203 protein-coding genes, 1 tRNA gene, 5 pseudogenes and 1 CRISPR repeat array (1 of these 210 running past the window's edge) are annotated in these 230,686 nt (G+C 38.4%); of the genes and pseudogenes, 102 read left to right on the top strand and 107 right to left on the bottom strand.

Annotation, left to right across the window (positions count from 1 at the left end; genetic code table 11):
• Positions 1-212: 212 nt before the first annotated feature.
• From ACLLO5_RS10910 to ACLLO5_RS10875, 8 genes are all read left to right on the top strand, one after another.
• On the top strand, positions 213-1,760 hold the full coding sequence (locus ACLLO5_RS10910) for a type II CAAX prenyl endopeptidase Rce1 family protein (RefSeq protein ID WP_413175453.1): 1,548 nt from the start codon (positions 213-215) through the stop codon (positions 1,758-1,760).
• A 332-nt stretch (positions 1,761-2,092) separates the two neighbouring features.
• On the top strand, positions 2,093-2,368 hold the full coding sequence (locus tag ACLLO5_RS10905; RefSeq protein WP_413175452.1) for a TM2 domain-containing protein: 276 nt from the start codon (positions 2,093-2,095) through the stop codon (positions 2,366-2,368).
• Between the two features lie 422 nt (positions 2,369-2,790).
• Positions 2,791-5,193, top strand: coding sequence for a heavy metal translocating P-type ATPase (locus ACLLO5_RS10900; RefSeq protein ID WP_413175451.1), 2,403 nt, complete (start codon positions 2,791-2,793; stop codon positions 5,191-5,193).
• Between the two features lie 339 nt (positions 5,194-5,532).
• Positions 5,533-6,033, top strand: coding sequence for an FHA domain-containing protein (locus ACLLO5_RS10895; RefSeq protein ID WP_413175450.1), 501 nt, complete (start codon positions 5,533-5,535; stop codon positions 6,031-6,033).
• 1,102 nt (positions 6,034-7,135) lie between these two features.
• Positions 7,136-8,707 carry a tetratricopeptide repeat protein gene (locus ACLLO5_RS10890; protein ID WP_413175449.1) on the top strand — a complete coding sequence of 524 codons (1,572 nt, stop codon included), beginning with the start codon at positions 7,136-7,138 and terminating at the stop codon, positions 8,705-8,707.
• 520 nt (positions 8,708-9,227) lie between these two features.
• Positions 9,228-10,553 carry an ATP-binding protein gene (locus ACLLO5_RS10885; RefSeq protein WP_413175448.1) on the top strand — a complete coding sequence of 442 codons (1,326 nt, stop codon included), beginning with the start codon at positions 9,228-9,230 and terminating at the stop codon, positions 10,551-10,553.
• Positions 10,550-11,125: a hypothetical protein gene (locus ACLLO5_RS10880; protein ID WP_413175447.1), complete on the top strand. Its 576-nt coding sequence runs from the start codon at positions 10,550-10,552 to the stop codon at positions 11,123-11,125. The genes ACLLO5_RS10885 and ACLLO5_RS10880 overlap by 4 nt, the downstream gene beginning before the upstream one ends.
• 206 nt (positions 11,126-11,331) lie before the next feature.
• Positions 11,332-11,778, top strand: coding sequence for a DUF29 domain-containing protein (locus ACLLO5_RS10875; protein WP_413175446.1), 447 nt, complete (start codon positions 11,332-11,334; stop codon positions 11,776-11,778).
• A gap of 150 nt (positions 11,779-11,928) precedes the next feature.
• Here the strand turns inward: ACLLO5_RS10875 and ACLLO5_RS10870 are convergent, their stop codons facing one another.
• From ACLLO5_RS10870 to ACLLO5_RS10815, 12 genes are all read right to left on the bottom strand, one after another.
• Entirely contained in the window at positions 11,929-13,548 is a 1,620-nt protein-coding gene (locus ACLLO5_RS10870; protein WP_413175445.1) for a caspase family protein, read from the bottom strand.
• Between the two features lie 7 nt (positions 13,549-13,555).
• Positions 13,556-13,918: a hypothetical protein gene (locus tag ACLLO5_RS10865; RefSeq protein WP_413175444.1), complete on the bottom strand. Its 363-nt coding sequence runs from the start codon at positions 13,916-13,918 to the stop codon at positions 13,556-13,558.
• A gap of 186 nt (positions 13,919-14,104) precedes the next feature.
• Positions 14,105-14,491, bottom strand: coding sequence for a type II toxin-antitoxin system VapC family toxin (locus ACLLO5_RS10860; RefSeq protein ID WP_413175443.1), 387 nt, complete (start codon positions 14,489-14,491; stop codon positions 14,105-14,107).
• Positions 14,488-14,709 carry a DUF2281 domain-containing protein gene (locus tag ACLLO5_RS10855; protein ID WP_413175442.1) on the bottom strand — a complete coding sequence of 74 codons (222 nt, stop codon included), beginning with the start codon at positions 14,707-14,709 and terminating at the stop codon, positions 14,488-14,490. The genes ACLLO5_RS10860 and ACLLO5_RS10855 overlap by 4 nt, the downstream gene beginning before the upstream one ends.
• Before the next feature lie 114 nt (positions 14,710-14,823).
• Complete coding sequence (locus ACLLO5_RS10850; RefSeq protein WP_413175441.1) at positions 14,824-16,452, bottom strand: mucoidy inhibitor MuiA family protein; 1,629 nt, start codon at positions 16,450-16,452, stop codon at positions 14,824-14,826.
• 318 nt (positions 16,453-16,770) lie between these two features.
• Positions 16,771-17,715, bottom strand: coding sequence for a LysR substrate-binding domain-containing protein (locus tag ACLLO5_RS10845; RefSeq protein ID WP_413175440.1), 945 nt, complete (start codon positions 17,713-17,715; stop codon positions 16,771-16,773).
• A 246-nt stretch (positions 17,716-17,961) separates the two neighbouring features.
• A complete protein-coding gene (locus ACLLO5_RS10840; protein WP_413176066.1) occupies positions 17,962-18,747 on the bottom strand; it encodes a BMC domain-containing protein in 786 nt (261 codons plus the stop codon).
• A gap of 49 nt (positions 18,748-18,796) precedes the next feature.
• Positions 18,797-19,564 carry a transferase gene (locus ACLLO5_RS10835; RefSeq protein WP_413175439.1) on the bottom strand — a complete coding sequence of 256 codons (768 nt, stop codon included), beginning with the start codon at positions 19,562-19,564 and terminating at the stop codon, positions 18,797-18,799.
• A gap of 133 nt (positions 19,565-19,697) precedes the next feature.
• Entirely contained in the window at positions 19,698-21,362 is a 1,665-nt protein-coding gene (locus ACLLO5_RS10830) for a ribulose bisphosphate carboxylase small subunit (protein ID WP_413175438.1), read from the bottom strand.
• A 246-nt stretch (positions 21,363-21,608) separates the two neighbouring features.
• Positions 21,609-21,914: a EutN/CcmL family microcompartment protein gene (locus ACLLO5_RS10825; protein WP_413175437.1), complete on the bottom strand. Its 306-nt coding sequence runs from the start codon at positions 21,912-21,914 to the stop codon at positions 21,609-21,611.
• A 4-nt stretch (positions 21,915-21,918) separates the two neighbouring features.
• A complete protein-coding gene (locus ACLLO5_RS10820; protein ID WP_013190980.1) occupies positions 21,919-22,263 on the bottom strand; it encodes a carbon dioxide-concentrating mechanism protein CcmK in 345 nt (114 codons plus the stop codon).
• A gap of 111 nt (positions 22,264-22,374) precedes the next feature.
• Positions 22,375-22,683, bottom strand: a complete 309-nt coding sequence (locus ACLLO5_RS10815) for a carbon dioxide-concentrating mechanism protein CcmK (RefSeq protein WP_006276527.1) — start codon at positions 22,681-22,683, stop codon at positions 22,375-22,377.
• Positions 22,684-23,342: 659 nt separating this feature from the next.
• Here ACLLO5_RS10815 and ACLLO5_RS10810 point away from each other — a divergent pair.
• The 4 genes from ACLLO5_RS10810 to ACLLO5_RS10795 all read left to right on the top strand — a co-directional run bounded on the left by ACLLO5_RS10810 (position 23,343) and on the right by ACLLO5_RS10795 (position 28,912).
• Positions 23,343-25,199, top strand: a complete 1,857-nt coding sequence (locus tag ACLLO5_RS10810) for an NAD(P)H-quinone oxidoreductase subunit F (RefSeq protein WP_413175436.1) — start codon at positions 23,343-23,345, stop codon at positions 25,197-25,199.
• A gap of 119 nt (positions 25,200-25,318) precedes the next feature.
• Positions 25,319-26,818 carry an NADH-quinone oxidoreductase subunit M gene (locus ACLLO5_RS10805; protein ID WP_413176065.1) on the top strand — a complete coding sequence of 500 codons (1,500 nt, stop codon included), beginning with the start codon at positions 25,319-25,321 and terminating at the stop codon, positions 26,816-26,818.
• Between the two features lie 102 nt (positions 26,819-26,920).
• Positions 26,921-28,051 carry a CO2 hydration protein gene (locus ACLLO5_RS10800; protein ID WP_413175435.1) on the top strand — a complete coding sequence of 377 codons (1,131 nt, stop codon included), beginning with the start codon at positions 26,921-26,923 and terminating at the stop codon, positions 28,049-28,051.
• 12 nt (positions 28,052-28,063) lie between these two features.
• A complete protein-coding gene (locus tag ACLLO5_RS10795) occupies positions 28,064-28,912 on the top strand; it encodes an oxygenase MpaB family protein (protein WP_413175434.1) in 849 nt (282 codons plus the stop codon).
• A gap of 19 nt (positions 28,913-28,931) precedes the next feature.
• On the opposite strand, the gene ACLLO5_RS10790 is transcribed toward ACLLO5_RS10795, so the two are convergent.
• A complete protein-coding gene (locus ACLLO5_RS10790; protein WP_413175433.1) occupies positions 28,932-29,546 on the bottom strand; it encodes an MBL fold metallo-hydrolase in 615 nt (204 codons plus the stop codon).
• Positions 29,547-30,179: 633 nt separating this feature from the next.
• Between ACLLO5_RS10790 and ACLLO5_RS10785 the strand changes: the two genes are divergently transcribed.
• Positions 30,180-30,542, top strand: coding sequence for a four-helix bundle copper-binding protein (locus tag ACLLO5_RS10785; RefSeq protein WP_413175432.1), 363 nt, complete (start codon positions 30,180-30,182; stop codon positions 30,540-30,542).
• A 238-nt stretch (positions 30,543-30,780) separates the two neighbouring features.
• Here the strand turns inward: ACLLO5_RS10785 and ACLLO5_RS10780 are convergent, their stop codons facing one another.
• The 4 genes from ACLLO5_RS10780 to ACLLO5_RS10765 all read right to left on the bottom strand — a co-directional run bounded on the left by ACLLO5_RS10780 (position 30,781) and on the right by ACLLO5_RS10765 (position 34,318).
• Positions 30,781-30,969, bottom strand: coding sequence for a YqaE/Pmp3 family membrane protein (locus ACLLO5_RS10780; RefSeq protein WP_013190986.1), 189 nt, complete (start codon positions 30,967-30,969; stop codon positions 30,781-30,783).
• Between the two features lie 99 nt (positions 30,970-31,068).
• Positions 31,069-31,455, bottom strand: coding sequence for a phage holin family protein (locus tag ACLLO5_RS10775; RefSeq protein WP_413176064.1), 387 nt, complete (start codon positions 31,453-31,455; stop codon positions 31,069-31,071).
• A gap of 149 nt (positions 31,456-31,604) precedes the next feature.
• Positions 31,605-31,934, bottom strand: coding sequence for a 2Fe-2S iron-sulfur cluster-binding protein (locus ACLLO5_RS10770; RefSeq protein WP_413175431.1), 330 nt, complete (start codon positions 31,932-31,934; stop codon positions 31,605-31,607).
• A 224-nt stretch (positions 31,935-32,158) separates the two neighbouring features.
• Positions 32,159-34,318 (bottom strand): Tex family protein, encoded by a 2,160-nt coding sequence (locus ACLLO5_RS10765; protein WP_413175430.1) that lies wholly within the window; start codon positions 34,316-34,318, stop codon positions 32,159-32,161.
• A 279-nt stretch (positions 34,319-34,597) separates the two neighbouring features.
• On the opposite strand from ACLLO5_RS10765, the gene ACLLO5_RS10760 reads away from it, so the two are divergent.
• Entirely contained in the window at positions 34,598-34,807 is a 210-nt protein-coding gene (locus ACLLO5_RS10760) for a hypothetical protein (protein ID WP_413175429.1), read from the top strand.
• 274 nt (positions 34,808-35,081) lie between these two features.
• Here the strand turns inward: ACLLO5_RS10760 and ACLLO5_RS10755 are convergent, their stop codons facing one another.
• On the bottom strand, positions 35,082-37,688 hold the full coding sequence (locus ACLLO5_RS10755; RefSeq protein ID WP_413175428.1) for a chloride channel protein: 2,607 nt from the start codon (positions 37,686-37,688) through the stop codon (positions 35,082-35,084).
• Positions 37,689-37,845: 157 nt separating this feature from the next.
• Here ACLLO5_RS10755 and ACLLO5_RS10750 point away from each other — a divergent pair, with 157 nt between their 5' ends.
• Both ACLLO5_RS10750 and ACLLO5_RS10745 read left to right on the top strand, forming a co-directional pair.
• Positions 37,846-39,927, top strand: a complete 2,082-nt coding sequence (locus ACLLO5_RS10750) for an SPFH domain-containing protein (protein WP_413175427.1) — start codon at positions 37,846-37,848, stop codon at positions 39,925-39,927.
• A gap of 401 nt (positions 39,928-40,328) precedes the next feature.
• Positions 40,329-42,071 carry a protein kinase domain-containing protein gene (locus tag ACLLO5_RS10745; protein ID WP_413175426.1) on the top strand — a complete coding sequence of 581 codons (1,743 nt, stop codon included), beginning with the start codon at positions 40,329-40,331 and terminating at the stop codon, positions 42,069-42,071.
• Between the two features lie 49 nt (positions 42,072-42,120).
• Here the strand turns inward: ACLLO5_RS10745 and ACLLO5_RS10740 are convergent, their stop codons facing one another.
• The gene (locus ACLLO5_RS10740) at positions 42,121-42,447 is read right to left on the bottom strand and encodes a 30S ribosomal protein PSRP-3 (protein ID WP_266889408.1); all 327 of its coding nucleotides are present in this window, start codon (positions 42,445-42,447) and stop codon (positions 42,121-42,123) included.
• Positions 42,448-42,780: 333 nt separating this feature from the next.
• Positions 42,781-43,938: direct repeats of the CRISPR family, unit length 37 nt; unit sequence ATTGCAATTTCTCCTAATCCCTATTAGGGATTGAAAC.
• A gap of 73 nt (positions 43,939-44,011) precedes the next feature.
• The gene (locus ACLLO5_RS10735; protein ID WP_413175425.1) at positions 44,012-44,326 is read right to left on the bottom strand and encodes a hypothetical protein; all 315 of its coding nucleotides are present in this window, start codon (positions 44,324-44,326) and stop codon (positions 44,012-44,014) included.
• 146 nt (positions 44,327-44,472) lie between these two features.
• Here ACLLO5_RS10735 and ACLLO5_RS10730 point away from each other — a divergent pair, with 146 nt between their 5' ends.
• Entirely contained in the window at positions 44,473-45,261 is a 789-nt protein-coding gene (locus ACLLO5_RS10730; protein ID WP_413175424.1) for a TIGR01548 family HAD-type hydrolase, read from the top strand.
• A gap of 251 nt (positions 45,262-45,512) precedes the next feature.
• On the top strand, positions 45,513-46,013 hold the full coding sequence (locus ACLLO5_RS10725; protein ID WP_413175423.1) for a dihydrofolate reductase: 501 nt from the start codon (positions 45,513-45,515) through the stop codon (positions 46,011-46,013).
• A gap of 140 nt (positions 46,014-46,153) precedes the next feature.
• On the opposite strand, the gene ACLLO5_RS10720 is transcribed toward ACLLO5_RS10725, so the two are convergent.
• From ACLLO5_RS10720 to ruvB, 4 genes are all read right to left on the bottom strand, one after another.
• Positions 46,154-46,954, bottom strand: a complete 801-nt coding sequence (locus tag ACLLO5_RS10720; protein ID WP_413175422.1) for a tetratricopeptide repeat protein — start codon at positions 46,952-46,954, stop codon at positions 46,154-46,156.
• A 214-nt stretch (positions 46,955-47,168) separates the two neighbouring features.
• Complete coding sequence (locus tag ACLLO5_RS10715) at positions 47,169-48,005, bottom strand: FkbM family methyltransferase (RefSeq protein WP_413175421.1); 837 nt, start codon at positions 48,003-48,005, stop codon at positions 47,169-47,171.
• A gap of 149 nt (positions 48,006-48,154) precedes the next feature.
• Entirely contained in the window at positions 48,155-48,613 is a 459-nt protein-coding gene (locus ACLLO5_RS10710) for a DUF29 domain-containing protein (protein WP_413175420.1), read from the bottom strand.
• A 117-nt stretch (positions 48,614-48,730) separates the two neighbouring features.
• Positions 48,731-49,843, bottom strand: coding sequence for a Holliday junction branch migration DNA helicase RuvB (ruvB, locus tag ACLLO5_RS10705; protein WP_413175419.1), 1,113 nt, complete (start codon positions 49,841-49,843; stop codon positions 48,731-48,733).
• Between the two features lie 130 nt (positions 49,844-49,973).
• On the opposite strand from ruvB, the gene hisF reads away from it, so the two are divergent.
• A complete protein-coding gene (hisF, locus tag ACLLO5_RS10700) occupies positions 49,974-50,747 on the top strand; it encodes an imidazole glycerol phosphate synthase subunit HisF (protein ID WP_413175418.1) in 774 nt (257 codons plus the stop codon).
• A gap of 99 nt (positions 50,748-50,846) precedes the next feature.
• Positions 50,847-51,038, top strand: a complete 192-nt coding sequence (locus ACLLO5_RS10695) for a hypothetical protein (RefSeq protein ID WP_347605571.1) — start codon at positions 50,847-50,849, stop codon at positions 51,036-51,038.
• Positions 51,039-51,118: 80 nt separating this feature from the next.
• Here ACLLO5_RS10695 and ACLLO5_RS10690 read toward each other — a convergent pair whose 3' ends face one another.
• From ACLLO5_RS10690 to ACLLO5_RS10675, 4 genes are all read right to left on the bottom strand, one after another.
• A complete protein-coding gene (locus ACLLO5_RS10690) occupies positions 51,119-51,370 on the bottom strand; it encodes a hypothetical protein (RefSeq protein ID WP_413175417.1) in 252 nt (83 codons plus the stop codon).
• A 242-nt stretch (positions 51,371-51,612) separates the two neighbouring features.
• Positions 51,613-52,476: a hypothetical protein gene (locus tag ACLLO5_RS10685; RefSeq protein WP_413175416.1), complete on the bottom strand. Its 864-nt coding sequence runs from the start codon at positions 52,474-52,476 to the stop codon at positions 51,613-51,615.
• A 165-nt stretch (positions 52,477-52,641) separates the two neighbouring features.
• Positions 52,642-53,418, bottom strand: coding sequence for an RNA polymerase sigma factor SigF (locus ACLLO5_RS10680; protein ID WP_413176062.1), 777 nt, complete (start codon positions 53,416-53,418; stop codon positions 52,642-52,644).
• Between the two features lie 744 nt (positions 53,419-54,162).
• On the bottom strand, positions 54,163-54,996 hold the full coding sequence (locus ACLLO5_RS10675) for a photosystem II manganese-stabilizing polypeptide (protein ID WP_413175415.1): 834 nt from the start codon (positions 54,994-54,996) through the stop codon (positions 54,163-54,165).
• Positions 54,997-55,665: 669 nt separating this feature from the next.
• On the opposite strand from ACLLO5_RS10675, the gene ACLLO5_RS10670 reads away from it, so the two are divergent.
• The 3 genes from ACLLO5_RS10670 to ftsZ all read left to right on the top strand — a co-directional run bounded on the left by ACLLO5_RS10670 (position 55,666) and on the right by ftsZ (position 59,202).
• Positions 55,666-55,974 carry a hypothetical protein gene (locus ACLLO5_RS10670; protein ID WP_413175414.1) on the top strand — a complete coding sequence of 103 codons (309 nt, stop codon included), beginning with the start codon at positions 55,666-55,668 and terminating at the stop codon, positions 55,972-55,974.
• Between the two features lie 176 nt (positions 55,975-56,150).
• Positions 56,151-57,068: a cell division protein FtsQ/DivIB gene (locus ACLLO5_RS10665; protein WP_413176061.1), complete on the top strand. Its 918-nt coding sequence runs from the start codon at positions 56,151-56,153 to the stop codon at positions 57,066-57,068.
• An 847-nt stretch (positions 57,069-57,915) separates the two neighbouring features.
• Positions 57,916-59,202 carry a cell division protein FtsZ gene (gene ftsZ, locus ACLLO5_RS10660; protein WP_413175413.1) on the top strand — a complete coding sequence of 429 codons (1,287 nt, stop codon included), beginning with the start codon at positions 57,916-57,918 and terminating at the stop codon, positions 59,200-59,202.
• A gap of 348 nt (positions 59,203-59,550) precedes the next feature.
• Here the strand turns inward: ftsZ and ACLLO5_RS10655 are convergent.
• From ACLLO5_RS10655 to ACLLO5_RS10625, 7 genes and pseudogenes are all read right to left on the bottom strand, one after another.
• Positions 59,551-59,727, bottom strand: a pseudogene (locus tag ACLLO5_RS10655) (DUF29 family protein); the annotation flags it as partial.
• Between the two features lie 133 nt (positions 59,728-59,860).
• Positions 59,861-60,127, bottom strand: coding sequence for a DUF29 domain-containing protein (locus tag ACLLO5_RS10650; protein WP_413175412.1), 267 nt, complete (start codon positions 60,125-60,127; stop codon positions 59,861-59,863).
• Positions 60,128-60,153: 26 nt separating this feature from the next.
• The gene (locus ACLLO5_RS10645; RefSeq protein WP_413175411.1) at positions 60,154-60,600 is read right to left on the bottom strand and encodes a DUF29 domain-containing protein; all 447 of its coding nucleotides are present in this window, start codon (positions 60,598-60,600) and stop codon (positions 60,154-60,156) included.
• Between the two features lie 215 nt (positions 60,601-60,815).
• Positions 60,816-61,778, bottom strand: coding sequence for a glutathione synthase (gshB, locus tag ACLLO5_RS10640; RefSeq protein WP_413175410.1), 963 nt, complete (start codon positions 61,776-61,778; stop codon positions 60,816-60,818).
• A 220-nt stretch (positions 61,779-61,998) separates the two neighbouring features.
• Positions 61,999-62,256, bottom strand: a complete 258-nt coding sequence (gene grxC, locus ACLLO5_RS10635; RefSeq protein WP_413175409.1) for a glutaredoxin 3 — start codon at positions 62,254-62,256, stop codon at positions 61,999-62,001.
• Between the two features lie 131 nt (positions 62,257-62,387).
• Positions 62,388-64,127, bottom strand: a complete 1,740-nt coding sequence (gene hflX, locus ACLLO5_RS10630) for a GTPase HflX (RefSeq protein WP_413176060.1) — start codon at positions 64,125-64,127, stop codon at positions 62,388-62,390.
• Between the two features lie 134 nt (positions 64,128-64,261).
• Positions 64,262-64,462, bottom strand: a complete 201-nt coding sequence (locus tag ACLLO5_RS10625) for a hypothetical protein (protein ID WP_413175408.1) — start codon at positions 64,460-64,462, stop codon at positions 64,262-64,264.
• Positions 64,463-64,867: 405 nt separating this feature from the next.
• Here ACLLO5_RS10625 and mnmE point away from each other — a divergent pair, with 405 nt between their 5' ends.
• Positions 64,868-66,262: a tRNA uridine-5-carboxymethylaminomethyl(34) synthesis GTPase MnmE gene (mnmE, locus tag ACLLO5_RS10620; RefSeq protein ID WP_413175407.1), complete on the top strand. Its 1,395-nt coding sequence runs from the start codon at positions 64,868-64,870 to the stop codon at positions 66,260-66,262.
• 71 nt (positions 66,263-66,333) lie between these two features.
• Here the strand turns inward: mnmE and ACLLO5_RS10615 are convergent, their stop codons facing one another.
• The 10 genes from ACLLO5_RS10615 to ACLLO5_RS10570 all read right to left on the bottom strand — a co-directional run bounded on the left by ACLLO5_RS10615 (position 66,334) and on the right by ACLLO5_RS10570 (position 71,630).
• On the bottom strand, positions 66,334-67,485 hold the full coding sequence (locus tag ACLLO5_RS10615) for a tyrosine-type recombinase/integrase (protein ID WP_413175406.1): 1,152 nt from the start codon (positions 67,483-67,485) through the stop codon (positions 66,334-66,336).
• A gap of 324 nt (positions 67,486-67,809) precedes the next feature.
• Positions 67,810-68,049: a hypothetical protein gene (locus ACLLO5_RS10610; RefSeq protein ID WP_413175405.1), complete on the bottom strand. Its 240-nt coding sequence runs from the start codon at positions 68,047-68,049 to the stop codon at positions 67,810-67,812.
• Positions 68,042-68,461 carry an ASCH domain-containing protein gene (locus ACLLO5_RS10605; protein WP_413175404.1) on the bottom strand — a complete coding sequence of 140 codons (420 nt, stop codon included), beginning with the start codon at positions 68,459-68,461 and terminating at the stop codon, positions 68,042-68,044. The genes ACLLO5_RS10610 and ACLLO5_RS10605 overlap by 8 nt, the downstream gene beginning before the upstream one ends.
• A gap of 37 nt (positions 68,462-68,498) precedes the next feature.
• On the bottom strand, positions 68,499-68,708 hold the full coding sequence (locus tag ACLLO5_RS10600) for a hypothetical protein (RefSeq protein ID WP_413175403.1): 210 nt from the start codon (positions 68,706-68,708) through the stop codon (positions 68,499-68,501).
• Positions 68,705-69,019 (bottom strand): hypothetical protein, encoded by a 315-nt coding sequence (locus ACLLO5_RS10595; protein ID WP_413175402.1) that lies wholly within the window; start codon positions 69,017-69,019, stop codon positions 68,705-68,707. Before ACLLO5_RS10595 ends, ACLLO5_RS10600 begins: the two co-directional genes overlap by 4 nt.
• Complete coding sequence (locus ACLLO5_RS10590) at positions 69,016-69,594, bottom strand: hypothetical protein (protein WP_413175401.1); 579 nt, start codon at positions 69,592-69,594, stop codon at positions 69,016-69,018. Before ACLLO5_RS10590 ends, ACLLO5_RS10595 begins: the two co-directional genes overlap by 4 nt.
• A 248-nt stretch (positions 69,595-69,842) precedes the next feature.
• A complete protein-coding gene (locus tag ACLLO5_RS10585; RefSeq protein WP_413175400.1) occupies positions 69,843-70,388 on the bottom strand; it encodes a hypothetical protein in 546 nt (181 codons plus the stop codon).
• Positions 70,389-70,587: 199 nt separating this feature from the next.
• Positions 70,588-70,716, bottom strand: coding sequence for a hypothetical protein (locus ACLLO5_RS10580; protein WP_413175399.1), 129 nt, complete (start codon positions 70,714-70,716; stop codon positions 70,588-70,590).
• A 43-nt stretch (positions 70,717-70,759) separates the two neighbouring features.
• Entirely contained in the window at positions 70,760-70,987 is a 228-nt protein-coding gene (locus ACLLO5_RS10575) for a helix-turn-helix transcriptional regulator (protein ID WP_413175398.1), read from the bottom strand.
• Between the two features lie 283 nt (positions 70,988-71,270).
• Positions 71,271-71,630, bottom strand: a complete 360-nt coding sequence (locus ACLLO5_RS10570; protein WP_413175397.1) for a KGK domain-containing protein — start codon at positions 71,628-71,630, stop codon at positions 71,271-71,273.
• A 107-nt stretch (positions 71,631-71,737) separates the two neighbouring features.
• Between ACLLO5_RS10570 and ACLLO5_RS10565 the strand changes: the two genes are divergently transcribed.
• From ACLLO5_RS10565 to ACLLO5_RS10550, 4 genes are all read left to right on the top strand, one after another.
• Positions 71,738-72,031 (top strand): hypothetical protein, encoded by a 294-nt coding sequence (locus ACLLO5_RS10565; protein ID WP_413175396.1) that lies wholly within the window; start codon positions 71,738-71,740, stop codon positions 72,029-72,031.
• Between the two features lie 241 nt (positions 72,032-72,272).
• The gene (locus ACLLO5_RS10560; protein ID WP_413175395.1) at positions 72,273-75,557 is read left to right on the top strand and encodes a DUF3854 domain-containing protein; all 3,285 of its coding nucleotides are present in this window, start codon (positions 72,273-72,275) and stop codon (positions 75,555-75,557) included.
• Entirely contained in the window at positions 75,554-75,826 is a 273-nt protein-coding gene (locus ACLLO5_RS10555; RefSeq protein WP_413175394.1) for a hypothetical protein, read from the top strand. Before ACLLO5_RS10560 ends, ACLLO5_RS10555 begins: the two co-directional genes overlap by 4 nt.
• Positions 75,823-76,074, top strand: coding sequence for a hypothetical protein (locus ACLLO5_RS10550; protein WP_413175393.1), 252 nt, complete (start codon positions 75,823-75,825; stop codon positions 76,072-76,074). Before ACLLO5_RS10555 ends, ACLLO5_RS10550 begins: the two co-directional genes overlap by 4 nt.
• Before the next feature lie 134 nt (positions 76,075-76,208).
• Here the strand turns inward: ACLLO5_RS10550 and ACLLO5_RS10545 are convergent, their stop codons facing one another.
• From ACLLO5_RS10545 to ACLLO5_RS10530, 4 genes are all read right to left on the bottom strand, one after another.
• Entirely contained in the window at positions 76,209-76,580 is a 372-nt protein-coding gene (locus tag ACLLO5_RS10545) for a hypothetical protein (protein ID WP_413175392.1), read from the bottom strand.
• Between the two features lie 63 nt (positions 76,581-76,643).
• Positions 76,644-77,375, bottom strand: coding sequence for a hypothetical protein (locus ACLLO5_RS10540; protein ID WP_413175391.1), 732 nt, complete (start codon positions 77,373-77,375; stop codon positions 76,644-76,646).
• A 54-nt stretch (positions 77,376-77,429) separates the two neighbouring features.
• Complete coding sequence (locus tag ACLLO5_RS10535) at positions 77,430-77,639, bottom strand: hypothetical protein (RefSeq protein ID WP_413175390.1); 210 nt, start codon at positions 77,637-77,639, stop codon at positions 77,430-77,432.
• Positions 77,640-77,756: 117 nt separating this feature from the next.
• Positions 77,757-79,319, bottom strand: a complete 1,563-nt coding sequence (locus ACLLO5_RS10530) for a hypothetical protein (RefSeq protein WP_413175389.1) — start codon at positions 79,317-79,319, stop codon at positions 77,757-77,759.
• 74 nt (positions 79,320-79,393) lie between these two features.
• Between ACLLO5_RS10530 and ACLLO5_RS10525 the strand changes: the two genes are divergently transcribed.
• The 4 genes from ACLLO5_RS10525 (at position 79,394) to ACLLO5_RS10510 (ending at position 85,078) form a co-directional block, all read left to right on the top strand.
• Positions 79,394-81,070: a cadherin repeat domain-containing protein gene (locus ACLLO5_RS10525; RefSeq protein ID WP_413175388.1), complete on the top strand. Its 1,677-nt coding sequence runs from the start codon at positions 79,394-79,396 to the stop codon at positions 81,068-81,070.
• Positions 81,071-81,124: 54 nt separating this feature from the next.
• Entirely contained in the window at positions 81,125-83,155 is a 2,031-nt protein-coding gene (locus ACLLO5_RS10520) for a hypothetical protein (protein ID WP_413175387.1), read from the top strand.
• Between the two features lie 271 nt (positions 83,156-83,426).
• Positions 83,427-84,263, top strand: a complete 837-nt coding sequence (gene dapB, locus ACLLO5_RS10515; RefSeq protein ID WP_413175386.1) for a 4-hydroxy-tetrahydrodipicolinate reductase — start codon at positions 83,427-83,429, stop codon at positions 84,261-84,263.
• Between the two features lie 110 nt (positions 84,264-84,373).
• A complete protein-coding gene (locus tag ACLLO5_RS10510; RefSeq protein WP_413175385.1) occupies positions 84,374-85,078 on the top strand; it encodes a phosphate ABC transporter permease in 705 nt (234 codons plus the stop codon).
• A 62-nt stretch (positions 85,079-85,140) separates the two neighbouring features.
• On the opposite strand, the gene ACLLO5_RS10505 is transcribed toward ACLLO5_RS10510, so the two are convergent.
• Together ACLLO5_RS10505 and ACLLO5_RS10500 are read right to left on the bottom strand one after the other, a co-directional pair.
• Positions 85,141-85,770: a precorrin-8X methylmutase gene (locus ACLLO5_RS10505; RefSeq protein WP_413176059.1), complete on the bottom strand. Its 630-nt coding sequence runs from the start codon at positions 85,768-85,770 to the stop codon at positions 85,141-85,143.
• A 100-nt stretch (positions 85,771-85,870) separates the two neighbouring features.
• Positions 85,871-86,725, bottom strand: coding sequence for a 3'(2'),5'-bisphosphate nucleotidase CysQ family protein (locus ACLLO5_RS10500; protein ID WP_413175384.1), 855 nt, complete (start codon positions 86,723-86,725; stop codon positions 85,871-85,873).
• A gap of 266 nt (positions 86,726-86,991) precedes the next feature.
• Between ACLLO5_RS10500 and ACLLO5_RS10495 the strand changes: the two genes are divergently transcribed.
• Complete coding sequence (locus ACLLO5_RS10495) at positions 86,992-87,597, top strand: YdcF family protein (protein WP_413175383.1); 606 nt, start codon at positions 86,992-86,994, stop codon at positions 87,595-87,597.
• 1 nt (position 87,598) lies between these two features.
• On the opposite strand, the gene ACLLO5_RS10490 is transcribed toward ACLLO5_RS10495, so the two are convergent.
• A complete protein-coding gene (locus ACLLO5_RS10490) occupies positions 87,599-88,456 on the bottom strand; it encodes a sugar kinase (RefSeq protein ID WP_413175382.1) in 858 nt (285 codons plus the stop codon).
• 139 nt (positions 88,457-88,595) lie between these two features.
• Here ACLLO5_RS10490 and ACLLO5_RS10485 point away from each other — a divergent pair, with 139 nt between their 5' ends.
• The 4 genes from ACLLO5_RS10485 to rpsU (ACLLO5_RS10470) all read left to right on the top strand — a co-directional run bounded on the left by ACLLO5_RS10485 (position 88,596) and on the right by rpsU (ACLLO5_RS10470) (position 91,317).
• Positions 88,596-89,030 carry a DUF29 domain-containing protein gene (locus ACLLO5_RS10485; RefSeq protein ID WP_413175381.1) on the top strand — a complete coding sequence of 145 codons (435 nt, stop codon included), beginning with the start codon at positions 88,596-88,598 and terminating at the stop codon, positions 89,028-89,030.
• Between the two features lie 54 nt (positions 89,031-89,084).
• Positions 89,085-89,696 carry a PH domain-containing protein gene (locus ACLLO5_RS10480; protein ID WP_413175380.1) on the top strand — a complete coding sequence of 204 codons (612 nt, stop codon included), beginning with the start codon at positions 89,085-89,087 and terminating at the stop codon, positions 89,694-89,696.
• Positions 89,697-89,924: 228 nt separating this feature from the next.
• Entirely contained in the window at positions 89,925-90,839 is a 915-nt protein-coding gene (gene rsmI, locus ACLLO5_RS10475) for a 16S rRNA (cytidine(1402)-2'-O)-methyltransferase (protein WP_413175379.1), read from the top strand.
• Between the two features lie 301 nt (positions 90,840-91,140).
• A complete protein-coding gene (gene rpsU, locus ACLLO5_RS10470; RefSeq protein WP_013191026.1) occupies positions 91,141-91,317 on the top strand; it encodes a 30S ribosomal protein S21 in 177 nt (58 codons plus the stop codon).
• A 227-nt stretch (positions 91,318-91,544) separates the two neighbouring features.
• Here the strand turns inward: rpsU (ACLLO5_RS10470) and pth are convergent, their stop codons facing one another.
• The 3 genes from pth to psbH all read right to left on the bottom strand — a co-directional run bounded on the left by pth (position 91,545) and on the right by psbH (position 92,903).
• Positions 91,545-92,174 carry an aminoacyl-tRNA hydrolase gene (gene pth / locus ACLLO5_RS10465; RefSeq protein WP_413175378.1) on the bottom strand — a complete coding sequence of 210 codons (630 nt, stop codon included), beginning with the start codon at positions 92,172-92,174 and terminating at the stop codon, positions 91,545-91,547.
• Between the two features lie 105 nt (positions 92,175-92,279).
• On the bottom strand, positions 92,280-92,552 hold the full coding sequence (locus ACLLO5_RS10460) for a TatA/E family twin arginine-targeting protein translocase (RefSeq protein ID WP_413175377.1): 273 nt from the start codon (positions 92,550-92,552) through the stop codon (positions 92,280-92,282).
• Between the two features lie 147 nt (positions 92,553-92,699).
• Positions 92,700-92,903, bottom strand: a complete 204-nt coding sequence (psbH, locus tag ACLLO5_RS10455) for a photosystem II reaction center phosphoprotein PsbH (RefSeq protein ID WP_413175376.1) — start codon at positions 92,901-92,903, stop codon at positions 92,700-92,702.
• Between the two features lie 255 nt (positions 92,904-93,158).
• Between psbH and psbN the strand changes: the two genes are divergently transcribed.
• The gene (psbN, locus tag ACLLO5_RS10450; protein ID WP_413175375.1) at positions 93,159-93,296 is read left to right on the top strand and encodes a photosystem II reaction center protein PsbN; all 138 of its coding nucleotides are present in this window, start codon (positions 93,159-93,161) and stop codon (positions 93,294-93,296) included.
• Between the two features lie 297 nt (positions 93,297-93,593).
• On the opposite strand, the gene ACLLO5_RS10445 is transcribed toward psbN, so the two are convergent.
• Entirely contained in the window at positions 93,594-96,800 is a 3,207-nt protein-coding gene (locus tag ACLLO5_RS10445) for an alpha-mannosidase (protein WP_413175374.1), read from the bottom strand.
• Positions 96,801-97,008: 208 nt separating this feature from the next.
• Here ACLLO5_RS10445 and ACLLO5_RS10440 point away from each other — a divergent pair, with 208 nt between their 5' ends.
• Positions 97,009-98,466, top strand: coding sequence for a hypothetical protein (locus ACLLO5_RS10440; protein WP_413175373.1), 1,458 nt, complete (start codon positions 97,009-97,011; stop codon positions 98,464-98,466).
• A gap of 196 nt (positions 98,467-98,662) precedes the next feature.
• Here the strand turns inward: ACLLO5_RS10440 and ACLLO5_RS10435 are convergent, their stop codons facing one another.
• Positions 98,663-99,727 (bottom strand): DUF6765 family protein, encoded by a 1,065-nt coding sequence (locus tag ACLLO5_RS10435; protein WP_413175372.1) that lies wholly within the window; start codon positions 99,725-99,727, stop codon positions 98,663-98,665.
• A 141-nt stretch (positions 99,728-99,868) separates the two neighbouring features.
• On the opposite strand from ACLLO5_RS10435, the gene ACLLO5_RS10430 reads away from it, so the two are divergent.
• Positions 99,869-102,358 (top strand): COR domain-containing protein, encoded by a 2,490-nt coding sequence (locus tag ACLLO5_RS10430; protein WP_413175371.1) that lies wholly within the window; start codon positions 99,869-99,871, stop codon positions 102,356-102,358.
• Positions 102,359-102,400: 42 nt separating this feature from the next.
• Here ACLLO5_RS10430 and ACLLO5_RS10425 read toward each other — a convergent pair whose 3' ends face one another.
• The gene (locus tag ACLLO5_RS10425; RefSeq protein WP_413175370.1) at positions 102,401-103,324 is read right to left on the bottom strand and encodes a lysophospholipid acyltransferase family protein; all 924 of its coding nucleotides are present in this window, start codon (positions 103,322-103,324) and stop codon (positions 102,401-102,403) included.
• Between the two features lie 154 nt (positions 103,325-103,478).
• Between ACLLO5_RS10425 and ACLLO5_RS10420 the strand changes: the two genes are divergently transcribed.
• From ACLLO5_RS10420 to ACLLO5_RS10400, 5 genes are all read left to right on the top strand, one after another.
• Entirely contained in the window at positions 103,479-104,369 is an 891-nt protein-coding gene (locus ACLLO5_RS10420; protein WP_413175369.1) for an alpha/beta hydrolase, read from the top strand.
• A 414-nt stretch (positions 104,370-104,783) separates the two neighbouring features.
• Positions 104,784-105,134: a hypothetical protein gene (locus ACLLO5_RS10415; protein WP_413175368.1), complete on the top strand. Its 351-nt coding sequence runs from the start codon at positions 104,784-104,786 to the stop codon at positions 105,132-105,134.
• Positions 105,135-105,787: 653 nt separating this feature from the next.
• Positions 105,788-114,160 (top strand): SdrD B-like domain-containing protein, encoded by an 8,373-nt coding sequence (locus ACLLO5_RS10410; protein ID WP_413175367.1) that lies wholly within the window; start codon positions 105,788-105,790, stop codon positions 114,158-114,160.
• Positions 114,161-114,845: 685 nt separating this feature from the next.
• Positions 114,846-115,706 (top strand): Tab2/Atab2 family RNA-binding protein, encoded by an 861-nt coding sequence (locus ACLLO5_RS10405; RefSeq protein WP_413175366.1) that lies wholly within the window; start codon positions 114,846-114,848, stop codon positions 115,704-115,706.
• Between the two features lie 166 nt (positions 115,707-115,872).
• The gene (locus ACLLO5_RS10400; RefSeq protein ID WP_413175365.1) at positions 115,873-117,186 is read left to right on the top strand and encodes a TldD/PmbA family protein; all 1,314 of its coding nucleotides are present in this window, start codon (positions 115,873-115,875) and stop codon (positions 117,184-117,186) included.
• Positions 117,187-117,258: 72 nt separating this feature from the next.
• Here ACLLO5_RS10400 and atpC read toward each other — a convergent pair whose 3' ends face one another.
• Both atpC and atpD read right to left on the bottom strand, forming a co-directional pair.
• On the bottom strand, positions 117,259-117,672 hold the full coding sequence (gene atpC / locus ACLLO5_RS10395; RefSeq protein WP_413175364.1) for an ATP synthase F1 subunit epsilon: 414 nt from the start codon (positions 117,670-117,672) through the stop codon (positions 117,259-117,261).
• Positions 117,673-117,822: 150 nt separating this feature from the next.
• Complete coding sequence (gene atpD, locus ACLLO5_RS10390) at positions 117,823-119,271, bottom strand: F0F1 ATP synthase subunit beta (RefSeq protein WP_413175363.1); 1,449 nt, start codon at positions 119,269-119,271, stop codon at positions 117,823-117,825.
• A 62-nt stretch (positions 119,272-119,333) separates the two neighbouring features.
• On the opposite strand from atpD, the gene ACLLO5_RS10385 reads away from it, so the two are divergent.
• The 3 genes from ACLLO5_RS10385 (at position 119,334) to ACLLO5_RS10375 (ending at position 121,809) form a co-directional block, all read left to right on the top strand.
• The gene (locus ACLLO5_RS10385) at positions 119,334-119,534 is read left to right on the top strand and encodes a hypothetical protein (RefSeq protein ID WP_413175362.1); all 201 of its coding nucleotides are present in this window, start codon (positions 119,334-119,336) and stop codon (positions 119,532-119,534) included.
• Positions 119,535-119,549: 15 nt separating this feature from the next.
• Positions 119,550-120,482: a hypothetical protein gene (locus tag ACLLO5_RS10380; RefSeq protein ID WP_413175361.1), complete on the top strand. Its 933-nt coding sequence runs from the start codon at positions 119,550-119,552 to the stop codon at positions 120,480-120,482.
• A gap of 511 nt (positions 120,483-120,993) precedes the next feature.
• Entirely contained in the window at positions 120,994-121,809 is an 816-nt protein-coding gene (locus ACLLO5_RS10375; protein WP_413175360.1) for a SirB1 family protein, read from the top strand.
• A gap of 50 nt (positions 121,810-121,859) precedes the next feature.
• Here the strand turns inward: ACLLO5_RS10375 and ACLLO5_RS10370 are convergent, their stop codons facing one another.
• The gene (locus ACLLO5_RS10370) at positions 121,860-122,303 is read right to left on the bottom strand and encodes an SRPBCC family protein (protein WP_413175359.1); all 444 of its coding nucleotides are present in this window, start codon (positions 122,301-122,303) and stop codon (positions 121,860-121,862) included.
• Positions 122,304-122,468: 165 nt separating this feature from the next.
• The gene (locus tag ACLLO5_RS10365) at positions 122,469-124,046 is read right to left on the bottom strand and encodes a B12-binding domain-containing radical SAM protein (RefSeq protein WP_413175358.1); all 1,578 of its coding nucleotides are present in this window, start codon (positions 124,044-124,046) and stop codon (positions 122,469-122,471) included.
• Between the two features lie 238 nt (positions 124,047-124,284).
• Here ACLLO5_RS10365 and ACLLO5_RS10360 point away from each other — a divergent pair, with 238 nt between their 5' ends.
• The 8 genes from ACLLO5_RS10360 (at position 124,285) to ACLLO5_RS10325 (ending at position 131,431) form a co-directional block, all read left to right on the top strand.
• Entirely contained in the window at positions 124,285-124,593 is a 309-nt protein-coding gene (locus ACLLO5_RS10360) for a type II toxin-antitoxin system HigB family toxin (protein ID WP_413175357.1), read from the top strand.
• A complete protein-coding gene (locus tag ACLLO5_RS10355; RefSeq protein ID WP_413175356.1) occupies positions 124,568-124,975 on the top strand; it encodes a helix-turn-helix domain-containing protein in 408 nt (135 codons plus the stop codon). Before ACLLO5_RS10360 ends, ACLLO5_RS10355 begins: the two co-directional genes overlap by 26 nt.
• A gap of 166 nt (positions 124,976-125,141) precedes the next feature.
• Positions 125,142-126,149 (top strand): tryptophan--tRNA ligase, encoded by a 1,008-nt coding sequence (gene trpS / locus ACLLO5_RS10350; RefSeq protein WP_413175355.1) that lies wholly within the window; start codon positions 125,142-125,144, stop codon positions 126,147-126,149.
• Between the two features lie 64 nt (positions 126,150-126,213).
• Positions 126,214-127,128, top strand: a complete 915-nt coding sequence (locus ACLLO5_RS10345; protein ID WP_413175354.1) for a methylenetetrahydrofolate reductase — start codon at positions 126,214-126,216, stop codon at positions 127,126-127,128.
• Positions 127,129-127,226: 98 nt separating this feature from the next.
• Positions 127,227-127,928, top strand: a complete 702-nt coding sequence (locus ACLLO5_RS10340; RefSeq protein WP_413176058.1) for a Uma2 family endonuclease — start codon at positions 127,227-127,229, stop codon at positions 127,926-127,928.
• Between the two features lie 135 nt (positions 127,929-128,063).
• Positions 128,064-129,221: a DUF262 domain-containing protein gene (locus ACLLO5_RS10335; RefSeq protein WP_413175353.1), complete on the top strand. Its 1,158-nt coding sequence runs from the start codon at positions 128,064-128,066 to the stop codon at positions 129,219-129,221.
• Complete coding sequence (locus ACLLO5_RS10330; RefSeq protein WP_413175352.1) at positions 129,218-130,420, top strand: AAA family ATPase; 1,203 nt, start codon at positions 129,218-129,220, stop codon at positions 130,418-130,420. The genes ACLLO5_RS10335 and ACLLO5_RS10330 overlap by 4 nt, the downstream gene beginning before the upstream one ends.
• Before the next feature lie 3 nt (positions 130,421-130,423).
• A complete protein-coding gene (locus tag ACLLO5_RS10325) occupies positions 130,424-131,431 on the top strand; it encodes a hypothetical protein (RefSeq protein WP_413175351.1) in 1,008 nt (335 codons plus the stop codon).
• 144 nt (positions 131,432-131,575) lie between these two features.
• Here ACLLO5_RS10325 and ACLLO5_RS10320 read toward each other — a convergent pair whose 3' ends face one another.
• Both ACLLO5_RS10320 and ACLLO5_RS10315 read right to left on the bottom strand, forming a co-directional pair.
• Entirely contained in the window at positions 131,576-131,746 is a 171-nt protein-coding gene (locus ACLLO5_RS10320; RefSeq protein ID WP_413175350.1) for a hypothetical protein, read from the bottom strand.
• Positions 131,747-131,851: 105 nt separating this feature from the next.
• On the bottom strand, positions 131,852-132,190 hold the full coding sequence (locus ACLLO5_RS10315) for a hypothetical protein (RefSeq protein WP_413175349.1): 339 nt from the start codon (positions 132,188-132,190) through the stop codon (positions 131,852-131,854).
• Positions 132,191-132,528: 338 nt separating this feature from the next.
• Between ACLLO5_RS10315 and ACLLO5_RS10310 the strand changes: the two genes are divergently transcribed.
• Both ACLLO5_RS10310 and rpsU (ACLLO5_RS10305) read left to right on the top strand, forming a co-directional pair.
• A complete protein-coding gene (locus tag ACLLO5_RS10310; protein WP_413175348.1) occupies positions 132,529-132,834 on the top strand; it encodes an RNA recognition motif domain-containing protein in 306 nt (101 codons plus the stop codon).
• Between the two features lie 122 nt (positions 132,835-132,956).
• On the top strand, positions 132,957-133,151 hold the full coding sequence (gene rpsU / locus ACLLO5_RS10305) for a 30S ribosomal protein S21 (RefSeq protein ID WP_013192888.1): 195 nt from the start codon (positions 132,957-132,959) through the stop codon (positions 133,149-133,151).
• Between the two features lie 195 nt (positions 133,152-133,346).
• Here rpsU (ACLLO5_RS10305) and ACLLO5_RS10300 read toward each other — a convergent pair whose 3' ends face one another.
• The 3 genes from ACLLO5_RS10300 to ACLLO5_RS10290 form a co-directional block, all read right to left on the bottom strand.
• On the bottom strand, positions 133,347-134,234 hold the full coding sequence (locus ACLLO5_RS10300; protein ID WP_413175347.1) for a hypothetical protein: 888 nt from the start codon (positions 134,232-134,234) through the stop codon (positions 133,347-133,349).
• 47 nt (positions 134,235-134,281) lie between these two features.
• The gene (locus tag ACLLO5_RS10295; protein WP_413175346.1) at positions 134,282-134,791 is read right to left on the bottom strand and encodes a hypothetical protein; all 510 of its coding nucleotides are present in this window, start codon (positions 134,789-134,791) and stop codon (positions 134,282-134,284) included.
• Positions 134,792-134,912: 121 nt separating this feature from the next.
• Positions 134,913-135,563, bottom strand: coding sequence for a class I SAM-dependent methyltransferase (locus ACLLO5_RS10290; protein WP_413175345.1), 651 nt, complete (start codon positions 135,561-135,563; stop codon positions 134,913-134,915).
• Between the two features lie 134 nt (positions 135,564-135,697).
• On the opposite strand from ACLLO5_RS10290, the gene ACLLO5_RS10285 reads away from it, so the two are divergent.
• Complete coding sequence (locus ACLLO5_RS10285; RefSeq protein ID WP_413175344.1) at positions 135,698-137,332, top strand: glycosyltransferase family 39 protein; 1,635 nt, start codon at positions 135,698-135,700, stop codon at positions 137,330-137,332.
• 278 nt (positions 137,333-137,610) lie between these two features.
• Here the strand turns inward: ACLLO5_RS10285 and ACLLO5_RS10280 are convergent, their stop codons facing one another.
• Complete coding sequence (locus ACLLO5_RS10280) at positions 137,611-138,408, bottom strand: histidine kinase (protein WP_413175343.1); 798 nt, start codon at positions 138,406-138,408, stop codon at positions 137,611-137,613.
• A 207-nt stretch (positions 138,409-138,615) separates the two neighbouring features.
• Here ACLLO5_RS10280 and ACLLO5_RS10275 point away from each other — a divergent pair, with 207 nt between their 5' ends.
• From ACLLO5_RS10275 to ACLLO5_RS10265, 3 genes are read left to right on the top strand one after another with little or no spacing between them, the layout of a single operon-like run.
• Positions 138,616-138,840 carry a hypothetical protein gene (locus ACLLO5_RS10275; protein ID WP_413175342.1) on the top strand — a complete coding sequence of 75 codons (225 nt, stop codon included), beginning with the start codon at positions 138,616-138,618 and terminating at the stop codon, positions 138,838-138,840.
• Between the two features lie 2 nt (positions 138,841-138,842).
• Complete coding sequence (gene petJ / locus ACLLO5_RS10270) at positions 138,843-139,178, top strand: cytochrome c6 PetJ (RefSeq protein WP_413175341.1); 336 nt, start codon at positions 138,843-138,845, stop codon at positions 139,176-139,178.
• 13 nt (positions 139,179-139,191) lie between these two features.
• Positions 139,192-140,211: an aldo/keto reductase gene (locus tag ACLLO5_RS10265; protein WP_413176057.1), complete on the top strand. Its 1,020-nt coding sequence runs from the start codon at positions 139,192-139,194 to the stop codon at positions 140,209-140,211.
• A gap of 78 nt (positions 140,212-140,289) precedes the next feature.
• Here the strand turns inward: ACLLO5_RS10265 and ACLLO5_RS10260 are convergent, their stop codons facing one another.
• The 4 genes and pseudogenes from ACLLO5_RS10260 to ACLLO5_RS10245 all read right to left on the bottom strand — a co-directional run.
• Entirely contained in the window at positions 140,290-140,673 is a 384-nt protein-coding gene (locus ACLLO5_RS10260; RefSeq protein WP_413175340.1) for a type II toxin-antitoxin system VapC family toxin, read from the bottom strand.
• A 2-nt stretch (positions 140,674-140,675) separates the two neighbouring features.
• Complete coding sequence (locus ACLLO5_RS10255) at positions 140,676-140,900, bottom strand: type II toxin-antitoxin system Phd/YefM family antitoxin (RefSeq protein ID WP_413175339.1); 225 nt, start codon at positions 140,898-140,900, stop codon at positions 140,676-140,678.
• 52 nt (positions 140,901-140,952) lie between these two features.
• Positions 140,953-141,219 (bottom strand): annotated as a pseudogene (locus ACLLO5_RS10250) (TPR end-of-group domain-containing protein); the annotation flags it as partial.
• Between the two features lie 315 nt (positions 141,220-141,534).
• Positions 141,535-142,008: pseudogene (locus tag ACLLO5_RS10245) on the bottom strand (ATP-binding protein); the annotation flags it as partial.
• Positions 142,009-142,172: 164 nt separating this feature from the next.
• Here ACLLO5_RS10245 and ACLLO5_RS10240 point away from each other — a divergent pair.
• From ACLLO5_RS10240 to ACLLO5_RS10230, 3 genes are all read left to right on the top strand, one after another.
• Positions 142,173-142,973, top strand: a complete 801-nt coding sequence (locus ACLLO5_RS10240) for a DUF4058 family protein (protein ID WP_413175338.1) — start codon at positions 142,173-142,175, stop codon at positions 142,971-142,973.
• Between the two features lie 89 nt (positions 142,974-143,062).
• Complete coding sequence (locus ACLLO5_RS10235; protein ID WP_413175337.1) at positions 143,063-143,509, top strand: VOC family protein; 447 nt, start codon at positions 143,063-143,065, stop codon at positions 143,507-143,509.
• Positions 143,510-143,517: 8 nt separating this feature from the next.
• Positions 143,518-143,799 carry a hypothetical protein gene (locus ACLLO5_RS10230; protein WP_190563223.1) on the top strand — a complete coding sequence of 94 codons (282 nt, stop codon included), beginning with the start codon at positions 143,518-143,520 and terminating at the stop codon, positions 143,797-143,799.
• 200 nt (positions 143,800-143,999) lie between these two features.
• On the opposite strand, the gene ACLLO5_RS10225 is transcribed toward ACLLO5_RS10230, so the two are convergent.
• The 4 genes from ACLLO5_RS10225 to ACLLO5_RS10210 form a co-directional block, all read right to left on the bottom strand.
• Positions 144,000-144,752, bottom strand: a complete 753-nt coding sequence (locus ACLLO5_RS10225; protein WP_413175336.1) for a class I SAM-dependent methyltransferase — start codon at positions 144,750-144,752, stop codon at positions 144,000-144,002.
• Positions 144,716-146,284, bottom strand: coding sequence for a metallophosphoesterase family protein (locus ACLLO5_RS10220; RefSeq protein ID WP_413175335.1), 1,569 nt, complete (start codon positions 146,282-146,284; stop codon positions 144,716-144,718). Before ACLLO5_RS10220 ends, ACLLO5_RS10225 begins: the two co-directional genes overlap by 37 nt.
• 33 nt (positions 146,285-146,317) lie before the next feature.
• The gene (locus ACLLO5_RS10215) at positions 146,318-147,553 is read right to left on the bottom strand and encodes a damage-control phosphatase ARMT1 family protein (RefSeq protein ID WP_413175334.1); all 1,236 of its coding nucleotides are present in this window, start codon (positions 147,551-147,553) and stop codon (positions 146,318-146,320) included.
• A 319-nt stretch (positions 147,554-147,872) separates the two neighbouring features.
• Positions 147,873-149,468 carry an ammonium transporter gene (locus ACLLO5_RS10210; RefSeq protein WP_413175333.1) on the bottom strand — a complete coding sequence of 532 codons (1,596 nt, stop codon included), beginning with the start codon at positions 149,466-149,468 and terminating at the stop codon, positions 147,873-147,875.
• A gap of 397 nt (positions 149,469-149,865) precedes the next feature.
• Here ACLLO5_RS10210 and ACLLO5_RS10205 point away from each other — a divergent pair, with 397 nt between their 5' ends.
• The 3 genes from ACLLO5_RS10205 to fghA all read left to right on the top strand — a co-directional run bounded on the left by ACLLO5_RS10205 (position 149,866) and on the right by fghA (position 153,924).
• Entirely contained in the window at positions 149,866-151,350 is a 1,485-nt protein-coding gene (locus tag ACLLO5_RS10205; protein WP_413175332.1) for a serine/threonine protein kinase, read from the top strand.
• A 515-nt stretch (positions 151,351-151,865) separates the two neighbouring features.
• Positions 151,866-152,975 (top strand): S-(hydroxymethyl)glutathione dehydrogenase/class III alcohol dehydrogenase, encoded by a 1,110-nt coding sequence (locus tag ACLLO5_RS10200; protein ID WP_413175331.1) that lies wholly within the window; start codon positions 151,866-151,868, stop codon positions 152,973-152,975.
• 97 nt (positions 152,976-153,072) lie between these two features.
• The gene (gene fghA, locus ACLLO5_RS10195; protein ID WP_413175330.1) at positions 153,073-153,924 is read left to right on the top strand and encodes an S-formylglutathione hydrolase; all 852 of its coding nucleotides are present in this window, start codon (positions 153,073-153,075) and stop codon (positions 153,922-153,924) included.
• Between the two features lie 63 nt (positions 153,925-153,987).
• On the opposite strand, the gene ACLLO5_RS10190 is transcribed toward fghA, so the two are convergent.
• Complete coding sequence (locus ACLLO5_RS10190; protein ID WP_413175329.1) at positions 153,988-154,206, bottom strand: hypothetical protein; 219 nt, start codon at positions 154,204-154,206, stop codon at positions 153,988-153,990.
• Between the two features lie 253 nt (positions 154,207-154,459).
• Here ACLLO5_RS10190 and ACLLO5_RS10185 point away from each other — a divergent pair, with 253 nt between their 5' ends.
• Positions 154,460-155,257, top strand: coding sequence for a Tab2/Atab2 family RNA-binding protein (locus ACLLO5_RS10185; RefSeq protein WP_413175328.1), 798 nt, complete (start codon positions 154,460-154,462; stop codon positions 155,255-155,257).
• A 22-nt stretch (positions 155,258-155,279) separates the two neighbouring features.
• Here ACLLO5_RS10185 and ACLLO5_RS10180 read toward each other — a convergent pair whose 3' ends face one another.
• On the bottom strand, positions 155,280-157,814 hold the full coding sequence (locus ACLLO5_RS10180) for a BsuBI/PstI family type II restriction endonuclease (protein WP_413175327.1): 2,535 nt from the start codon (positions 157,812-157,814) through the stop codon (positions 155,280-155,282).
• 180 nt (positions 157,815-157,994) lie between these two features.
• Here ACLLO5_RS10180 and ACLLO5_RS10175 point away from each other — a divergent pair, with 180 nt between their 5' ends.
• The 9 genes and pseudogenes from ACLLO5_RS10175 to ACLLO5_RS10135 all read left to right on the top strand — a co-directional run bounded on the left by ACLLO5_RS10175 (position 157,995) and on the right by ACLLO5_RS10135 (position 166,770).
• A complete protein-coding gene (locus ACLLO5_RS10175) occupies positions 157,995-160,502 on the top strand; it encodes a DUF3656 domain-containing U32 family peptidase (RefSeq protein ID WP_413175326.1) in 2,508 nt (835 codons plus the stop codon).
• Between the two features lie 54 nt (positions 160,503-160,556).
• Complete coding sequence (locus ACLLO5_RS10170; RefSeq protein ID WP_413175325.1) at positions 160,557-162,941, top strand: dynamin family protein; 2,385 nt, start codon at positions 160,557-160,559, stop codon at positions 162,939-162,941.
• An 80-nt stretch (positions 162,942-163,021) separates the two neighbouring features.
• On the top strand, positions 163,022-163,396 hold the full coding sequence (locus ACLLO5_RS10165) for a KGK domain-containing protein (protein ID WP_413175324.1): 375 nt from the start codon (positions 163,022-163,024) through the stop codon (positions 163,394-163,396).
• Positions 163,397-163,679: 283 nt separating this feature from the next.
• A pseudogene (locus ACLLO5_RS10160) lies at positions 163,680-163,897 on the top strand (type II toxin-antitoxin system HicA family toxin).
• Complete coding sequence (locus ACLLO5_RS10155) at positions 163,884-164,099, top strand: type II toxin-antitoxin system HicB family antitoxin (RefSeq protein ID WP_413175323.1); 216 nt, start codon at positions 163,884-163,886, stop codon at positions 164,097-164,099. The pseudogene ACLLO5_RS10160 and the gene ACLLO5_RS10155 overlap by 14 nt, the downstream one beginning before the upstream one ends.
• A 124-nt stretch (positions 164,100-164,223) precedes the next feature.
• Positions 164,224-164,799 (top strand): Uma2 family endonuclease, encoded by a 576-nt coding sequence (locus tag ACLLO5_RS10150; protein WP_413175322.1) that lies wholly within the window; start codon positions 164,224-164,226, stop codon positions 164,797-164,799.
• 59 nt (positions 164,800-164,858) lie between these two features.
• Positions 164,859-166,046 (top strand): DUF2252 domain-containing protein, encoded by a 1,188-nt coding sequence (locus tag ACLLO5_RS10145; RefSeq protein ID WP_413175321.1) that lies wholly within the window; start codon positions 164,859-164,861, stop codon positions 166,044-166,046.
• Entirely contained in the window at positions 166,043-166,288 is a 246-nt protein-coding gene (locus tag ACLLO5_RS10140) for an HNH endonuclease (protein WP_413175320.1), read from the top strand. The genes ACLLO5_RS10145 and ACLLO5_RS10140 overlap by 4 nt, the downstream gene beginning before the upstream one ends.
• Before the next feature lie 257 nt (positions 166,289-166,545).
• Positions 166,546-166,770: a hypothetical protein gene (locus ACLLO5_RS10135; protein ID WP_413175319.1), complete on the top strand. Its 225-nt coding sequence runs from the start codon at positions 166,546-166,548 to the stop codon at positions 166,768-166,770.
• A 196-nt stretch (positions 166,771-166,966) separates the two neighbouring features.
• Here the strand turns inward: ACLLO5_RS10135 and ACLLO5_RS10130 are convergent, their stop codons facing one another.
• Genes ACLLO5_RS10130 through ACLLO5_RS10120 form a run of 3 tightly spaced genes read right to left on the bottom strand, consistent with a single transcriptional unit; the run spans position 166,967 to position 170,294 of the window.
• Complete coding sequence (locus ACLLO5_RS10130) at positions 166,967-168,412, bottom strand: glycoside hydrolase family 13 protein (RefSeq protein ID WP_413175318.1); 1,446 nt, start codon at positions 168,410-168,412, stop codon at positions 166,967-166,969.
• 5 nt (positions 168,413-168,417) lie between these two features.
• Positions 168,418-169,107, bottom strand: coding sequence for a DUF4276 family protein (locus ACLLO5_RS10125; protein ID WP_413175317.1), 690 nt, complete (start codon positions 169,105-169,107; stop codon positions 168,418-168,420).
• On the bottom strand, positions 169,104-170,294 hold the full coding sequence (locus tag ACLLO5_RS10120) for an ATP-binding protein (protein ID WP_413175316.1): 1,191 nt from the start codon (positions 170,292-170,294) through the stop codon (positions 169,104-169,106). The genes ACLLO5_RS10125 and ACLLO5_RS10120 overlap by 4 nt, the downstream gene beginning before the upstream one ends.
• A gap of 332 nt (positions 170,295-170,626) precedes the next feature.
• On the opposite strand from ACLLO5_RS10120, the gene ACLLO5_RS10115 reads away from it, so the two are divergent.
• The 3 genes from ACLLO5_RS10115 (at position 170,627) to ACLLO5_RS10105 (ending at position 174,001) form a co-directional block, all read left to right on the top strand.
• Entirely contained in the window at positions 170,627-171,916 is a 1,290-nt protein-coding gene (locus ACLLO5_RS10115) for a glucose-1-phosphate adenylyltransferase (protein ID WP_413175315.1), read from the top strand.
• A gap of 229 nt (positions 171,917-172,145) precedes the next feature.
• On the top strand, positions 172,146-172,601 hold the full coding sequence (locus ACLLO5_RS10110; protein ID WP_413175314.1) for an AAA family ATPase: 456 nt from the start codon (positions 172,146-172,148) through the stop codon (positions 172,599-172,601).
• 419 nt (positions 172,602-173,020) lie between these two features.
• Complete coding sequence (locus ACLLO5_RS10105; protein ID WP_413175313.1) at positions 173,021-174,001, top strand: DnaJ C-terminal domain-containing protein; 981 nt, start codon at positions 173,021-173,023, stop codon at positions 173,999-174,001.
• A gap of 205 nt (positions 174,002-174,206) precedes the next feature.
• On the opposite strand, the gene ACLLO5_RS10100 is transcribed toward ACLLO5_RS10105, so the two are convergent.
• The 3 genes from ACLLO5_RS10100 to ACLLO5_RS10090 all read right to left on the bottom strand — a co-directional run bounded on the left by ACLLO5_RS10100 (position 174,207) and on the right by ACLLO5_RS10090 (position 176,312).
• Positions 174,207-174,857: a glutathione S-transferase family protein gene (locus ACLLO5_RS10100; RefSeq protein ID WP_413175312.1), complete on the bottom strand. Its 651-nt coding sequence runs from the start codon at positions 174,855-174,857 to the stop codon at positions 174,207-174,209.
• A gap of 179 nt (positions 174,858-175,036) precedes the next feature.
• The gene (locus ACLLO5_RS10095) at positions 175,037-175,582 is read right to left on the bottom strand and encodes a peroxiredoxin family protein (protein WP_413175311.1); all 546 of its coding nucleotides are present in this window, start codon (positions 175,580-175,582) and stop codon (positions 175,037-175,039) included.
• Positions 175,583-175,700: 118 nt separating this feature from the next.
• Complete coding sequence (locus ACLLO5_RS10090) at positions 175,701-176,312, bottom strand: peroxiredoxin (protein ID WP_413175310.1); 612 nt, start codon at positions 176,310-176,312, stop codon at positions 175,701-175,703.
• A gap of 320 nt (positions 176,313-176,632) precedes the next feature.
• Between ACLLO5_RS10090 and ACLLO5_RS10085 the strand changes: the two genes are divergently transcribed.
• Positions 176,633-178,729 carry an amylo-alpha-1,6-glucosidase gene (locus tag ACLLO5_RS10085; RefSeq protein ID WP_413175309.1) on the top strand — a complete coding sequence of 699 codons (2,097 nt, stop codon included), beginning with the start codon at positions 176,633-176,635 and terminating at the stop codon, positions 178,727-178,729.
• A 221-nt stretch (positions 178,730-178,950) separates the two neighbouring features.
• Here the strand turns inward: ACLLO5_RS10085 and ACLLO5_RS10080 are convergent.
• From ACLLO5_RS10080 to ACLLO5_RS10050, 7 genes are all read right to left on the bottom strand, one after another.
• Positions 178,951-179,024, bottom strand: a tRNA-Met gene (locus tag ACLLO5_RS10080).
• A gap of 145 nt (positions 179,025-179,169) precedes the next feature.
• Positions 179,170-181,602: a peptidoglycan DD-metalloendopeptidase family protein gene (locus ACLLO5_RS10075; RefSeq protein ID WP_413175308.1), complete on the bottom strand. Its 2,433-nt coding sequence runs from the start codon at positions 181,600-181,602 to the stop codon at positions 179,170-179,172.
• Between the two features lie 927 nt (positions 181,603-182,529).
• On the bottom strand, positions 182,530-182,991 hold the full coding sequence (locus ACLLO5_RS10070; protein WP_413175307.1) for a tRNA (cytidine(34)-2'-O)-methyltransferase: 462 nt from the start codon (positions 182,989-182,991) through the stop codon (positions 182,530-182,532).
• Between the two features lie 234 nt (positions 182,992-183,225).
• A complete protein-coding gene (gene gshA, locus ACLLO5_RS10065; protein WP_413175306.1) occupies positions 183,226-184,365 on the bottom strand; it encodes a glutamate--cysteine ligase in 1,140 nt (379 codons plus the stop codon).
• Positions 184,366-184,481: 116 nt separating this feature from the next.
• The gene (locus ACLLO5_RS10060) at positions 184,482-185,333 is read right to left on the bottom strand and encodes a hypothetical protein (RefSeq protein ID WP_413175305.1); all 852 of its coding nucleotides are present in this window, start codon (positions 185,331-185,333) and stop codon (positions 184,482-184,484) included.
• A complete protein-coding gene (locus ACLLO5_RS10055; protein ID WP_413175304.1) occupies positions 185,314-189,636 on the bottom strand; it encodes an AAA domain-containing protein in 4,323 nt (1,440 codons plus the stop codon). Before ACLLO5_RS10055 ends, ACLLO5_RS10060 begins: the two co-directional genes overlap by 20 nt.
• Before the next feature lie 62 nt (positions 189,637-189,698).
• Positions 189,699-190,616, bottom strand: a complete 918-nt coding sequence (locus ACLLO5_RS10050; protein ID WP_413175303.1) for a histone deacetylase — start codon at positions 190,614-190,616, stop codon at positions 189,699-189,701.
• A 359-nt stretch (positions 190,617-190,975) separates the two neighbouring features.
• Here ACLLO5_RS10050 and ACLLO5_RS10045 point away from each other — a divergent pair, with 359 nt between their 5' ends.
• The 5 genes from ACLLO5_RS10045 (at position 190,976) to ACLLO5_RS10025 (ending at position 196,181) form a co-directional block, all read left to right on the top strand.
• Complete coding sequence (locus ACLLO5_RS10045; protein ID WP_413175302.1) at positions 190,976-191,983, top strand: mechanosensitive ion channel family protein; 1,008 nt, start codon at positions 190,976-190,978, stop codon at positions 191,981-191,983.
• 183 nt (positions 191,984-192,166) lie between these two features.
• The gene (locus ACLLO5_RS10040) at positions 192,167-192,817 is read left to right on the top strand and encodes a DUF4178 domain-containing protein (RefSeq protein ID WP_413175301.1); all 651 of its coding nucleotides are present in this window, start codon (positions 192,167-192,169) and stop codon (positions 192,815-192,817) included.
• Positions 192,818-192,824: 7 nt separating this feature from the next.
• On the top strand, positions 192,825-194,261 hold the full coding sequence (locus tag ACLLO5_RS10035; RefSeq protein ID WP_413175300.1) for a spermine synthase: 1,437 nt from the start codon (positions 192,825-192,827) through the stop codon (positions 194,259-194,261).
• Entirely contained in the window at positions 194,261-195,319 is a 1,059-nt protein-coding gene (locus ACLLO5_RS10030; protein ID WP_413175299.1) for a lipid II:glycine glycyltransferase FemX, read from the top strand. Before ACLLO5_RS10035 ends, ACLLO5_RS10030 begins: the two co-directional genes overlap by 1 nt.
• Positions 195,312-196,181, top strand: coding sequence for a DUF350 domain-containing protein (locus ACLLO5_RS10025; protein WP_413175298.1), 870 nt, complete (start codon positions 195,312-195,314; stop codon positions 196,179-196,181). Before ACLLO5_RS10030 ends, ACLLO5_RS10025 begins: the two co-directional genes overlap by 8 nt.
• A 137-nt stretch (positions 196,182-196,318) precedes the next feature.
• On the opposite strand, the gene ACLLO5_RS10020 is transcribed toward ACLLO5_RS10025, so the two are convergent.
• Both ACLLO5_RS10020 and ACLLO5_RS10015 read right to left on the bottom strand, forming a co-directional pair.
• Positions 196,319-196,678, bottom strand: coding sequence for an S-adenosylmethionine decarboxylase family protein (locus ACLLO5_RS10020; protein ID WP_413175297.1), 360 nt, complete (start codon positions 196,676-196,678; stop codon positions 196,319-196,321).
• Positions 196,679-196,796: 118 nt separating this feature from the next.
• On the bottom strand, positions 196,797-198,341 hold the full coding sequence (locus ACLLO5_RS10015) for an S-layer homology domain-containing protein (RefSeq protein WP_413175296.1): 1,545 nt from the start codon (positions 198,339-198,341) through the stop codon (positions 196,797-196,799).
• Between the two features lie 192 nt (positions 198,342-198,533).
• Between ACLLO5_RS10015 and ACLLO5_RS10010 the strand changes: the two genes are divergently transcribed.
• The 5 genes from ACLLO5_RS10010 to ACLLO5_RS09990 all read left to right on the top strand — a co-directional run bounded on the left by ACLLO5_RS10010 (position 198,534) and on the right by ACLLO5_RS09990 (position 205,238).
• A complete protein-coding gene (locus tag ACLLO5_RS10010) occupies positions 198,534-199,439 on the top strand; it encodes an alpha/beta fold hydrolase (protein WP_413175295.1) in 906 nt (301 codons plus the stop codon).
• A 145-nt stretch (positions 199,440-199,584) separates the two neighbouring features.
• A complete protein-coding gene (locus ACLLO5_RS10005) occupies positions 199,585-200,628 on the top strand; it encodes a serine/threonine protein kinase (protein ID WP_413175294.1) in 1,044 nt (347 codons plus the stop codon).
• A 335-nt stretch (positions 200,629-200,963) separates the two neighbouring features.
• The gene (locus tag ACLLO5_RS10000) at positions 200,964-201,653 is read left to right on the top strand and encodes a WG repeat-containing protein (RefSeq protein ID WP_413175293.1); all 690 of its coding nucleotides are present in this window, start codon (positions 200,964-200,966) and stop codon (positions 201,651-201,653) included.
• Between the two features lie 209 nt (positions 201,654-201,862).
• Positions 201,863-204,799: an excinuclease ABC subunit UvrA gene (gene uvrA, locus ACLLO5_RS09995; RefSeq protein ID WP_413175292.1), complete on the top strand. Its 2,937-nt coding sequence runs from the start codon at positions 201,863-201,865 to the stop codon at positions 204,797-204,799.
• Positions 204,800-205,010: 211 nt separating this feature from the next.
• Positions 205,011-205,238, top strand: a complete 228-nt coding sequence (locus ACLLO5_RS09990; protein WP_413175291.1) for a hypothetical protein — start codon at positions 205,011-205,013, stop codon at positions 205,236-205,238.
• 122 nt (positions 205,239-205,360) lie between these two features.
• Here the strand turns inward: ACLLO5_RS09990 and ACLLO5_RS09985 are convergent, their stop codons facing one another.
• From ACLLO5_RS09985 to ACLLO5_RS09970, 4 genes are all read right to left on the bottom strand, one after another.
• Positions 205,361-205,642, bottom strand: coding sequence for a hypothetical protein (locus ACLLO5_RS09985; RefSeq protein ID WP_413175290.1), 282 nt, complete (start codon positions 205,640-205,642; stop codon positions 205,361-205,363).
• Between the two features lie 397 nt (positions 205,643-206,039).
• Positions 206,040-207,173 (bottom strand): ISAs1 family transposase, encoded by a 1,134-nt coding sequence (locus tag ACLLO5_RS09980; protein ID WP_413172683.1) that lies wholly within the window; start codon positions 207,171-207,173, stop codon positions 206,040-206,042.
• Positions 207,174-207,597: 424 nt separating this feature from the next.
• Entirely contained in the window at positions 207,598-208,014 is a 417-nt protein-coding gene (locus ACLLO5_RS09975) for a DUF2358 domain-containing protein (RefSeq protein WP_413175289.1), read from the bottom strand.
• 9 nt (positions 208,015-208,023) lie between these two features.
• The gene (locus tag ACLLO5_RS09970) at positions 208,024-209,184 is read right to left on the bottom strand and encodes a glycoside hydrolase family 10 protein (RefSeq protein ID WP_413175288.1); all 1,161 of its coding nucleotides are present in this window, start codon (positions 209,182-209,184) and stop codon (positions 208,024-208,026) included.
• 190 nt (positions 209,185-209,374) lie between these two features.
• Between ACLLO5_RS09970 and ACLLO5_RS09965 the strand changes: the two genes are divergently transcribed.
• Positions 209,375-210,235 carry an alpha/beta fold hydrolase gene (locus ACLLO5_RS09965; protein WP_413175287.1) on the top strand — a complete coding sequence of 287 codons (861 nt, stop codon included), beginning with the start codon at positions 209,375-209,377 and terminating at the stop codon, positions 210,233-210,235.
• Positions 210,236-210,527: 292 nt separating this feature from the next.
• Positions 210,528-210,983, top strand: coding sequence for a pentapeptide repeat-containing protein (locus tag ACLLO5_RS09960; RefSeq protein WP_413175286.1), 456 nt, complete (start codon positions 210,528-210,530; stop codon positions 210,981-210,983).
• A gap of 123 nt (positions 210,984-211,106) precedes the next feature.
• Here ACLLO5_RS09960 and metK read toward each other — a convergent pair whose 3' ends face one another.
• Positions 211,107-212,381, bottom strand: a complete 1,275-nt coding sequence (metK, locus tag ACLLO5_RS09955; RefSeq protein ID WP_413176055.1) for a methionine adenosyltransferase — start codon at positions 212,379-212,381, stop codon at positions 211,107-211,109.
• 192 nt (positions 212,382-212,573) lie between these two features.
• Positions 212,574-213,575: a phosphoribulokinase gene (locus ACLLO5_RS09950; protein WP_413175285.1), complete on the bottom strand. Its 1,002-nt coding sequence runs from the start codon at positions 213,573-213,575 to the stop codon at positions 212,574-212,576.
• 983 nt (positions 213,576-214,558) lie between these two features.
• Here ACLLO5_RS09950 and petH point away from each other — a divergent pair.
• Together petH and ACLLO5_RS09940 are read left to right on the top strand one after the other, a co-directional pair.
• Entirely contained in the window at positions 214,559-215,878 is a 1,320-nt protein-coding gene (petH, locus tag ACLLO5_RS09945) for a ferredoxin--NADP reductase (protein ID WP_413175284.1), read from the top strand.
• Between the two features lie 138 nt (positions 215,879-216,016).
• The gene (locus tag ACLLO5_RS09940; protein WP_413175283.1) at positions 216,017-217,306 is read left to right on the top strand and encodes a homoserine dehydrogenase; all 1,290 of its coding nucleotides are present in this window, start codon (positions 216,017-216,019) and stop codon (positions 217,304-217,306) included.
• Positions 217,307-217,486: 180 nt separating this feature from the next.
• On the opposite strand, the gene ACLLO5_RS09935 is transcribed toward ACLLO5_RS09940, so the two are convergent.
• The gene (locus ACLLO5_RS09935) at positions 217,487-217,915 is read right to left on the bottom strand and encodes a CAAD domain-containing protein (protein ID WP_413175282.1); all 429 of its coding nucleotides are present in this window, start codon (positions 217,913-217,915) and stop codon (positions 217,487-217,489) included.
• Between the two features lie 788 nt (positions 217,916-218,703).
• On the opposite strand from ACLLO5_RS09935, the gene ACLLO5_RS09930 reads away from it, so the two are divergent.
• On the top strand, positions 218,704-220,428 hold the full coding sequence (locus ACLLO5_RS09930) for an ATP-binding protein (protein ID WP_413175281.1): 1,725 nt from the start codon (positions 218,704-218,706) through the stop codon (positions 220,426-220,428).
• Between the two features lie 134 nt (positions 220,429-220,562).
• Complete coding sequence (pcrA, locus tag ACLLO5_RS09925) at positions 220,563-222,893, top strand: DNA helicase PcrA (RefSeq protein WP_413176054.1); 2,331 nt, start codon at positions 220,563-220,565, stop codon at positions 222,891-222,893.
• Positions 222,894-222,950: 57 nt separating this feature from the next.
• Here the strand turns inward: pcrA and ACLLO5_RS09920 are convergent, their stop codons facing one another.
• The 3 genes from ACLLO5_RS09920 to ACLLO5_RS09910 form a co-directional block, all read right to left on the bottom strand.
• Positions 222,951-223,352: a helix-turn-helix domain-containing protein gene (locus ACLLO5_RS09920; protein ID WP_413175280.1), complete on the bottom strand. Its 402-nt coding sequence runs from the start codon at positions 223,350-223,352 to the stop codon at positions 222,951-222,953.
• Between the two features lie 122 nt (positions 223,353-223,474).
• The gene (locus ACLLO5_RS09915; protein ID WP_413175279.1) at positions 223,475-223,762 is read right to left on the bottom strand and encodes a type II toxin-antitoxin system HigB family toxin; all 288 of its coding nucleotides are present in this window, start codon (positions 223,760-223,762) and stop codon (positions 223,475-223,477) included.
• A gap of 225 nt (positions 223,763-223,987) precedes the next feature.
• Positions 223,988-224,896 (bottom strand): metallophosphoesterase, encoded by a 909-nt coding sequence (locus ACLLO5_RS09910; protein WP_413175278.1) that lies wholly within the window; start codon positions 224,894-224,896, stop codon positions 223,988-223,990.
• A gap of 91 nt (positions 224,897-224,987) precedes the next feature.
• Between ACLLO5_RS09910 and ACLLO5_RS09905 the strand changes: the two genes are divergently transcribed.
• Complete coding sequence (locus ACLLO5_RS09905) at positions 224,988-225,968, top strand: hypothetical protein (protein ID WP_413175277.1); 981 nt, start codon at positions 224,988-224,990, stop codon at positions 225,966-225,968.
• An 83-nt stretch (positions 225,969-226,051) separates the two neighbouring features.
• Here ACLLO5_RS09905 and ACLLO5_RS09900 read toward each other — a convergent pair whose 3' ends face one another.
• The gene (locus ACLLO5_RS09900) at positions 226,052-226,327 is read right to left on the bottom strand and encodes a CHAT domain-containing protein (RefSeq protein WP_413176053.1); all 276 of its coding nucleotides are present in this window, start codon (positions 226,325-226,327) and stop codon (positions 226,052-226,054) included.
• A 76-nt stretch (positions 226,328-226,403) separates the two neighbouring features.
• Between ACLLO5_RS09900 and ACLLO5_RS09895 the strand changes: the two genes are divergently transcribed.
• The gene (locus ACLLO5_RS09895) at positions 226,404-226,868 is read left to right on the top strand and encodes a DUF29 domain-containing protein (protein ID WP_413175276.1); all 465 of its coding nucleotides are present in this window, start codon (positions 226,404-226,406) and stop codon (positions 226,866-226,868) included.
• A gap of 130 nt (positions 226,869-226,998) precedes the next feature.
• Here the strand turns inward: ACLLO5_RS09895 and ACLLO5_RS09890 are convergent, their stop codons facing one another.
• Positions 226,999-227,160 carry a DUF928 domain-containing protein gene (locus tag ACLLO5_RS09890; protein ID WP_413176052.1) on the bottom strand — a complete coding sequence of 54 codons (162 nt, stop codon included), beginning with the start codon at positions 227,158-227,160 and terminating at the stop codon, positions 226,999-227,001.
• Between the two features lie 170 nt (positions 227,161-227,330).
• On the opposite strand from ACLLO5_RS09890, the pseudogene ACLLO5_RS09885 reads away from it, so the two are divergent.
• A pseudogene (locus ACLLO5_RS09885) lies at positions 227,331-227,423 on the top strand (transposase); the annotation flags it as partial.
• Between the two features lie 102 nt (positions 227,424-227,525).
• Here the strand turns inward: ACLLO5_RS09885 and ACLLO5_RS09880 are convergent.
• Both ACLLO5_RS09880 and ACLLO5_RS09875 read right to left on the bottom strand, forming a co-directional pair.
• Entirely contained in the window at positions 227,526-228,215 is a 690-nt protein-coding gene (locus ACLLO5_RS09880) for an N-acetylmannosamine-6-phosphate 2-epimerase (RefSeq protein ID WP_413175275.1), read from the bottom strand.
• A 93-nt stretch (positions 228,216-228,308) separates the two neighbouring features.
• Entirely contained in the window at positions 228,309-230,243 is a 1,935-nt protein-coding gene (locus tag ACLLO5_RS09875) for an ATP-binding protein (RefSeq protein WP_413175274.1), read from the bottom strand.
• 149 nt (positions 230,244-230,392) lie between these two features.
• Between ACLLO5_RS09875 and cobN the strand changes: the two genes are divergently transcribed.
• Positions 230,393-230,686 carry the 5' portion of a cobaltochelatase subunit CobN gene (gene cobN, locus ACLLO5_RS09870; protein WP_413175273.1) on the top strand. 3,585 nt of this gene lie beyond the right edge of the window, so the window shows 294 of its 3,879 coding nt (coding positions 1-294); it begins with the start codon at positions 230,393-230,395; the stop codon falls past the right edge of the window.

The raw sequence follows: 230,686 nt of genomic DNA, 5'->3' as shown, positions 1-230,686 counted from the left end.
TATGATCATGTTTGTTAAACTATAATTGAAAGCAATTGATTAAGCAATTGAGATTTATTTAATTGATTTATGATAAACGGACAAAATCCTCAAGCCCCCAGATTTATGCGTGGGGTGAATCCCAAATCTAAAATCCCAAATCTAAAATCGGATGGCTGGCTTATAATTTCCAAGGGGCGATCGCTCTCAACTGGTAAGTTAAAGGGGGATAGATGACATTCAAACGGTTGCTGTTAATTGTGCTAACACTGTTAGCCATCATGACATCAGGCTTGTCTTTATTTGGTAGTTGGCAAAAACCTCAGTTCCAAAGTCGTCTAGAACTATACCAAACAAATATTGTCTTGCAAGCCCAAGCATGGCAACCAGAAGGCAGCAACGATGAGAATTTTCTGGTTTTGCGGGAAACTATACTGGGTGATAAACCCCTAGAAAGTGCTACCAAGCAATATCAACAAGCGCGGGAATCTGTTGAAACTAATTTAGACAAAGCCGAAATTCAATTGGCAAAACTTAGCCAAGACATACCTCCTAAACCTCTACCAGAACTCTCTTCTCAAGAACAGCAGCAACAATTACGGAAGTCTGTTAACCAACTACAAAAATTAAGAGATGAGTTGGACTTGCGTCTGGGTATTTTACAAGCACTGCAAGGTGAAACAGATAACGCCCTCAAAACTTGGAGTCAGGTAGAGGAAAGTTCCCCGGTTAATTCCGAATTTAAGCAAACTGCTAAGGTATTAAGCGGGCTATGGAGCAAATCTCCTCAGTTGCTACCAAATGCCCAACAACTTATTCAAAAAAACTTAGAAGGTTGGTTTCGTTCTACAGCGTTGATTCAACTATACCAACTGCAACAACGTGAAGATATATTAGCTGATGTTCAAGCGAGACAACAAGCGGCTGCTAGTGATGCGATATTGAAGTTAGCGATTATTGCCACTATTCCCAGCTTAACTGCTTTCATCGGTGTCATATTGCTGGTAGCTTTGATGATTCAGCTTTTACTCAAGGGTAAAGAGTCTATATTAGCTACAAATGCTGACAACCGTTGGTCAACACCTTGGGATGTGGAAACAATTTTACAGGTTTTTGTTCTAGGATTTTTCCTGATGGGACAATTATTTATACCTGTATTGTTCGGACTTCTCCCTATTTCCCGTTCTTCAAGTAATGTGCGGGTTCAGGCTTTCTCTGTATTAGTTAGTTATTTGCTGGTTGCCTTGGGTGCGTTGTCAGTGTTGTATTACTCTATTAAGCGTTATTTTCCTTTGCCACAAGGCTGGTTTCGTTTCCGGTTTCAAAGTAATTGGTTGTTGTGGGGACTGGGTGGTTACTGCACTGCTTTACCGATTGTGGTGATAGTTTCATTGATTAATCAACAATTATGGCAAGGACAAGGTGGTAGTAATCCACTGTTGCAACTGGCGTTGGAAAGTAGAGATAATATAGCACTAGGAATATTTTTCTTTACTGCGGGTATCGCTGCGCCATTTTTTGAAGAGTTTCTATTTCGCGGCTTTTTGTTACCATCCTTGACTCGTTATATCCCTGTTTGGGGGGCAATTGGTGTTAGTAGCTTGTTATTTGCTGCGGCTCATCTGAGTTTGTCAGAAATTCTGCCATTGACAGCGTTAGGAATTGTCTTAGGAATAGTATACACGCGATCGCGCAATCTTCTCGCCCCTATGCTCCTTCACAGTCTCTGGAATAGTGGCACATTACTAAGTTTATTTCTTTTGGGTAGTGGAAATAATTAATACTAGTTTGCAATTGTGATTGCGTAACAATACAGATTAATTCTCCAAAATTGCCAATAATTCAGATGTAGTTTGACCTATAATATCCCCGATTTCTTCTTGAAGTTGGGGATATATATTTGGGGATATATATTTTGAGTATTTTATATTTAATTACGCTGTTCCATTAAACTTTTCTGTGTGCATATAGACTGACAACTCCAGAAAACGAATGTATTCTCATGATTACAGCAAAGTCAAAAAATATCCTGAGTTAATCGCTATTAACCTGTAGACACTTAGTACCTCTGCACAAAAGTGAAAAGTCAACACACAAAGGAGATGAAGTGAATATGGCTAATCTCAACCCATCTCATGCGACTAAACAACTTTTAGCTGGTTACTGTGGCATTATTTTTGGTGGATTTGGACTACATAAGTTTATTCTGGGTTACGCACCAGAAGGTTTTATCATGTTAGTAATTTCTGTAGTTGGTGGTTCTCTCACCTACGGATTTACATTGCTAATTATGCAACTTATAGGTTTAATCGAAGGCATGATTTACTTAAATAAAAACCATGAAGATTTTGTTAATACCTACTTTGTTAAAAAGCAGGGCTGGTTTTAGAACTTTGTATTATCATCTATATATTTTCGGCGCATAACGACCATTCCCTATCTCAAACTCAAATTTATGGGTATGGCAATTTTAAAATCTAAGCAGAGGACTTCGTTAATATTATTACTTCTAGGTATGGTTTATTTCAGCACCATGTCTAGTTTGGAAATTCACTATTTCTATAAAAGCCTAATTTTCATGTTGCCCCTACAAATAGCCTTGGTGATTTATATAACTTATAGGCGCTGCTGCCTCCTGACTAAAACTAGGCTGTAGAGTGTGGGGCAGGAGGGGGAATCTTGGCTTCTTCTTCTCCTGAATCCTGCCTTTTTCAGATCACAGTTGTCTATAGTTCCAGAATTAGCCTACGCTCAAAGTAGACAATCCTTTTGTCAGGCCTTGAATTTTGGTAGCAAATCTCAAAACTTGCCATGCAACTTCTCAAAGAAACTCAACTTACCCCAGAATCTACCCCAATCACAGAAAAGATTATTTTAGATGTTGGGGGTATGAAGTGCGCTGGGTGTGTGACAGCGGTAGAAAAACAGCTAATCCAATATCCAGAAGTAAAAAACGTCTGTGTCAACCTGGCCACGGAAGTAGCTGTTGTGGAAGCGGAAGTTGGTACAGTAGATGCAGATGCACTGGCAAAGGCATTAACAGCAACAGGATTTCCTACCCAAACCCGTAAGGCTAATACTACACTAGCAGGTCAAAAATCGGCTCTCGAAGATTCGGCCGCAAGACAACACCGGGAAATGCAAGCAGTAATCAGACAGTTAGTGATTGCTGGAGTGTTGTTGGTGCTTTCAGGTATTGGACATTTTACTGACACCATTATCCCGATATTTAATAACATCTGGTTTCACTGTGGACTAGCAACAGTGGCGTTATTAATTCCTGGTCGCCCAATTTTAATAGATGGGTGGTTAGGTTGGCGACGGGGTGCGCCAAATATGAATACTTTGGTGAGTTTGGGAACGCTGACGGCTTATACTGCTAGTTTGATAGCTCTGTTGTTTCCCCAAATGGGTTGGGAATGCTTTTTTGATGAACCAGTGATGATGCTGGGTTTTATCTTGCTGGGCAGAAGTTTAGAGAAACAAGCTAGAGGTCGTGCTGCATCAGCATTTAGACAGTTGCTGGCACTCCAACCCCAAACAGCGCGATTGATTGCTAACCCTGATTCGGAGAAATTAATCGCTGGGGCGAATATTGTGGAAATACCTGCTGAACAGGTGCGGGTTGGTGAATGGTTACAGGTGCTGCCAGGAGATAAAATTCCTGTTGATGGTGAAGTGCGCTTTGGACAAACGACGGTAGATGAGTCGATGTTAACTGGGGAAGCTGTACCAGTGATTAAGCAATTAGGTGATGGGGTGGCTGCGGGAACTATTAACCAATCCGGTGCGATCGCCATTCAAGCCACTCGTACAGGCAATGATACCACTTTGGCGCAAATCGTGGCCTTGGTAGAAGCTGCCCAAACTCGCAAAGCACCAGTCCAAAAATTAGCAGATACGGTTTCTGGTTACTTTACCTACGGGGTTTTAACTGCTTCTTTATTCACATTTCTTTTTTGGTACTTTTTTGGTACTCACATTTGGCCAGATATCACCATCTCCAGTGGGATGGAAATGATGAGTCACTCGGCACATCATCAAGCCCCCAGTACACAATACTCTACACTGTTAATTAGTTTAAAATTAGCGATCGCCGTCATGGTCGTCGCCTGTCCCTGTGCTTTAGGACTAGCAACCCCTACAGCCATTCTCGTCGGTACGGGTATGGGTGCAGAACGGGGTTTATTAATCAAAGGTGGCGATGTTTTAGAACGAGTCCACCAGCTAGATACAGTTATTTTTGATAAAACAGGCACTCTGACCACGGGTAAACCCACAGTTACAGACTGTTTCGTATTTGCAGAATCAGCAACTCCAGAACAATTTTCTCCATCACTTCTCCAACTCGCCGCAGCAGTAGAAAGCGGTACTTACCATCCCCTCGCTACAGCCATTCACCAAGCAGCAAAACAGCAAAATTTATCAATTCCCCATGCTGTAGACTTTCACACCGAGCCAGGATTGGGCGTTTCTGCTATCGTAGAAGGCAAAACAGTGTTATTAGGTAATTGGGAATGGTTGAACTGGCATGGAATTACTGTCAGTGAAACAGCACAACAACAAGCCCAAAAAATGGCCACAGCCGGTAAAACAGTAATTAACATTGCCATTGATGGAACTTTAGCCGGATTAATTGCTGTCAGCGATACCCTCAGACCAGATGCAAAAGCCACAGTAGAAAAATTGCATCAGATGGGTCTACGAGTTATGCTCCTCAGCGGTGATAGATTAGAAGCAGCCAGTGCGATCGCCCAGCAACTGGGAATAAACAACACCAATATCATGGCAGGAATCCCCCCAGCCAAAAAAGCTGAAGCAATACAATCTCTTCAAACAGGGCAACATAAAGCGATCGTAGCAATGGTAGGAGATGGGATTAATGACGCTCCCGCCTTATCTCAAGCAGATGTCGGCATCGCTTTACACTCTGGCACAGACGTAGCTATGGAAACAGCCGCAATCATACTCATGCGTGACAATCTCAACGATGTCATAGAATCAATTCTACTCAGTCGTGCAACTTTCAATAAAATACGCCAAAATTTATTCTGGGCTTTTGCGTATAATACAATTGGTATTCCTTTAGCGGCAGGTACTTTATTGCCTAGCTTTGGTTTTGTTCTGAGTCCATCCAGCGCAGCTGCACTCATGGCTTTCAGTTCAGTTAGTGTTGTCACTAACTCAGTTTTATTAAGACGCTTTGCTCATTAACTGTAAACTTATAACTGGGAGGTAGTATCTCAAAACGAATGATCAAATGGCTAATCATCTCGCCATAGTCAACAGTTATCCAGCTTGAACTCAGAAATTTAACCCCGACACCCATCTCTATCACTAAATTTGTAAAGTATAGAGACCATTCAACAATCTAGATAAAACTGATAGCTGCTAAACTATTTTAGTCGGGTATCCAGCCCATTCATCAAGTTTGTACTCACTCCTCCCAGACACAATAGACTTACAAGAGTATAAAATTTACTCTTGTCTACCTAACAAAATATGTAGTTTCAAATCTTATTAGATTTCATATTAAATAAATTGTCTGAAAAAATGCAGGAAAAAGATACACAGCACATTCTTGCGTATCAAAGTTCAACAAATTTTAGCAACCATCTGTCAATGGCCGCACAATCTAATGAAAACCATCTACTGATCATAGAAGACGATCAAGGACGCAAAGAATTTCCTCTGGAAAATCCCGTCTATTCCATCGGTAGAGATCGTAATTGTAATATCCGATTGATATCACAGTTTGTTTCTCGACACCATGCTACATTAGTCAGGTTACGGCGCACCAATAATAGCAACAGCTATTACTACCGTATTGTTGATGGTGATCCCAAAGGCAAACCCAGTTCTAATGGTTTGATGATCAATGGACGCAAAATGCCAGCCCATGATCTAAAAAACGAAGACGAAATTGTTTTTGGACCCCAAGTACGAGCAATTTATTATTTGCTCAAAAACAGTCAACGTTCAGGACAAACAGATGCAAGTGAGTATGATATTACACTGATTAACCCTGGAATGACAGAGGAGGAAGAAGACTGACCGAATTTGAGATTTTAAAGTTGGGATTTTGACTTGAACAATTCAACATCTTGGCACAACCTCAAATTTAGTTACAGTGTACACAAAACTCCTAAAAACCTTGTTTAATCAAACACCCTCTTAGTAAGCAAGGTTAAAAGATTATCAATTTCGCTATCAGCGGAAAAATTCTCATGTTTCTTATATCGCTGAGAAACACACTTTTTAACATACCTAAACACCCCATCGAAAACGCTAAATATCAAACATCACAGGAAAATTCTATGATTTGTCCACAATTTTTCCATAATTTAACTTTAGGATCATGGGATAGAAAATCCGTAGTTACTTAAACTAACATCTAGTCCAACTGCATTTTTGGTTGCTTGTGTTTCAATTTTTCAGTATCTCGGCAAAATTGAGCATCATAACCAATACTTATTATGCGCTTAATTTGGTGAACAAATAATTCATAAATTCCAGTGAATTTAAGTTTCCCAATTTCACAATTATTTTTCAGCCTTAAGCATTTTCTATCTGCGGAAAACTTTCATTCCTGCCCTAAGAATGTAGTACCCAGAAAATGTTTTGGATTTTCTGCGTGCTATTGGAGAGCCTTAAAAAGTCCACTATTTTCTGGTGAAGAAAAATTGACAATATCTAAACCCTATCTTTTTACCTCCTTCCATATCCCCATCAAAATATTCACACAAATATTGTCAACCAATGTACGTAAGTATTAGGAGGTTATGAGTGTTTTCACTATAAAAAAGGCTAATTAATAGAAGCAAACTATTTACACTCAAGTATATTTACAACTATACTTAAGTATAGGTACACTGAGATTTTTGATTGCCTAACCGTGAGATTAGCTAAAATACGGTATTGCTAATCTTCATTATTTCTCACGAGGCATTAACAGTCTAAAATTAGCCATAATTAAGTGATCAGGATTCACTCACAAAAATGTCTAAATTGTTATTCTTGATTGTACCCTAACTTATGAACAAGATTCTGATTGCTAAAAATGACTTTCACATAGGAAACAAGATTATTAGTGTTAATAGTGTAGAGTTTCTGCCAATTTATCATTTTTTACGACAGCATCTACTATGAAATCTATATGACACTTAATTACAGTACCTGGGATGAAGATTTCCCTCCAGATCCTGAAGAAATTTATCAAGATTTACTTTGCGCCGTGGAAAGGAAATCAGGATTTGGTTTATACTTTGTACAATGTAATCCTGTGGAATCTGACCGTTTTATTAATAAAATTCCCCAGGATATTCCCCATAAAAAAATTGCCGTATTACGCTTATTTGAACCAGTTGATAAGTTATATCAACAAATAACTAATTGCATTCAAGACCAACAAATTGATATCTTATTAATTAAAGGTCTAGAATATTCTTTATATAAATATGAAAAAAGAAACTTTGGTGAAATCACTGAAGGTCAATTTATAAATTTAAGCAAAGTGCCGCCAATACTAAATCATCTCAACCAACAACGCGAAAGATTTAGAGATGATTTTCCATTTTGCTTCGTATTTTTATTGCGTTCATTTTCACTTAACTATTTAATTCATCGCGCTCCTGATTTTTTTGATTGGCGATCTGGAGTATATGAATTACCAACAACACCAGAATTAGTAGAAGAAGAATCTCGTCGTCTTCTATTAGAAGGAGATTATGAAAAATATCTGCAACTTACTCCAGAAGAAAAAATTGAAAAAGTTCTAGAAATCCAAGAACTGCTTACAGAAAAACATCAAACAGATAGTAACAGAGCCAGTTTACTATTTGAACTAGGAAATCTACTTTATTCTGCACATGAGTACGAAACCGCAATTACATTCTACGAACAAGAACTAAAATTTCAACCAGATGACCATTATGCTTGGTACAACCGTGGAAATGCACTATTGAATTTAGGAGACAATGAAGAAGCAATTTCATCTTATAACCAAGCAATAAAAATTAAACCTTATGACCACTATGCTTGGAAAAATCGAGGCAATGCACTGCGAAATTTAGGACGGAATGAAGAAGCAATTTTATCCTATAATGAAGCTCTAGAACATAACCCTCATGACCACTATGCTTGGTACGAACTTGGCAATACACTGCGGAATTTAGGACGAAATGAAGAAGCAATTTTATCCTATAATGAAGCTTTAAAATATAAACCTAATGACCATTATGCTTGGAATAATCGGGGTATAGCATTGCGGAATTTAAGACACAATGAAGAGGCAGTTTTATCTTATGACGAAGCATTAAAAATTCAACCTGATGATTACTACGCTTGGTATAATCGTGGAATCGCACTACGAAGTTTAGGACGTAATGAAGAAGCAATTTTTTCTTATGATCAAGCCCTGAAACTCAATCCTAATGACCACTATGCTTGGAATAACCGGGGCAATGCACTTGATGATTTAGGACGTACTGAAGAAGCAATTTTTTCTTATGACCAAGCCCTAAAAATAAAACCCGATGATAATTATGGTTGGTATAATAAAGCTTGCTGTTATGCTCTTCATGGTGAAATTGAGCAAGCATTAGAAAACCTGCAACAAGCAATTAGTCTCCAACCAGCGGAAGTTTTAAAAAGGGCAAAAACTGATCTTGATTTTGATTGTATTCGAGAAGATAAAAGGTTTCAAGCTTTAATGCAATTAAAAATATAGCATTTCTATCAATACCTATCGGTTAAGCGCAAAAAATAAAATCATGTAAGTTAGTTATTTTCAGCATATTAGTAGGGTGCGTCAGACTTTGTAAATCCTGCAAATAAACATATATTTGATATCTGACGCACCATAAAATAGATGTTTGGTGTGACACTTGCGTAAGTCCTAGCAAAAAATAAAATCATGTAGGTTAGTTATTTTCAGGAATCTTCACTAAGTAAGTCATAGAGATCACCCAACATTTACAAGCCTTTTTGGACTCCCTTCAGGTAAGCCCAAGCTACAAAAAATATTAACCTATTAACCGAGCGGTATTGGAAGTCCTATAAGCCTCCTATTTAATTCTTGAAAAAATTCCTCCCTATTCCCTAGCCGCGTAAGTAATTCCAGCAACAAAACCAGATTGCTATATGACATTCTCACTTTCTTCGCTTAAAATTGAATTGCTTGTTTACCGCTGCTTATTTTTACTATTTTTTTAGTCTCATTAATACCCAAGAACCTAAGTTGTTTACCTATGACCAATAATTCTGAATTACTCAAAAACCTCTACAATGCTTTTAACCCTTTTCAGCCTTTACCCGCAGGTGATCCTAATTACGTAGACTGTCAAGCTGTGCGAGGAGATGCAGATATTCTAGAAGAACTAGGAAATCGTATTCAATTAGCAAATCAAAATACTTGTCAACTATATTCTGGTCATAGAGGCGCAGGTAAATCCACAGAATTACTGAGATTAAAAGAATATTTAGAAGCAAGACAATGTTATGTAGTTTACTTTGCTGCCGATGAAGAAGATATTGATTCAGAAGATGCCCAATATACAGACATTCTGCTTGCTTGTACTCGGCGGTTACTGCAAGAATTACGAACAATGGGTAATCCTAAACCAGTGCTAAATTGGCTTAAAGATCGTTGGCAAGATTTAAAAGACTTGGCACTAACGGAAATTCAGATTGAGGACATGAATGTAGAACTGCAAATTTGTCAGTTTGCTAAATTAACAGCAAATTTAAGAGCCGTTCCTGAGCTACGTCAAGAAATTAGAGAAAGAGTAAATCCTCATACTGTCACTTTAATTAAAGTTTTAAATGAGTTTCTGGCGGATGTCAAAAAGCGTCTACCTGCTAACTGTAATCAACTAGCGGTAATTGTTGACAACTTAGATCGAATGGTTTTAGTTAAAGATGGTGAACGTACAAATTATGAAGAAGTTTTTTTAGATCGGTGTGAACAACTAAAATCTTTAGATTGTCACCTAATTTATACTGTACCCATTGCGATGGTCTATTCCACAAGAGCAACAGATTTACGTGATATATACGGTGATCCTCAAATTTTACCAATGGTAATGGTTCGTACTCCCAAAGGTGAAATTTATCAACCTGGAATAAATAAAGTTAAAGAAGTGATTTCGCGGCGAATTAAACAGTTTTCGACCGATAAACCTATAGAAACCGCAATATTTGACAGTCCAGAAACCCTAGAACAACTTTGTTTAATGAGTGGAGGTCATGTCAGAAATTTGTTATTGTTAACTCAGGATGCGATTGGACGCACTCAAGATTTGCCAATTTCCCAAAGAGCAGTTCGACGCGCCATTACGCAAGCTAGAGACACCTATCGCCGTGCTGTAGAAAACCATCAATGGAGTTTGTTAGCAGAAGTATCCCGTTCTAAGCGGATAATTAACGATGATCAGTATCGGAGTTTGATGTTTAATCGCTGTCTGTTAGAGTATCGGTACTTGGATGAAGAAGGGGAAATGCAACGCTGGTACGATATTCACCCACTTATTCAAGGTATTCAGGAATTTAAAGAAGCTATAGAAAAACTTCCATGATGAAAAATTATAGCCATTTGGATGAAGACTTACTCCCTGATGAAAAAGAAGAATATCAAGACTTAATTAGCCATCTGACGCGCAACAGAAAATTTGGCTTATATTTTGTCCAGTCTAAACCTTCAGACGATGAAAAAATAATTACCAAAATAATCCATGATTTGCCAAATAAGAAAGTCGAAGTTTTGCGTTTAATAGAGCCAATAGATACTTTATATGAAAGAGTGCTTGAGCTTTATATTAATCAACCATTTGATGTTTTATTAATTACAGGTTTAGAACATTCACTCTATCAATATGAAAAAGAAAATTTTGGACAAATTACAGAAGATAAATTTACTAATTTAACTAAAGTACCGCACATCTTAAATCACTTAAATCAAAAAAGAGAACTGTTTAGAGATACAATTCCCATTAGTTTTGTATTTTTGGCGCGTCCATTTTTAATTAGCTATTTTATCTATCGCGCTCCTGATTTTTGGGATTGGCGCTCTGCTTTATTAGAAATTGGCAGTATCAACAAATTCATAAGTATGAGAAAAAACGCTTTCTCTTCAGATTATCAAAGCTGAGTGTGAATTTGTTTATTTGAAAAATATTTAGCAGAAATTACCAATCTGTAGCCATTGGTTATTGGCTCTTTTTTTTTACTTATGACCAATGATACCTACTACATATAAACTAACGTCATAACATACCGAAATTTAAAAGATTGAGATGATGATTGTAGAATAGGATTAAGGCTGGAGAAATGCTAGATTTTACAGTATAAAAAGCCATGAAACTTCAAACTCAAGCAACATTATACGATCAAGATTATTCTCTATGGCTTGAAACTACCATAGAAAAATTACGAGAGCATCAATTTCAAGCTGTAGATATTGAAAATTTAATTGAGGAACTTGAAACTTTAGGACGGAGTGAAAAGAAAGCCTTGCGAAGCTATTTAAGATTAATTGTCATGCACTTACTTAAATGGCAATATCAACCTGAGAAGCGTTCTAAAAGTTGGCAAATCACTATCAGAGACAATCGTTTTGAAATCGAAGAAGCATTACAAGATAGTCCTAGCTTGAAGCCTCAATTAACAGAACTCCTCACTCAATGTTATCCTCGTGCTGTAATGGAAGCCAGTGAGGAAACAGGTTTACCAGTTTCTACATTTCCTACATCTTGTCATTTTACAATAGAGCAAATATTAGATCAGAATTTTCTTGGTGATTGAGTTGAGAAATCATGAAAATAGTATCTGTACTTATATATTAATCATCTGAAAAACAAAGTATGTATCAGCTATATTTTTTAAATCATATAATACAATTATTTATCCTTTTTTTAGTGCAAATTTTAAAGCTTATCTATATCAGAATCTGTTCTATAATTTAATTGGTTTTGAACTGATGTTGTTATTTAATTTAGTCATATTATTAATAATTTCGGTAGGGTTATCAGATGGTCTTAGTAACATTATCAAATTGTCTGGTCTGCATTCCATAATTGGATTATTAGAAGTTTTAGAGGCACACAAAGCCTGGTATCCATCTAAATATCCAGGAACTATATAATTTAGTGTTCCATTACTTTGTAACCTTTGAAACCGACTTGATACTTCTTGACAGCGTTTTTGAGGAGTATTTCCAGAATCATTAAAATATGTAGAAACCCAAAGAATAAATGCTAATTCATTACCGGTGGAAGATTGATATATAGTTGCTGGTGTATTATTAATTACACCACAATAGAAAAAACCACTTGAAGATGCTGACGAATTTTCTTGGTTAGTCGATGAATTTGGAGAAACTTGAATTTTATCTTGGGTTTTTCTCAACACAGATGTCTCAGTAATTGATGGACTCGGAGAAGGATGTATTTTAGAATTCAGTATCACAAATTTTTCTCTGATGGAAAACAAGACAAATATTGAACTTAATACTACTAGAACTCCTATACTTTGATATAAAGTGAAGAATATTTTAGCTGTGGAGGGCTTAGGTTTACTAGATATTATAGAGTAAATAGATTTAACACCAAAAATCTGATCCTGATTTTGATTCTTAGTTGTTAATGTCCAAGGTAATTTAGAATTTTCTATCCGCACTCTTTCAATTCTTTGTAGTGATTTTATAGCTTCTAAATCTTGACCTGATGCTACAGCTAACACACGAATCCAAAGTTGTTCTGCCAAATCTATATTTTTGCTCACTTCAGCTTGATAAGCATCATTTTTTAGAGTTGAAATATCGTGCAAGGTTGCATACTGCGGTAAAAGAATCAGATGAGATTTTGTGACTGGTTCAGCAATGGTATAGGGATTTTGTCGAGGTTTACCATATTGACGATTAAGTTCAGGTACTCGATGGCTCAAATACTGATTTAGTCGCTCCACTGTAGCACATTTACCCTGAGTACCTAAACCTTCTAAAAGTGCATAAGTAAAAGTCCCTTGTTGTAAAGTGTCTACTTCATAAGATAATTCATTGGGACTACAGGAAAAAATACTGATAATTCCTGTTTGCTTTGCTTGTGTGGCTGTTTCATCACCAATTCCTACACCAGAACGATTACCCTGATTACGACAAGCATCTAATATCAAGACGACATTATCAGCACCACAGCGACGCAAACGTTCACTGATATAACTAATAGCAATAGCTGTCTTTTCCACATCACCAGGATCACCGTCACAAGGCATCAAATAATCTCTGTCAGCGTATCGTATACCATGACCGCTAAAGAAAAACCAGAAGTTATCTCCAGCAGTCATAAACGGTGTTTCAAACATCTGCCGGAAAATTCGCAGCAGGTTAGTAAGAGAAGGACGAGTTGATTTACCATCAATATCAGGTGAGTCATCGGAGAAAAACAAGACCCTATTAAACCCCGCTTCATTAGCAAAAAATTGCTGCATCACCTCAGCATCCCGCTTGGCATAGTTTAGCGGTTGCAAAAACTCATATCGGTTAATCCCAATTGCGATCGCCCAATTTTTTGGCATATTAAATCTACGCTCGCCGTTTAAACCGCAATGTTATACCTTGTTTTCCACCAATTTTTGCTCCAGCGCCAAATAAACTTACTTGTCCCTCACCATTGATTTCTACTGCTAACTCAATTTCATCTAGCTGCATATATTTCATATCAGCCTGTTTTTCTGCACGGCTAAATAGTCCATCTATATCCTGCATAAAGCGAGTCATTTCTTGCTCAAGCTTGGAAATACTAACATCAGCCGCATTTTTAGGCAATGCTTTAGTTTTTACCTCTATATTCCAATTGCTACCTATATCCCAAGCAGCTTTTTCACCACTAGTTTCAGAAACGTTTTGTATTTCATCAGTAATAATTCTTATACTTTCGTCTGGCATAATTGATAAAAATTCCAAAAAATGACAAATTTGATTAGATGTTATGCAGTATAATACATATAGAATCTAAATTGCAGTAGTAATACTGAGTTTTATACATTGTTACTTGTCTTGATAGGAAACTTAGTAAGGATTCAGGACTTACGCAAAATTTCTTTTAAACCCTCTTTCCTTATTTACTTGGCTTCACGACCACACCCTCTGAATAGAATAGGCATCAAAAACCACATCACGACTAATTAACACAAGGGAATTATTTATTGCTTGTACAACGAGAATCCGATCAAAAGGGTCACGGTGATGCAGAGGTAAATAACGGAATTGAACAGTATCATTAAATGTAACGGGGAGAATCGTTATACCCGTAGCCATCAGTTGAGGTTCAATATCTTCAAAATTGCCCTGTAGAGTTAGTTTTCCAATATTTATTTTAATTGCTATCTCCCAAAGACTGGCAATGCTGAAAAAAACAGTTTCAGCAGATTCAATCATTTCTCTAGTTGAAACTGGTAGGTTTGCATCATTGGTAACAAACCATATCAAAGTATGAGTATCTAATAGTAATCTATTCATTCCATGTATTCTTTCATATCCTCAAGTGGCTGATCAAAATCATCAGGAAGTGGGAGAACAAACATTGCTTTCATTGTTCCTGCAACACGGCGTTTTTTTGCTGGCTGTTCTTGGGTTTTAGTCTGCTTTTCTATTAAGAATTCAATGTAATGCAGCACTTCTGTTTGCAGAGACTCAGGCAGTTCTTCTAATTTCTCTAAAATAGCTGGCTGTATCATTGTTTTTATCCTTAGCAATCTTCACTAAAAATATCATAGCTATAATTTTATGAAGATGCTGTACCAGCATATCCTGATAATGAACCACAAAACGCCTGACTCCTGCTATATGGTTTAAATATCCAACCCTAACACTGTTAACTCCGGCGGATGCTCAACAGTAAACTGATAATATACCTCCTGCTGTTCCTGCGCTGCTAACACAATATCCCACTCCAAAATACCCATTTCACTTAACTGAATTTGTGGCTGAGAACGAGTTAGCCGCACCTTAATTTGTTCATTGCGACTCACAGGTAATTGATCTGTTAATTGTAAATTTATTTCTTGATTTAATAAGTTAGTAATTACGATTCGATAAGCATAGGTAACGCGGCGTTGGCTGCTCATCAGTTTTTTATCAACTTGACGTTCAACTAAATCACGTTCTATTTTTAAGCCTTCATCTATACCTAAATTAATTTTAAATTCCTGTCCGGGGGCGATATTTTCTAATTGAGTTGCACCGACAAAAATAGTATCCCGAAAAATATTTGCTTTTCCTGGTAACAAAGTTGTACCATCAGAATTATTTTTCACATTAGCTTGCAAATAAGCAAAGCTAACTAAGCGTGGCATGACTACATAATTGAATTTACAAGGATAATCATCTTGAAAAATTGTGGTTTTATGAGGTGCGCCATCACTGGGAATGTTACCACCACTATTAAGCTTAAAAGTAACTACACTGCCTTGTTTAGATACTTCTGTGATAACTGTTTTTGCTTCAATAAAACTTTCTTCATCTTCCTCTTGTATTTTCTTTGACATACTGCTAGGTGCGGGTAAAAGCACAGCCATTGCAGGAGGAGGAGACATAGAACGTTGAACAGTAAGGGTATCGTTAGCGCGAATATGTGGAGTGTCGATATACCAAGTTTTCAGCTTAGGTGGAAGTGTACCTAATCCCGGTTTAGCGGTAGAAAGAGTTAAAGCTACATCTAACCAATCTTCTCCTGTAGTTTGGGTAATTTCTGCTAGGTAACTTAGATGTAGGATATTATTGATACTATCAACCCGTAAATCATAAAGGGGTTTCCAACTGGCATGATTTACTAGATAGGATATTTCTAGTTGAAACTCACCTTCACCACCAACTTCTACGCCCACAATCACGTTTAAGCTTTCTTTGGGTTGGGGTGTTTGGATTTTTTGTAAGGCGCTACGGAGTGATTGTAATTGTTTATCTAACTCATGTTGTTGAGTTTTACATTCTCCAGAGGCGATCGCATATTCGCTATACTGACTACCAATAAAGTTGAGAAAATCCAGCGTTTCGCTCAAGCTCAGATTTTTCCGCGACAGGCTCTGAGCAAAGGGTTCTTCTGTCTTATCTCCCAACCCAGCAATAAAATTAGATTGTAATGCTAAAGCATCTATTTGGGCTTGCAGATGGCGTTTTTCTGCTTCTAGTTGCTGAATTTGTCTCGTCAACTGTGCTACTCTTTCTGCCACTGGTTCAGTAGTATAAATGCGATCGCTGCTTACTCCCAGCAACCGCACTCCTACCGTACCAGTACCGCTTACCCTCACAGACTCCGTTTCCAGAGTTACAGGTAATGGTGTAATCAATAACTCCCGTTCTTCTCCCGTTAAAGAGATTACACCTCGTCTCGTCACTAAAGCTTTGTCACCATAGACTGTGACAGCAATAATCTTGCTTTGTACTGTTCTGCACCAAGATGATAATTCCGGGTTAGTCATTACCAATTTTCCCCCATTTTTATCAGATATCAGTTAACATTTATCAGATACCAGTTATTACTGACACCTGTTACCTGATCTAATGGTTATGCTGGTCAATTGTCAATGATTTCCGGTTTTATCGATAAGCTTTTTGACATACTCCCCGCCTTAAAAGCGCGGATATTCTTTCTTTCAAACAAAAGTTGCAGTTTCATACCGTCTTACACTATCTCGCCCAACAGACAATGCCCTGCCTGTTTGCACTATTTTATCAGAAAGCCGTCTCCGGACGGGGAACATCAAACCCATTTTTTCGGTAAAATTCCAGTTAAAAATTTATTCTGGAAGTTTAGGAACAGGAGTAGTTGGAAGAGAAATATCTTCTAGCTCCACTATCTTCTTTGCCGCCTCTAGCAGATATTGATAATAAGTGCGAGCGACAATAGATAACTGCTTACCTGCTGGGTGAGCTATATACCAAGTCCGCTTAATGGGAAAATGCTGCACATCCAAAATACTGAACTCGTGAGCATCAGTCAATAAAGTATGACGAGATAAAACCGAAATTCCCAGCCCTCCAGCTATTGCTTGTTTAATCGCTTCATTACTCCCTAATTCCAGCTTTACTTTCACCTTGAGGCCATGTTCATCTAAAAGAGACTGCACAGCACGACGTGTACCTGAGCCTGGTTCACGCATAATAAACGGTTCATTTGCCAACTGTTCAATGGGAATATTTTTTTCCTGTGCCAAAGGATGATTAGCAGGTGCAAAAACCACCAAAGGATTTTCTAAAAATGCTTCAAAATTGACATCTACATGATCTGGTACTTGACTCATAATATACAAGTCATCCATGTTACCAATCATTCGTTCTAAAATTCGTTCATGATTCGTAACTTGCAGTGAAATATCAATTCCTGGATAAAGTTGGCAAAACGGACCCAACAAACGCGGAATAATATATTTTGCGGTGGTAATTACTGCCAAGCGTAATTGCCCTTGTTTCAGACCTTTTAAATCAGCCACCGTCATTTCAAACTGGGATATAGTTTCAAAAATCTGGCGACAAGTGGCAAATAACTCCCGTCCCGCTTCCGTCAAAAATAACCGCTTCCCCACTTGCTCAAATAATGGCAACCCTACCGACTTTGTTAGCTGCTTGATTTGCATAGAAACGGTAGGTTGGGTGAGAAATAATTCTTCAGCAGCACGAGTAAAGCTACCGTGCCGTGCAGCGGCCTCGAACACCTTCAACTGGTGCAGTGTCGCTTGGTTCAAGGTGATTCTCCTCTAATAGCAATTCGTCAACATATATTTAGTATCACTGCACACTAGCCAATTATGTAGTGTCACACATACCAACTTATAAGTCTAAGCATAGATAAATATCTATCTTCGCTATCAGAAGTGCGGTATTGGACTTATGGAATTGAGAGGTTATCATCAAAACAACACAAAACGTAAGATGCCTTCCAACCTAAGATGAATGTTGAATATCCAAAATTATTGATTATTCACCATTCATCATTCATCCATCCAAAGTTCTTCTTTAACTTTTACAGGTAGTTTAGCTAAATCTGGTAACTCCACTGCCACTGCATCCACAATCTTATCTTTGATATTCAAAGGAATATTTAACGGTTGACGTTCTTCCACCCAGCAATTAGCTACTGGTAAGGTTTGTTCTAACTCATCCAAAGGTCGAGGAATCACCATGACTGCGTTCAACTCCCCAATCCTTTCTGCTTCAAACATTCCCGCTTCCACTGCTACAGCGACGTTAGCAACAGAACCACGAATAATGGCAGTACATAAACCAGCCCCTATTTTTTCATAAGAAGCTAAATGCACATCTGCTGCTTTGAGCATGGCATCACAAGCACCAACCATGGCTGGAAAACCACGAGTTTCTACCAAACCAATCGCTTGATTACTCAGACGGCTGTAACTGCCCTCCTCAATCATTTGACTCAGACGGTTAATAGGCAGAACTATATCTAAATTGGGATAAGGTCGTGGAATAACCAAGCTAGAAACCAATTGTCCAAACTGTTCTGCTGTTTGTACACCAGCTTCTACAGCCAGACGCACATCGGCAATGCCACCACGGACAATAGCTGTACAGTGACCACTACCAATCTTTTCATAGCCTACTAAGTGGACTCCAGCTGACTTTAACATCATATCAGCCGTTCCAACTATAGCTGGAAAGCTGAGTGTCGATACTAAACCCAAGGCAGTATCCTTGAGATTGTCGCGGCGACGTGATGCCTTGATGGTGCTAAGAGCGCGTTGATTGTATGTTTCCATCATGAATTCACCAGGATACTCGCAAACAAAGACAACTAACAATTAACACTTACTCTGAAGAATTGTCAGAGTTTTCGTCGCTCAAGGATTGCCGATGAGGAAACAATGTAATCAATAGTCTGTTAATGCTTCCTTGTCCATATATCTGTGTCCCAAAAGTGTTATTGGGTTCAGTGTTAGCTGGACTAGATTCGGATTCTTGAGAGTTAGTTTCTGGAGAACCTGGGAGAGTCGTTTCTGTTGGGATAGAGTCAGTAACCAGGGGTGTTTCTGCCACTGGAGGGGACTGGCTTTTAGGGGTGGGAGAAGGTGGAGATAGGGAAGTAGATTGTTGTTTAAAATCTATAAAGGCCGCAGCAGAGAATTGAGTGGTAGTAATTACTTTTTTCTCTGGTTGTTGCTCTGGGGGATTTGTAGAAGTGGGATTTGTGGAAGTTGGCTCTTCCTGTAAATTGTGATCAATCTGACGACTGTTATCTCCCAAAACCGAACCTGATGGAATAACTTGTTCAGGTGCTACGGAACAGTTAAATACTGTTGTAGCTGCACCAATACAAGCATTAGCACCGATTTTACCAGGGCCAACCATCAAAAACCCGGCTCCCAGGTTTGCTCCTGCTTCTACTTCTAGGATACCCTCATTGACTTGGAGAATTGACCCCATGCCAATACAGACCCCAGGACCAATAATAATTTTACTGTTGGCAGCTGCTTGGAGTATTACCCCTGGAGCAAGTACCGCGCTCTTATGAATATTTACCTCGCCACTAATATACTTATCAAAATTGTCGCTGAGGCGAAGCAACGGCACAGACATGGAATTTATTACCTCGGAAGCCGGAAGAATGAGTATTGAAATTTAATTTTGAGATAGGGAGGTGGGGAGGTGGGGAGATGGGGAGAAATATTTACCTCCTGCCTTCTGCCTTCTGCCTCCTGCCTTCTGCCTCCTATGGACGTTGGATGATTGCTTCCAACACTCGGCGTTTGGCTGCGGGGTCGATTCCGATTAAACGCACGTATTCACCTGCATATTCAGAAATAACAGCTTCTAGTGCAGCGATCGCATCTCTTTCCGATGTAGCCTGAATTTGACCGCAGCTTGCCCAAGTTCCTGTACGGAAACGACGTTGGTCTACGTGTTCAACGCTAATCTTAAAACCACCTGTTAACAACTGTTTCAGCTGGTCTACTACTTCGGCACTCAAGCGGGTGCTGGTTGCAGTGGCCGTTGCAGTTGTACCACTGTATGAAGTAGCTGATGTTTTCGCACTACCGGAAGATACTACTTGACCGTTAGGACGTTGGATAATTGCTTCCAATACGCGACGTTTGGCTTTGCTGTCAATGCCAATTAATCGCACATATTCGCCTTGATGAGAAGTGATGCATTCTTCTAAAGCTGCAACTACATCATTAGCTGAGGTTGCTTCAATAGGGTTACAACTTTGCCAAGTGCCTGTACGGAAACGGCGCTCATCCACATGCTCTGTACCAATTTTGTAACCATTAGCCAAGAGTTGGCGAATTTGGTTCACTGTTTCAGCACTGAGGCTGCCACTAGCAACTGCACCGTTACCGTTACCGTTACCATTACCGTTGTAGCTGCTGTAAGATGCAGCAGGAGTTTTAAAACTAGTTGTACTTGTAGCTACTACACCATCAGGACGTTGGATAATAGTTTCTAATACCCGTTTTCTGCCGTTGTCAATGCCGAACAAACGCACGTACTCGCCACTGTGGTCTATTAGACAAGATTCTAATGCTGCGATCGCTTCTCCTAATGATCTGGTTTCAATAGGTTGGCAGCTTTGCCAAGAACCTGTGCGAAACCGTCTTTGGTCTACGTGTTCAGTTCCTATTTTAAAACCTTGATTCAGTAGATAACGTACCTGATCTACTACTTCTGCACCCAATTTGCTTGCCACTTCACTGCTCCTTTCCAATTCGTCAACAATAATACTTGTATAAGATTTAGCCCCAGACATATTAAGCTCGTCCCGAATCGGGGCAATACACTTAAGATCCTCTGCACAGCGATAACCAGCCCGCAAAGCCTGATTTATCCCCACAACGTGGTGAGCGAATTGCTGATCCTGAGCTTGTACATCTGGCAATCGGTCTGCTTGCTGCTGCGTAGTAATTATCGAGCCAGATGCTACGTATTTACCTGGTGGAATTTCTACATCTTGGATGAGAGCGTGCATCATCACGATGCAACCAGACCCTACCCTGGCATTAAATACTGTAGACCTAAAGCCAATAAAGCAACTTTCCCCTACATAAGCTGGCCCATGAATCAGCGCCATGTGGGTGATAGAAGCATCTTTACCAACCCATACCGAGTAGTTTTTGCCATCATCACCAATTACTCGGCCTTGCTCCAACCCATGAATTACTACACCATCTTGAATATTAGTATTTTCACCAATAAAAAAAGGTGTTCCTTCATCTGCTCTAATCGAAGTTCCTGGAGCAATAATCACATTTTGACCCAGGTGTACATCCCCAATTAAATTACAAGAAGAATGTACAAATGCGCTCTGATGGATATCGGGTTCAGCTAAACTCCTTGACCACGGGGTTGGGGGTGCCGCCGTGCTGCGGACTACCATTGTGAGATTCCTCCTGAAATAAGCTTTTTGTCAGTTGTTAGTAGAAGAAGTTAAGGAGTTAAGGAGTTAAGGAGTTCAGTAGTATGGCTTACGCCACGCTTCGCTATCAGTAGTTCAGAATAAAACTAGAAGTCCAGCAATTCAATCCTTGAGTGGTATAGGTATTGATGATTCTGCAACTCCTGTAACTTCTGCATTCTTCTTTCCCTGTCACCTGTCACCTGTCACCTGTTCCCTATTTCCTGACTATCTATATTGGTCTTTTTTGCTGTAAATGAGACGATCTTCTACGTAAATAGTATCAATTATCGCCACCACGGCGGCATCTACTGGTCGTTGTTCATTGCCAGGAACCTGACGAGCGGCACTACCACAACTTACAAGTACCCACTCATCTATACCTGCTCCTACGCTATTATCGGCTGCTACCTCATATTTAGGTAGGAGATTACCGTTTTCATCTACTAACTGCAACATCAGCAGTTTTACACCTCTAAGAGTAGGATCTTGTATGGTGCTAACTACCGTGCCACGAACTTTGGCAATTTGCATCTAACTACGGTCTTCTACCGAAAGGACGAATGGCATTAACTCCTTCCCGGAATTGCTCTACATCTTCTGTATAACGAATAGGTAGAACATATTCCAAGTTTTCATGAGGACGGGCGATGATATGAGTAGACAGCACTTGTCCACCATTTACGCGCTTCACGTTGTCCACTCCAGCTGCTACTGATGCTTGAACTTCAGAAACGTCTCCCCGCACAATTACTGTCACTCGACCGCTACCAATTTTTTCATATCCTACTAAGGTAACGCGAGCGGCTTTTACCATTGCGTCAGCAGCTTCTACTACTGCTGGAAAGCCCAACGTTTCAACCATTCCTACTGCGATCGACATTATTTTAATCCTTTAATCAAGTTTATGGTTTGTGCTACAGGGCGCGAACAAACCGGGAAAAGATTTACACTCAAGCAAGCAGCCCCGTTTATTACTTTGTGTAAACAGTTTTTAAGTTCGGAACTGTTCTACTGCTTCTGTATACCGAATTGGTAATACATATTCTAGGTTTTCGTGAGGACGGGCAATAATGTGAGTAGACAACACTTCTCCACCGTTTACTCTTCTGGCTGCTTCGATACCAGCCGCTACTGAAGCTTGAACTTCAGATACATCACCCCGGACGATCACAGTCACACGGGCGCTGCCAATTTTCTCATATCCTACTAAGGTAACACGGGCTGCTTTCACCATCGCATCAGCAGCTTCTACTACTGCCGGAAAGCCTTTAGTCTCAATCATTCCAACTGCAATTGGCATCGCAGAACTCCTAAAAATTTAATGCAATCTGTACTATGGGTGGAAAATTTTGACGGGGATGCTGATCTTGAGTGAAGAAAACACTTCTAAAGTTAAGGATATGAAACCTTGGCATCCCTGGCAACATAAATTACTATAATAGTTTGTAATAAAAAAGTTTTAAAAAACTTAACAAAAATTAATACGCCCCTGGAATCTATTAAAGTTTACGGATTCCTAGAGCGGCCGCTTATGCTTTATAATTTCTTTATCACATTTCCAAAATAACATTCATAACTAGGTCTAATCCTATCTGGTGAGGGTCAATCACAGGCTGTATATTCTACTGTCTCTGACTTTCTTCAAGTTTTGCTATTTAGACATAGATTTAAGTGAACGATATATAAGTTTGTCAAATATATCATATAAACTTCTTTACTCAGAGTAAAAATACAAATTTGTAGCTAGAGGATTTATGAAGACAAGTAAATGCTTTTAAATATTTACAGTCATATTTTATTAGCATTTAATAGGGGATGTTGAGGTAAAAATGCTGGTTAAATTTTCTTGAAAAAATAGTTAAAAAAAACTTGATTTTTCCCCGATTAACTTTTTTTAAGCGAATGATAGTTTTAATGTTGTTTGAGAACCTATAAGCTGAGTCGTCAAGGAAAATTTAAATGCATGAGTTTCTATTTTTCACAAGTTGGTTTGTACCTTTTTATAGCTTATTGGGTGCAATTTTAACCTTGCCTTGGAGCATAGGAATAATTCAACGTACAGGGCCAAGACCTGCGGCATACTTCAATTTATTGACGACTTTGGTAGCTTTTTTCCATAGCTTGTTTGTATTTCAAGATATATGGAATAGAGAACCAGAAATTTTAGTAATTACCTGGTTTCAAGCTGGGGATTTTAACTTATCCTTTGCCTTGGAATTGTCGCCAGTTAGTATTGGGGCAATAGTGCTAATTACAGGATTAAGTCTGTTAGCCCAAATTTATGCCCTGGGTTACATGGAAAAAGATTGGTCCATAGCAAGGTTTTTTGGGTTGCTGGGATTTTTTGAAGCTGCCTTGAGTGGGTTAGCGATTAGCGATTCTTTGTTTCTCAGCTATGCTTTGTTGGAAGTTCTCACCCTTTCTACTTACTTACTGGTGGGTTTTTGGTATGCTCAACCATTGGTAGTAACGGCGGCGCGAGATGCGTTTTTAACCAAGCGGGTGGGAGATTTGCTGTTGTTGATGGGGGTAGTAGTCCTTTCAACTCAAGCTGGTAGTTTGAACTTTTCTGATTTGTATGAGTGGGCGCAAACTGCTGATTTAAACCCAATTACATCAACGTTGCTAGGTATAGCATTGATTGCTGGGCCTGCTGGTAAATGCGCCCAATTTCCCTTGCATTTGTGGTTAGATGAAGCCATGGAAGGGCCAAATCCGGCTTCAGTAATGCGAAACTCTTTGGTAGTCGGTGGTGGGGCATATGTATTGTACAAGATTCAGCCATTGTTAGCACTCTCACCGGTGGCGCTGAATGCTTTAGTTGTGATGGGAACTGTAACTGCTCTGGGGGCAACATTAGTATCAATCGCCCAAATTGATATTAAACGCGCTCTATCACATTCTACTAGTGCTTATATGGGATTGGTATTTTTAGCAGTGGGTTTGGAACAAGGTGGTGTGGCTTTGATGCTGCTGTTAACTCATGCGATCGCCAAAGCATTATTGTTCATGAGTTCTGGATCTATCATATACACTACCCAAAGTCAAGACTTGACAGAAATGGGTGGTTTGTGGTCACGGATGCCAGCAACTACTACTGCTTTTGTGGTCGGTTCGGCAGGAATGGTGACATTGTTACCACTGGGTAGCTTTTGGGCGATGTTGGCTTGGGCTGATGGCTTGGTGAAAGTTAGTCCTTGGGTAATTGTAGTTTTAGTGTTAGTTAATGGCTTGACAGCATTGAATTTAACTAGAGTCTTCCGATTAATATTCTGGGGTAAACCGCAACAAAAGACCCGTCGCGCTCCTGAAGTTGGTTGGCAAATGGCTTTCCCAATGGTGACTTTGACCATATTAACTCTGTTGTTACCACTGATGCTACAGCAATGGTACTTACTACCTGATTGGGAAAGTATTGATTGGTACATTACATTATCCTTATTTACCTCTACGGTTTTAGGAGTGAGTATTGGCTCAACAATTTACCTACATAAAGGTTGGTCAAGATCTACAATTCTGGGATGGAGATTTGTTCAGGATTTACTAGGTTATGATTTTTACATTGACCGAGTTTATCGGCTGACGATAGTTAGTGCAGTAGCATTTTTGTCCAGGATTTCCTCTTGGTGCGATCGCTATTTAGTAGATGGGATGGTGAACTTAGTGGGCTTTGCTGCCATTTTCGGTGGACAAAGTTTAAAGTACAGCATTTCGGGTCAATCTCAAGGTTATATGTTGACTATCCTCGTCGTAATTAGCGTTCTTGGGTTCTTCATTAGCTTGTCATTGGGTTTACTCGACAAATTGCCATTTTAGGAGGCAGGAGGCAGAAGGCAGGAGGCAGAAGGTAGGAGGTATATATTTCTCCCTATCACCCCACCGCCCCACCACCCCACTAACCCATCTCCCCTACATCCTACACCCTACAAATTATGATGCTAAGTACATTGATTTTGCTACCTTTGCTAGGTGCAGCGTTAATCGGTTTTTATCCTTCTGTGATCAGTGGGAAACTCGCCCGTGGAGTAGCGTTGGCTTTTGCTGTCATAATTTTCTTATGGACAGTGTTCCTAACCATTCAGTTTAATCCAGGGTACGTTGGACAACAGTTTGCTGAGTCTTTGCCCTGGATAGATGCTTTAGGCTTGAACTATAATCTAGGTATAGATGGTTTATCCTTGCCATTGCTGCTTTTAAATGGACTTTTAACTTGTATTGCCATCTACAGTAGCGATGAATCTATTCAACGTCCGAGATTTTATTATTCCTTAGTGCTGCTATTAAGCGCAGGAGTGATAGGAGCATTTTTAGCACAGGATTTATTGTTATTCTTCCTGTTCTACGAACTAGAATTGATACCTTTGTATTTGCTAATTGCCATTTGGGGTGGTGCAAAACGGGGTTATGCAGCCACGAAGTTTCTAATTTACACCGCTGTATCGGGAATCTTGATTTTAGCCAGTTTCCTGGGTATGGTTTGGTTGAGTGATTCGCCTAGTTTTGGACTAGCAACTTTAAATGCTCACACTTTACCTTTAGGGACACAAATATTATTACTGGTGGGAATTTTGGTAGGTTTTGGAATTAAAATTCCTCTTGTTCCCTTCCATACTTGGTTGCCAGATGCCCACGTTGAAGCTTCCACACCCATTTCTGTACTATTGGCTGGGGTGTTGTTGAAATTAGGCACTTATGGTTTATTGCGGTTTGGGATGAACTTGTTACCTGAAGCTTGGGAATATGCAGCACCAACTTTAGCAACATGGGCTGTTGTTAGCGTGTTGTTTGGTGCTTCCTGTGCGATCGCTCAAACTGACATGAAAAAAATGGTAGCCTATAGTTCTATCGGACACATGGGTTACGTTTTGTTAGCAGCAGCAGCAGCAACACCATTAAGTGTCTTAGGTGCAGTCATGCAAATGATTAGCCACGGCTTAATTTCTGCCATGTTGTTTTTAGTGGTAGGAGTTGTGTATAAAAAAGCTGGTAGTCGTGACTTAGACGTTATTCGGGGACTACTGAACCCAGAAAGGGGAATGCCTGTAATCGGCTTCTTGATGGTTTTGGGAGTCATGGCCAGCGCAGGTATACCGGGAATGGTAGGGTTTATTTCCGAATTCATTATTTTTAGGGGTAGTTTTGAGATATTCCCAGTGCAAACCCTAATTTCCATGCTGGGTACAGGCTTAACTGCGGTTTATTTCTTAATTCTCCTCAATCGTGCCTTTTTTGGGCGCTTGTCTGCACAAGTTACTAATTTACCACGGGTTTATTGGAGCGATCGCATTCCTGCATTTATCTTAGCCGTGTTAATTGTAGTTTTCGGTATCCAACCCTCTTGGTTAGTGCATTGGACAGAAGCTACTATTACAGCCATGGTAAATACACCTAGCTTAGTAGCAACCGTATCTGTAGATAAAGCTGACAAAAATTAGAAGATGTTAGGTTTGTAGTAGATTCTGAGTATTACTACGACCTCATCTTTTAAAGTTCTCTCAATCAAAGCTGTTTATTTTTAATGTTCTGGAGACATAGTAATGCTTAATATGAAAAATAAACCTGTTAATCATCCCTTAGTCGAATATATTCAACGCTTACAAACTGGTCAAGCACTACTTAAAGATAGTCCTGAAAATGTTTTAGAAGTTGTGGGTATTCTTAAAAGTTATGGCGTAGTTTTAGATGCCTATTCTAAAAATCTTATTTATATTGCTGAAAATCAATTTTTAGTAAATTTCCCCTTCTTTAAATATTTTGACGGCGAGATTTCTGCCCAAAAATTATTTCGTCACTGGTGGCATGACAGAATTAATTTTGAATATGCAGAATATTGCATGAAAACCATGATGTGGCATGGTGGTGGTGGTTTAGATGCCTATTTAGATAGTCAGGAATTTGCTGATATATGCAAAGTTGTTATTAATGCTAAATTGAAAAATAACCCCTTCATGTTGGGTATACATCAGCTATTTCCCGACTTTTTAATAGAACAATTGCGTGTCTCTGCCTATTACAGTGGATTAGGTCAATTTTGGCGAGTCATGGCTGATATATTTCTAACTTTATCAGACCGCTATGACCAAGGGAAGATTAAATCAATTCCTGAAGTTGTAGAATATATTAAAGCTGGTTTAGTGGCAGATGCTTTAAAACCAATTACATACGATGTAAAAATTAGGGATAAAGTATATGAAATTATTCCCAAATCAATCGGTTTAACCTTTCTTGCAGATACCGCAGTTCCTTATGTAGAAGCTGTTTTCTTCCGAGGGACTCCATTTTTGGGTACAGTTTCCCTGAACGCACAAGCATATCAAGTTCCTCCAGATCAATCACGATTTCAATATGGTGCATTATATGCCGATCCTTTACCCATTGGCAGCGCGGGTATTCCTCCCACATTATTAATGCAAGATATGCGCCATTATTTACCAGAATATTTACATAATATTTATCGTCGCAGTCGTCGTGGAGAAGATGATTTGCGGGTGCAAATTTGTATGAGTTTCCAAAAGTCTATGTTTTGTGTAACTACCGCCGCAATTTTGGGACTTTTACCTTATCCTATGGATACAGAAGATCAGTCTGAACAAAATGCTAACCGTGTTTACCTAGAAAAGTGGATGGATAGGTTAAAAACTTCGCAGATATTGGAAGTTAATAAATAGGATATTGAGTGAATGCTAAACCGCTACCAAAATCTACATTTAATTCAGCAACTTGATCCAGAAAAGGATTGTTGGCAGATTTGTCATTTGATGCTGGGATATGAATTTCCTTGGGATACTATTCGGTCTTTAGAAGTGGCTTTAATGCGAACTTATTGTCTTCCTAGTATTTCTAAATTACTGAATAAAACCGGAGAATTCATCCATCGCCCCCAAAAACGTTATGATGATACATCGATCATGTTAACGGAGATTATTAAATGGGGTTTTGAGAGTGAAAGAGGTCAAGAAGCATTACAAAAAATGAATTCAATTCATCGGCGTTTTCAAATAGATAATGCTGATTTTTTGTATGTGCTTTCTACTTTTATTTATGAACCAATTCACTGGAATCAACGTTTTGGTTGGCGGTTAATGTGTGAAAATGAAAAATTAGCAACTTTTTATTTTTGGCGACAAGTTGGTAAATTGATGGATATTAAAAATATCCCCGATACATACCAAGAATTTGAACGATATAATCAAGAATATGAAAAAGCTAACTTTAGATATTCTGATTATAATCAAAAAATTGGGGAATCAACTCGTGATTTGTTTATCAGTTGGTTTCCTAAATGGATGGAGAAGCCTTTAAAACCAATAACTTATACTTTATTGGATGATACAATGTTGGATGCTTTTGGATTTGAACATCCTTCACCATTATTATGTCGTAGTGTGGAATTTGTGCTGAAAATTAGAGCGAGAATTTTACAGTTTTTCCCCGCACCACATCAGTCTGATTTCTTTATTGATCATCCCACCCGCACCTATCCTAATGGTTATGAAATTGCTAAATTGGGACCAGTAGTAAAAGGGTGAGAACAGGCTTATTTGGCGTTCATTTGCTAGTAATAGCCACAGTCTCCACCAATTCCTGCAAACGCATCCTCCCATCTCGAAACACAGACCAACCATCACCCACCAGCACTGTTTCTACTTTCTCCAAACTAGCCAATCGCTGAACCGAAGCCACAGCTTGATCTCGATTCATTAACTTTTCATCTGGTAAGATGGTCAAGCTACCTGCGGAATGCGATCGCACTAAATCCCCAGTAATCAAAGTAGTTTCCTCCAACAGTAAAGCCAACTCACCAGGAGTTTTAGAACCTTGGAGTTCAACTACCTTCAGTCCTGGTACTAACTCCTCACCATCATTTAACCAGCGATCGCACAAAATCGGAAAATAATCCTTTTCTCCAGCCGGACCAGCAATTTTTGCATAGGTTTGACTAGCAATTTCTTTAGCTGACCTTAAATGATCTGAATTCGTTAACACAATCCAAACTACACCACCAAGAGATTTCAAATGATTCCAATCATGGTTTGATAAGGCTACAGGGTCAATCAAAATGTTACCCCCTGGACGAATCCAAGCAAAGCCATTGAAATCAATATTTCTGGCTGGATTGAAACAAGACCAGCTATATAAATCAGGACGGTGCAGAGATTTCATAATGATTCTGGTTTAGGACTTTCAATAGCTGTTTTTCTAACATCTTGCTCCAGTCTCTGGCGAATGGTACAAGACATAAGTTTTGATATAACAGTATTCATACTGTATCATTAATAGTCACTTAACTGATAAAAAGTTATTGCTTGGTTTGTAAAAATAATGCAATTAAGCTCATGTTTATAGTTTAATGCGAAAAGTAACAGCAAGAAAAAAATTAAAGTTTAAATAATACCATCCTACCCCTCCATAAATTATTTTCTATTTTAAAAATCAGCCATAAGATAGAAGGAAAAAAGCCATTAATCTAAGTTAATCAATACTGTTATAAGCCGAGATTGTATTAGGATTGAACAAAAAATTACTGACCATTAATGTATCCAACGCAAAGGCTAATAAATTAGAATCATCAAGCTTTTTTAGCGAAATTTTACCATTAAAATTCAGTAGTAAAATCTGCCAAAACAGCAGTGAAAGTTGATAAATTTATTGCTAGAATTTGGTAAATTTATCGCTATCTAGGTTGATAAATTCAAGGGTAAAAGTCCTATTTACATAGAAAAAAGTTGGAATTAATGTTGTCATAATTTCAGTTTAGAACTATACACACTCATCCAAAACACAGGAGTATTTACTATGATGATGATGATGGCTGAATCCATGACCACCGAAATGCAAACCTGCATCAACGCTTGCATGGAATGTCATAAAATCTGCTTAGAAACCATGACTTACTGTATCAGCAAAGGCGGTAGGTATATGGATATGGGAATTATGAGCATGATGCGCGACTGCTCAGAAATGTGCATGATGTGTATGAATATGATGATGGGCGGTTCTGAGTTTATTGGACGGACTTGCACTCTTTGTGCAGAAATGTGCGATCGCTGTGCAGCAGCTTGTGAAACAATCAGTGATGACAGCAGAATGAGCGCATGTGCAGCAGCTTGTCGCAGATGTGCAGAATCTTGTAGATCAATGCAAATGATTCCTGCTTAGTTCACCTAAATAGCAGATAATTCTGCAACCTAATTATTAAAGCGTTCAGACTATTTCAGTTTGGACGCTTACAGTGATTAAATATTGCCAATATTTTCATACTCTCCATATCTCAATATCGAACAATTTAACAAGCAAGGTTTAGTGGCTTTAGCAGTTGAGTTATAAATTCAAACAATAGATAAATTAACACTTTTTTTTTGATCTTAAATCCTTGCCTAGCAAGGATTCAAGTTTTCTAGAAACCTTCTCCTCTATTCAACCTTTCTTCATGTTTGGTAATTACCCAAAGTGCATGAATACTACCAGGAAGCCAACCCAGAAGAGTCAGCAAAATGTTAATTATCAAAGTTGGACTAATACCCACTGTGAGAAATACACCCACTGGAGGTAAGAATAAAGCCAGTAGCAAACGAGTTAATTTCATGGGATTATTGCTATTTCTTCAAATTTACTTACATACATTGTGGAGAGAAAATTTTAAAATTCACTCCTTCTGAGGATTTATCTGACGACTATCACCAAATTAAGATTCAGTTTTGACATTAGTATTGCTTTGTAAATCCATATTCTTTTCGGCAAAGTATTTACTGATAAATGTATTTGCCAAAGATAAAACAACTGGAGCGAGAATAAACGCGATAATTCCTTCAACTCTAAACCCAGGAACTAAAACTGATGCTAACCAAAAGCAAATTCCGTTGACTATTAAGGAAAATCCACCTAAAGTTACAAATGTCAATGGTAAAGATAGAGTAGAAATAGCTGGTTTAACTGAACTATTAATCAAACCAATTACTAAAGCCGCTATTAAAGCTGCGGGAAAATTAGCAATATCAACCCCTGGAAAAAGGATATCTACAATTAATAGGCTTAATGCTGTAGCGAGTGCAGTTAAAAATGTTACCCACATTATTTTTACCTCTGTAATTGCCATCTCTATCTTTAACTCAAATTACAGTTTTCACCTCTATTGATAGATAGGATTGAGGTATATCGAATGGAGGATTTTTGAAACGCAGAGGAACGCTGAGGTTAACGCAGAGGAACGCGGAGTATTTTTTAGTGTTCAGGTTTATAGTAGAGGGAGGATTTATATAAGAGTTGTTCTTGGTGAGTTTCTAAGACGCAATCGGATAAGGGATAAGTTACACAGGTAATAACATAACCAGCAGCAATTTCATGGGGACGGAGAAATTTTTGCTCACTTTGATTTATTTCCCCTTTGATAAGTTTAGCTACACAAGCTGAACATTCCCCTTGTTTACACCCAGATGGTAAACGGATACCGGTTTCTTCTGCTATGTCGATGATATATTGATCATCTGGTACTTGAATGGTACGATCTAATCCTAATTTTTTGTTAATTAGTCGAACTTGATAAACTGTCATATCAATTTTGAATGTATTTTTGATGTTGTTTCACGCAGATTCACAGAGAAGAGAAATAAATTTTTTCTCTGCGTCTTTGCGTGAGGTTTAATTCCAGGATTTACGCAACTGGCACATTGGGAAGGTGTGTCGGATGTTAAACATCTGTTTATTTACTAGATTTATGTAGTCTGACGCACCCTACAATAGATTTTTGGTGTGACACGCAGCTTTAGTCCTAAATTCTATTGTTTAACTGCTTTCATTGATAAGCTAATGCGTTTTAATTTTTCATTGACTTCTAAAACTTGAACTTTTACAACTTGTCCAACTTTGACTATTTTTTGAGGATCATCAACAAATCTATCTGCTAGTTGGGAAATATGTACTAACCCATCTTGATGTACACCAATATCAACAAATGCACCAAAGTTAGCAACGTTGGTAATGATTCCTTCTAGTTCCATTCCCACGGTTAAGTCTCTAATTTCTTTGATTCCGTCTTTGAAGGTTGCATACTTAAATTCTGCACGGGGATCTCTTCCTGGTTTTTCTAGTTCGTTGAGAATATCGCGCAGTGTTGGTTCTCCTATGGTGTCGGTGACGTATTTTTTTAAGTTGGTTTTTTTAAGTTTTTCAGCAATTTGTGTAACTTGGTTTAATGGTACACCTAAGTCAGTAGCTATAGATTGCACAATTGGATAAGTTTCTGGATGTACTGCGGTGTTATCTAAAGGGTTTTCTCCATCTCTAATTCTCAAAAAACCCGCTGCTTGTTCAAATGCTTTTGGTCCTAATTTTGTTACTTTTAAGAGTTGACGACGATTTTTGAAAGCGCCATTTTGGTTGCGATAGGCGATGATGTTGTTAGCAACTGTGGGTGTAATTCCTGAAACAAATGTTAGCAGTTCTTTGGAAGCGGTGTTTAAATCTACGCCAACAAAATTTACACAGCTTTCTACTGTTTCATCTAATTTCTTTTTCAGCAATTTTTGATCTACGTCGTGCTGGTATTGTCCGACTCCAATTGATTTGGGATCTATTTTTACTAATTCTGCTAATGGATCTTGTAATCTACGGCCAATGCTAATTGCACCGCGTACTGTAACATCTAATTCGGGAAATTCTTCTAATGCTACTTTGCTGGCAGAATAGATGGAAGCACCAGATTCATTTACCATGACTTTAACTGGTTTGCGTTCACAGGTTGCTAATATTTCTGTCACAAATTCATCTGTTTCACGGGAAGCTGTTCCGTTACCAATGGCGATTAATTCTATCTGGTATTTTTCAATTAAGTTTTTGATGGTTTGCGCTGCTTTTTTCCGTTGTTCAGCAGCTTGATGAGGGAATACGGCTTGATATTCTAAGAATTTGCCAGTTTGTTCTAGTACCGCTACTTTACAACCGGTTCTAAAACCTGGATCTATGGCTAATGTTGGTTTCATTCCTGCTGGTGCAGATAGCAATAATTCCCGCAAATTTGCTTCAAAGGTTTTGATGGATTCAATATCAGAATAGGTTTTCTTTTCGGAAATTACTTCTCCAATCAGGGAGGTTTTCATCAAGCGGTTAAAGGCATCTTTTAACATCGGCTGATAAAAATCTCTAACTGCGCGAACTTTGGTTTTAATTTCTTGGGATTCTAAATATGAAAGTACGAAATCTTCATCAAAGTCAATTTCAAAGCTTAATATTTTCTCTGCTTCTCCCCGACATAATGCCAGCATATTATGAGGGGCAATATTTCTGACTTTAATTTGATAATTGCGGTACATTTCAAATTTGGTTGTCCCTTCTGGATGTTCATCTTTGATGCGGGAAACAAATAAACCTTCTGCTAACAAGTAATCCCGTAAATATGCCCGTAATTCTGCTTTTTCGGCAACTTCTTCTGCTAAGATGTCTGATGCACCTTTTAATGCTTCTTCTGCTGTTTTTACAGCTTTTTCTTCAGAAACATACTTTGCTGCTTCTGCTTCTAGGTCGGCTGCTACACTATTTTTCACATTTAATGATTTTATAAATGCTGCTAAAGGTTCTAATCCTTTTTCTCTGGCGATGGTAGCACGGGTACGGCGTTTTGGTTTGTATGGTAGGTATAAATCCTCAAGTTCTGTTTTTTGCAGACAGGAGGTAATTTTAGCTTTGAGTTCATCGCTGAGTTTACCTTGTTGGGCGATCGCATTTAAAATCGCCTTCTTCCTTTCTTCTAATTCTGTTAAGTATGTATACCTATCAGATAAATCTCGCAATTGCACTTCATTCATCTCATTAGTGCGTTCTTTGCGATAACGTGCAATAAAGGGAATTGTCGCACCCTCGGCTAAAAGTTCCAGCGCGTTTTGCACCTGATTGGGTTGAAGTTCTAGTTCAGTTGCTAGTAGTTGAGGAATGTTCAACATTGGGTGAATATGATTGAAAATGTGACTTACATCATGTCTGTTTGCAAGTTATCATATCTGTTTCGGCGGGGAATAGGAAATAGGAAAAAATTGATTACGCCAGTAAAGACGCGGTTTTGATGCTATTTTTCCGAAAAATTAAATAATTTGGGGAGATTGTTTTTTATATAAACTATTGTAAATCAGTCTTACTTAAGTGTATAATCAGGAATTGTTATCACAAGATCGGTTGAAATTAGTTCATTCGACCAATCGGCAGTTAGTTCAGGATTTGGTAAAATGCCTCTATTTTTTCTGATTCCACTCTTTACGGGTTTAATAACTGGCTATTTTTTCAACAAAAAAAATGATGAAATCGGCTATATTGCAGGTGTATTTACAGCAATTAGTGTGATTTTGTGTTTGATTTTATCACCTTGGCAAGTCCAGTTAGGGTTGTTGATGCTTGTACTTGTTGGTAGCAACCAACTTTTGCGGAAAATTTATTAATTAGGGTTTGCAGAAAAAGTATTTTCGTTAGGGCTAGAAGTCAGGAGTCAGGAGTCAGGAGTCAGGAGGAAGAATTAGAAGAAGATAAGAATAATCTTGAACCTGGAAAAGTGATAGGTAAATGAACAGTTTTAACGCTTATTCCTTGCACCTGATTCACATTTTTAACCCTTCAAACTCTTGATATATCTAAGTTGTAGCTTTATTAAGTAAGCCCTAATTAAGTCAGATAAATACTCTATTCTACAGTCATAAATTTGCTCCAAATTACAAATTATGAATGAATCTCTCCTCTAACTAAAATCACCGTACTTTCCACACCCGAAGCAATAGTTTCGGGAATATTACCTTGAATTGCTTGTTGTAATAATCCCTCACGGGAAGCACCCAAAACTACAACATCATAGCCTTCTGTTTGTACTAAATTAATTACTCCTTCACAAACAGAATTTGCTTGTACTGGTGCAGCAATAACTGTACTTTGCAAGTTACGGTGACGCATTAGTTGACGAGTGGATTCTTCTAAAACTGTCATATCTGGCTTTAATTCCGATGGTTTAAATATTTGCGTGAGACGAATTTGGGCATCATTTCCTAATGTTACTAAAGCCGGTAATAATTTAATTGCCATGCGTGCATTGGGTCCTCCAGCCATGGGGACTAACCAACGGTTGAAATGGTTAGGGTCAGAAATATTACCAAATTTTACTAAGACAACATCACAGACTGCTTGACGAATTATAGTATCTACAACAGTACCAAAAATACGTCCTGGAGTAGAAGTATTACCTTTCCAACCCATAAAAATCAGGTCAATATGTCGTTCATTGATTGTCTCTAAAATTGCCTGGGCGACATCATGGGCGACTCGAATCTGGGTATGGATGGGAATATGCCATTTTTTTGCTAAAGCTTCCGCTTGTCTGAGTAAACGGCGACTTTTTGTAGTGCTGACTTGGGTTTCAGAGGGGGAACTATGACGGGAGACGAGGATAATTTGTAAACACTCTAGTTCATAATGGCGATCGCGAGCAATAGTCGCAGCCATTTGTAAAAGAGTTTCCGCTGTATCGGGATTTGCGACCGTAACTAATAATCTCCCTCTCCCAATACTAGGCGATCGCGTTTGGTAAACTACATAAGAAGGTTCTGGTTGGGGTCCAGAAACTCCATTTTCACAATTCAGATGATCTGCTTCCGCCCGAATAATATCTGCACGAGTAATAATTCCCACCAGTTTTTGTCTTTCCACCACTGGTAAACGGCTGATTTGATAACGATCCAGCAAATACAGCACATTACTAAGTGTTTGTTTAGGTGTAACTGTGACAGGCTGAGGTGTCATGATTTCTTTTAAAACCGTATCTCGACTCACAGGTATTTTCTGTAAATCAGATTGGGTGACAATTCCTACCAATTTACACTCTTCTACCACCGGAAAACCCCGATGATGAGAACGAGAAAAGGCTTGAATAACTTCCTCAACAGACATCTGTGTTTCTAAAGTTTCCACCCGTTCCTGCATCACATCTTGGGCTGTTAATTGAGTTAACACACCTTCTCTGGTAGCATCTTTTTCAATTTTGATGCCATTTAATAGTAAAAGTTTGTCATACAGTGAACCAGGCACTACCTGATCAGCAACTAAATATGATGTTACAGAAACAATCATCAAAGGTAACACCAAATTGAAATCTGTAGTCATTTCAAACACAATTACAATAGCTGTAATTGGGACTTTAGAAACCGCACTAAAAAATCCCCCCATTCCGGCTAAAGCATAGGTAGTAGGCGAACCTAAACCCCAAATTTGAAACTCACAAACCCCTACCAAGTGTCCTAAACAAGAACCTAAAATCAGACTAGGTGCAAATAATCCCCCAGGTGATCCAGAACCAAAGGCGATTAAAGTTAAAATAAATTGAGCAATGAAAGTAATTGCCGCAAAACTGGGATTAGGTTCACTGGCAATCATATACTCCCGTAAACCTGTATTATCACGGTAATATTCAGGGAGAGCCGAGATAATTAAACCACAAATTAAACCAGCTAAAGCCACTCGTAGCGGTAAACTTATATGTAATCGGCGATAAGTTTTAACACTAAAAATTAAACCACGATTAAATATTGCACCTAGTAGACCAGCCAAAATACCCAATAGGAAAAAAATCGGAATTTCCTGCAATGAAAAACTACTTAAATATTCCATTGATTGCAAATTTAATTGCAAACTTCCACCACCTAACAACCGGGAAATTACCCCACCGATAAAACAGGCGATAATAGCAGTTCCTAAAGTTAGTCCTGATACATCTTGTAGTAACTCTTCAATAATAAATAAGACCCCCGCAATAGGGGCATTAAAAGCAGCCGATAAACCTGCACCTGCACCCGCAGCAATCATTTGTCGGCGATGTTCTGGAGAAGTGGGAAAAGTGCGACTCATTCCCGCAGCTAAACTGGCACCGATTTGAACTGTGGGTCCTTGTCTTCCTAGCGTTATACCCGAACCCAAGGAGATGATTGTACTGAGTAATTTTATACCTGCCACCCGCCAGGATAACTTGATCGGGATATTAGCAAGACTGGCTTTAACTTGAGGAATACCACTACCAGCGGCTTCTGGTGCTAATCTTTGCACCAACCAACCAGCTAAAAACCCAAAACTCATACCAATTAACGGTAAAGTCAGCCAAGCTGGTAAAAAGTGGGTACTATGAACTCGCCATGTCCCTAACCATCCTGAACCTTGTTTGAGTAAAACAGCAGATAAAGCAGCAACTATGCCAATAATGCAAGCTTCGGCGTTAGCATATCCCATGGACGTGATTGCTAAACCTTTTCTGGGCTGGCACAAGCGGCGAAACTGCTTGGTTAGCATCGCCAGGGAGATCATAATTTAAAGTTTTATTGAGATTTTAATTATAGGCAAACATACAACCTTTTCTCGTCAAAAAGTTACATCAAGTTTAAGAAATTTACTATCTGGGGCTTGAAGTGATAACTTAGATGATTAGTTGCCCAAAAGGGCAAACATTATGAAAAGTTTTGCATCTTCTCTTGGTAAGAGTAAACAAAATAAATTTGTACAGTTGTCCGCATCTGCGGTAACAGCATTGGCTTTAGCAAGTGGTATTAATGCTGCTAATGCTACAACAATAAAAATACCCACAGCAAAAGAAGTTATTTCTACCTCAGTCCAGTCAGATCAAGCACAACCTAACATTAACCAGTTAGAAACTAGCGAGATTAAATATCAAGCAATGGGGGTAGAACCTATAATTCCCCTAATTTTATTTGGTGGTGTGGTGATATTTGTCCCCTTGGTATTTGGTGGACTGGTAGTTATCGGTGAACGCGAAGTGGGAATTGTGGTGAAAAAATTCGCTCTCACAGGTAAAGGACTACCACCAGGTAGATTAATAGCCATGAATGGAGAAGCGGGTTTACAAGCAGATACCCTCGCACCTGGTTGGCATTGGGGTCATTGGCCTTGGCAATACTCGGTGAAAAAAGAACCTGTTATAGTTGTCCCTCAAGGCCAAATTGCTGTCATTGTCGCCGCAGATGGCGCACAAAACCCTCCAGAACGGATTTTGGGCAAAATTGTCGATTGTGATAATTTCCAAGATGCCCGCAAATTCTTAACCAAAGGTGGAGAAAAAGGCCGACAAATGGGTTTTCTCACCGCAGGTACTTATCGGATTAACACTGCCTTGTTTAAAGTGATTACATCTGCTAACGCTAGTACCCACGGCATGAATCCTGAACAACTGCGGGTATATAGTGTTTTACCAGATAAAGTTGGTATTGTTACCACCTTAGACGGTTTACCTATTCCCCCTGGTGAAATTGCTGGTCCGACAATTGAAGGACATGATAACTTCCAAAACGGGCAAAAATTCCTGAATGGTGGTGGGAGAAGAGGTTTGCAAGAACAGATTTTACTTTCTGGTTCTTGGAACTTAAACCCTTGGTTGGTACAAGTTGAACAAGTACCGATGACGGAAATTCCCATTGGTTATGTGGGTGTGGTAATTTCTTTCGTAGGTCAAGATCAAGAAGACGTGAGTGGTGCAGCTTTCACCCATGGTAACTTGGTTAACCCAGGACATAAAGGTGTGTGGGTGGAACCGCTTTATCCTGGTAAACAACCGCTGAACTCGCGGATTATGAAAATTGAGTTAGTGCCGACGACCAATATTGTTTTAAACTGGTCACGGCGGACAGAACGCCATAGTTATGATGCCCAACTTGCTTCTTTAACTGTGCGATCGCGCGATGGTTTCGCTTTTGATTTAGAAGTAGCACAAATTATCCATGTTGGTGCTTTGGATGCACCCAAGGTAATTTCCCGTGTTGGTTCAATGCAAAATTTAGTTGATCATGTCCTAGAACCAACCATTGGTAACTATTTCCGCAACTCTGCCCAAGATTACACTGTACTCGATTTCCTCACCGCCCGCAGCGAACGACAAAGCGAAGCCGCAGACTATATTAAAATCGCTTTGCGTACCTATGATGTTCAAGCTATAGATACCCTCATCGGTGATATTCAGCCTCCTGCAACCTTGATGCAGACACAAACAGACCGAAAAATTGCCGAAGAAGAACGCAAAACCTACGAAGTTCAGCAAATGGCACAAACCCAGCGTCAGCAACTGGTGCGGGAAACAGCCTTGGCTAACATTCAACAGGAAATGGTTGCATCTGAACAAAGTGTGCAAATAGCAGAATTGAAATCTCAAGCTGCAATTAAAGAAGCGAACGGACAAGCAGAAGCAACCAAGCTGAAAGCCTTAGCAGAAGCCGAAGGTATCCGTGCTACAGGTAACGCCAAAGCCGAAACCTACCGCACCGGTGTCCAAGCTTTGGGAATGCAAGGATACACAGCCATGCAGTTAATGCAAATTATAGGCGATCGCAATGTCCGCTTAATTCCCGATATCATGGTAGGTGGTAACAACGGCACTAGCAACGGATTAGTAGATGGTTTATTATCCATGATTCTCTGGAATCAAACCGGTCATAATCCAACTAAAACAGGTGCAATTCCACCACCACCACCATCTAATAAAACCGAAAAACATAACGGTAGCCAAATCATCAGTGAGTTATAGAAGGTGACAGGTGACAGGTGACAGGTGACAGTAAGAAGGTAAGAGGGGGAGTAGAGTAAAAATTAATTCTTTCTTCTTTCTTCTTTCTTCTTTCTGAAATTCTGCCTCCTGCCTTCTGCCTCCTGCCTTCTGACTTCTGCGGTATCATTAGTTCATATCCTAATCACCTTGGCTGTTGCTATACCTAAAGAATAAGCAGATGATTCTTAGAGGACGTTTGAAAAGTCCCTCATGGTGTATCAAACAATCTCAGATCCTTCCTCCTTGATAAGGGGATAAATCAATCAAAGTCCCCCTTTTTAAGGGGGATTTAGGGGGATCTATAGGTATTAGATACCACAAGGAAAAGTTTTCAAACATCCTCTTACACCAGTAAAATAAAATTGATTTTGAGGGGAATTTTGTTAATCCAAGAACGCTATCGGTTAATTAAGTTAATTAGTGATGGGGGAAACTATAAGACTTTTCTCGCTATTGATGAAAGTCAGTTTCCTCCAATTTCTTGTATTGTTCATAAATTTCCTCAAAATCAACAAATCACCACTGCATTTATCAACAAAATTGAAAAATTCAAAACATTAAACAGTCATCCACAAATTCCTAAGATTTTAGATTTTTTCACAGCAGAAGATTATTATTTAGTTTATGAATTTATTCCAGGTGACAACTTAAAAGCCGTTTTAGCCAAAGAAGGTGTTTTTCAAGAAACACAAATTTGGCATATATTAAAAACCTTATTGCCAGTTATTAACTTTATTCATAAACAGCAAATTATTCATTGTCATATCAAACCAGAAAATCTAATTATTAAAGAATCATTTAACAAGCAAAAAAATGATAACTTATTCTTAGTTAATTTTGCCTCTGCTCAAATATTCACCACACCCAACAATATCAGAGAACAACAAATAATTGTTAGTCCTGAATATAGCGCCCCAGAACAAATACAAGGAAAACCAACCTTTGCCAGTGACCTTTATAGTTTGGGAGTCACTTGTATTTATCTCCTCACACAAATTCCCCCCTTTGATTTATTTGATATTGCCAATAATACCTGGATTTGGCGAGATTATTTAACTACACCAGTCAGCGAACATCTAGCCCAAACCTTAAACAAATTAATCAACCCCAATTTACAAGAACGCTGGCAATCAACATCAGAAATTATCACCCAACTAGGAATAAAAAATCATCATCCGCGTTTATCTGCGTCCATCAGCGTTGCAAAAAATATCACCATTAAACATAATCTTGATAGCCAAATTCATACCTTAGCATTTACACCAGATAGCCAGATTTTAGCCAGCGGTGATGATAGTAAAAACATTAAAATTTGGGATATAAAAACTCAAAAATTATTAGCTAACTTGCCAGGACATACAAAATCCATACAATCAGTAGCCTTTAGCCCCAATGGAGAAATTTTAGCAACAGCAAGTGATGATAAAAAAATCAAATTATGGAATGTCAATACATGGCAAGAAATTACCACATTAAATGGACATTTACACGCTGTAAAATCAGTAGCTTTTAACCATACAGGTAATATTCTTGCCAGTGGAAGCTGGGATAAAACTATTAAAATTTGGGATGTAAATACAGGTGCAGAAATTTGTACACTGACAGGACATCAATTACAAATCAATGCGATCGCCTTCAGTTCCCAAAATGATATATTAGCTAGTGCCAGTAGCGATCGCACAGTGCGTCTATGGAAATTACAACCAGACCAAAAATCACCAAACTACCCGTATCAACTTTTAACAACCCTTGTAGATCATACAAGAACAGTGTTAGCAGTCGCCTTTAGTCCCAACGGACAGATTTTAGCAACCGGTAGCGATGATAACACCATTAAACTGTGGAATATTAAAACTGGTGAATTAATTAGCACACTCTTAGGGCATTCCTGGTCAGTAGCAGGATTAGCTTTTACAGCCGATAGTCAAACCCTAATTAGTTGTAGTTGGGATAAAACAATCAAACTTTGGCATATCAGTACAAAATCAGAAATCACAACCCTCTCTGATCATACTGACTCAGTATCTACAATTGCCCTTAGTCCAAATTCACAACTAATTGTCAGTGGTAGCAGAGACAAAACCATCAAACTGTGGGATAATTGGAAATTGGGTAGTAATTAAAAATTACCACTTACCAATCACCAATTACCCAATCACCACACTAAAACAATCAGGCGCTACCTGTGAAGGCCACTTCAGGAAACTTCAACTGCGCTTCTGCCATCGGGCGATTTCTGCCTTCTTCTTGCCAATAGTTAATCACTTCCGTTGCCTTATTCAGCAACTCAACGCGATCAACATCAGTAATCCAATGTTTGGATTCTAACTCTTTTTTGAGTTCTTCCCAAGCATCATTACGAGGCCAGAAGAAGTATTTAGTTAAGGGACTTGTGCCTTTACCGACAACTTGATCGACTGCTAAGGCCACGTTCTCATCTAACCAGAGAATTTTTAAGATAAATTTCGTCAATCGTACCTCCGGGACAAATCCGGCTATGACTTAATAAGTTTGCGACCCCTTATTGTAACTTAATATCTGCCCAATTGACTAATGAGATTAAATATCAGGTGACAGGTGACAGGTGACAGATATTTTGGAATTTTTGCGCGGCAGGGTGGGTGTAAAAAAACCAGTTGCTGCAAAAATGCCGGAAATCTCCTTCTGGTAAGACTTTCAAGGATTCGCCGCATCAAGACACCCGCGCACCTTACACAGCAAGGGTTTCAGCTATTTTCCCTCTTGACACAATTTCTGAAATGGACTATCATGATACCATCCGCGCAATCGAACCTTGAAAACTACATATATATAGGCTTCCAGCCTCCCGCTATTGCAATTTCTCCTAATCCCTATTAGGGATTGAAACATGATAAGTTTTACCTCGGATTTTCAGCGATCGGTGATCATTGCAATTTCTCCTAATCCCTATTAGGGATTGAAACTGAGTCTGCCTTAAGCTGTCCGTAAATCTTGCAGAATTGCAATTTCTCCTAATCCCTATTAGGGATTGAAACCTTGATGGGTACACCTGCCAGTTGGCTGAGTTTCCCTAGCAAATTGCAATTTCTCCTAATCCCTATTAGGGATTGAAACCATAAAATATATTTCTTCATCCTTCAAAACCTGCCAAAAATATTGCAATTTCTCCTAATCCCTATTAGGGATTGAAACAATGAAGCCGGGTAGAACTTCCCCATAATGCAAGTATTGCAATTTCTCCTAATCCCTATTAGGGATTGAAACGGTCAAATACTCAAATAGTCCAATATGATGATACTGATTGCAATTTCTCCTAATCCCTATTAGGGATTGAAACTTTGCTTTTTCTAAAGCTTCTTCAGGGGTGCTGGCTTCAAATTGCAATTTCTCCTAATCCCTATTAGGGATTGAAACGCAACAAGAGAGAAATCTTGAGTACGTTGCTTTATTGCAATTTCTCCTAATCCCTATTAGGGATTGAAACAATACCGTAGGCAACTTAGCTGGTGGTGCGGCTGCATATTGCAATTTCTCCTAATCCCTATTAGGGATTGAAACGCTTAGAGCCTGTTGAACAGCCTCCATTGCTCCTAATTATTGCAATTTCTCCTAATCCCTATTAGGGATTGAAACGGAAAAAATTACAAGAGGTGGTGAACTTGGTGATACTGAAATTGCAATTTCTCCTAATCCCTATTAGGGATTGAAACAGGCGAGTTTACCAAGAGACCGGAATTTTGCCCCGTATAATTGCAATTTCTCCTAATCCCTATTAGGGATTGAAACTGACCCTCTCATAATCAACCACGGGGAATAACTCATTGCAATTTCTCCTAATCCCTATTAGGGATTGAAACACGCCTTTTTCCTGGGCTAATTGCTTGATTTGTTGGAGTAGTAATTGCAATTTCTCCTAATCCCTATTAGGGATTGAAACCCAAATCCACAAGCATTAATATTTACATTTCTTGATTGCAATTTCAACTAATCCCTATTAGGGATTTAAGCCAGATAAATACCCTTGATAACTTAATAATATAATGGGTTTGTTTCTGAAAAATTTTCAGGAATGCAACCACAACTACGCCATTGGATCATCTCTGCCAATTCCCAATTCTCGCAATCGAAATTTGACATTTTCTGCTTCTATTCCACAGTAGTAAAATTGTTTGCCTTGCAAATTAGCGAGATAGTAACCAGCTTTACCACCACCTGCTCGGAATAATTCAATAATTATTTGCCGCTTAGTGATTCCATATAAAAGCTCAAAATCATTAAAATCAACAGCAAAAGGCAGTTTCGAGTAGAACAGCTTACCAACTTTTATAAACCACTTTCCATCCCGGCACTCAAAAACTCGGTAGTAATCTGGAGTAAAAACCGTAGTGTCTGACATAATAGTATGATTTTGACGGCAAGCATAAGTAATTAATAGTTATTAATTGTTAGCTTTTTGGCTACTGTTAATTAAACCTCAACCCTATCACCTGTTACCTGTCACCTAATCAATTAAAATCCTAAAAACATTAAATTCCCATTACCATGACCAAAAAAGCAAATACAATCATCATTTTCGATATAGATGGCGTAATTCGTGACGTTAGCGGTTCCTATCGTCGCGCCATATCAGACACCGTAGAACATTTTACCGCCCAAGCTTATCGTCCCACACCAACAGACATCGACAACCTCAAATCAGAAGGAATTTGGAATAACGATTGGGAAGCTTCCCAAGAATTAATTTACCGCCATTTTGTCAGCCAAGGCAAAACCCGCACCGAACTACAATTCAATTATCAAGATATTGTCACCTATTTTCAAACTCGTTACCGAGGTACAGATTCAGAAAATTGGAATGGCTATATTTGTAACGAACCTTTATTAGCACAGCCTAGTTATTTTCAAGAACTCACCCAATCTGGAATTGCTTGGGGTTTTTTCAGTGGTGCTACACGGGGTTCTGCTAACTATGTCTTAGAAAAACGCTTGGGTTTACAGTCTCCGATATTAATTGCCATGGAAGACGCACCAGGTAAACCAGACCCTACGGGACTTTTTGCTACTATCAATTTGTTAGAAAATGGCAGTGATAAAAAACAAACGGTAGTGTATGTGGGAGATACGGTAGCAGATATGCACACCGTAGAAAAAGCAAAGGCTTTAGATGATTCTCGGACTTGGTTAGGAGTGGGAGTTTTACCACCTCACGTCCAGGAAACAGCAGCAAGAAGGATTGCTTATACTGAAACTTTGATGAATGCAGGTGCAAAAATAGTGTTTAATAATGTGCAGGAATTAACAATTAAAACAATTCCTAAATCAGAATCGTAAAACTAGTGAGTTGAGTATTTATATTCGCATTTGCAACATCTGACACAGCCTACAAGTGATTTGATTGTGATATTTGTGTAAGTCCTAAGAGAGTGAGGATTAACCGTAGAGAATGGTATTTTCAGTGCGTTATAGCAATGCTTAACGCACTCTACGATTTAGAACCTATTTTTCAAGAATTATATTTTAGTCTCAAAAACGTTAAAATAGTAAGAATAATCACCTATTTCAGAATCAGGAGATTGTTAATTATGGCTCTTATTAGTCTTATTGCTGCTATTTCCGAAAATCGGATTTTAGCTGATTCAAAAAAAGAACATATTCGTGTGGGTATTCCTTGGGATATTCCCAGCGATTTACAACATTTTCAGAACAAAACTTGGAGACATCCTGTAATTTTGGGTCGTAAAAGCTATGCAGCTTTTAATCATCCTTTGCCAAATCGTACAAATATAATCGTTACTAGAAATTCTGATTATAAAGCTCCCGGTTGTCTTGTTTTTCCTTCTCTATCCGAGGCCGTTACATGGGCTAAAATGAGTGAAACGGAGGAAATATTTATTGCTGGTGGTGGAGAAATTTTTGCAGAGGCAATTACATTTGCTAATAAGCTGTATTTAACAATTGTAGAAGGTAATTTTGAGGGAGATGTATATTTTCCTGAGTTTACTAATTTTGGCACGGTCACGAAAGAAGAGTATTCCCAGGACAATGGCTTTCAGTTTAGGTTTGTGGAAATTGAAAGGATTTAGTTAAATTATGAATTAAATTTTGAGTGTTTTTGTTTCAGCCTATTTTTCCCCCTAAATACTCTGCCCCCGTGACCCCCAAACTTGGGGGTAAAATGGGGGATTTGTTGATATTCTCCAGGCTGATACGCTATCAGCAAGCCCTACTGTAGTTTTAAAAACTTGTCTAAGGCTGCTACCATACTGGGTGGCCACCGACGGATATTTGTTACCCAATCCATATCTTTATAGCGTGTATCAAGTCCGTAAGCTGCTACCCAGTTGCTTTCAGCTTCACCTTTTTGTCCTCCTACCCAGTAAGCAGCGGTTAAGGCAGCACGCATATCAGCAAACTTAGGATATTTACGAACAATATTTCGCATTTCTCGGATCGCTTTATCTGTTTGACCAGTTTGATAGAGTGCTAAGGCATAATTAGCACGTGCAAAGGCAAAATTAGGAGCGATTGCTGTAGCTTTTTGGTAATCTGCGATCGCATCTTCCCATCTTCCTACACCTGTTTTGGCGTTACCTCGATTGTTGTACGCCATGGCATCATTGGGATCTAGTTCCAGTACATGATTATAATCTGCGATAGCATCTTCCCATCTTCCCAAACCTTCCAACGCTGTTCCCCGATTTAAATAGGGATCTGTAACATTTGGTGCTAACTCAATCGCTTTGTTATAATCCGTCAGTGCTGCTTCCAAATTATTTTGACTAACGCGAGAATTACCGCGATTACTCCAAGCACCTGCATTAGTAGGAAATTTTTCAATAATCTCTGTCCAATAGCGTTCTGCTGTGACAAAATCACCTTTATTAGTGGCTGCAAACGCCTTATTTGCCAATTCATCCCCTAGTTGTAACTCTTGGGTGGTAATTGGTTGGGATTGTGCCATTACTGGTGTACAAAAGCCAAACATCAGTAATAGACTCAAGAAAATACCAATTATCTTAATCATTTAAGGCTCATTTATGTGCAACAGAATTAATGATATAGCAGTTCCCATACTCGTGAGGTACAAAGTTTTTTAGTTTTAGGGAACTCTTAACAGGGAACAGAGAATAAATTGGTGTGTACTTCATTAGACTGGGAAACGCTATATAGCAAACAACAACTAACAGGGAAGATTTTCCCTGTGATTCTAAAATGATAAAAAATGAACATAATTACTTTTATCTCCAAGCATATAAACTAAAAATATCCGAACCATTCAATATGGCTTCTTGTTCAAACTGAATATTTTCAAATCCTTGTTCTGTCAATAAATCTCTAATAGTATTTACTCTATCATCTATATCATGAACTTCTACAAATACTTGTTTAATCTTGACCCAATCTTCTTTATTAATCCCTGATAATACATCTAATTCACTTTTTTCTACATCTACTTTGAGTAAATCAATTTTTTCAATTTGCGATTCTTGAATAATTTGAGAGACAGTTTTGATTTGACAACTCACCTGTTTACCTTGAAAACCCTTATTTAACTTGTATTTAATCATCATCTCAACTAAAAAAGATGGTAAATTTCTCAAATAACAAATAGGTGGTGGGAAATTTCGCAGATTTGCTATACTCAAATTCTGCCATTTTTCTATTTCTTCTTGATTGATCGGGTATGCTGTAGAACCCACTGACATTTTTGGATAATAGGTAAATGTAAAATGACCAGAATTTTCAGCTAATCCACAATTAAAAACTTTCACATTTTGATAATTAGAATTCTCCTTGATACTCTGCACATTAGCATTTAATACTTCATAAATATCAGGAATGGGTTCAAAGCTATAAATATTAATTTTATCATTGAATTTAGCTGATAACCAAATTGTAAATAATCCAATATTCGCTCCAATATCAAAAACTGTATCACCTGCTTTTAACGCAATGCCATATTTTAAATAATTCTGCACTTCCTGATAAGTTAATTGTACTTCGTCGGGTTGGAGACAAAAAACTTTCATCCCATTATCAAGACGATGTGATTTCATTGAGTTGGCAGTTAACATATATCTATTCGTCACCCAAATTGAACTTGGGAAATTATAATATAAAATTAGCAACCAAGTATCATTTTTTATAGCAAAAAATTACATTATAGAGATTTTACTCCCCAACTCCATGAAAAAACGGCTGAATAGTTACGTTGTCCATGAAATTAGCCTTCCCAGTCTTGAGAAGTATCACACAGGAAATTATCAGTAATGATATCATCAAATAGATAGAGACAACTTGTAGGAAAAGTTCTTAATGGTAAATTAGTTTCCCGCAAAGCTAAATCAATTCCTGCTTCAAAACCATCTAACATGGCTTCTTCTATACGAGATGTTAAACTGGGGTTTTGTCGTAAATGTCTGTGAATAGCACGACGCTGTTCTCTAATTGTTAAAACCCAACTGCGAGAACGATTTTCTGGTTGATATTCCCATTTTAATAAATAACCACTTAATACACCCAAACGACTTACCAATTCTCGATATTCCTGTCTTCCCAAAGCGAGAATTTCTTCTTGTAAATGCTGCCAGTCTAATTCTAAAACTTGCTGTTGTTCTAAAGCTTGAGCTTGTTGTTGTGTCCAACCATAGAAGTCTTGATCATACAAATAAAATTTATCCATAAGCTGATCATTTAATTTACAGTAAGAGTCAGGAGTCAGAAGAAGCAGGGGAGAATATTGATCTTTTGCCTTTTTCCTTCTGTTCCCTATTCCCTTCTTACTGTCACCTGTCACCTGCTATAACAATGACAACTGCTCATTAGGTGGCTTAAAACCCATGTGTTGATAAGCTATTTTTGTTGCGACCCTACCGCGAGGAGTGCGGCTTAAATAACCAATTTGCATTAAATAAGGTTCATAGACTTCTTCAATGGTTTGGGTATCTTCCCCAGTGGCTGCGGCTAAAGTTTCTAATCCTACTGGACCACCATTAAAGTTTTCAATGATGACACTTAACATTTTTCTATCTGTCCAATCTAGTCCAGATGGGTCTACTTGGAATAGTTGTAATGCTTCAGCTGCAATAGGTTGATTAATCTCTGTCAATGATTTAACTTCCGCATAATCACGGACTCTTTTTAGTAACCTATTGGCGATACGAGGTGTTCCCCGTGAACGTTTGGCAATTTCGATAGCGCCTTCTAGATTAACTGGAGTTTGTAATAATTCAGCAGTGCGGAGAACAATTTTACTGAGTTCATCCACTTCATAAAAGCGCAGTTTTTGAATTAAGCCAAAGCGATCGCGCAAAGGTGAACTTAACGCACCAACACGAGTAGTAGCTCCCACCAAAGTAAATTTGGACAACGGTATACTTCTAATTCTGGCACTAGAACCCTTACCTACAGTAATATCCAAGCGATAATCTTCCATTGCCGGATAAAGAATTTCTTCAGTCATCCGCGAAAGTCGGTGTATTTCATCGACAAACAACACATCACCCGGCTTGAGATTAACCAATAACCCAACTATATCCCTGGGACGTTCCAAAGCTGGGGCGCTGGTAATTTTGTAATTAACCCCCATTTCCGAGGCTAAAATCATCGCCATTGTAGTTTTACCCAAACCAGGAGGACCATACAACAACAGATGATCCATCACCTCACCCCTAGACTTGGCGGCTTTAATAGCAATATCTAATACATCCTTTAAATCTTTCTGCCCAATGTAATCAGCAAATCGTTGGGGTCGAATACTCTCTTCTTGCTTACCTTCTTCATCAATAGCCGCTTCTGGTTGCAGTATATTTTCCTGGGGGGGTGCTGGGGAAGGTGCTTTGGCTGACTCCCGCTGCTGCTTTGGTTGTCCGTTGGGTTCTGGAGGCTGTTTTTTTGAGGAGATTATCGCCATAATGTCAGTTGTTAGTTATCAGTTGTCAGTTGTCAGTAGGAAGATGGATATTCTTCCTCAATCACCAATCACCAATCACCTAATTACATTTACAATTTAAATTCCGAGCAAATACGAGGAGTGAAAATTTATGTTGTCTAAAAGAATCTTACCTTGCTTGGATGTCAAGGCGGGAAGAGTTGTTAAAGGAATTAACTTTGTGGATCTCAAGGATGCAGGTGATCCAGTAGAACTGGCCAAGGTTTATAACGAAGCTGGTGCTGATGAGTTAGTGTTTCTGGATATTACAGCGACTCATGAAGACCGAGACACGATTATTGATGTGGTTTACCGGACTGCCGAACAGGTCTTCATTCCATTGACTGTGGGAGGAGGAATTCAATCCTTAGAAAATGTTAAAGGTTTGTTACGAGCCGGCGCTGACAAGGTTAGTATTAATTCTGCGGCAGTCCGCAATCCAGATTTAATTAATCAGGCCAGCGATCGCTTCGGAAATCAGTGTATTGTAGTTGCTATTGATGCTAGGCGCAGACTCAACCCTGAAAACCCAGGTTGGGATGTGTATGTGCGTGGAGGCAGAGAAAATACTGGCATTGATGCCTTATATTGGGCAGAAGAAGTAACAAAACGGGGAGCAGGAGAATTGTTAATTACAAGTATGGACGCAGATGGAACTCAAGCTGGTTATGACCTAGAGTTAACACGAGCGATCGCCCAATCAGTCGAAGTTCCTGTGATAGCCTCTGGTGGTGCAGGAAACTGTGAACACATCCACGAAGCCTTAACCACAGGCAAAGCAGAAGCCGCATTACTGGCATCCCTATTACATTACGGACAATTAAGCGTGGCACAAATTAAAACTTATCTACAGGAACGATCTGTTCCAGTGCGAATCCCTTGTTAATAAAAGATGTAGATATCAATTACATCTCTCCCAGGTTAGACACAGTTACCCAAAACAATGTTAATATTAGTTTACTAGTATTAAGAAATATTAAGAAATATGTTGATTCCTATTTTAATTTTTGATGTGGCGCTGGTAGCCTGGTCGCTACACCTGATGGAGAGAGCCTACGAGAGCAAAGAATTTTCCCTAATGTTAGCTGGTACATTAGTGGCTGTAGCTGCGGCAGCCATGCTAGTAGTTTACTTTTTAATGGGTCACTGTATAAGTTATCTGTTACAGGTGTCTTAAGAAATCAACACAGTTTGCTTACCAGCTGCTGTGAATGAAAAAAGTTCACTCTTGTATACTCCTTATGCGTAAGTCCTCTTTTATTCACAATCAAAACTGCTATAGCGTTTTTGATAGTAAGCTAAAATTTGCTTGAGTCTTTCCTCGTTGGTATTTGCTGTCCATGAAATAGATAAGCCACCAACTTGACTTTGATTGTAATCAAATTCACAAGATGTCTGGGGCATTAAATCCACCTCTACCCCTTCCACTTGACACAAATGCGCTGCTATTTCCTGATATACACTTAAGGGCAAATTAGGAAATTCAATTTCTTTGTGAATCTGTTCCATATCAATAATATAAAACCGGAAATATCCGGTTATTAGATTTTATTTTTTGTTTTTTTTGCAACCTTATATGGCCATCTTAATCAGTCAAAAAAGGTGAAGATCACCTATTTTTCAGATTAATGATCAAGAAAACATCTCAGACCAACATCAACCGTCAGGTTGATTAGGGAGTGGGATGGTTGAGGAATCGTCAGTTTTTGGAAGCCGTAGTCAGTCAACCCAGTCCTCAATCAATTGAGTCATCACAGTGGTGTACCCATTGAAATCGAACTACCAGCAGCAGTCTTTGACGGCTCAGAAGCAGGTGGTTTTTCTCCTACGGCTTTGGCTACTTCAATCCCGTATTGTTCAAAAATGACAATAGGATTAGAACCACCGTTCATTTCAATCCGCTTAATTAAAACACCGTTACCTAATCGTTGTCCTGCTTGGACATAGCGACTTGTTGGTTCATCCGGTACTTTAATAATTGCCTGGGGTTGTCTACCAATTAAAACTATACCACTGACTAAAACTGCTCTTGCGGTTTCAGGCTGTGGTTGTGGTGGTAATACAGGTTTGATGGCTGAATTGGGAAGAGTTTGAGGTAAAACTTTAGGCAAGGGTGAAACTATGGGAGGCTTAGGTTTAGCTCCATTGGAAATTTTTCCCTGAGTCCCACCTGGTTTACCTACTCCATTGGGAGTTGTTGGTGATTGTCCAGCACCAAGTTTTGGTCCTGTTTGTGGTCTTTGGGGAATGGGAAGAGGCGGTAATGTAGGAACTGGCCGCGAGTTGGGAATTGTCAGCGGTGTATTTGTTTGACCGATGGGAGATTTAACAATTTCTGCAAATGGATCGCTTCGTCCTTGTTGGATAATCTGCCGTTGCAAATCTGTATTTGTAGACGGAATTAAGTCAGTACCTCTAGCCACTATAGAGTTTTTAACTGGAGGAGATACCAAAGGACTGGGAAAAGGTGCTGGTGCTGGTGATTTTTGGGCTGTATCTTGGGGAGTTGGAGCAGGAGGAGTGTTAGTCGCTTCTGGTGTTTCTCCACCAATAGTACATCCGGCGATCGCCAACGTTAAAATAGCCGTAGCTGTAATTCGTGTATTTATACCCATTAGCTGTTCTCGAAAGCTATAGGAAAGTTTGCTTGTGGAAATCTACGCACCGGAAATTATCATTCAAGGCGAAGACTGTTTTATTTATAACCTACATTTTGACATTTCGAGGCTGATTTTTAACATTGGCAGACCAGCAAAACCACAGTTTAAGCCTGTGTGCTGTTAATCTTCTCCCACACCCATAAGGTGTTTCAACAAATCCAGTCCTTTTTTAACTCTACGAGACACAGTAACTACACTAATACCTAAATGTTCTGCAACTTGCTTCTGTGTCAAATCTTGCAAAAATACACACTCTAAAACTTCGCGGGTACGATTTTCCAGCTGTACCAGTGCTTGTTGTAGACGAATTTGGTCTTCCTGAGCCAATTGAAAACTGCGGTAATGAGGATCTGGAACTAGTTCACCCAAACAGGTAGCACCTTCTTCTCCGTCTTGTATCGGCACATCAAGACTCAAGGGGGAGCGATTCACCCACGCTAATTTAATTTCCTGCCATTCGCTCACAGAAATTGCCAATGCTGCTGCTAATTCCGCATCAGTAGGTTGGCGGTTATATTTTTCGCGTAAAGAACGGGAAATTCCTATTGCTTGCTGTTGCAGTGCCAACCATCGTCTGGGGATTCGCATAGTCACCCCTTTATCTCGGAGGTAGTGTTGAATTTCCCCACGAATATAAGGAATAGCGTAAGAACTAAAAGCATTTCCTTTAGAAAGTTCAAATTTTTCAATGGCTCTAATCAAGCCCAAACAGCCGACCTGGATCAAATCGTCGTAGCTTTCTTGGCATTGATTAATCCAGTAGTGAGCCTCTTTTCTCACTAGTCCAAAATTTAAGTTCACTAATTGATTGCGGAGGCGTTCTGAGGGACATTGCTGATACTCTCGCAATAACTGGGAAATCTCATGTTTCAGTTCGTTCGTGGCTGTAGTAGGCATGGCACATTGGGGACTAAGCAAATAGTTGAGTGAATTAATCGTTTTTAAACCTAGCCGCTTCGTACTATTTACTGATAAACAACCCTTTTGCATAATCCACAAACGCTATGGCAGGCAAAAACCTACTAGAAAAAGATTTTCTAGGCTGAGTTGAAAATCTAGTGCGATTTTTAACGGAATTGGTCTTTTTGTTATTGAATTAGATTTTGGTATGTTGTAACTTATTCAACTACTACCATAGAATCAAAATATACAATTATGTCCCCAATGTCAAACCGAGATCGTACTTAATTTAACAAACGCAATATGAGATTTACTTATAGGTATTGAGTAATAATATTCATTATTTTTCTGGAATCATAAAACCGATTTGTCAGTAATAGTACGCATTGAAGCCATCAACTTCAAGTGAATTTGTAAAAGCTTCATTGAACTACTGTCTATTCACGGAATAATTCACAGAGGATTACTTAGGAGATGAGGGGGATGAGGGGGATGAGGGGGATGAGGGGGATAGGGGAGAATAATCTATTCTTCCTGATACCATTTCACAAAAAGCCCGATAAAAATCATTAGTTTTTAATTTTTTCCCCCATCTCCCCTGCCCCCCTGCTCCCCTGCTCCCCTGCTCCCCTGCTCCCCTGCTCCCCTGCCCCCCCGACCCTCCTGAATTCCATAAAAAAAACCCAACTGCCCCCTGAAAACAGCAGGGCAATTGAGTTAAATTGTGTTAATCAACAAAATTTAGGCGCGATTAGCTTCTACTCGACCGTAGAATAAACCACGAATTTTGACTTCTTTAGGTTCACCTGCACCTAAATCTGTATCAGAAGGCTGTTCACTCACGAAAGTACCAGCGATTTCTCCAGTAGAGCTATCTATTTTGGCAACTTGTAAAGAAATTTTGCCACTGAGGATTTCTGCACGCTTAACGTTAGTGCGAGTCAAATCTTCATCATCCGCTTGGGCTGGCAAAGCCACAGCATTATCATAACCAGAAACCACACCACGACCTTTGGGATCTAGGAAAGCAGCACCACGATAGGAAGGAACCTTAAAAGTGCCTTCAAAGTCTGTAGAGGTGTTGATACTGGTCAAATTAGGCTGTGTTTGTGCAACCAGGTTTTTGATGGTAAAGAGGAAAGGAACTAGTTCTCCACCAGGAAGTTTGACAGTGATAGCTTGAAAGTCAAGACCATCTTTTTCTACAAAGGTAAGACTATTATCTGGGTTGATTTTTAGGTCGCCTTGTACCTGGTCAATGGTGGAAGTATATCTTGTCAACAATCTGCCAGCTACAAATTCTGCTTCTTGCCGTTTGTTAGCGGGTTCTTCTTTGACAAAGTAATTGGTAGGTTCTAAGCAAAGTTCCTTGATGCTGTATGACTGAGTGCCATCTAGGGCAATAGAACCACGGCTTGTTTCTGACAACTGAGGGCATTTGTTAGCCAAACCAGTGCCTCGAATTTGTTCGTAAGTAAGTAAGTCTCTGCTGTTAGTAGAGGGTGCATCACTACAAGCAGTGATTAGCCCTAAGCATAAAGCTAAGAATGCAACGATTAAAGCGCGATACCTCATGGTCAACCTCAATGTCAAAAATTAATATCTAAAGTTGTCAACAAAAAGAATACAGGAGTATGGCTTACACCACGATCTGCCAAGGAGTTCTAATCGGATATAAAAAAGCTAACTAATGGTAATAAAAGCCAGCTTTTTCTTCCTGCTTCTTCCTGGAAGTGTCGGCACGATCCAGTCCACAGGCTAAAACGGTCAATCTAACCGCTTCTTTACTTAGATTGAGCGCATTATCTTGAGGAGTAGCAAGGGGGTTTTGCTGTTGGCAACAGCGGCGTTGCCCAAGATATTTTGTATTATGTATGTATGTGCTACCACTACGTAAAGCCCATTTTTTAATTGGGAAATCAGCCAGATCATACGATTTTTTTTAACTCAAAATCAAAACACTCTGATTGGAAACAAGAACTTATTGATCCCATTTAGCTGTAATGGGGTTTGTCTTGCACGTCATGGCTTGGTTTTAGAAGCGATCGCAATAATTTTTGAGGAACAATAGAAGATGACTGGGATGGTGGGGAAGAATTACCAACGACCAGCCTAAACTGGATCACTAGTACAGGTTGGTGGAAATAAATCACCTATTCCAGAATCAGTACCTTTTTGCTGTAAAGACTTTCTGGCTAATCTTAGGTAAATTTGAGTTTAGCCTGTATATATGGAGAAATGTGCATGAGCAATAATAAGAATTCTGAATTCGAGCAACGGACAGATAAGTTACAGGTGATCACAGATGTCGTCAAAGATGCCGCTGAAGTTTGCCAAGGAGATGTAACGGCGCTGTTAGCTTTGTTGCGGCAGTTAGAAAAGTTACATAGAGAGATTCGTGATGGAATATTTCAAGATAGTTTGCCAGATAACCGTCAAAGACTTTACTCACTTCTCAAAAATATTGAGTCTGAAGGGGGTTGGCCTTATATTGAACGTATGCGATTACAATCATTTCTAGTAAATTTGCCTGTAGAAGTTGGCGACAAATAATCTGTGATCAAAAACCATAATCATCCGCTTAATAGTGATAATTTCTGGAAATGGTAGGTGTTAGGGTCTTAACCAAGGGAGTAGGGGAGTAGGGAGAATATTTATCTTTCTTTTGTCTTTTGCTGATGAATAATAGTTAATGACCAATGACTAATGACCAAATAAAAGGGGTTTTAATGGCTGGTATAGTCTCAATTTCCCGCAAGGATTTAGCCCAGAGGCGTAAAAAATTACGTCGGCAACGGCAGATGAAAATTATCCAGACTATTTGGCGAACATTGGCCGTGAGTGGTCTAGCAGGTGGATTACTCTGGCTGATTATCCAACCAATGTGGGTGCTAAAAGCTCCTACACAAATAGTCATGACATCGGGTCATCAATTGTTATCTGAGCAGACAATTCAGTCGCTGCTGGTGCTATCTTATCCCCAATCCTTGTGGCGAATTGAACCTTCTGCTATTGCCGAAACATTGGAACAACAACCTGCGATCGCAAAAGCAACTGTCAGTCGTCGTTTGTTTCCCCCTGGTTTAGTCATTGAAATCCAGGAAAGATTTCCAGTGGCAATCACTCACACCCTCCCGTTATCAGAAACAACCACCTGCAATACTCAACCCCAATCCTCAGATAAATCTGCTGCAAAACCAACACCACCATGTCTGCAAAATAGTAGTTCTCAGAGAAAACAGACTGATGTGGCTTTACTAGATGCCAGCGGGGCTTTGATCCCCCTGGAAAAATACACTTCCCTAAATCCTACTGGTAAATTACCCAGTCTTAAAGTTGTGGGTTCACCAGAACAATACCGCCCTTACTGGACTCAAATTTATCAAGCTATCAGTCAAAGTTCTGTGAAAGTCATAGAAATTGATTGTCAAGATCCCACAAATTTAATATTGAAGACCGAACTAGGAAATGTGCATCTTGGTGTACCCAATGCCCAACTACCTCAAAAAATCAAGGTACTGGTTCAAATGCGGCATTTACCTGCAAAATTTAATCCTGGACAGATAGCATATATTGATCTGAAAAACCCTGACTCTCCATTAGTACAAGTGAATCAAATAAAGCGGATTAACTCCCCAGATCCCTAGTCAACTCTTGCTTGTTTGAGGAAATCAACAAGTTTTCTACGGATAAAAATATTTGTTAGTTTTACAGATAAGCAGTCACGCTTTTAAAACAAACATTGATATTGCCAAACATTAAGTTTTTCCGCCTTCAAGCTAAAAGAGTAGACAGTAGAAGGCAAAATTTGGATCTATAAGGTGCAACCATCTGTGATAGTGACATTTACTAACCATCTGAAAATAACGCAGATAAAATTTAGCATCATGTATCTTTACAACTACTCTGGTTTGTTGAGAATTTAGAGTGTAGAGTTGCTTTTACTCTGCTAAGGTGTATAAGAAATACTTTCATCTGTGGATGAGAATCAACTCTAAAATCAGACAAAATGCCTTTTTTAAGTATTTTAAGTCATAGAAAGGCACAAATTATACAATAAAAACAAAAAAAAGCAGTAACTAATCCAGAGAAGGAGAAGCAAATTTGTAAAATTGATCACTAACGAGAATTTTCGGTAGAAATAGTGGGAGGATATTGAGCATAACTTTAACAAAGACATACGGGGACAAACCAGCAACGTAGCATTGAAAATATTAATGTCTAGATCAAGTTATATAGACCGTTATTCGGACAATGCTAGGTATACTTTTCTAGAATTAGTTATGCGATTATTGCCTCTGGCACTGCGCTCTGCGCGATCGCCCAAGTTTAACACTGATTCGATAGCTAATTATCTCACATCCAATCCTGTTGGATTAGGAAGCAAAGAGAACAATAGAAAACAGTGCCAGAGATTGTGCCAGTGTCAAAATATTGTTGACTCTTAAGTAAAGAAAACTCGAAAAAGTCGTTTATCTACCTTTCACAAATCCAATGACACTTGATAATAACCAAGAGCTTACCTATAAAAATTCCCAAACCGTGGGACAGCCAGGGTTATCTTTGGCAGTTAATTCCAACAACCCCTTTGGTAGTTCTGGGCTGAACTTCGGACAAAGTAATGATAGTAAAAAGATGGTTGAAAACAGCCGCATTGGTGAAATTGTTCCTGGACGAGTCGCCAATATTAAAGTGATTGGTGTCGGTGGTGGCGGCGGAAATGCTGTTAACCGCATGATTGAATCTGATGTCTCTGGGGTTGAGTTTTGGTCAATTAATACCGATGCCCAAGCTCTTACCTTAGCTGGCGCTCCCAGTCGATTGCAAATCGGACAGAAGCTGACAAGGGGTTTAGGTGCAGGGGGTAATCCTGCCATTGGTCAAAAGGCAGCAGAAGAATCTCGCGATGAGATTGCTACGGCTTTAGAAGGTGCAGACCTGGTATTTATCACCGCCGGTATGGGAGGTGGCACTGGTACGGGTGCAGCCCCAATTGTGGCAGAAGTGGCCAAAGAAATGGGTGCTTTGACTGTGGGTGTAGTTACTCGGCCATTTGTGTTTGAAGGACGACGACGCACCACCCAAGCTGAACAAGGAATTGAAGGATTAAAGAGTCGGGTAGATACCTTGATCATTATCCCCAATAACAAGCTGTTGGAAGTGATTCCTGAACAAACACCAGTACAAGAAGCATTTCGCTACGCTGATGATGTCCTGCGTCAAGGGGTGCAAGGTATTTCTGATATCATTACGATCCCTGGTTTAGTTAATGTTGACTTTGCTGATGTACGTGCAGTCATGGCAGATGCAGGATCAGCATTGATGGGAATTGGTGTGAGTTCTGGCAAATCTAGAGCCAGAGAAGCGGCGATCGCCGCGATTTCTTCACCATTATTAGAATGCTCGATTGAAGGCGCAAGAGGAGTTGTTTTCAACATCACTGGTGGTAGCGACTTGACCCTACATGAAGTAAACGCTGCGGCAGAAACAATTTATGAAGTAGTTGATCCCAATGCCAATATTATTTTTGGCGCAGTAATTGATGACCGACTACAAGGAGAAGTCAGAATTACCGTGATTGCCACTGGCTTTACAGGTGAAATCCAAACCGCACCACAACAAACCGTGGCAAATGTTAGACCTGTAACTCCTACAAATACCAGGAAACCAACACCACAACCAACTGTTAATCAACCAAATCCAACTCCAGAACCCAAGGAAAAACCAGCATTAGATATTCCTGATTTTCTCCAACGGCGACGCACACCACCTAAAAATTAAGTGATTGTAGATTTGAGATTTTAAATTAAGTTTGCAGTCTCAGTTCTAGGTTTTGTGCTGTATACAATTTCTTAGTTTTAGGGTTTATCACCAGAATAGGGGTTGGCAACTGAAGTGCTGACCCCATATTTTGTCTGTTTATTTTTGTATTTAGGACTTTCTGATAATGAAGAGCTAAATTTATTAAAAATCTGTTCATTTGCTGGATTTATAAAGTCTGACGCACCCTACTAATATGCTGTTTTTCCAACAACAGTGAACAATAATCTATTCGTCTAGTTATTGTGGGGTTGGCATCTTGCCCACCAGAGTATGCTTGCGGGGAGGAGGTTTAGTATGAAACAGTTATTAAATAAAATAATCATCAACATTAACATCCAAAACATCCGATTTAGTAAAAGGACATAATTCAGGAAAAGTAGTTAAAGCGAGTTGAGTTTCAACAGCAGCAGCTTTACAAGCTTCTTGGTAACATTCATCAAATACAGCATCAAAATGACGTTTGAGACTAGGACTATTTTTAAAGGTTTTGTTTACAGGACTTACGCAACTGGCATATTAGTAGGGTGCGTCAAACTTCATAAATCCTGCAAATAAACAGATATTTGATATCTGACGCACCATAAAATAGATGTTTGGTGTGACACTTGCGTAAGTCCTAGTTTAATCTGCGAGAGTGTTCAATAATCGTATAAGACCAACTAGGAGAGCGTTTTTCTGATTGATATTTCCATTTGAGTAAATGTTGTAATACGCGAATTAGATTACTTTCTAAAGCATCTTTTTCTTTGCGACTCATCCCTTCAATTTCTTCAAGTAAATTCTCAATATCTAATTGTTCTAATTTGCCTTCTTTCAGTAAAATAGCCGTTTGTTCTAACCAGAGATTAAAGTCAGTTTCGTAGAGGGTTTTTACAGTTAACATGGTATAAATACTCCTAGAAATAGCAATTAGGGATAAAAATCTAAATCGAAAATTTCAGCTTGAGATAAAGGGCAAGATTCAGGAAAAGCATCAAGAGGTAATTTAGTTTCCTTACTTGCAGATTTTCGAGCCATTACATAACATTTATCAAAAACTGTAGCTAGATAATTTTTCTCTAAACTAGGGCTATCTTCAAAAATAAATAAGATTTGACGACGTTGTTCATCAATAGTAGATAGCCAACTATTAGATTGATTTTCTGGTTGATATTTCCATTTTAGTAAATGCATTAATAAAATGATTAATCTATTTTGTAATTCTCGTTTATCACTTTTACCCATTGCTTCAATTTCTTCAATGAGACTTTCTAAATCTAATTGATTAAAATTTTGTTCACGTAAATGCTGTAATGTAGTTTCTATCCATTGTTGATAATCAGTTTCATATAATGTAGGTTTTATATCTATTTTCATTGTCAAATCCTCTTAGAAACAACAGATATATCTATTATTCAATAATGCGGAATAAATGAGAAAGCTTATACCAATTATACCAACTAAATATTTATTTAGCTTGGTTAGAGTCATGGCTAAACTTCCTCATACCTCTCTGACTGCTATTGCTATTACTTTTTTAGTTATCCAATTTTACCGAATCAAAATAACTTTTCCTGTTACCTGTTTCGTGCTTATACCTGCTGTTCTAGCCATTGAATGACCTGATGAGCAAGGTGAGTACCATCTAGGCGATCAATTTCCCGAATTCCTGTAGGACTGGTGACATTGACTTCTGTGAGGTAGCCACCAATAACATCAATACCAACGAAAATTAAACCGTCTTCGCGTAATTTGTTTGCTAATAAAGCACAAATTTCCTGCTCTCTGGGTGTAATCTCCGTTTTAGCAACAGTACCGCCTGTAGCCATATTATTGCGAAAATCACTACCACTGGAGAGACGATTGAGCGCCCCTATAGGTTCACCATTGAGCAGGATAATTCGCTTATCTCCCTCTTTTGCAGCTGGTAAATAGTTTTGAACCATCACTGGTACTCGACCTTGGAGGGTACTTAGTTCGACTATCGAGTTAAAATTGCGATCGCCTGATTGCAAAAATAAAATCCCCTCCCCAGCTTTATTCCCCAGTGGTTTGAGAACCGTTGCACCCTTGGCCTCTACAAATTGGCGGATCACCTGTTTATCAGCACTGACAATTGTTTCGGGAATACATTGGCTAAACTGGAGAGCATACATTTTTTCATTTGCGGCTCTAATCCCATTGGGATTATTAATCACCAAGGTTTTATTTTGGTCAATATAATCCAGAGTGTAAGTTGCATATAAATAAGCATCATTAACTGGTGGATCTGTCCGCATAAAGACAGCATCCATAGTTTCTAAGGGGGTGAAAGAGCGTTCTCTCAAGCTATACCAAGGATTTGCCGCTATCCAACGCCCCTCCACCAACTCCACTGGTACAAGTTCCACCTGCTGAAGCAAAGCCCAAGCTTTTCCTTCCACTACACTCAACAGGTTTGTCTGTGTCACCCAAACTTCATGTCCTAGTTGTTGTGCAGCTTCCATAAGAGCAACACTAGTATCATGACCAGGGTCAAGCTGATGGATAGGATCAATAATAAAAGCCAGTTTCACCCTCTTTACCTCAATACCTGGAAATGTAATTGTTATTAAGTTTAGTTGATTTTTTGAGTGAGATTACTGCTTACTGCTATCAATCCTCACCAATAATTTCGTGATCGTACAAGCCCCCAGATTTATCCGTGTCATCAATCCAAAATCCAAAATCAAGGCTGGATGAGGGGCAAAATCCGCCCCAGAATTCCCGTCACCGGAATATTTTAACTAGACACTATTAAGCTAGTAGTGGGTCTAATTTACCCTGACGATCCAAAGCATAAATATCGTCACAACCACCAATGTGTTCATCATTGATAAAAATTTGAGGTACAGAACGTCTACCATTTGCTTTTTCAGCCATTTTACTTCTGGCTACCTCATCTCCATCAATGGTATATTCGAGGAAATCAACTCCCTTATTTCTCAGTAAGTTTTTGGCACGAATACAAAATGGGCAAGTAGTCCAAGTGTAAATTTCTACTTTTGCAGTCATAATATTCTGATTTTGAATAAATACTTTTCAATTTTAACCAAAACTAAAAAATACTCTTATTGTCACCAATGGGTTTTGGCAGGGGCATGGGGCATTAGATATTTTTCCTACACCCCACACCCTGTTTTCAGTTAACAATCGTCGTCTACAGCATATTGAATCAACTGGGATAGACGCTGGCGTAAGGTTTCCAACCCTAAACGCTGACTGGCAGAAATAAACACCGCCAGAGGAAATTCTTCCCTTGCTAAAGCCAGGGCTTCGCTATCGACTTGATCGATTTTGTTAAATACAACCAACGCCGGACCCGGAGTTATGGGCATTTGAGCGAGAATATCCCGAACTGAACGAATGTGACTCAACCAAGCAGGATGGGATAAATCCACTAAATGAATGAGGGCATCTGCTTCTGTTACTTCCTCCAAGGTGGCGCGGAAGGCATCCATTAAGGAGTTAGGTAACTCGTGAATAAACCCTACTGTATCCGTAATTAGGGTTTCCTGTGGTTCGTTTGTATCCGCATGGGGAATAATTAGGCGGCGTGTGGTGGGGTCGAGTGTGGCAAAAAGTTGGTCGGCTGTATAAACTTCGGCGTTAGTGAGGGTATTGAGCAAGGTAGACTTGCCAGCGTTGGTATAACCCACTAAGGCAACTGAAGGAACTTCCCGATGTTGTCGCCGTTGACGTAACCGACAACGATGTGCTTGCAATTGGTTAACTTCTTGTTGCAATCGAGATATACGCTTTTGAATTGCTCGCCGTTCCGTTTCCAGTTTGGTTTCACCAGGTCCACGGGTCCCTATCCCACCCCCTAGCCGGGACATACTTCTACCTCTGCCGGTGAGTCGTGGCAGCATATATTCCAACTGTGCTAGTTCGACTTGTAATTTACCTGCACCAGATTGAGCGCGTTGGGCAAAGATATCTAAGATTACTTCTGTGCGGTCAACAACTCTGACACCTATTTGCGCTTCTAGGTTGCGGACTTGAGCGGGTGACAGGTCGCGGTCAAAAACCACAAGATTGGCTCCCAGGGTTTGGGCTGTGAGGGCTACTTCTTGGACTTTGCCTTCACCAATGACAGTTTGGGGATGAATGCGCGATCGCTTTTGTTGTAGCGTCTGCAAGACATCTCCACCGGCTGTATCTACTAACCGCGCTAGTTCTAGTATGGTGTCTTGGAACTGTTGGGAAGTCATCTTATCTGTTAATACCCCAACGATGACGACGCGATCATGGTCAGCGTCTACTTCCTGGGCGATATATTCCCGACTGAATTCTGCTTCTAGACTTTCCACCAAGTCCAGAAAATCCTGGTCGGCGATCGCATCTAAACTTAGAGGTGGCGATACGCTGGAATATAGGTTTGCGTCTGGGATGGTGATTCCCGATGATTGAGTTAAAACCAATTGTTTGCTATTGGCTAACAAATGAGCTAAATAAGCTTCTTTGACGTACCCAGTTGAACCCCCACCCCTTCTAGTAAATCCCGTGCCGGTAATATTGAGAACTACTAGGGCATCTAACCGTTGTAGCGCCATCGCTGTCAGTGCTGCCTCATTTGGTGGTTCTGCCTTGAGATGGGTAGCTATACAACGGATACCGCTCAGACGTTCTGCACCGTAACGGGGCAGTTCTAGAGGTGGAATTTGGGTTTGACGTGGAGTGCCTACCCCCACCCGGATGACTTGTCCGCGACGGTTGAGGTAGGCACATATAGGCTGATTTAATTCCGTGCTAATTGCAGCCAGACGTTGGGCGAACTCTGGTGTGGTAATGCGATCGCCCGATATACGCTGGTGGTACAGCCGCTGTAGTTGTTTCAGCTGGCTGGACTTTAAACCTTGGAGATTTCCGAAGATAGTCTCTATAGGCGTTTCTGACCAGTAAACTGGCCCCCCCTAATCTTTCTATATGTTCTATATGTTTATTTTACAACAAGGTTTGGGTTGGACACTCTATCTTTTAGGAGATGATCCAAAATGCAACGGTGTCAGGTGGTAAACTATGGATCTTCTGGAAATACCCATTTTGGTGGTTCCATCATTTTTTTCTTCAGTCTCTCTTCAGCCATTTCTAGCATTTTGTCTAAAGAAGTCTCTTCGATAAACTTAGAAACGGCTTCTCTAGATTCGATATTCGGACATTTATCACCTAAAACACACCCGTTAACGCAAGCTTCAGCGCAGTTAATTGTTTGCTCCACAGTGAATTCCCTCTCTCAAGTACGGCGTTATTATTGTTAATTAACCCTTTAGATAAATATTACTATTACTATTAACGTTGTAGGTCAGTTATCACTGTCACCTGTCGGAGTAAGTCAGGAGTTACAGGAGTTCAGGAGTCAGGAGTCAGGAGTCAGGAGTCAGGAGTCAGGAGGAAGAAGAAAGAAGGAAAAAAGAAGGAAAAAGAAGGGATTAATCTTTCTCCCTGCTCCCCTGCTCCCCTGCTCCCCTGCTCCCCTGCTCCCCTGCTCCCCTGCCCCCTGCTCCCCTGCTCCCCTGCTCCCCTGCTCCCCTGCTCCCCTGCCCCCTGCTCCCCTGCTCCCCTGCTCCCCTGCTCCCCTGCTCCCCTGCTCCCCTGCTCCCTGTCACCTGTCACCTGAACACTCATGTCGGAACTGTTAGCTAATACTGGAACGATCGCTGCTATAGCTACTGCTGTTGTCCCTCAACAAGGTAGTGTGGGGATTGTGCGGGTTTCTGGTGATCAAGCATTAGCGATCGCTCAAACTCTATTTTCTGCACCTGGAAAACAAGTGTGGGAAAGTCACCGCATCCTTTATGGTTACATCCGTCAACCCCAAACAAAGCAACTGGTAGATGAAGCTTTGTTACTGATTATGAAAGCACCCCGTTCTTTTACCCGTGAAGATGTGGTGGAATTTCATTGTCATGGGGGAATAATGGCTGTACAACAAGTATTGCAATTATGTTTAGAAAATGGTGCGAGATTAGCGCAACCAGGAGAATTTACATTAAGGGCGTTTTTAAATGGACGTTTGGATTTAACCCAAGCGGAAAGTATCGCAGATTTAGTTGGTGCAAAATCACCCCAAGCAGCACAAACGGCTTTAGCTGGGTTACAGGGTAAATTAGCTCAACCAATTAGAAATTTACGCGCTCAATGTTTAGATATTTTGGCGGAAATTGAAGCTAGAATTGATTTTGAAGAAGATTTACCACCGTTAGATGAGCAAAGAATTGTTTCTGAGATTGATCAAGTTACATTAGAAATAACTAAGTTATTAGCCACAAAAGATCAAGGTGAATTATTGCGAACCGGGTTAAAAGTAGCTATAGTTGGTCGTCCCAATGTGGGAAAATCCAGTTTATTGAATGCTTGGAGTCAGAGCGATCGCGCTATTGTCACAGACTTACCCGGTACAACCCGTGATGTAGTTGAATCTCAGCTAGTTGTGGGGGGAATTCCTGTACAGGTTTTAGATACAGCCGGGATTCGGGAAACAGCAGACCAGGTAGAGAAAATTGGCGTAGAGCGATCGCATCGTGCTGCTAGTGCGGCTGATTTGGTATTATTTACCATTGACGCTTCCGCAGGTTGGACACAAGCAGACCAAGAGATTTATGAACAAGTAAAACACCGTCCGGTGATTTTGGTAATTAACAAAATTGATCTGATTTCAGCAACAGAAAAACAAACTCTTCAATCTAAAATCCAAAATCCCAAATCCAAAATTGCCACAGCCGCAGCCCAAAATAAAGGAATTGACGGTTTAGAAACTGCGATTTTAGAAATAGTCCAAGCCGGAAAAGTGCAAGCTGCTGATATGGATTTAGCCATTAATCAAAGACAAGCCGCAGCTTTAACAAAAGCAAAGATTGATTTAGAACAAGTACAAAAAACAATTATCGACCAATTACCATTAGATTTTTGGACAATTGATTTAAGGGGAGCTATTTATGCATTGGGAGAAATTACCGGAGAAGAAGTTACGGAATCAGTTTTGGATCGGATTTTTAGTAGATTTTGTATCGGAAAATAAATAATCATAGTTATACCCTCTCCAGCCAAGGTTTTCGGGCTTTCAGTGAGTAGAAAATGAGTAGTATTTTTCTAGAAGTCTGGACACTCGCTGTTTAAAATTTCTGGGTGGCAGTAGTACATCAATACCGTCTGTACCGTGTCGCCAACCCAAAGTGCTACACGGTCAGGAGTTACTCCAGACGCGATCGCCAATGTGGCGAACGTATGTCTGGTAGCATAAGGTTTCAGGTAAGGAATTAACTTTTTATCGGCTAGTGACTGAACTACACCAGGGTAGGAATAGTGATTTGATAATTGCCCCTTCCAAATTATTTGGAGTTTTACCGACTCCATCGGCTTCCCATTCCAGTCTGTAAAAATGAGCCGTTCCCGATCAGGCGGTGTTGGTTTTATCTCTAAAAGCAATTTTTGAAGTTTAGATCCGGTGGCAGCGGGAAAAATGCGCTCGACTCCATTCTTTGTAGATTTGGTAATTCTGTGAAGGTTGCGAGATTTATTGATTTTGATTCTTGTACAGTCGTCGTTTACGTCTCCCCATGTCAGCGCGAACGCTTCACCAGGACGACAGCCTGTGTAAAACATAAATTTAATCAGGGGTGCATAGTAAGAATATTTAGAATCTTGCTCAAAAGCTTTGATAATCAAATCCCTTTGTTCACTGGTGAAAGCTTGGTGATCCTTCCCTCTTTTACGCCTTTTTTCTTTCATCCTTAATTCTGTAAAAGGATTTAAGGTTATCAATTTTGATTTGACAGCCCAGTTGCAAGCTTGCCAAAAATGATTAATTAAAACAACTACCATTTTTGATGTAGTGTTTTTTAAAAGCCAATCCCTGATTGCTACAGCTTTGTCTATATCTGTTGTTGGCAATTTATTTATATATCTTTTTACAGCTTTGTATCTGTTTAATATAGTGGTTTGTTCTATTTGGGTTTCTTGATAGTCAGTAAATTTATCCCACAATTCTGATAAATTAGTAATTTTATCAATTTCGATTTCTTTCTTAGCTTTTTTCTTATTCCCAAACTTATATCGCTCAAGAGTGGGGTCAAATTCATTCAAGGAAATCTCTCTCTCTATCAATTCCCATCGGGTATCTACTATTGCTCTGTTAGCTTTAGTATCCTTGAGTCCGGTGGACAGGTAGAACTGCTTAGGGTAGCCGCCAACCCTAAAGCGGATAATTAATTTTTTACTCTTAGGGTCAACGACTACAGCCATGATTAATATTCCTTGAAACTGAGATAAATCCTAGATTCTGATTGCTTGGGAGGTCTACATATATACGGGGAACTTTTCTCTAATAGAGAAAATCCCTTCTCCTCCATAGACTCGACGACCAAATCAGCAGCGTTTTCAACTTTATTAGATGCAGCCCAAACTCGAATTTTTATCAGTTCAGAAGCCGGGTCTGGAAGTTTATCATTCCTTTCCCACTCTTGATTTTTTGAATTCCAAAACCATCCCAAACGGTTTAGTTCTGAATACAAATCATCTTGATTATTGTGGGGGAACGTGAGTATATCGCATCCCCTAGAATATTTTTTAGTCTTCTTCATATTGATTATCTAAACTTCGGTAGTAGAGAATATTGAAAATGACTGATAAAGACCCTGTTCTTTCTATTCGACTGCCTTCATCAATAGTGTCTTTGAAGTTTGTTTTTAATGTCGGGAATTCACCGTACAGAATATCTCGTTCACACTTAATTATGTAATCTGCTATCTCCAGTAGTTCCCCTGTCGAGAGCTTTTTTAGTTGCTCTGTTTGATAATGTTTATCCATTGAAATCAACCTCAAATATTCCCTGTTGACCCTTCACGTAAAAAGGTTGTTCAATCGCCTGAATTTCATCCAATATCATGGCGAATCTTCCTACCTTCCAGTCGCCTACAAGCTTTTCATTTTCTGGTGTTTTATAAATTAATTCCTGAGTGATTTTCACACAGTTAACTAACCGTACTTTAGCCACCGCTTTCCCCCGTGGTAAGTCCTCAAATGGTACTGGGTCTGATTCCGAAAGCATAGGAATTACAGGAAGCGAATAATAGTAATCCCTGTATGGAGTATTCATTGTCTTTGCAGCACAGATTAACAATTCACCCCTGTATGATGTATACCAACTGCGGGTTTCTATTGACTTCGCTTTGATGGCTATTAAACTAGCCCAAGGTTGCCATAAACTAAGTGCTTTCATGATAGAAATACCCCTGGTGTCAGGGGTAAATAAATGTTTATCGTAGTTCTACTAAATCAAAAATTCGTTCTAACTTTCCGTCTAAAATGCCAAGACTGACAATCAACTGACTGTTTGAACCAATGCTTGATTCTTCCTGTTTCTGAAGAAAATCAAAAATCTCATCTAACTTAGATTCAAGCTGGGTAAGTTCCTGCCAAATGGGTGCATAATCCCAAGATGGATCGGGTGTTGGTCTATCAGTCATTGTCTAACCTCTATTAATTGGTGAACGAATGGAATTAGTGAGAAGAGAATATTTTTTGGCAAGAAATAGAATGGCTTGAGAATTTCTACTTTCCCGTGCCACAAGTAAGCCTGTAAAACTAATCCAATTTGGTCAGAATTAGCTTTGTTATCTGGCTGCTCTTGAGCTAAACTACAGAAACTCAGAATACTTAAGAGTTGCCCTTTATCTAGTCGCTGGAAGAATGATCCATAAAGTTCTTCCAGCCTTTCAATATGTGGGGTAAACTGGTGGTTTTTTGGTAGTGCGACGTAAGACCTTAATGGTTTCATGCAGCCTCTTTATCTACTGATAATTGTTCGATTAACGTGCCAGAAAGGTGGTAGGCAAGTTCTAGATATTCCTCGCCAGACAAATCATCAACTAACTCAACAACGTGCTGGGAAATATCGTCAAAGCCCCATTCTTTTACCTGATAACTAAGATTAGTTTGCTCTCTGTAGGAAATGTTTAGGAGTGCTATTAATCCCGTAATTGTTGTTTTTGAAAGCCAAGAATCTATCTGTCCCGCTATTTCCCAGACTAAAGGCTGTTCTGGTGAATGCTGTCGTTCTGTAATGGGATTTTGTTCTGAGCGCAATACACCAGCGAACCATTTAACATCAATTGCAATTCCACTGCTAACAACTTTCAAGTATTCATCATGGCTTCTATCTGGGTTGGTCATACTCAATAATCTGGCTAATAATTCCTTCTGCAAAGATGTCAAAAAGCCTGAATTAACCATGTATGAGAGCGGTTTGTCCTCTGCCGGACGGCATGGGAAGAAGGAAATTAAGGGTACTTTTCCATCAAGGAAAATATGATGGTAAGGGGTTGCTTGCTTCAAAATACCTGTTGTAATCATTGCTGCACCTAATATCTGCGTTAATAGATACGTTGATTTGTGGTGATTGCAGACATACAATCACCGATTGGGTATTGCTCAACTAGTTGGTTGAGTAGATGTTAGGAAGATTGACCTGTTAGGGTAGTAGGAACAGGGTGACGATGACGAAGATAGTGGTAAGAACTGTTACGGAAAAGATGAACGGGTAGCGATAGAAAAGAATAACCAAACATCCTACAAAGTCGAGGCAGGTTATATACACTTCGTCAAGAAATCGTTTCATTATTGTCTCCTGATTCTTCTTTGTTGAGTTCAACGATTAACTCATCGGCTTTGCGAATTGCTAACTTGGTGGCGTTAAAATGTGTAAGTGATGGATTAGAAAGAATTCCCTGTAATGCCTTTCCGGCGAAATATTCTTTCTTTGTTAATCCACATTCACACCCTAGAGGAAGGGCATTATCATCTTTTTCTGTTGTCACAATCTCCTGTTCCTCTTGAGAATCAGAGTTATCTTCTTGCAAAGAGGAAATATTACTGAAATAATTCCGGAGACGCTTGAGGAAGGAATAGGTTGAATGAGTTGAGAGATATGTGTCAATAGACATTATCAAGAGAAGTTTTTCGTTGGAATCATTGTCATAGTCAGACAATAATTTGTCAGCTTTAACCCTATATTCCTCTTTGATTTCTTCTGTTCGGTTATCCCAGACATCCCCTGCTAATTTTTCAGCTTCCAGGATCAACGGCACAATTCCAGATGCTATGTATTGGGATTGGTAAAGTATCTTGGCTAGTAAGTTTCTATCCATTGGTTTATACGATGATTGACGCGCTGATCATACGAACAATTTGGCGGTTTCTAACAAGTACGTACTCTTCTAAATAATTCACTTCTCCATTACAAATTGATATTCTTTCGAGCCATGTAGAACTACATCCTTTGGTGATTGGCTCATCAAGTCTATATAAGCCTGGTTTTAACTCTCCCTCAATCACTCTCATTTACTTTCATTGGTTGGTAATTGGTAATTGGTAATTGGTAATTGGACAATCACTTTTATAATTCGCTGCTGGTAGTTCGTTGATATTTACCTCAGTGGCTGGGAGGCTACCACCTCTCCCCGATTCGCGCTTCATATTTATTTGATTGTCACCGGGGTGCGATCGCCCCGGTTTTGCTCTAGTTTTCCGCTGGTTTAAATCTGTCGGGCAAGTCTTCAAGAGAGCATTTTAGAATCCGACAGAGGGCTTTAACTTGCCAAATTTGTAATTCAGCTTCAGAACGCCCTTTTTCCCAGTTCCTGACAGTATGCTCACTTACTCCGACAGCATCAGCAACTTGTTTTTGGGTAGTCCCTGATACTTCTCTGAGGTTCACGAGTGGATGCCGATATATTTGTTTTTCCATACTACCGTAAATTGCTTTACTCGTAAAGCGGTTTACGGTAATCTATAAAAAGGTTACTCATAACCGCATTTTCATTTGATGTATTGGCTTTGTTTTGAGCAGTCCGCCTAGACTGCTCATTCCTAGACTCTCACACCCCCAAAGCGTTGATAACTGTAGGTCTGATCGGGGATATAGATTATTCCTTACTTCGGATACAGTACCTATCCACCCATAGACAGATGAAAAACTGACACAAGAAAACCCACCGAGTAGGTGGGCATCAAAAGGAGGGTTTATGTAATTACTCAATATTTAGTTCGGCTCTTAGGTCATCCAGTGGGGATGCAGAGAGCATGGGTGTTACCTCAATGGTGGCTTCTTGTTCTTCTGGTTCAGCCTCTGGCTCAGGTTCTGGCTCATCGGAGATAAATTCAACTCGTAGGCGAATCTTCCCTTTCTTCCAGCCACCGCCAGACTCCAGCAAACAATGAGCCTCCCCGCCGTTTCCCAGGCACTCCACAATATATGTTTCTCCCCATCCTTTTCGGGTACTTAGCCTCAATGCACTGAACAGTTCATGAACCTGGTAAGTCCTCGACCCTTGTTGACCAACAATTCCACCAACAAATACAACATCACCTTCATCTAAAATTTGTCCCATTTCAGTTTTTCCTCTAACAACAAAGCGGGTTGGCTGCAACTAACCCGCCTTATCTAGAATTCCCTATTCCCCGTTCCCTATTACCTATCTCCTATCTCCTGCCACCTATGATTCCAAAAACAGCAATCATCACCCAACTCGAACGAATCGCCCGCAACAACAAAGATGGGAAGTTAACCCACCACGAAATATTAGTCATCGCTCACGGCATCCTTAACGTTCTGGATGACGTGATGGACATCGACATCAATCACATTAATGAAATTAATCTTTTCCTAACAATGATGACCAAGAGAGCGCCGCACCATGCTAAGTGCGTGATGGCTGATCAATGCCTATCTCTCCTACGAAAAGGAGGTGAGGGAAAAAAGCCCGAAACGCTGACACCAGACAACTTTTAAACAATTCTGGGGACACTGAACCCAGCCCCGACGACATTCCGTTTTAGACAACGAGAAAAAAAATAAATTTTTTCGAGCGAGTTTTGAGAAAAGTTGACCACATCGACCACAACCTTTACACAGCAAGCTTTTCATCGACCACCAAATCGACCACTCAATCGACCACGGTTGACCACCAAATCGACCACCAGATGTGCGCTTAAACAAAAAACAACATCCATCACAGGACAGAGGTAGTAAAATGAGAAGTACAAAAAAAACCGAGAAAATTGCAACTTTTCCCGGCAATCCATCACAAAATATTACACCTATTATAGCACCAGAAACCCTTGAAACGCAACATACACAAGACTTTCTGGACATAGAAATAGAAAATTCTTGTCAAACATTAGAGGAATTCAAGTTAATTGTCAAAGATAGTTTCTTGAAAGGTAGTGGCATCGCCCCCGAACTTTATGCGGAGTCCGTTGAATTTTACAGCGAGGTAGAGTTTGACCCCTGGGGGGAAGCAACAACACCTATAAACGACTTGCTGAACTGGCAACCCTACAAGAAGTCATGGTCAAAGAAATGGGGTCCAGGTATAGAGTCTCCAGAAATGAAGCCGAAACTGTTCGCGGCCATTCTCAGGAATGAAGATGGCACGGTTTGGCAAGGCATAGTCAGCATTCCCGACAAAGACGCTGGCAGGCCATACCGATATCTAGCACCAAAAGGAAACGGCGATCGCTTATTTCGTCCACCAGTACCCAAAACTATTAGAGAAAAAACCTCTCATGCTTATGGGGTAGAAGTTCCGTTAGATGGTAGTTTCTGGGAGTGGCTAGAGACAGCTAAACTACCCCGAATCTTGACTGAAGGCGCTAAAAAAGCACTCAAGCTTCTGTCTCATGGTTACATCGGCATAGCAATGTATGGCTGTGACTGCGGTGGCAGGGAAGCACCTACACCAGATATCAGTAAATTAAACCAAAGTGGAACGACTTGGTTATTTGCTCTAGACCGTGATTCAAAACTTTCTACAAAACGACGGGTACAAGCTGCGAGAAAACGTTTAGCTGAACTTTTATCTACTCAATCAGTAGTTTGTATAGCTGACATTGAATGGAGCGCCAAGGATGGGAAAGGTGTTGATGATTTAATTGTTAGCAAGGGAATTAGAGCATTTGATTTAGCTTATTCTAAGGCGATTGCTACGACTGAAAAACAGACTAAATCCGGTGGCTATGATGACTCGATTGATAACGAGAAAACACAATTACCAAAGCAAGCTGAGATTGCACTAAAACTAGCTAACAGGTACAAGGGAAACTTGAAATTTAATGATAGTCGGAATACTTGGATATATTATTCTCATGAAACTATTGGAGCTTGGGCTGAAGTTTCCGATACATTCATCGAAAGATTAACTTTTAGATTTCTGCTAGATGAATATAGTGCAGCATTCAGTAATGGCTATGTAAATGGGATAGCCAAACTATTAAAAACAATCTTGTTTGTGGATGATTGGAAGGAGGCAGACTCCAAAGAATTTCTACCATTTGAAGATGGGGTATTGAAGATATCCACAGGGGAATTATTACCCCATTCCCCCGAATATCATTTTACTTGGCAGCTACCCAGAACCTTTGCGAACAGTGGCGTTTGGGACAATATAAATCAATTCCTTGATGACGCTACCCAAGGTGATAAGAACAAGAGAAGGATACTTGAATGTTTCTGTAACGCGGTATTAAAAGGACGTTCTGAGCTTCATAAGTTCCTGTACCTGTTGGGTAGACCGCGTTCGGGTAAAGGTACATTCATGAGACTGTTAATCAGTCTAATTGGCAAGAAAAATATCGTAGGAACTGATTTAAAACAGTGGAATGAAAGCCGATTTGAAACTGCTAGAGCTTATGGTAAACGATTAGTAGTATTTTCTGAGCAAGCGCCATACCCTGAAGATATTTCTAAGTTTCTAAGCCTGACGGGACAAGATCCACTGAGACTTGAGAGAAAAGGTAAGGATGCAGATGAAGATTTTTATTTCCCTGGATTAACGTTGATGTGTGGTAATTTAATGGCGTTCTCAGGACAGAATTTAAACGCTGTTTTAAAGAGAATGATTATGGTAAAGTTCGACAAAATTGTTACCGAGTCAGAAGTTAAAGACTTTACCCCATTATTCGAGCAAGAATTGTCAGCTTTTACCGAATATTTATTAGCAATTCCTGATGACGAAGTAGCCGCAGTATTAACAGGTAAAACTCATCAAATGAATGAGTTTGATGCTTGGAAAGAACGCATGAAAAACGATTCTGTAGCTAGTTGGTTAAATTATCACCTCATTGTTGATCCACTGGCTAAGACCTATATAGGTAACAACAAACTTGAAACAGCCGATGGGAGGAAACCCACAACATTCTATGGCAGCTACACCAAATACTGCCTTGAGTCGGGTGTCCCTCCAATGGGTAGTCCTAAGTTCTCCCCAAACCTCACCAGCTTGTTAGAGTTCTTGGGCTGGCCATTCGTAAAAATAGAAACCAATAAAGGTACTTATATCGAAGGGATACGATTACGCACTGACGGATTTGACGACCACATTCCGAGTTTAGATATGATCTTGGGTCAGAAATTAGACCGAGATGAGGTCGATGACGTAGGTAGTGGTCGATTGAGTGGTCGATTTGGTGGTCAACCACAACCCTTACCCAGTGAGGATAGTGGTCAAGGTGGTCAACTTTTTGAAAAACTAGCAGAAAAAAAAATAGATGATTGTGTCGTCGATTCCGACCACTTAACACAAGAGCAGCATTTAGAACATCACGAACCCGTAGCTGTTCAAGCCGTACCTCAGAAGGAAGAAAGATTTGAGATCCAAGGTTTTGCCTATGGAGATAAGGTAGTCATTCTCAAGCATGAACAAAAACCAGAGATTGTAGGTTCGGTACAAATCATCAACCGCTTAGGTAATAGCACTTGTAGGTTTGAGTCTGGCGAGTATGTCATGTCTTACGAGGACATCAGGCATTTTGATGAAACACCTAGTACACAACTAGTACAGCCAGCCGAACCGGCACCCATTGATAAATTTGCTTGTCCACAGCCGGACGAATACTATAGAGACTTTCCAGCCAAGCCATTTAAATTCACCATAGACACCCACTATGGTGCGTGCGAAGTGACCGCTAGACCGTTCAAGAAAATCAAGTCCACTGGCGAATCCGAAATCCACCTACTTTATGAGATGGATATGGGGAGGACGGCAGAACGGGTCAAATGTAAATTAGAGAAAAAAGTGATCCAGCGTTTGTCCCAGGAATCAGCCAAGAGAAAAGCACTAGAAGAGGCTGTAGCCAAACAGTGGGTGAAGCGTGCGGAAAAAGAAACCTATCGCGTCTTCCGGGACGAAAATTGGATTGAGAATTGTAAGTTAACCGTCGTGCCGAAGCATTTTCAGCAATTCTTCATCTTTGAAACTCCAGATGGACAGAAAGTACACTGCACGGCGGGGATGTTTGAGCCGATGCCGAAAATATGACTAGCAGATGGAGATTAGCCGCCCGTGCGGCAATTCAAAAAGCTCTTTCTCAACTGCCTGAGAATTGCGATCGGGCCCAGATGAAAAAAGCCATTGATTCCGCTTATCCATTTGGGATGAGAAAATACTGGCCATATAAGATTTGGCTAGATGAAAGAAGGCATTATTTTTATCAATTGGGTATCCCCACGAGGACAAAGCGTAGTCAACGCAAAAAAACCTGGGGTGAAGCATGGCTTTGTTTCCCCAGGTCAGTTAAGCTTGTTTGATTTTTAGTGCGATCGCACTCCAACTTGGGAAAATGCGATCGCACAACTTACTACAATTTTTGGATAGAAAACAGTTCAAACCTTCACGGGTCAATAGTTTCACGGCTTACCAAAACAGCGCAGCGCAAAGTAAAAAGCGATCGCATTTCCGGGTTGGAGTGCGATCGCCTCCCTATCCCAAATTAACCCTTGGCATGAGAAGCAAAGTTACACGAATACTCAACCTGCTCAAGTCTATAGGTGAGTAATTCTAGTTTGGAGATGATTTGGTGTTGTTCCTTCAGCGACTCCTTCAAATCTTTCTTCATGTCCGAGAAAATCTTCAGGATGAAACCAACTCCAGCTAATAAAAATGTGGCCACAGCAATATCAAAGGTCATCATCACATTTGCCCCGTAAATTCCCAGATGGTTAGAGTTATATCTTTAAAGTAAAAAGGAACATCAAACGACAGGCTATAGCTAGATTCAAACTTTTGAAATTTGCAAATAGTAGCTATAAATAATCGAATAAATTCAGATTCTCCAAGCGCGTATCCACTCATTCCTAAAGGTGCTTGTATGACTTGGGACAAGTATCCGGCTTTATACCAATCAGCGCGGCTGGAAGTGGCTAAACACCCAATAGTATTGCTATTGAATGTATGGATTATTTCGATACTTCCAATGCGTTGGATGATTTCACCATTTTGGTTCGTAACCGCATTTCTAGAAGCAAAAAATACTTGATTCCAGTTAGAAGCCTCGGAGAACATCTTTTGCTAAATTTAAAATTAAAACCATACGGGTGAAACCGTATGGATAAAACACCGTTATTATTACGCTGTAGCCTTGCCACCATTAGAAGCATTACTGACAATTTGAGGACTACCTGGAATGTTGTCTTCACCGTCATTGTTGGTCGTCATCATTGGTGTGGTTAGCAGCCATGCGCCGCAATCAGCAGGAGCTATCACCCCTTTCGTACTCATTTGAGGGCTGTACGGCAATGAGTATCTTGCTCCAGCCTCAGTTATGAAGTATGGGGGGCGGCGATCAGCCTTTGAAGCACCAGCAAAAATTTGAGAAAGAGCCTGTGTGACCATGACCAAATTAAAAAATTTTGGAAGTAGCAGCGAAACGCGCCTGTATTGTCCTTTTGCTGTTTTGCTTTCCAATAAAGGAACCTGCAAGCTTAGTCCAGTTTTGGCAGATGATGCTTTTATTCGTCCGGTTCTGCGATTAGCAGCTTTTCGGTTAACGGTAGTGGTGGCTGCACCCTGAGTAAGATCGTTGTAATATTTGGCAACTTGATCAGCGCCTTGAGTCCATGGGACACCACTATTCTCAAGGCTGGATAAATCTATGTCTAATTCAGTTATTCCGAAATAATCAAAGATTTTAGCTGACCAGTAAATCTGTACTTGATCAATAACATTTTTATATCCGCTGCGAGTTCTTTCCCTGGTTGTCGGGTTCAATGTGTATTCAGGAACTCTGATCTGAAACCCTAGCAATAGCATTGATCTATTAAGCTTAGGGGTATCTTTTGCCGCCGAAGTTTTTGCCATCTTCTACCTTCTCAAAAAAATAAATATTGGGGCATAAAGCCCCGAAACCCAATATTACGCAGGGGGGTTGAAAGCGTCCTTGGCTTCATAAGAGAGAACGCCTGTTGCGACATCAACGGATGGAGTCACAGGGATAACAAAACTACCCGTCATTGTGTCCCCTTCCTGGTTGTAAGTGTATGAAACACCTCCAGTGGTAAATCCTTCCTTTCTTGTTCCTTCAGCGATCTGAAACATAGCAACCAAAAAGTCTTGAGCGATCATAAATTAAGAAATTAATTCAGCTATTTATCTTTTAGCCTACGCCAAAAGCCTTGTCAATAGCGAGTTTCGGGGATTTTGAATCCCGATTTTCAACAGGTTAAGGTATTGAAAAATGGATTATTTTAATAATCTTTTTTGACCCTTAACATCAGCTAAGTAAACAGGCTTTTTGGGACGTTTATCTAATACACAGTACGACTTCGTGAATGTCACAATCCCAGGAATTCCCTGTACCTCCTGCTCTACTTTTTCCCCTAGAACTAATTCCTTCTCCTTGGGCTTGGGTGTAGAGGCATTTTGATTACCCAGGGGAATCAATAAATCCCAATCTGGCGTATGCCCTTGAAGACCCAAGACATCATCCACTACCCGACGGGCTTCTAATTCCGAAATAACCTGTAAATTGAATTGATACCCTCTCTCGTGGTCAGCGTAACTAAAACGCCTTGCACCCTTGCTAATCTTGTATGGCGTTTCACCGCTAAATTTTGCGATTATTTTTTCGGATAAAGTTTTCAGCTTCTCTAAAGCAATAGAGCTTGTTTCATTCATCAAACGGAATGATATTTGCATCTTGATGAGTGACCGAGTTTCATCTTTGGGTCTATCCTTAGTTAATTCTGTAAATTTCAAGTAAACATGAGGTTTGAATCGTCTGAACCTCATTTCTGTGGGTACTTCGGTTATCGCCCCAACGTCATACATAGAAATAATTTGTCGGGTGTTTAAAGCGCCAACTAAATTATTCTTTAAAAGCTCGGTATTGCCAGCCATGACGATAACTTCGTCATCATTCTTCCGATTAGGTTTTACTTCCAAATACTTCATCTTTCCCAAAACTGGCATATTCTGTTGTTTGTATGCCTCCTCGGCAATTTTTGCATCAAAAGTAGCCGCGGCAATATAACCAGCCTCCTGACAAGCATCCGAAAATTCTTCTACCGCTTCTTCTGTAAAAGCCTCCACATATTTATTATCAATACTCTCAATCTTGTCGTTAACGGCTTTGGAAAAAGACCAAGGCTTACTACCCTCCTTACCCCAAGCATCTATCATCTGCTTGAGCCTTTCATTTCCGAAAAATTTAGCTATTGCATCAGACTTACTCTTAATGATTTTGCGAACATTTATAAATAATTCTGTTAAAAGTATTTGAGTTCCTAACCGGAAAATACTACCTATTAATTGGTGTAAGTTTTGTGTAAACTCCTCTAAAAATTCCTCTCCAACATTTTTTAAAACCTTAGCGCCTAATGCTTCATTAAAGACATAGGTAATCGCACCGGGAACGAAGCCGCAAGCAGCATACCCCAGCGCATTTCCAACTAAACTCCCCGCCATACCTGCAAGAACTAGCTTTTGGGATTCGATGCTTTTTCGTAATTCATCATCCCCCGCGTTCCAGTTGAAATTATAAATAAAATTAGCAGTCTGAACTAGCCAAGCCCAACAACCACTTATTGAGAAATTAGGCAGAATTTTAGATAAGGTATCACCTATCATCCCTACTACTTTTTTTCCTAAATTCCAGGCTTTTTCAAATAGGTTGTTTCCTTGGGAATCCTTGCCAGTCGAATCATAGCCTTCTAGAGAAGTAACAGTCCTTTCTCCATATTGCGCGGTTACTTGTTGTCGTACCGCTATCGAACGCATTTCTGAAACATCAAAATTGATAGGCATTTTTTGTATATTTTAAATTAATTAATTGTATAATATATTATAATCAAAATTAAGGAGAATTAACAGTATTTTTCATGCTGATTAATAGTTTCCCTTCTTACCACAACATAGCACTAACTCTTAATAGGGAGAATTGTTATGGCATCAAGCCCCTAAATGTAAATAGATGTTTAGGCTTCAATAAGACTGCCGTGACGACCTTGCATGAGGCATTGTCTGTGATTTCTTTAAAAGCTAATGCTTGGATTAGTTCATTAGCTGAAGTTAAAATGCCCGAATTATTGATTGAGGAAAGTAAGCAACAGCAAGCCACTAAAATACTAGATATGCAGTGGACTTCACCACGAAAGCAGATGAACGTATTTTTACTCCAAAATCAAAATACTCATCTACTTGGGTCAATAGCTATTCTCCATCCTTCTGGATATCCTTATACCCAATACAATTTGATGGAAATGTTAGATACGGTAAACGACCGTTTTCTAATAAGTAATGATTTTGATTTGGGGGTAGAGATTGAAGATGTGGGATATGGATATCTTGATAAAACAGATAAAATATCTGTTTTCGGGTCAGTGGAGAAAATTGTCACAGCTTACGCTCCAATAACAACAACAATAAACGTATTAGGAAATAATCAAGGAAGTGAAGAAATGTTAGCCCAAAGATTTTTAACATCTATGTTCCAAATTGCAGAAGGAACTCTAAAACCAGGGTTTACATCTGGAGGGGTAAGCTACAATTACAACCAGGCTAATGACACGATGGACGGTAGCTTTACAATCCCAGTAACGCCAATAGTTAACACTCAAACGGGGATAGTTTCTTACGTGGCTAAGGATGCTTTTAACCCTCCCAGTAGCGGTGGTGGTTCTACTCCCCAGAACACACCCCCAACTAATATAAATTTGTCTAATAGCACTATTGACGAAAATTTAGCACCCGGTTCTACTGTGGGTGTGTTTAGTGCTACGGGCGGTTATGGTTCTAATAGTTTCACCTATAGCCTGGTTTCTGGTACTGGTGATACTGATAATGCGGCTTTCACTATTACAGTTAATGCCTTAACTATCAACAACTCTCCTGATTATGAAACTAAATCTAATTATTCCATTCGGGTACGAGTTACCGATGGGAATAATTTGAGTTATGCCAAACAATTTAGTATTACAGTTAATGATGTGAATGAAACTATAATTTCACCCATAATCAAAATTTCTGGTGATATTAATGGACTAATTACTACTGGCACTAGACAGGATATTACAATTACCAATAATGGAGCAATAACAGACGAAAATGGGATTACTTTTAACGACAATTCGATATTAATAGAAAGCCCGTCTACGGGGATTGACTTAAATTCTGATTTTAAAATTCAGTTTCAGTTCAAAACCACCCTTACCGATATAGTTTCTTCAACAACAATCTTCGACTTTAGGCAATCGGATCAATTTACTACCCCTAGAATCAGCCTGGGATTAAACCCTGACACATTTGAACTAGAAATGAGGGCTATAATAGATTTTGAGATTTTGAGATTGCCAATCACTTCCGATACTTTATTGGACTGTAGTTTTGAGAGAATTGCAGGAAATAATAAATTAACAATAAATGGAATAGAAAGTAATGTTTATTTCTATAACAACGATTTCTGGGATACGCCAATAATTACCGTGGGGAATAATATTGGTGGGAATTCGCCTTTAACCGAATCCACAATAAACAATATAGAATTGACGATTTTTTGATGTTTTCATTATCCATCTATAGCATGGATGGATAATTTCTACAGGGATAAAATAATGACCAAATATGGATGGGTTGCACCCGCATTCAATAAAGGAAGGGAAGCTAAAAATAATGCAGATAAAATATTAAATCCTGTCCCGCCTCAACCGGGATTAAAACCTGTAGGAGGTGATTTCTATGCGACACCTCCAACACCTCAAGAACCAAATTACGATGATATTTTCTCCGACACTCCTATCGGATTTGATTTTGATATTGTCAAAGATGGGTGTAATTTTGGCGTTCAAATAACAGGTTCAATCGCATTCATCAAATTACCCTCCTTCCAATTTGTCTGGAGAGATCCAAAATGTAACCCAAGAGAAGAACCATTTGAATTACCGGAGGCTGTTGCAGTACCCTCTGAATCAAATAAATATTGGAAATTAAAATACACGCCATATTTGGCTACCTGTCGTGAGGTTAATCCCAGTCGCTACCCAGAACTAATAATTGATGGCTACGGATATAACTTTCGGAACAACAACCTTCAAAATTCGGAAGCAAAGTTTTTGCTTGTGGTGGACATATTAATAGTAGAAGGTGAAGTTAGGCAACAATTTGTTGGAGGCATAGGGACGATATTCTACTGGAGAGGTTCGATTACTTATAGAGCTAAAAAGCAAGATTATTTAGCTAATTTTCAATACGAAGGAATCGAATACAACATTTTCGGGAATGCTTTATGGAGCAAGCGAACTGAGGTGATAGTAAGGGATGAAACAGTAGAAGGCGTTTATAAAGCTATTAGAACAGATTCAGGTTGGGACGTTTCTAACTTAGGAGGAGATGATGATGATTACTTGAGAGGAATTCCAGGGATACAAAATTGGGATTTTTATGAAATAAATCCAGTGGGTGAAATTGACCCTGATGAATTAGAACAAGCAATTGTATCTTTAAACAATGAAAAGAGAAAATTCAGGGAAATCCTTTTCTACGATATATTTAGTAATCCGACTTGGACACCACAGAAAGGGTTGCAAGGATTAAAATATAAATATATTGATGGGGATGAAAATATAAATTATGCCAATCCTTTTATATACAAAACTATTCGAGCAGGGGGAGAAACTTATATTTATTTGAGTGATGGAGTCCTAAATAAATCGAACATTCCTCAGATAAACTTTGAAATAGATTTCGATTGCGACGTACCCAAACCACCTGCACCATTACCACCAATGAAAAAAGATTGCTGTGAAGAGATATTAGCCCGATTAGCGTTGCTTATTAAGCGAGTCGGCGATTTACCTGCATTCGTACCAGATAATTTTACTAATTCTCCACCCCAAAGAAGTAGAAAAAACTCTCTAGCTGAATTGATTATTTGGAATGCAAAACAGCTTGAATCTATCAGTGGAAAGTACCCCTTAGAAATCAAAATTCAAGATTCTGACCCCGAAACAAAGGGGAATCAAGAAAAGGTTATATCTTTACCAAATCAAGCTGAATTATTAGCAGATATTTATCAAGCCGTATTACTTTCTAAACAGATAAACGAGGCGTTGCTACCTATTGCGCTCAAAACACTAGTAGAGACAGGTTCTATTAAACTTACTGCACTGGCCACTCATGATTTAGCTTTTGGAAATGCAGATTTCCTCGGCTGGGATATAGCCCATACAAAGGACAAGGTGAAGTTCTCATTCAACCCCACAGGCAACCCCAACGACCCTATGAGCAAGTTGCTTGAACCCACCGAAGTGGAAGTCAAAGGTTACGAGAATAAGGACAAAAAAGACTTTAGAACCTGGGTAGTGCCTTTATTGCGGATGGCATCAGCATGGATGGCGCAAAATTTTAGAAAAGTACCTGATGCGGATTCGCTGAAGGCTACTTTGGGTAAGACTCCAGACGGAATTATTGAGGATGCCGAAATAAATAAGCCAGAAGAGGAAGATTTTGATGTCTTCGTTAATAATGTGGAGTTGGGCTTCATCTCCGAAGCTGGCATTACCGATACTCTCAACCCCTACGGACAGCCGTTTGATGAACGTCCCAAGATTAGAGAATTTGGAGGTGGTGACGCGGTGACTGATTAGTTAATGAGAATTTTTGATACTTTTAAAAATGTGATAGCTCTTGGGGAAATAAGGCGATCGCACTTTAAAAATATTGTTTTTTGAGTAGTTGATGAGTAGAAAAAATTTGTGTAGAGGCTAAAGTCACAGCAGAGAAGTATTTAGTGTTTTAGTATCGGAAAATAAGTTTTCAGTAGATCAACATAATTAAAAACCGCAAATCCTTACTATACAAGGATTATAAAATGTGTATCTTAATAGTAAAATAGTCAAAAACGTATTTGCAGGAAATATGACCAATCAATCTACTATCCCGGTAATTGTCAACGGTGCAGCTGGCAAAATGGGACGTGAAGTAATTAAAGCAATTGCTCAAGCACCGGATATGATTTTAATGGGCGCTCTTGATACTTCACCGGAACATCAAGACAAAGATGCAGGAGAATTAGCCGGTTTAAGCGAACCCTTGGAAGTTCCAATTACCAATCAGTTAGAGCCAATGTTGGGCTATGTAGCAGGAGAACGACAGCTACAACCAGGGGTAATAGTAGACTTTACCCATCCAGACTCAGTTTATGACAATGTACGCAGTGCGATCGCCTATGGCATTCGTCCAGTGGTGGGAACAACTGGTTTAAGTCCTGAACAACTGAAAAATTTAGCCGATTTTGCCGAAAAAGCTAGCACAGGCTGTTTAATAATTCCTAACTTCTCCATCGGTATGGTATTACTACAACAAGCCGCAGTCACAGCATCCCAATACTTTGATCATGTAGAAATTATTGAACTGCATCACAACCAAAAAGCCGACGCACCAAGTGGTACAGCTATTCAAACAGCCCAATTATTAGCCGAAATGGGTAAAACCTTTAACCCACCCCAAGTAGAAGAAACAGAGAAACTACCAGGAGCAAGAGGCTCTTTAGCCGACGAAGGGATTAGAATTCATAGTATACGCCTACCAGGATTAATTGCCCACCAGGAGGTAATATTTGGCGCAGCAGGACAAATTTATACCTTACGCCATGATACAAGCGATCGCTCCTGCTATATGGCTGGAGTCTTACTAGCAATTCGCAAAATCAACCAGCTAAAGTCATTAGTATATGGACTAGAAAAAATTCTATGACAGGCAAGAGGCAAAAGGCAAAAGGCAAAAGGCATAAGATAAATATTGCACCCTCCTCTCATCCTCTGTTACCTGTCACCTGTCACCTCTTCCTCCTAAACTCCTAAATCATGCTTGTTCCCCTCACTCGCCAAAAATTTGAACAAATTATCCCCCTCATAGCCAGTGGGCCGCAGTACAAATACTACTGGGGAAAATTTAGCAATGTGTTACAGCGAATATTAATTTCTGTAGTGACTGTAGTTGTAATTTTTCTAGTAAAAATCTTGTTCAAACTAGACTTTGGGCTGATTTTTGTATTTGGTGTATTTGGCGCTTTTTTTTGGTTGTGGTATCCCGTATTTCAAGCCAGTATCCGTAATGCAAAATGCCGCCGTTACAAGTACAGCGGCTTTTTCCGAGGAAGAGTCTTAGATTGGTGGATTACAGACAAGTTGACAGGTAAACAAGAAACCGTCAACAACAAAGGTGAGTTGGTAATTATTGAAAATCGCGAAAAACGAATTAACTTAGAAGTAGGCGACGATACAGGCTTTAGAATCGAGTTTGATGCACCATTGCGTCCTGCTCACAAAGCGATCGCACGTGGTCAAATCGCAGAAATGATCCTCATGTCAAGTCGCCCAGATTTAAGCAGCATCGAAGAATTTAGCAATATTTACATCCCCAGTCGTAACCTCTGGGTGAGCGACTATCCATTATTGCGACAGGATTTATTTAACGAAGTCAGTCTCCGCTTACGAGAAAACCAACAGGAAAAACCTCGTCGTCGCCGTCCAGAACGACAAAAGTATCAAAGAGAAGATGATTATTAGGGAACAGGTGACAGGTGACAGTGAAGGAGGAAGAATTAATTGTTCTCCCCCAAACCCACAATTTAATTCCCCCCATTCCTATCTTGACCATAAGCTTGCCAAGCTAAATCAACCAAACCATCAACAATTGCAGCAGCCACAACTGCATTACCCTTGCGGCTATCAATAGTAATATAAGGTACTAAAGATTCTTGCAAACGTTCTTTATCAGCATCCACATTCACAAATCCGGCTGGAGTAGCAATTATCAAAGCTGGTCGAATTTCCTCAGCTTCAATTAAATCTACAAGTGCTGTTAGGGCAGTTTGAGCTTGACCAACCACAAAGATTCCCTCTGGATAACGCTTCGCCAGGGTTTCAATCCCCCAAGCAGAACGAGTTTTTTCTTTCTGCGGACGAGTCAAAGCTTCCATGCTGCAATACACAGGATTTGCAAAGGTATTTTGAATGTCGTAGGCGATACCTACCTGTACCATTGGCACATCTACCACAATGGTAGTCCGTGCTGCTAGTGCAGCTGCTCCTGCTTGTAAAGCGTGTTCCGAAAAACGGATCAAAGACTTATATTCAAAATCAGATGTGGCGTATATTACTCGCCGGACTATCTCATACTCTGCTGGGGAAAAGACATGATCGCCAATTTCACCATCAATGATTGCCAAGCTTTGAGCATCAGTTACGTGCCATTCCATCGCTGTTAAGCTTCTCACATATCAGCTTTCAGCTTATCATCAGAAGGCAAAATTGACACATTTGGCGTTGGTATCCTACACCTATTGTCCTTTCATATTCCTACTGAGCCGCAAACTCTACTAATATTTGTTCTGCTTTTTGGCATAATGTCTCATGATCTTGAGAACTACTAGCCAGCAAACCCCCCCATTGATTGATGTCACCAGTGTTATATTCTAAGGGCTTACCATCAAAATGAGTAAATTTACCACCAGCTTCTGTTAAAATTAGTTCAGGAGCCGCCATATCCCAATCTTTGGGTGCAGACTTACCAGAAAGAGAAATGTAAATATCAGCTTGTTGTTCAACAATAGCAGTAACTTTACAGCCTACACTCCCAATTGCTTTTTGTTTTTGACAGGGTAAATTTTGGAGTAAATATTCTAATCTTTCGTTACGGTGGGAACGACTGACAACCAAGGTTAAATCTTCCATAGATTTGTCAGCAGGAACTTTCAAAGGCAAAGAACCATTAACGGTTTCCACAAAAGTACCACCGCCTTTTGTCGCATAATATAATTTCTCCGCTTCTGGTATTGCCACCACTGCTAAAATTGGCCGTGTGCCTTGAACTAAAGCAATGTGAATTGCATATTCTCCAGTTTTATCAATAAAGTCTCGTGTACCATCCAATGGATCAATTATCCATACCAAATCGGCAGAATTTTTACCATGTTGGGTTTTATAAGTTTCTTCACTGATATAACCAAATTCTTCATTACCGAAAGCTGCCTGTAGCTGGGATAAAATATATTGACTAACAGCTACATCAGCCACAGTTACAGGCTCATTTTGCTTATATTGTACGTTTAAATTTGGATCTGGGGCTGTTCCTTGATAATAAGACCGCAGTAACTTAGCTGCACCCCAACCCACTTCACGAGTAATTTTTAGTATTTCTTGTAAATCCTTCATCAATTTATTCCTAAAAACTATGGATCACTGCTATCTGAAATCTATCCTACTCAAGGGTAGTTTAAACCTTCTTGTGTTGGGCAGGACTTACGCAACTGGCATATTAGTAGGGTGCGTCAGACTTCATAAATCCTGCAAATAAACAGATATTTGATATCTAACACACCATAAAATAGATGTTTGGTGTGATACTTGCCTAAGTCCTATTGGGAAAAGCCGCTGGTCATTAAGTATTTAATATTAGTATCAACTTTCCCCTTTTAGCAATGTTTAAGCACCACCTGAATAAACACAAGCTGCGTCTGATTGTATTAGGCTTGGCATCTGCATTATTAATAGCGATCGCTTCTACAGCTACTAGTATATATTTTTACGGTAGCACAAAGAGTAATTTTCAAGCAGATGCGGCAATTGTTCTGGGTGCAGCAGTTTGGGGAGACAAACCATCTCCAGTTTTTAGAGAACGGATCAACCACGCTATAAATTTATATCAAAATGGGGATGTCAGCACTCTTATTTTTACTGGTGGAGTAGGTACTAGTGATGAACTAGCAGAAGCGATAGTTGGTAAACGCTATGCTGTCAGTAAAGGAGTAAAAGCATCTCATATTCTTCTAGAAACCACATCTCGAACAACTTATCAGAATTTGCAAAATGCTTCAGAAATAGCTGCTGCTTACCCATTAAAAAAGTTTCTCATTGTTAGTGATCCATTACATTTAAAACGTTCTGTTTTAATGGCTAGAAATTTAGGATTAGATGCACACCCATCTCCTACACCCACTACCCGCTACCAAAGTTTAAATAGTCAGTTACCTTTTTTGATGAGAGAAACTTATTTCTACTTTATTTATTTGATATTTAAAATCTAATTTAACTTTGCATCCAACGGCGTGTACCAAAAAATTGACAAGATTTACCCGCAATATTGCTGGCTAATGCTAGTGCATCTGTAAAGCTTGTTTGTAAAATATAATGACAAAAAGCGCCATGAAAAATATCTCCTGCACCTAATGTATCAACGGCTTGAATTTTATCAACATTTATCAAACCTCTTTTTTCATAACTTAAATATTCTATTGGTTGTTCTCCTTGGGTAATGGCAATGTGAGGAATATTATAAGTTTGCAGATAGTTAAAAACATCTTCTGCATTTTTGCAGTTAGGAGGATAAAAATTAGTCGAACAAATGGCATAATCTACAAAAGGCAAAATTTCTTCAAATCCTGGTTTCCAGCTACCACCATCAATAACGACTGGGATAGCCTGAGTTTTAGCCTTTTGAGCAATTATTTTACTTACTGCCATTTGATGTCCATCAATTAAAACAATATCAATGTTTTCTAATATATCTGTGGTAATAGCACTAATATTAGCTTGTGTTTTCACCGCATTAATAGAAATTACTGCCCTTTCTCCTGTACCTTGAGTGACAATAATTGAAGATACTGGTGGTGATGTTTGTTTAGTGCAATCTAAGTCAACAATTGTAATTTGGTAATTTTCTAAATCTGTAGTAATTAATTGTGTCATGGGATGTAAACCCAGCACACCTAAAAGTTGCGATTGATTACCTAAGTAACTAAACGTAACAGATGCGTTGGTTGCTGGGCCACCTGCTGCTACAGTATAATCAGTAGCAACTAGTTTTTGATTATTCGTTGGTGGTGATTGGGCAAGGTAGATTAAGTCTAAGGTAATTAAACCTACAAATAATGCAGATTTGTTCATTGGTAATTAGTTAAACAGATTAGATGAATTATATAGCAGGGAACAGGGAACAGGGAACAGAGTTGAAAGTCTTTTAGTGTATGGATTTGTGACGTTAATTGTGTATTTCATTCAAGTGCATACCGCTATAGAATATTTTATGAATCAAGTTACCCATGACAATGATTTTTATGCTTGGACACAAGAACAAGCACACCTGCTGAGAACTGCACAATTTCATCAAATTGATTTTGCTCACATTGCAGAAGAATTGGAAGACATGGGACGTTCTGAAAAACGCGAGTTAGAAAGCAGATTAGAAGTATTAATTATGCGCCTACTCAAATGGCAATTTCAGCCTAATTTACGTTCTCGTAGTTGGCAATTAACTATCAAAGAACAACGTTTACGGTTAGAAAAACTACTGAAAGAAAACCCCAGCCTTAACTCCTATTTAGCAGATTCTTTAGAAAAAAATTATCAACTTGCTATTATTAGCGCCGAACGAGAAACAGGATTGTCTTCATTTCCTGAAACTTGTCCTTACAGCTTAACAGAAATCTTTACAATAGAATTTTTACCCACTGGTATATAATAAACATTATACTAGAATAGTAAAAATTGTTTTCTGTTTGGAGGGGAATAAATTATGTTCAAAAACATGGCCATGGATGCACTGGGTTTGAGTGATATTGGTGCTGTAATTAGACCCGAAGATTATAATAAGGTTGATAGTGATGATTATGTAATGCATGAAGAGGGTGAAAAAATCTATTTTCTGATTAAATCAAAAACGGATGAATACTGTTTTACTAATTTAGCTTTGATTCATCTTGATGGCAGTTCTGCGGTGAGCAAAAAACGCTTACTGAAAAGGTTTAGTTATAGTCACCACATTATTAAAGATGTGAAATTAGAAACCGCTGGAACGATAGATATGGATATCGAAATCAAGTTAATAATGGGTGATCAATCCTATTCTATTGATGTTGCTAAAACTTATATTGCACCCTTGAAAGACTTGTACAAAGCTTTACTAAAAATTTCATCTATTCAACGGGAAAACTCCCTCTATCACCAATATGCTCAAACTAGCTTAAGTACAGCAGCCAGCACAGTCAGTCGTTCTACAAATACATCTAGTTCTGAAGAACAGTTTAAGGCTATTAACTGGTATGCGTTTAATTGGTTAAAGTATGCTCATGAAACTTATGTACGTAAGGATTTTGGTGAGATTTTTGAGAAGTTTATTAACAACTAATTGATATACAGCAGAATTGAGGAGTCAGAAGTAAAAATCTCTTGCTATCTAGTACAGGTTAGCGTAAATAAACCTACCATTCTCAATCGCTAAAAAGCTTACTCCATAATACTTTTGACTTTTGACTTTTGACTTTTGACTTCCGCCTTGCGGTACTAGGTTTAGATTTAGATTCTGTACCTCCTTGTTCTGCAATCGGCTGTATATTGTAAAATGTAAAATATTTTTATGCAAACTGAACCAAAACCAGGGACACTATATATTGTCGGTACACCGATTGGTAATCTGGAAGATATGACTTTTCGGGCTGTACGAATTTTACAAGCGGTGGATATGATTGCGGCAGAAGATACAAGACATACGGGAAAATTGCTGCAACATTTTCAAGTGAAGACTCCCCAAATGAGTTATCATGAACATAACAGTAGTAGTCGCATTCCTGAAGTGTTGGAATATTTGCAATTTGGAAAAGCGATCGCACTGGTAAGTGATGCGGGAATGCCAGGAATTTCTGACCCTGGGTATGAACTGGTAAAAGCTTGTGTTGATGCAGGAATCACTGTAGTTCCTATTCCTGGTGCAAGTGCTGTAATTACTGCTTTAAGTGCGGCTGGACTACCAACGGATAGGTTTATTTTTGATGGGTTTTTACCCGCTAAGAGTCAACAGCGACGGGAATATTTAGAATTATTATTACCGGAATCGCGGACGTTGGTTTTTTATGAATCTCCCCACAGGTTGCGGGATACATTACAAGATTTGGCAGATATTTTGGGGAGCGATCGCACAATAGTTATAGCACGGGAGCTAACTAAATTATATGAAGAATTTTGGCGGGGGACAATAGCCGATGCGATCGCCCATTACCAGCAAAAAGAACCCCAAGGCGAGTATACCCTGTTAGTTGCCGGAATTCCACCCAGTAAACCCCAACTCACAGAAGCAGAACTCAAAGCCGAATTAATCCAAATCATGAAACAGGGAATTTCCCGTTCCCAAGCCAGCAGACAATTAGCAAAAGATACATTAATTTCCCGTCGTCAATTATATCAGTTAGCCCTGACCATTGACTTAGATTCTGAATCTCTCATGACCTCAGAAGTAAGAATTCAGGAGTCAGGAGTCGAGAGTCAGAATGTTTGAGAAATGGGTTAATTATCAAAAATCCAATAGGTATTGTTGGCGTTAGCCTGAAAAAGCTGAATGCTTACCCTCCGAATAAAAAAAGAACCAGGGAGAAGAAAATATCTAAACTGTTGGATTGAGAACATCCACTGCAAAATTATTACGAATCAACTAGATTAAATACAAATAAGCCCAATTAAATATCTAAAAATCCTAAATCTCAAACTTGCAAGCTATTAAGCTTAAGAGCAGATGGTTTTGCTCAGTTTGAGGCTAATATTACAATGGAGATTATTGAGAAATTGAGGACAGACTCAGAATGACCCAAGTGGTTCTAGGAGAAAACGAAGGAATAGATTCAGCCCTGCGTCGGTTTAAACGCCAAGTGTCCAAAGCTGGAATTTTGGCCGACGTTAAGTATCATCGTCACTTTGAAACCCCCCTGGAAAAGCGCAAACGTAAAGCAGTCGCAGCTAGACGGAAACGTCGTTTTTAATAAACCTATTCGGGTTGGTATTGGCATTGCTTGAAAAAATTAATTGCCACAAGCAAAATTGCTTTACCATTTTCTTAGAAAAAATTAGCCAGCTGCGACGCACTCCTTATTGGGGTGTAATATTGTTTTTAAGTTTGTGCGAAAGCCTCGAAACTTGGTTAGATGGAACAAGCGAAAATCGCTATCCATCAACCAAAATCAAGCCGCTGGCAAACAAGAAATTAAGCTTAATCAACAGACCAGCTATTACAACGATTCATAGCCTTTTCTACTCCCTGTTTTAAGGTGAGTTCTACACACTCAACCACAAACTCCAGCACCAAAGTCATTGATTTAGTTTCCGCCGCCGAAAACCGTCCCAACACATGGGAAACAGTCTCGGTATTATCTTCATTAGCTGCACCCTTGGGTTTACCAATACCAATTCTTAACCGAGGGAAGTTTTGCCCACTTAAATGTGAGATAATGCTTTTCATGCCGTTATGTCCACCAGCTGAACCAGACAAACGCAAGCGAGTTTTCCCCAAAGGCAAATCCATATCATCATAAATCACCAGAACCGACTCCGGCGGTGATTTATACCAACTTGTTACCGCTTGCACTGACTGTCCTGAACGATTCATATAAGTTAGCGGCTTCAAAAGACGAATTTTACCGCCACCAGGTGCAGTCCCTTCGCCAAACTGTCCTTGAAATTTACGATTTTCTGCCAGTGGAATTTGCCAAGCGCGAGAAAGGGCATCTATAGCTGCAAAACCAATATTATGGCGAGTTTGGTCATACTTAGGTTCGGGATTCCCCAACCCGACAATTAACTGAGGAATCACCAAAGCCGCTTGGGTAATAGCTTCTGTCATCCGATTTTGGAATTTGGAATTTGGAATTTGGATTGACCCTACGGATAAATCCGGAGGCTTTTACCACCAAGGAATTATTGGTAATGTCCGCCATACAGTATTTTCCTAGCTGGTGGGAGTAGAACCAGCATTATCTGGCTGGGCTTTAGCAGATTCAATTTGCTTAGGTTCAATTTCAGCTGTAGTTTTTACAGCTTGTTCTATTTGTTCTGCTTCCCGTTTAAACTCATTTTGAAATTCATTAGAAGCTTCTTGGAAACTGCGAATGGTTTTACCCAAACTCCGACCAATTTCTGGTAGTTTCTTGGGTCCAAAGATTAATAGCGCCACTACCATAATTACAGCCATTTCTGGCAGACCGATACCAAATATATTCATTTCAACCCGCCTTGAAACTTGACGTTACATCCGTAGTTTAATCAATTATTAGGCTTGATTTTGTGATGACAACTGACAACAATCAAAAACCCGGACAAGCCGGGTCTATGGTAACTTGTGATCCAAGTTATGATGGCTGTATAGCAATTAGCCGCCTAGACTGCGCCAATCAACAAGCACATCCTGAATTAACAGTGACTTATTGTAAACTTGCAGAATAATTAGCAAAAACACGAAAAATAAGCCCATAAAAACACCCATTACAGGTGTTGTACCCCAACCTGGAGATACTTTACCATACTCAGCATTTAAGGGTCTGAGGATATCTCCCAACCTAGTCCGTTGTGCCATAGTTCACCTAAGATCAGTTGCCAAAGCTTTTTTAATCTTCTTTTACATTCCCAAACCCTTACAGGGCTTGGATTTTTGGATGGAATCTACCTCTTTCGGGTTGCCCCAATAACAGGTTTTAGGATTCTGATTTATCCGTTCTATATACTACCATTTACTTCGTACCCACCTACCTGAGATATCATGACTTCTGCTATTTAGTTTAAGTTTTGTAATATTCTATAAACATAGCTCTCATAATATAACTCTAAATTTATGGACTTAGAACCCGGTTTAGTGCTTGGTGTTTCCTTTTGTGCGATTCTAATTGCAATTACGGGCATGGCAGTTTATACATCTTTTGGACCTCCAAGTAAAGAGTTAAGCGATCCTTTTGAAGATCACGATGATTAGAAACGTTTATTAATTTGATATTATGGTGGGCATTGCCCACCCTTCGGGAAGTCAAAAGAGTTAAAAATTTTTTGTCTGATAGCGTGGCGTGGCGTAAGCCATATCAGGATTTACAGGATTTAAGGATGTACAGGATTGTATTGAATGATTGTTTGTTGGGAGTTGCGGATTTTTCGAGGATGTTTTTACATGATTGGTTTTGAATGATTATAAACCATCTCAAAATTACCATCCTGAAAATCCTCAAATCCTGGCTATCCTGATATGGCTTACGCCACGCTACGCTATCAGACAACATTATATTTTTGATCTGATCTCAAAACTCCCAATTTTCCAAGGTGCGATTTTTTCAACTTCTTCATTTACCTTCTTTTCTAATAAGTCAACTGCTTCTCCTAACCTAAATACATCACTTTCTAAACCTAAATCTGCTGTTTTCCCGTGACATTCATAAAAACGGATGATGAATTTTTGCTGATGATCTTCACTGGGTTTTAAAGCCATTACAATTAAATTATCTGCTGATAACTTGAGAAAACTTTGATTTTGAGAAATGCTAATTTCCGATGTTTGAATTTCTGGATTTACTAACACCTGTAATGGTGTATTCAACTCATAACCTCTTTTAACTGTATCTGCTTCTTCCCAACTCCCGATATGAGGGTATAAAGCATAGGTAAATTCGTGTATTCCTCTATCAGCTTGAGAGTCTGGCCAGTGGGAACTTCTCAGCAGTGTTAAACGGAGTTGATTGGTTTTTGCATCGTAACCATATTTACAATCATTCAGGAGGCTACAACCGTATTTTCCGGTTTCTGTGTCTGCGGTTAAATCTGCCCATTTTAAAGCTGGTACTTCCCATTTAGCTTTTTCTGTGGGTGTTTGGGGATTTGTAGAACGACGAATAGCACCACAGGGAATTTCATAAGTGGCAAATTCGGCTTCGATGTTGAGAGGGAATGCTGTTTTAACTAATACGTGATTTTCTTGCCAATTTACAGTAGTATTAATTTTCAAAAGAGGTGAACCGATTTGTAAAACATAATCTTGAGAAAATTCTGATTTTCCCAGTTGACGCACTACTCGCAAACGTTGTTGTATTTCTCCATGTTCTAGCCATTGAATTGATTTTAATTTGGTGGGAGGTAGGGGTTTTGTATTATAATCAGGGTCGATATTCCAAGCGTCCCAATATTGTCCACTATCTGCAAAAGCTTGAAGTTGATTTCCTGCACCGTTGAGAATTTCCCGTTGTTGGGTTTTATCAAAGACGCTTTCTAAGTCTCCGGTTTCGGGGTTGATTTTAATTTGCAGATATTCGTTTTCTAATTTCCAGTTTTGGGGAAGTTGAGAATTTTCGATGTTGGGATTTTCAGATGTTGGACAAAGCCAATATATTTGATATCCTATTGATGGAATGGTTGCGAGAAATAATAGAGAGTTTTCGCTTTGTTGGGAGAGAAGTTGGTTTCCGTCAAAGTCGTAAATTTTCCATGTTGGGTTAATGTTACCCTCAGAATGGAATTCTGGGGCTACACAAACAAAGTCCACCTTCGCGGACTGGGATTCTGTTATGATGTTAGGTAGAGTAACGCTGACGACTTCGCAACGTTGCCAATTGAGAGAGTTAAAAATTATGATGGGTATGCTGTTGGGTTGGGGTGGTTGTGGTAAATTGATGTGAGATGCGATCGCTCTCAAGGATTCATCTAATATCTTCGTTCCCACCTGTTCCACTTGCTGCCATTCCGGTAAAGCGTCCTGGTAAACTTGAGTAATGGAAGAACCGGGGAGAATATCGTGAAACTGATTAAATAAAACTTGCTTCCAAGCGGTTTCTATTTCCGCGTGGGGATAGGTTACACCACAGGTAACAGTTGCGAGAGTTGCGAATAACTCAGCTTGATATAATAGATGTTCAGATTTGCGATTCCAGCGTTTTTGGTCTGCGTGGGTAGTATAACAACCGCGATGAAATTCTAGATAAAGTTCATCTTCCCATATTGGCAAATTTTGGGGCAAATCTTCAGATTGAGACTTTATGTGCTGTAAATAATGTTCTGCTGTTGTAAATTCCAACTTAGGAAAAACAGGAGAATGTTCCCAACGTCTGGCTATTTCCAACATATCACGAGTTGGACCACCGCCATGATCACCGACACCGGGAAGCCAAAGAACATCTTGTAAACCGGTTTGAGTTTCCCAATCACAGACATAATTTGCCATTTTAATCGGGTCAATAGTTTCCCCGATAGGTGCAGACATATAACTTAATATTTGACTACCATCAAGCGATCGCCACCAAAATAAACCATAATCAAACTTATTCGTATCATTCCAGCGTAGCTTTTGGGTGACAAAAAACTCAATTCCCGCATTTGCGAAAAACTGAGGTAAAGTCGCACAGAAACCAAAAGTATCAGGAACCCAAACTATCGGTGATATTTTCCCGAACTTCTCCAAAAAATAACGCTGACCATACAATAACTGACGAACAATAGACTCACCAGAAATCAAATTCAAATCTGGTTCAACCCAAAAACCACCCAAAACTTCCCACCATCCCAACCTTACCTGATTTTGAACTTCTGCAAATAAATCAGGACGATGTTTTTCAACCCAAGCAAACAAAGCAGGAGTCGTATGACAAAAGATTAATTCAGAGAAATCTTGTTGTAACCTTAAAACCGACTCAAAAGTATTTTGTGCAGCATTCCAAGTTTCAGCAACAGGCCATAACCACGCCAAATCCAAATGAGAATGACCCAACAAATAGACCTTAGACTTTAGATTTGGGACTTTAGATTGAACTAAAAGCTGACGAAGTTGAAAAATAAAACTCCTCCAACCTTCTTCTTTCTCTTCCTTCGCGTCCTTTGCGTCTTCGCGGTTCATTAACTCTTCAATCCCCGCAACCAAACCAGCTAACTTATCAGGTGCAAACCTTGCCAAAAATATTTGCACAACAGCCAACTCATCAGCCACAAACCCAGCATCAGGAAGATTATAATCAGTTGACTCATAAATTACAAGCGATCGCATCAACGCCCCATCACAATGACCAGGACTCACCAACCGCACAGCAACAACAAACTCATCCCCAGGTGCAACCCCTTGACTTAAAAGCACCCGTGGGGAAGAATCAAATAAATCACCCGTCAATACCAACTTACCATTAACATAAACCTCCGCCGCATCAGCCCACCAAACCAAAGCCAACCGCAAAGATAAACCAGCCAAAACATAACCCTGTAGACTTTGGGGAACAACCAACCTTTGCTGCAACCACAGCACCTGTTTTCCCCCTGTCCAAGCAATATGTGCCTTCTCATTTAGATTTACAGGTTTCCAATCAGACAAATGCGAATTGATAACTTCAGTAATTCCCCAGTCCGCTTGCTGATACAACCAAGAAGACAGTACATTAATTTGACAGCAAGAACGCAATTTTGCAATTGCTTGTGATATAGATTCAGTATGGGATAGAGATAAAGGAAAAGTCATAAGTAATAAAAATTAACAGTTAAAAATTAACACTTAAACAAGAGAAATCAAAAAAGATTTTTATGAACATTAGGTGAGAAATTGAGATTGTCTAAATTAAACGTAATTGAGCTTATTTTCCGTTATGATGATGGCACTGACTAAAGATAAATAACAGTTTTGTGGGAGTCTCAAAACTTAATCACACTCAAACTAACAAATCTCTACCATGTCTTCTGGTTCCTCTAGTCGTTATCAAAGTAAAGTCTTTAACTTTATCAACCAGCATTCTCAGCGGTTGACTCAACAGTGGGAAAACACCATCCGACATTTACAAATTGCTACTAAATGGAGTGTGGAGGCGCTACTTTACCCACTTTACCAAATCTTTCAGCCAGATGAACTTGAGGGAAAAAGGCTACAAACCAAAGCTAATCAACCTCAACCACAGTTACAACCAGAAACTCCCCCACCTGCTGATGCACCTATTCAGCACATACTAGAGTTAATTAAAAATCTACCATCTGCGGCTGCTTCTGATTCACAAACTTCACAAAATGTCAACCCTTTAGCTTTCTTGGGTAATACCATGCGGGAAGTCGCTACCCGTTTAGGGTGGGGAAAAGCTGTTAAAAATCAGCCGGATATTGAATCTTCCATTACTCAATCTCCACAGCCAGAAAACACCCTCCTCTACCATTTACCAACGGTACAGGGAATTGCGGTCAAATTGGACAATCGTCATTTGATACTGGTGAGTGAAGATAACAGAATTTTTGATGTTTTGACGATTCAACAACAAGTAAAAATAGCAGATAAAATTAATAGTGAAGTCGCTGAATATTGGCATTCTTACAAGTTAGTCCAAGCCAAAAAAGAACAAGAATTATTACCAGAAATTGATCGCATCTTAACCAAACTAACTGGTAATACCAATCCTGGTGTGGCAGATTTTACGGAAAGCATATTTCCAGAAAAAATACAATCTTATCCTAGTAAATTTTTGTCATTTCTCGATACAGCTTTAGCTAATTTAGAAACCAAAGCTATTGTACCAGTACAACAACGCAGTCAAGAAATTATTCAACTAGCTCAAATTCAATTAGATATATTTATTTATGGTAAAGAACAAAGAGAAGCTAGAAGAGATATTACAGTTAAAGCCGATGATTTAGAAAATCCAAGTTTAGATATTTCCGCATTAATTGAAGCTGCAATCAATTACTTCTTTGGTGGTCGAAAAATTCCCAAGATTGCCGAAAATGAAACATTCCCAAAACTACCAACCAACCCAGTAAATCAATTTGTTAAAAATAATCAATTACAGGAATCAGATTTAATTGCAGATTCGTGGCTAACTTGGGGTGATTTATTTGGGGATTTAGAAATTAACGCTGATGATTCAAATCAGGATTTTACAGCTAATGCAGTTACATCAGGAGGGCGTTTATTTAAACGTAAGCAATCAGCAAAACAAACTAATTCTTCTCATGTCGAAAACCAGAGAGAAACGGAAAAATATCAAAATCAATTACAACCAGATTGGATAGAAACAACTGCCACATTTTTAGGTTATGAACAGCACCCCTTAGAGCAAATTTTAGCATGGTTAGATCATGTGATGCTCTGGATAGAAATGATATTTATGAACATGATTTATTTCTTTAAAGGATTGTTACAAGTGTAAGAATTCAGAAGTCAGGAGTCAGGAGTTCAGGAGTATGGCTAACGCCACGCTTCGCTATCAGGAGTTCAGGAGTATGGCTAACGCCACGCTTCGCTATCAGGAGTTCAGGAGGATAAGAAGAAAATATTTCCCCCATCTCCCCTGCCCCTCTGCTCCCCTGCTTCTTCTTCCTGTCAACTGTCACCTGTCACCTAAATTAAGCTACACAAATTCCATACTGGGGTAGCAAATCGTGAATGATGTAAAATTGATGTGCTTGTAAAGCATCGTGAAATAGTTTCCAATTGCTGGCTAAAAAACTGGGATGATAAGGGAAAATTTCATTATCTTTGTCAACGCGGTTTTCAGTTCCCAAAGCTTGGTATTTCCAGGAATCTTGACCTTTAGGAATATAGCTAATATTAGCCTCACCAAAACTAAATTTACCCTGGGAAATAGCATCTAACCATTTCTGATGACGTATACTACCTTGAATATCCTGAATATTCTCCAGCATAAACGCAATTAGACTTTTATCTAGTTCTGGTAAACCTGGAACAACAGCATCTGGATCACCTTTTAAATAACGCTGCATAGCCTTACACATATTATCAGCAGCATCCAGAAAATCTTTAGGATTATTACGGCTAATTTTCTCACCTCGACCGTTGATATAACCCCAACGTAAAAACGGTCTATCAGGATGACTCAAAACCGCACCATGTCCCAACGGTAAAGCTTCACTGACAAAATAATTCTTCAATCTATCCATCAAATTCCGATCTGGTTGGTCATTTTCATCCAGCAACTTCTTCGCTTCATTAACCCGATGATTCACACCAGCAAAACCTTGATGCGCCCAAGTATCAACATAGACGTGCATTGTAATACCCAGACGATGTAAACTGTAAGCACTTTCACGGCGTTGGATACACTCCCGCACCATTTGCTGCGCGACATCACTATTAGGACGACAAATTAATTTTTCAATAAACTTTCCTTCCGGGTCTTCACCTGCTTTTTTTCCACCATTTCCTGGTAAAAAATGAAAAGGAATCCAAACTTGGTAATTTGCTAACTCCTGAAAATTGCGATAATCTAGCATTTTATGAGCCGAACTGATGCGGGTAAACATCGCACCATTATCGAATTTTATTAAACCGCTATTAATAGCATCATCTACATATTGGGCGCAGTAAGCGACAATACTAGCATCTTCATGTTCAAAACCAGCTAGTCGCGCTACAACGTAGGTGACACCATGATGAAAGTCTATTTGCATCTTGAGTCGGTTATGAGTTGGTGAATTTACGTATAGACTACAACAATTTGGGCGCTATTGCATAATTTTTTACCTGATAGCGGTTCTCAAATTGTCACATCTGTTTGGTAAACTTTAGTAATCACAGTTCGGTAATTGTTCATGACTGAGGCAGAACTACTACAGGTAATCGAAGAAGCAGCTAGAGATGGTGTAACAAAACTTGACCTCAGTTTCAAACAAATCAGCAGTTTGCCAGGGGAAATAGGACAACTCACCAACCTCCAATCCCTCAACCTCAGCAGCAATCAACTCAGCAATTTGCCACCGAAAATAGTCCAACTCACCAACCTCCAAACCCTCAACCTCAGTAACAATCAACTCAGCAGTCTGCCATCAGAAATAGGACAACTTACCAACCTCCAAACCCTCAACCTCAGTTACAATCAACTCAGCAGTCTGCCACCAGAAATAGGACTACTCACCAACCTTAAATCCCTTTACCTCTGGAACAATCAACTCAGCAGTCTGCCACCGGAAATAGGACGACTTACCAATTTCCACTCCCTCTACCTCAGTAACAATCAACTCAGCAATCTGCCACCGGAAATAGGACTACTCACTAACTTGACGCAGCTTGAACTTCAAGGGAACGAAATAATCAATCTTCCACCAGAAATAAAAAAGCAGGGATTACAAGCAATTCTTAATTTTTATCGGCAACAGCTAGAACAAGAATCTGAGCGTTTATATGAAGCTAAATTTTTGATTGTTGGTGAAGGAGGTGCGGGTAAAACATCTTTGGCAAAAAAAATTGAAGATGAAAATTACGAACTTCAATCAGATGAAAAATCAACTGAAGGTATTGATGTCATCCAGTGGAAATTTAAACTAGATAATGGTCAAGAATTTCGCGTTAATATTTGGGATTTTGGTGGACAAGAGATATACCACCAAACCCACCAATTTTTTCTGACATCACGTTCTCTTTATGCATTAGTTGCAGATACACGCAAAGAAAATACTGATTTTTATTATTGGCTAAAAGTTGTAGACTTGTTAAGTGATAATAGCCCAGTAATCATTATTAAAAATGAAAAAGAAGAACGTCAATGTGAAGTAAATGAACGCCAATTAAGAGGAGAATTTTTAAATCTTAAAGAAGTTTTACCAAGTAACTTAGCTACTAATCGCGGTTTAACAGCAATTAAAGATGCTATTCAGCAATACATCAGCAAACTTCCCCATGTTGGTACACCTCTACCCAAAATCTGGGTGAAAGTCCGTTCTGACTTAGAAAACGACCCGCACAACTATATCAGTCGTGAAGAATATTACAATCTTTGCAGACTCAATAATTTAACTAAACGTGAGGATATGGATCTGCTAAGTAGCTATTTGCACGACCTCGGCGTTTGCTTGCATTTCCAAAATGATTCTACACTTAAACACTATGTCATCCTCAAACCAGAATGGGGTACTACAGCAGTTTATAAAGTGCTGGATAATAAAAACGTTATTAAAAATTTAGGATGTTTTACGAAAGAGAATCTGGCAGACATTTGGAAAGATGTTGAATATACCGACATGAGAGATGAACTGCTACAACTGATGATGCGGTTTAAACTTTGTTACCCAATTCCTAATTGTGATGGTAAATATATTTCACCCCAACTACTCGATATCAACCAACCTGAATACACCTGGGATACATCTAATAATTTAATTTTACGCTACAAATACGAGTTCATGCCCAAGGGTATCCTTACGCGATTCATTGTAGAAACACACCCTTGGATTGAAGAACAAAAACGAGTTTGGAGAAGTGGTGTTATTCTCAATAAAGACCAAACTCGCGCTGAAGTAATTGAAAACTACAATCAAAAGGAAATTAAAATCCGTGTAACTGGAAATCGTAAGAAAGAATTGCTGACTGTTATCACACACGAACTCGACAAAATACATCGTTCTTTTGAACGTTTGAAATTTGATACTCTTGTTCCTTGTAACTGTGAAAGATGTATAGTAAGTGAGAATCCTTATGCTTATCCTTTAAATGAACTGCGCGAATTTTTAGTAGATAGTGCTTATGATATCCAATGCAGGACAAGTCGTAAAATGGTTGATGTTCGTCGGTTAATTGATGATGTGAATCTGCTAACTCAAGAATTAAATCGAGAACGGCAAACCCCAGTTACACCATTACAAAGTGAACTTGATAACCAGAGGCAAGCATCATTTAATGTAATTATTAATAATCATGTAAATTCAGAGAGTAATTCAATGTCAGAATCTTATCAATCTAAATATGACCAAAGAAATGCAAATAACCAATTTGTAGATACAGCCCAAGCTGGTAGTAATGTCACATTTAACCAAAATAATTATACACCTGAACAAAAACAGAATTTAGCAGATGCAGCAGCAGAAATCCAACAACTGCTTCACCAATTATCTAAAAATAACCAAACATCTACAAATGAAGGAATTACAAACGCAATTTATCAAGAAATTCAACGCAACCCAACCCTAAAAGCTAGATTAATATCTGCACTTAAAGCTGGTGGATTAGAAGCATTAAAAGCGATATTTAATCATCCTGTTTTTAGTATTCCAGCGGAAACCATCAAAGGATTTTTAGAAGCAGAATAAATCACTCTTTGTTTCTCTCCGCGTCTCTGCGTGAGAAAAAAATCACAACAACATCCTATTTAAAAAACGCTGTAACAACTTTATCCCCTCTGGCTCATGATAATCTGTAGGTAGCAAAGCCCGTATCGCTTGCTGTAAATTTTCCAAAGCCGTATCTATTTCCTGACGTTTTGGCCTAGTAGTTGGGGAAAAATATAAAGGTTCACCCACCCGAATTATTAACTTTTTTCTCAAAAATAAGTCATGAGTACCAATTAATGCTATGGGTACAATTGGTACACCAGCCCGCAACGCATAAATTACAGTCCCGCGTTTGAAGGGATGCATATTACCCTCAGCAGTTCCCAGTCGTCCTTCAGGAAAAATCATCAACCCATCCCCACGGGCTAAAATTGCCGCAACAATGCGATCTATGCGGCGGATAGTTTGGATATCTCCACCAGGGTTAACGGTATCTTTAATAACCTGAGCAAGTTCTGTTAAATCATCTCGTCCAGCTTTAGCAGCAGTAATAACAGCCTGTTCTTCTCCCCAAATGCGTTCTAAAGGGATGACACCACCTGCAAAACCTAAAATCCAGCGTTTCCACCATTTGTTATAGAGAGTGCGGGCATCACCGAGAATGTAATAGTGTGGCTGAGTGGGTATCTCTGCGAGTAAAACTAATGGGTCGATGTGGTGAAGATGGTTAGCAGCCAAGATTGCAGGTGTGTGCGGGATCTTTTCAATATTTTCGACTTTGACACAGAATAGGGAATGAATGAGCGATCGCACTACCCAACGTCTGATATTAGCATTAACTCGCCGTTCCCCATATTCCTGATCAACAGCCGAAAGACCATGGAGAGTAGTTTCTATAGTATGACGAATAGTGCGATCGCTGGCCGCAGCTACACCTTCCCATACCCGCTTAATAGCAGCCTCAGTCAAAGGTGGTAAAGTTTCCAAGTCCGTAGTATTTTCCATCTTTAATTAAGATACACTGTAACAACCCAATCACCAATCACCAATCACCAATTACCAAAATTTCTGTAATTCCTCCCACAGTTAGAAGCAATTTTCCCTACAATGTACGTTGATAGGCTAATAGCTTGCTGGGAAATTACGTAAAAAATTAATCATGACGATTTACCACAGCGTAGGCACATTTAAAGGTGTTGGGGGACTTGACCTGCATTACCAAAACTGGAATCCAGGAGGTAAAGCAAAAGCAGTATTAGCTTTAGTGCATGGACTCGGAGGACACAGCGGACTTTACAAGAATATCATCGAGCATTTGTTACCCAAGCAATATGCCGTTTATGGCTTAGATTTGCGTGGTCATGGGCGATCACCAGGTCAAAGAGGTTACATCAATAGTTGGTCTGAGTTTCGGGATGATGTCCGAGCCTTTTTAAATATGTTACAGAAGCAACAGCCAGGATGCCCCATTTTTTTATTTGGGCATAGCATGGGGGGAATGATTGTCCTAGAATACGTCTTGCGTTATCCAAAAGATACATCTGCATTGCAAGGAGTAATTGCTGTTGCACCTAGTATTGGAGAAGTAGGAGTATCACCCATGCGCGTGCTTTTAGGAAAAATGCTATCGCGGGTGTGGCCACGTTTTTCCTTAAATACAGGACTGGACACAACAGCTGGTTCACGAGATCCAAACATTTTATCTACTTACACCCAAGATCCTTTACGCCATACCCGTGCTACAGCAAGGTTTTCAACAGAATTCTTTGCTACATTAGCCTGGATTCAAGCCCATGCCCATGAATGGAAAGCACCACTGTTAATTTTACATGGTGGTGCTGACAGAGTGGTTTTACCAGGAGGAAGCGAACTTTTTTACCAGCGTGTAACTTACCCAGATAAGCTACGCATTGAATATCCAGGAGCCTATCACGATTTACATTGTGATATTAATTATCGTCAGGTACTAACTGATTTAAGCAACTGGATGGATCAGCATTTACTAGCTGAAGCAGAACAGTTAGAGACACTTATAGGTAAGGATTTATAAATATACTTACAGCAGGAATCAGGAGTCAGGAGTTGCAATAAATCATAGCCTACATCTATCTAAGGTGATTTACGGTTACCAGCATCGGTACATGATTATGAAATTCCTATGAAGTTAACCGAGATTAGAAACTGATTTTTGCTTGTAGATGGAAACTCTTGTAGATGGAAACTCTTGCCAAGTAATGTTTTACGATTATCGACTGTTAACTAAACAGCAAGCCATCACAACTTGACAAAGAGAGAATTTGGCTCATTAAACAGCGAAACTAGTCTAAAACTTAAACTATCGACGGATTATCTTAAAGAGTTGATGAAAATCACCTTTTAATGGTTTCCTATGTGAGTGATTTAACGTATTATGTCTATCAGTATAAAGTACCCAGGTGTTAGGATTGCTGCACTGAAATCTTCAGTGAAGATCCTAGCTGATAAAAGTTCAACTTTGGTTTCTGATACTGTCAAGCGAATCTTCTGGACTAATCCTATGTTGAAAAAAACTCTACTTGTTGCCTCTGCTGCGATCGCCCTATCTGCTGCTTCCTCTGTGCCTGTTTTTGCTGTGGATACCAATGGTAATACCTGTTCTGATAATGATAAGATATTAGTAACATTGCCCAATGGCGACTCTGAGTTTCAATGTCCGTCTGTGAGAACCGTACCTGAACCTAGTTCAATTGTGGGTAGCATTGCTGTTGCTGGAACTCTCTTAGGCATTAAGTTACTTGATGCGAAAAAGAAGAGAAATGCTAGAAAAATTGCATAGCATTAAGTCTGAATTGATGCGATTCATAAATACTAAAAAAGTATTTAATAGATACTCAGTTAGTAATACTCACCTTTTGAGCATCAATCGTCAAACAAACTAAGCCTAATAGTTCTTGCGGATATTTTTAAATATCTAATGATCAACAAGAACAAATTTTAGTCTTTCATAGACCTCTTGCAAAATTGTTACCATCCTATGACAGAGGGTTTAAGATGTTAGAAATTTTTGGGTTTCTTGCAAACAGCTACCCTTGAACAACTCACATCAATTAAATAAAACACAACTACATAAGTCTAAGGTTGAAAAAGGACAAATTGTGATATCCTAATTCATTTTCACAAACAACAATTAATTCTGCAAGAGGTCGAATCCTTACAACTAAAGCAAACGCTAAAGTAATCAAGTTTATCTAATATTAGGTCGTTAGGTCAGATTCATTAAACCTAGCACTACAAACAAATCCGCCGAGCTAAATACAATCAGGCAATTAAAAAATTAATCTTTGTATCGTCAATTATATTGTCATACCAATAATTGTACTGATGATTGATTGCCAGGATCAATGTGTAATCCATTGATATTAGAGAAGACTTGAATTAAAAACTAAAACTTTGTTAATTCTGAAATAATACTCAGGGAGTAATTTAATTATGTCTGATCCTATTCTACCAACATTAAGCAACGTACTTCCAAATACAATCACTTTCAATTATATTCAATTTAGAACCCCCACCGCAACCTTTCCACTTTTTGACGAGAACAGCTATTTTGACGTTGAGATTGTTGGAGATAGCAACCTATCTGGCAAGTTTAATGGCTACTGTATTGACACAGATCGTCCTATTACATCTCCAGGAACTCTAACAGCGTTAGTTTATTCCTCCTATGAACCATTGCCGTCATCTTTGGTAGGTACTGGAAATATTGAAAAACCCCAAAATCTTGACCTCCTGAACTGGATTTACAACCAGCAATTTGTAGGTAAAACATTGACAGATAGTAGTGGTAATAGTTTGGGTACTGTTACTTATGGTGATATACAGAGAGCAATTTGGACACTGATTGACGACCAGGTAGCTAATGATGTTAACCTGGGAGCTTTTAACACAAACAGAGTCAATAGGATTGTAGCACTAGCCCAGCAACTAGGAGAAGGATTTGTTCCCACTTTTGACTACACTACCATTTTTGGAGTCCAAGTCAGAGGGCAAGTAGGTGTAATTCTAGTTCCCGATAAAAATCCCAACGACGGTAATCCTTACGATACACAATTTGTAATGATTGGAGTTCCGTTGGCGAAAATAGGAGATTTTGTCTACGAAGATAAAAATGCCAACGGGATCCAAAACACTGATGACAATGGTATTAGTGGAGTTACAGTAAATCTTTTAGACAAAAATAACAACATCATTGCTAGTACCACCACTGGTAGCAATGGCGAATATTCTTTTACCGTAGTTCCAGGGGACTACAAAGTCCAGTTTGTCCAACCAAATGGTTATCAAGTTAGCCCTAGACAGGTAGGTAGCAACGGTAGCATTGATAGTGATGGTCTCATATCTGACACCATTAGTCTTAAACCAGGAGAAAACAAACCTACTATTGATGGAGGTTTTTACAAGTTCGCAAGCATAGGAGACAGAGTCTGGGAAGACAAAAACGCCAACGGTATTCAAGAAGCGGGTGAAGCAGGAATTAATAACGTTACCGTTAACCTGTTAGATAGCAACGGTAACATCATCAAAACCACCACAACCGTTAACGGTGTTTATAACTTCACAGATTTAACACCAGGAACATACAGCGTTGGCTTTGTTGCACCTAATGGTTATACATTTAGTGGCCAAGATTTAGGTGGAAACGATGCTACCGATTCCGACGCTAATCCCACTACTGGCAAAACTCAAACCATCACCGTCACTTCTGGAGAATATAACGACACCTTAGATGCAGGATTAGTACCACTAGCCAGCTTAGGTAACTTTGTCTTTGAAGACAAGAACGCCAACGGTATTCAAGAAGCAGGTGAAGCAGGAATAGCTAACGCCACCGTTAACCTATTAGATGCAGCAGGTAATTTCATTACCAGCACCACCACAGATAGTAACGGACTGTACTCATTCAGCAACCTGACACCAGGAAACTACAAAGTCCAGTTCGTACAACCCACAAACTTCAACGGTGTAAGTCCAGTTGATGCAGGTAGTAATGATGCAGTAGATAGTGATGCTGGAGTGAACCTCACCACCGGGATTATCAACCTGTCACCTGGAGAAAACGACGACACAGTTGATGGAGGTTTCTACAAAACAGCATCATTAGGAGATTACGTATTCGTTGATGCCAACAACAATGGTATTCAAGATGATTCAGAAGCTGGATTAGGTGGTGTAACAGTAGAGTTAATTAACCCAGCCAATGGCAGTGTCATTACTAGCATTACCACAGATGCTTACGGTGGTTATAACTTCAGTGGCTTAACCCCTGGCGACTATCAAGTTAGATTTACTGCACCGTCTGGTTATAGTTTCTCTACAGCTAACCAAGGTGGAGATGATACTAAAGATAGCGATGCCAACATAACTACAGGCTTAACCCAAACAGTTACTCTCACCAGTGGAGAATTCAACAGCACATTAGATGCAGGTTTAGTCCCACTAGCCAACTTAGGTAACTTTGTCTTTGAAGACAAAAACGCTAACGGTATTCAGGATGCAGGGGAAACAGGTATAGCTAATGCCACAGTTAACTTGTTAGATGCAGCAGGTAATTTCATTACTAGCACTACCACAAATGGCAATGGATTATACTCCTTCACGAATCTACGACCAGGAGACTACAAAGTTCAGTTTGTTCAACCTACAGGTTTTAACGGCGTAAGTGCTGCCAACCAAGGTAGTGATGATAGCCTTGATAGTGATGGACTAATCTCAGATGTAGTTAATCTATCTCCAGGTGAGAATAACACCACAGTTGATTCCGGCTTCTATAAAACAGCTTCATTAGGGGACTTTGTATTCAACGATGCCAACAACAATGGTATTCAAGATACTGGTGAAGCAGGAATAGATGGAGTTGAAGTACAGTTAATCAACCCGACAAATGATAGTGTAATTGCTACCACCACTACAACTAATAACGGTAGCTATCAATTCAGTGGCTTAATCCCTGGAGACTATCAAGTTAAATTCATCGCCAAAGCTGGTTATACTTTCACCAAAGCTGACCAAGGTGCTAATGATGCTAAAGATAGTGATGCTACACCCAGTACAGGTTTAACCCAAACTGTCACCCTGACAAGTGGAGAATTCAACGGCACATTAGATGCTGGTTTAGTAGCACTAGCCAGCTTAGGTAACTTTGTCTTTGAAGACAAGAATGCCAACGGTATTCAGGATGAAGGTGAAGCAGGTATAGCTAATGCCACAGTTAAACTATTGAACGCATCTGGCACGGTAATTAAGACAACTACTACTGATGCTGATGGACTGTATTCATTCACCAACCTGCAATCAGGAGACTACAAAGTCCAGTTTGTCCAACCCACAGGCTTTAATGGCGTAAGTCCAGCGAATGTGGGTGGTGATGATAGCGTTGATAGCGATGGACTAGTCTCAGATATCGTTAATCTGTCTCCAGGTGAGAATGACACCACAGTAGATTCTGGTTTCTATAAAACAGCTTCCTTGGGAGACTTCGTATTTGTTGATGCTAACAACAACGGCATTCAAGATGCAGGTGAAGCAGGATTAGGTGGTGTAACAGTAGAGTTAATCAACCCCGCAGATGACAGTGTAATTACTAGCACTATTACAGATGCTAATGGTGGTTACAGTTTCAGTGGCTTAACCCCTGGTGACTACCAAGTTAAATTCACCGCCCCAACTGGTTACAGTTTCTCAACAGCAAACCAAGGTGGAGATGATGCTACAGACAGTGATGCCGACAACACAGGCTTAACCCAAACAGTCACCCTGACAAGTGGAGAATTCAACGGCACATTAGATGCTGGTTTAGTAGCACTAGCCAGCTTAGGTAACTTTGTCTTTGAAGATAAAAACGCCAACGGTATTCAAGATGCAGGGGAAACAGGTATAGTTAATGCCACAGTTAATCTATTAGATGCAGCAGGTAATTTCATTACTAGCACTACCACAAATGGCAATGGATTATACTCCTTCACGAATCTACAACCAGGAGACTACAAAGTTCAGTTTGTTCAACCTACAGGTTTTAACGGCGTAAGTCCAGCGAATGTTGGTACAAATGATGCAGTTGATAGCGATGGACTGGTTTCTGATGTAGTGAATCTATCTCCTGGAGAGAATGACACCACGGTAGATTCAGGCTTCTACAAAACTGCTTCCTTGGGAGACAGAGTTTGGTTAGACAGCAATCTCAACGGTATTCAAGATGGAAATGAAACTGGATTTAGTGGACTAACTGTCACTCTGACTGGTGGAGGAGAGGATGGTATTATCAACGGTGTTGGCGATACTACAGTTACGACCACAACCAATGGTAGTGGTAACTATAATTTTACCAATCTCACTCCTGGCGAACAATATCAAGTCACCTTTGACAGACCTGCTGGTTATAACTTCACTCAAAAAGATGTCAACGGTAATAGCCAAGATACGGTAGACTCCGATGCTGACCTCACCACAGGTAAATCCCAAATAGTCACTCTATCCAGTGGAGAAAACAATCTCACTATAGATGCGGGAATTTTTCAATCGGCAAGCGACCTATCAATTACCAAGACTGATGGTTTAACAACTGTTACCCCTGGACAACAGATAACTTACACCATTGTTGCTAAAAATAATGGTTTGGTAACTGCTACGAATGCGGTGGTCAGCGATATCATGCCTAGCAATTTGACCAATGTGACTTGGACAAGTGTGGCCAGCGGTGGTGCAACAGGTAATGACCTCAGTGGTACAGGCAACATTAACGATACCGTCACTCTGACAGCAGGAAGCACTATTACCTATACGGTGACTGGTACAGTAGCTCCAACTACAACCAGCTTAGGTAGTGCAGCCACATTTGACCTGAATGGCAACAATAACACTGTCACCTACGGCAATACCAACACCTTCACTAACAATGGTATTACCATGACAGCGAGCGCCTTTAGTCGCGTTGATGGTACAAATGGAGCTTGGGAAACAGCCTCTCTCAATAGATATACTGGTGGAGCAGGTGTAATTGACAGAAGTGAAGGTAATGGAGATAACAACAGACATACTGTTGATAACGCTGGTGGACGTGATAACTACGTTCTGTTCCAATTCTCGGAATCTGTAGTTCTGGATAAAGCCTACTTAGGATATGTCGTTGGTGACAGTGACCTGTCTTTGTGGATTGGTAACTTTAGCAGTCCTCTGACTACCTTGAGTGACTCTATTCTCAATAGCTTTGGCTTTACTGAAATCAATAATACGACTTCCTCAATCGCTCGTTGGGCAGATGTTAACGCTGGGAACTACGCAGGTAACACAATTGTGATTGCGGCTTCCACAGCAGATACCAATGATTACTTCAAGATTCAAACTCTGAATGTGAACAAGGTTGTTCAGAGTACATCTTCCTTAATCAACACTGCGACAATAACTGCTCCTACTGGTTTCACTGATACCAACCTTGGTAATAACAGCGCCACTGATACTAACACAATAGGAGCATCTACCGTTAAGATAGGCGATCGCGTTTGGTACGATACAAATGGTAATGGTATTCAAGACAGTGGTGAATTAGGTGTCTCTGGTGTAACTGTCAAACTCCTCAATCAAGCAGGTGCAGAAATCAGTACAACTACCACCGATACCAACGGTTTGTACCAATTTACAGCCAACGCTAACAGTACCTACAGCGTCCAATTCGCTCAACCAACAACTGGCTTTAATGGTTTCACCACAGCTAACATTGGCAACGATGCAGCAGACAGCGATGTTGTCAATGCTAACGGTACAACGGCTCAATTCTCTGTTGGAACAACCGATAACTTAACGATTGACGCAGGACTCATCAAAAATATTGTTGACCTGTCAATTACCAAAACTGATGGTTTAACAACTGTTAACCCAGGACAACAAATTACCTACACCATCGTAGCTGCTAACAATGGTCCAATGACCGCTACCAACGCCCTGGTCAGTGATATCATGCCTACCAACTTGACCAATGTGACTTGGACAAGTGTGGCTAGTAGTGGTGCAACAGGTAATGACCTCACTGGTACAGGCAATATCAATGATACCGTCACCTTGGCAAGTGGTAGCAGCATCACCTATACCGTCAAAGGTACGGTAGCTGCAAATACAACCAGCTTAGGTAGTGCAGCCACATTTGACCTGAATGGCAACAATAACACTGTCTCTTATGGCAATAGCAACACCTTTACTAACAATGGTGTTACTATGACAGCCAGAGCTTTTAGTCGCGTTGATGGTACAAATGGAGCTTGGGAAACCGCTTCTCTCAATAGATATACTGGTGGATTAGGTGTAATTGACAGAAGTGAAGGTAATGGAGATAACAACAGACATACCGTTGATAACGTTGGTGGACGAGATAACTACGTTGTGTTCCAATTCTCGGAATCTGTAGTTCTGGATAAAGCCTACTTAGGATATGTCGTTGGTGACAGTGACCTGTCTTTGTGGATTGGTAACTTTAGCAGTCCTCTGACTACCTTGAGTGACTCTATTCTCAATAGCTTTGGCTTTACTGAAATCAATAATACGACTTCCTCAATCGCTCGTTGGGCAGATGTTAACGCTGGGAACTACGCAGGTAACACAATTGTGATTGCGGCTTCCACAGCAGATACCAATGATTACTTCAAGATTCAAACTCTGAATGTGAACAAGGTTGTTCAGAGTACATCTTCCTTAATCAACACTGCGACAATAACTGCTCCTACTGGTTTCACTGATACCAACCTTGGTAATAACAGCGCCACTGATACTAACACAATAGGAGCATCTACCGTTAAGATAGGCGATCGCGTTTGGTACGATACAAATGGTAATGGTATTCAAGACAGTGGTGAATTAGGTGTCTCTGGTGTAACTGTCAAACTCCTCAATCAAGCAGGTGCAGAAATCAGTACAACTACCACCGATACCAACGGTTTGTACCAATTTACAGCCAACGCTAACAGTACCTACAGCGTCCAATTCGCTCAACCAACAACTGGCTTTAATGGTTTCACCACAGCTAACATTGGCAACGATGCAGCAGACAGCGATGTTGTCAATGCTAACGGTACAACGGCTCAATTCTCTGTTGGAACAACCGATAACTTAACGATTGACGCAGGACTCATCAAAAATATTGTTGACCTGTCAATTACCAAAACTGATGGTTTAACAACTGTTAACCCAGGACAACAAATTACCTACACCATCGTAGCTGCTAACAATGGTCCAATGACCGCTACCAACGCCCTGGTCAGTGATATCATGCCTACCAACTTGACCAATGTGACTTGGACAAGTGTGGCTAGTAGTGGTGCAACAGGTAATGACCTCACTGGTACAGGCAATATCAATGATACCGTCACCTTGGCAAGTGGTAGCAGCATCACCTATACCGTCAAAGGTACGGTAGCTGCAAATACAACCAGCTTAGGTAGTGCAGCCACATTTGACCTGAATGGCAACAATAACACTGTCTCTTATGGCAATAGCAACACCTTTACTAACAATGGTGTTACTATGACAGCCAGAGCTTTTAGTCGCGTTGATGGTACAAATGGAGCTTGGGAAACCGCTTCTCTCAATAGATATACTGGTGGATTAGGTGTAATTGACAGAAGTGAAGGTAATGGAGATAACAACAGACATACCGTTGATAACGTTGGTGGACGAGATAACTACGTTGTGTTCCAATTCTCGGAATCTGTAGTTCTGGATAAAGCCTACTTAGGATATGTCGTTGGTGACAGTGACCTGTCTTTGTGGATTGGTAACTTTAGCAGTCCTCTGACTACCTTGAGTGACTCTATTCTCAATAGCTTTGGCTATAGTGAAGTCAACGATACAACTCTCACAACCGCTCGTTGGGCAGATGTTAACGCTGGGAACTACGCAGGTAACACAATTGTGATTGCGGCTTCCGCAGCAGATACAACCCCAGAGGATTACTTCAAGATTCAGAATCTGAACGTGAACAAGGTTGTTCAGAGTACATCTTCCTTAATCAACACTGCGACAATAACTGCTCCTACTGGTTTCACTGATACCAACCTTGGTAATAACAGCGCCACTGATACTGACACAATAAGCAATACTCCAGCCCTCCCATCTGCTCCTGGTGTGCGTACTCCTGGATTCTGGGCAAATTGCGACTGGCAGACGTTCTGGGATGGTATCCAAGGCAACGAACCATCACAAAAAACACAGTCCAATTTCGCCGATAGCGATCTTCTGTTCGCACCTTATACCAACTCTGCACAGCCTGGAAAAGTTCTTGATCCAGTCAGCGGATCTTATGACATCGGATTACTCATCGGTGACTTCAACCGCAATGGTAAAACTGATTCAGGTGAGAACACCCTTTTCTACACCCGCGCTCAAGCACTCCAAATGGTTGATGCCTCAGCACATCCCAATGGAGATAAACGGTTCGATCTTGGTCGTTCTCTAGTCGCTGGTTGGTTGAATTATCTTGCTGGCAACCCCATTGATACTGCCAATACAACTGATAAGGATGCTAGATACTACATCAACGAAGGCATCAATTGGTTACAAGCCATTACTCCAGACGAAAATGGAGATAAGAAAGGTGATGGTGCCATACGTCAAATGACTGGTAGCACTGTCAACAGCCCAACAGTTGATACCTATTGGAATCTTGGTATTACCAGTGCTTCCAGCTTACCAAGCCCCTACAACACTAATATTAATGTTCTCTATCCCTTAGATCCTGGTAATAGCATTAATACCGGATTGGATGATTACAATAACGGTCGGGGTCTTGCAGATAATGTTTACTACGGAGGAAACCCATAACTCGCTAGAAATAGCAATTTTGGCGCTTCTTAATTGAACTCAAACATCCCCTGTTAAACCCGGTGTTTTGCGGGGGATTTTAATAGTTAGGGTTTGATGAATAAATGTGAAACCTAGAGAAATCAAAGGTTTGAGGGTGATAAACAGGAAAATATGTGCAAGGTTTTTGAAGGGTATACCTGGAAAATTGTGCATTTTAGGTCTGAGAAATCAAAAAATTTAGGGATAACAGATAGCCCAAACTCTTGCCTATTGCCTTTTGCCTCTTGCCTGCCTCCACGAAAAGACTTTCTCAGCAAACCCTAGTTATCAACAAAGTATTCAGGAGTCAGCATTGCCAAGGTGAATTGATCAACCAGTTTATAATTTACAAGCACAGGGATGAGATGGAAAAAGTTCTCCTCATACTTGCATTCAAGATATGGCCGCTCACTATATTCAAGAAATACAGACTATTCAGCCTCATGAACCATATTTAGGGTTTGCTGAGGTCAAAAGGATCGTATTGATTTAGGTGCTAAAAATAATCAAAACTTTGTTCAAATACCTACAGCAAGATTAAAAGACCGTATTGCTCAACTATGTAAACAATTCAAAAGTTAAAGGACTGTTTAAACAGATAAGCAGTGAACTGGTAGAGTAAAAACATAACAAAACATCAACTCGCCAGATTTCACCGCATAACATGGGCAGTATTTGGGAACTCGATTTTTACTCCCGTCCGATTTTGGACGCAAATCAAAAAAAAGTTTGGGAAATCTTAGTGTGTGAAAGTCCTGTGGATGTCCGCACGAAAACTGATTCTTTGTTTCGCTATGCTCAATATTGCCCTAGTACCCAAGTAAATTCGGTTTGGTTGCGGACAGCCTTGCAGGAAGCGATAAATAAAGCAGGGGAAGCGCCAATTAAAATACGCTTTTTCCGTCGCCAAATGAATAATATGATTACCAAAGCCTGTCAGGATGCGGGTATTCCGGCTTTACCTAGCCGGCGGACTTTGGTTCTCAACCAATGGCTACAGCAACGTATGGAGGAGGTTTATCCTCAAGAACCAGGATATCAAGGGGGGGCTAATCCTTCAGTCCGTTTAGATAAACCTTTACCGCAGCGTTTACCAGATGCTTTGGAAGGTAAACAATGGGCATTTGTGACTTTAGAAGCTAAGGATTTTGTGGATATGCCAGATTGGGAAATTGGCTTTGGTGAAGCTTTTCCCCTAGAATTGGCGCAATTATCACCAGAAACTCGCATTCCTGGGATTTTGATTTTTTCACCCAGGGCTTTACCTATTGCTGGATGGATGTCTGGTTTAGAAATGGCTTATTTGCGATTTGATTCTAGTCAAGGTGACAGATTGATTTTAGAAACTGGTGCAACAGAAAGCTGGGTTTTAGCAAATATCCGCGCTCCCCAACTTCTCAAAGAGGCTCAAGGCTTTGAAGAAACGAAGCAAAAAGCTAATGGAGTACATTTTATCGGTGTTCAGTCTGATCCTCAAGCTCAATCTTTTTCTGGTTTTTGGCTGTTACAAGAGGTGAATCTGTAAGAACAGGGAACAGGGAACAGGGAACAGGGAACAGGGGGAGATAAGGAGATGATTTTTCTCAATTACCAATTACCCCGAAAGTTATAACTGTTGAGGCACGCTGATGGGATAATGGTCAGCGTCTGTCTAGGCTTTACAATCCAAAATCCACAATTCATCAAGGAAAATGGGTTCTGCAAATTTGTCACAAGATACACTAGCGGAAGAGCTGCTAGAACTTGCCTTAAAATCTGGCGCTGAGGCTGCGGAAGTGTATCAGTCCCGATCGCTTTCTCGTCCAGTGTTTTTTGAGGCTAACCGCCTGAAACAACTAGAAACTAGTCAATCTGAAGGTACTGCACTGCGGCTATGGAGAAACGGTCGTCCCGGACTAACTGTGGCTTATGGTTCTGTAGATCCCCAGGTGATGGTAGAGCGATCGCTTGATTTGAGTCAATTAAATCAACCTGAACCAGTCGAATTAGTCAGTAAATCTCTGGAATGTTACCCAGATTTGGGGGAAGCTGTACCAGTGGAGATGTTGATTAACTGGGGTAAAGAAGCGATCGCTCTGATTCGTGATATCTATCCTGATGTTCTCTGTAACAGCGATTGGGAATGTGATGTTGAAAATACTAGGTTAATCAACAGTAAGGGTTTAGATTGTCACTATAGTGATACTACTCTCAGTTGCTATATGTCCGCAGAATGGGTTAGAGGTGATGACTTTTTAAGTGTTGCTGATGGACAAACTCAACGTGGTGAACTCAATCCCGATAAAGTCGCTCATCAAATTTTACAGCGATTAAATTGGGCGCAAGAAAACGTTTACACTCCTAGCGGTCGTCTTCCGATTTTATTCACTTCCAAAGCGGCAGATATGCTGTGGGGAACTGTACAAGCTGCTTTAAATGGTAAGCAAGTCTTAGAAAAAGCTTCTCCTTGGGCAGAAAGGTTAGGTACACCCATTGTTGTACCCACTCTCACTCTTTACCAAGATCCGGAAGCTGGGCCTTATAGTTGTCCTTTTGATGATGAAGGCAATTCTACAAAATCTTTGATATTTGTCGAAAACGGGATTTTACGGAATTTTTATAGCGATCGCACCACCGGACGACAATTAGGAATTGGTAGCACCGGAAATGGTTTTCGCCCCGGTTTGGGTAGTTATCCCACCCCTGGTTTATTTAACTTCCTCATCCAACCTGGTACCGCATCCTTACAAGAATTAATTCAAGATATGGATGATGGTTTAATCGTGGATCAAATATTAGGAGAAAGTGGCGGAATTTCTGGTGACTTTTCCATCAATATTGATTTGGGGTATCGGGTCAAAAAAGGGCAAATAATCGGCAGAGTTAAAGACACAATGGTTGCCGGTAATGTTTACACAGCCCTTAAACAAATAGTCAAACTGGGTGGAGATGCAGATTGGAATGGTGCTTGTTATACTCCTTCATTAATAATTGAAGGACTTTCTACTACTGGAAAAAATAGTTAAAAAAGCATAAAAATTTGCATGATGGTTAAACCCACCATGCAATATCAAATGATTAAGTTACCAATACAGGTTCTAAACCATACCACCAGCAGCTTGAAAACGGGCGCGGGCGCGTTTAAAGGCTTGATTTGCTTGGATTTGAGCTTGTCTATCTCCTGCGGCAACTTGGTTCAATTTGGTTTGTGATTCGTTGTAAGCTTGACGGGCTTCTTCTAAATTAATAGCATCGCCACGTTCCGCACCATTAACAAGAATGGTAACTTCATCTTCTTCAACTTCAGCAAAACCACCTAGAAGTGCGATCGCTTGCCAATTGGAATTTTTGCTAGCACGAACACGCATTACACCTGTATCTAAGGCAGATAACATTGGTGCGTGTCCAGTCAGGATACCCAACTGACCAGTTGTGCTGGGTAGAATTACTTCATCAGCTTGAGCATCCCACACAGTTTTATCTGGGGAAATTACACGAACGGTTAGTGTCATATTCTTTGTTTCTACTTAGTAATCAGGTGACAAGGTGACAGGTGACAGGTGACAGGTGACAGATGAAAGACTATAGGTGAAAGTATTTACTGTTTCCTGTTCTCTAATACCTCTTTACTGTTCCCTGTTCCCTGTTCCCTGTTCCCTCTATTAGCCTTTTAGCTTTTCAGCTTTTGCGATCGCTTCGTTAATATCGCCTACCAAGTAGAAAGCTTGCTCTGGTAAAGCATCCAACTCACCGGAGAGAATCTTCTGGAAACCTTTGATGGTGTCTTCCAACTTCACATACTTACCAGGAGAACCAGTAAATACTTCCGCTACGAAGAAGGGCTGAGACAAGAAACGCTCTACTTTCCGCGCCCGTGCCACAATCAGACGGTCTTCTTCAGACAATTCATCTAAACCCAGAATGGCGATGATGTCTTGTAGTTCTTTGTAACGTTGTAGAGTTGATTGTACAGCCCGTGCAGTATTGTAGTGTTCATCACCAACAATGTTGGGCTGTAGCATGGTGGAAGTAGAACCCAGAGGATCAACCGCTGGATAGATACCCTTAGCTGCCAAACCACGAGACAATACTGTTGTACCATCCAAGTGAGCAAAGGTAGTTGCTGGTGCGGGGTCAGTCAAGTCATCCGCAGGTACATATACAGCTTGAATAGAAGTAATAGAACCTTCGGTGGTAGAAGTAATCCGTTCTTGCAATGCACCAACGTCTGTACCCAGAGTAGGCTGATATCCTACCGCAGAAGGCATCCGTCCCAATAGCGCAGATACTTCAGAACCAGCTTGTACAAACCGGAAGATGTTGTCAACAAACAGCAATACGTCTTGCTTGTTCACATCACGGAAATACTCAGCCATTGTCAAACCAGACAAACCAACCCGCATTCTAGCTCCGGGTGGCTCGTTCATTTGACCGTAAACTAGAGCAATCTTAGATTCATTGAGATTATCTTTGTTGATAACCCCAGATTCAATCATTTCATTGTAGAGGTCATTACCTTCACGAGTACGTTCACCCACACCCGCGAATACAGACACACCACCATGTTGGGTAGCGATGTTGTTGATCAATTCCATCATGATCACGGTCTTACCAACACCAGCACCGCCGAACAGACCAATTTTACCGCCGCGTCGGTAGGGAGTCAGCAAGTCAACAACTTTAATCCCGGTTTCAAACACAGAAGGTTTTGTTTCCAGTTCTGTGAATTTAGGAGCATCGCGGTGGATGGGTAGAGTTGCTTCAGCGTTTACGGGGCCTTGGTTATCTACAGGATCGCCCAAAACGTTGAAAATTCTACCCAGAGTAGCTTTACCTACGGGTACGCTGATGGGAGCGCCAGTATCAACGGCTTCCAAACCACGTACTAGTCCGTCAGTGGTACTCATCGCCACGGCTCTAACTTGGTTATCGCCTAGCAATTGCTGTACTTCAACGGTTAAGCTGATGTTTTGTCCAGCTTCGTTAGTGCCTTTGATGGTCAAAGCGTTGTAGATTTGGGGTAATTTACCGCCGGGGAACTTAACGTCTACAACCGGACCGATGATTTGGGTAATGTAACCTATGTTTGTTTTTTCTGCGGTGGTGACCATGCTGCGCCTAAATGATTGAAGCTATGTTTGAGAATCGGTCGTCAAAGACCTGAGATCAAGCAATGTCATCTTTTAGGTTAGCACTTAACGATCCCACCTTTGCCTTAAATTCATTATTAAAACTAGATCCAAAAGTAGATCCCCAACTTCTTGAAGAAGTCGGTCATCTGGGCTGCAAAGATGCGGCTTCGCTTATCGCTTCGGGCGGGTGTTCTGCGATCGCCATGATCTGTAAAAATGTTAAATTAATATTTTTGTATTAGTCAAAATCAATTTACATGACTCGTTTTATACATGATCAATTTGCCAAACAGTATCTAACAGAACTATTAACACCTTACGGGCAAGTAGAAACCAGCAAAGATATTACCGCTGAAGTCAGACAAATTGACGTATTATTTATACCTTCACCCCAACCCACACAAAGCCTAGAAGCACTAGGATTACTAGGGAAAATGGCAAAAAGTTACACCATATTTGAGCCATTCCGTAACCCAGTCAGCAAAAGTGAAATTCGCAGTTGTATAGGTAAATTATTTGACACTCATGCAGAACTAGAACGTCAAGCTAAACGCAATGATACGCGAATCAACGAAACCGAATTACCCCAGTTGTGGATTTTTACCCCTACAGCATCCGTAGACATTTTAGAAAGCTTTAATGGGATTCTAGATGAAGAAAACTGGGGACAAGGGATTTATTTTCTACCAAAAGGATTTAAAACCGTACTTGTTGTTATTCACCAGTTACCCAGCACACCCGAAACGCTGTTTTTGCGGATTTTAGGGAGAGGAAAAGTACAAAGACAAGCAGTAGAAGAATTAGAAGCACTAGCAAATAATAGTCCGTTTCTTGCGGATATCATAGAATTAGTACATAACCTAATTGCTGTGTTATCGGCTCGTCAGCGTCAAGAACAAGATATTGATAATGATGATCAGGAGTTAATTATGAAATTATCGGAAATGTATCAACAACAATTGGAAGAAATTAAAAAACAAGAACGACAAGAAGGACGACAAGAAGGACGACAAGAAGGAATAGAAAGAGAAAGACAGGCTATGATTGAAAGTATTTTACAAGTGCGTTTTGGGGAAGTTGATCCACAGTTAGCTACAATTATTAACCCTCTGATTGCGATGAGTAGAGAAGAATTTACTCCTTTACTTTTACAATTGTCCCGTGAAGAATTATTAGCTAGATTTGCGTGAATTTTGCAAAATCAAAATGAATACAGCAGGAGTCAGGAGGCAGGAGGCAGGAGGCAGAGGGCAGGAGGGAAAGCCTTATCCTGTATGATTTTTAAGTTTCAATTTGTATCTCATTCAACTGCATACCGCTATATTTATCTATAGCAGTCCTAACCTAAACATGAGAAAATATGTAGATAAAAATCCTTATTTTATAAGCATTTGATGCTTCTTGAAATCTCACGTATCATTTAGGATTGCTATAGTTGAAGCTAATAAGTTGAAGCTAATAATTGGTAATTGGTAATTGGTAATTGGTGAGAAAATCGCTATTTTCATCCTGTTCATCCTTTAATCCTGGACATCCTGATTCTGACAAAAAGGCCATGTCTAGATTTCTTTAGTCAGTTCACACTAATCATACAATATCAAGTAATGAGAAATTTGGTAAAAATACGATTTTGAGATCCGATAGCTCCAAACTTCCTTAATTACCTTAAAATAAGAATATGTCGCTTCATTCTCACTGCTTATGAACTTCTCGTCAGCACGACAATATTTTTACCAAGAAATCGAACAACCTGACGAGTCTATCAACTTGGCCAGGGCAGCTTTATATATTGCCCAGGAAGAATATCCCGACCTTGACCCGGAAGAATACTTAAATGCCCTTGATACGATGGCTTTTGAGTTACAAGAACGTCTCCCTTCCACACGCTATCCGATGCGGATGATTCAAAGTATTAATCAGTATTTATACGCGGAATTGGGTTTTAGTGGTAATAAAATAGATTATTATGATCCGCGTAACAGCTTTTTTAATGATGTAATTGAACGTAGAACGGGTATTCCCATTACCTTGGCACTAGTTTATATGGAAGTGTCACGACGGTTGGATTTTCCAATGGTGGGAATAGGAATGCCAGGACATTTTCTCATCCGTCCAGATATAGAGGATATAGAGATTTTTGTTGATGCCTTCAATGGTGGTGAGGTCATGTTTGCACAAGATTGTCAGGAAAGGCTGTCGCAAATTTATCAGCAATCGGTAACTCTACAACCACAATTTTTAGCAAAAGTTAGTCATCGGCAATTTTTGGCGCGGATATTGACGAATTTGAAGTATATTTACCTGAAAAAGCAGGATTTAGAAAGGAGTCTGGGAACGGTAGAAAGGATTTTGCTGTTGTTTCCAGGGACAAGTTTGGAATTAAGAGACAGAGGTTTACTATCTTACCAACTGGGGATGTTTTCTCAAGCTATGGAAGATTTACAAACTTATCTAGTTAAAATACCGGATGCTGAGGATGCGGATGTAATTCGTCAATTATTAGACAAGTTGAATTAATCAGTTATTAGTCTCTTTACTGTCACCTGTCACCTGTTCCCTGTTCCCTATTATTCAAAACTTTCTGCAATGCGTTTAAGACGACGCAGTTGAGCTTGCATATCTGCTTTTGTCCAAGATGCGGCAAAGGTATTAAAACCCCAACTGACGACAGGATTAGGAATTTCAAATTCAAAGCGGTTGACGAGAAGTGTACCTTTTGGTAGTGGTTGACATTCCCAGCGATCGCTACCCTGAAAGAATCCCTTAAATCCCCATACTACCAAACCCGGTTCTCTTTCTATCACTACAGTGTTTAAAGTGGGTTTAATCACCGGAATTTGAATTATAAACCTGCTGCGACTGCCAATATCTGTACTCCACACTTTTCCCACAGGTTCGCAACGCAGAACAGGGTTAAGCCAACGATGCATCAGGGTTAAATCTGTAAAACAGCTTTCCACTACCGTAGCAGCGGCCAAAATCTTGATTGATTGTTCTAGAACCTGGGACATTTTTTCGTCGTGATGCTATTGCTAAGTTTATCTACTATAGCAATCCTAAATCATTCATGAATACAAAATTTACTCAATATTCAAATACCCGACTTCTTTAAGAATCCGGGTATCTTTTTTTAGGGGTTATAAAATGCGCTACTTCAGAATATTATCTCACTGCTATCAACTCACAGTTTCTAATTGCAACTCTGCTAATTTTTTATCCAATTCTTGCCGCTGTAATAATGCTAATTCTGCTTCTATCTCTGCTTTGACTTCATGACGAAAATTGAAAAAATGTTCACCTACACCCAAAGCAATTAAATAGTCATATAATAAATTTGGTTTACGCCGTACCATAACTATTAATTGCCACCAAAAATGAAATCTTGTAGAACGTAATATTCCCTGTCGCCAACAAATAGCTTTTAAAAAATCCCATTCGGCTTTTGTTAAAGTGCGTTGATATTTAGCCCGCCAACCTTCCATCATCATAAAATGGCGAAAAGTACGTTTGAGGTATGGCATGGGTTCATATAAATTCCAAAAAGTTTCAATAAACTCGTCCGCTATTTCTGTCATGGGACGAGTAGGAACAAAATTAATTAAAGATTTTTGAGAACCAACAAATTCACCCAACCCATCCATTAATCTTCCTTCTTTTTGCAAACGAGTCCACATGGCTGTATTTGGTAATGCTTGCAGTAAGTTAAGATGAGCTTGAGGAATATTTGTTTCTTCTACAAATTCTTGAATACGTTTACCTGCACCTGGTTTTTCATTATCAAAGCCTAAGATAAAACCAGACATAATTTGTAATCCGGCTTTAGTAATCTTGTGGCAGGATTCCACTAATGAATTACGGGTATTTTGTTCTTTATTTGCTCCTACTAAACTTTCTACATCAGGAGTTTCAATTCCCATGAATACCTGAACAAAACCAGCTTTTACCATCAATTCTAATAATTCATCATCTTCTGCAAGATTTAAAGAAGCTTCTGTAATTAAAGCAAAGGGATAATTACGTTTTTCCATCCAGGGAATTAATTCTCTTAAAAAAACCTTGGCATTGCGTTTATTGCCGATAAAGTTATCATCAACAATAAATACATAACGCCACCAACCCATCTGATATAATACTTCTAATTCTGCTAATATTTGTTCTGGTGTTTTCGTGCGGGGTTTGCGTCCAAACAGGGTGATAATATCACAGAATTCACATTGGAATGGACAACCCCGTGAAAACTGGACGGTCATTGCTATATAGGCATTTAAATCTAATAAATCAAATCTTGGTAAAGGCGTTTGGGTGACATCTGGTTTTTCTATAGCGCGGAAAATACCCTTTTCTTCTCCCTTTTCTAAAGCTGCTAAAAACATGGGAATAGTGATTTCCCCTTCATCTAAAATTAAATAATCTGCTCCTGCTTCCAAGACAAATTCTGGTACAGATGTGGCAAAAGGCCCACCGACTGCGACTTTTTTACCTAACCTTTTGCCTTTTTGAATTAATGCACCAAAATCTTGTTTTTGGATAATCATTGCAGAGACGATGATAATATCACACCATTGCCAATCTGCATCTGTTTCTAGACGGACATTGCGATCGCACAATCTTATCTCCCAATCACTCGGTAACATCGCTGCTACCGTGATTAAACCCAATGGGGGATTTGTAGCACGTAACCCAGCCAAATCAAGGGTTTCTTGATAAGACCAGAAAGAATTAGGCATGATTGGCCAGAGTAATAAAGCTCTCATTTAGCACATCCCCTTGATTTGCTTTCTTGTCAAAACCCATTTAGTCTTGAACTATACAAGCTGAGTCAGTTAGTTTTTATCCATCTAGAGGTACAGTTTTCCTTAAGCTTAATTATCACGAAAAAAATGGATTAAGTATAGAGAAAATACAGTTCAGCAAAAAATATCTGCGTCTAGATCATGAGACAAAATATGTGGTAAATTTACCTGAAAATAGCTATAATATTTTTTGACCTGAATGCGTATTATTAGCAAAAGAATACTTAGGGAATTTTGGAAAAAGCACTCCCAATCAGAATCCGGGCTTTTACTATGGTATCAGCGCATATCGGATGCTCAATTGGAAAATTTTAATGATATGAGGAAAATATTTCCATCAGCAGACTTAGTTGGTAACTTGACTGTTTTTAATATCAAAGGTAATCATTATCGACTTATAACTTATATAGATTACGACTCTCAACTATTATTTATACGCGCTGTACTCACTCACGCTGAATATGATCAGGAGAACTGGAAAAATGACGAGTGGTTTAAAAAGTCCTAGCAACTATTATATAAAATTAATTACTACATTTCCCCCACGTCCCATTACCAATGAACAAGAATTAATTGCCACCCAAAATCAAATTAATTCTATTTTGGATCAAGGAAATATTACACAAGATGATCGGGATTATCTGAGGGTTCTTGGTACTCTTGTTTATGATTATGAACAGCAATATGAAAAAATGCCAACTCTCAAAGGTGTTGCACTTCTTCAAGCATTGTTAGAAGAATCAGAACTACAACCAAAAGATTTAGTTGCTATTTTAGAAAGTGAGTCAATAGTTTTAGACGTTCTCAATGGTAATCAGCAATTAACAGAAAAACAAATTCAAGATTTAGCTGTATTCTTTAAAATAGATCCTAGTTATTTCGTTGAATAATAATGATACCTAGATCCCCGACCTCTCAGATCAATTTACTATTTATTGACAAGATAGCAAAAGAAGTCGGGGATCTGATCACTCCCTAATGACTAATCACTACTAAAATAGGTTTTGTAACCGCCACCTAAGAAAGCGGGGAAGAGGAGATAGCTAAGAAATAATTATGGGTAAGCAGCGCGTTCTGTCGGGAGTTCAACCAACTGGTAACTTACACTTGGGTAACTACTTAGGTGCTATTCGCAACTGGGTAGAAATTCAAGACCAGTATGAAAATTTCTTTTGTGTGGTAGATTTACACGCCATTACAGTACCACATAACCCCGCCACCTTAGCGGCTGATACTTACACCATCGCTGCTTTATATTTAGCTTGTGGCATTGATTTACAACACTCTCACATTTTTGTGCAATCTCACGTTTCTGCACACAGTGAACTCTGTTGGTTGCTAAACTGCATCACTCCCTTAAATTGGCTGCAAGACATGATTCAATTTAAGGAAAAAGCCGTTAAACAAGGTGAAAATGTCAGTGCTGGGTTGTTGACTTATCCGGTGTTGATGGCTGCGGATATTCTGCTGTATCAAGCCGATAAAGTGCCGGTAGGTGAAGACCAAAAGCAACATTTGGAACTAGCGCGGGATATTGTGAACAGGTTTAATCATCAATTTGCGAAGGATCAGCCTGTATTAAAGTTACCCGATCCTTTGATTAGAAAGGAAGGCGCAAGGGTAATGAGTTTGACCGATGGAACACGGAAAATGTCTAAGTCTGACCCGTCGGAGTTAAGCCGAATCAATGTTTTAGATTCACCTGATCAAATTACGAAAAAGATTAAAAAATGTAAAACTGATTTGGTGCGGGGTTTAAGTTTTGATGATGTAGACCGTCCAGAATGTCATAACTTGTTAACTCTGTATATGCTGCTGTCTGGGAAGACTAAGGAAGCGGTAGCGGCTGAATGTGCAGATATGGGTTGGGGACAGTTTAAACCTTTATTGACAGAAACAGCGATTAATGCTTTAAAACCGATTCAAGACAAATATCAGGAGGTAATGGCAGATAAAGGTTATTTAGAGTCAGTGTTAAGAGATGGTCGGGAAAAAGCAGAAGCGATCGCTCGCTCTACTTTAACAGATGTGAAAGCTGCTTTAGGCTATACCGTCCCCCTCTAAGGTTTACTCTTGAAGGTGTAATTTGTTTTACCCTTTAAGAAAACCTCAAAATTAAATTGAAACCATGCAGGATACCCATAGCAACAGTGCTTTAAATAACTTCCGAAAAGCGGTAGCAACAGGAGATTTTCTGATTACTGCTGAAGTCGCACCTCCGAAAGGGGGAAATGCAACCCATACAATTGAAATGGCGGCGACTCTTAAGGGGAGAGTTCATGCTGTCAATATTACTGATGGTAGCCGTGCTGTGTTGGGGATGTCGTCTCTAGCAGCTTCGGTGATTTTATTGCAACATGGAATTGAGCCTATTTGTCAAGTTGCTTGTCGCGATCGCAATAGAATTGGAATACAGGCAGATTTAATGGGCGCTCATGCTTTGGGTATCCGCAACATTTTAGCTTTAACTGGCGACCCTGTAAAAGCAGGTGATCATCCTGATGCAAAAGCCGTTTTTGATTTAGAAGCTGTGCGGCTGTTGCAGTTAATTAAGAAAATGAATCAGGGAGTTGATTTTAATAATAAAATCCTCAATGATGGCGCATTAGATTTATTTGCAGGTGCAGCCGTAGACCCCCAAAGTGCCAGTTGGTCAGGTTTACAAAGTCGATTTGAAAAGAAAATAGAAGCCGGAGCGCAATTTTTTCAAAGTCAATTAATCACAGATTTTGAAAGATTAGAAAAGTTCATGGATCAAATTGCATCTCGTTACAACAAACCAATTTTGGCGGGAATTTTTCTGTTGAAATCAGCTAAAAATGCCCAATTTATTAATAAAGTTGTTCCGGGTGTGAATATTCCTGACCACATTATTGATAGGTTAGCGAAAGCCAAACAGCCGTTACAAGAAGGGATGAAAATTGCAGCCGAACAGGTGCAGATGGCGCGGGGATTGTGTCAAGGTGTGCATATTATGGCAGTAAAGAAAGAAGATGCGATCGCACCTATCTTGGATTTAGCGGGGGTGGGAAAGGTTAATTAACAGGAATAGCGATCGTATTTATTGAATGCGGTGCGATCGCTCTCCAACTTACCCTCTATTGCTAAACTAAAACAAACCTCACAAAATCCGAGGACATGATGAAATTTACTACAGATCCTCCCTATACAGAAACCAGCCTCCCAGACCATACCCAACTCCCAGAGTCAAACGGTACATTCGTGAAGAATTGGCAAGAACACCCCCAAAGCATTTTGCTAACAGAGTCCATCACACCAGTATTACAAAAACGTCATCCAGATGGTCAGTATTGTATTGGTCAAGATTTAGGAATCTACTGGCGTATTACTGACCCTCCAGAACGTGGTGCAGAAGCTCCAGATTGGTTTTATGTTCCCAATGTACCACTTTTATTAAATGGTCAATTTCGCCGTTCCTATGTTCTATGGCAAGAATATATTTCGCCATTAATTGCCTTAGAATTTGTTTCAGGAAATGGCACAGAAGAACGAGATAAAACTCCTTGGCAGGGTAAATTTTGGATTTATGAACAAGTAATTAAACCTGCTTTTTATGGCATTTATGAAGTCACTAAAGCCAGTATAGAAATTTATGAATTAATTGGTGGACAATATCAGCTATTACCAGCAAATGAACGGGGACATTATCCAATTACACCTATGGGTGTTGAAATAGGGTTATGGCAGGGAGAATATAAAAATATGGAATTACCCTGGGTGCGGTGGTGGGATGTGCAAGGTAATTTGTTATTGACTGGTGAAGAAAGAGCAAATCGTTTGGCTGCACAATTACGTGCTTTAGGAGTTGAACCAGAAGCGTAATTTTATTGGGACTTTGGTTTTAAAATGCCAAGACCCAGCTTCTTGAAGGAGTCGGGGATATATAATTAAGTTAGTTAATTGCAGTAACTTATTAAGTGTTACCGTTAGATTTAAAAAAATACTCAATTAATAAAGATGATGACAGATATACATAACCTTAACTCAAAAATCATTGATACAGATATTATTATAGAATCAGAAATGTTAGATGAATCACTAGATGATGATGATGAAAATATTATTACAGCAGAAGATATAAATGAGCCTTTTGATCCTACCAAAATTCGAGTTGAAACTAGACAAGTTAGCATTGATGAATTATTAGCAAGAATTAGTTATCATCAACTAGAATTAGAACCAAAATTTCAGAGAAAAAAAGTCTGGAATCCAACTGCTCAAAGTAGACTGATAGAATCAATTTTACTGCGTATCCCTCTACCAGCTTTTTATATTGATGCAACTAACGAAGAAAAATGGTTAGTAATAGATGGCTTACAACGACTCAATAGTTTAAAAGAGTTCATTCTTGATAAACAGTTAAGATTAACTGGACTAGAATCATTTACTCAATTCAATGAGAAAATATATGATGAAATTCCACGTAATTATCAACGACGGATAGAAGAAACTAATCTCACAGTTATTTTTTTAGAACCAGGTACAGATCAGGAATATAGACAAGCAATATTTGAACGTATTAACACTAGCGGTTTAGCCTTATCACCTCAAGAAATACGCCATGCTTTAAATCAAGGTAAAGCAACAAATCTATTAGAACGATTGTCTGAATCATCTGAATTTAAAATAGCCACTAATAACGACATAAAAGCTGATAGAATGATTGACCGTGAGTGCATACTGCGAGTATTAGTATTTATGGTAGAGAATCAACAATTATTTGAGTATAAAAGCCATAAAAAAGTTTTAGAAAAAACGATGACATATATTAATAGTATGTCAGATCAAGAAATCAAATTATTAGAGACTAAATTTAAAAATATAATGAATTTAGCTGTTGAAATTTTTGGCGAAAATGCTTTTCGTAAAAATAAAGGAAGACGCTACCGTGTTAATAAGGCTTTATTTGAAGCTTGGTCTGTTAAGTTATATAAACTAACTTCTCAAGAAGTTAAATTTCTTCAAGAGAGGAAAGAATTGCTGCAACAAAAAATAATAGAGTGGAGTGATGATGGTAAATTTGATAGTCCTTTATATGGTAATCTGGGAACATTCAAAAATGTAAATAAGAGATTAGAACAAATTCAAGAACTAATTACACAAGTATTATCATGATTCATTCATTGCGGTTGCAAAATTTTAAACCATTTGAAGACCAAATAATCAATTTTAAACCACTTACTTTATTATCTGGTTTAAATGGTATGGGTAAATCTTCAGTATTACAATCACTTCTGTTATTACGACAGTCATATCAACAGAGGCTTTTACAAAGAAAATATTTAGCCCTTAATGGTAATTTGGTTAATATTGGTACTGCTAAAGATGCTTTATTTGAAGGAGCAAAGAAAGAAGAAATTATATTTGAACTGATAGTAGAGCATCAAGATATTCAAACATGGACATGGCAATTTAAATATAATAAACAATCTGATGTCCTGAGTAGTGATATTGCACCAATAACTGACAATATACATGGATTTAGTCTTTTTACTGATTACTTTCACTATCTACAAGCAGAACGATTTGGACCTCGTAATGTATTTGAAATATCAGATGATTTAGTCCGTCAACATTTTCAAATTGGTACTAGAGGAGAATATGCAGCACATTTCTTATATGTTTTTGGTAAATTTGACATAAATACTGTTGGAATTAAACAAAAAGATTCACATTCAATTAATAGAGTTTTTGAACGTCCAGGAAAAAGTGAAATCAATAAGTTAATTCACCCACAAGAAAATTCAAGACTTTTAAACAGTCAAGTTAAAGCATGGATGGGAGAAATTAGTCCTGGTACAAATATTCATGTAGATCCAATTGCAGGTGTTGATTTAATGCGTTTAGAATACTCATTTGATATGGGTAAAGATGTAGGAATTAGTAGTAGATATCGTAATACAAATGTAGGATTTGGAATTACGTATACTTTACCAATTATTGTAGCTGTGCTTGCATCTCCTCCTGGTACACTAATTCTAGTTGAAAACCCAGAAGCACATCTTCATCCTAGAGGACAAGCAAAAATGGGAGAATTATTAGCACTTGCAGCGAGTTGTGGTATTCAAGTTGTTCTAGAAACTCACAGCGATCATGTTTTGAATGGTATTCGTTTAGCTGTTCATGGGGGAAAAATTAAACCAGAAGATGTGCAATTAAATTATTTCCAACGTCGAGAAAAACAAGGACAAGCTTTTACAAAAGTGATTTCTCCACACATTGATAGAAATGGCAGAATTGATAGATGGCCTGATGGTTTCTTTGATGAATGGGAAAAAAGCTTATATGTTTTATTAGAACCTGCGGGAGAGTAAATTGTGGAGATTGACTTAATATTAAATGAACTCTCTCTAGAAAATCCCGCTTCTGATAAGCAAACAGCAAGACAATGGATGTCTAATTTCATTAACACTATTAAAGCATTACACTCACAAGGAGTGAAGGTCTATCTTCGGACTAAAGATAACTTTAAGGCAACTATACTTGCATATAATGCATATAGTGATCCTATAGTTTATTATCCTATTGGTAGTTGGCTGGATGATAATGAAGTAAGAAAAGAAGAAATAGACTTTATTCTAACTCTAGCAACAGGAAGCCCTTTTTCAAAAAACATACCAAATCCAGAAATTGAAGGTATTGAAAATAATGAAGGATTATCAGAATTCTGTTATGAAGGAAAAGTTGCTCTTGGACTAGGGATAGCTTATGTACTGGATACGTTAGCAATTAGTTTTATATCTGATATGTGCTGGGATGCTAGTCATATAGAATTAGACCAAATTTTACTTAGTGATGGTCAAGAAATAATTGATCAAAAAGTAGAAATTCGCCATGCTAGTCGTAAAAACAATATTCAGTACCACTCTGAATGGATACAAAAGCAAATTGAAGAGGACAAAATTCAAGAGGATATTCTTGATGGAAATGATATTTGGGACAGAAGAGAAGAGTTATTTCCAAATCTAGAATTTTGTGAAAATGTCGGTAAACAAATCCAAGGTCTTGACTATGGAACTCCAATCCTGCAACAGGTTAAAAAGAAGTTATTTAAATTACAAAATTACTGTCAAACCTGGACAGAAGGAGATTTTAATCTAGACCTTCTTCCCAGTAAAGCAACTCCAGAAAGCCAGTCTAGACTTGACTCTTTAGAGGAAAAATTAACTTTTAAATGTCCTGATACTAAGAAGCGTATTTTTAGTTTGCATATTCGTATGACACCAGGAGCATGGAGGCTTCATTTTTCTACAGAATTAGGAATCTGTCCAGAATTAGGGACAGGCAAAATTATTATTGGATATATTGGAGAAAAAATACAGTAATTTTTTAGCGTGGTTACAATGTGCGATCGCTTTCCCCTGTTTATATTGCTAAACTAAAATAAACCTCACAACACTCAAGGGTATTGGAAAAATTGATATGGATATCTTATTATAACCTACCTTCCGCACTCCCAATTCTACCTCTTACGCAAAATCACGAAATTCTTTACCGTGCCATATTCTTAATATAAAAATTACATTATTAAACCGTAAATACCGCACAACATAGTCACCAGTTACAAGTTCACGGACATTACATTCAACCAGAAGTGTAATTTTTAGATGCGATCGCAACGTCCGGTGCAGGCATGGCACTATAATTTCCCTTAAAATCTGATTTATATAGGCTTGCTGTTTATTCAACCCAACCTAAATGAAGCTAATTAAGCTTAAACATAACAATGTTCAAGCTAGAATCCGCTACAATTCAATCAACTTAAATCCCCAAATCTTCAGAACAGTAGTCGCTATTTCCGGATCTACACCATCATAAGCTTCCCATTCCGAGTTCTTATCTTTAGGATGTCCCTCACCAACATGACCTGCAACTTTTATCACTGGAACACCCACTAAGTAATCCCGTTCCATCCCCTTGGGGAGAGCTAGTTGGATTCTGCGGCCTATGAACTTTGATGCACTGTTCTTTGCTACAGATTCACGGACTAGACAAATATCACCAGCAGTCCCCCAAGTAGTTTGGTAGATGTGGAGAAAGGATATGTAGTTTTCTGGTTTGATGGCTCTTTTGAGAACTTGCATTATTTAATCCTAACTGATCGTTTTTGACTCAAGAATTTCATTCATACACTACCTGCTATATTACAATTTTTGGCTTTTAATAAGATAAAACAAGGGAATTAAGCGGTGCAAGCCTGTCCTGTGTAGGTTTTGATGATAAATGCTCCCATCTCCGTAGCTGTCTGATTGGAAAGTATCAATGGGAAATATTACTCACCATAAGTTCATATTTGAAGGCTGTGCTATACTCTTAGGATATAAGGATTATTTTCGGTTGAGTAAGTCGTTTTAATTTCTTTTAAATGAGTCTCTCCGAATCTAACTCTCTGCACTCTTTGGTTTGGGAGACCATCCATACTATGTCGATTTACGTTGGGAATTTGTCCTATCAGGTTACAGAAGATGACCTGAAACAGGCTTTTGCTGAGTACGGTAAAGTTAGCCGTGTGCAGTTGCCTACGGACAGGGAAACAGGCCGTCTGCGTGGTTTTGCCTTCGTGGAAATGGAGACTGAAGACCAAGAAACAGCAGCCATTGAAGCACTTGATGGTGCTGAATGGATGGGACGAGATTTAAAAGTGAACAAAGCGAAACCTCGTGAACCTAAAAGTTCTCCACGTGGAAACTGGGGCGGTGGTGGTGGTCGTGGCGATCGCCGTTATTAATCCTGTTCTGAAAAATTTTTAAGTCTAGAGTCTCCAGCAGATACAGCCAAAAGTTCGACTCTGCTGAGATATTTTTTTACTCTAGTTAGTATGTATTAAACCAAAATCAGGAGGAATTAAGAATGACACAAGTAGTTTTGGGAGAAAATGAAGGTATTGAATCAGCTTTACGGAGATTTAAGCGTGAAGTCTCTAAAGCCGGAATTTTCCAAGATATGCGTAAGAATCGCCATTTTGAAACACCTTTAGAAAAAGAGAAGCGCAAAGCAATAGCTAGACATAAGCAACGTCGTCAACAACGTTCTCGCTTCAAGTAATAGCTTCAGAGTAATGCTCACTGCGACTGTAAATTCAGGCAGCATCTCCTCATTATTCAATTTAACCTTTGTTGTTGGTAGCAATATATCTGACCATCTGCCAGTAACTAGCAAAAATTAAGAAAAAACCTGTTTGTAGTAGTGCTGTATTTGTTGCTGGCACTACTACAAGTCGTATTTAGGCTCAAAAATTAGCTAGATTTCCGCCACTGCACGTTCAATCAAGCGTCGAGCTAAAGTTTGCGTTCCAGTGTGTTCATAGTAATTAGTTGCCACATCTAGAAAAGCCGCTACATAGTCTAATTTATCATCACTAAATTCAAGAAAACCTTGCAAGTGGTTAAGAACTTTCTGTGATGTTAAAGCATTAGCAGAAACGATGCCATTCATCCAACCTTTAACTGAATCAAGGCTCTGACCAATAAAATCCAGTTTACCACCGTTACTGTTACCAGGGATGAAGTTGCTCATAGCTTTGAAAGTAGAGTTCTGGTCTAAATCCTGGGGATTCATCTGACTCATCATAGTTAAGGATTTTTGGATGAAATCTGGTCCCAAGGGGATGAGACCATCAACACAAATTAATGCTGCCATGCGAATCAATGATTCGCCACTATATTCACCTAAAGAACTAACAAAATCGCCAATGCTATCACCAGGAATCCCGTTAATTTGGCAAAAAGCGACTAATTCAGCAACTATTTTTAAAGTTAAGTCAATAGTTTGAGCTTGATCAGCTTTGGGAGTAATGGAGTTTAAAAAACCCAATAGAGGAATTGACGCACCGACTTTATTAGCCAAAGCGGCTGCACCCAAAGCTTTATCAGTACCATCAACAGTTTGATAAAGCCATAAAGCGGTTTGATATCCTTGGGATTTGTCGTTAAAAAGATAAATTGCTCTTTCACCAATCATTTGAATCAAACTTTCGTCATCTTCACCAGTGACGGTTTTAATCGTATTGACAAAACCAACAGTATTTTTCCACTCACCAGGAGCAATAAAATCTAAAGCGTTTAACATGGAAACAGTTAAACCACTGGTTGGTAATTCGTCAACTAACTGAAATATTGATTTACTCACAAAAATCTCCTAAGTGATGGTTTGTTATCTGAAGCTGCTAGTAAAAGTTATTTCAATTTAGCCAAATCATCAAGATCAAATTTTTCTATCCAATCTGTGCGATCGCTCGCATTAAATAATGGATCTTTAGAAATCACCTTCACTTGATACTTACCAACTAAAATAGAAGTTTGCGTTTTACCCAGTTCCACAGCCGGATAACCGTCAATTTTCTTAGTGCTGTTGGCATATTTTGACGCTACTGTTGGCGTGCTGGTAGTGTCAGAAATCGCCAATTGCGCCACAACTTTACCGTCTTTTTTTAAATTCGCTTCAGCAAAACCTTTTTTCTCTTGGGTATAGACTCGCTCATAGCCATCTTCACTTTCAGGAAAAAAAGCATTTAATTTACTGCCCTGTGTAGCATTTTTGGCAACAGCTTGACCGCTTTTTTGTCTAGTGCTTTCCTGTTGTACCTGGTCAAAACGATTGGGTGCTTTTGTAGCACAAGCCGTAGTCAGTAGTAAAACAGACAGCAACAAACCGGCTAAAAGCCTCCGTCCACGGATTAAAATCACCTTTGTTCTCCTTCAAAACTTGGGGTTTGAGGCAATTATCTGCTCTAGTTTACTGTTTGTACCAAAAAATTTACTTTTTGATCATTATTGGTATTGAGGACTACTGAATTTTTCAGGTTCTTTATGATTCAAGGCGATAAGCTATCACCGCATAGAAGGGATCTCCTGACGGTAAACCTAACCATTGCCAGAAATTCGGCGCAGTTGATTGATTAACAATGACTTCTGGAGTAGTGAATCCAGGTACTGAAGCAAAGTAACGCTTTACTAATTCGACTCTAGACATTTCTGAGGCATCCCGCCAGATTTGAATCGCCTTTTGATAAAACATCCGGTTAGAAAAACTGATAATAGCCACACCACCAGGTTTAAGAATGCGGTGAATTTCCGAAAATACCGCTTCTGGATATTGGATGTACTGCACAGAAACACAATTGACAACAGCATCAAAATCTTGATCTGGTAAAGGTAGCTGAGGCTGTGCATTGATATTCTGCACAAAATAATGGTTCAATCGACGATTACGTGCTAACTCTTCCGCATTGAGTCCATGTCCCTCAACATGGTCAAACTCTATTTCTTCTGGTAGATGAGACACCCAACTGCTCATCATATCTAAAATGCGCGTGTTGGGTTTGAGACGCTGCCGATATAAATCTGTTAACTTTTGAATAAAACCTTCATCAACATGGGTGACAAAGCGCGGATAATCATAAAACAACTTATCATCAGTATCATCTAACTTAAGGCGTTGATTTGGTCGCAACAGCATAAATTTCTATTTGGTAAAAACCTTTCACTAAATGGTGCTAATTTCGTATACTAATTGACATTATTTTCATTACAACACTAAACTTAGGCGCTCACAACTCATAATATTCAACATATTCAACTCGTATTCAATAAATGTTGTACAAATCACCTTTATTTGTCGCTATTAAACAGCGTATTCTCCTACTGAAGCAATTTCCCCACATTAGTTTGTTAATTTGGCTAATTCCTTTATTATTATTTACTTCTGGTGAAACTAGCCTCATGGCGCATGATGAAGCCCTTTATGCCAGGAGAGCGCGATTAATGTTTGATTCTGGTGACTGGATAGCACCTTGGGAAACAGCCCATCATAAAACCCCTGGGTTTTATTGGTTAATTGCTATTTTTTATCAGTTATTTGGCATTAGTGATACCAGTGCGCGAATACCTAGTATGATCGCCGGAATTTTGAGCATATTAATTATATATGAAATAGCGAAAATATTGCTAGATCAAAAATTAGCTTACCTATCGGCAGCTATTTTGAGTGTGGAATTTCTCTGGCTGCAATATTGTCGTCTCACTGCACCTGATGTACCAATGATTTTATTGGTATGTTTAGCTATTTTGTGTTTATTAAAAGCAGAAATATATCCTAAATATCGACTTATTTATGGTTTTATTGTCGGTGTCAGTTTTGGATTAGGCTTTTTGATGAGAAGCTTTATGATTTGTTTGCCAATAGCGGCATTATTACCTTATTTAATCTGGGAACATCGCCGGCATCGTCATCTTACTAACCCAATGATCTATTTAGGAGGTTTAGTTGGGTTAATTCCTACTTTAGTTTGGTTGTGGTTTAACTGGCAGCGTTATGGTGGTGATAGTGTTGGTCATTTGTTGGGATTTGTGGCAGAATTAGGTAGCAGTGAACGTCCGGGAAATGGCATATTTTACTATTTTTGGAATGTCCCATTAAAATCTTTTCCTTGGTTTTTATTCAGCATTTTGGGATTAGTTTTAGTAATTCGTAAACCCATCTCTCCCTACCCATTACTATTAGTAGGTTTTCCAATAGTTCTATTTACAGAAATAACTATATTTTCCACACGGTTAACTCACTATAGTCTGTGTTTATATCCCTTTATCGCTATGTTTGCGGCTGTGGGATTAGATTGGTTAGCTAAAATTTACCAGCAAGGTAAATCAAATAAAGTTAATGCCCATCTTCCTCGAAACATCAGCTATGCTTTTGGTGTTGTAGGCATGATTTTAATTGTAGCTAGTATAGTGGTTTTAGTGGCTAATCTTGTTGATATTAAAAAATATGCAATTCTGGCTTTAGTTACAGGTATAAGTTGCTTAATTGTACCTTCAATTTGGATTTTACGTTACCATTATTATCAAAATTTTCTTACGTCTCGTTACTGGATAAGTGGTTGGTTAATTGCTAGTTGGCTATCTATAGCTACGGCTGGTAGTTTAGGTTTATTAGGAGATTTTAATCCTGCATTTAGAATATTTTTTCACCAACAAGCTATTGTGACAATTCTCCAAAATCATCCAGTTGCTTTTGTGAATTTAGATGGCAAAAATGCTGTATTGATTAATTTTTATACTCCTATTCATGGTCAGGAAGTCAAGTCTATTTCTCAATTACCAGCTTTGAGTTATGCTTGGATTTATACGCCTAATTCTGGTGATTTAGTTAAAAATTATCGCCTTGTTGGTAGTGTGAAAGATTATCAATTAGTTCAAATTTTATCACCTCTAGCACCCGTACCATAAATGATTATATCCCCAACTTTTTTACAAAAATCAGGGATTTATGGCTAAAATTTATTTTTGTTAGCAGTCATCTTTTTCAGACTAACATCAAAAATACCTATTTGATAATTCCAGGACTTACGCAACTGGCATATTAGTAGGGTGCGTCAGACTTCATAAATCCTGCAAATAAACAGATATTTGATATCTGACGCACCATAAAATAGATGTTTGGTGTGACACTTGCGTAAGTCCTAAATTCACTCATTTCTCAAATATTCTGACTCCTGAATTCCGACTTATTTTTTAACAAGAGTCTCTTTATTATCTACTTCTTTATCTTTAAATAAATCAGCAGTTGTTAATAGCAATTCTCGCAAACTTTGCTTTAATTGGCGCTCTTTTCTGGCTATGGCTGCACCGGCTTCACCTAGTTTATGATCTAACTGAGAGTGCTTTTCTTCTACTTGTGTAGCCATCGTTTCTGCTTGGGGACGGGCTTGATTATACCAGGTTTGGGCATCATCTAAATATTCTTTGATTTCTACAGAACGTCCACCATAACGTGCGGCTAAATTTGCTCGAATAATGGCTAACTGTGCTTGCAGTTGGGCGTAGCGTTTCTTCAATAAACCTACTTCTTCACTATCTTGGATAGCATTAATGGCTGATGCGATCGCACTCTTTATATTAGCAGATCTATCTTGATTAGTGTGTTCAATTTCTGTTAACATTCCATCAACTTCTTGCTGGAGTTGTTCTTCTTCATGATCTAATCGAGCCTGAATTTGTTTTAGTTCTATTTGGGTTTTGACAATAGCTTCATGTCTTTTGCTATTCACCCCTTCTAATGCACCTTCAATAGAAGCAGTTACTTCTTCTTTGATTTCGCTACCTTTATCCTGGAGGTTTTCAATTACTGTAGAAACAGCATCTTTAACTAAGGTGCGTAATTCGCTAGAACCTTCTTTTAATTCACCAGCAACCTGCGAAACTGCGGCTTTAACAATTTCCCTAATATTTTCAGTTCTTAATTGTCCGGTGGTTTTAACTTCTTGTAAATCTGCTTGAATTTTTTCTTTAATGTTGTTAGTCATTTTTACCCCTTAGAATTTAGCTAATGTGGATAGAAATTGAGCATAATCACTACAATCACATTATGATGTAGTCTTTTTTATCTAAACACCTCCTTTAGGCATAAAATACAGAATCAAAAGGAAGATTTGTGCTAAATTACCTATTTATGAGATGATGAATAGTAAGGATTTAGCAATCCTAAACCTAGTAATAATTGGAAATTAACTATGTGGCGAGTAAATATAACTTGTGATGGGGAAGCTTGGAAACGCTATGGTGCGGAATTTAAGACAATGGCGGGAAATTATCAAGGTGAATTGATTGGTTCTAAAAAACTTCCAGATGGAACTCGCATCATGTCTTACAAAATTGAGGATGTTAATGATGCAGAAGAGTTTCAAGAAAAATGCGCTAATTTTCCAGGTTTCACATCAGATTTTGAATCTTTATAAAAATGAAAAAATTAATGACTTTGATATTATTCACTTTTTGCTTGTGGATAATTAATTTTACCTCACCTGCTAATGCCTTAGATACCGCTAAAGGTGCAGAAATTTTTAGCGTCCATTGTGCTGGATGTCATATCAATGGTGGTAACATTATTAGAAGAGGCAAGAATTTAAAAAAGAATGCCCTCAAAAGATATGGAATGGATTCTTTAGAGGCGATTACAAACATCGTCACTAATGGTAAAAATAATATGTCGGCATACAAAGAAAGATTGACAACAGAAGAAATTCAAATTGTGGCGGCTTATGTTTTGGAACAAGCAGAAAAAGATTGGAAATAATCACATAAAAAATATCATGTTACCTGAAGAAAGTTACTTACAATTTACCCCTGATTTAAAAATTTGCCGGATTTTAAATGGAATGTGGCAGGTTTCCGGTGGACATGGACGCATTAACCCCAAAAATGCTATTGAGTCAATGTTTCAATATGTCGATGCTGGTTTTACAACTTGGGATTTAGCAGACCATTATGGCCCAGCAGAAGATTTAATTGGTGAATTTCGTCGTCAATTAATTGCGACTCGTGGAGAAGAAGCAGTAAATAATATTCAAGCTTTTACAAAATGGGTTCCTCGTCCTGGAAAGATGACGAAAAAGATTGTTGAGGAAAATATTGATATATCCCTGAGTCGAATGGATGTTAAATCATTAGATTTAATGCAGTTCCATTGGTGGGAATATCGAGACTCTAATTATTTAGATGCTCTCAAATACATGGCAGAATTGCAAACTGAGGGTAAAATCAAGCATTTAGCTTTAACTAACTTTGATACGGAACATTTGCAAATTATCACGGAAGCAGGAATTAAGATTGTTTCTAACCAAGTGCAGTTTTCACTGGTTGACAGAAGACCACAAGTAAATATGGTTAAATTCTGTCACGAACATGATATTAAATTGTTTACCTATGGTAGTGTGTGCGGTGGTTTGTTATCAGAAAAATACTTAGGTCAACCAGAAGCACGGGGTTTTGATTTAAATACCACCAGCTTGAAGAAATACAAAAATATGATTGATGCTTGGGGTGGTTGGGGACTATTTCAAACCTTACTTTCCACCCTGAAACAAATTGCTGATAAGCATCAAGTAAGTATTGCTAATGTGGCTGTGAATTACATTTTAAATCAGCCAGCAGTTGGGGGTGTAATTGTCGGTGCAAGATTAGGAATTGCGGAACATTTAGAAGATAATGCACGCGTGTTTGGGTTTAGTTTGGATGCTGAGGATGTGGAAAAGATAGATGCAGTTTCGCAGCAGTCGCGGGATTTGTATCAGTTAATTGGTGACTGTGGGGATGAATATCGGCGTTAATTAATTATATCCCTGACTTCTGTTTTTATCTGGTAAATAAATTATAAATTGATATTAGAAGTCGGGGATATTAAAACATCACCATAAACGCTGTATGGGATAAGCATCAAATTTACTGTCAGCACTAATTATAGGTATATTTTCAACTATCGCCTGTGCTATTAACATTCTATCAAACGGATCACGATGATGTAAGGGAAGCTGAGTAACAGTAGTAATATGACTGATTTTGATATCTAATAGAGTAAAGTCATTAATACTCATTTGCTGTCTAATAAATGTCTCAAATGGAAGATTAAAAGTTAGCTTTCCTAAACCGTGTTTAATTCCCATTTCCCAAACACTAGCGATACTCAAAAAAATTTGATTATTCTCATCGTTAATCAATTCTAAAACTTGATTACTTAATCGAGAATTATCTGTTACATACCAAATAAATGTATGGGTATCCATCAAAAACATAACTACATATATTCCTGAAAATCTTCTAAAGGTTCATCAAAATCATCCGACATTGTTACCATTCCCTTTGCACTACCAGGTTGACGACGGTGTTTAACTGGTAATACAGGAGTTAATTTTACAGCAGATTGATTATCTTTCATGATAATAATCTCTTCACCTTTAAGTGCTGCTTCAATTAAGTCAGATAAATTTTGAGAGGCTTTATTTATAGTAATTTGCTGCATAGTTATCACCTCAAAATTAATAAAAAACATTGGTATAACTATTATACCTAATTTATTTAATCAAAACTTGAAATCGTGCATCTTCTTGAATAGTATCAAAATCAGAGTCAGTTTTTGCCATTTCACGGTATTTGTCAAGATTCAAATTAATTACTGTTTGCAGATTTTCAATTGCTTTTTCAATATTACCTTGTAGAGCATAACTACAAGCTTTATTGTACCAAGCTTCATGGTAATCAGGTTTAAATTCCAGTGCTTTGTCGTAGGAAGATATCACCTCTTCATACCTACCTAAATTATTGAGGGAAATGCCCCGGTTGTACCAACCTTCATTTTAAATGAAATACCCACACAATAAGGCTTTCAATAATTTTGAAATGGGTTCTCCATAAAAAGTACCGAAGAACCGAAATTATCCAAAATCTTTTAATATCTTGTTATTAAGTAACTCTGATAGTTTACTTTCTATTTCTCTATATTCCTCTGATATATCACTAAAATATTGAGCTATTTGTGTCACATTGTTTTCAACTTGCTCCTTTCCCTTGGAAGTAATATTTTGCGTATCTCTTATGTACTTAGCAATTCTGTCCAGTTTACTCTTTATCGCTCCTGCTTCAGCTTGATCTAAACATTGTGAACCCTGTGCCTCAATTGATAATTCTTCTATAGAAATTTTTGTTTGTAATAAATCTTTTAAATCTTCACATCGTTCTTTTAACCAATTCAATATAGCTTGAGAATCTGTTCTATCTTTAAATGCTGCTAATATGTTGCGTGTGCAAGCTAAAAGAATATCTGTATATTGAACATCTTCAGGATCAATATCTTCTTCATCAGCCGCAAAGTAGACGACAAAAAAACCTTTTTTATCTAAATATTGTTGTAACCGCAGTAATTCTGTAGATTTTCCTGCACCACGATGACCTGCATAAAGTTGACAGGTAATTCTATCAGAATATAGAATCTCTCTCCCTACTGCTTCCAATATGTCACCATCTCCCCGCACTTCGTGACAATCAACATAAGCAGGATCTCCAGCAGGTAATGGTCGGAATGGGTCAAAAGCGTTATATAGGCGTTTTAAGAAAGCAAAATCTGATGTCATAGTACAAAATCTCACCACCTAGCGTCATTTTAGCGCAAAAATACTGAGATTTATATTTTGAGTAGATTTATATTGTGAGTTGAATACTTACAAGCATCCAGAGAAAAATCTGCATAAATGCTATCCTAAAAGAGTAACTCCTAGAATATTGTAGTGATAAATTTATGAGTTCGCCATTTCCAGGGATGAATCCCTACTTAGAAAATCCTGATTTATGGTCAGAAGTACATCATAGATTAATTACAGCTATAGCTGATAATATAGAATCTCATCTTAGTGAAAAATATCGAGTAGCTATAGAAAAACGTACCTATAGACTTGATACTGAAGATTCTTTATTAATTGGTATTCCTGATGTGGCAATTTTATCAGTTAAACAAGAACAAAAATCAAATATTAATCAGACTGCAATAGCAATTTTACCCACAGAAACAGAAAATAAGGCGATTACTGTCACCTTACCATTACCTTTAGAAATTAAAGAAGGATATTTAGAAATTAGAGAAGTTTCTACAGGTAGAGTAGTAACTATAATTGAAATCCTTTCTCCTACTAATAAAAAAACTAAAGAGGGTAGAAAATCCTATTTAGATAAACGGGAGAAAATATTGCAAAGTGATACTAATCTAGTAGAAATTGACTTGATTAGAAATGGTGAAAAAATGCCCATTGTCACCAGGGTTGCTGATACAGATTATCGCATTTTAATTGTAAGATCATATCTTTTCCCATCGGCTCAATTATTTGCATTTTCTGTCAAACAAGCCATACCTAATTTTACCATACCTCTACAACAAGGAGAAGAAGAAATAGAGTTAAATTTACAGCATTTATTGTTAGGCATTTATGAAAGAGCTAGATTTGATTTAACCTTAGATTATCATATTCCTCCTGTACCAGATTTGTTGGCGGAAGATAGAGAATGGATGGATATATTATTAAAAGAACAAGGAAGAAGAGAGTAGATAAAAAGATGACTTACAGATAATTTTAAATCCATAGATATTTTCTTGATTTCCTTTTCTCTGCGTTTCTGTGGTTTGTTATAAAAAATATGATTTCTCAAAATACAATTCCCACTGGATACCTACGCAAAGTCCATCATATCGCTTTAAATGTCCGCGATATGCAAGCATCCCGCTATTTTTATGGTCATATTTTAGGTTTACACGAACTCAAAGGAGAAGAAGTAGATGCAACCTTAAAAGAACTGGTTGCTGCGGGAAAGATAGCTAATTTTGTCACTCCTGATGGAACGATTTTAGATTTATTTGGAGAACCGGAATTATTACCACCTGACCCTGACCCCAGTAAGTCCTTTACTAGAGCTTATCATTTGGCGTTTGATATTGCTCCAGAATTATTTGATCAAGCTGTGTCCGTGATCAGGAAAAATAATCTAGTCATTGCTTATGGACCCCTTAGCCGTCCTACAGGTAGAGGTGTGTACTTTTATGACCCTGATGGGTTTATGATTGAAATTCGTTGTGATCCTCATTAAATGGGAAAATGGAAAAAGTTTTAAAGGTTATTGAAGATGTAATTACTAACCCTCCAATTCCTCACGAACCCTATAAGCAATCTTTGAAAAATTGGGCGATGTATTGTTTACGGGATAGGGGTTTTATTGTTGTTTATGCCCAAAAGGGTGATTTTGCTGTGGAAGTTAAAGGAGGAGGAAAGCTGTATTTTAAAGTTACGAATAATGCGGTTGATTTGGATGATAATATCAATTGGATTGTTTGGGATGGTGCAGCTAAAAAGGTTAGTTTGATTCCGCAAATGTTATAAATTACAGTAGGTTGGGTTAAGCGACATCGCAACCCAACAAATTATTAATTATGTTTCACAATTTTTTTTAACGAACCGCGAAGGACGCGTTCGCGTAGCGTCCCGGAGGGATAGGACGCGAAGGAAAGAAAGAGAAGAAAGAGAAGAGAGAGATTTTTTTAGGGTATCAAACTGTTGCGTTTTTGCATGAGATGAAAAATTCATTGTTTAGAAAAAACCATTAAATGCTGTTGTGGTAATGTGTTTTTTGTTTCTTGGAAAATTAATCCTACTGCTTGCATTTCTTTTTTGACTTGTTTTTGTGTCATTTTGTGGAGACGTTTAATCATAATGAAGGGATTTTCAGCACGATATTCTACTAAAACAACTCTACCTCCTGGTTTTAAGGCTTTGACTATTTCTGTCATCACTTCTTGGGGATATGCTAATTCATGATAAGCATCTACCATGATTGCTAAATCTATGCTTTCTGGTGGTAGATTAGGATTGGTTAAGGTTGCTAAAGTTGGTTCAATATTGTTGATTTTTTTCTCTTGTTTAAAATATTCAATTATTTCTAACATTTCTGGCTGAATATCGACTGCTAAAACTTTACCTTGTGGTAATAATGGTGCTATTAAAAAACTTAAATAACCTGTTCCAGCACCAATGTCTGCAACTATTTGATCAGGTTTTAAGTTGAGGAGGTTGATTATTTGACTGGGTTTTTCTTCTGCTTCTCTGTTCGGTCTTTGTAACCAACCTGCACCTGTATATCCCATGACTTGGGCAATTTCCCGACCCATGTAGTATTTACCGATACCGTCTGAACTGTGATTTTGTCGCTGTTCATAAACGGGTAATGCTGCTGTGGGTAGGTTGGAGTAAGTTAGTAATATTCCTCCACTGAGAAGAAGGATGAATATTAAATTACATATTAAATTATAAATGGTTCTAAAGAGCGATCGCACCATTTCCCCTCTATTAATTCTGTCACTAGTGGTGTAATTATAAACTTAGCAGGGAAACCGTCTTTCACATCCACCCGCACGCAAGAATAAGGCTTTTTCCTCTGTGAACCGTAACCACTCCGTCCCACATAAAGCAGTGAATCTGCAACTTTATAAGTAATTTTGTCAGTAACGTCAGTAAAATTTTCTACGAGTTCTGTTCCTTCCTGTCGCTGACGACGGGGACGACGACCACTCCCACCACAAACAATATAGTTAATATAAGAATCCGCATATCCAGTGTTCACTGTCCGCAGATATTCCAAACAATGCGCGTGACCGTTGAAAATCACATCTACCAGCGGTCTACCTTGAGTTATATTACCCAAAGTTGCTGTCACTTGTTCAAATACTCCCCGCAAACGATGACGTACAGCTAAAGTTTGTGCTTGATGCCACTTAGTTGCTTCTGTCACATAAGGAGGATGATGAAAAAATATCACCCGTCCCCGCACTTCTGAATTATGCCAAGATTCAATTAACCGATTCTTTAACCATTCCAGTTGTTCAAAATCGACATCAGCATTTGTATGGGTTTCTAATTGTTTCTCGATATCAATCTTGACTTCATTGAGTTGGTCTACCTTTGCACCCAAATCAGCCAATTGTTCAGATTCTGCGGGATTTTCCGAATTCAGTTTTTCACACTCTGCCAAAATTTGCAACTCTTCTTGTTCCAACTTCTGACGACGCTGTAGCAATTCCCGACGATAAATATCTCCCGCTTGGTTTTCTGGTAAAGGTTCTGGTGTATTAAAAGTGTTAGAATCAAGGGCAAAAAAGTCAATCCCACCATAATGAAACGTATAATACCGATTGGGTAAGCGGGTGAAATTTCCCGGTTGATAACGCAAACATACACCTGTATGACTTTTAGCAGTGTAATGTAAGTCTAAATGATTTTCTAGCTCGTTGGGAGCAAAAGCCGCTAAATAATCAATAAATGCTCTTGTATAAGCATCTCCTTGATTTGAACCATGCCAACCAATTTCAATGTCTTTATAGCGTAACATCCGACGTAAAGGCAAAGTCGAACCAGTTATTAAGCGATACATTAAAGGCACGTCATAGTAATCATGATTACCCAAAACTGGCAAAATAGGTAACTTAAAAACCATCTGGTCATAAGCAATATTGCTGGGATTTTCACCACCTACCAAAAATTCCCGGTAAGGTTCAATAAAATTAGCCGGATAATACTCGCGAGAACCCACCACATAAACTACATCACCAGTATGCAAAATAAACCGGCAATCATCACTATTATTCAACATCATTTGGGCAACTTGACGTTGAGGATGGGAACCATAGTGGGATTTAGTTCCGCTATCACCTATGACCATGAATGAAAAATCTGGACTTGTCTCTTTACCATCATCTAAAATCATCGCAGTTTGGTCAATTCCACGCTGCAAGATGCTAGGATGCTGCCATCGCACCCTTTGCTTCATTTTTTGGATTTTTACAGGAACTGATGGTTCAGAAATCAATTTCATAGCTGAAATTAGCTAAAGTATCTACTAAATACCTTAACTTATTAACTGGATTACACCCCACTGTCCATTGGTTAACCAACTAGGATCGGTATTTGCTAATTCCAGTATAACTTCAGCTTTCAGCCCCGTGGCAACTTCTGATTTTAAAGTGCGTAAAGCTACCATTGGTGCGGGCAAGTAAGAAACTATGTCTGCAAATTTTGTGGTAAAATCCCAAGAGCGATCGCCTAACAAACGCCGATAATTAGCATCACCTTTAACAATCATTAAATTCGACTTCCCTAACTCATCTTTGAGTGATATTGGTATTTCCCAAAATGCTAAAGGTGAAGTCCAAAAATAATCTTCAGCTAAAACTAATCGACCGGAAACTAAATTTTCTGTTAATCTCTTTCCCAAAGATTGGACTGGAGGATGGCTACTTTTTACTAAAAAATCTTGCGTATAAAGCACATCTTTGATCATCGCATCAGATACAAAAGTGGGATGGGGCTTTAAATGGAGATAAACCTGATTTGCGAAACCACTACCCAAGAGAAAATCAACCAAACATAAATCACAAATTAACTCAAAACCAGCATTATCAATCACAAAATCAATGCGGTTATTCTGGGATTTAGTTAATAACTTAGTAACAGCAAAGGAGTCATCTATTAAAATATTATTTAATTGAGTCTGAATATCAAAACTACTTCTATCATCTTCAAAAGCTGACCATAAACTTAAATCAACTCGGTTTCCCCATAATGCAAAATATAATAAAGCAATGAGAGACGATTTACTTGGTTTACCTTCTTGTTGAGACTCATTCAACCATTTTTCTACTTGAGAACACAGAGAAATAATTGAATTAACTGCTGCTTCTAAACCTTGAACTTTTTGTAATAAAAATGGGTCAATACCTGGCAATGCACCTGGCTGAAAGTAATTAGTAATATTGAGAATCAGACGGTAAAAATATGTTTCCGCAAAAAACCAAGGTACATCTACCCAACGCTGATGTTTATAGAGTTCTAAATATCTCTTCCAATCGTGAAAATCCACACCACTATCATTGGTTAAAGGTCGTAAATATCCACTTGGTAGTTCGGCTGCTAATTCTTCCAAGCTTTGATTTATGTCGGTGGAGAATTGATTTTCTACAATTACACGACGAGCAATATCTGGCATTCGTTGAGTTACTGTAAACTCAGTAAAAGAACCAGCATCTGAGCCTAGAAGCGGTGCTGGTAGTGGTAAATTGGGGATTTGAAATTTATTTTTATTCACCAAAAACTGCTATCTCCCATTAATTTTTACGTAAGAATTCAGGTGAGGCGATAAGATCACCGACTTCTTGGATAATTTTGTCGATAAATTATGAATTGATGTCAGAAGTCGGGGATCTGGACATTAACCAGTGCTATAGCTGAATACTTACATTTTTACTTATTGTAACCTGATTGTAGAAGTTTAGATTCCGGAATTATTAAAAAAGTCGGGTATCTTGTCAAGGTTAATTAGTTATTCATCATTGTTTTGGGTAAAATTAACTTGTTCATAAATACCTATACAGAATTAATTACACAGATTTTCTGCCTGTTCCCTGTTAACGTTTACGCCGAGAACGTTTCTCTTGCTGACGTTTGAGGTAATCTCGCCGTAGCCGATCAACGTCATGATCATTATCAGCAAATAAACTATCAATACCAACAACTTCTTCTTTAGGTAAGACTCGGAGATATTTGTACACCTTAAATTCAGAGCGTGGAGCTTCAGAGATAATATACATGAAATAGCTGATGAAAATCCAGGCGATCGCACTCGATACAACTGTAAAAATACCAACTAACAAAATTCCTATCAATTGAGCAAACAAAAGATTTGGACTACCACCAAAAACTAACCCACCTTGATCTAGATTAAAAACGTCTTGAGACCAAGCGTAACTATTCGGGTTTTGGCTAAACAATCCTACTGCTAGTGTTCCCCAAACTCCACAAACAAGGTGAACAGAAATAGCACCTACAGGATCATCAATCTCATACTTGTCTAAGACAATTGTCGCCCAAACAACCAATACTCCACCCATAACACCAATCAAAGCGGCACTGGTAATATTCACAAAAGCGCAAGAAGCAGTGATACTAACACAACCAGCTAGAATGCCATTAATCATAAATGCTAGACTGGGTTTTTCATAAAATTGCCAAGACCAAAAGGTAGCACTGATTCCACCCATTGCACCTGCTATCAGAGTTATCAACAGAATATGAGCTATAGCTTCGGAATTGGCTGTCAGTGTCGAACCAGCATTAAAGCCATACCAACCAAGCCAAAGAATAAAACATCCCAAAGTACCGGTACTAAGATTATGGGCTGGCATAGAAATAATTCTTTTACCGGAAAAAGTTGTTTCTTTCGGAGAAGGTTTTTCATATCGTCTGAATTTTCTGTATTTTCCCAACCGTGGTTTTAATAGAAAAGTTCCCACCAAAGCAGCCCAACCACCCACTGAGTGAACCACAGTTGAACCTGCAAAATCTCTAAAACCCAGATTATATAAAACACCACCAGGTAAATTTAAATCACCTGCACTACCCCAAATCCAGTGACCAGTAATGGAATAACTCAACACTAAGAAAAAACTGAACGCTATAAATGCACCAAACTTGATCCGTTCCGCAACAGCCCCAGAAACTATAGTTGCGGTAGTACCAGCAAAGGTTAACTGGAAGAAAAATTTAGCAGGAAGTGGGATAGCAGCCCATTTTAATGAATGAAAAACTCCCTGATAACTATTGTCTGTCAGGGGGCTATTGTCAGCACCCTGTAAGAAAAAACCATTCCAGCCAATAAAATCATTCCCATCACCAAACATGAAGCCAAAGCCCAAAATCCAGAAGGCTATGGTAGCAATGGCAAACACAATCAGGTTTTTAGCTAAAACGTTGATGGCATTGGCACTGCGGCAGAAGCCAGACTCTAACATAGCAAAGCCCGCATTCATAAAGAATACTAAGCACCCCGTCAACAGTACCCACTGAGTATTTTGACTAACCTGCAAACTCTCTAATGAAGGTGGTGAAGCCGCAGTAACAGGAGAGAGCCAGAACACCATGATAAAAGCTACTGTGGGGAAGTACAGATACTTAAGTAAAGGAATATTGTTAAGCTTATTTTGCTGGGTTTTTGGCTTAAACATAAGCAATGAGAGTGTTTTCCTGAAGAATTCTGTTCTTAAGCGTGATTTATTCTACAGTATATACAGGAATATATACCAACACAAAATAACCAAAATTTTGTAACTTCACGGAAAATACTTAAATAATAATACTTAATGAAGAAAATTTTATATGTTTTTTATTTATCATGTTTTATAATCATTGCAGGTGCTAAATAATACAAGCTTGCTAATTAACTATTAACTACCTTTCAGGTTCTGTTTGGTCAGCTAAAAAACTTTTGCTTTGTAGGCTACAGGGCAATCAGGCTGGCTACCCCACAATAGTTTTCAGGTTGATAATAAGCTAGACAAATCTCTAGCAGATTATCATTCATTCCTGCTTATCATTCATCCCTACATAATTTCCTCGAAAACAATGGTCAACCTATACTCCCTGGAATTCTCAGAACCAGAAGAAAATAGAAATACACAGGATTTTCTATGTATCAACCCAAAGTGTCCAAATCCTAAAAGACCTATCAATGAGGGAAAGTGCGAAGTTTGGTGTTCAGCTTGTGGTTCTGATTTGCTTTTGAATGATCGGTATCGGGTTATTGATGTACTGATTCCGGGAGCAAGGCATCAAATAGAAAAGTGTACTCTTTATGATGCTATTGATATTACTAACAATAAAAAATCAAAAGTTATAAAAGTTATACATACAAATAACCAACAAAGAATCAAGCAGTTTAAAACTAGTGTCAAGGTTTTGAAAAACTACTGGTTTGCAGGGATTCCTAAAATAGATAAAGGAGCAGCTTTCCATATTGAATTTCCCAATGATCCAATTCCAGCAAATTGCTTGGTAATGGACAAAATAGAAGGAATAGATTTACAAAAATTCTTAGAACTTCAGAACAATAAGCCAATTAGTGAACAGCAAGCTATTGATTGGTTAAGGAAAGTAGTAATAATTTTAGGAAGACTACATGATAAACATTTCATTCACGGCGATATCCAACCTTCAAACATTATGTTGAACAGCAGTGATGGGGAAATTGTCTTGATTGATTTTGATGCTGTTAGACCTATTACTCAATCTGTTTTGGATAATAAAACTCTCACCAGCATTGGTACTGATGGTTACATTGCACCAGAACAAAGAAAAGGTAGAGCCTTACCACAATCTGATTTCTACGCCTTGGGAAAAACATTTGTACATCTGTTAACTGGTAAACATCCTAATAAATTCAAAGAAGACAGAGAAAAAAAATTGCGTTGGCGTTATAGTGCGCCACAAGTATCAAAATTTTTGGCAGATTTAATTGATAATTTGATGGATTGGTCTTCAGATAATCGACCTAAAAATACGGCAGAAGTTTTGCAACGGCTACAAGATGTTGAACGCAATTTAGAACATCAAAAAAAAATCCAGCAATGGATAAATTTTAATTTTAAGAAAGCTACTAGATTCATAGGATTTGCATTATTCGGATTTCTTGTGTATCAGACCATACAGTCTAATAATTCTGCATCTATTCAGCCACAAGCAGAAACTTTTGTGGAACCCGCATCGACACAGGTTGAATCGACACAGGTTGAATCGACACAGGTTGAAAATTATAAATTATGCAGAATAAAAAAAGATGGAGAGCTTAATGTTAATGCTTTAGCTAATGTTGCTAACGATGCTATTACATTTGTCACCAATCCAAAAAACCCCAACCGGATAAATATTGGTCGTGACCGCTTTCCTGTTCCCAGTCAAAGCGGCTGTACAGTAATCATAGAAGTTTACTTACAACAAACTGAAAAGTTTACTCCACAATACGAACAACTAATCATAAAGCAGATGCAAGCAAATATACATCCCGATGCCAGAATGCTAGTTAAACCTGTATTCAGACAGAAAAATTTATAAGTGTTGTTGTGAACTATCTGCTGGAGATTCTTTTTTGATCAGTATAGCGATCCTATTTGAGTTGAGAACTTATCAGTGAGGAAAGGGAACAGGGAACAGGGAACAGAAAGTGTTCATGAATCATTTAGGATTGCTATAGATCAACATAATTAAACGTAAATACCTGATTTCTTAAAGAAGTCAGGGATCTGGGTATTCTGGGTATTGGGAGCGATCGCACCTAACTAGGTGGGCGTTAAAAATTGTCGTGATGACAAAGCAAGAGTGAAGAGGTTTTCCGGCTCATTTACTTCGTTCTACTGACTTGAAACTCCAGTGAAAAAATAAAGCCCCACCACAAGGGCGGGGGGTTTCTCTTGTAACCATACAAATGTACTATACAGATAGGGAATTTGGCAAGCGATCGCTAAGAAAATCTTTACATTTATCAACATAAGCAATATAAAAATTATAACTTTCTCTAACTATTTACTGATATACACTCATTGATAAGCTGGTATCAGGAGGAATATCTTTTGCAAGTAAAAGCGGCAGTAGCTTATAGTGTGGGTCAGCCCTTAACCATCGAAACCATAGAACTTGAGGGACCACAAGCAGGGGAAGTATTAGTTGAGATTAAAGCCAGCGGAGTTTGTCATACCGATGCTTACACACTTTCTGGTGCTGACCCAGAAGGTTTATTTCCAGCGATTTTAGGACATGAAGGTGCGGGTGTGGTTGTGGAAGTAGGGGCTGATGTCAAAAGCGTTAAACCCGGTGATCATGTCATCCCTTTATATACACCTGAATGTCGTCAATGTGAATATTGTTTAAGTTTAAAAACTAACCTTTGTCAAGCGATTCGCACTACTCAAGGCAGAGGTTTAATGCCCAATGGTACTAGTCGGTTTAGTATCGGTGGTAACATGATACATCACTACATGGGAACATCAACCTTTGCTAATTATACGGTGTTACCAGAAATAGCTGTGGCTAAAATTCGTGAAGATGCACCCTTTGATAAAGTTTGTTATATCGGCTGTGGTGTGACGACAGGCATAGGTGCAGTTATATATACAGCCAAAGTTGAAGCAGGTGCAAATGTAGTGATTTTCGGTTTAGGTGGTATTGGTTTAAATATCATCCAAGCGGCGAAAATGGTAGGTGCAAATATGATTGTGGGAGTTGATATTAACCCCAAAAAACGCGCTTTAGCTGAAAAACTGGGTATGACACATTTTGTTAATCCCCATGAAATTGCAGGTGATTTAGTTCCTTATATAATAGATTTAACCAAAGGTGGTGCAGATTATTCTTTTGAATGTATTGGTAATGTCAACGTCATGCGTCAAGCCTTAGAATGTTGTCATAAAGGTTGGGGTGTTAGTGTAATTATTGGAGTGGCAGGTGCAGGTCAAGAAATCAGCACTCGTCCATTTCAATTAGTAACTGGAAGAGTTTGGAAAGGTTCAGCGTTTGGTGGTGCAAGAGGGCGTACAGATGTGCCAAAAATTGTGGATTTATATATGAATGGGAAGATAAATGTTGATGATTTAATCACTCATGTCATGCCCATTGAGCAAATTAATCATGCCTTTGATTTAATGCACAGAGGGGAATCAATTCGGAGCGTAGTGACTTTTTAATAGTGGCAAACCCCATATATTTCAGTTTATCAGTGTTTTTTTCTGTGTTTTTTATGACTCTGTTGTTAGTTAAAAAAAAATCAATCTATACTACTCCATGACTAATATTAACCTGGTATCAGAATATAAATGTTTTGATGGCAAACTTGGCTTTTATTCACATTTATCTACTACCTGTAACGGTGAAATGCGTTTTACAGTTTATCAACCACCACAAGCCACGCAAAAACCTGTACCAGTGCTTTATTTTTTGTCCGGTTTGACTTGCACAGAAGATAATTTTATGATTAAAGCAGGGGCGCAACAGTGGGCTGCTAAGTATGGTTTAATGCTAGTTGCACCAGATACGAGTCCACGAAATACAGACATTGTGGGTGAAAATGAACAATGGGATGTAGGTACAGGTGCGGGATTTTATGTAGATGCGACAGAAATACCGTGGCGATCGCACTATCAAATGTATAGTTATATTATCCAAGAACTACCCACCGTAATTAACACCAACTTTCCCGCCCAACCCAATCAAACCAGCATTTTTGGTCATTCAATGGGGGGACATGGGGCGCTAATTTGCGCCATGAGAAACCCACAACTATATAAATCAGTATCAGCTTTTGCACCTATTACTGCACCTATGCAATGTTCCTGGGGTCAAAAAGCATTTAATCTTTATTTAGGAAATAATCAAGAAAAATGGCAAATGTATGATGCTAGTCAATTAGTTCAGAAAGTAGGATATCACAGCACAATTCTCATTGACCAAGGAACCGCTGACCAATTTTTAACCGATCAATTATTACCTAATGTATTTGAACAAGCTTGTACAGAAGTAAATCAACCCCTCAACTTGCGTTATCAACCAGGTTACGATCACAGTTATTATTTTATCTCCACTTTTATCGCCGACCACATCCGTCACCATGCCAAATATTTAGGATTAATTGAATAAATTAAACATCAATCTTCCTTTAGGGTGAGCATTGCCCACCCACAATAAAATTTCTGGTAATTATTAACGTGATGGATTACCCTGATTAGGACTACCAGCTACTTTATCTTGACCTGGTGCTTCTGGAGTAGCAGTTTCCCTCGCATCACTTTTTTCAGTATCACCAGTTTTGCGAATGTCCTCTTGCAAGGGAGTTTGAGAACTATCAGAAGTTTCTAGTGTACTCTCTTGCTGATTCGCTTGCTGATCGGATTTTTGTTGTTTTTTTGCTTTTGCGCTCATGAATAAACTCCGATGAATATAGGCATCATTATAAAAACTTAATCATCATCAATTAATCTATCTATAATCTGGTTATCAAATATTCATTTATCTACCTTAAGTATTGTTTATAATTCTGTAAATCAATACTTTCAGTCATAGACAAAACCCACAAATTAGACCGTGATTTATTAAACTAAATAATTTTGCATGAATTAGATTACCCTATTTTGTGCTAAAACTTGAGTTAAACTACAGAGGCGCAAAGTTAATAATGAATCTAATTTGGCAGGTAGATTTTTATCGTAGTCCATTGCGTGATGCAGCAGACCAGGTATTATGGGAGTTATTGATTTGTGATCCCACCCGTAAACTTGAGTATATCGCCACTTGTCCCCAATCACAGGCTAATTCCAATTGGCTAACAGAACAATTTAAATTAGCAAGTGCAGAGAATTTACCTGATATAATTCAGATATTTAGACCTCAATCTTTGAGTTTAATCACCGCAGCAGCAAATAATTTAGGTATTAATATTGAACCTACCCGTCGCACTTTTGCTTTAAAACAATGGTTGCAAGAAAAGAAATATCCTCTAGTAATTGATAAACTACCACCAGAACCATTACCGGAAAACCTCTGGGGAGAAGAGTGGCGTTTTGCAAACATTCCCGCAGGTGATATTGTAGATGAATTTACAGACCGTCCAATTCCTATTTTGCAAATACCAGAATATATACAACCGATAAATTTGGGTTTAGCCTCCACAGTTCCTATTCCCGGAGTAGTAATTTATGGTGGACGACAATCTATGCGTTTGGCAAAATGGTTACAAGCAGCCAATCCTGTCAGTTTAAATTATATTGCAGGTGCGCCAGATGGGTTAATTTTAGAAGCTGGTTTAGCAGATAGATGGATTTTAGCAACTTTTGAAGATCAAGAGGTTACAGCAGCAGCTAAAGTATATGCACAGCGAAAACAGGTAAGCAAAGGATTGCATTTTTTATTAGTCCAACCTGATGATTCGGGGATGACTTACAGTGGTTTTTGGTTATTAGGAGGGGAAGATTGAAAAATGTTACTTCCTAATATATCTATACCTGATAAGGTTGCAAAAGATTTTCACCATTGAAGTGAATCAAATGAGTTGCATCTTCCGCTACCCATACATCAGTCTCCCAAGAAATTTCTGGTAAATATTCTTTCATGGCTTTACGGTTAAGGAAAGCTGTCACCATAACCAGAGGTATTTTAGAATTTTTGAATAAACTTTCAAGTTCAGTTTTGCGTTTAGCATCAATTGGTCCATGTGATGTCACAGCTTCAATTAAAACTAACCAGCTTTGAGATTGAAAATGAATGATAACATCTGGCATTTTTCCATGAGTATCAATTTTAATTCCTAATTCTAACAAAGCTGATTCATCAAAATAGGCAAATTTTTCATCTGTATCACCAACATAAACAATGTTGCTATTTGGTGTAAAGCGGGGGCAAAACTCATTAATGATCTTCTCAATTAAAATATTTTGACCACCTGGTGAAAGTAAGATTGATTTACCTGGAATATTCACTTCTATTCTAGCTTGTAATCTTTCTTGAGCATATTTAGTTTTGAGAGTTTCAATAGATGCTAAGTAAGTTCGCAGATTTTTATCCCATTCATAAGTTTTAAATGTCCGCAACAGTTCTAACGCGCTATCTTCAATTTGGTATACTGTTTTGGGACTATTAACAGGACGCTGAATATTATCAGGATTAACAACTATTAAACCAGCATCAAGAAATTGGTGTATAGTTTGACGACGGACTGTTTCTCTTGTGTTAGGAGCGTATTTTTTACCATATTCTTTTTCCATAAATTCCATCATGGGTGTGATACCTTGGAGTGGCGCTTGTGCAGATATCCAAGTTTCATTGGGTTTTAAATCAAGCAATGCTAATAAAGTTAAACCAGAACGTTCATTTAGCTGTTTTCTAGGAAAACCTAAAACAGCTAGTATTTCTATTGCTTCATCAATACGCGATTTGGTGACAATTGGATTATTTTCAGACGAATTATTCATATTGAATAACACCCTATCTATAATTTTATCTATCTCAGACTGTTGAGGAAATTTTGCTCCTATATATTTACCTAATAAATAAATTTGTTCTAAATTGGGATATTTTAAATTACGTAAATCTGTAGCATTAACTTGAGTATGTCCATTAAATAAACGAAAAAATGAATCTACTAAACTAGAATTTAGATACACAGCAAGACCTTTGGCTAATGTTAAATCTAGTCCATTTCCCTGCTGATGATAATAATTCAAGTGATTTTCAAAACCAATACTAGGAGTATCAATTTTTGTTCCATCGTAAACAACAGCAACAACTCGTTTTTTTTCTTCTTTGGTAGAAAAACGTTTAGTCAAAACATAATGAGCATTAGGAATCAAAAGATTATTTGTTTCCTCGACTGATAATATAGCTTGACATTTTTTATTCGTCTTTGGGTAGCTTATATAACCATGATCAAAGTGAGTAGGATAAATCAATGGTACTGTTCCTGATTCCGGGTTAAGTTTCAAATATTGCTTGATTCTAAAATCAACCACTTTACCTGTAGAAACATTTAAACCTAAATCGTGAAGTGTACAATTAAATTGTTTAATTTGCTCAACTATTTTTTGGCTAAGATTATCTGTAATAATGTGAATGAATCGCTCAGAATCATCAGGATTGATAACCTCTATATAAGGTATATAATGAGATAAGATGATATCATCTTCTGCATTAATACTAGAACTGATTAATATAGTATCTGGCTTTGGCGATTTTTTATTGGCGTGAATAATCACAGTCTCTTGTAGTATTTTATCTTCAGAAAATATTTCTTGTCGTGAATCAAACAAATGAATTTTCTGTAAAGCCATTTTTTCTAGAAAAAATTGCCGAAATTCTCGAAAATATGCCCCATTACAAAAACTTCTGGGAGTAATTGTTATTAATTGCCCATTAATTTTGAGTAATTGAATAGCGGCAAAAATAAAACCTGTATATATGTTAGAAGTTTCTAAACCTAGAGAACTTAATAGTCGGCGATATTTTGATTGGGCATTTATTTTATAATATGGTGGATTCAGAATAGCGTGTGTGAATTTGGTTGTAATTATTTCAGAGAATAAAGGATATTGATAAAAATTAAACACTGCTTCAATAAAATCATTTTCATCAATTTTATAAGTAAAATTTATTCCTAATAATTCACAAGTTTTGTGGCAGCATTTGAGAGTTTTTTCTAAATAAATAATCAAAATTGGGTCATTCTCGTAAGCAGTAATATGTAGATGTTTGGGTTTTTTATGACAATGACATAATTCAGAAATAATAGCAGTTAATAATGAACCAGCACCAGCACCAGCATCAAGTAATGATATTTCTGATAAACTAAAATCAAACATACTTGCCATTAAACTAGCTATTGGTAAGGGTGTAAAAAATTGCCCTTTTTGATTTTTATGATTTTGATTAATATGATTATTTGCTGCTAAATGTATTAGTTCAACTTGATGTAATAGATTTTTGGCTATGTCTTGTTCCCTTCTGATAAGCGTCAGTGTTTTACTGTTATTGATCATCATTCATTGTATGTTGAGATATTCACATTTAAATATCATTAGAAACTAATCTAACTGTAGATTAAAATATACCATATTTGCAAAAATGAAGTCATTCTGTATAAATCTAATTGTCTATACTCCCACAACCTCCCACCAACTTAGATACAATCTATAAGCTGACGTAAATCCAGACTAATCGAAATGACAAGCACCACCACACCAAAAATTAAACTCCCCGAACTCCTAGCACCTGCGGGTAACTGGGAATGTGCAGAAGCAGCAGTAGAAAATGGTGCAGATGCAATTTATTTTGGTTTAGACAAGTTTAACGCGAGAATGCGGGCTGAGAATTTCACCGAAGAAGATTTACCGGAATTAATGGAATTTTTGCACCTGCGGGGAGTCAAAGGTTATATCACTCTCAATACCCTGATTTTTCCCCAGGAACTAACCCAAGCACAGCAATACCTCAAAACCATCATTTCTGCTGGTGTTGATGCTGTCATTGTGCAAGATATTGGTATTTGTCGTTTAATTCGTCATCTTTCCCCCGACTTTCCCATTCACGCTTCCACCCAGATGACTATTACTAGTGCTGCGGGAGTAGAATTTGCCAAATCGTTGGGATGTCAATTAGTAGTCTTAGCACGAGAATGTTCTATTAAAGAAATTAATAAAATTCAACAACAAATATCCCTAAAAAATACTTCCCTACCTTTAGAAGTTTTCGTTCATGGTGCTTTGTGCATCGCATACTCTGGACAATGTTTAACCAGCGAAGCATTAGGAGGACGTTCTGCAAATAGGGGAGAATGCGCTCAAGCTTGTAGAATGCCTTATGATTTAATTGCAGATGGTGAAGTTGTTGATTTAGGTAATCGCAAATATTTACTTAGTCCTCAAGATTTATCCGGTTTAGAAGTTTTACCAGAGTTAGTTAAATCTGGGGTGACATCTTTAAAAATTGAAGGAAGATTAAAAGCACCAGAATATGTTGCTAATGTCACTCAAGTTTATAGAAAAGCATTAGATAGAATAGCAGATGAAACTTCTTTACAAAAAACGATCTCTGTTCAAAATAAAGACCAATATAATTTAGAAATGGCATTTTCTCGCGGACTTTATACAGGTTGGTTTGAAGGAATAAATAATCAAGAATTAGTTCACGCAAACTTCGGTAAGAAACGCGGTGTTTATTTAGGAGAAGTAACCCGCGTTAGAAATGAACAAATAACAGTGAAAATAGCAGCACCTGTTAAACCTGGTGATGGTGTGGTTTTTGACAGTGGACATCCAGAAACGCGAGAAGAAGGTGGAAGAATATATGGAGTGATCGAAAAAGGAAACGAGGTAATTTTAACTTTTGGTAGAGATGATGTGAATTTGCTAAGAATCCATAGAGGTAATAAAGTTTGGAAAACAAGTGATCCAGAGTTAGATAAACAAATCCGTCAAAGTTATGATGGAGAATATCCCCAATTTACCAGACCTATTAATATAGAAGTTTATGGGGAGATAGGAGAAAAATTAATAGCTGTTGCTCGTGATGAAATTGGTAATATAGTTAAGGTAGAATCGGAAATATTACTGTTTGAAGCACACACTAAACCCCTAACCACAGAAAAATTAAAAGAACAATTGGGACGTTTAGGCAACACAGCTTTTTGTTTAGGAACTATCACAAATAACATCAAATGTCATGCAATGTTACCCGTCAGCGAATTAAATAAAATGCGTCGGGAAATTGTCACCCAGTTAGAAGCATTAAGACGTAAACCCAAACTGTGGCAATTAAATCATCATGGAAAATGGCAAGATTTAATCACACCTGAATCTTCCCCTGCTTATGCTTCTGTTTCCCTAATTGTTTTAGTCAGAAACATCAACCAACTCCAAGTAGCATTACAAGCAGATATTAATACCATATACTGTGAATTTGAAAACCCCCGCAACTATCGAGAAGCAGTAAAAATATTCAGAGAATGGAGACATTCTTCAACTAACCCAGTCCCCAGTATCTTTGTAGCACCACCCCGGATATCAAAACCTGGAGAAACTTGGATTTTAAAACAAGTGAAAGATGCTGATGCTGATGGTTATTTAATCAGAAATTATGACCAGTTAGAATATTTTGCCAATGAAAGATGTATTGCTGATTTTTCTTTAAATATTGCTAATCCTTTAACCGCAGATTACTTGAAAAAACGTTTTAATTTAGAACGGTTAACAGCATCCTACGACTTAAATATTAACCAACTCGAAGATTTAATTACAAATTACCCAGCACAACATTTTGAAGTCACAATACATCAATATATACCCATGTTTCACATGGAACACTGCGTATTTTGTGCTTTCCTATCGGAAGGAACAGATTACACCAACTGCGGTAGACCTTGCGAAAAACAGGAAGTAAAAATAAGAGATAGAGTAGGTAGTGAACACATTCTTAAAGCAGACGCAGGATGTCGAAACACAGTATATAACGGTACTGCACAAACTGGTGCGGAATATGTGCAGAGATTAATTAGTTTGGGGTTACAACATTTGAGAATTGAATTTCTCAACGAGACACCAGAACAAGTAAAGAAAACAATAGATTATTATCAACAACTTTTGCAAGGAGAAATCACAGGTTCTCAACTTTGGCAAAAATTGAAGTTACAAAATCAACTAGGTGTAACTCGTGGTGCATTGAGTATGATGTAACTAACCTAGCTATAAGTAGTATACAATACTTATAAACTGTTTTTACTACTTATTATGTCAAATTTAGCACCCCAATGTCAGCAACTGCAATCACAAGTCGAATCTATCTTACAACTTTTACACCAAGAAGCGGCTTTGCGTTCTCAGGATATTACTTCTGTGCATATATCTTTAGATAAAGCTGTTTCTCCTAGATTTGAGATTGTGTTTGCAGGTGCTTTTAGTGCGGGTAAATCAATGTTGATTAATGCCCTATTAGAGAGAGAATTGTTATATAGCGCAGAAGGACACGCAACTGGGACAGAATGTAAAATTGAGTATGCACCAACAGATGCAGAAAGAGTGGTTTTAACTTTTTTAAGTGAAGCAGAAATCAGAGAACAAGCTATTTTTTTGTGTCAACAATTGGGATTTAATACTGTTGAAAGTATTAATAAACCTGATGTAATTGATTTATTGCATCAAGGTTGTCAAGCAATTATTCAACAAGAAGGAGGGGAAAGTAAATCAGAACGCGCAAAACAAGCAAAAGCATTGATTTTATTGTTAGATGGATATGTAGCAAACCGAGAACGTATTCATCCGTTTACAAATGCGACATATTCAATGGAACAGTTTAACTTTTCTAACCTCAAAGAAGCTGCTGGATATGCGCGACGTGGTAGTAATAGCGCAGTTTTAAAACGGATTGAATATTACTGTCATCATCCGCTTTTAGAAGATGGTAACATCATTATTGATACACCAGGAATTGATGCACCTGTCGAGAAAGATGCACAATTAACTTATGCCAAAATTCAACATTCAGATACATCAGCAGTAGTCTGTGTTCTTAAACCTGCGTCAGCAGGAGATATGACAAAAGAAGAAACAGAACTGTTAGAAACAATGCGGGAAAATTCAGGAATAAGAGACAGAGTTTTTTATATCTTTAACCGCATAGATGAAACTTGGTACAATAACCAACTTAGACAAAGATTAGAAGATTTAATTAACAGCCAATTTCGGGATAGTAGGAGAGTTTATAAAACCAGTGGTTTACTAGGTTTTTACGGAAGTCAACTTAAACAGACGACGAGATTAGATAGATTTGGGTTAGATTCAATTTTTGCAGAAAGTGTCAAAAGCTTGGATGGGAAAGAAGAAACACCGCAATTTGTGAATGAATTTAATCGTTATTGTGCTAATTCTGGAAAACTATCTCCCAGTCAATTCCGTATTTCTGTTAACAGCTTTGAAACTCCCAATGAAAATTATGTGAGAATTTTAAGTGAACAGGGAACACCGTTAATTAACCAACTCATTCAAGATAGTGGAATTGAAGAATTTCGTACATCAATTACCCGCTATCTCACAGAAGAAAAACGTCCGCAGTTATTTAAAAATCTCGCTGATGACTTAGGAGATGTTTGTATTAAACTCAAGAAACATTATCAAAGTGTGCAGATTGACTTAGATAGTCAACCGCGAGAAATCGAAAGTATGAAAGAATATGAGTTGCAAAAATTAAACCAGCAACTCCAGCAAGTGGGAAGAGATTTTCATCATCATATTAATGATGAAGTCAACAAACTAATTAATAATAATTGTGAAGAATTTGAGTCTGATTTTCGACAATTACAATCACGAATGATTCGTCGTCTTGATGAATTATTAGATACATTTTCCATAGCTGATGCTTACCGTCGTGCAACGTTGAGTCATCCCCGCAATGCAACTGCACCTTTACTGGCTATTTTAGTAGAGGCTTTTTATTATCTATCAAATCAATTGGAAGATATTTTAATTGAATCTTGTCAACAAGTAATTGCTAATCTATTTCAACAGTTAATGGAAAAGATTAGAAAATCAGAATATTATCGCCAATTGTATCGCTTATTAGGTAATGATGGAGGAATAGAATCAGAGGTCAAATTGATAGAAAAAGTTATTATTCAAGCTTTAGTAAGTGCTGCAAGTGTAGAGTGTGATCGCTTTGTGAGAGAAAGTCCCAGATTTTACGATGAAGGCACATTTTCAATCTATCAATTTCGGCAAACATTACAACAAACTTCCCAAAGTTACGACGCAGAAAGTATCATCGAAGCTGAACCTGCAATTAGACAATTATTGAAGTTAGACTTTGAACCGAAAGTCTCCCACACCATTCGTAAATCTTTCCGTCAAACTATCAACCAAACTATTAAAACTCAGTTGTTACCAATGGGTGAAAAACAAGCTGACGATATTTTACAACAATATCCCCATGCACGTGCTTATTTAGAAAAGACTTTGCAACAGGAAGCTGAGGAAAAGATTGCTAATAATCAACGTTTGTTGAGTGAGGTTGAGGGGAAAATTCAAGAGTATAATACAGCAGTCACAGGAATTAATAGCTGTTTACAAGCGATGCAGTTATATGAACATTTACTGCCTGTAATTGGGGGAGAAGAGGTATAGTATAATACTTGGGGTGAATGCAGGTTTTTCTGTGTTCACCTAATTTTAAATTTCGCGCAAAGATGCAAAGGAAGAAAGAGATGGAAGATAATTTTAAGTTGATAGATTGTAATGATGAAGATGTGATTGAATGCAATGATTTAACTTATAAAGTTAGTAAATTGAAACAAGCATTTGAATCCATAGGGAGTGATACAAATTTTTTGAGTTCTTTGTGGGAAGCATTAAGGAGACAAAAAATTTATTATTTACAAAACAGACATTATAATACTGAATCTTTCAAAGAAGGTATGGATGTCAAAATGCTAAACTTAGGTTCTAAATCTTGGAAGAAAGGAAAAGTAAAATTTAAACTCAGCATTGAATTTTATGTTGAAGAAGAAAATGTAGAAATCAAAGAACCAGAATCACCCCTTGATGATTTACGACGTAAGATAAACGAAGCTACATCATAAATTAATTAGTCCACTGAGGTGAACTTTGTTTGTGTAGACGCGAGCGATTTATAATCGTTTAATTTTCAGAATCAGGATTTAAGGATTTTCAGGATTATTAATTATGAGAATTAGGATTTGATAAAAAGTCAAAAATTAATTTATGTTAAAACTGATAATTAACGAGATAAATATTAGTATAATTGGTGAAATATACTGAGAAAATATTCTAAAATCACCAAATATAAAAATATAAACATTGAACCATATTCTATAAATCCTGATTCTGAACAATATTAAATAAATGCCTAAGAAAATCCGAGAACTAAAACAAATGCTTAAACAAGCAGGGTTTACAGAAATTCCAGGCGAAGGAACTCACACTAACTGGATACATCCATTATATAATGGGAAATAACTATTTCTGGTAAAGATAGTACAGATGCCAAAAAGTATCAAGAAAAAGAGGTCAAACAAGCCATTAAAGAAATAGAAGGTAAAACAGGAAATGATGAATCTTAAATATCAAATGATAATTCAATGGTCAGAAGATAAGTCTTTCTTAGTAGGGTTTCCAGAATTTCCTGGACAAACTTGGCGGACACATGGAGACAATTATCAAGAAGCAGTTAATAATGGAATCGAGGCTTTAGAATCATTAGTAATCGCTTATCAAACAACAGGTGAAACCCTTACAAAACCAACATTTAATCAAGCTGCATAAATCAAATATCCCTGAATTATTGCCATAATCTTTGCATCTGATGAATAATTGATCATAATAAATTGGGGAATTGTAAATCATGATTCCGACAAAAACTACATCCAGAAAATCCTGACAACTAACTATGATTAAAGTTAAAAATAAACTTACCATCGAAGAATTTCTCGCACTTCCTGAAAGTGACACTATATATGAATTCGTTAACGGTGAAGCTTTACCTAAGTATAAAAATGAGCAAATGTCTCCTAAATTTTTTCACGGTTCGACCACAGGATCACTATTTATATTATTATCTAAATGGGCGCAAGAAAAGGGCCGCGTTGTTGTTGAATGGAGTGTAAAATTAACCAGAAATCAACAAGATTGGATACCCGTACCTGATTTAATCTATGTTTCCTACCAACGTCTTCCCATTGACTGGTTAAAAGATGAAGCTTGTCCAGTTACACCAGAATTAGTAATTGAAATTATTTCTCCTGGTCAAACTTTTGGAGATATGATTGAAAAAGCTACTTATTATTTGCAAGCTGGAATTTGCTTAGTTTGGGTAGTAGATACAATATCTCAAACTATCACAGTTTTTACATCCTCTTCTCTCCCTAATACTTTTAGAGGTCAACAAATTATCAGTCATGAGGTATTACCAGATTTGCAAATTACACCGTATGATATATTTAAAAATGCTGGTTTAATTCGTTAAGTTAATTATCAACTACATCCTGTAAATCCAGAAAATCCTGATTCAAACAACATCCATATATGTCAAACAACATCAAAACCAGAATCGACAAATTCAACAACGGACGTGATCCAGAATTATTACAGTTAAAATTCAAAAAACTCGCTACAGATCCATTTTCCTTCTTTCGCGGAACTTGTCATTTATTCTATGAAGATTTTCCTCAAGATTCATCTCTCAACTCTGCACCTCTAACGTGGATATGTGGTGATTTACATCTAGAAAACTTCGGTAGTTATAAAGGTGATAATCGTTTAGTTTATTTTGATATTAATGATTTTGACGAATCTGTTCTTGCACCTTGTACTTATGATTTAGTTAGATTTATCACTAGTATCATTGTTGGTTCTCATGCTGTGGGTATCAATGATGCAGAATCTCTACATTTAAGCGATATATATCTAAAAACTTACACCGAAACTCTTGCACAGGGAAAACCAAGAACTGTAGAAAAAGAAACTGCGACAGGTTTAGTTAAGGACTTATTAGACATTCTGGAAAACCGAAAACGGTCTAAATTTTTAGATAAATACACCAAAGAAAAGAAAGGTAAGCGAAGTTTGGTAGTTGATGATAAACGAATTGCAAAAGCTACAGATACGGAACAGAAAAAGATTAAAAAATTAATTAGAAATTGGCATAATACGACAAATCAAAATGCCGATTTTTATCAAATTCTCGATGTTGAAAAACGCATAGCAGGTAATGGTAGTCTAGGTTTAGAACGTTATATCATTTTAGTAGAAGGTCATGGTTCTCCTGATGAAAATTATTTATTAGATTTCAAAGAAACTCATCCCAGTTCTTTACAACCTTATGTAACAGTATCTCAACCACAATGGGAAACTCCTGGTGAGAGAGTTGTGGCAATTCAAAAACGCTTTCAAGGAACTCCACCAGCATTATTAGAAGCAATCAATGATGGTGAGAAAGCTTATGTTTTACGGGAGTTGCAACCAGAACAAGATAAAGTTAGTTTGCAAGCTTGGGATGGAAAAATAGGACGGTTAGAAAAGTTAATTCAAACAATGGCTGAAGTTACAGCGTGGGATCAACTACGCAGTAGCGGAAGACAAGGTTCTGCAATTGCAGATGAATTAATTGATTTTGCGAAATCTTCTGAATGGCATAATTCTATTATAGAATATTCACGCAATTACTCTGAAAAAGTTAACCAAGATTTTGAAGAATTTCGTCAATCACAATGAATAAAACCCCCCGCATTCCCATACCTCCAGAAGTGAGAAACTATGTTTACCAAAGGGATAAATATCAGTGTCAAAGCTGCGGTAAAACTTCCCAAGAAACTAACCTCAGCATTGATCATATTATCCCTTTGTCTCGTGGTGGAAAAAACGATATTAGCAATTTACAAACTCTCTGTTTAACTTGCAATAAAAGTAAAACAAATAAAATTGACCATCGTTTTCACCGCTATTTTGACATTTAACCAATGTACCAACATTTTTAATGGTGTTTTCGCTGTTAATTTAGCGCAGCTATGTTAGCAATGATTACACCTACGTATAGATATGTCAAGTCTACGGAAAGGTATGGCTGATAGATAGTAGCGTTTTTACTGATCAAAATCGTACAAAAAACCGCAATTCTGACAATATTATTCTCATTTAATTTGAGATATACATATTAACTAGTCAAATTAAATTAAATTAATTACGGCTACATTTTTTTGTTGAAACACTAAATATGAATGGAAATAGAATTCAAGCATCTGAAGAAGCTTCAAAAATCCATCAAGCAAATATGCAAAAAAGCCTAGAAAATCGCTTGCAGATAGCTAGAACAAACATGGACGAAAATCTAGCACGTCTGTTAGAAGCAGAAATGATGCAATACAGTCAATATAAGCCATCTTCTGTTACCAAAATAGGGTTTTTTGGTTTTTTAAGCACCTTACGGAAAAAGCTTTAAAAAAGCTAAAATTTTTAGCTTCGTTGTGTATATTTATCTAGTTGTCATTTTTATTTCTCCTAATAACCCTGGCTAGTGTCACCAGGGTTTTTTATTGCTGATAAAACAGATGTCAACTTCTTAATGTACAGCTTATTAAGAGGGACTTTTGAGAACTTTATACCCCTTTTTAACAGGTAAGAACGGATATACATCTTTAACCAAAAATGCAACCACTCCGTGCAGGAATGTTAAGATCAATATTTTTATCATTCCATTTTATTTCACAGTTTCCATACAGTAATGTTTGTGGTTGATGTTGTAATTGAATACAATCAAAATTAGCTGTAACTGACTCATTACCCACATTCACTGCAATAATTAACTCTTCATTTCCCAAAATTCGCGCAAATACATACAGTGTTCTTTCTGCATAAATAACTTGATAATTACCAATCCGCAAAGCTGGATATTGATGACGTAGTGAAATTAATTGTTTGTGAGTTTCCAGTATTTCCAAATTCCAATTTGCTGCTAACGGAAAACCACGACGACAATCAGGATCTAATGCACCTGGTAAACCAACTTCATCACCATAATACACACTTGGCGCACCGGGAAAAGTTAATAAAAGCAAAGTTGCTAATTCCATACTAGCAATATCACCACCGGCAATGGTAATTAATCTGGCTGTATCATGACTTGCGAGTAAATTAAGTTGGGTTAGCTGAATTTCCCAAGGATAAAGCTTCAATAATTCCTCAATTTTTTCCGCGTATTCAGCAGCAAATAACGGTGGATAGGTTTCATAAGCACGTCCTTCTACCTGTTGTAAATCTACGCGATCGCCTGCGGTAAATGCAATAGTCGGACCCGTAAATAAATAATTCATCACCCCATCGAATTGAGTTCCATCCAACCACTGACGGGAATCTGTCCAAACTTCCCCCACGATATAAGCATCAGGATTTATGGCTTTTACTCGTTGTCTAAATTCTTGCCAAAAACCGGGAGTTTTAATTTCAAAAGGTACATCTAAACGCCATCCATCAATACCGAATTTAATCCAATATTCGGCAATTTCCATAATATATTCCCGAACTTCCGGGTTATCATGGTTAAATACTGGTAAAGAACGAATACCCGCCCAACTTTCATAATTTGCAGGTGCATCACCCGTATAAGGTGCAAGTGGCCAACCTTGAATTTTAAACCAATCGACCCAAGGTGAATGGGGTCCATTTTCTAAAATGTCGTGAAAGAAGAATATACCCCGACTTGCATGATTAAAAACACCATCAAGCACAACTTTAATATTACGTTGATGTGCTGCATCTAACAATTCTTTAAATGCTTCATTTCCTCCCAAAATTGGATCAACTTGATAGTAATCATGGGTGTGATAACGGTGATTACAAGCAGATTGAAAAATGGGAGTAAAGTAAATAGCGTTAATTCCTAAACTTTGAATATAGTCTAATTGTTCTACAACTCCCCATAAATCCCCACCTTTATAACCTTGGAGTGTGGGAAAAGCATCCCAATCTTCCCATTTTGCATTATTCAATAATCGTTTATGGGGTTGTGTGCTTTTAGCAAATCTATCAGGGAAGATTTGGTAGAAAACCGCGTGTTTAACCCAGTCTGGTGTGTGAATCTGCATATTTACTAAGAACTTATGAATTTATCAATATATCCAATAAATTCTCCCAGACTAGGAACACTATTAGCAAGGTTCATATACAAAAAATCGTAATTTAGATTCAAGACAGTTCTCTCTACGTGATTTTTTGTCTTTCTGTAAGCTTTACCTACAAGTTGATAAATTTTATGTAGAGACTCATGAGGGCAAGATATTGCTTCCATATCATCAGTTTTCGGATTAAATCCAAAACTTTTATGAATTAGCTCTAGTGTTAAACTGGCATCTATTTCGATAAAATGATGATATTCTGCTAAAAACCATGCTTCTATTTCCATAACAGCAAGGACTACATTTGTGGGTATTACTATATTGATTTGCGTCAAGACGAAGTTTACACCCCTTTGCACATCTGATTTCTTGTTTGGATAAATATCACGTAATCCTATGATTCTTTCATAGCCCGATTCAGTTAGTGAATTGTACTGGTCTTTTATGTCTGATGCAACCCTTGTTTCACCACCAGAGTTATAGATTAACACATAAAATTTTGTTGCAGCAGTGACAGCATCTGTCATTATTACCTGAGCAAATTTTCTTCCTTCCTGAGATTTAATTTCTATAGCAATCTGATTTTTCCCAGCAACTTCTCTCAGCAGTTTTTCGACAAAAATTTGTTCAGTTTGCCCCTCCACAAAAATGGCTAATTTCTTCACTCTTCTATATTCTCCTCATTACCAAAACCCTCCTTATAAAATTGAGTAGCAAAAAAATCGAAATTATTTAGACCCGTGAACTTAAAATCATCAAATATTTCTTTTGAATTATGTATATTATGAAGTTTGGCTAATCCAGGTTTCCTTTCAATAACTGACCAATATTCTAAAGGAACACCATTCATAATAAATCTGTCATTTGTTGTCATTATTAGCTGAACTAATCCATTTTCGGTTTCGGCTTTATTAATAAGTAACTTAATCATTGCTGATGCTCTTTCAAAATCGAGTCCTTCCCCAATATCATCTATTAAAATACAACTAGGTTTTTTAGCTAACAGTGAATAGTTTAATTGAATTATTAAAGATAATGCTCTAAACATTCCTTGGGATATTAATCCTTGTTCAGTTTTTGCTTTTAGATCATTTTCTTGAACATAAAGGCATTGTGGTTTAATGGGGATTTCATCATCTTCATCAAACAATTGAACTGATGCTGGTATTTTGGTTTCTATTTCAGATATGTTGTAACCTATAGATAACATATCTGATTTTATGGCTGTAATGAAATTTTCTCCCAATTCCTTTTGTCCTGAAGTGAATATATCAACTACTCTATCTGTATCTTTTAAATCTATATTTTTTGCATTAGCTTTAGCTGAACCAAAATAACCAAGATAACGTTTTCCTAATTCTGTGCCAAATTCATAATATCTCAATAGGGTTGCCCACTTGTAAATTTCTTCAAATTGAGGATGCTGGATAGAATCTCTACGTTTAAAAATTGCCACTCCATCCAGGGGTGTTTGAAAATCAATATCTTGATCTAATTTTTCAGCCCAAACTTTTCCCTCACCTGATTCTTTCCTATCCAGGTAAGTCTTAGAACCAATAGTAAAAATTTCTTTGACTACCTGTCCATTTTCAGCTTGTAAAATATAAACTTTTTTCCGATCTTCTTGATCAGAATCAAAAATTAATTTCCACTCTCTTAACCTACCATCAGGTCTAATAACTTTGTCACCAGATAATAAATTAGATATAAAGTTAATAGCTCTAAGTGTTCTCGATTTGCCAGAGGCATTTTTACCAACTATTAAATTTACATTACCTAATTGACAACCATCTAAACGCCACTGACTGGGCTTACCTTGATCCTCACCATATTCTACAAAGTCTAATCTCATATAGTTACACTTTTTACGCTGAATTAAGGAGACAAGAGCCTATTATAGTTCTTTCGCAATCATACTAATTTTTATGCTCCAGGAAAACATTAGCCCGTGGTTTGGAATTCCCTATTGCTTAACCCAAAATGATTATCTTGGTTGTATGTAGAGCGATCGCACCCTATCCACCCCTTCCCAGTCTCTACTATAATTAATACATTAGTTCTATTTTCCCCACTAGACCCCCATCTCAAAAATTCTTCCCCAAGATTCTTTGATCCCCCCTTATCAGCTGCCACTCATAGTCCTAAACTGTAGGTGAGAGTTGAAAGGCAGTCTGGAGAAATTTTGTGAAAAAAGTTTTAGCAATCATACTTGGTGGGGGTGCGGGTACTCGGCTTTATCCGCTAACCAAACTCCGCGCAAAACCCGCAGTACCAGTGGCTGGGAAGTATCGGTTAATAGATATCCCTGTTAGCAACTGCATTAATTCAGAAATCTTTAAAATCTACGTTCTGACACAATTCAACTCAGCTTCTCTGAATCGCCACATTGCACGTGCTTACAATTTTAGCGGCTTCAGTGATGGATTTGTGGAAGTGTTAGCTGCACAGCAAACTCCAGAAAACCCCAACTGGTTTCAAGGTACAGCGGATGCTGTGCGTCAGTACATTTGGATGTTGCAGGATTGGGATGTAGATGAATTTCTAATTCTTTCCGGTGATCACCTCTACCGCATGGATTACCGTCAGTTTATCCAGCGTCACAGAGACACAAATGCTGATATTACACTTTCTGTCATCCCCATAGACGATCGCCGCGCCTCAGATTTTGGTTTGATGAAAATCGACAACTCTGGTAGGGTCATTGACTTTAGTGAAAAACCCAAAGGTGAAGCTTTAGCGCAAATGCGTGTCGATACTACGGTATTGGGGTTAACAAAAGAACAGGCACAATTACAACCCTACATCGCTTCGATGGGGATTTATGTCTTTAAAAAAGATGTTTTGATCAAACTGTTGAAAGAATCTTTAGAACGGACTGATTTTGGTAAAGAAATTATTCCTGATGCAGCTAAAGATCACAACGTTCAAGCTTTCTTATTTGATGACTACTGGGAAGATATTGGAACAATTGAAGCCTTTTATGAGGCTAATTTAGCCCTGACTCAACAACCAATGCCGCCTTTTAGCTTCTACGATGAAGCAGCACCAATTTATACTCGCGCTCGTTATTTACCTCCGTCTAAACTCTTGAATTGTGATATTACAGAATCAATGATTGGCGAAGGTTGTATTTTGAAAAATTGCCGAATTCAGCATTCAGTTTTGGGAGTGCGATCGCGAATTGAATCAGGCTGTATAATTGAAGAATCCCTACTCATGGGTGCTGACTATTATCAACCATCTGTTGAACGCCAATGTAGCCTAGAACAAGGTGATATCCCTGTAGGTATTGGCACAGACACCATCATTCGCAGAGCCATCATTGATAAAAATGCCCGTATCGGTCACGATGTCAAAATTATCAATAAAGATAACGTCCAAGAAGCCGAACGCGAAAAACAAGGCTTTTTCATCCGTAGTGGAATTGTGGTTGTTCTCAAAAATGCTGTAATTCCCGATGGAACAGTTATTTAGTCACTGATAATTGGGAAAAGGCAAGAGGCAAGAGGCAAGAGGTAGAAGTCAGGAGTTCAGGAGTATGGCTTACGCCACGCTGCGCTATCAGGAGTCAGGAGTCAGGAGTCAGAAGGCATAAGTTCTTTAATTTTGACTTTTGACTTTTAATTTTCCTCCCCTGCTTCCCCTGCTTCCCCTGCTTACTGTCACCTGTCACCTGTTCCCTGTCACCTGTCACCTATTCCCAATGACTAAACTACTTTTGCTGATTGGTCTTCCTGGTAGCGGTAAATCAACTTTAGCAAAACAATTGCTGACTGACAGCCCCCAGATGCAGCTAATTTCTACAGATGCCATCCGGGGGCAAATATTTGGTTCTCAAGCTATTCAGGGTTCATGGCTGTTGATTTGGAGGGAAATAGGAAGACAATTTCAGCAAGCTACTACTGTAGGTATCTGCACTATTTTCGATGCTACCAACGCCCAAAGAAGAAATCGCCGGGAAATCATAGAATTAGCCCGTGAAATCGGTTTTACTCACATTACTGGACTATGGATAAAAACTCCAGTTTGGCTGTGTTTAGCACGTAATAAAAAGCGCGATCGCCAAGTTCCTGAAGACGTTATTTTGCGAATGCACCGTCAACTCCGGGATGCTCCTCCTAGCTTAGAAGAAGGACTAGACGAAATCATTTATAAGTAAGGTGGGGAGCAGAAGGGGAGCAGGGGAGATGGGGAGATGGGGAGGATGGGGGAGAAAATTAATTCTTTCTTCTTCCTGAACTCCTGATAGCGTTCACGTAGTGTGCCGAAGGCATAGCGTGGCGTTAGCCATACTCCTGAACTCCTGAACTCCTGAACTCCTGATAGCGAAGCGTGGCGTTAGCCATACTTCTGAACTTCTGAACTCCTGACTCCTGACTCCTGCCTTCTGCCTCCTGCCTTCTGCCTCCTCAAGAGTACGGTAATTTCGCTGGCACGATGAGCAACAACCACACTAGATTTTTGATATTGTTTGCTAATTTAATATCAGAATTCTTTTGCCTGGCATTAGACTAGGCAAACAGTAAATCTCATATCTTAGAAAAAAACATAACCTAAATTTTTACAGGAGGCTGGTAAATGGCTGCAACTGACTTCAAGGACTATTACTCAATTTTAGGAATCAGTAAAACTGCCAGTCCAGAAGACATTAAACAAGCTTTTCGTAAACTCGCTCGTAAGTTCCACCCTGATGTTAACCCTGGTAACAAGCAAGCAGAGGCAAAATTTAAAGAAGTTAACGAAGCTTACGAAGTTCTCTCTGACCCAGATAAACGCAAAAAATATGACCAATACGGTCAATACTGGAAGCAGGTCGGTGAAGGCTTCCCTGGTGGTGCTGCGGGTGCTGATATGGGCGGTTTTGACTTCAGTCAATACGGTAGTTTTAATGATTTCATTAATGAATTATTTGGTGGCGCAGGACCTCGTACTAACAGACAAGGTTACTCTTATCGCACGTCTACTGGTAGACCAAGTGGCGGTTTTAACGATTTTGGGTTTCCAGATGCAGGTGTAGGTTCAGCCCAAGATAGCGAAGCTGTTATTAGTTTAACTTTTGCTGAGGCATTCAGTGGAGTTCAAAAACGCTTCAATTTAGGTAACGAAACAATTGATGTTCGCATTCCCGCAGGTGCAAAAACTGGTACTCGTCTGCGGGTGCGGGGTAAGGGTCCAGTTAACCCCATGACTCAACAACGGGGAGATTTGTATTTAAAAATAGAATTACAACCCCATTCTTTTTTCCAAATGGAAGGTGATAATTTGGTTTGTGAAGTGCTAATCACTCCCGATGAAGCTACTTTGGGTGCTGCTATTGATGTACCCACACCCGATGGTAATGTAAATGTGAAGTTGCCGGCAGGAGTTCGTTCTGGTCAGTCTCTGCGTTTACGTGGTAAGGGTTGGCCTCTAGCTAAAGGTGGACGTGGCGATCAGATGGTGAAGGTGGCGATCGCACCTCCAAAAGACCTCAGCCCACAAGAGAGGGAATATTATGAAAAAATCCGGGCTATCCGTACTTACAACCCCCGCAGTCATTTGGCACAGGTTAAATTATAAGGAGGCAGGAGTCAGGAGTCAGGAGTCAGGAGTCAGGAGTCAGGAGTCAGGAGTCAGGAGTCAGGAGTCAGGAGTCAGGAGTCAGGAGTCAGGAGTCAGGAGTCAGGAGGATAAGAAGAAAATATTTCCCCCATCTCCTCATCTCTTCATCTCCCTCATCTCCCCCATCTTACTGTCACCTGTCACCTATCACCTGTCACCTGCTTTATGCCGTTCTGGACATTAACAACTTCCTAAACCCTTCTATCATCTCTGGTGTCGCTTGGGTGGTTTGCCATGCTGGACGTGCAACTAAGCGATCGCACCAAGCTTTTAATTTTGAATATTTATCTAAGGAAATACCCGTTTGCGGAATCCACGATACAATACTTCCCGCTACCACATCAGCTAAAGTTAAGCTGTCACTACCGAAATATTCACGCTCATCCAACAGGTTCTCAAAAAATTGTAATGCTGTACTAACTTTAGTTTTAGCTTGTTCAATCGCTTCTGGATTTTTTCCTGGTAAATCAAATATTATAGACATCATTGGTGTCAATGAAGGTAATAATTCATTAACACAAACCATTTCCACCATTCGCACAATTGCTAAATCTTTGGCATCTTTTGGCAACATCGAAGGAGTGGGATATTTGGCTTCTAAATAATCTAAAATTGCCAATGATTCTACTACATTAAAACCGTCATCAACCAAAGCGGGAATATGATGAAAAGGGTTAATCGCTAAAAATTCAGGTTTAAACTGTTCTCCATTTAGTTTAACTTCTACCAGTTCAAATTCCAATTCTTTTTCTATTAGTGTGATCCAGACTCGGCGAGAATTTGGAGAAATCGGTGTATGATAAAGTGTAATCATGCTCAAATATCTTAAATTAAATTATCAATTCTTATTTTACATTATTATCAGTGATCAGTTATAGCTATTCCCATTCCGGTGAGGCATAAGAATTAATAATTGAACACAGATGGACGCAGATGAACGCAAATATTTTTGTACCTCATCAGTGATTTATTATCCTTTTCAACTCCTGACTCCTAAATTTTACAATTAAATTGTTCTAGTAATTTTTCTACACTGGCATTGTGATCTAAGAACGAAAATAAATGTCTATAGATTAATTTCCCATCTTTATCTAATACAAATTGCGCTGGTAAAGGCGCTCCTAATGCTTGTCCTGCTTTGTAAGTCCGAAAAACATAACAACTAGGATCACTCAATAAAGGCATTTTTAAGCCTAAGTCTTGGACAACTACTTGACTCTGCTTTTTATCGGTGCTAGTAATCATTAAAACTTCTATTCCCCGATTTGTAAATTCCTCATAATTTTCATTCAAGGCTTTAATATGGGGATAACAAAATGGACAATACTGTTTTTCTGTAAAAATTCGGGTAAATGCCAGTAAAACAGGTTGTTTACCACGATAATCTGATAATTTTAGGGTGCGATTATTGGTAATATCTGATAATTTAAAATCTGGTGTTCCTACTCCCAACCTGAAATCATCTAATGCTGGTTTTGGTAAAAGATTGCGGAAGAATCTTTCATTAAATAAGCCAGTAAAATCTGTTGATGTCAGCATAAGTAATTAAAAATTAAAAGTTAATGGGAGCAGAGGGGCATGGGAGCAGAGGGGCAGGCAAAAAGTTATTCTCCTCATCTCCCTCATCCTCCCCATCTCCCTCATCTCCCTCATCTCCCTAGACTGCTGCGAAATAAACTTTAGACTTCACAGGGTCGGGAACCATTGTTTTTTCTCCAGGTTGCCAACCAGCAGGACAAACTTCGTCGGGATGGGACTGAACGTGCTGAATAGCTTGTAATGTACGCAGAGTTTCTTCGACGCTGCGGCCAAATGCCAGATTATTAATAGTAGCGTGTTGAACTACACCATCTTTGTCAATGATGAACAAACCACGCAAAGCAATACCCGCTGCGGGGTCGAGAACGTTGTAAGCGGCGCTAATTTCTTTTTTGATATCGGAAACTAGGGGATAATTTAAATCGCCTACACCACCAGATTTACGATCTGTTTGAATCCAAGCCAGGTGTGAAAATTCGCTATCAACAGAAACACCGAGAACTTCTGTGTTAAGCTTCTTGAATTCTTCGTAGCGATCGCTAAATGCTGTGATTTCAGTGGGGCAAACAAAGGTAAAGTCTAAAGGGTAGAAAAACAAAACGACATACTTACCGCGATAGTCGGAAAGTTTGATTGTCTTAAATTCCTGATCTAATACAGCTGTTGCTGTGAAATCGGGAGCCTGCTGACCAACACGAAGGCATCCTTCTGTTCCGTAAGTGAGCGTCATTAACCTAGTTCTCCTTCAACTTATATCCATTTTTCGCGTGAGAATACGGGTTAGATAAATCTTACCCATCTACGCTTGTCACAGTTTAGTTACGATCTGTTACGACTATATCATACTCATTACGATTTTGAGTAACCGATAACCGATCATTCCATTACAAGGTGACAGGTGACAGGGGACAGGTGACAGGTGACAGGTGACAGTAATTTCAATACCCATTACCCATTACCCATTACCCATTACCCATTACCAACCCCAAATCTAAAATCCAAAATTTCAAATCCAAAATCTAAAATCTAAAATCCAAAATCCAAAATCGAATGACTGATTTAGATACTAGAGAATGGTTATTAACCAATGGCTTGGGTGGTTTTGCCAGTGGGACAGTTGCGGATGTGCATACAAGGACTTATCATGGTTGGTTATTTGCCGCTACGAATCCACCTTCTGGGCGAAAATTCTTACTTTCCCATTTGGAAGCAAGTTTAGAAATAACTGGAAAAGCAATAGCACTGGGAACAAATATTTGGGGTGGTGGTGAAATTGAACCCACAGGCTATAAATTCCTGCACCATTTCGATATTAACCCTGTTCCCAAATGGGTTTGGAGTGGGGATAACTGGCAGTTAACCAGGCAGTTGGTGATGCCAAATGGGAATTGGGAAAGGCAGGGGAGCAGGGAGCAGGGAGCAGGAGGAGAAGATTTTTCCCAATCACCTATTACCCAAAGAATTTTGATTCAATATCGGTATGAGGGTAAGGAACGAGGGATTTTAAGGTTAAGGCTGTTTATAGGCGATCGCAATTTTCATCATCAACAAAGAGGCTGTAAAGAAATACAGTTTTCTCAACTGGTCAATCAACAGATGGTTTGTTTGCAAATGAATGATGGTGGTGAATTTGGTACACCATGGCATCTGCGCTGGACACAAGGAGAGTATCAATCCCATGGACTATGGTACTGGAATTATAGTTTACTGGAAGAAACAAAACGAGGATTAGGCGATCGCCAAGACCTTTATAGTCCCGGTTATTTAACAGTTAACCTCCAACCAGGAGATACAGTCACCCTAGAAGCTCAAGTGGGTTTACCCGACTCTCAACCAGCAATTCTTTCTCCTGATAGTTTTGCAGAAGCAGTAGACGCAGAACAAGAAAGACTTACTCAAATTTTTGGTTGGTTATCAGCAAACTCTTACCCCACACCCTACACCCCACACCCTACACCCTCTTCTGCACTGTCACCTGTCACCTGTCACCTGTCACCTATTAAACAACAACTACTCAAGGCCAGTGATCAATTTATTGTTTATCGTAATTCCATAGCAGGCCCTACAGTGATTGCTGGATATCACTGGTTTGGTGATTGGGGACGAGATACTTTAATCGCTTTACCTGGATTGACACTGGTTACAAAACGCTTTGACATAGCAAAAGGATTATTAAAAACTTTTGCCCGTTATTGTCGTTATGGGCTGATTCCCAATGCTTTTCCCGATGTTGATAGCGAACCTTTTTATAACAGTATTGATGCTGCTTTATGGTGGATTGAAACTTTAGGACTTTATTTAGAAGCTACTGAAGATTGGCAGTTTTTGGTAGAGCAATTTCCAGTTGTGCAGCAAATTCACAAAGCTTTTGTTGGTGGTACTCGCTACAATATCCAAGTTGATGCCATTGATGGGCTAATTTCTTGGGATGCTAATGGTGTGGCTTTGACTTGGATGGATGCACTGGTGGAAGGATTACCTGTAACACCCCGCTGTGGTAAGTCAGTAGAAATCAACGCTCTGTGGTATTCGGCTTTATGTTGGTTGAGTCAGTGGGCAGAACGTTTAAGCCAAATAGATACAGATAATTTTTTACGTTTGACTAATCAAGCACAACGCTACGCACGGCAAGCAGAACAGGTAAAAAATTCGTTGCAGAAATTCTGGAATCCACAACTAGGTTATTTCTATGATGTTATTGACCCAGACGATCGCCGGAATTCGCAAATTCGCCCCAATGCAGTTTTGGCTTTATCTTTGCATCATTGCGGTTTTTCTGTTCAGCAAGGTCGTCAAGTTTTGGATTTGGCAACTTCTCGATTATTGACTCCTTACGGCTTGCGAAGTCTTGATCCAGATGATCCAGAATATATGGGGAAATGTGAGGGTAGTCCACAAAAACGCGATCGCGCTTATCATCAAGGTACCGTTTGGACTTGGTTGATTGGTTCTTATATCCGGTCTTGGCAGCGTTTTTACCCAGAAGCACCTATGCCTTTTGACTGGCAACCACTTTTAGATCACTTCTTATCTAGTGCTTGTCTGGGTTCAATTTCGGAAATTTTTGATGGTGATGCACCGCATATATCCAGGGGTGCGATCGCACAAGCTTGGTCTGTTGCTGAAGTGATACGGCATTATCAGTAATTGCATTTGTGGTGTAACTACTCATCAAACATGGTATCACTGGATTTTTACCAAATTTGGTTTTATTTCACCCAAACAATAAAATTTCCATTAGGTGAATGATAAAGTTTGCCTTCTTGGTTTGTACCTGCTTGTACTATTGCTACTAACAACAAAACACAGATTCAGTATCTGCGTTTATCCGCTAACTTATGCAGTTAATTACCCACGAATTTTAAGAATGGCTCAGGTCAGATTTGAACTGACGACCCCAGGCTTATGAGTCCCGTACTCTAACCAACTGAGCTACTGAGCCGTGTTGTTTTATCAACTTCTATTAAGATAGCATACGATTTTGGCTATGGCAATTCCCAAATCAAAATTTTTTTCCAAAATAAAAGAGGGAGCAAATCTCCCTCTACGAACAAGACTGTTACTTGCTTAACAAATAGCTAGGCATTTTATAGACGTGCCTGCGATGGTAGGAACGCAATTGGGTTCACGGCACCCTTACCTGCTGGGTGGACTTCAAAGTGGCTGTGAGGTCCAGTGCTAAAACCAGTGCTACCCATAGCAGCAATAGTTTGCCCTTGTTCCACTTGTTGACCTACTTGCACTAAAATTCGGCTATTGTGACCATAACGAGTCATACTCCCATCAGGATGACGGATATCAACCACATTGCCATAACCACCGTTGTTCCAACCTGCTCTTTCTACCACACCGGGAGCAGAAGCATAAATTGGTGTGCCTACACCGTTAGCAATGTCAATACCTCTGTGCATTCTGCCCCAGCGCCAACCATAGCCAGAGGTGAGGACACCCTTAGCAGGCCAAATGTAAGATGCTGAAGAGGTAGATTGAGGATTACTATTTTGGTCAACATTTTTAGGCAGATATAAATCAACTGCTGCCAATGGTGGTAATGCTGGGGATACTCTGGTTCCTCGCAATTTACCCAAGGAGTCGGTCGAGTTAACACCAGCAGAAGGAACAACCAATCTGATGCCAGATGAGTTATTGCGAGCAAAATTACCAGATGAAGTTGTTTGATTGGGCAGGAACTCTGGGTTAATTGGCTCGTTCATGGGACGAGCAGCACGCAATTGGGGCTTAACAGGTTGTTCTCTGTAACTGGGTAGTATTGGTGTTGGTACAGGAATTGCTACCGCATTCCGTTGAGAATTAACTCTAGAGGGGGCAAATTGATTGCCTGTCTCGATGACAACGGGCGCTGTGGCATCATCGGTTGTACTCGCTGTTTGTACAGTTACACCAGACTCTTGAGCGCGATATTTTTCGCGTAATCTCTCAATTTCTGCTTGTAAGCTGCGGAGACGTTCGTTACCTTTGACCTTGGCTACCTTTTGAGGTTGTTTTTGAGCCGTTGGGATTTTGGTGACGCGATCGCGTGATGGAGTCTCACCACCCACACCATAACTGATAGAGGAAGAGAGGTCATTTTCTCCCGACTGTAGCTGATTATCCTGAGCTACGGGGACAGGAATACTCACGCTATTGGTAGTAGCAGCCGGAGTATTAACCTGAAATTGATTTTCCTGAGCTTCTGGGACAGGAATACTCACGCTATTGGTGGTAGCGGAAGTTTTGGTCTGAAATTGATTTTCCTTAACTGTGGGAATAGAAATAGCAACACTGCTGTTATTTCTTACTCCTGATGGCTGTGAAACTTGAGGTAGATTGGCATCTAAATCAAGTTTGTTCACAGGAGAACTAGGAACTGTGGCAATATTGTTGGACTGGACGAAAGTACGCACAGGTACAGTTGACTGGTCGTAATTGCTCCGTTCTGCTCTAGCTGTGGGAATAATCAGTTGTTGACTGATTTGTAATTGATTGGGGTCTGCTAGATTATTAGCTTTAACTAGTTCTGAGACTGAAATACCGTAATTAGTGGCAATCTCAGCTAATGTATCTCCTGGTCTAACTTCATAGGTTGTCCCAAATGATTGGGCAACAACTCTAGGTGCAGCTGGTGCAGATGATGTTAACTTCTGCATTCCTGCACTTGTTTGTTTTTCCTCTTTTAACCTGGAGATCAAACTAACTTGGCTGCTATCTGTTGCTTCTTCTTCCGACTGTGCTGCTACAGTTTTGTCAGCTACAGTTGTTGGTTGTGCTATTTCAATACCAGCTTGTGTTAGCTTTTGAGTTTCCTCAGACCGCAACTCGGCTAAACTATTTTTTAATCGGTTTGATTTTTCCTGTAAGCGATTCAGGGCGAATTCTTGCTGCGCTTTGAGTTGTGCATCAACATCATTGCTGACTGTGTTTGCTGATTCCACAATTACGGTTGTGGGTTGAGAGCCTGCAACACCTTGACTGCTGGATAGTTGTTGTACTCTGATTTCAGGTAATTGGTTGGCTGTTTGTAATCTGGATTGAACTGAGTTAGTATTCAATCCCTGATCTACTTGGGATTGCAAGTAGATGGCATTTTTGTCAGCTTCTGATGTAGGAATTTGGACAGCCATTTCATTGGCTGTAATCGGCCATTTAGCTTCAAGCCCAGGCACTTGCGAAACTGCTGTTGGTTCCAGAATAACAGGATTTTCAGGCAACCTCGCTGAAGAGACTGCTTGGGACTCCAGCTTGGTGGCGGCAAATTTTATCTCAGTGTCAGAAACAGCAGGAATCGTTGAGGCTGCTTTTTGACTGCCAACAGGAGCCGCTGCTTGGGCTTGATCGCTTTGTCGAGTCACCAAAAGGCTGGTTGCGCCCATTGAGATTGCCAAGCCTATCATAGCGGCTTGGGTTCTAGCCCGGCGGTTTGCTTTATGATTTGTCTCGTTTAACTGCTCGACCGGGGCAGCATCGCTGTTGGGGTTATTGTTCAACACAGCCTTTACTCTCTTTTTCAATGCTCGTTTCAAAGACGACCTCCTATGATCACGCTTCGCTTAATTGACCTTGATTTTTTTAGTTGGATATTAATCCATGATTGAGATCACATCAAACGATATATCAAGATCACTTTCACCAGAGATACTTAGGCAAGATTAACCTGCTTCTCTGATTTAGACAAGTTCATACTTGTTAGTAAAACTTAAAATTTTTGTATTGACTTGTCTGTCACCACTCCTCATAAAACACAGAATTGTTCGTTGTTGACAGTTATCGTTGCTGATTTTGCTTTGCCAGCAGGATTCAGACAAATATGATAGCTTTGCTGAGTCCAATTTGGCTGTTGGCATTTGGTCTGCGGCGATTTCTGACAAAACGATGTTCCTGCTGTAGATATTTTCTAGGTTTTTTTATTCAATCAGTCTTATCAACTGGAGACTTTACGTTGTTTCTTCCCTAAAAAACAACCGTACAAATTACTAAGGATTTTTGAATCCTATGATTGTGTCTAAGGATACAAATAGCTAAGATGCTTTCCAGTAAATGCTTTGATTGATTTTATCTCCAGGCTAGACAGAATTTGAATTCACTAAAATCTATCATTGACTATTCACTAGGAATCAAAGTTAATATACAAATTTCTTATATATCTCTTATGCAACTAATCTGGTTTTTTTTACTGAGGTAGAAAGGGTATTGGTACTTGACCGCACTGATGATTACTTTAGGTATTATTCCGGATTTTTTTGGGAGGTCACTTAAATATGTTAGATATGACTATACCAGTTGGAAGTTGAGGTTTTAGACGGTGAAAGATTGATTTTATGGGCTTTTTGGCTTTTTCTCTGGAGCTATGATTGTTGAACCTCTATAAGTTTTTATACCTAAACAATTTTTAACTATTGTAAACAATTTCTTTAATATTATTGCTATTATTGCTTTGCTATGTGTGGAACTTAAGTTAAATAGCCTAACTGACGGCGGGCTTCAAATAAGCCGATCGCTACACTGACGGATAGATTTAAGCTACGAACTCCGGGTTCATGCATGGGTATGTAGAGTGTGGAGTCACAGGTACTGAGAACGGTTGCTGGTAAGCCCGTGGTTTCACTGCCATATAATAGCCAATCATCGGCTTGAAATTGATAATTGATATAGTTAAAACTGCCACGGACGCTAAAGCCTAACAATCTGCCGCCGCGCTGCTGATGGATGGTTTGGAATGCTTCTATAGATTCGTGATAGTGGAGTTTAACATAAGGCCAGTAGTCTAAACCTGCTCTTTTGAGGTAGCGATCGCTAATTTCAAAGCCTAAAGGACCAACTAGGTGTAATTCTGTGCCTGTAGCGGCACAAGTACGGGCAATATTACCTGTATTTGGTGGAATTTGTGGGTTAACTAAGACTATTTGGGGCATATAACAATTAAAAATTCAAAACTCAAAAACTTGTAAGTAAGGAGGAAATATCAGGATTGATGAGGATATGAAACAAAATGTACCCCAAGATAGAGTGAGATGATCTATAGGTTTTGTTAATAGGCACTAATCGCTGGGGAAAGATTAGATTTTTAAAATTAAAAATGAGGAAAAAAGAGGGGGGAGGAAGAGAAATTTTTCTCCATCTTCCCAATCCCCAGTTCTGAATTGCTTCTAACCAACCAAAGAGGAACATAATTTGTTTTCTAGTTCCTGTTCTCGTAGTTGGGTGGCAATAATTGCCTGGTTAATGACACGGTGGGCATCAACACCAACTTTGTGTAGTTGTAACCACTGTTGGGCTTCGTTACCTTCGCGGAGAATTTTGTGTAAGGGAGAAAGAAAACAACTGAAGCCTTGTTGTTTGGCTATGCCCCAAACTTCTTGATATAGTTGGGCGATCCAGTCTCTGGCGAGTATGGTACTACCATCTTGCCAATGTTGCAATTGGGCATCCAGACTGGATGTGGCTGCTGCCATTTCATTTTTAGCGGTTAAGGTAATTAGTTCTTCTGGGGATAAACTGCTTTGGGTGAGGGGGTCGATGTTGGGGTTGTCGATAATTTGTAGCAATCGTGCTTCCAGGAGGGCGGTAATTGCTAGTAAGGAAATGGGATCTGTGACTAAATCACAAATTCGCAGTTCTAGACGATTTAAATTATAAGGACGGCGATCGCCATTTGGTCGTACTGATGTCCACAGATGCCTAACGTTTTGCATTGTTCCGGCTTCTAGCTGTGCTTCTACCCATTGAATATGATGGGCATGACTGGCAAATAAGGGTACATGATTGGGGGTTTGAGGGAAGAGTCCCCAACGGGTAGAATGATAACCTGTGGCTTGACCATCTAAAAATGGTGATGAGGCACTTAGAGCAAGAAATAAAGGTGCTTCCAGACGAATAATTCGACAGGCACGCATTAATATTTCTGGGTCGCTGATGCCAATATTAATATGTACACTGGCGGTGACTACTTTTGTGCCGTAGGTTTGCTCAATGTAATCATGATAGGGGTTAGTTGGGTCAGAACGATGAAAGCGATCGCTCCCACCCAAGGATAGGGTACTGCCTGGTATTAATGTGTAATTGTTCAATCGCTGCAAATATTTACGCAACTCCTGCCGAGGACGCAGCAACCCACACAATTGAGAATCATAATTCGTGGATGGATTAGTTATGTACTCTACGTTGCGGCTATCTGGCTCCCGCATAAATCCTTGCAAATCCGTGATGATTTGGTCGGAGAGTCCGACAATTTCACCTTGAGGCGTGCCAGTATACATCTCAATTTCAAAGCCTTTTGTTAAGACCACTTTTTTTTTCCTCGGCTCTCCTTATTTGCATAAATTGTATCGAATTAGACGATTTTTTGCATCTGGGTAATTGGGGGCAGGGTGTAGAGGGAGAATAGCAACTGAGAACTGACTAATTACGAATTTTTTTGATTAAGAATTGCTTCCCGTTCCAAATTGATGGTTGCTTCTGATAATTCAAACAATGCTTCCAAGGAAATTTTACCTTCCTTGAGTAGGGAATTTAGCATATTGGACGGAGTTTCTAAAATTCGCTTACCGCTGCGGATTTGAATATTTAATTTATCTGCAATTACATCGAAAATCACTAACAGAGATATAGTTTTCCAAAATGTTTGAGTTGGTGGTATGACCTTGAAAGCAGTAACTAATTTCCCCTCTTCTGGTACATGAAACGCCAAACCTGAATCCTGAATCATCTGCTGGATTTTATCCAGTGCAAAAGCAGAAATTTGGTTAATTTTTTGTTCCATATTTACAAACGTTGCTAAATCAGGTAATTTGATTGTAGCATCATTTAAAGACTCTGCTTGAAAATTTACTGTTCCATCTAAAGAACTAGTAATAGCATAAACTTGAACTGCATAAGGTGGTTGTGGCACAGTTCCTTTTTCATAAAATGAGCGTCCTTCCTCAGTTACTGTAATTGGTGATTTTACCACCAGAGTTTGTAATGCTTGAAGATTAGAAATTGTACTTTTGACAAACACAGAATCTAGCCCAAGTACAGATGCTAATTCATCCGCTGTCGGTGGAGTTTCAAATTCAATACCTGCACGAATGATAAATTCTTCAAGAACATTAAATTGACGTGGTTCTTTGATAGTTAATTCAACAGTATTTTGACGTAAACTATAGCGAAGTTGACGGGCAGCAAAAACTACAAAATTAGGAGTTTCTGTTTCAATTTTTGTAACTAAATTTTTGAGACTATCATCAATAGGTCTATTAGCAGAAGTAGGAAACATCAATAAAACCTCCATGATGATTAACAATATTTGCCACTTCCGAATACATACCACCAACTGTACCTGGCTTACTAGTGAATAAATCGTGACAACCGACAATTACCAGCAGTTCTTGAGCGCGGGAAAAAGCCACATTTACCCGTTCTGGCTTTTTAGCAAATCCCACATCTCCCTGATAATTATTCCGCACCATACTGACAATCACAACTGGTCTTTCCATTCCTTGGAATCTGTCAACTGTACCTGTTCTAATTTGCAAGGAAGGGAAAAGGTTAGATTGCAAACGTTCATCAATTTTTCTGAGTTGAGCGCCATAAAATGTAATTACAGCTATTTCCTTTTTTGGTTCACCATTAGCAATTTTATAACTCCAAGCATTTTCAAATTGCTGACATATTTTTTCTATGACATCAATTTCTTTAACATTAAAAAATGAAGTTCCCAAACGTTCTTCTTGAAATACATTTTCTCTGGGCGTTTTTACCCAAATTAAATGGTGTTCTGGTTTAATGATTTCCCCTGCTAGATAATGAGCGCGTTTAGTATCAGGTTCTAAAATACCACATTCTAATTTACCATCATAAAATTGATTGATTGCTCCCATGATATTTGGGTGCATTCGATATTGGGTATTTAGCATTTGTTTGATGCTTGAATCAGCGGTTTCAAACTGACTTTTAAATAATGATTCTTCTAAAAAAAGCATTTCTTCTCTTGTATGTCCAATTTTGGCAGCAACTTCTTCAACTGTGCTAGTATCCAGCATGGGTGGTAATTGTCGATGATCTCCTACCATGACTAATTTTTTGCCTTTTAAAGCAGGAATTAGTAATTCTGGAGGAGTGCATTTACTGACTTCATCAATAATGACAACATCAAAAGACTGGAATTCTTCAGAAAAATTGTAATTTGCAGCTTGAACGCAAGTGATACCAACGACGTTAGCATTATCTAAATAAATTCGTCTCAAATCTTTACTATCACGTTCTGAAGGTTGACGTAGTTTTGTAATCCAATTTTGGACAAAATTCTGATATCTGTGCAGATAATTTTCTTCATTTTCTAGCTGTTGTTGCCAAATATCAAACCTGTTTTTAACTATGTTTAAAAATTCTAAGTTGAATAAATCAGTTTCTGGGTTTTTCGGCTTGAATTTATCAGGTATTTCTTGCCATACTAGTTCCCACCAATTACGTTCTTTGATTAAAGCGACTGGTGTCTGTAGTTGTAATTGCTGTTCTAATTCATCTATTTTAGTTTGTGCTTTTTTGAGGTTTTGCAGGGCAGATTTAGTTTCTTTTTTAATTTGCAGCAATTGTTCATTGAGAGATGCTTTGATTATTTCTAAGATAGTAAAAGGTTCTAGTGATGGAATTAATATTTCAAGTTGAATTATGGTATCTTGCCACAACTTAACTTGCTTAGAAAATTCTTGATGCTGTTCCCAAATATTTGATTGTTTGGCTAAATATTGTTGTATGAGATGATGTAATTGGACTGGTATTTTTTGTTGTTTATTTAGTTCTTCCAAGATATTGACAACTTTTATAAGTTGGGAGTTAGCATCTTGACTAGCTTTTTCTACCTGAGATTGGGTTTCCAAGATTTGTTCTTGGGTAATATCATTTTTGGGGGTTTTATCTAACTGTTGTTGTTGTTTTTGGAGAATATTAAGTTGTTGTTCAGCTTCAGTTTTAATTTTGGCAACACATTGACGGGCATTTGCTAAAATAATATCTAAGATTTCTTGTGTAATTCGAGTTAAAGTAGAGTCAATATTATTTAATTCATAAGCTGTGCTGTAGGTTTTTTTCAATTTATTTAAAAAAGTTTGGGTGTTTTCAACTAGCAATTTCCGCTGTTTAGAGGTGAGTAATTGATAATCCTCAAACTGTTGATAAATTTCTTGCCATTTTGTGCGATCGCTTTTTGATAGCACTATGGGAATTTGACTGAAATTTTGTTGTAAAAAATAACTAAAATTATGCTGTTTACCTTGTCGGTCAGTGAATTTACCCTCGATTTCATAAGAGATAGCTTTTGCTAATGGTTGCCAATCTGGAAGTTTAATTTGATAATTTTTTGGTATGAGGGGTAATTTTAAATTATTGGCAAACATCACTAAACCTAGTGGTAGATTTAGCATATTATCTGTTAGTGGTAAATTAGATTGCTGACAATCTTTTAAAATTTGATAAAGGTGGTTATAAGCTGTAGTTTTCCATTCTATAACTGCTTCGATAATATAATCAATTTCTCGTTTACGGTTCTCCCACATTTTAATAGTTGGTTGCAAGCTTTGTCCCTGATTTAGCGATTGCTGATACTCTGTTTGTAACTGATGCAAATATGTAGAACTCTGTTTGAAAATATTTACTAATTTAGCTAATTCTGACATAGCGATTGTCGCATCATTAGCATAAATTAATGCTGGTTTAAATTCAGCAATCTCTGTTGCTATAGTTTCATGTAACCAAACCGCTAAACCAAATGCACCACGTGCAGGACGAACAAAGCCAAGTACATCTGTATATTTAATCGCTTGACGAACATTTTCACGAAAATTTTCTACTTGCAGATTTCCTTCTTGATAGGGTTGAAGAAGTGGTAAAAATTCTTTAATTTCTGAAGCATCCCAATTGATATTATCTCTGGATTTGAGAACTTTATCCAGATTTTTAGTTAAGGATTCGATTGCAGCTTTTTGGGTTAAAGTTTCATTGTAGACAAGTTCTTGATTTTTACAGATTGTATCTAAATTTTCCTTCTCTTTTTTGAATTCATCTTGTTGTTGATTAAATTCTGATTCAGCTTGAAAATATTCTGCAAATTGTTGTTTGACAACTAATAATTTACGAAATATTTGGATATTTTCTTGTCGTTGAGCCAGGTTATTTTCGCAATCAGTGGCTGTATTTTCTAGCCATCTATCAATTACTTGGTCTTCTAAAAATGCTTGTCCTTCTTCACCAACTTTTTCAGCTTTTCCTTTTCTAACAGCGCGAATTACAGGGTTGTGAACTAATCGACTGAGGGCATTATCAACTGCTAAATTGGCTTGAGATGTAATTAATGTGCGTCCACCCCGTAAAGCAATTTGATAGCAAATTTCGGCTATTACAGTAGTTTTACCTGTTCCTGGTGGTCCTTGAATTAAAACTAAATCTTGGGCTGCAAGTACCTTTTCAACAGATGCTTTTTGACCTGAATTTGCAGAGGATAATAACAAATCTTTGGCTTTAAGTTTGACAGTTTTTTGTATAGGTCTAGCTTGGGAAGCGTCAAATAGGAAGTCACCTAAATAGGGATTCTGTGTGCGTCCTTGTTTTAACTGTTCTAAGGCTTTTTCTTTACGTTCAATTTGTTTGATATCACCAGCAGCATCAAAAAATAAATATCCTGTTTTTGGTAGTTGATAATTCCCTGTTTCTATATATTCAACTATATCTCGATCTATTCTGATATTGATAAGATTATGTTTTGGATCAATTTTTTCAATAGTTCCTAATTGACGACTACTGCGACGATTTTTTTCCGTGGGAATAGAATCAGAAAATTTGATATCTTGATTTTTTGCCTGTTTTACTCGTTCCCAAAAGTTATCTATTTCTAAAAAGTTCTCTTCTGACCCATCAAGGGTAGCTGAGTTGGTATTAATTTCTAAGGAAATTTCTCTTTTATTTTTACTATATTTATAATTGATGCAATATACACAAAATTGTCTAGCTTTAGCAATTCTTTCTTCAACTTTTAAAAATGCTTTCCATGCTTGTAATTGATCTTCTGTCGGTACATGATTACCGCATATTGGCATTTTGGCTATTTGTGCCAATAATTTGGGAGTTATATCAATAGGATAATGATGATTTGGAACTAATTGCAAGGGCAATGCTAAAGCATAAGCATCAGCTTGTCCCCGTGAGGGTTGTAATAAGTAAGCTGAGAGAATTTTTAACCCGCTAGAGCCATTTTTTTTGACTGCGGCTCTAAATCCTATAGTTTTATTTAATTCTTTGAGTCTTTTGGGTAAGGGAAATTCACTTTCATCAGTAGCTATTGTTAAATCCCAAATTTCTTCTCCTTGTTCTTTTGCCGCACCTTGACGACGAATATAAAATAGACAAGGTTGTTTACCTACACATTCAAAAATTAATTCGTGAGCGCGTTCTTTTCTTTCCCGAAAATCTGGATAAAATTTAACTGCTTCTTGTCCTTCAAAATGCCTAACTAAAGTATCAATTGTGGAATTTATTAAGGTGTATCCCCAGGTTTCTGAGTTGTGTTTTTTTGTTAAAATTGGCATGAATACTCCTAGATTTTTTGGTCACGCATAAGTACAAAGATTAATTTGATTGATTTTTGGAGTTAGAGATGAAATTGGTGGTAGGTTTGACTGGCTGCTCGATGTAATAGAGAATGTCTCCAAACTAGGGATTTCATATCATCTGCATAACCTCCACCGATAACGCAAGCTACTGGAAAACCAGCACTGACACAGGTGGTTAAAACTTGCATTTCTCGGCGAAAAATGCCTGTATCTGTTAGGGCTAGTTTGCCAAGTTTATCATCTATGTGGGTGTCAACTCCAGCATCATAAAATACTATATCTGGTTGAATTTGTGATAATAAATCTGGAAGGTAATTAGCTAAAGTTTGTAAATAAGCATCGTCTTCCATTCCTATGGGTAAAGGAACATCTAAATCACTTTTTTGTTTTGTTCCAGGAAAGTTAATTTCGCAGTGCATGGAAAATGTAAAAATGCTGTTATCGTTTTCAAATATGAAGGCTGTTCCATCTCCTTGATGTACGTCTAAATCGACGATTAATATCTTTTTAGCAAGTCCTAATTTTTGCATAACGCGAGCAGCAATTGCTAAATCATTGAAGATACAAAAGCCTGACCCATAATCGGGAAAAGCATGATGTGTTCCACCAGCAGTATTACAAGCTAAACCTTGATTGATTGCTAATTTAGCAGTTAATATTGTTCCCCCTACTGCGACACAGGTACGATTTACTAAAGTTGGACTCCAAGGTAAACCAATGCGTCGCTGTGCTTTTGGTTCTAATGTTCCTTGGCAGTAAGCTTGAACGTAATTTGGGGTATGAACTAATTCAATCCACTCTTGGGGTGGACGTTCAGGAATGTGAAATTGTTCTGGTTGTGCTACTCTTTCATTTAACAGCAATTCATAGAGTTGTCGGAATTTAGACATCGGAAAGCGATGCCCTGGTGGTAGAGGAGCTATATAATCTTGATGGTAAATGATGGGTAAATCCATTGCTTAGGCAAGTTACACCGTTAAATTTTTAGGTCAACAACTACTCAGGATATGTGTAGAAAGTTTCTCTGGAGTGAGAGTGGTATCAATTTTAAAATTGTTCCAAAAATAACGCGATTACATAAGTGATTTTTGCAAAAATGGACAGTTTTTTTTTGAACAGAATACTATTATACATAGATTTTATACCGAATTAAGATGAAGCTACATAGAATTAAGATTTCCAGAATAATTTACCGCAGATACACGCAGATAAAGACGGATGAATTAGTCACCTGTCACCTGCTATATCACTATTTTGTTAAATGCTGACTTAATGCTGATAACCTAATTTGGAAGTTTTTAATTCACAATTATCTATGATGCAATGGATTATCCCGCTTGGATTTATTTTAGCTGGCTTACTAGCTGGATTAATTGGGGAAAAGGTTTTTTTCAAAAAGCTCAACACATTTGTTGCTAATAAACAAATCCCTGGTAGTCAGATTATATTTCTATCACTGCACAGAATGACGTTTATCTGGTTTGTTCTGGCAGGTTTTTTTTGGGCTATTCTGAGTTCTCCTCTTAAACCAGATATTATCAATGTTCTGCAAAAAGTTCTAACGATAATTTTGCTTTATTCGGTGACGTTAGTTTTGGCTAGGTTAACATCTGGTTTTGTAACTTTATTCGTGCAGCGAACTGAAGGAGTTTCTACATCACTACTTTCTAATCTGGCTAAAATTGCGGTTTTAGTTTTGGGAACGTTAATTTTACTGCAAACTGTGGGTATTCAAATTACTCCCATAGTGACTACATTAGGAATTGGAGGTTTAGCGGTAGGTTTAGCTCTCCAGGATACTCTTGCTAATTTATTTTCTGGTTTTTATTTAGTTATTTCTAAACAGGTGAGAACTGGAGATTATGTAAAATTAGATGATGGTCATCAGGGTTATGTTACAGATATTACTTGGCGAAATACGACGATCAAGGAAATTTCTAATAATGTGATTATTGTTCCTAATTCTAAGTTGGCTTCGGCAATTTTTACCAATTACCATCTCCCAGCTAAAGAAATTACTTTGACTATGAATGTGGGTGTAAGCTATGATAGCGATTTGGATTTAGTAGAAAGAGTAACTGTGGAAGTTGCTAAAGAGGTGATGCAAGAAATTGCTCCAGGATTAATTGAAACTGAACCTTATATGAGGTTTCATACTTTTAATGATTTTAGTATTGATTTTACTCTTTATATGCGTGTAAGCGAATTTTTTGACCAGCGAATTGGTAAACATTTGTTTGTAAAGAAGCTACATAAACGCTATCAGCAGGAAGGAATTCAAATTCCTTTTCCTGTGCGAGATGTTTATATGCACAATAACTGAATTAATACTGGGGATTTTTGGGGATGCTAGTACAAAATGTGATATTTTATACAAAATATTTTTTGGAAATTTGCTTATGTAAATTGATTTAAAATTTTCTGGGAAAAAACTGGGAATAGATTATATAGTGATGTATCTCTCAATCAGGTTCTGAAAGTTACAGTTACTCATGGTTATACTTGTATGTATACAGTTGATATTGAAACTCAACTTCATGCCTTGCGTCCAGGCGATCGCATTAGATATTCTAATGTAGATTGGGATATCAGAGATTATAGTACCTATCAAGACCCCGAAGGTTATCAAACAGATGAATGGTTGCTGAAATCACAAAGTGGGTCGGAATATTATTTACTGCGGGAATACGACCCCACCCAGGAAATAAACACTGTCACTTGGTATATCTCCAACCAGTTGCAAAATGTGCATTTATATTTGCCAGACTCTAAAGAAGATATAGTGTCAGCGTCTAGATTATGGCAAGAAATGCAAGCATTAAGTACCCCATATCCAGAATTGAAACTTTTCTATAAATCCTATTATTTTGAGTCGCAAACTGAGGGAAGTTATGATTCTCAAGGAAAAACAAAATCTCGAATTACTTGGGATTATTGGGATAAAGACCATTTGACAAATTTAGCAATAGAAGCTTTTCCCAATCTACAATTAGATATTTACTCAACCAAGATAGTTAAGCCTGAAGATTTTTCTAAAATCCAAAAAGGAGTGGGTAAAAATCGGCAGCTAATAAATTTTACACCACAGAAAATTACTGAATTGATCATGGCATTATTAGTTTTAGCGACTGGAATATTTCTAATTATCTTTGGATAAATTTTCTATGAATAATTCTTTATTTATTGAACAACATGATGATGGTATTGCCTTTTATATCAATGGGGATTTGCAGTTTGATACTACTGATGAAGCAATATATCATGAATATTTGGTAATTCCTGCTATCTCATTGGCAATTCAGAGATTTCCTCATACAGATTTGCGGGTTTTAATTTGTGGTGGTGGTGATGGATTAGCTGCTAGAGATGTATTACGTTTTGAGCAAGTTAAAAAAATAGATTTAGTAGATTACAATCCAGAGGTTTTAGAATTAGCTAATACAGTTTTTAAACCTTATAACTTGGGAAGTCTAGAACAGGAAAAAGTGACTGTCTACACTCAAGAAGCTTTTGAATTTGTTAGCAAATTAAACGCTGATTATTATCACGTTGTCATTTGTGATTTTACTTATCCTAACTCTTCAGAAGAAACAACAATATATAGTCAGGAGTGGTTTAAAAAAATTAATCTGGTTATAAGTCACTCTGGAATAATTGCTACTAATGCCGTTTCACCCTATAAAAATAATCATGCTTTTTGGTGTTTATATCAAACATTACTATCAGCAGATTTATTAGTTAAACCTTTACAAATTGATATTCCTTCATTTCGTGATCACGGTTATGGTAATTGGGGTTTCTTTTTAGGATCATCATCAGTGGTATTGAGAGAAGAAATTGAAAATATTTATCTACCTAATAATTTAAATGCTATAAATCATCAACAGCTACTATCAGCGTTTATTTTTGATGAGGGAATAGCAGGATCTCGTGATCAAGTTACGATTCACTCTTTGGAAAATGAAAAGTTATTTTATTACCTGCTTAATTATTCAGATAAGCAAAAACAAATATCTTTAAATTCAGGTGAATATCTAGATTTTTTAGATATTAATGAACAGGTAAATGCACAAATAGGAGACGATAATTCCCTAAATTTAGAATCAGTTGCTAAGTTTTGGTTGGAAAATATTTACGCTGCTCCCAATGCTGAAAAGACCTTACCAGATATTCATCAATATTTACCTGTACGTCATCGCTATCATAATTCTAAGATGACAACAGCATGGTTATCACATCTTCAGGAATTATTATCAGAAATAGACGTTAAACAGTTACTAAATAGTTTACTATCGAGAGCGCAGGAATTACCACCACACATTGCTAATGAATTGAAAAATTTAGCTGATAAAATTAGCTCAAATCAGCCGCTAGGAAAACTAAATCCTAAAATGGCTGAATTTATTGCTCTGTTATCAGTAACGTTGTTAATGGCTAATTTAGTAGCACCAGATTCTGTATTTGCTAAAGGCTCATATTCCGGTAGTAGTAATAGTTCTGGGGATAGCACTGATGATTTAAAAGGTTTTGGTTTTGTATTAACTTATCTTGGAGGTTATTGGTTATATAGCATTATTAAACGTTTACGGAATGGTAATTAATGAAGATTGATAATGATCTCAAAACTACCGTCATTGAAAATGGTTTCTCCTTAACTGTTAGAGAATTAACAACTGTCGAAATTACAACTTGGGATTTGCTGGTTAAATCTGCTCAATTTGGTTGTTTTATGCAAACTTCTATTTGGGCTGATTTTAAAGAATTGGAAGGTTATAAAACCTTTCGCTACGGATTATTTTTAAATAATGAGTTAGTCGGTGGTTGCATTTATTATTTATATCCTCATACTAATAAAGCTAATTTATTAATTGCTCCTGGTGGCCCTATATTACCAAAAATTGATGCGGAAAGAGGAATACATTTATTGTTGGAGATAGGCAAAATTTTAGCCAAGGAACAGGGAGCAATTGCATTTCGTATTGAACCACTATGGACAGAAAAACCTAATTATCTCAATGCTTTTGTCCGCGCACCTGTTGATTTATTACCATCTGAATCTTTATTAATTGATTTACGCCCAAATACAGAGCAAATTTTAGGGGGAATGAAGGCTAAAGGGCGCTATAATATCCGGCTAAGTCAACGTTATGGCGTGAAAGTAGAGTTTAGTAATGATTCCCAAACTATTCCTTTATTCTATGATTTATTTTGGGAAACTGTACAGCGTCAGCAGTTTTTTGGTGAACCTTATGGCTTTTTTATCAATCTCTGTCAAACTTTATTTGCAGCAAATATGGCAGAAATTGGTTTAGCTACCTGGAATGGAGAAATATTAGCAGCTATTTTAGTAGTATATTGTGGTCATACTGCTACTTATTTATATGGGGGAACTAGCTTTTTACATAGAGAAGTAATGGCAAATTATGGTTTACATTGGCAAGCTATACAAAGGTCAAAACTTCGCGGTTGTAAATTTTATGATTTTTATGGTTTTACTCGTGATACTAATCACAGTTACGCAAAATTTTCTCAATTTAAGAGTCAGTTTGGCGGTATACCTGTAACCACTATTGGCGCTCATGATTACTTTTTTTATGATCAATTAGCAGATACATTAATTAGTTTATTCCAAAATTTAATGGGTGGTAAAAATGAATGAAATTATCATAAGTTTTCTCAGCCAAGCAAGTATTATTGCTATAGAATTATTAGTTGGTTTTGGCTTATTTTGGTTGGGACAGTTAGCTTATCAAAAGTTATTTCGCATACGGTTAGAATTAAATTTAGAACTGTTTGTGAAAGATAATCCTGCTGTTGCTGTTGCCCTTGTAGGTTATTATTTTGGTATTGTGATTGCTTTGGGTGGTGTTTTAGGACAAACTGCAACTAATTGGCAGGATAAAGCGATAGATTTAGCTACTTATGGTGCAACAGTTATTGTATTTATGTTAGCTGGTGCATGGATAGGTGATAAATTAATTTTGCGTCAATTTAATTGTGAACGGGAAATTATTCAAGACCAAAATATTGGTGCTGCGAATGTGGAAGCAGGAAACCACATTGCTAATGGCTTAATTTTAAATTCAGCATTAGCTGGTGAAAGTGGTGGTTGGTTAGTTGGTTTGGTTAGTTGGTTAATAGGTTTGGGGGTGCTAGTTTTAGTAAGTTATGTCTATCCCCGTGTGACTAAATATAATGTATTTGCAGAAATTGAAAAACGCAATAACCCAGCCGCAGGAGTAGCTTTAGCTGGTTTACTTATTGCCACTGGTAACATAATCAGAGTGGCATTTTCTCCAGAATTTGAAAATTGGTTGGTGAGTTTTACTCAATATGGTTTAATTCTCTTATTTTGTTTAGGTTCTCTAATAGGAATTCGTTGGTTAGCAGATTTAATTTTAGTTCCTGGTGTAAAAATTTCTGACGAAATTGTGAATCAAGAAATACCAAATGTGGGTGCAGCTTTAATAGAAGCTTTTGCTTATATTGCTGCTTCTTTTTTAATTGCTTGGTGTTTTTGATAGTGCTTAGTTTAGAGGATGTTTGAAAAGTCCTTTTAGATTCCCCTAAATCCTCCTTGAAAAGGGGGACTTTGATTCCAGTTCCCCCCTTGTTAAGGCTACGGTATATTTTTGGTGTGACACTTGGGTAATTCCTATTAACCACTAATAGATAAATAATGCCAGTTATTTAAATATTCAGAACTGCTAATTTCTTTTGTGAGTATCTGTGTTAAAAGTTGCGCTTTTGCTAAATTATCTTTTTGATAATCACATATATGAATATCAATTGTCACTTTCGCTTGTTCTGGCCAAAAGTGGAGTGCTATATGAGATTCTGACAATAAAACAACTGCTGATATTCCTTGTGGTTGAAATGCAAAAGCTAGTTCACCAACTACATTGAATTCTGCTGTATTAGCAGCTTTTTTTAAAACTTCTATAAATTCGGTTTTCTGCCAACTATAAACAATTTGTGTAACTGGTAGAATTGCTGAAAAATGATGAGACTTAATCACTTTCTGTAAATGGAAAAGTTTTCAGTAAAGAAAGGGTGTAATGGGGTGCAGAGGTGCAGGAGAGAATTATATATTACCTCTTGCCTTTTACATTCTGTCACCTGTCACCTGTCACCTGTCACCTATCACCTGCTATATCTGGTTTAACTGGCTTAATGGTGTATTTGGAAGCGAAATCAGCGGCTTCACCAGCACTTACCAATGCTCTGTATAATAATGCACTAACTTCTGCTCTGGTGGCAACTTTTTTACCATTCAGCAATTTGATGTTGGGATAATTGACAACTACGCCATTTTGTGTTATTGCAGCGATGAAATTACGGTGTTCGCTTTTGATGCTGGAGGCATCGTTATATATTGATAGGATATCTTTTGTTGAACCGGTGAATTTATAGTTCAATCCCTTGGCTAATGTGATTAAAACATCTAAGCGAGTAAGCTTTTGTGTGGGGTTGAAGTTTTTGCTATTAAGGATGGTGAAAAAGCCCATTTCATAAGTTTCACGAATGGCATTTTCTGCCCAATATCCCTTGGGAATATCTCGAAAGGCTATTGCTGGACGAATTTTACTTTTGATAAAGGTTTTTTGTAACAGGGTGGCTAATTGGGCGCGTGTGACTGGGGCATTGGGTCGAAAAGTACCATCGGGGAAACCTTCGATTATTTCCATTGCTGCTAATTCAGCGATATAGTCTTTGGCCCAGTAGTCTTTGGAGATGTCGGAAAATGTGACTTGGATACCTTTGGCTACACCTACTGAACGATATTTACTTAATAACTGGCTGAGTTGATATGTGGGGTTGTTGGTAAGTTGGGTTAGCTGTACTAAAGTTCCAGGAAGGGCTGTTAAAGCTTTTGCTAGGCTTGAATCAACGGTGCTAATGGATTTTCCGACTAAGGCGAATTCTCCTTCGCTGAAGGATACAGGATAAACGCTGGTTTTGGCTACGTTGGAAAATCCTGCGGCTTGGTATTGGGTGATTTTAATGTTTTCTGAGGTTTCGAGAAAGGTAACTTTTTGGTTGTTGAGTCGGGTGAAGTAGTCGTAGGCAATGGTGGCATCTCTGTCAACGATGCTATCTTCGTTGTTATCAACGCCATAAAAGACGCGAACTACTTGATCTTGTCTGGGGTCGGCGGATAAAATCAAGTTGACGGCGGTGTGATAGGGTAAGCACGCAAATTCTGTGTAGCCAATAAAACGATTTTGGGTATCATATAATCTTACAACTATGCGATCGCCCAATTTAAACCCGTTCACAAATTTGGCTTTCTGCTTAATTTTATATTTGTAATCACCTAAAAATCTTTCTTTATTAAACCTGTTGCCATGTTTACCTTTAATGGAAACACGGGCAATTACTTCGGAAATTGTTCCTCCTGGTTGCCAAATATAAAGAGTAAATCCTGATTTTTCCCTCTTTACAGTGGTAGCAGTAGTAGTAGTTACAGTTTCCTCTCCAATAGTTGTTGTACTATCTGTATCTACTGTTTCACGAGTAGGTTTTTGTGCTAAAAGCTGCTGACTATCACCACTAGGTTTTGATGCGACTGTAGCAGATAAATCTGATGCTGCCAAAGTAGAATGTGTTGGCGACAACGCTATAACAGAAACTGCGGCAATAGCGACTTTCCTAAAATGAGTTAATCTACTTAGAATCATGGTATTCATCTCACACCGTATTTATGCACCTAAAATGTTAAGTAGGTAATAAGCTTACTTAACTGATTGCCTTTTTATCTAGGTGAAACTTACAGGTGATAGTGTACGTCATATATCGCTTTTTCCATAATTTTTTGTCTAGAATGCCAGGAGGATTACCATAAAGAGATAATACTTTAGGAATCTTAACTAATGACAACGATCGCAACTCAGGATTTACAAACATTAGAAAAACAGGTTTGGATTTGGCGAGGTTACAGCATTCAATATACTGTGATGGGTAGCGGTCAGCCTTTGGTACTAATTCACGGTTTTGGTGCTTCCATTGGTCACTGGCGCAAAAATATTCCCGTTTTGGCTAACGCTGGTTATCGGGTCTTTGCTTTGGATTTGTTAGGTTTTGGTGGTTCTGATAAAGCAGCCATAGATTATAGCATGGAAGTGTGGGCAGAACTATTAAAAGATTTTTGGAATGCACATATCCAAACACCAGCAATATTTATTGGTAATTCCATTGGCGCACTTTTGAGTTTAATTGTGTTAGCAGAATACCCGGAAATTGCTGCTGGTGGCGTGTTAATCAACTCTGCGGGTGGTTTGAGTCACCGTCCCCATGAATTGAACCCAGTTCTACGAGTTGTGATGGCCACTTTTAACAAGTTGGTAGCTAACCCGATTACAGGTAAATTCGTTTTTAACCGTATTCGCCAAAAATCGCAAATTCGCCGGACATTGTATCAAGTATATTGCGATCGCCAGGCGGTAACTGATGAACTTGTTGATTTACTCTATACACCATCCTGTGATCCAGGAGCGCAACAAGTTTTTGCTTCCATCCTCACAGCACCTCCCGGACCCACTCCAGAAGAGTTATTGCTTAAGGTACAATATCCTTTATTAGTAATTTGGGGTGCTAATGATCCTTGGACACCAATTACTGGGGCTAAGATTTACGAAGAGGCTTGTGAAAACGGCAAAGATATCAAAATTGTTCCTATTCCTGATGCCGGTCATTGTCCCCATGACGAAGTTCCAGAAGTTGTCAATGCTCACATCATAGATTGGTTAGCACAAAAAGTTTTGGAGTCGGTAGGGTAAAACACAAAAACCATCTGGAATTGGTAATTGGTAATTGGTAATTGATAACTAGAGAAAAACATTACCCATTACCTAATTCCTATCTCTAGAAGGGATAATATTTTTTCTGGATTTTGTCTTGACAATACCCGACTTGTGTGTATATATGATAGAATTCAATCTAAATCATGGAGATGAAAGCACTAATTCCTGCAATCATTATCCAGATTTTTCCGCAGTTGGCTATCAAGTCATTAAAGAGTTAGGACGCAACTCAGAAGGAGGACGCATTACTTATTTAGCTAATCACATCAACTCTCAGCAAAAAGTAGTAATTAAAGAATTTTGTTTTGCGGATATCACAGCTGACTGGTCTGGTGTGAAAGCCTATGAAAGGGAAATTCAGCTTTTGCAACTATTAAATCATCCCCGCATCCCTCGTTATCTAGATTCTTTTGAAACACCTGGTTTTTTCTATCTCATCCAGGAATATAAAAAAGCCCCCTCTTTGGGTTCAAAACGCTGCTTTCATCCTGAAGAAGTTAAACAAATTGCTTTGTCAATTTTAGATATTTTGGTTTATCTACAACAACATATACCTGCGATTATTCATCGAGATATTAAACCAGAAAATATTTTAGTAGATGAAAAATTAAACGTTTATCTTGTTGATTTTGGGTTGGCGAAACTCCAAGATTTTAAAATAGATTTGAGTACCTTAGTGGCGGGAACTCCAGGGTTTATACCCCCCGAAGAACAATTTGGTCATGGGTTGACAGAAGCTTCAGATTTATATAGTTTAGGTGCAACATTAATTTGCTTACTAACTAATACCCATGCTAAAGATATCAGTAAATTAATGGATGATAACTATCGCTTCAATTTTCAGAAATTACTTCCTCATCTCAGTCTAAGTTTTCGGTCATGGTTAAAAAAAATGGTAGAACCTAACCAGAAACAACGCTATGCTAATGCTGCGGACGCTTTCAGGGAACTCAAGCCAATTTGTGTGCTGGCTTCAGGTAAAAAAATAGATTATTTAGTTTCAGCAATACATCATAAAGAAACTATAGCTATGCTAGGGTTAGCTACTTTGGGAATATTAGCTACACTAGGAACTAATTTGATGGTTTATCAACCTGGTGATGCTGTTAATTCCAATGCTCAATTAAAGCTAAATATCACAGATACTTTTCCTAAAGTGCGTTGATAATAATACCACTCTTAGAGGATGTTTGAAAAATCCTTAGTAATGAATCAAAAACTTTTAGATCCCCCTAAATCCCCCTTGCGAAGGGGGACTTTGATTCTACCCCCCTTTGTTAAGGGTTAGGGGGGAATGGCTACGCCACGCTTCGCTATCAATAAGTACCTAAAGTCACAGCCAGAAACTTTTAAAACAACTTCTTAGCAATTAGAGCAGGAGTCAGAAATAAAACCTTCTTGTAGTAGGAGTTTCATTATCAATTGATGTCCTAACCACCCTGTTTACAGCAATAATACTATGATGTATACTTACTAAGTATTTTAATACAAGCAATACCAATGACTAAAAAATTAGAACCATTTCAGTTAGGGGAAAAATGGGGTTATAAAGACCAGAAAGGTCTAGAAGTGTTAGAAGCAAAGTTTGATTATGCTCGCAGTTTTTCTGAAGGTATCGCAGCAGTCAAATTCGGTGATAAATGGGGTTATATCAACGAATCAGCAGGTGAGGTTATTCCCTTTTGGTATGATAAAGCAGGTAATTTTTCTGATGGGTTGGCACGGGTGAAAGTTTCTGCACAGTGGGGCTACATTGATAAAAACAGAAAAATGGTAATTCCTCTCCAATTTGATTGGGCTGGAGATTTTTCTGAAAAAATAGCACCTGTCAGAGTAGAAGAAAAGTATGGTTTCATAAACCTTTTAGGAGAAATCGTCATTCCTTTGCAGTTTGATGGGGCATATAAATTTTCTCAAGGTTTAGCTGGAGTAAAAGTTATTAATAAATGGGGGTATATTGATAAAACAGGCAGGTTTGTAAAAGAACCATATTTTGAAGAAGCAGACATTTTTTCAGAAGGACTAGCAAGAGTTCAACTTGGTAATAAGTGGGGTTATATCAATCAAAAAGGAGAAATAGTCATTCAGCCTCAGTTTGATGAGGCAGATTCATTTGCTGATAGTATGGCAAAAGTCAAGCTGGGTGATGATGAGCGATATATAGATCCTATGGGAGATTTTATGTGGTAAATCTCTAGTGTGATTTGATTATGAGATTTACAAAACCGTAACTCTATCCTCAGCCAGATTTTTTGCTAATTTTCTACTAATTTAAATAATAACGAACCGCAAAGGACGCAAAGTACACAAAGGAAGAAATGAGGAAATATCTCAGATAGGAAAAATTAGGTTATTATTAAGGATCGTTTCACAGTGCAACTTTCCCCCAGCCTGTCAATATGTCAGAACACCTAGCAACATCTTTAAACGATCGCCTTCCATCTCCCCACAACAGCCAAAATACTATTCGCATTCGGGGTGCTAGGCAGCATAATCTGAAAAATATTGATTTGGAATTACCCCGTGACCAGTTAATTGTCTTTACTGGCGTGTCTGGTTCTGGTAAATCGTCTTTGGCCTTTGATACCATCTTTGCCGAAGGTCAGCGGCGTTATGTGGAATCTCTGAGCGCCTATGCTCGGCAATTTTTGGGTCAGTTGGATAAACCAGATGTGGAAGCAATTGAAGGTTTAAGTCCGGCTATTTCCATTGACCAAAAATCAACTTCCCATAATCCTCGTTCGACGGTGGGAACAGTAACGGAAATTTATGATTATCTGCGGTTGTTATATGGTCGCGCTGGTGAACCCCATTGTCCGAAATGCGATCGCTGTATTTCTCCCCAAACTATTGACGAGATGTGCGATCGCATCATGGAACTTCCAGACCGCACCCGTTTCCAAATCCTTGCACCCGTCGTCCGTGGAAAAAAGGGAACTCACCGCAAACTCATCTCCAGTTTAGCAGCCCAAGGATTTGCCAGGATCAAGGTCAATGGAGAGGTTTTAGAACTCTCTGACTCCATCGAATTGGATAAAAATATTACACATAATATAGAACTGGTTATTGATAGGTTAGTTAAAAAAGAAGGTATTCAAGAGCGTTTAGTTGATTCTCTCACCACCTGCCTTAAGCAATCCAACGGAATTTCTATAATTGAAGTATTAAATGATACATCTAATAAGGTAGCGCAGGAGCGACCACATAGTAAGTATATATCAACTGACGGAGAAAATCAAGATATTTCCGCACAAGAATTACCATCAGAAATGGTATTTTCAGAAAACTTTGCTTGTCCAGAACATGGTGCAATTATGGAAGAATTATCACCACGTTTGTTTTCCTTTAATTCTCCCTATGGTGCCTGTTCCCATTGTCACGGTATTGGGACATTAAAAAGATTTTCGCCAGAACTGGTCATCCCTAACCAAGATTCGCCCATGTATGCGGCGATCGCACCTTGGTCAGAAAAGGAAAATTCCTACTATTTAGAATTACTGTATAGTTTGGGACAAACCTATGGATTTGAACTACAGACCCAGTGGAGCCAATTAACACCAGAACAGCAGCAGATAATTTTATATGGAGAAGAAAAACCCGCAGAAGGGAAAAAACAAGCCTTTAAAGGAGTAGTTCCCATCTTACAAAGACAATATGAAGGGGGAACAGAATTAGTTAAACAGAAACTAGAAGAATATTTAATCGATCAACCTTGTGAAGTTTGTGGAGGGAAAAGATTAAAACCCGAAGCCTTAGCCGTGAAATTAGGACAATATGGAATTTTAGATTTAACCAGCGTCTCAATTAGAGAATGTCGAGAAAGAATAAATCTATTACAATTAACACCACGACAAACACAAATTGGTGACTTAGTTCTCAAAGAAATTAAAGCCAGATTGCAATTTTTATTAGATGTCGGCTTAGATTATCTCACCTTAGATCGTCCCGCCATGACATTATCCGGTGGAGAAGCCCAACGAATTCGATTAGCAACACAAATTGGTTCAGGATTAACAGGAGTTCTCTACGTTTTAGACGAACCAAGCATCGGTTTACATCAAAGAGATAACGGACGTTTATTGAAAACCTTAACCAGATTACGCGACTTAGGAAACACATTAATAGTCGTCGAACATGACGAAGAAACTATCCGTGCAGCTAACCATATAGTTGATATTGGACCAGGTGCAGGAATTCATGGTGGAAATATTATTGCTCAGGGAAATTTAGAGAACTTATTAAATGCAGAAACCTCATTAACCGGTGCTTATTTATCAGGAAGAAGAGTCATTAATACACCAGCAAAAAGAAGAGAAGGAAATGGTCGCAGTTTAATAATTAGAAACGCCCATCGCAACAACCTCAGAAATATAGATGTAGAAATTCCTTTAGGTAAACTGGTTGCAGTTACCGGTGTTTCTGGTTCAGGAAAATCTACCTTAATCAATGAACTACTTTATCCAGCATTACAACATCATCTTTTAAAAAGAATTCCCTTTCCCAAAGATATTGACGAAATAAAAGGTTTAAACTGTGTTGACAAAGCCATAGTCATCGACCAATCACCAATTGGTAGAACTCCCCGTTCTAACCCAGCAACCTACACAGGAGTTTTCGATATCATTAGAGATGTCTTTTCCCAAACCATCGAAGCCAAAACCAGAGGATATAAACCCGGACAATTTTCATTCAACGTCAAAGGTGGCAGATGTGAAGCTTGTAGCGGACAAGGCGTAAACGTCATTGAAATGAACTTTTTACCTGACGTTTATGTACAGTGTGAAATTTGCAAAGGTGCGAGATACAACCGGGAAACATTACAAGTTAAATATAAAGACAAATCAATTTCCGATGTTCTCAACATGACAGTTGAAGAAGCATTAGTATTTTGTGAAAACATTCCCAAAGCAGTCACCAGATTACAAACATTAGTAGATGTGGGTTTAGGTTACGTGCAGTTAGGACAACCAGCCACAACTTTATCAGGTGGAGAAGCGCAACGAGTGAAATTAGCAACAGAATTATCTCGACGTGCAACAGGGAAGACACTTTATCTAATAGATGAACCAACCACAGGTTTATCCTTTTACGATGTGCATAAATTGCTAGATGTTTTACAAAGATTGGTAGATAAAGGAAATTCAATTTTAGTCATTGAACATAACTTAGATGTGATTCGTTGTTCTGACTGGGTAATAGATTTGGGACCAGAAGGAGGAGATAAAGGCGGAGAAATAATTGTTGCCGGAACACCGGAAGATGTAGCGAAAAATAAACGCTCTTATACTGGGGAATATTTAAAGCAGGTATTGAAGCAATATCCGGCAATTGTGTGAATTAGAATTTACAAACTCTATATAAATCTGCTTTCTATGCCTTCGGCACGCTCCGCGTTAGCGATACGTATGCTACTCTTTGGGAATACCTTCAGTGAAAGTGTTTTCGTGGTTCGTTATAAAATCTGATTTCTCACGCAAAGACGCAAAGGAAGAAAGAAAAGTTAGAATATCAAAAATCAGAATTATCAGCAGATAGGGAGAATGATTAATGATGCAAACTATGAGAGTGCGATCACGCATTGGTAAGAATGGAGTTTTAGAAATTCAATTACCCGCAGCAGAAGAAGGAACAGAATTAGATATTGTTATTGTTTATGAAAAAGCACCAACAGTTGAACATACCACAAAAATAAATGATTTTTATGGCTGTATTCAGGATGAAACATTTATCAGACACCCACAACTGGAACAACCGGAGAGAGAACCATTGTTATGATTTACCTACTAGATACCAATACCTGCATTGTTTATCTCAAAGGTAAAAATCTCCATTTAAAACAAACACTGGATAAAATATCACTTTCAGAAATAGCTGTTTGTTCAGTTGTCAAAGATGAACTATTTTATCATCATAAAACTACGAATCCTACCATGCTGATGTTTGATACGGTTAACCAAAGGTGCTAGAGAATTTCTATAAGATTTTATGTCAGCTTGAAACTTCTTAAAAGTTGGATGTTTTGCTTCTTTTAGCCAACTTTCTACGAAATGACCAGAAGATTGTAAATTAACTGGTGGATGAATAGTTTTAAGAATCAAATAGCAATCCTCAATGTGAGCTAATAAAGATTCTAGTAACTCTTCTTGAAGTTTTGGCAACTTACTTAAGTCACATTTCACATTTGCATTTACATCTAATAATGCCGTACTAATCTTATCCATCTCATCTAAGATGAAAGTGAATGCTGATATGACACGATTCAATGACAGATTATAAATAGCTAGGGGATGGCGTCAGGGGAAACGCATCTAAATTATATTGACAAAATGTCATATTAGTGTATCTAGACAGAGAAAAACATAATAATGGAATTGAAATGCTGATTAAGTCCTTTATTAATATCCTAAGATTTTAATAAATTTAGAGTAATTAGTTATTTTCAATAATGAGTTAATTTTGTTCATTTCTATATATTAATTGTCTGAATATCTAGATTTTTGACATCACAAATCTAGATTCTTTTGAGAATCTGGTGAGAATAAATTATTTATGTTTATCTAAATATTCTGATTTTTATCAGATACATTCTAAAATCTTCTCTAAATATTCATTATCCCATCCTGCACAAATCTGCTTATTTTTAATTCCTAGTTTTTGGCTTTTTTCTTTTCTTACTGCATTTACTGCTATATGACGTAGAACGGCAAAATTTTGTGGTGCATTATCCTTTCTTATTCTACAATCATCTTCTCTCAACGCTACATCCAAGACCCAATGTAATGAGTTTTCTATACCCCAATGGCTTCTCACTGATTCTCCTAATAATTTCGCATTATCTGTCAAACTACTAATATAATAACGGGTTTCAACTTTTGTTTTTCCATTGACTTTTCGTATATATTCTACCATTCCTACACTTTGAAGGTTTATCCATTTTTTGCCTGTATCTATTCTTTCTTGAATGTCTGATAACATCAGATAATGACGTATTTCTTCTCTTCCATGTTCGTCTTGCTTTGTATGAAAATCACTACATTTGAATCCCTCAAACCCTTTGGTTATAGCCTCTTTGAAAATTTCTTCTACGTTTTTATATAAATTACCTTGATTCTTTTTTAGTGCAATAACATATTCACCTGATTTATCTACAATTGATTTTACTATCTCTTTTTGACACCCCATTGCATCAATTGTTACTATACATCCGGCTATATCTAATACTTTGATTAATTCTGGTATTGCTGTTATTTCATTTGATTTTTCATCTACCTTACATTGTCCTAATACTAGACGATTAGTGGTTGCCCATGCACTCACCATGTGAATAGCACCTTTATCCTTTCCTTTATCATATGAATGCCTTAACGTTTTACCGTCTATTGCTATTACTTCTCCCTGGGTAATTTTATTTATTGATTTTATCCAACTCAAAAAACTATTCTGTAATTGTTGTGGGTCTATTCTCGCAAATACTCTGGCAAATGTATCATGGGAGGGAATTCCATTTGGTAGTTCTAAAAATTGTTTTAGCCATTTTTCTTTCTTTTTTCCATAAGTCTCCATCAATACCCAACTATCTGCTCCACATATTACTGCACAAATCGCAATGGTGACTATATCAATTAATTTATGCTTTTTTGTCCGTTCAACTCTTTTATCTTCTAAATCTTTAAAGTGATCTACTATTGTGATTTTTGGTGATAGCTTCATTTTCGGGTTTTTTCTCTTTGAATTAAAAAGAGAATACCACTTCACCCCATTTTATTGATTCTTCTATAAACGAAATTTACCATCAAATTTTTTCATATGTGTTTATTGACTTGATACCAACTTACTAGTGTTACCCTTTTTTTGTATTCACATAAGTTACATTTTGTCAAAATAAATTAGATGCGTTTCCCCTGGGGATGGCGTAAGGCGTGTTGACTATAATGTAAAGCATCTTCAGGCAATATATTGAGGTAATTATATATATGTGGGTAAATGTTTCCGTCTTTACAAGTTCTTCGATAAATTTTCACAGGAACACCTTTTGCATTAATTTAGTTACTCCTTAAGTATTAAGTGTAACAAAATAGAATTGAATTGTCGTTTCCCTCTCTTCCTTCGCTTCCTTCGCTTCTTCGTGGTTCAATCACTCCCCCTTCCTAAAAAACTGCTTCAAAATCTCCCCAGGCTCCCTATCCCAAGTATCAATATGCTCATAAATAAACCCATCTGAATTCAACTTATAAGTCGAATACCCATTAAAAAATAACCGCGCTTTCCAGGGAACACGCAACACACCCCGCACAGTCCACGTTGCTAAAATCGTCTTCTCCTGCGACTCACACACATCATGTAAATCAAAAGCGATTTCCGTAAAAAACAACTGACCATGAAAACGCAAAGTCCAAAAAATAATCCGATAATTAAACTTACCCTTAAACTTATTCACTGGGTCACGAAACAAGATATCCTGTGAATAGATATTGTATGAAATATCTTTCTCAAACAAAGTCGGTAAATCTTGTTGAAGAATTGCGATAATCTGTTTAACTTTTAATTGCATCACTGATTTTTATACCTTGAAAATTTTTCTCAATTGCTTTTCTAATCGCTGCAACATAGAAGTTGACCTGCGATAAATCACATTCATATTTTGCAAATTTGCCAAATTCGGAAATAATGCCGATTGAGCATAGGGTCCTTTTTTTAAAACTTTCGCTAACTGATTATTATTCTCCCGCAAACCTTCATAAAAAAAGCATACTTCTCCATTAATTCCCAATTGACGATGATATTCGATTATCTGTAATAAATACTCTGGACTAATTCTATATTTTCCTAATTTGATTAAAATTCCTGGTGCTAATTTTGGTAACATAGCATCTGTAAATTGCTCATTTACCAACCTATTAAGAACACATTTATAACTAAAAAAATCACGTCGATAAATTTGGGGATGAATAATATCAACAATTCCCCGCTTTAACCAACTTGGTGAATCTTGTAAATATTCCCGAAATCCCCAATCATAAATATTCGGTGCCATGGAAACTAATAAATTAGGATTAACTGCTTTCACTTCTTGATAAAGCAGTGCTAAAACGTCAGTTAGAATATTTGCTCGCCACTTTAACCAATGTTTATCCTTGTGGTTCTTGGGTGGATATTTTTTAAACTGTTGACGGTAGCGGTTTATAGTCCATTGATCATATCCACCTGCCGATGGTAAAGCCGGAAAACGATCATCTCCCTGAATTCCATCAACATCATAATTCTTAACAACTTCTAAAAATAAATTTAATATAAATTCCTGCACTTGAAAATCAAAAGCATTCAGCCATTCAAAACCATTTTTTTTCAATAAATTACCTTGGTAATCATAAGCTCCCCATTCTGGTTTTTGTTGTAATAACATTCCGCCATTTAAATTATAGGAACTGACGAAACCATATTCAAACCAAGGTATGACTTTTAAACCTACCCGTCGTGCTTCTTCTACTAATTCTGCTAAAGGATCACGCCCTAAAAAACTTGAACCAATTTCTATACCAAACATCTTCCACATTGTCGCACTCGGATACAAGGTAACTCCTTGATTCCAAACCACAGGAAAGACGACATTAAAACCCGTTTCAGCTAAAAATTCCATTGCTTCAGCAATGTTTTGTCTTGACCTGAGAACCTGACTATCAGTTGTGGTTAACCAGATACCACGTATTTCTACTTTATTCATTTATACCCTGACACCATTTTAGATTTTGGATTTTGGATTGGGAATATCTTGTGGGGAAATAGGTTATGCGAATCTGTCAATAGCAATTATTTTTTCCATTGGTATAACTTTTAATAGATGTTGTTCTGAAATTTTTTTTGTATAATCCATTTCATAAACAGTTACAGTATTACCAATACAATCTAAATTTATGCCTATCATAGAAAATTCTTGGACACACGCTTATATAACTACTAACGGCATCAAATTACATTATGTCACCCAAGGGGAAGGAATTTTAATGTTAATGTTGCATGGGTTTCCGGAATTTTGGTACTCATGGCGGCATCAAATCCCCGAATTTGCCCAAAATTATCAAGTTGTTGCTCTTGATTTACGTGGCTATAACGATAGTGATAAACCTCAAGCGCAATCTGCTTATGTCATGGATGAATTTGTTAAAGATATTGCAGGAGTAATTCAAGGTTTAGGATATGAAAGCTGTGTTTTAGTTGGTCATGATTGGGGTGGTGCGATCGCCTGGAATTTTGCCTACGCTCACCCAGATATGGTAGAAAAACTAATTATACTCAACCTCCCCCATCCCGCCAAATTTTCCCAAGGCTTAAGCACTCCTCAACAACTCCTACGTAGTTACTATATCTTTTTGTTTCAACTTCCTCTCCTTCCCGAACTAGTCCTGCAAGCTTCTGACTATGAAGCTATAACCAAAGTCATTCAAGGTACAGCTTTCAATAAAAACGCCTTCACCACAGCCGACCTAGAAGCCTACAAAGACGCTGCTGCTAAACGAGGAGCCATCACAGCTATGTTAAATTACTATCGTAATATTTTTCAACAGCGCCTCCTCAACAAAAATTGGAGTATTCTCGAAGTTCCCACCCTGATGATTTGGGGAGAACAAGACACCGCATTAGGAAAAGAACTTACTTACGGTACTCAAGAATATGTCAGAAACTTACAAATCAAATATATTCCTAATTCTGGTCATTGGGTTCAGCAGGAACAGCCAGAAGTGGTGACAGAGTATATGCGAGAATTTCTCGCTTAAAACAATCTATTTACTAGGAAAAAATACTCATTTTTCTACCACAGCAAAACCGTATTCTGTAATGCAACTTAAAAATAGTTAACACTAAATTTAATAACCGCAATTTATCTCAAATCAGCATTTAGACATACCTCAAACCTACACCCAGTAATAGTTAGAGCCTTACTAAACAATTGAAAAAATATCACATCTAGCTTGTGAAATAAATTAACCTTCTTCCCGCATTTAGTGAGATAATAGATTTGTGAGGAAAAGAACGGATGCTACTCTATATAAGGAAGGGGGAATCATTATGAAACGCCAGCTATTAACCGCTATAGCCTTAGTCGCTCCCCTATTGTTTGCTAACTCAGTTCAAGCTGGGAATAGACAAGACTTACAAAAACTTTTGTCCACTGGGGAATGTCAGCGTTGTGAACTCTCAGGAGTCAACCTCAGCGGCGCTCATCTAATTGGTGCAGATTTACGAGGCGCAAATCTCCGGGGTGCTAACTTAACAGAAGCCAACCTCGAAGGTGCTGACCTCACAGGCGCAAATTTGGCAGGTGCAAATTTAACATCAGCTTTTGTCACCAACGTCAACCTCAAACAAGCTAATCTCAATGGTGCAAATTTCACCAGTGCTACTATTAACGATTCCAACGTATATCAAGCATCACTGAATGACCTAACTATTACTGGTGCAGAAATATACAATACTGGTATTGGCATTGGTGGAGAAGACGCGCAAATTCCTGATTGGGATTAAGTTAAAATCAAGGCAATTTTTAGCCGAAATTTACCTTTAGAACCAATAAAAAACCTCTGCTTACAGTAATAAAAGCAGAGGTATTATGATTTGATTTTAGGTACAGCCTCAAATCACCAGAATTTAAGTTAATGCAGGTGCTATAGCTTCCGAAAGAGACTTATTAGCCGCTAGTTTTAACACATCTACCTTGTCCAGACGTTCCCAAGGTAAATCTAAATCAGTCCGTCCCAAGTGACCGTAAGCTGCAACGTCCTGATAAAAACGTCCGCCTCTTTCACTGGGTAAGTTACGTAAATTGAAAGTGTGGATAATTCCTGCTGGACGCAATTCAAAGTTATCTTTGACTAATTGCAGCAAAATTTCATCATCCACTTTACCAGTTCCAAAGGTATCCACAAAAATGCTCACAGGTCTGGCTACACCAATGGCATAACTTAACTGCACTTCACATTTTTCTGCCAACCCCGCCGCCACGATATTTTTAGCCGCATAACGAGCAGCATAAGCAGCAGAACGATCTACCTTCGTGGGGTCTTTACCAGAGAAAGCACCACCACCATGTCGGGAATAACCACCGTAAGTATCAACAATGATTTTCCTGCCAGTTAGACCAGAATCACCTTGAGGTCCACCAATCACAAATTTACCTGTAGGATTGACTAAAAAGCGTGTCTCCTCAGTTGGCTTAACTTCAATATCGCCAAACACAGGTATTACCACCATTGACCATAGGTCTTGCTTAATTTTGGCTTGTACCGCAGCTTCATCCGTAATATCCCCAATATTAGGTGCATGCTGAGTAGAAATCAAAATCGTATCAATACCTACAGGTTTGCCATCCTCATAAACCACAGTAACTTGGGTTTTGCCATCAGGACGCAGATAAGCTAAATCACCCGTTTTCCTCACTGCTGCCAGCCTACGCGCAATGCGGTGAGCTAGACTAATAGGCAAAGGCATGAATTCTGGTGTTTCGTTGCAAGCAAAACCGAACATGATACCTTGATCACCAGCACCAATTTTATCGAATAGTTCTTCACTATCCTGAGCGCGGGTTTCCTGAGCAGTATTTACACCTTGAGCTATATCAGGTGATTGTTCATCTAAAGCTACCAATACACTAGCACTATTGGCAGAAAAGCCGTTGACTGCATCAGTGTAGCCAATTTCTGCAATTTTCTTCCGCGCCAAATTGACAAAATTCACATTGGCTTTGGTAGTAATTTCACCAGTAATTAACACTAAACCAGTATTAACAACAACTTCAGCCGCGACCCGACTAGTGGGGTCTTGAGTAAGTAGAGCATCCAGAATAGTATCTGAAATTTGATCACAGATTTTATCAGGATGACCTTCAGTTACGGACTCGGAAGTAAATAAATAGCGTCGAGACAAAGGAATTCCTCCTAGATCAATTTTGTTCACTGGCTAAATTCATGCATTTAGTTCAGCTACTAATTTCTGAAATCATAACAATATTTACACACTCGCTGTCTATATTTTGGACGATGAAGACGACAGATGAATCCATAAAAAAAGGGGTACACCCACAGATGCAACCCCTTTTGTTTATTAACATTGCTGGCTTCAGACTTGAACCGCTAACTTTGCTTCCTTAGCCGTCAATTGCTCATAAACAGAACGCATTTTCAGACCTGTCAGCACTTGGAACAAACCAGTACCATTGTTGGAACCTGGATATTCACGGTGTTGTAGCAATAAGTGAGTCATCTCACCTGTGTATTTAGTAGAAGTATTGCTAAGGTGGTTTTCGATGTAAATGATTTCTTCTAAGTTATCAAACTGGCCATCTACTTCTAATACAGAAACGTAGCGACCGTAGTAAACATCAGAACCATAGTACATTTGCATACCAGGGTAAGAACAGGTCAGTTTGCGTCCGCAAGGAGTCCACTGAATAGTTGAACCTTCATCAAACAAGTAAGCTGGATTAAATCCTTCTTTACCTTCTCTTTGCAGCATACGTACCCGCAAAACTTTGCGTTCTGTATCATTCTTGATCAAGTTTGTGGGTAATACTTGCAGAACTACATCAGCAAATTCTCTTTGTGGTTCGATAAATTTATCAAAATCAGGTTTACGAGAATTAATTTGCGCTAACACATCTTCATAACGGTGGCCTCGTTCAGCCATGTCCCGTTGAATCTTCCAGGCAATTTTGACTTCATCGCTGATGTCAAAGTAAACACTGAAATCAAGCAAGGCTCTCACCCGTTCATCATATAAAGGATGTAGACCTTCAACTACTATAATATGGTTTGGTTCAATCCGTTCTGCCGGATCGATCAAGCCGGTTTCGTGGTTGTAAATCGGCTTATCAACCGCTTGACCTTCTTTGAGAGCCTTAATTTGCTCATACATCAGGTCAAAATTGTTAGCTCTGGGGTCGAGTGCAGTTATTCCAGTTTCTTTGCGTTGTTTACGATCTAGGGAATGATAGTCATCCAAGCAGATAACTGTCATCAAGTCTTCACCAAACAAATCGATCAATCGACGCAAAAATGTAGATTTACCGCACCCTGAGTCTCCGGCTACTCCAATCAGTACCACGCGTTCCGGCTTAGTCATAAATCTCCTCTAAATACTAAAAAAGATGTGTCAATGAATAATTTTTCTCACAACAGATTTGTGAAACCAAGAGCTTACCCCAATGGTAAAATCCTGCATTCTTGCTATCCAGCATAAAAATAGAATATCAGGGCAGTGAGCAACATAGTCTTGCTTGTTACTTAGTTACTTACTGAACTATCCTGAATTCTTGGCTGGTAAGTATTTAATCCTAGTGTTATACTAGATTTTAACAGAAAGATGTATTTTGTAACAAGTTTTGCTGTTAAAAAGGATCTTTTAGTGTACCAATCAAAAGCGTAGCAGAAACTGAAGAAAAACTTAATTTTTTTCCCTACACTCCCTGTGAAGAAATAGGGTGTGCGGTGCCCAGGGAGATTGGGGAGATGGGGAGCAGAGGAGCAGAGGAGCAGGGGAGCAGGGGAGTAGGGGAGCAGAGGAGAAATTTCTTCTTTATCCTGACTCCTGACTCCTGACTCCTGACTCCTGACTCCTGACTCCTGACTCCTGACTCCTGACTCCTGACTCCTGACTCCTGACTCCTGACTCCTGACTCCTGACTCCTGACTCCTGACTCCTGACTCCTGCCTCCTCCCCATAATGCAGTTCCGGAAAAAAACCTTAAATTGATTCATCATTAACATTCCATTGAAGACTTATCCTCTACTTTAGAGAGTGAACAGGTGTGTTTTTTACCATGCCGATATGCCTTGGCCGAGTGTACTGAGCAAGGCATCATTATCAATAAGTCCACAGTTAACCGTTATCAAGCATTAGTAAATTATTGAAACCCATCATAAAACCTTGCTGCAATTGGTAGGGAATTACAGGAGGGTGGTAAAACTGATAACTGGTAACTGATAATGATGCTGTTTTCCCAGATAGCCAGTTTTATGCAACTAAAATCCGGTAAACTAAAGCTGGCATAGGATGGGAATTATTTTTTGATAAACGGTTAAGTAAATATCGGAGTGGTAGAACGAATGTACAATCAAGGTGCTGTTGAGGGTGCTGCCAATATAGAATCAGGTAGCCGCATCTTCGTTTACGAAGTGGTGGGTCTGCGTCAGAACGAAGCAACTGACCAAACTAACTACCCTATTCGTAAAAGTGGCAGTGTGTTCATCAGAGTGCCTTACAACCGCATGAATCAAGAAATGCGACGGATCGCTCGTCTAGGCGGCAAAATTGTTAGTATTCAGCCAAGTACAGTTTTAGAGCCAGTTAATGGTCAAGCTGTTGTGGCAAGTACAAACAGCGAAGTAAGCGAGTTAGTTACGCCAGTGAATGCTAACACTGAGGATAATGGTAAAGCCACACCTGTGAATACAAATAGCGAATCTAAAGGATTTGCTAAATCACCTGCTAAGGATAAAAAAGGCAACACCATGACTCAAGGGAAAGCCAAACACGCTGATGTTCCTGTAAATACTTACCGTCCTAACGCTCCGTTTATCGGTAAGTGTATCTCGAATGAACCGTTAGTTAAAGAAGGTGGCATTGGTATTGTTCAACACCTGAAGTTTGACCTTGCTGGTAGTAATTTAAAATATATCGAAGGTCAAAGTATCGGTATTATTCCCCCAGGTGTTGACAAAAATGGTAAACCAGAAAAACTAAGACTTTACTCGATTGCTTCAACTCGTCATGGCGATGATGTGGATGATAAGACAATATCATTGTGTGTTCGCCAATTAGAGTACAAGCATCCAGAAAGTGGTGAAACTGTTTATGGTGTTTGTTCTACTTATCTGACTCAGTTGGCACCAGGGGCAGATGTAAAGATTACAGGGCCAGTTGGTAAGGAAATGTTGTTACCTGATGACACTGATACCAATGTCATTATGCTGGCAACAGGAACGGGTATTGCTCCCATGCGGGCTTACTTGTGGCGGATGTTTAAAGATGCTGAAAGAGCAGCTAACCCAGAGTACCAATTTAAAGGATTTGCTTGGCTGTTGTTTGGTGTACCAACAACTCCCAACATTCTATACAAGGAAGAACTGGAAGAAATGCAACAAAAGTATCCAGATAACTTCCGTCTTACCTATGCTATCAGTCGGGAACAGAAAAATGCCGAAGGTGGCAGAATGTATATCCAAGACCGTGTAGCAGAACACGCTGATCAACTGTGGCAGTTGATTAAAAATGAAAAAACCCACACTTACATCTGCGGTTTACGTGGTATGGAAGGTGGGATTGATGCAGCTTTGAGTGCTGCTGCTGCTAAGGAAGGTGTGACTTGGAGTGATTACCAAAAGGATCTCAAGAAGGCACATCGCTGGCACGTAGAAACATACTAATAGGCAACGGGCAACGGGCAACAGTATTGATTGTGATCTGTTCCCTTTTCCCTTTTGTCTTTTTATGGATAATCAGTAGGTGGGGCGATGCCCTGCCTACAATTGTTTTGTATATATAGTTTTTTGGGTGCGAAATCTGTGGGTATAAAACTAGGAATTTTGGGATTAGGTACTGTGGGAACGGGGACTGTACAACTGTTGCAAGATAGCGTTGGTCGTCACCCTTTATTAAATGAAATAGAAATATATCGGGTGGGAGTGCGATCGCTCTCCAAACCCCGTATGGTAGAATTGCCCCCAGGGGTAGTAACTACAGATTTAGAAGCAATTGTCAATGACCCAGAGATAGATATAATTGTTGAAGTCATGGGTGGATTGGAACCTGCGCGATCGCTCATCCTCACCGCTATTAAAAATGGTAAGCACGTAGTTACCGCTAATAAAGCCGCTATCTCTCGATTTGGTGCAGAAATATTTACCGCCGCTAATCAAGCCAGTGTATATGTGATGCTAGAAGCATCCGTAGGCGGTGGTATTCCCGTAATTCAACCCCTGAAACAGTCTTTAAGTGTCAACCGCATTCATGCTGTCACAGGCATTGTTAACGGTACAACTAACTACATCCTGACACGGATGCAAACAGAAGGCAGCGACTTCGATGATGTCCTAGCTGATGCTCAACGATTAGGTTATGCAGAAGCTGACCCCACCGCCGATGTTGATGGCTTAGATGCAGCCGATAAAATTGCTATCTTGGCATCATTAGGCTTTGATGGCCGCATCAACTTACAAGATGTGTATTGTGAGGGAATTCGTCAAGTCAGCAAGACAGATATTAGCTACGCCGCCAAATTGGGATTTGTAATTAAATTATTAGCAATTGCTAAAGGACAAACTAGCGATAACTCTCAACTATCAGTTAGAGTTCATCCCACCTTAGTACCTCAAACACATCCTTTAGCCAGTATTAACGGTGTTTATAACGCCATTCTGGTCGAAGGAGAACCCATTGGCCAAGTGATGTTTTTTGGACCTGGTGCAGGTGCAGGTGCTACTGCTAGTGCCGTTTGCTCAGATATCTTGAATCTGTTAGCAAATCTGAAAACTAATACCCCCAAATCCAATCCCCTCTTAGCCTGTAGACATCAAAATTACCTACAAATTGCACCAATTTCTGAACTTGTAACCCGATTTTATGCTCGGTTTTTAACAAAAGACCAACCAAGTGTAATTGGTAAATTAGGTACTTGCTTTGGCAAATATGGCGTGAGCTTAGAGTCCGTAGTGCAGACCGGTTTTCAGGCAGAACTAGCCGAGATTGTCGTTGTCACCCATGATGTTCAAGAAGGAGACTTTAGACAAGCTTTAGCCGAAATTCAAACCCTAGAAGCAATAGATAGCATTCCCAGCATCTTAAGAGTGCTTTGAGGAAGCAGGATTCAGGGTGCAGGGAGTAGGGTGCAGGGGTGCAGGGGTGCAGAGGAGCAGGGGTGCATAGGAGAGGGGGAAATATTTTCTTCTTATCCTCCTGCCTTCTGCCTCCTGCCTCCTGCCTCCTGCCTCCTGCCTCCTGACTCCTGACTCCTGACTCCTGATTTCTTAAAATTCTTAAGAATCTTTACCAACAACTTGTGATTTGAGGGTTGTAATTTCACTGGTTAACTCTTGCCGAGTTGAAGCTTTGAGTAAATAGCGATAAACAAACCAGGCAGAATAACCAATACCAATTAACTCAAAAGTAGGTGCTACCAAAGGAATATCATTGAGAGAATCTAGTACAGCTAATAGCACCTTAACTGTAACAATTGCCGTGATTACTAATCCCACACTAACGATAGGCTGCTTATATTGATTAAAGAATGTGCCTAGATAGTCAGGTAATGTACCTAAAAAGCCAGAAATTTGTTGCCCATATTTGAGCCATTGTTCCTGAGACTGTACAGGAGGCTGAAGTTTGGTGATGCTTCCTGCCTGAGTGTTAATATCTGGGATTGTTGTCTCTTTTGACTTGGTTTCTGTGTATTCTGGTTCTTGCATTTTCACTTCCATAATTTTGAGAGTTGAGTTTTCTTAATTTGCACAATTCCAACTACAAGGCTGTTGAGTAGGTAATTGACTGCTGCATCAGCACAATTGAGTTTAGGTTAAAAAGGAGTTTTAGTGTCCTATAACCATAATTGCCCCATTACCTCCACTGCATCAACTACAGGGTAGAAAGTCAGCAAGAGGATAGAAGTCAAACGGCGACAGGATGTATTAAAGTCAGCTTCCTGAGTTCTGTTTTGTCAATTAACCAACTGGAATTCTCAGGCTGTGATTATCCCATGCCATATTATTTGCTCATAATCGTACTCATCGAAGCACAAATCATGCAAAAATCAGTCCACCTCTGATGCATTCAAGTCTAAACGCTGATTTTATCTGATATTAAAGCTATCTTCAGCCTCTTTAGTCAATCAACTTATTCAGATTGATATTAATATGTAACAATTTTTTTGTCTGTTCATATAGACTAGACATTAAGAGTTTTTTATGGTATGAGTTTGATTTTTAGGTATTCATCTTAATATAAGTATATCTTATTTTTTGAGCAAAAAAGATTTACTCCCAGTATTAAAAAGCTTGTATTCTGTCAAATTTATCAAAGGCAGGAGGGAAACTGACAGACCACTATCTTTCCCTACACCCCACACCCTGTTTTCTGTCAGAGTAACCAGGATAAGCTTAAATACTCAACTCCTGATGATACAAAGTTTTCAGAAGCTAAATACTGACTGTATGTTGGCTGACTGCTATATTTGTGGGAGGTTTAGGATATTTTATGGATGCCAAGTCAAAAGCCAAGCTTTGTTGACAAAAGTTCGGAACGCAAAAAAGTGTCAACTCAAGAGCCAAAAATAGAAGAACTCCCAACTATAGAATTTCCCTCTCGTCGGAAACTCAAGGCCAGTTCCTGGCGTATCCATCAAAAAATTGGCTATGGTTACTTTGTAGCTATTGCAATAGGTTTTTTTGGCTCATTGACGGGATTGGTATTAGCTAACTATTACCGAGGCAGAGAAGTTAGGCAGTTCAATCAGGCTAATGAGCAGGAACGATTACTCAATAATTATAAAGATGCTGTCATTGAGGCTCAACTGCATAGCTCAAGCTTGATAGCTGTGTTGAACAATCCAGAAAAATTAAAAACCAAAAAAGATAAGTTTCTCAAGTCTGTTGCTCAAGCACAAAAATTAGAAGAAAGCATTGATACATATATCAACAGCGATCCTCAGATATTAGCGGCAAACAAATCGACTTTAGAAATTTTATTTTTCAATTATTCTAAGTATTTAGAAGAATTTATTAACCAGATAGAACCTATTTTACAGCGACTCGACACGCCAAGAATACAACCAGAACAAGTAGAGATAGCACGCGAGCAGTTACTGGGAGTGATGAATAGTCAGATAGTTGAGGAGCTAAATCTTTTATCAGATCAATTAACGAGAATTTTAGAGACTGCTCAAACACAAGAGCTAATGAGACGAACAGATGTAGAGCAAGCTAGATTTGTTGAGAGAGCAATTTTTATAGTTAGTATGCTGGTTTCGGTTGCTGTTGCTGCTGTTGTGGCATGGCGTACCAGTCGAGCGATCGCAGAACCTGTAATTACTGTAACACAAGTAGCTGAACAAGTAGCGAGAAAATCCAATTTTGATTTACGCGCTCCCATTACCACTGACGATGAAATTGGCTTGTTAGCTAAATCTCTCAATCGCTTAATTGAGCGAGTATCTGAGCGTACTAAACAACTCCAACAAGCCAAAGAATTAGCCGAAGCTGCTAGTAAAGCCAAAAGCCAATTTTTGGCCAATGTTAGTCATGAGTTACGTACACCTTTAAATGCAGTAATTGGTTTAAGTCAACTGCTAAAAGATGATGCTGTTGATATTGGTGCATCCCCAGATTTTATCACCGATTTAGAAACCATCAATTCTGCTGGTAGACATTTACTAGAACTAATTAACGATATCCTAGATGTATCAAAAATCGAAGCGGGTAAAATGACTCTCTACCCGGAGACATTTGACATCATAACTTTGATTAATAATGTTGTTCTGACAGTAAAACCAGCAATAGAAAAAAATGGCAACACCTTAGTATTAGAATGTGATGAGTATTTGGGAACGATGTATGCTGACCAAACAAGGATGCGACAAGTATTATTAAATTTACTTAGCAATGCAGCCAAGTTTACTACCAACGGCACAGTCACACTAACTGTTAAGATTGATAAAACAATCATCCTGAAAGAAGCACCCTTCGGATTAATTATTTTTACCGTAACTGATAACGGCATCGGAATGTCACCCAGTCAACAGCAGAAGTTGTTTCAACCCTTTATACAAGGGGATATTTCCACTACCAAAAAATATGGCGGTACAGGCTTAGGATTAGCTATTAGCCGTCATTTTTGCCAGATGATGGGGGGTGAAATTCTAGTTAACAGTCAGCTTGGGGTTGGTTCTAATTTTAAGGTAAGTTTACCTCTGACAGTGCAGCAATGAGTGTAATAGGTAACAGATGAAAGAGTTTCAGTCCTGTTTGCATCTGATATTTCCTTACCCAAGTTTCACTAGGATATTGTAACCTGAGCAATAGCTACAATTGATAAATGTCACCGCATCGCTCACCCATATCCATGACCACAAACATTGACTTCCTTAGCCATCTCAATCCCAGTCAACGTCAAGCCGTCGAACATTACTGCGGACCATTGCTAGTTGTCGCTGGTGCTGGTTCTGGTAAAACCCGTGCGCTGACTTATCGGATTGCTAATTTGATTCTTAAACACCGTGTAAATCCTGAAAATATCCTCGCAGTGACTTTCACCAACAAAGCCGCACGGGAAATGAAGGATAGGATTCAAAGATTATTCTCTGAACAATTAGCACTTAAAGAATACGGTAAAAAGTTAGATTTGTTACCAGAATACGAGCAAACAAAACTCAAATCGAAGGTTTACCGTACCACCATTAAAGATATGTGGTGTGGCACTTTTCACAGTTTATTTTCTCGGATTCTGCGCTATGATATCGAAAAATATCAAGATGAAAAAGGACGACGTTGGAATAAAAACTTTTCCATCTTTGATGAATCTGATGTGCAAATCTTAATTAAAGAAATAGTTACAAAAGATTTAAATTTAGATAGTAAAAAATTTGAACCTAAATCCGTTCGTTACGCTATCAGTAACGCAAAAAATCAGGGATTTTCACCGCAGGAATTTGAAAAAGAACAACCAAATTACCGGGGAAGGGTAATTGCTGACGTTTACAGTCGTTATCAAGATAAACTTGCAGAAAATAACGCTTTAGATTTTGATGATTTAATATTAATTCCTACAAGATTATTTCAACAAAATGAACAAGTTTTAGGTTATTGGCATCGCAAATTTTGCCATATTTTAGTAGATGAATATCAAGATACAAACCGGACACAATATGATTTAATTCAGCTTTTAGTAACAAACGACGAAAATAGAAAGAGTGAATGGAACTGGGAAAATCGTTCTGTGTTTGTAGTTGGTGATGCTGACCAATCAATTTACAGCTTTAGAATGGCAGACTTCACCATTTTATTAGAATTTCAGCAAAATTTTGGCGATGGCTTAGAAGATGATGACACCAGAACAATGGTGAAATTAGAAGAAAACTATCGTTCTTGTGAAAACATTCTTCAAGCTGCAAATGAGTTAATTGAAAATAATACCCAACGCATTGATAAAATTCTCAAAGCAACTAGAGATCCAGGTGAAGAAATTTATTGCTATAAAGCTGATGACGAAATAGAAGAAGCTGCTTTTGTAATTAATCAAATTCGGACATTAGAACATCAAAACCCAGAAATAAACTGGGGTGATTTTGCCATCCTTTATCGGACTAATGCTCAATCTCGACCCTTTGAAGATTTATTAGTAAAATATCAGATTCCTTACACAGTTGTGGGAGGAATGAAATTTTATGACCGCAAAGAAATTAAAGATGTTGTCGCATATTTGAGAGCAATAAACAATCCTGCTGATACAGTTAGTTTATTGAGAGTAATTAATACACCCCGTCGGGGAATTGGTAAAGCGACCATTGAAGCTTTAGTGAATGCTTCCCAACAACTAGGAACAACATTGTGGGAAATATTAAGTGATGAGACATCAGTTAATACCTTAGCGGGACGTTCTGCAAAATCTGTGAATGGTTTTGCTCAAATTCTTCAGAAATGGCAAGAACAAATCACTAAAATTCCTGGTTCTGAGATTTTGCAAGGAATTTTAGAAGATTCTGGTTATGTTCAAGATTTGCAAAATCAAGGTACAGATGAAGCTGATAATAGAATTAGCAACGTCAACGAACTTTATAACGCAATATCGCAATTTCAAGAAGACAACGAAGGTGATGATATTTCCTTGCAAGCATTTTTGCAAAGTGCAGCATTAAGTTCAGATTTAGATAACTTAAAAGAAGGAAAAACAACGGTTTCCTTAATGACATTACACGCTTCCAAAGGGTTAGAATTTCCAGTAGTCTTCCTAGTAGGGTTAGAACAGGGATTATTTCCTGGTTATCGTTCCTTACAAGACCCTGCATCATTAGAAGAAGAACGACGCTTGTGTTATGTGGGAATAACTCGCGCTCAAGAGAGATTATACTTGTGTCATGCCAGAGAAAGAAGATTGTACGGTTCAAGAGAACCAGCCATGCGATCGCAATTCCTCGACGAATTACCAGAAGAATTATTAACCAGCAAACACAAAGTTACCCGCACCTTCACAAAAACAGCATCTCCAAACAGCGAGAAACCAGAAACAAACCAAAAATGGCAAGTAGGAGATAAAGTCTTACATAAATCCTTTGGTATTGGCGAAATAACCCACGTTTTTGGAGAAGGAAATAAGCTGTCTGTAGCAATTAAATTTGCCAGTTTAGGACAGAAAATTATTGATCCTAGAGTAGCGCAGTTACAGAAAATGGATTAAGTAGAATATTAGTTTCAGGAGCAAATTTATTCACAGACAAGTTATCAGTTTTTTAGACTACAAAAATAGCGTATGTGGTACATGAAAAAACTCACCCAATGCTTTGGCTTGGTTCTTGCTAATGCTTCTTTTACCATTGATTACTTCTGAAGCAATACCCTTTGAGCCAAAAACTTCCACAATATCCTTTTGCTTAAGTCCTCTTGCTAACATTAACTCATGTAATATATCAAGGGGAGTAGCAGCCTTCATTGGATAGCGTTTATTTTCATACTGCTCAATTAGTGTGACTAATAACTGCAAAACTTCAGCTTGTTCATCTGTTAAATTTTCCCCTAAATCCATAAGTTTATCTACTTCATTTAGCAGACGCTTATGCTCTATTTCTGTATCAATAATGCGTGGTAAAGTTTCAGCAAGTAGCTTAGTGTATTCTTCCTTGTTCAGTGTGCTAGTCATATACAACTCCCTTTGGGGTAGAATGTTTTCCCTAGTGACACGGAAAAACCGTGTCCTAGATGTTTATCAGTTTCTCAACAGTGTAGTTGAACTATTGAGAAGGAAAATCCCCGAATAATTTGTCATTTTTTCCATTTTTCTTTATCATATTCACTATGAGTTAATACATCTTCAATCTTAATAGTCTTGACTTTATAGGTAATTTTAGTAATTAATCGAAACTTGTTTCCTCCTATATTAAAGACCGTGTAGCCTTCTACATAATCCGCGTGTGGATAGACTTCCTTGACATCATTAATGTATTTCCATTCTGACTGTTGAGCAGTCTGGAGCCAAACATTAAGACTAACTTCAGCATCGGGATGAATCTTACTAAATTCAGTTATACGTTCGATGCCAATAACTTGCATAAGTTACTCCTTGTTTTAATTTCACCATGTATCAATCTCCATTATTTTTCTCTCTAATAATTTTATGTTCTCACAAAGAGAACTAAATGTCAAGCCTCTTGTTAAAAATTTTTTAGCGTAGTTGTAAAAGTTAACAATAAGCAACTACTACAAACACTCCTAGCGCAGTAAAAACACAAAAAAACCTCCGTGAACCTCTGCGCTAACCTCCGCGCACCTCTGCGTTTAAACACCCCTCAACTTAATCACACCACGATCAAAAACCCGATTATTAGTATCAATACCACTCACCTCAATTCTATCTGCATACACCTCATAACCCGCAAAACTCAAATTACTCGTCGAATATTCAGTCCACACAGAACGACCAACAGGACGATTTCCAGCACCAGCACCACAAATTAAATAAGTCGTCCCATTAATAGAACGAGTCCGTTCATAATGATGTTCATGACCATTGATATATAATTGAACATTATATTTTTGAAACAAAGGAGTAAAGATTTTAATAAAATTTGGATTACTCCCATAAGCACCAGAAGCATAAATTGGATGATGACCAAAAACAACCTTCCAATCTGCTTTACTTAAACTTAATTCCTTTTCCAACCAAACTAACTGATTTTTCCAATCAGCATTACCATTAGTATCTAAACCAAAAAACTGTACATTATCTCGAATAAAACTGTAATAACGTCCCGTCATATTAAAGCCAGGATATTTAACTTGGGGAACGCCGTTATCCGTTCTAATATCGTGATTACCTAAACAAGCATGAAACTTCACACCTTTTTTCAGCAAAGGTTGATAAGGACGTTCAAAAACTGCATCTATCTTCTCAATTTCGCCGTTATTATAAATGTTATCACCAGCTAAAATTACTAAATCGTAAGAATTTTTTTGGTGATAAAAATGCATTGACCTAGCTACAGCATACTGTCCCCTAGCACCAGTTCCCGTATCAGCAACAGAAACAAAACGCAATAATAAATCTTTTTTAGCTGGGGTAGCAGCTGTGACTGGTTCTAAAAAAGGATTTTCAAGGTTTTGACGAAATAATTTCCATCCTAGAAATCCTGTTCCAATGGTGCTAAGACTACTTAAAAATAAAAATTGACGGCGTTTGAGTTTCATAAATCACTAAGTTTATTAAATGGCAAAATAGACAGTAAGAGTCAGAATGTACTATCTGAGTTTTTGATTCCTTAATCTGGGTGAAAGTTCCATGTCTAAAAATAATCAACCTTCTCAAAAACCATATCAGAAAAATATACCAATTTGGAAGGCGACAATTATCCAATTCCTGAGAGGAACTATAGGGGTTTTAGAAAACACAGTCGTCAAACTGGAGACAGATACACCTGTTGGTACTGAGAAAAAACCTAATTTTTTGCAACGGGTGTTATCGAGTTGGGATAGATTTTTAAGAACATTTCGCTTGTTCTTACCATCAAATATTTCTAACAATGTGTCAGATACAGTTTTGACAGGAATACTTGCGGGAGTTGCTGTAGTCATAGTTGGGACAACAACAGTGTTTACTTTTAAACCTGCTGAGGTAGCAACTCTTCCTCCAGTTGAGGAAGTTACCGCACCTACACCAACTGTCGCTGTATTACCAGAACCGGAAGTTAAAATAATTCCCACACCAGAACCGGAAGTTAAAATAATTCCCACACCAGAACCTGAAGTTGAAATAATTCCCACACCAGAACCGGAAGTTGAAATAATTCCCACACCAGAACCTGAACCAATACCTACTCCTACACTGGAAGCAGAACCGGAATTTGAAATCACTCCCACACCAGAACCTCAAATTGAACCCGAAGCAATACCTACTCCAATTTTACAATTAACACCGGAACAAGCTTTAATTGCAGCTATTGAAAATCAATTAGCTGAAATTAGTGTTTCCTTAACCCGCAATGGAGAAGAAACAATTTCTATCAATTTGATCAAATCTATTCAAGCCAATTTCCGTACTAGTGATTTAACAATTAAAATTAGTGATGATTGGTTCGCTTTGGAAACGGATAAACAAAATCAATTAGCTGCTGATATTTTACAGCGTTCTCAAGAATTAGATTTCACTCATTTAGAAATTCTTGATTCTCAAGATAATTTAATAGCACGTAATCCTGTTGTCGGTAATGAGATGGTGATTTTTAAACGACGAAATTTGATAGTTACTGAATTGGCTTCATAAAATGATAATAAGCGAACAATTTGTAGAGAGAATATTTACACAGATAAGGAAGTAGATTCATTAAAATACAAAAATATATAGGCTCATTTAGCCTCACCAATTAAAGTAAATGCTGCCCATTGACTAGGTTCAGGATACTTTTTCATTGTGCTTAACATTGCTTGACGTAATGCTTGAGCATTATCTTTACTTTGTTGACGATTTTTATAGAATTGCTGCATTAAATAAGAAGTAGATTGATCGCCTACAGTCCATAAAGAAACTATCACACTAGGAGTACCTGCGGCAATGAAAGCACGAGATAAACCTATAACTCCATCTCCTGTTAATTTACCTTGTCCAGTGTCGCAAGCACTTATCTACCTTTGCTTTTTGTGCGTCTTTGTGCGAAATACAATATAATGATTGTATAACATTCATTAGCGATGGCATATTATGAATATATCTCTCTATGAAAAAGACTTTAATTTATGGCTAGAATTAACAATTCAGCAATTAGAAAGCCATGAATTTTCAGTTTTAGACACAATAAATTTGATTGAGGAGTTAAAAGATTTGGGGAAAGCAGAAAAAAATGCTTTAGAGAGTAATTTAATGATTTTATTAGCCCATTTATTAAAGCTAAAAGTTCAAGCTGATGCTCCAGAAACAATGAAACATAGTTGGTATAATTCAGTAATTGAACATCGTAAACGTATCAAAAAACAATTATCAAAAATGCCTTCCCTGCAACCCTATTTACCCAAAATTTTAGAAGATTCCTATACAGATGGTAAAGATATTGCTATTAAAGAAGCAAAACTAGCATCTTTTGGAGTTCGTATTCCTGATGAATCTGAATATCCTCATCTATGTCCTTTTACCATTGAGGAAATTTTAGATGATGAATTTTATGGATAATCTTCTAAGAGGTTGTTTTAAAAGTTTCTGTTTGTGAATTTAGGTACTTATTAATAGCGAAGCCATTCCCCCCTAACCACCCTTGAAAAGGGGGGAAACTGGAATTAAAGTCCCCCTATTTAAGGGGGATTTAGGGGGATATAAAAATTCTATGTTTCATTGTACAACAAGAAGTTACAGGTTCATTAGCAATATCTTTTAAACCCACAGAATTTAATAAATCTACCCAATTTTCTACAGTCTCTTTATCTTCAGGTTTGCTGCGTCGCATTTCTCCCAAACTCGTTAATATATCAGGCTCTTCATTACCTGTTATGCCAAATTATTAGCAGGGACGGAAAAATAATATTAAAAAATATCTCAGAAAGTGGCTAAAATCTTTATAGGTATTGACATATTAAAAATATATATTATTAACTATAAATACAATCTCTCATATTTTTAGATAAAGTTAGAGTTATGAAACTCAAGTTAATTAAACGTTCTAGCTATGGGTTTAGAAACTTTGAAAATTTCCGAATTAGATGCTTGCTTAATTGGCATCTATCTTATTAGATTAGCATAACAGGTACTGAAGAGCCGTATTTATTCTCTTTTTTTAATGAGAATATAAGAAATCTCGATGCAAAACTGGATTTTACAAACATCTCCTAATATTCATAATTTCGATTGTTTGTAAAAATTGGCAATGTTATTATGATAAGCTTTCACTAATAAATCAATGCCAGTAATTGCCGTACCAACCACCACAGAATCAGCACCTAAATCTAAAGCTTTTTTTGCCATTTCTGGTGAAGAAATACCACCTTCACAAATTACAAAAATATCTAAATTTTCTACTATTTGAGTGAGGAGTTCCCAACCAGGAGGTACAAATTTTCTAGTTTCCGCAGTGTAACCAAAAAGGGTAGTTCCGACGATATCTGCACCTGCTTCTACAGCTAATTTTGCTGCTTCATAAGTATCGACATCTGCCATTACTGGCTTACCTAATTGGTGATGGATATAATTAATAATATCTGGTAATTTTTCATCCCCAGGACGATTTCTAGTAGTCGCGTCTATAGCGATAATATCTGCACCTGCTTCAGCAACAGCAACTGCATGATGGAACTGTGGGGTAATATAGACTTCAGAACCAGCTATGATTTGTTTCCAAAGTCCAATTATTGGTACTTGTACTTTTTCTCTCACCGCTTTAATATGAGTTGGAGTATCAATCCGAACTGCTACTGCACCATTATTCACAGCAGCTTGTGCCATTGCAGCTATGATATAAGGATCATGTAAAGGAGAATCTACAGGTGCTTGACAGGAAACAATTAAGCCTTTGGGTAAATTAGTCATTCGATTTTGGATTTTATATTGATTCCGCGGATAAATCCTGGAGCTTGTTACTATTCATGAATTATTGATCATTTTGTCAATTTTTAATTTTTTTTAACTTTTAATTTTTAATTGATTAGGTATCCAGACAGTAAAAATAGAACCGATACCTACGGTAGATTCTACTTCAATGCGACCTCGATGTAATTCTACAAGTTGTTTGGTTAAAGCTAAACCAACTCCTGTACCTTCGTAGCGACGACGATAGGGTGTGTCAAGTTGTTGAAATTTCTCAAACAAAAGTGGTAGTTGTTCTTCTGGAATACCAATACCAGTATCTTCTACTTGAAAAATAGCGGTTTCATCTTCTACCCACAAACGTAATGTGACATTACCATCTTCGGGAGTGAATTTGATCGCATTTGTTAATAAATTCCAGAGAATTTGTTCTACTCTTGTAGAATCACCAGTAAATATATCGTGTGTGGGATTAATTTGCAAATCAAGTTTAAGTGTTACTTTTTCGGTTCTGGCTTTTTCTAAGAGAGAATCTAAAATATTTTGTGCTGATTTAATTAAAGAAAATTCACAAATATTTAATACTGTCCTACCAGCTTCAATTTGTGACAAATCCAGAATGTCATTAATCATTTCTAATAAATGTTCTCCACTGTCATGGATGGTTTGTAAATAATCCCGTTGTCGTTTGCTTAATTCGCCTAAAGGCCAACGCAATAATGTTGAAGACATCCCAATTACATAGGTTAAAGGAGTTAATAATTCATGGCTGATGGTAGCAAGAAATTCACTTCTGAGACGGTTGGCTGCTTCTGCTGCTAGTAAGGCTTCTCGCAGTGCCATTGTGCGTTCAATAACTCGTTGTTCTAGGGTTTGTTTTTGTTTGGTGAGAGATGCCATTAACTCTGTTTGATGAATTGCGATCGCTAACTGTTCGGCAACTGAAGTTAGCAAACTTTTTTCACTTTCAGTCCACTCATGTGGAGCATGACATTGATGAGCAATTAATAATCCCCACAGTTTTTCTTCAAAAATTATCGGTGCTACTAATTTCGCTTGGACTTTACTTCTTCTTAAGAAATTCAATAAACATTCTTCTAAAGGATATGTTTTTTCTACATCATTCACAACTAAAACAAAACCTTGACGGTATTTCTCCCAACATAAGGAAGTTCGCATCAAACAACTTTCTTCCTGATAATTTAATACTGAGGGAATATCATCTGTGATCAGAGCTTCATAAACTATGCAACCCTGGTAATTTTGATAATTTTGTGGTAAATGTTGAGAGTTAGGTAAAAATTGGTCATTGAATGATGAATATTGACTTTTAACTTGAGTTGGTTCAAATTTATAAATTACTAATCTATCTAATTCTAGAAACTCACGTACTTGGGTAATTGCCGTTTTCATGATGACTGGCAAATCCAAACTTTTACGGATTTGGGTTGTTACTTCATTTAACAGTCGTTCTTGGGCAATTTGCTTATTTAAAGCGTGTTCTACTGCTTGACAGCTATAAGCTTCAGCAGGAACTATATTTGGAGATGCTGTTACCTCATTACTAATAGCTGGTAGCAGATATTCTAATAACAACAGCGTAAATTTACTTTGAAGTGTAGCATCATTAGGGGCGATAACTTGTTGATATTGAGCGATGTTTTGATAAATGTAAGAATTGCACTCAAACAAATTTATGACTTCTGAGATAAAAGAAGCGATCGCATCGGAATTAAATGTCAAACTAGTATTTATGATTGAGGGATTGTCTGGCCTTTGGGTTCCCCTCATCTCCTGTACCCCTGCTTCTATATTTCCCAACAGCAGCGCACTAAATTGTTCAGAAATTACCAGCGTAAATCTTTGCCTTTGCCACTCAACGGGAATAGGCATTCGCAGCAACACAGCTTCTGTTAGCATCAAAGCGGCGCTACCCACTGCTTGAGCCATCTGTTGCAACAATTCCCCAAGCCGATTAAATACACTCAGAGGCAAGGTTCGAGAAAAGCTCAAATCGGGAGAACTAAGCATTTTCAAAATAAAAGTGAAAGGGGCTAAATGCCTAAATAGAAACAATGACTCCAGACACAGGAACGCGGTAAATTTTAAACACCAATTTCCTGTTTTCTAGTTTTGGGAATTGTGTACTTACCAGCAATTTAAGGACGTAATAGAGGATTATGCATCGTATCAATGCCACACCAGGTGAATGGAATCCGTCAGAAGGTTTAATTTTTCTAGAACAAACTCCAGCCCCTTTTGTGTTTATTACTGCGGCTGACACTGACATTCAAACCCTAGCAGCAGTAGTCCCAAAATTACCTACTCAATTTCCTGCCCTCAGAGTTGCCAACCTATTGCAATTACAGCAGCAAATAAGTATAGATACTTATGGTGAACAAGTTTTAGAACTTGCCCAAGTTATTGTGCTGCGTCTTTTAGGAGGACGTTCTTATTGGGCTTATGGTTTAGAA

It is taken from the genome of Anabaena azotica SJ-1 (assembly GCF_047275885.1).
GTDB lineage: Bacteria > Cyanobacteriota > Cyanobacteriia > Cyanobacteriales > Nostocaceae > Trichormus_B > Trichormus_B azotica_A.
The sequence above is the reverse complement of the archived record's forward strand: the minus strand, read 5'-3'. Positions and strand labels throughout refer to the sequence as shown.

Bases quoted from the DNA above. Each gene is read 5' to 3' on its own strand.
- ACLLO5_RS10010 (WP_413175295.1), top strand. From the start codon at position 198,534: ATGACAACGATCGCAACTCAGGATTTACAAACATTAGAAAAACAGGTT.
- dapB (WP_413175386.1), top strand. From the start codon at position 83,427: ATGACCAATCAATCTACTATCCCGGTAATTGTCAACGGTGCAGCTGGC.
- ACLLO5_RS10720 (WP_413175422.1), bottom strand. From the start codon at position 46,954: ATGATTAAGATAATTGGTATTTTCTTGAGTCTATTACTGATGTTTGGC.
- ACLLO5_RS10520 (WP_413175387.1), top strand. From the start codon at position 81,125: ATGACCAAATATGGATGGGTTGCACCCGCATTCAATAAAGGAAGGGAA.
- ACLLO5_RS09905 (WP_413175277.1), top strand. From the start codon at position 224,988: ATGTCTAAAAATAATCAACCTTCTCAAAAACCATATCAGAAAAATATA.
- trpS (WP_413175355.1), top strand. From the start codon at position 125,142: ATGGGTAAGCAGCGCGTTCTGTCGGGAGTTCAACCAACTGGTAACTTA.
- ACLLO5_RS10840 (WP_413176066.1), bottom strand. From the start codon at position 18,747: ATGGAAACATACAATCAACGCGCTCTTAGCACCATCAAGGCATCACGT.
- ruvB (WP_413175419.1), bottom strand. From the start codon at position 49,843: ATGGCGATAATCTCCTCAAAAAAACAGCCTCCAGAACCCAACGGACAA.
- ACLLO5_RS10910 (WP_413175453.1), top strand. From the start codon at position 213: ATGACATTCAAACGGTTGCTGTTAATTGTGCTAACACTGTTAGCCATC.
- ACLLO5_RS10060 (WP_413175305.1), bottom strand. From the start codon at position 185,333: ATGTTTCCTACTTCTGCTAATAGACCTATTGATGATAGTCTCAAAAAT.
- ACLLO5_RS10585 (WP_413175400.1), bottom strand. From the start codon at position 70,388: ATGGATAGAAACTTACTAGCCAAGATACTTTACCAATCCCAATACATA.
- ACLLO5_RS10800 (WP_413175435.1), top strand. From the start codon at position 26,921: ATGCTTAATATGAAAAATAAACCTGTTAATCATCCCTTAGTCGAATAT.
- ACLLO5_RS10205 (WP_413175332.1), top strand. From the start codon at position 149,866: ATGGTCAACCTATACTCCCTGGAATTCTCAGAACCAGAAGAAAATAGA.
- ACLLO5_RS10220 (WP_413175335.1), bottom strand. From the start codon at position 146,284: ATGAAATTGATTTCTGAACCATCAGTTCCTGTAAAAATCCAAAAAATG.
- ACLLO5_RS09895 (WP_413175276.1), top strand. From the start codon at position 226,404: ATGAATATATCTCTCTATGAAAAAGACTTTAATTTATGGCTAGAATTA.
- ACLLO5_RS10815 (WP_006276527.1), bottom strand. From the start codon at position 22,683: ATGCCAATTGCAGTTGGAATGATTGAGACTAAAGGCTTTCCGGCAGTA.
- ACLLO5_RS10560 (WP_413175395.1), top strand. From the start codon at position 72,273: ATGAGAAGTACAAAAAAAACCGAGAAAATTGCAACTTTTCCCGGCAAT.
- ACLLO5_RS10490 (WP_413175382.1), bottom strand. From the start codon at position 88,456: ATGAACAAATCTGCATTATTTGTAGGTTTAATTACCTTAGACTTAATC.
- ACLLO5_RS09960 (WP_413175286.1), top strand. From the start codon at position 210,528: ATGAAACGCCAGCTATTAACCGCTATAGCCTTAGTCGCTCCCCTATTG.
- ACLLO5_RS10590 (WP_413175401.1), bottom strand. From the start codon at position 69,594: ATGATTACAACAGGTATTTTGAAGCAAGCAACCCCTTACCATCATATT.
- ACLLO5_RS10130 (WP_413175318.1), bottom strand. From the start codon at position 168,412: ATGCAGATTCACACACCAGACTGGGTTAAACACGCGGTTTTCTACCAA.
- ACLLO5_RS10805 (WP_413176065.1), top strand. From the start codon at position 25,319: ATGCTAAGTACATTGATTTTGCTACCTTTGCTAGGTGCAGCGTTAATC.
- ACLLO5_RS10095 (WP_413175311.1), bottom strand. From the start codon at position 175,582: ATGCTGACATCAACAGATTTTACTGGCTTATTTAATGAAAGATTCTTC.
- ACLLO5_RS10360 (WP_413175357.1), top strand. From the start codon at position 124,285: ATGCGTATTATTAGCAAAAGAATACTTAGGGAATTTTGGAAAAAGCAC.
- ACLLO5_RS10135 (WP_413175319.1), top strand. From the start codon at position 166,546: ATGAATGGAAATAGAATTCAAGCATCTGAAGAAGCTTCAAAAATCCAT.
- grxC (WP_413175409.1), bottom strand. From the start codon at position 62,256: ATGACTGCAAAAGTAGAAATTTACACTTGGACTACTTGCCCATTTTGT.
- ACLLO5_RS10015 (WP_413175296.1), bottom strand. From the start codon at position 198,341: ATGATTCTAAGTAGATTAACTCATTTTAGGAAAGTCGCTATTGCCGCA.
- ACLLO5_RS10600 (WP_413175403.1), bottom strand. From the start codon at position 68,708: ATGACTGATAGACCAACACCCGATCCATCTTGGGATTATGCACCCATT.
- ACLLO5_RS10605 (WP_413175404.1), bottom strand. From the start codon at position 68,461: ATGAAAGCACTTAGTTTATGGCAACCTTGGGCTAGTTTAATAGCCATC.
- ACLLO5_RS10790 (WP_413175433.1), bottom strand. From the start codon at position 29,546: ATGAAATCTCTGCACCGTCCTGATTTATATAGCTGGTCTTGTTTCAAT.
- ACLLO5_RS10505 (WP_413176059.1), bottom strand. From the start codon at position 85,770: ATGGAATGGCACGTAACTGATGCTCAAAGCTTGGCAATCATTGATGGT.
- ACLLO5_RS10000 (WP_413175293.1), top strand. From the start codon at position 200,964: ATGACTAAAAAATTAGAACCATTTCAGTTAGGGGAAAAATGGGGTTAT.
- ACLLO5_RS10050 (WP_413175303.1), bottom strand. From the start codon at position 190,616: ATGGATTTACCCATCATTTACCATCAAGATTATATAGCTCCTCTACCA.
- ACLLO5_RS10595 (WP_413175402.1), bottom strand. From the start codon at position 69,019: ATGAAACCATTAAGGTCTTACGTCGCACTACCAAAAAACCACCAGTTT.
- ACLLO5_RS10675 (WP_413175415.1), bottom strand. From the start codon at position 54,996: ATGAGGTATCGCGCTTTAATCGTTGCATTCTTAGCTTTATGCTTAGGG.
- pth (WP_413175378.1), bottom strand. From the start codon at position 92,174: ATGACAGAAGCTATTACCCAAGCGGCTTTGGTGATTCCTCAGTTAATT.
- ACLLO5_RS10090 (WP_413175310.1), bottom strand. From the start codon at position 176,312: ATGACGCTCACTTACGGAACAGAAGGATGCCTTCGTGTTGGTCAGCAG.
- ACLLO5_RS10085 (WP_413175309.1), top strand. From the start codon at position 176,633: ATGACTGATTTAGATACTAGAGAATGGTTATTAACCAATGGCTTGGGT.
- ACLLO5_RS10340 (WP_413176058.1), top strand. From the start codon at position 127,227: ATGAAATTTACTACAGATCCTCCCTATACAGAAACCAGCCTCCCAGAC.
- ACLLO5_RS10375 (WP_413175360.1), top strand. From the start codon at position 120,994: ATGAACTTCTCGTCAGCACGACAATATTTTTACCAAGAAATCGAACAA.
- ACLLO5_RS10040 (WP_413175301.1), top strand. From the start codon at position 192,167: ATGTATACAGTTGATATTGAAACTCAACTTCATGCCTTGCGTCCAGGC.
- ACLLO5_RS10150 (WP_413175322.1), top strand. From the start codon at position 164,224: ATGATTAAAGTTAAAAATAAACTTACCATCGAAGAATTTCTCGCACTT.
- ACLLO5_RS10370 (WP_413175359.1), bottom strand. From the start codon at position 122,303: ATGTCCCAGGTTCTAGAACAATCAATCAAGATTTTGGCCGCTGCTACG.
- atpC (WP_413175364.1), bottom strand. From the start codon at position 117,672: ATGACACTAACCGTTCGTGTAATTTCCCCAGATAAAACTGTGTGGGAT.
- ACLLO5_RS10035 (WP_413175300.1), top strand. From the start codon at position 192,825: ATGAATAATTCTTTATTTATTGAACAACATGATGATGGTATTGCCTTT.
- ACLLO5_RS10895 (WP_413175450.1), top strand. From the start codon at position 5,533: ATGCAGGAAAAAGATACACAGCACATTCTTGCGTATCAAAGTTCAACA.
- ACLLO5_RS10445 (WP_413175374.1), bottom strand. From the start codon at position 96,800: ATGACTTTTCCTTTATCTCTATCCCATACTGAATCTATATCACAAGCA.
- ACLLO5_RS10540 (WP_413175391.1), bottom strand. From the start codon at position 77,375: ATGGCAAAAACTTCGGCGGCAAAAGATACCCCTAAGCTTAATAGATCA.
- ACLLO5_RS10710 (WP_413175420.1), bottom strand. From the start codon at position 48,613: ATGGATAAATTTTATTTGTATGATCAAGACTTCTATGGTTGGACACAA.
- ACLLO5_RS09920 (WP_413175280.1), bottom strand. From the start codon at position 223,352: ATGACTAGCACACTGAACAAGGAAGAATACACTAAGCTACTTGCTGAA.
- ACLLO5_RS10410 (WP_413175367.1), top strand. From the start codon at position 105,788: ATGTCTGATCCTATTCTACCAACATTAAGCAACGTACTTCCAAATACA.
- ACLLO5_RS10825 (WP_413175437.1), bottom strand. From the start codon at position 21,914: ATGCAAATTGCCAAAGTTCGTGGCACGGTAGTTAGCACCATACAAGAT.
- ACLLO5_RS10565 (WP_413175396.1), top strand. From the start codon at position 71,738: ATGATTCCAAAAACAGCAATCATCACCCAACTCGAACGAATCGCCCGC.
- ACLLO5_RS10730 (WP_413175424.1), top strand. From the start codon at position 44,473: ATGACCAAAAAAGCAAATACAATCATCATTTTCGATATAGATGGCGTA.
- psbN (WP_413175375.1), top strand. From the start codon at position 93,159: ATGGACTTAGAACCCGGTTTAGTGCTTGGTGTTTCCTTTTGTGCGATT.
- ACLLO5_RS09930 (WP_413175281.1), top strand. From the start codon at position 218,704: ATGCCAAGTCAAAAGCCAAGCTTTGTTGACAAAAGTTCGGAACGCAAA.
- ACLLO5_RS10830 (WP_413175438.1), bottom strand. From the start codon at position 21,362: ATGGTAGTCCGCAGCACGGCGGCACCCCCAACCCCGTGGTCAAGGAGT.
- ftsZ (WP_413175413.1), top strand. From the start codon at position 57,916: ATGACACTTGATAATAACCAAGAGCTTACCTATAAAAATTCCCAAACC.
- ACLLO5_RS10280 (WP_413175343.1), bottom strand. From the start codon at position 138,408: ATGACTAACAACATTAAAGAAAAAATTCAAGCAGATTTACAAGAAGTT.
- uvrA (WP_413175292.1), top strand. From the start codon at position 201,863: ATGTCAGAACACCTAGCAACATCTTTAAACGATCGCCTTCCATCTCCC.
- ACLLO5_RS09915 (WP_413175279.1), bottom strand. From the start codon at position 223,762: ATGCAAGTTATTGGCATCGAACGTATAACTGAATTTAGTAAGATTCAT.
- ACLLO5_RS10055 (WP_413175304.1), bottom strand. From the start codon at position 189,636: ATGCCAATTTTAACAAAAAAACACAACTCAGAAACCTGGGGATACACC.
- ACLLO5_RS10155 (WP_413175323.1), top strand. From the start codon at position 163,884: ATGATGAATCTTAAATATCAAATGATAATTCAATGGTCAGAAGATAAG.
- ACLLO5_RS10555 (WP_413175394.1), top strand. From the start codon at position 75,554: ATGACTAGCAGATGGAGATTAGCCGCCCGTGCGGCAATTCAAAAAGCT.
- ACLLO5_RS10425 (WP_413175370.1), bottom strand. From the start codon at position 103,324: ATGGAAAATACTACGGACTTGGAAACTTTACCACCTTTGACTGAGGCT.
- ACLLO5_RS09980 (WP_413172683.1), bottom strand. From the start codon at position 207,173: ATGAAGCTATCACCAAAAATCACAATAGTAGATCACTTTAAAGATTTA.
- ACLLO5_RS10780 (WP_013190986.1), bottom strand. From the start codon at position 30,969: ATGAAATTAACTCGTTTGCTACTGGCTTTATTCTTACCTCCAGTGGGT.
- ACLLO5_RS10905 (WP_413175452.1), top strand. From the start codon at position 2,093: ATGGCTAATCTCAACCCATCTCATGCGACTAAACAACTTTTAGCTGGT.
- ACLLO5_RS10760 (WP_413175429.1), top strand. From the start codon at position 34,598: ATGCCTCTATTTTTTCTGATTCCACTCTTTACGGGTTTAATAACTGGC.
- ACLLO5_RS10810 (WP_413175436.1), top strand. From the start codon at position 23,343: ATGCATGAGTTTCTATTTTTCACAAGTTGGTTTGTACCTTTTTATAGC.
- ACLLO5_RS09975 (WP_413175289.1), bottom strand. From the start codon at position 208,014: ATGCAATTAAAAGTTAAACAGATTATCGCAATTCTTCAACAAGATTTA.
- fghA (WP_413175330.1), top strand. From the start codon at position 153,073: ATGACTAATATTAACCTGGTATCAGAATATAAATGTTTTGATGGCAAA.
- ACLLO5_RS10485 (WP_413175381.1), top strand. From the start codon at position 88,596: ATGAATCAAGTTACCCATGACAATGATTTTTATGCTTGGACACAAGAA.
- ACLLO5_RS10530 (WP_413175389.1), bottom strand. From the start codon at position 79,319: ATGCCTATCAATTTTGATGTTTCAGAAATGCGTTCGATAGCGGTACGA.
- ACLLO5_RS10735 (WP_413175425.1), bottom strand. From the start codon at position 44,326: ATGTCAGACACTACGGTTTTTACTCCAGATTACTACCGAGTTTTTGAG.
- ACLLO5_RS10860 (WP_413175443.1), bottom strand. From the start codon at position 14,491: ATGAATAGATTACTATTAGATACTCATACTTTGATATGGTTTGTTACC.
- ACLLO5_RS10185 (WP_413175328.1), top strand. From the start codon at position 154,460: ATGAATCTAATTTGGCAGGTAGATTTTTATCGTAGTCCATTGCGTGAT.
- ACLLO5_RS10900 (WP_413175451.1), top strand. From the start codon at position 2,791: ATGCAACTTCTCAAAGAAACTCAACTTACCCCAGAATCTACCCCAATC.
- ACLLO5_RS09880 (WP_413175275.1), bottom strand. From the start codon at position 228,215: ATGACTAATTTACCCAAAGGCTTAATTGTTTCCTGTCAAGCACCTGTA.
- petJ (WP_413175341.1), top strand. From the start codon at position 138,843: ATGAAAAAATTAATGACTTTGATATTATTCACTTTTTGCTTGTGGATA.
- ACLLO5_RS10500 (WP_413175384.1), bottom strand. From the start codon at position 86,725: ATGAAGGATTTACAAGAAATACTAAAAATTACTCGTGAAGTGGGTTGG.
- ACLLO5_RS10230 (WP_190563223.1), top strand. From the start codon at position 143,518: ATGGAAAAAGTTTTAAAGGTTATTGAAGATGTAATTACTAACCCTCCA.
- pcrA (WP_413176054.1), top strand. From the start codon at position 220,563: ATGACCACAAACATTGACTTCCTTAGCCATCTCAATCCCAGTCAACGT.
- ACLLO5_RS10070 (WP_413175307.1), bottom strand. From the start codon at position 182,991: ATGCCCCAAATAGTCTTAGTTAACCCACAAATTCCACCAAATACAGGT.
- ACLLO5_RS10850 (WP_413175441.1), bottom strand. From the start codon at position 16,452: ATGACTAACCCGGAATTATCATCTTGGTGCAGAACAGTACAAAGCAAG.
- psbH (WP_413175376.1), bottom strand. From the start codon at position 92,903: ATGGCACAACGGACTAGGTTGGGAGATATCCTCAGACCCTTAAATGCT.
- ACLLO5_RS10005 (WP_413175294.1), top strand. From the start codon at position 199,585: ATGATAGAATTCAATCTAAATCATGGAGATGAAAGCACTAATTCCTGC.
- ACLLO5_RS10645 (WP_413175411.1), bottom strand. From the start codon at position 60,600: ATGAAAATAGATATAAAACCTACATTATATGAAACTGATTATCAACAA.
- ACLLO5_RS10430 (WP_413175371.1), top strand. From the start codon at position 99,869: ATGACTGAGGCAGAACTACTACAGGTAATCGAAGAAGCAGCTAGAGAT.
- ACLLO5_RS10110 (WP_413175314.1), top strand. From the start codon at position 172,146: ATGACTAAACTACTTTTGCTGATTGGTCTTCCTGGTAGCGGTAAATCA.
- atpD (WP_413175363.1), bottom strand. From the start codon at position 119,271: ATGGTCACCACCGCAGAAAAAACAAACATAGGTTACATTACCCAAATC.
- petH (WP_413175284.1), top strand. From the start codon at position 214,559: ATGTACAATCAAGGTGCTGTTGAGGGTGCTGCCAATATAGAATCAGGT.
- ACLLO5_RS10190 (WP_413175329.1), bottom strand. From the start codon at position 154,206: ATGAGCGCAAAAGCAAAAAAACAACAAAAATCCGATCAGCAAGCGAAT.
- ACLLO5_RS10480 (WP_413175380.1), top strand. From the start codon at position 89,085: ATGTTCAAAAACATGGCCATGGATGCACTGGGTTTGAGTGATATTGGT.
- ACLLO5_RS10670 (WP_413175414.1), top strand. From the start codon at position 55,666: ATGAGCAATAATAAGAATTCTGAATTCGAGCAACGGACAGATAAGTTA.
- ACLLO5_RS10355 (WP_413175356.1), top strand. From the start codon at position 124,568: ATGACGAGTGGTTTAAAAAGTCCTAGCAACTATTATATAAAATTAATT.
- hisF (WP_413175418.1), top strand. From the start codon at position 49,974: ATGTTGTCTAAAAGAATCTTACCTTGCTTGGATGTCAAGGCGGGAAGA.
- ACLLO5_RS10210 (WP_413175333.1), bottom strand. From the start codon at position 149,468: ATGTTTAAGCCAAAAACCCAGCAAAATAAGCTTAACAATATTCCTTTA.
- mnmE (WP_413175407.1), top strand. From the start codon at position 64,868: ATGTCGGAACTGTTAGCTAATACTGGAACGATCGCTGCTATAGCTACT.
- ACLLO5_RS09990 (WP_413175291.1), top strand. From the start codon at position 205,011: ATGATGCAAACTATGAGAGTGCGATCACGCATTGGTAAGAATGGAGTT.
- ACLLO5_RS10725 (WP_413175423.1), top strand. From the start codon at position 45,513: ATGGCTCTTATTAGTCTTATTGCTGCTATTTCCGAAAATCGGATTTTA.
- ACLLO5_RS10615 (WP_413175406.1), bottom strand. From the start codon at position 67,485: ATGGCTGTAGTCGTTGACCCTAAGAGTAAAAAATTAATTATCCGCTTT.
- ACLLO5_RS10695 (WP_347605571.1), top strand. From the start codon at position 50,847: ATGTTGATTCCTATTTTAATTTTTGATGTGGCGCTGGTAGCCTGGTCG.
- ACLLO5_RS10180 (WP_413175327.1), bottom strand. From the start codon at position 157,814: ATGATGATCAATAACAGTAAAACACTGACGCTTATCAGAAGGGAACAA.
- ACLLO5_RS10260 (WP_413175340.1), bottom strand. From the start codon at position 140,673: ATGTTTTTGATGGATACCCATACATTTATTTGGTATGTAACAGATAAT.
- ACLLO5_RS10510 (WP_413175385.1), top strand. From the start codon at position 84,374: ATGCTTGTTCCCCTCACTCGCCAAAAATTTGAACAAATTATCCCCCTC.
- ACLLO5_RS10330 (WP_413175352.1), top strand. From the start codon at position 129,218: ATGATTCATTCATTGCGGTTGCAAAATTTTAAACCATTTGAAGACCAA.
- ACLLO5_RS10460 (WP_413175377.1), bottom strand. From the start codon at position 92,552: ATGAATATATTTGGTATCGGTCTGCCAGAAATGGCTGTAATTATGGTA.
- ACLLO5_RS10105 (WP_413175313.1), top strand. From the start codon at position 173,021: ATGGCTGCAACTGACTTCAAGGACTATTACTCAATTTTAGGAATCAGT.
- ACLLO5_RS10870 (WP_413175445.1), bottom strand. From the start codon at position 13,548: ATGCCAAAAAATTGGGCGATCGCAATTGGGATTAACCGATATGAGTTT.
- ACLLO5_RS10275 (WP_413175342.1), top strand. From the start codon at position 138,616: ATGTGGCGAGTAAATATAACTTGTGATGGGGAAGCTTGGAAACGCTAT.
- ACLLO5_RS09875 (WP_413175274.1), bottom strand. From the start codon at position 230,243: ATGCTTAGTTCTCCCGATTTGAGCTTTTCTCGAACCTTGCCTCTGAGT.
- ACLLO5_RS10875 (WP_413175446.1), top strand. From the start codon at position 11,332: ATGAAACTTCAAACTCAAGCAACATTATACGATCAAGATTATTCTCTA.
- ACLLO5_RS10715 (WP_413175421.1), bottom strand. From the start codon at position 48,005: ATGTTAACTGCCAACTCAATGAAATCACATCGTCTTGATAATGGGATG.
- ACLLO5_RS10385 (WP_413175362.1), top strand. From the start codon at position 119,334: ATGTCATCTTTTAGGTTAGCACTTAACGATCCCACCTTTGCCTTAAAT.
- ACLLO5_RS10170 (WP_413175325.1), top strand. From the start codon at position 160,557: ATGTCAAATTTAGCACCCCAATGTCAGCAACTGCAATCACAAGTCGAA.
- ACLLO5_RS10835 (WP_413175439.1), bottom strand. From the start codon at position 19,564: ATGTCTGTGCCGTTGCTTCGCCTCAGCGACAATTTTGATAAGTATATT.
- ACLLO5_RS10580 (WP_413175399.1), bottom strand. From the start codon at position 70,716: ATGAAGCGCGAATCGGGGAGAGGTGGTAGCCTCCCAGCCACTGAGGTA.
- ACLLO5_RS10100 (WP_413175312.1), bottom strand. From the start codon at position 174,857: ATGATTACACTTTATCATACACCGATTTCTCCAAATTCTCGCCGAGTC.
- ACLLO5_RS10435 (WP_413175372.1), bottom strand. From the start codon at position 99,727: ATGCAAATAGACTTTCATCATGGTGTCACCTACGTTGTAGCGCGACTA.
- ACLLO5_RS10345 (WP_413175354.1), top strand. From the start codon at position 126,214: ATGCAGGATACCCATAGCAACAGTGCTTTAAATAACTTCCGAAAAGCG.
- ACLLO5_RS10315 (WP_413175349.1), bottom strand. From the start codon at position 132,190: ATGCAAGTTCTCAAAAGAGCCATCAAACCAGAAAACTACATATCCTTT.
- ACLLO5_RS10535 (WP_413175390.1), bottom strand. From the start codon at position 77,639: ATGATCGCTCAAGACTTTTTGGTTGCTATGTTTCAGATCGCTGAAGGA.
- ACLLO5_RS10765 (WP_413175430.1), bottom strand. From the start codon at position 34,318: ATGTTGAACATTCCTCAACTACTAGCAACTGAACTAGAACTTCAACCC.
- ACLLO5_RS10290 (WP_413175345.1), bottom strand. From the start codon at position 135,563: ATGCTGTTGCGACCAAATCAACGCCTTAAGTTAGATGATACTGATGAT.
- ACLLO5_RS10855 (WP_413175442.1), bottom strand. From the start codon at position 14,709: ATGATACAGCCAGCTATTTTAGAGAAATTAGAAGAACTGCCTGAGTCT.
- ACLLO5_RS10335 (WP_413175353.1), top strand. From the start codon at position 128,064: ATGATGACAGATATACATAACCTTAACTCAAAAATCATTGATACAGAT.
- ACLLO5_RS10880 (WP_413175447.1), top strand. From the start codon at position 10,550: ATGATGAAAAATTATAGCCATTTGGATGAAGACTTACTCCCTGATGAA.
- rsmI (WP_413175379.1), top strand. From the start codon at position 89,925: ATGCAAACTGAACCAAAACCAGGGACACTATATATTGTCGGTACACCG.
- ACLLO5_RS10140 (WP_413175320.1), top strand. From the start codon at position 166,043: ATGAATAAAACCCCCCGCATTCCCATACCTCCAGAAGTGAGAAACTAT.
- ACLLO5_RS10400 (WP_413175365.1), top strand. From the start codon at position 115,873: ATGGGTTCTGCAAATTTGTCACAAGATACACTAGCGGAAGAGCTGCTA.
- ACLLO5_RS10145 (WP_413175321.1), top strand. From the start codon at position 164,859: ATGTCAAACAACATCAAAACCAGAATCGACAAATTCAACAACGGACGT.
- ACLLO5_RS10610 (WP_413175405.1), bottom strand. From the start codon at position 68,049: ATGGATAAACATTATCAAACAGAGCAACTAAAAAAGCTCTCGACAGGG.
- ACLLO5_RS10045 (WP_413175302.1), top strand. From the start codon at position 190,976: ATGATGCAATGGATTATCCCGCTTGGATTTATTTTAGCTGGCTTACTA.
- ACLLO5_RS10365 (WP_413175358.1), bottom strand. From the start codon at position 124,046: ATGAGAGCTTTATTACTCTGGCCAATCATGCCTAATTCTTTCTGGTCT.
- ACLLO5_RS10255 (WP_413175339.1), bottom strand. From the start codon at position 140,900: ATGCAGCAAATTACTATAAATAAAGCCTCTCAAAATTTATCTGACTTA.
- ACLLO5_RS10770 (WP_413175431.1), bottom strand. From the start codon at position 31,934: ATGACAGTTTATCAAGTTCGACTAATTAACAAAAAATTAGGATTAGAT.
- ACLLO5_RS10820 (WP_013190980.1), bottom strand. From the start codon at position 22,263: ATGTCGATCGCAGTAGGAATGGTTGAAACGTTGGGCTTTCCAGCAGTA.
- ACLLO5_RS10175 (WP_413175326.1), top strand. From the start codon at position 157,995: ATGACAAGCACCACCACACCAAAAATTAAACTCCCCGAACTCCTAGCA.
- ACLLO5_RS10785 (WP_413175432.1), top strand. From the start codon at position 30,180: ATGATGATGATGATGGCTGAATCCATGACCACCGAAATGCAAACCTGC.
- ACLLO5_RS10795 (WP_413175434.1), top strand. From the start codon at position 28,064: ATGCTAAACCGCTACCAAAATCTACATTTAATTCAGCAACTTGATCCA.
- ACLLO5_RS09935 (WP_413175282.1), bottom strand. From the start codon at position 217,915: ATGCAAGAACCAGAATACACAGAAACCAAGTCAAAAGAGACAACAATC.
- ACLLO5_RS10025 (WP_413175298.1), top strand. From the start codon at position 195,312: ATGAATGAAATTATCATAAGTTTTCTCAGCCAAGCAAGTATTATTGCT.
- ACLLO5_RS10420 (WP_413175369.1), top strand. From the start codon at position 103,479: ATGACGATTTACCACAGCGTAGGCACATTTAAAGGTGTTGGGGGACTT.
- ACLLO5_RS10235 (WP_413175337.1), top strand. From the start codon at position 143,063: ATGATTTCTCAAAATACAATTCCCACTGGATACCTACGCAAAGTCCAT.
- ACLLO5_RS10865 (WP_413175444.1), bottom strand. From the start codon at position 13,918: ATGCCAGACGAAAGTATAAGAATTATTACTGATGAAATACAAAACGTT.
- ACLLO5_RS10890 (WP_413175449.1), top strand. From the start codon at position 7,136: ATGACACTTAATTACAGTACCTGGGATGAAGATTTCCCTCCAGATCCT.
- ACLLO5_RS10440 (WP_413175373.1), top strand. From the start codon at position 97,009: ATGTCTTCTGGTTCCTCTAGTCGTTATCAAAGTAAAGTCTTTAACTTT.
- ACLLO5_RS10750 (WP_413175427.1), top strand. From the start codon at position 37,846: ATGAAAAGTTTTGCATCTTCTCTTGGTAAGAGTAAACAAAATAAATTT.
- ACLLO5_RS10775 (WP_413176064.1), bottom strand. From the start codon at position 31,455: ATGTGGGTAACATTTTTAACTGCACTCGCTACAGCATTAAGCCTATTA.
- ACLLO5_RS10570 (WP_413175397.1), bottom strand. From the start codon at position 71,630: ATGGGACAAATTTTAGATGAAGGTGATGTTGTATTTGTTGGTGGAATT.
- ACLLO5_RS10690 (WP_413175417.1), bottom strand. From the start codon at position 51,370: ATGGAACAGATTCACAAAGAAATTGAATTTCCTAATTTGCCCTTAAGT.
- ACLLO5_RS09965 (WP_413175287.1), top strand. From the start codon at position 209,375: ATGCCTATCATAGAAAATTCTTGGACACACGCTTATATAACTACTAAC.
- ACLLO5_RS09910 (WP_413175278.1), bottom strand. From the start codon at position 224,896: ATGAAACTCAAACGCCGTCAATTTTTATTTTTAAGTAGTCTTAGCACC.
- ACLLO5_RS10650 (WP_413175412.1), bottom strand. From the start codon at position 60,127: ATGTTAACTGTAAAAACCCTCTACGAAACTGACTTTAATCTCTGGTTA.
- ACLLO5_RS10575 (WP_413175398.1), bottom strand. From the start codon at position 70,987: ATGGAAAAACAAATATATCGGCATCCACTCGTGAACCTCAGAGAAGTA.
- ACLLO5_RS10120 (WP_413175316.1), bottom strand. From the start codon at position 170,294: ATGAGATTAGACTTTGTAGAATATGGTGAGGATCAAGGTAAGCCCAGT.
- ACLLO5_RS10030 (WP_413175299.1), top strand. From the start codon at position 194,261: ATGAAGATTGATAATGATCTCAAAACTACCGTCATTGAAAATGGTTTC.
- ACLLO5_RS10310 (WP_413175348.1), top strand. From the start codon at position 132,529: ATGTCGATTTACGTTGGGAATTTGTCCTATCAGGTTACAGAAGATGAC.
- ACLLO5_RS09950 (WP_413175285.1), bottom strand. From the start codon at position 213,575: ATGACTAAGCCGGAACGCGTGGTACTGATTGGAGTAGCCGGAGACTCA.
- ACLLO5_RS10240 (WP_413175338.1), top strand. From the start codon at position 142,173: ATGAGTTCGCCATTTCCAGGGATGAATCCCTACTTAGAAAATCCTGAT.
- ACLLO5_RS10885 (WP_413175448.1), top strand. From the start codon at position 9,228: ATGACCAATAATTCTGAATTACTCAAAAACCTCTACAATGCTTTTAAC.
- ACLLO5_RS10495 (WP_413175383.1), top strand. From the start codon at position 86,992: ATGTTTAAGCACCACCTGAATAAACACAAGCTGCGTCTGATTGTATTA.
- ACLLO5_RS10285 (WP_413175344.1), top strand. From the start codon at position 135,698: ATGTTGTACAAATCACCTTTATTTGTCGCTATTAAACAGCGTATTCTC.
- rpsU (WP_013192888.1), top strand. From the start codon at position 132,957: ATGACACAAGTAGTTTTGGGAGAAAATGAAGGTATTGAATCAGCTTTA.
- ACLLO5_RS10165 (WP_413175324.1), top strand. From the start codon at position 163,022: ATGGAAGATAATTTTAAGTTGATAGATTGTAATGATGAAGATGTGATT.
- ACLLO5_RS10545 (WP_413175392.1), bottom strand. From the start codon at position 76,580: ATGTTCTCCGAGGCTTCTAACTGGAATCAAGTATTTTTTGCTTCTAGA.
- ACLLO5_RS10525 (WP_413175388.1), top strand. From the start codon at position 79,394: ATGCTGATTAATAGTTTCCCTTCTTACCACAACATAGCACTAACTCTT.
- ACLLO5_RS10685 (WP_413175416.1), bottom strand. From the start codon at position 52,476: ATGGGTATAAATACACGAATTACAGCTACGGCTATTTTAACGTTGGCG.
- ACLLO5_RS10755 (WP_413175428.1), bottom strand. From the start codon at position 37,688: ATGCTAACCAAGCAGTTTCGCCGCTTGTGCCAGCCCAGAAAAGGTTTA.
- ACLLO5_RS10225 (WP_413175336.1), bottom strand. From the start codon at position 144,752: ATGGTGCGATCGCTCTTTAGAACCATTTATAATTTAATATGTAATTTA.
- ACLLO5_RS10405 (WP_413175366.1), top strand. From the start codon at position 114,846: ATGGGCAGTATTTGGGAACTCGATTTTTACTCCCGTCCGATTTTGGAC.
- rpsU (WP_013191026.1), top strand. From the start codon at position 91,141: ATGACCCAAGTGGTTCTAGGAGAAAACGAAGGAATAGATTCAGCCCTG.
- ACLLO5_RS09970 (WP_413175288.1), bottom strand. From the start codon at position 209,184: ATGAATAAAGTAGAAATACGTGGTATCTGGTTAACCACAACTGATAGT.
- ACLLO5_RS10380 (WP_413175361.1), top strand. From the start codon at position 119,550: ATGACTCGTTTTATACATGATCAATTTGCCAAACAGTATCTAACAGAA.
- ACLLO5_RS10665 (WP_413176061.1), top strand. From the start codon at position 56,151: ATGGCTGGTATAGTCTCAATTTCCCGCAAGGATTTAGCCCAGAGGCGT.
- ACLLO5_RS10680 (WP_413176062.1), bottom strand. From the start codon at position 53,418: ATGCCTACTACAGCCACGAACGAACTGAAACATGAGATTTCCCAGTTA.